The organism is Streptomyces sp. CB02923 (genome assembly GCF_001905005.1).
Classification (GTDB): Bacteria; Actinomycetota; Actinomycetes; order Streptomycetales; family Streptomycetaceae; genus Streptomyces.
Genome location: NZ_LWKZ01000012.1, coordinates 868,250 through 1,096,091, shown reverse-complemented (window position 1 = coordinate 1,096,091; position 227,842 = coordinate 868,250). Strand labels below are relative to the sequence as shown.

Genomic DNA, 227,842 nt, shown 5'->3' with positions numbered 1-227,842 from the left:
GTTCGCGCTCGGCAAGCGCCTCAAGGAGCGCTTCCCGAACGAGAGCCACAAGGGCGTCAAGCCCTACGCCCTGATGCGCACGCTCCAGATGCGCCGCCTGCGTCTGCCGAAGCCGCAGGTCAAGCGCGGAGAGCGGCCCTGAACGCAACCTCCTCGGGCTTCTCGCCCGGCGCCGAACGGTGGCTGGGCGGGCTGGGCGGACTGCGCAACACGGTCCGCCAGGAGCTGGTGGCCCGCCAGCTGGAGGAGCAGATCTCGGCCCGCTTCCCGGTGGGGCAGCGGCTGCGGGTGCTCGACGTCGGCGCCGGACAGGCCACCCAGGCACTGCGGCTGGCCCGCGCCGGCCACAAGGTCACCGGCCTGGAGACCGACCCGGCGATGCTGACGGCGGCCCGTACGGCGCTGGCCCTGGAGCCGGCCGGCATCCAGGAGCGGGTGGAACTGATCGAGGGGGACGGCCGGGACACCGGCGTGCACTTCCTCCCCGGCGCCTTCGACGTGGTGCTGTGCCACGGCGTGCTGATGTACGTGGCGGAGCCGGACCCGATGCTGGCCGGGCTGGCGCGCGTCCTGGCGCCCGGCGGGCTGCTGTCCCTGGTGGTGCGCAACGCCGACGCGCTCGCGATGCGGCCCGGCCAGGCCGGCGACTGGGACGCCGCCCTCGCCGCCTTCGACTCGGCCGAGTACGTCAACCGCATCGGCCTGAAAGCACGCGCCGACCGCCTGGCGGCGCTGACGGCGACGCTCAACGGGATCGGCGCTCCCCTGGAGACCTGGTACGGCGTACGGGTCCTCACCGACCTCGCGGCGGACGACGCGCCGCCACCGGCCGACGGCGAGCTGGAACGGCTGCTGGCCGCCGAGGACCGCGCCGGGCGCACCGACCCGTACCGGGCGGTGGCGGCACTGCTGCACCTGTGCGGCGTACGGGGCGGGCCGGGCGGCGAGGGGCGTTAGGGCGCTCCTGACGGATCTCCGCGGCATCGCGGCGCCCGGCACGCACGCGGGCTCTCAGGCGTGCGGAAACGCGTAGGCAAAGGCGTACGGAAGCGGGAAGCGGCGCGTCCGTTCGCGCCGCACTCCTCCGGACGCCTCTGAGAGACAGGTGAACCCCCTCCCCCGGCGTCCTGCCCCATGTGACGACGACCGAGACCGCCCCCGACGGGCCACCGCCGCCCGCGCTGCCCGCCCGCAGAACCTGGCGGGTGCTGTACGGCCACATCCGGCCGCACCGACCCGCCATCGCCCTGGGCGGCCTCCTCACCCTGATCGGCGCGGCCACCGGCCTCGCCCAGCCGATGGCCGCCAAAATGCTGGTCGAGCGGCTGGGCGGGGGTGACTCCATCACCGGGCTGCTGCTGTTGCTGACCGTCCTGGTGGTGGCGGGCGTGGCCGTCGAGGCGGTCGGCGCGTACGTACTGGAGCGCACCGCGGAGTCCGTGGTGCTCGCCGCCCGGCGTCAGCTCGTCGCGCGACTGCTCCGGTTGCGGATGCCCGAGATCGAGCGCAGCCGGCCCGGCGACCTGATGTCCCGGGTCACCGCGGACACCACGCTGCTGCGCGCGATCACCACCCAGTCACTGGTCTCGGCCGCCACCGGCAGCCTCAGCCTGATCGGGTCGATCGTGCTGATGGCCCTGCTGGACCCGGTCCTGCTCGCCGTCACGCTCGGCGTGATCGTGCTGATCGGCAGCTCACTGCTCCTGGTGATGCCGCGGATATCGAAGGCGACGAAGCGGGCGCAGGAGGCGGTGGGCGCGGTCTCCACCGCGCTGGAGCGCACGTTCGGCGCGTTCCGCACGGTCAAGGCATCCGGGGCGGAGCCGCGGGAGGCCGCGGCCATCGACACGGCGGCCCGCGAGGCGTGGCGCGGCGGTATACGGGCCGCGAAGTGGCAGTCCGTCGCGCAGTCCTCGGTGGGGCTGGCGGTCCAGCTCTCCTTCCTGGCCGTGCTGGGCGTCGGCGGCGCGCGGGTGGCCTCCGGGGCCACCGGCATCGCCACCCTGATCGCGTTCCTGCTCTACCTCTTCTACCTCATCGATCCGATAGCCCGGCTGGTGGAGGCGGCGTCCGCCTACCAGGTGGGGGCGGCGGCCATCGCGCGGATGGCGGAGGCGGAGGAGCTGGAGGCGGAACCGGAGGCGGAGCTGGAGGCGGAGCCGACGGCAGGGGGGACCGCGGGCGAGGCCGCCGTGGGCGAGGCCGCCCCCGCGGCCCCGGCGGCTCCCGCGGCCCCGGCGGCTCCCGCGAGCGTCACCTTCGAAATGGTGACCTTCCGCTACCGTCCGGAGCTGCCGCCGGTCCACCACGGTGTGGACTTCGCGGTGCCGGGCGGCGGCATGACGGCGTTCGTCGGCCCGTCCGGCGCCGGCAAGACCACCGTCTTCGGACTGCTGGAACGTTTCTACGAGCCGGACGGCGGCCGGGTCCTGGTCGACGGCACCGACGTACGGGACTGGCCGCTGGACCGGCTGCGGTCGCAGATCGGCTACGTCGAGCAGGACGCCCCCGTCCTGGCCGGCACGCTGCGCGAGAACCTGCTGTTCGCGGCGCCGGGCGCGGGGGACGCCGCGCTGGCCCGGATGCTCGTACGGACCCGGCTGGACGGCCTGGTGGCGCGCCTGCCGGAGGGTCTGGACACGCCGGTGGGGCACCGCGGGAGCAAGCTGTCGGGCGGCGAGCGGCTGGGCCCCTGTCTGCCCTTAAGGCAGTAGGGAGGGTGGCGATTGCGCGGGCGCTGCTGCGCGAGCCGCGGCTGCTGCTCCTGGACGAGGCGACCTCGCAGCTGGACGCGGTCAACGAACTGGCGCTGCGGGAGACCGTGGCGGAGGCGGCCCGTACGACGACGGTGCTCGTGGTGGCGCACCGGCTCTCCACGGTCACGCTCGCGGACCGCATCGTGGTGATGGAGGCGGGGCGGGTGCGGGCGGTCGGTACGCACGCGGAACTGGTGGCGGACGATGCGCTGTACGGGGAGCTGGCGGCGACGCAGTTTCTCGCCACGGCGCCGGATAGCCGGGCGAACCGGAGGCCCTAACGGGACACTTCAGACATGACGCCTTCACTGACTTTCCGTCACCGGGTGGCGGTCGCCGCGGCCGCCGCCCTGTGCGCGACCGCGCTGGTGGCCGGCTGCTCCGGCTCCGACTCCTCCGCCGGGCCCGGCAAGGACGTCTCCTCGTCGGCTCCCGCGGCCGCCGTCACCTCTCCCGCGAAGGCGGCGGCCCCCAGTGTCAGCACCGACCTCCAGAACGCGTACCAGAAGGTCGTCAAGGACGTCCTGCCGTCGGTCGTCCAGATCACCACCGGGGAAGGGCTGGGGTCCGGGGTGGTGTACGACGCGCGCGGCCATGTCGTCACCAACGCCCACGTCGTGGGCGCGGACAAGAAGTTCAAGGTCACCACGGCACGCGGCAGCCGTTCCCTGAACGCGTCGCTGGTCGCCTCCTATCCGGAGCAGGACCTCGCCGTCATCAAGATCGACGACGCGCCGGCGGACCTGAAACCGGTGACCTTCGGCGACTCCGCCAAGGTCGAGATCGGGCAGATCGTGCTCGCCATGGGCAGCCCGCTGGGGCTGTCCGGCAGCGTCACACAGGGCATCGCCTCGGCGACCGGACGCACCGTCAGCGAGCCCAGCAACGGCGGCGGCACGGGCGCGACCCTCGCGAACATGGTGCAGACCTCCGCCGCCATCAACCCCGGCAACAGCGGCGGCGCGCTGGTCAACCTCTCCGACCAGGTCATCGGCATCCCGACGCTGGCCGCGACGGACCCGCAGATGGGCGAGGGCGCGGCCCCCGGCATCGGGTTCGCCATCCCGGCGTCCACCGTCCGCAACATCGCCGACCAGATCATCAAGGACGGCAAGGTCACCAACTCGGGCCGGGCGGCGCTCGGCATCACGGGGCGCACCCTGGTCGGCGCGGACTTCGAGGGCGCCGGGGTGAGCGTCGCGAGCGTCAAGGAGGACGGCCCGGCGGACCGGGCGGGCATCGAGGCGGGTGACGTCATCGTGGCGTTCGACGGAACGGCCGTCCGCACGATGCAGGCCCTGTCGGAGGCGCTGGCGAGCCACAAGCCCGGCGACAAGGTGGACGTCACGGTCGACCGGGACGGCTCGAAGAAGACGGTGCAGGTGACGCTCGGCACGATCTAGCCGACCCGGCCGCCCCGGCCCGAGGACACCGGCCCGGACGCGCCGCCCCGGCCGCACCGGCCCACGGACGCCCCGACCCGGCCGCACCGCCCCGGCCGCACCGCCCCGGGGGCGCCGGCCAGGCCGTGGCCCGGCCGGCGCCGTTCCGCCGCTCAGCCCGCGTCGGCGTGCAGGCTCATCGGCGCCGCGTACACCTCGGTGCTGTCCTCGAACAGCCTGACCTGGTCGACGCCCCCTTCGAGGAGGTCCTTCCACACCTCGCCGACCCAGGACTCCGCATCCCCCTGGGTCGTGAAGTCCTCCGGCTGCACCGCGGGCTCCGTCTCCGTACCGTCGGCCTTCTCGAACCGCCATGTCCACGCCATGTCCGCCTCCTGGGTCCCACCGAGTGCCTGCTGGTCCGCGTACCGCGGCGCGCCGCGGTGCCGTCCTGTTCCTGTGCTCCGTACGAGCGCCGTACGAGCGCCGTATTCCCCGCGAACGCGCGGCGTACGTCCCGCGTACGTGCTGTTCCGCAGCCTAACGGCCGTGTCGAGACGGGCCCCCGCGCGCCCGGTCGGCGGGGACGGGAGAAAATCGGCGCGTGGAACTGACTCTCCTCGGCACCGGAGCCCCCAGCGGGCTGCCGCGCCCCGGCTGCCCCTGCGCCGCCTGTGCCTCCGCCGTCGGCGACGAGGCACGGGCGGCCACCGCTGTCCTCGTCGACGGGGCGCTGCTCCTGGACCTGACGCCGGGTCCGGCTTTCGCGGCGGCCCGCGCCGGGCACTCGCTCACCGCCGTACGGCAGGTACTGCTCTCGCACCCGCACGACGGGCCCGCCATGGAGGTGCCCGCCGGGCTGCCGCAGCCGGGGCGGGTCGCGGACGGCCGGGAGCTGGCGCTGCTGGACGGGCACCGGGTGCGGGCCGTCGCCGTGGACGTGCCGGGCACCGGCTACGAGGTCGGCGGCGGCGAGGGCGAGCGGCTGCTGTACCTGCCGCCGGGCGCCGCGCCTGCCGGTCCGGCCGAGGGCGAGCACGGCCGGGGCGCCCGCCCGTACGACATGGTCCTGCTGGACGTGCTGGGGCGGCCGGACGCGCTGGCGCGGCTGCGGGCGAGCGGCGCGGTGGACGCGGCGACCGACGTGCTGGGGGTCCACCTGGACCACAGCGCGCCGCCCGGCCCCGAACTGCACCGCCGACTGGCGGCGGCGGGCGCGCGCACCGTGCCGGACGGCACGTCGCTGCTGGTCGGCGAGTACCACGCGGTGCCCGACCTGCCGCGCCGCACGCTGGTGCTGGGCGGCGCGCGCAGCGGCAAGTCGGCGGAGGCCGAGCGGCGGCTGGCCGCCTTCCCCGACGTCCTGTACGTCGCGACCGGCGGCACCCGGGACGGGGACGCGGAGTGGGCCGCGCGGGTCTCGCTGCACCGGGACCGCCGCCCGGCGTCCTGGCGTACGACGGAGACCTGCGACCTGCTGCCGCTCCTCGAAGGCGGCGTACGGCCGGAGGACCGGCCGGGCGGGCCCGTCGCGCGGGCCGCCGCCCCGGACGGCTCGCCCCTGCTCATCGACTGCCTCGCCCTGTGGCTGACGCACGCCATGGACGAGGTCGGCGCGTGGGACGACGGGAAGTGGGCGGCGAGCGGCGAGCGGGAGCTACGCGCACGGGTGGACGAGCTGGTCGCGGCGGTGCGCGGCACCCGGCGGCCGGTGGTCGCGGTGAGCAACGAGGTCGGTTCGGGCGTGGTCCCGGCGACCGCGTCCGGCCGCCGGTTCCGCGACGAACTGGGGCGGCTGAACGCGATGTTCGGCGCCGAGTGCGAACACGTCCTGCTGGTCGTCGCCGGGCAGGCGCTTGCGCTGCGCGGATGACACGGGCCGGGCCGCGCCCGTGTCCGCTTGCCCGCGCCCGCGGGGCCGGGTGCTCTTGTTCCGTGACCGATACGGATGTGGCCCGGTGACCGGCCCGTGCAGTCCCGCGACCGGCTGCTCGCGCCGCCTCGACGCCGCCGTTCGCGCGTACGTACGGCGGCACCCGCTCGCCACCGTCGTCGCGCTCGGCGAGGGGCCGGGCAGCACCGCCTTCTGGCGGCTCGACAACGGACGGCTGGACTGGCTGGCCGTGGAACCTCCGGAGACCGCCGCGGTCCGCCGGATGCTGCTGCCGGACGGGCCCCGGCGGCGGACGCTGGCCTGCCCGGTGACCGGTCCCGGCTGGCTGGACGCGGTCCGGTCGCCGGAGCGCGGGGTCGTGGTGACCGCGCGCGGGCTGCTGATGTTTCTGCGGCCGCCGGAGGTCCGTGCCCTGTTCGCGGCCTGCGCGGAACGCTTCCCCGGCGGCGCCCTGGTCTTCGACGCGGTACCCCGCTGGTGTGCGGGCCGGGACCGGCCGCGCGCGGGCGCCCGTACGGCCCCGGGCGCGCCGCCGCTGCGCTGGGGCATGAACGCCGCCGACCGGGCCGGGGTGGCGGGCGCACATCCGAACATCGTCGCGGTGCGCGAGGTGCCGCCGCCCGGCCGCGGCCCTCTCGCCGGCCGCCTGGCACGGTGGCGGGAGCACGTACCGCTGCTGCACACCCCCGCCCGTACGGTCACCGAGATCCGCTTCGGCGCGCGCCGGAGCGCCGCGGGCCCCGGCCCCGGCGGCGCCCCGGCCGACCCGGAGCGGGCCGCCGGGCACCGTTCCCGGTAATCTGCGCCGAATGAGCGCCCTGAACCTCGATGACTTCGCCCACCTGATCGAGCGCCCCGACGGCGGTGCGCGCCGCGATGCCGAGGAGCGCCGGCAGCGGCTGGCGGTGCCGCCGGGAGCCCTGGGGCGGCTGGACGACCTGGGCGAGTGGCTGGCCGCCGCGCAGCAGCGGGTGCCGGTACGGCCGATCGAGCGGCCGCGTGCGGTGCTCTTCGCGGGCGACCACGGGGTGGCGTCACTGGACGTCTCCGGCCGCCGGGCCGGCACCACCAAGGACCTCGTGCAGGACGTGCTGGACGGGGCCAGTCCGGCGGCGGTCCTCGCGCGCCGGGCCGGGGTCCCGGTGCGGGTGGTGGACATAGCGGTGGACTGCGACCCGGCGGAGCTGCCGGAGGAGGTCACCCGGCACCGGGTACGGCGCGGTTCGGGCCGTATCGACATCGAGGACGCGCTGACGCCCGAGGAGACCGAGCGGGCCTTCCGGGCGGGCATGGCGGTCGCCGACGAGGAGGCGGACGCCGGTACCGACCTGGTCGCGCTCGGCGACCTGAGCGTGGGCGGCACCACCCCGGCGAGCGCGCTGATCGCCGCGCTGTGCGGCACCGACGCGTCGGTGGTCACCGGGCGCGGCGGCGCGGGCCTCGACGACCTGGCCTGGATGCGCAAGTGCGCGGCGATCCGCGACGCGCTGCGCCGGGCCCGGCCGGTCCTCGGCGACCAGCTGGAGCTGCTGGCCGCGACCGGCGGCGCCGACCTGGCCGCGATCACCGGGTTCCTGCTGCAGAGCGCGGTCCGGCGCACCCCGGTCATCCTGGACGGGGTGGTCTCGGCGGCCTGCGCGCTGGTGGCCCAGCGGGTCGCGTTCCGGGCGCCGGACTGGTGGCTGGCCGGGCAGGTCAGCGGCGAGCCAGCACAGTCCAAGGCACTCGACCGGATCGCACTCAACCCTTTGCTCGATCACGGCGTCACTGCTGGTGAGGGGACGGGATCGCTGCTCGCTCTGCCACTGGTGCAGGCGGCGGCGGCCCTGGCGGCAGACCTGCCCGTACGCGACTGAGGGGCGCCGGCCGGCGACGGCCCGCGCACCTGTGAAGTGACCGGATTCCAGCGGATCCGGGTTTCGACGGCGCCCCCCATATGATCGAGCTTCATGGGAGAAGTCCGTTTGAGCCCGGATGAGGACCGCACCCGCGGTCGGTGGTCACAGCGCGGTGCCGCGTACGCCGTCTGGTACCTGCGTGCCGTCACCTTCATCAATTTCCTCAGCGCCGTCTGGGTGTCGTTCGGACAGGACATCCGCCGGCACAACGTCGCCGAGTTCTTCACTCCGTACCTGCTCACCGCGGGTTTCGCGTCCGGCGTCTTCTCGCTGTTCTTCGCGGTCACCATGCGGCGCCGCAAACGCGCCGCGTGGATACTGAACCTGGTCCTGTCCGGGGTGTTCCTGCTGCTGTTCACGGTGGCCATGGTGGTGGCGCCGGAATTCCGCGGACACGGCCAGAACTGGTTCTCCTTCGCCGTGACGCTGCTGTTCGTCGCCGCGCTGATCGTGGGCCGCAAGGAGTTCTACGCCAAGGGCGACCGCTCCAACCCCAAGCTGGCCGCGGCCGTCGCGCTCGGCGGCCTGCTGGTCACCTCGCTGCTCGCCGGGCTCCTGGTGACCGTCGCCAACACCGCGCAGGACAGCCACCACTCGACGTTCCTGGACCGCTGGCGCTACGGCGTCATGCGGCTGGTCTCCATCGCCGCCGAGGAGGACCGTTTCCCCGGCATCGCCGCGCCGAACTGGGTCAACGTCGTCATCAACGTGATGAGCACGCTCCTGCTGCTGCTCGTCCTGTGGGCCGCCTTCCGCTCCGTACGCAGCACCGACCTCATCACCTCCGAGGACGAGGAGCGGCTGCGCGGCCTGCTGGACCGCCAGGGCGACCGGGACTCGCTGGGCTACTTCGCGCTGCGCCGCGACAAGAGCGTCATCTGGTCCCCCACCGGCAAGGCCGCCGTCACCTACCGCGTCGTCGGCGGGGTCTCGCTCGCCTCCGCCGACCCGATCGGCGACCCCGAGGCGTGGCCCGGCGCCATCGACCTGTGGCTCGCCGAGGCCCGCTCGCACGGCTGGGCGCCGGCCGTGATGGGTGCCAGCGAGGAGGGCGGCACGATCTACGCCCGGCACGGCCTGGACGCGCTGGAGCTGGGCGACGAGGCGATCGTGGACACCGGGGAGTTCACGCTGGAGGGGCGGGCCATGCGCACCGTCCGGCAGGCGTACAACCGCGTCAAGCGGGCCGGGTACACCGTCCGCATCCGGCGCCACGAGGACATTCCCGAGGACGAGATGGACCGGCTGCTGAAGCTGGCCGACGACTGGCGCGACGGCGAGACCGAGCGCGGCTTCTCCATGGCGCTGGGGCGCCTCGGCGACCCGGGCGACGGACGCTGCGTGATGCTCGAATGCACCGACGCGGACGGTGAGCTGCGCGCCCTGCTCAGCTTCGTGCCGTGGGGCACCAAGGGGCTGTCGCTGGACCTGATGCGCCGCGACCGGGACTCCGAGAACGGGCTGATGGAGTTCATGGTGCTGGAGATGGTCCAGCGGGCGAAAGAGGTGGACGTCACTCAGGTGTCGCTGAACTTCGCGATGTTCCGCTCCGTCTTCGAGCGCGGCGCGCGGCTCGGAGCGGGCCCGGTGCTGCGCCTGTGGCGTTCGCTGCTCAGCTTCTTCTCCCGGTGGTGGCAGATCGAATCGCTCTATCGCGCCAACGCGAAATACCGGCCCATCTGGGAACCCCGGTACATGCTCTTCGAAAAGAGCACCGACCTGCTGCGCATCGGCATCGCCAGCGCCCGCGCCGAAGGCTTCCTGGAAGCCCCCGGCCTGCCGAAATGGCTCAACCGGAAACATCTGGAGACGAAGAGATGAGTGAGCCGGTCCTGCGCCGCGCCGTGCGTGCCGAGTGGGGCCTGCTGCTGCGGACCGTGTGGTGCGGCCTGCGGACGAAGAAGCTCATGGCGATCCCCATGACCATCGCCGCGGTCCTGCTCACCTCCCTTTTCCAGATCGTCCAGAACCAGTCCTGGGGATATCAGTTCGTCCAGAACATCGGCTCCGTGCAGGCCGACGAGCACCTGTGGCTGGCGCTGCTGCGCACGCCGCTGTCGCTGTTCGTGCCCGCCCTGGACCTGCCGGTGTGGGGCGCGCTGGCGCAGCTCCTGCTGGTCTTCGGCATCTGCGAGATCTGCCTGGGCCGGGGGCGGACGCTGCTGATCGCGTACGCGGCCACGCTCGCCGGGACGATGTACGCGCGGATCGGCATCTGGCTCGGCCCGGACAACCCGATCGGCCTGCCGCCGACGGACGCCTTCGTGCACGACACCGGCCCGTCGGCGGCGGTGGTCGGCCTCGGGATCTTCGTGTGCTGGGTGTACCGGGCGCGGTTCACCTGCGCGCTGGTGGTGCTGTCGATGGTCTACGAGGTGGTGTTCATCAAGAACAACCTGGCGGGCCGGGAGCACATCGCGGCGGTCGTGGCGGTGCTGGCGCTGTGCGGCGTGTGGGAGGTGCTCCACCGGCGCAAGCCGCGGGGCGACCAGCGGGTCAGTGGGTCGGCGCCCCTCCGATGACGTGGTTCACCCGGCGGCGCAGCCCGCTCCAGCGGCGGTCGTGCCGGAAGGCGCGGACCTTCGCCTTGGCGCGGGCCTTGGGGCGCCGCCGGTAGAACCGTTTCGCCCACGGTGAGTTCGGCCGGGCCAGCCGGATCGCCCCGAACAGCGCGACGAACGGCACGAACACCCCGACCACCGCCATCCGGCCCTTGCCCTTGAAGAGCGCCACCAGCGCGAACAGGAAGTTGATCCCCACCGTCCGGACCACCCGGAAACGGCTGTGCAGCTCGTCCGGCTCCAGTTCGTTCACGCCGAACGGCAGGGCGCCGCCCAGGATCAGCGCCACCAGCGCGGCCGTGACGATCACGATCTCCACGCTCTTGGTCCCCTGCTCGCTCCAGTACACGTCGTCCAGGTGCAGGATCAGCGCGAACTCGTCCAGCACCAGGCCGACGCCCATCCCGAAGAGCACCGCCGCTATCCCCGCCCCGTACCCGTGGCGTCCGCCGGCCAGGGCGGTGAACCCGCCGACCACCATGAGCACCACGCCCGGCACGACGTGGTGGATGTGCAGGCCGCCCGGCGAGATGTTGCGGAAGGGGCCCTTCCCGGCCCGGATCAGCCGGGTGATCATCCGGGTCACGACGAAGGTCACCACGAAGGAGACGAGCGCGAGCAGCAGCGGGAACTTCCCCGGCTCGACGATGTTGCGGAACCACCAGTGACCCATGCCACGTACTCCCCATATGTCGGGTATAGGGGCAATTTAGCGCCGTACGGTCCGGGCCGGCCGGGTTAGCCTGCCGCGATGAACGACGCCGCCACCCCCTCCGGCCCCTCGCCTTCCCCCACCCTCGGGGACGCCATGCGCTTCGCTTTCGGCACACTGACCGTGCTGCCGGTACGGCTGCGCCGCTGGGACCGGCCGGCGGCACGCGGCGGCATGCTGTGCGCGCCGGTCGCCGGACTGGTGATCGGCCTGGCCGCGGCCGCCCTGGGCACCCTGTTCCTCCTCCTGGGCAGCGGCCCCCTGCTCGCCGCCGTCGCCACGGCGGCCGTACCCGCCGTCCTCACCCGCGGCCTGCACCTGGACGGCCTCGCCGACACCGCCGACGGCCTGGGCAGCGGCAAGCCCGCCGAGGACGCGCTGCGCATCATGAAGCAGTCCGACATCGGGCCGTTCGGCGTCATCACCCTGCTCTTCACCCTGCTGGCCCAGGTGGCCGCCCTCGCCCATCTGTACGAACAGGGCTGGGCCCACGGCGCGGCGGCCGCCGTCGTCGCGGCCACCGCCGCCCGCTGCGCCCTCACCCTCGCCGCCCGCCCCGGCGTCCCCCCGGCCCGCCCCGACGGCCTCGGCGCCGCCGTGGCCGGCACGGTACCGCTGCGCGCGGCAGCCGCCGCGGCCGTCGTCGTCATCGCCCTCTCCGCCGCGCTCGGCACCCACGCCGGCCCGTACGGAGCCCTCCACACCGGCCTGGCCGCCCTCCTCGCCCTCGCGGCGGGCGAAGCCACCCTCCGCCGCTGCCGCCACCGCTTCGGCGGCATCACCGGCGACATCTTCGGCGCCGTCGCGGAGGTGGCGGGCCTGGTGGCCGTGGCGGTGGCGGCGATGGGGTGAGACGCCCGCCCGGTCGGCCGTCACGCGTCGGGAGCCGGGCGTCACGAGCCGGATATCAGGAGCCAGGCGTCAGGAGCCGGGCGCCACAATCTGGGCGTCAGAAATCGGCGCCGGGCTTCAGCAGGCTCTGGTCAGCACGCCTGGCGCCAGGCGTCCAGGTGGAGGCGCTTCTGCATCGAGCTGAGGTGGAGGCGCTTCGTCGTGGCGCAGAAGCGGGAGGCCGGGAGTTCGTACTCGACGTGGAAGACGGCCTTGCCCGCCTTGATGAACGGGGTCATGGTCGCGCACTCGTCGTACTCGGCGCACTGCTCGTTGACGGCGAAGTCGAAGTCGCCGACGAGCTGGGGGATCTGTTCGAGGTCGTTCTTCAGGCCGACGGACATGCCGCGGTCGTGGGCCAGCTTGGCGATCATGCGGTTGAAGGCGAGCTGGTGTCCGGCGGTCAGCTCGAAGCCGGTGTCGTTCTTGTAGCCGTCGACGTTGTCCGGCTCGACCGCGTCGAAGCCCTTGTCACGGCACATGTCGAAGCGCTCGGCCATCAGCGGGCGCAGCACGTCCAGCTGCCGGATGTCGAGCCAGCGTTCGCCTTCCCAGCCGTTGTCCTCGCCGATGACGTCCTTGGGGAAGCGGCGCGCGTCCGGGCGGAAGTCCTCGTAGGCGCCGACGCTGATGTAGCAGATGGCCTTGCGGCCGCGCTTGTGGAGATCGGCGACCGTGGACGCGTTGTGCTTGAAGCCGTCGATGTCGTAGACGGGGGCGTCCACGGAGAGGTCCAGCTTTCCGGTGAGCTGCCACTGCCAGTCGATGCCGGGCTCGGGGTGCCAGACGGGGCGGGGCTTGCCGCCGCCGGGGCTGCTCGGGTCACTGCCGGGGCTGCTCGGACCGCCGCTGGGGCTGCCCGGGTCGCCGGTACCGCCCGGACTGCCGGAGCCGGGGCTCGCGCTGTGGCCGGGCTTGCCGCCCGGACCGGGCGGGGTCTGGGTACAGGCGGTGCTGACGAGCAGGAGAGCGCCGAGGAGGAGCAGGAGTCTCTTGCGGTGGTGCGGGGGGTTCATCGGGGGGTCTCCAGGTAGGGCGGAAGTGCGTCCCACGGGTGCGTCCCGGTGCCGGGGACGGCGCAGTGCACGGCGGCCCCGCGCTGCCGGACCAGTTCGGCGGCGGCCTCCGCGCAGGACTCGGGCAGGCCGTGGATGAGGTGGCAGAACCGTTCGGGCGGGTGGTGCGCGGTCCACGGCGGGACCTCGGCGTTCTCGTACGCGGCCCAGCTGTTCTCGAAGGTGACCAGGAGGTCGGCGAAGTCGAGGTAGCGGGGGTGCGGGTGCACGCCGTGATTGAGGACGACGGTATGGGCTCCGGCGGCGCGTGCGGCGACCGCCAGGCGGCTGTAGTGCAGGAGGAGTCCGGCTTCGGCCGAGGCCTGGTCGAAGAACACGCCGTCGGCCCCGTACCAGTCGCGGTGGCGCAGCAGGTCCTGGACGACGGCCGCGTGCGGGCGCCGTCCGTAGCCGGTGTCGGCGTAGCCGAGAATGCGTACGCCCGCGGCCCGGAGCTGCCCGGCGACCTCGGCGAAGTCCGGATCGGGGGCGGTGCCGGCGCCGCTGGCCGGGTTGAGCACCACACCGTAGAGATCGGGCGCCGCCGCGACCAGCCGCCGCCAGGCGTCGGGACGTTCGGCCGGGTGCTCGTAGAGCGGGACCAGCAGCTGGCGGGAGGGCGGACGGGGCTGTCCCGGTGAGGGCCGGGTCATGGTTCGTGGGCTCCTGTCGGAAATGGGACGAGATGCTGAGGATACGAGTACGGGTGGGGGCTTGGGGACCCGGTACCGGTTACGCGGCCCACGGTCCGCCCCGGCGCGGGGACTTGGCGCGAGGCGGGGGGCAGGCGACGGGCGTCGGATCGCGGAGCGCGCGCCGGGCGGGCTGCTCGGCGCGCGGTGAAGGCCACGTACCCGCCTCCTCCTCAGCGGTGCGCCGTCGCGCGCCCCAGCAGGGCGGAGACCGCGGCGGCCAGGACGAGCGCGGCCACGCCGCAGACCGTCAGCTGGGCGACGGCCGGGGACAGCGGCCCGGTCGCCAGGAGCGCGGTCTGGGCGGCCGCGGTCAGCCCGCACACCGCCGCCGCGACCGGCACCGCCCCGAACGCCTGGAGGAGCAGCGCGGTCCACAGCACCGTGCCCAGACACAGCAGCCCCAGCGCGTGGGCCGCGTCCATCGGCGGCCCCTGCCGCCACAGCAGGCTGCCGACCCCGCCGAGCAGGGCGAGTACGGCGAGGTAGGAGACCAGGCACCCGGCCAGCGCGCCGGAGGTGGCGCGCCAGAAGCCGACGGGGGTGGTGCTGGCCCGCAGCCCGGCCACGGCCCGGCTGCGGTAGCGGTACAGCAGCCATTCGGCCGGGCCCATGCTGAGCGTCAGGGCCACCGCCGCGGGCGCCGCGACCTCGGCCTCCGCCCCGTACCGCAGGACGTCGCCGAGCGCCGTGAGCAGCACCAGCACCCCGATGGCCAGGCCGAAGAGCCCGTACGGCACGGAGGCCGCGGCGCGCGGCGCCGGCCCGTCCTGGCGCGGCTCGCGGCGGCAGCGCAGGACGGTGACGGCGGCCAGCGCGACGGCCGCGCCGAGCGACAGGACGAGCAGGGCGACACGTACGGCGTCCGGCGGCACGTACACCGCCATCAGCGCGGCACCGAGCCCGACCGGGGCCAGTGCGTACAGCAGCCACCGTTCCCGGCCGAAGACGAGGAGGGTGGTGGCCGCGCCGAGGTAGGCGGCCTGGCCCGCGGCGAAGGCCACCGCGCCGGGCGCGTCCGCGTCGGCGGTGCCGACGGCCCAGGCGACCGCCGCGCCGGCCAGCGCGCCGAGCGGCGCGCCGACGGCGAGGGCGCGGGCGGCGGGCCACCGCGCGCCCAGGCCGAGCCAGGAGTACGCGCGGTGGGCGAGCGCCTGGTTCCAGACCCAGCCGGCCAGGGCGCCCGCCAGCAGCGGCAGTGTTCCGGCGGGCAGTCCGCGGGAGTCCGGCGGGCCGGACAGCAGGTGCGAGCCGACGACGTAGGCGAGTCCGGGCAGGGCGAAGACCACGGCGCGCAGCAGGCAGCCGAGCAGGCTGACCCGCCAGGGGTCGGTGAGCGCGCGGTCCGGTTCGGGGTAGCTGCGCGGGATGCGCGCGTACAGCTCCTCGGCGAGGGCGAAGGAGTTCTCGCGCCCGTAGGTGAGCTTGATCTGGTCGTCGCTCATGCCGTCGGACTCGATGATGGCGGCGATCTCGTCGGGGTGGACGGCGGCGGCGATCAGATCGCCCATGCGCCGGGCGAGTTCGTCCAGCGGGTCGGGCGCGGCCCAGCGCGGGCGCTGGGGCCGCGGGACGTCCGGCAGGTCGTCCGCGCGGCCCTTGCCCTCCCCCGGCACCAGCCACAGGGATCCGCTCATCAGCCGGCCCCGTCGGCGGCGAGGGGGGTGTTCCACGGCCCGCGCAGCTGGAGGGTCCACTCCTCCTGCGGCTGCTCCACGGCCGGCCTGCCGGCGCCGTCGAGTTCGCGGTAGATGGTGCGGAAGCCGTCGACGGAGCGGCGCAGCGTGAACTGGTCGATGACCCGCTGCCGGGCGCGGCTGCCGAGTTCGGCGCGCTTCTCCCAGCCGCCCTTGAGCAGTTCCAGGGTGGCTTCGGCCATCGCCTCCGGTTCCCGGGGCGGGACGACGCGCCCGGTGTCGCCGACCGCCTCGCGCACCCCGCCGACGTCGGTCGAGACGGTGGAGCGGCCGCAGGACATGGCCTCGATCAGGCTGAAGGGGAAGCCCTCGGAGATGCTGGAGAGCATGACGATGCTGCCTGCGGCGTAGGCGCGGGCGACGTCGTCGATGCGCCCTTCCCAGCTGAGCCCGTCGGTCACGCCGAGCGAGGCGGCCAGCTTCTCGCAGCGGGTCTTGTACGCCTCGCCGCCGGCCGGTACCCCGCCGAACAGCCGCAGCCGCAGGTCGGGGACCTCGGCGCGGCACAGTGCGTAGGCCCGGATGAGGGTTTCCAGGTCCTTGATCGGGTCGATCCGCCCGGCCCAGCTCAGCGTCGGCGCGTCCGGTTCCTGTTCGGCGTGCGGGAACAGCTGGACGTCGACGCCGTTGTAGACGGTGCGGATCTTCTCGGGCGGGGTGCCACCGCGCTCCTCCCACCGCTTGTTGTACTTGTTGCACGGTGTGATCAGGTCGGCGGCCCGGTAGCTCTCGATGGTCAGCTGCCGGTAGAAGCCGAGCATCAGGGCCTTGACGGGCCAGCGCTGGGCGTCGGAGCGGTAGCCGAGGTAGCGCTCGCGCAGGTATATGCCGTGCTCGGTGAGCAGGAACGGTACGCCGTCGAACTCCTTGGCGGCGAGCGCGGGCAGGCAGGCCAGCCCGTTGCTGACGGCGTGCGCGACGCTGTCCTCCGGTACGCGTACCGACAGCGGGCGCAGCGCGTGTTCCAGCAGGTCGGTGGCGGTCAGCGCGTCGTGCACGGTGGGTTCGGCCGCGCGCGTGGCGACGTGCGGCAGGGTCCAGATCCACATCAGGGAGCGCAGCGCGGACTCGGTGCGCAGCGCGGCGCTGAGGCGTCCTTCGCGGGCGAGCGCGGCCAGTGCGTACAGCTCGGTGCCGAAGTCGGTGCAGGACTGCGGGTCGAGCATGGACAGCAGGAACCGCTCGTAGGTGTCGACGAAGCGGCGGCGGTCGCGCCCCCGGAGCAGCCCGGCGGTGCGGCGGCCCGGCGGCGGGCCCCACATGGGCACGGAGGAGCGCGCGTAGACGTTGTCGGGCAGGTCCCAGGTCACCGGCTCACGGCCGCTGCCGGTGAGCGCGATGACGTTGAAGCGGACTTCGGGCATGCCCCGTACGAGCTGGTCGCACCAGGTGGAGACGCCGCCGTGGACGTGCGGGTAGGTGCCCTCGGTGAGCATGGTGACGTGCCTGCCGGGCTGCGGCGCGTCGTCGGGCTGCTGACTTCGGCTGCCGACCTCGTACAGAGTTGCGTTCATGGCGAAATCCCCCCCGGGAAATGAGTGCTGGGTGGTGCGGTACGGAGCACGCGGGCGCGGGTGCTGCGGGGGCACCGGGCGGACGCGTTGCGCGGCCGGCGGCCGTGCCGGCCTGGTGCGCGTGCGGACGTGCGGACGTGCGGAAACGTGTGTGCGGGACTGCGGGGGCGTGGTGGTGCGGAACTGCGGGGGCGTGGGCGTGCGGGACTGCGGGGACATGCGTGGGGACGGTCGTGCGGTGTACCGGCAACGGTGTGCGGACACAGCCGCGGGACACCTGCGTGAACGCGTCCGTACCTGCGCGTCCGTACAGGTGTCCGGGTGCGGGTGCGCCGTCGCGCACCGGTGCGTCGGTGCGGGCGCGGTGGTTCCGTGCGGGTACAGCGGGTACAGCGATGCGGGATCTGCGGTGTGGCGTGCCGGGGTACTGCGTGCAGGGGCGGCCGGGCGCCCGCCGTGGTGCGGGGGCGCCGGTTCCGGTGGTGACGGGACACGGCGGACCCCGGCCGCCCGGCCCCTGCCCGCCCGGCCGGTCGCGCGGACCGGGCAGTACAGGGGACGCGTCAGGCGGTCGTCGGTAGCTTGAGCGTGATGGACGCTCCGGGCGACTGCGCTGTGGCCCACTCCGATACCCGTCCGGCATAGCGTTCGCCGAATTCCGCGGTCCCGTTGGAGAGTTGTGTTCTGGTTCCGTCGGGCATCGTAGCCGCAGCGGCCACCCCGGCCGGCGACGTGACGGTGACAACATCGCCAATTCTGTACGCCGTCACCGAACCGGCGTCCAGGGCCTGCTGCCAGGCCGCACGCTGCTGCATCTCGCGTCCGATGTCCCGGTGGCGCTGGTTGACGACAGGGGTGTTCTCCTCGAAGAACCCGCGATAGTCGGCCAGAACTTTGTCCAGAACCGGGTAGGCGATCCGGTCCTCGGCGAGGTTGGACTGGTGGATGTAATGCGGGCGCGGATCGTTGGCCAGAGCATGCCCGAGGGCGGTCCGCGCCTCCTGCGGGACGATGTACGAGGCGTAGCCGGTGGACGTCGGCAGGGGCGCGGGCATGCAGGTCGAGTTGGGGTCGGTCTCGCAGATGCCGCTGCCGCCGTCGGCCTTGCTCGTGTAGATCCAGTTGTACTCGTCGACCTCTTCGGCCGCCTGACCCACGTTGTAGTACACGTTCATCGGGTAGCGCGGCACGGTCAGCGCCGCACCGGCCGGGCGCTGCGCGGACTCCCGCGAGTTGTCGCTGGCGAGCCACTTGACGCCGGTGGCGGCGAGCGCCGACGCGAGGTTGGGGTTGTCCTGCGGCTGCTGCGGCAGGGTCTTCAGGCCGGAGTGCTCGCCGGTGACCAGCTCCGAGGGATCCAGGCTCAGCCCTCTGGACACGCCCCAGGCGTGGTTCTTCTCGATCTCACCGGCGATCTCGGCGCGGCTGACCCAGCGGGTGCTGCCGAACAGGTCCTTGGAGCAGCGCCAGGGCACGACCGAGGTGTCCTGGACGCAGCCGAGGAAGGGGTGGGTCCAGGTGTGGTTGACCCAGCGGTAGTCGGCCTTGTCGGCGAGCAGCCGGTCGGCCATCGCGTCCGTCCCGCCGTGCTCCGACTTCCACTCCTCGCCGGAGCCGGCGTTGTAGACCATGTCGAGCTGGTAGCCACTGGCGCGCTGCCACTCGGCGGCGTACGCGGCGTCCGCCTCGTCCATCCGGATCGGCGTGGTGTCCGGGACGCCGGAGGGGCAGTCGAAGTCGCCGGGGGTGCAGTTGTTCTGCACGTCCCAGCGGGCGTCCGGGGCGAAGATGTCGTCGACCTGGACGGAGAAGTAGTTGCGGCTCTGCCCCAGGTGCACGCCCTGGGTGAGCCAGTCCACGATGCCGCGGGCGAGCAGCCGGAACTGCTGCTGGTAACGGTTCTGCGCGAAGGTGATGACCAGCTCGCGGCGGCCGTCGCGGGCGTATTCGCCGACCAGCGCGCCGCGGGCGGAGGTGCCGGGCACCGCCGCGTCCAGGTACGGCGTGAACGTCGCCCCGGCGGGCGGGTTCGCGAGCGGCTGCGCTATGTAGCCGTAGCTCTCGGAGACCTGCGGGTCGGCGTCCTCGAAGGGCACCGCGCCCTTGAGGTAGCCGAAGGGGCCCGCCTTGCCCACGGCGGTGGTGTGGGTGGCGAAGCCGTCCAGGACCCCGGCGTAGCCGCCGTCGTCGGGCGTGCGCAGGCCGACGTCGGGCCGCGCGTAGGTGTACGCGTCCACCTGGGGGATCTTGTACGCGGTCTCGTACGCCTTCAGCGCGGCCAGTTCCGCGGAGGACGCCGTGCCGAAGGGATTGTCGTTCGGCAGGACGACGCCCTGGAACTTGGCGCGCGCCCGCCCGTCCACGGTGTCGCTGAGGAACGCCGCGTCGATCACCGGACGGCCGGGGCTCGTGAGGTCGACGGTCGTGTACGGGACGCCCTGGCTGCGCAGCTCGGCGACGATGGCGTCGGTGGATTCACCGCCGTCGCTCACGACCAGGACCCGCAGGTCGACGCGTGGCGCCGGGTCCGCCGCCGCGGGCACGGCCGCCTGCGCGGCGGGGGCACTCACCGCCAGCGGCAGTGCCGTGATCATCGCTGCGGCGAGTGCGGTCAAAACTGTGGCCGGTCTGGCGGCCGGCTTTCCGTTGCTGCCCATGGGCGCAGTCCCTTCCCCCCGGAAGTCCCCCCTGCTTCCGGAAGCGGTACCGGGCAGGCTCGTGGACATCATGCGAAGGTTGACGGCCGTCTATCCGGCAGTCGCCACGACTGTGACACACGTCTCATTCGTCGCACGGGAATTGACGGCGGGGCCCGGCGTACGGGCCGCTCCGCTTTCTCCCGGAACCGGCAACTCCCCCACACCCGCAGGCCGTTGGGGCCACTGGGGCAGGTGGTGAAGATGTGACAGCTCGGGCCGATACCGCATCAAGCGGTTACGGGCGGCACCCTCAAGCGTAGGCTCGGCCGCACCAGCGCCCTCGGCGCGAACGGACAACCGGACGGAACAGGACTCTCATCACCGTGACTGCACTGACCCTCAGCACATCCTCCGCCGCGACGCTGCGTGCGGACACCGTTGTCGTCGGCGTGACCAAGGGCGCCAAGGGCGTCGCCTTGGCCCCCGGCGCCGAAGCCGTGGACAAGGCGTTCGACGGCGGGCTCGCCGCCGTCCTGGAGACCCTCGGCGCGAGCGGTGCCGAGGGCGAGGTCACCAAGCTGCCCGCCCCCTCCGGCCTGAAGGCGGCGGTCGTGCTGGCGGTCGGACTGGGCGACGCCCCGGCCGGGGACGACGAGTACGACACCGAGGTGCTGCGCCGCGCCGCCGGTTCCGCCGCCCGCGCCCTGGCCGGCACCAAGAAGGCCGGCTTCGCGCTGCCCGCCGCCGACGCCGGGGACGCCGGAGCGGTCGCCGAGGGCGCGCTGCTCGGCGCGTACGCCTTCACCGCGTACCGCAGCGGCAACGGCGGCGGCGACGCGAAGGCCGCCGGCACCGCGAAGAAGGCCGACGCCAAGGCGCCGCTGGCCGAGATCGCGATCCTCGGCGGCAAGCCGCGCGACAAGGCCTTCAAGGCCGCCACCGAGCGCGCCGGGACGCTGGCCGCCGAGGTCAACCGCGCCCGCGACCTGATCAACACCCCCTCCAACGACCTCACCCCGAAGGACTTCGCCGCGCAGGCCCAGGCCGCCGCGAAGGAGTTCGGCCTCAAGGCCGAGGTGCTGGACGAGAAGGCCCTGAAGAAGGGCGGCTACGGCGGCCTGATGGGCGTCGGCCAGGGCTCGGACAACCCGCCGCGCCTGGTGCGGATCGCCTACACCCACCCGAAGGCCGAAAAGACCCTGGCGCTCGTCGGCAAGGGCATCACCTACGACTCGGGCGGCATCTCCCTGAAGCCGGCCGGCTTCAACGAGACCATGAAGTGCGACATGAGTGGCGCCGCCGCGGTGTTCGCCACGGTCGTGGCCGCCGCCCGCCTGGGCCTGCGGGTCAACGTCACCGGCTGGCTGGCGCTGGCCGAGAACATGCCGTCGGGCAACGCGATGCGCCCCGGCGACGTGCTGACCATGTACAACGGCAAGACCGTCGAGGTGCTGAACACCGACGCCGAGGGCCGGCTCGTGCTGGCCGACGCGCTGACCCGCGCCTCGGAGGAGCGGCCGGACGCGATCGTGGACGTCGCGACGCTGACCGGCGCCATGGTGCTGGCGCTGGGCAACCGGACCTTCGGGATCATGGCCAACGACGACGCCTTCCGGGCCAGCCTGCACGAGATCGCGGAGGAGGCCGGCGAGCCGTCCTGGCCGATGCCGATGCCGGGCGAGCTGCGCCGGACCATGGACTCCCCGGTGGCCGACCTGAAGAACATCGGCGAGCGGGCGGGCGGCGGCCTGCTGGCCGGCGTGTTCCTCCAGGAGTTCGTGGGCGAGGACATCACCTGGGCGCACCTGGACATCGCCGGCCCGGCCTTCCACGAGAGCGCGCCCTTCGGCTACACCCCCAAGGGCGGCACCGGCTCCGCGGTCCGCACCCTGGTGCGGCTGGCCGAGCGCACCGCGGACGGCGACCTCGGCTGACCCTGCCGCGGTTGCTCCTGCTTTGTCCGTACGGCTCCGGGCCCGGCGCCCGGGGCCGTACGCGCGTGTTCGCCCTCGACGAAATCCGTACGTCCGTACGCCTGGGTAACCGCACGCGCAACCCCCCGGAACGGCCATCGTGCCGCCCCACAGCCCGGCCCGCCGTCCCGCCCGCGTTCAACAAGTGCGAAGATGGGTTCTTGGCAGGACAGGGCCCCCCTTACCCAGGGCCGAACCAACCAGCGGCCGATCAACAGCCGCCGCCCGGTCACCGTAGACCGGCTCCGGCGTACCCATGCATGGAGGACGTGACGTGGCGAACGACGCCAGCACCGTTTTCGACCTAGTGATCCTCGGAGGCGGTAGCGGTGGTTACGCCGCTGCCCTGCGCGGGGCCCAGCTGGGCCTGGACGTCGCCCTGATCGAGAAGAACAAGCTCGGCGGGACCTGCCTGCACAACGGCTGCATCCCCACCAAGGCCCTGCTGCACGCCGGCGAGATCGCGGACCAGGCCCGCGAAGCCGCGCAGTTCGGTGTCAAGGCCACCCTCGACGGCATCGACATCGAGGGCGTGCACAAGTACAAGGACGAGGTCATCTCGGGCCTGTACAAGGGGCTGCAGGGTCTGGTCGCCTCCCGCAAGGTGACCTACATCGAGGGTGAGGGCCGACTGTCCTCCCCCACCTCCGTCGACGTCGACGGCCGGCGCGTCCAGGGCCGCCACGTCCTGCTGGCGACCGGCTCCGTGCCGAAGTCCCTGCCGGGCCTGGAGATCGACGGCGACCGCATCATCTCCTCGGACCACGCGCTGACGCTGAACCGCGTCCCGAAGTCCGCGATCGTGCTGGGCGGCGGCGTCATCGGCGTCGAGTTCGCCTCCGCGTGGAAGTCCTTCGGCACCGACGTGACCATCGTCGAGGGCCTCAAGCACCTCGTCCCGGTCGAGGACGAGAACAGCTCCAAGCTGCTGGAGCGGGCCTTCCGCAAGCGCGGCATCAAGTTCAACCTCGGCACCTTCTTCGACAAGGCCGAGTACACCCAGGACGGCGTCAAGGTCACGCTGGCCGACGGCAAGACCTTCGAGGCCGAGGTGCTGCTGGTCGCCATCGGCCGCGGCCCGGTCTCCCAGGGCCTGGGCTACGAGGAGGCCGGGGTCGCCATGGACCGCGGCTACGTCCTGGTCGACGAGTACATGCAGACCAACGTGCCGACCATCTCGGCCGTCGGCGACCTCGTCCCCACCCTCCAGCTCGCGCACGTCGGCTTCGCCGAGGGCATCCTGGTGGCGGAGCGGCTGGCCGGCATCAAGACCGTGCCGATCGACTACGACGGCGTGCCGCGCGTCACGTACTGCCACCCGGAGGTCGCTTCGGTGGGTATCACCGAGGCGAAGGCCAAGGAGCTGTACGGTGCCGACAAGGTCGTCGCTCTGAAGTACAACCTCGCGGGCAACGGCAAGAGCAAGATCCTCAAGACCGCGGGCGAGATCAAGCTCGTCCAGGTCAAGGACGGTGCCGTGGTCGGCGTCCACATGGTCGGTGACCGCATGGGCGAGCAGGTCGGCGAGGCCCAGCTGGTCTACAACTGGGAAGCACTGCCGGCCGAGGTTGCGCAGCTCATCCACGCGCACCCGACGCAGAACGAGGCGCTCGGCGAGGCCCACCTGGCCCTGGCCGGCAAGCCTCTGCACTCCCACGACTGATTTCCGGTCCGGGCGCGACCACATCCCGCATTTTCGTAAGGAGCAAGAGAAACCATGGCGGTTTCCGTAACCCTTCCGGCGCTCGGCGAGAGCGTCACCGAGGGCACCGTCACCCGCTGGCTGAAGGCCGAGGGTGAGCGCGTAGAGGCTGACGAGCCCCTGCTGGAGGTGTCGACCGACAAGGTCGACACCGAGATCCCCGCCCCCGCCTCCGGCGTGCTGGCCTCCATCAAGGTGGCCGAGGACGAGACCGTCGAGGTCGGCGCCGAGCTGGCCGTCATCGACGACGGCAGCGGTGCGCCCGCGGCCGAGTCCGCACCGGCGCAGGCCGAGGAGCCCGAGCCCGCCGCGGCTCCGGCCCAGGAGGCCCCCGCCCAGGAGGCCCCCGCCCAGGAAGCCCCGCAGCAGGAGGCCCCCGCGGCCCCCGCCGGTGGCGCCCAGGGGACCGACGTCGTCCTCCCCGCGCTCGGCGAGAGCGTGACCGAGGGCACCGTCACCCGCTGGCTCAAGGAGGTCGGCGAGGAGGTGGCCGAGGACGAGCCGCTGCTGGAGGTCTCCACCGACAAGGTCGACACCGAGATCCCCGCCCCCACCGCCGGCACCCTGCTGGAGATCGTGGTCGGCGAGGACGAGACCGCCGAGGTCGGCGCCAAGCTGGCCGTCATCGGCGCGAAGGGTGCCGCTCCGGCGCAGGCCGAGGCCCCCGCGGCCCCGGCCCCCGCCCAGGAGGCCCCGAAGCAGGAGGCTCCCAAGCAGGAAGCCCCCAAGCAGGAGGCTCCGGCCCCCCAGGCCCCCTCGGCCCCGGCCCCGCAGGCCGTGACCACCCCCGCCCCGGACCCGGCCCCGGCCGCTCCGGCCCCGGCGCCGGCTCCGGCCGCCGCGCCCGTCACCCCGGCCCCGGCCGCGGGTGAGGCGGACGCCGCGTACGTCACTCCCCTGGTCCGCAAGCTGGCCCAGGAGAACAGCGTGGACCTGGGCTCGGTCAAGGGCACCGGCGTCGGCGGCCGTATCCGCAAGCAGGACGTCATCGCCGCCGCCGAGGCCGCCAAGCAGCAGGCCGCCCCGGCTGCTGCCGCCGCTCCGGCCGCTTCCTCGAAGGCCCCGGCCATCGAGGCGTCCCCGCTGCGTGGCCAGACCGTCAAGATGCCGCGGATGCGCAAGGTCATCGGCGACAACATGATGAAGGCCCTGCACGGCCAGGCGCAGCTGACCTCCGTGGTCGAGGTGGACATCACCAAGATCATGCGGATGCGCAACAAGGCCAAGGACGCCTTCGCGCAGCGGGAGGGCGTCAAGCTCTCCCCGATGCCGTTCTTCGTCAAGGCCGCTGTCCAGGCGCTGAAGGCCCACCCGGTCGTCAACGCCCGGATCAACGAGGACGAGGGCACGATCACCTACTTCGACACCGAGAATGTCGGTATCGCGGTGGACGCGGAGAAGGGCCTGATGACCCCGGTCATCAAGGGTGCGGGCGACCTGAACATCGCCGGCGTCGCCCGTAAGACCGCGGAGCTGGCCGGCAAGGTCCGCTCCAACAAGATCACCCCGGACGACCTCGCCGGGGCGACCTTCACGATCAGCAACACCGGCTCGCGCGGTGCGCTGTTCGACACGGTCATCGTGCCGCCGAACCAGGTCGGCATCCTGGGCATCGGCGCCACCGTCAAGCGCCCGGTGGTCGTCGACCACCCGGAGCTGGGCGAGACCATCGCCGTGCGCAACATGACCTACCTGGCGCTCTCCTACGACCACCGCCTGGTGGACGGTGCCGACGCGGCCCGTTACCTGACGACGGTCAAGCAGATCCTGGAGGCCGGCGAGTTCGAGACCGAGATCGGTCTCTGAGCACGGTAGCCACCCCGTAGGTGTGCAGGGTCGGCCCCGGTTCGTACGAGTTCGTACGAGCCGGGGCCGACCTGTTTTCGTTGCACGGATAATGGCCGTCCTGCGGTGGTCTCCCGTACCGCCTTCCGGTACGGGACCCCTGGCCGCCGTCTGCCGCACGCTCTGAAGGAGCACGTCATGACCCCGCCCGTCGTCCATTCGCTCCGCGAGCAGATCCGCGAGCACATCCTCGAAGGGATCGTCAGCGGCCGGTGGCAGCCCGGCGAGCGGATCGTGGAACGGCGGATCGCGGTCGAGCTGGAGGTCAGCCAGACGCCCGTACGGGAGGCGCTGCGCGAGCTGGAGTCACTCCAGCTGATCGAGTCGGCCCCGAACAAGGGCGTACGGGTACGGAACCTGACCGCCGACGACCTCAAGGAGAGCTACCCCGTGCGGGCCGGTCTGGAGCAGGTGGCCGCCGAGCTGGCCGCCGGGCGGCTGGCCGAGGACACGGTGGCGCTGGATCGCGAGGTGGCGGCGCTGTGCGAGGCGGACCGGCACGGTGACGGCGAGGCGCAGGTGCGGCACACGGTGGCCTTCCACCGCGAGATCGTGCGGGCCGCCCGTAACGCCGTCCTGCTGCACACCTGGGAGTCGCTGGGCGTCGAGGTGTGGACGACGCTGTCGATCCGCTGGTTCAGCCCGGAGCCGCGCTCGCACGCGCGCGACCACCAGGAGATCGTGGACGCGTTCCGGCGGCGCGATCCGCGGATCGGCGAGTTGCTGAAGACCCATGTGCTGAGCTGCGCGCCCCGGGTCTGAATCCGCAGGTCGGCAGTCCTTCTGCCGACGATTCGGAGCCGCAGACAGCCTGGCACCCCGTGCCCAAAAGGCTGGCACCCCGTGCCGACCTGCGGTTTTTCCTTCAACTTGCGTTGATCGATCATCGATCAGAGGCGTATCGTCGTCCGTGGGGCGCGACACCCCTGCCTGCCAAGCACTCATCGCACCTCCCTCCTCCGTCCGGAAAGGGGCCACCCATGCCCGATCCCGTACGTATGCCGTACAGCCAGCTCGACCAGGTCCCGGACCGCGACCCGGAGGAGACGGCCGAGTGGCGCGAGTCCCTGGACGCCGTCACGAAGGCGGCAGGGGAGCACCGCGCCGCGTACCTGATGCGCCGTGCCGTGGAGCACACCAACGCTCCGGGCCTCGCGCCGCTCGAAACCGACTACGTCAACACCATCCCGACCTCCGCCGAGCCCGAATTCCCGGGTGACGAGGCGATGGAGGCCCGGATCACGGCGTGGAACCGCTGGAACGCGGCCGTCATGGTCACCCGCGGCTCCCGCCTCGGCCTCGGCGGCCACATCGCCACCTTCGCCTCGGCGGCCTGGCTCTACGAGACCGGCTTCCAGCACTTCTTCCGCGGCAAGGAAGCCGACGGGTCGGGCGACCAGCTCTACATCCAGGGCCACGCCTCCCCCGGCATCTACGCCCGCGCCTTCCTCGAAGGCCGCCTCACCGAGGACCAGCTCGACCGCTTCCGCCAGGAGGCGGCCGGTGACGGCCTGCCCTCCTACCCGCACCCGCGGCGCCTGCCCTGGCTGTGGGAGTTCCCCACCGTCTCCATGGGCCTGGGCCCGCTCTCCGCGATCTACCAGGCGCGCTTCAACCGCTACCTGGACCACCGCGGCATCAAGGACACCGCCAACTCCCACGTGTGGGCGTTCCTCGGCGACGGCGAGATGGACGAGCCCGAGTCGACGGCCGCACTGGCACTGGCCGGCCGCGAGGGCCTGGACAACCTGACCTTCGTCATCAACTGCAACCTCCAGCGCCTCGACGGCCCGGTCCGCCCCAACTTCAAGATCGTGCAGGAGCTGGAGGCCCAGTTCCGCGCCGCGGGCTGGAACGTCGTCAAGTCCCTGTGGGGCCAGGCCTGGGACGAGGTCTTCGCCCAGGACGTCGACGGCGCCCTGCTGCGCCGCCTCCGCGAGACCCCCGACGCGCAGTTCCAGACGTACGCCACCCGCGACGCCGCCTACCTGCGCGAGCACTTCTTCGGCTCCGACCCGTCGCTGGGCCGTATCGCCCAGGGCCTGTCGGACGCCAAGCTGCTGGAGCTGTTCCAGACCTCCCGCGCCGGCCACGAGCCGCGCAAGGTGTACGCCGCGTACAAGGCCGCCGTCGAGCACAAGGGCGCGCCGACCGTCATCCTGGCGCAGACCGTCAAGGGCTACACCCTCGGCGAGGGCTTCGAGTCCCGTAACGCCAACCACCAGATGAAGAAGCTCACCGGCGAGCAGTTCCGCACCATGCGCGACCTCCTGGAGCTGCCGATCCCGGACAGCGCCCTGGACGCGGACGTGGTGCCGTACGCCCGCCCGGACGAGAACTCCCCCGAGATGGAGTACCTGCGGCAGCGCCGCGCGGCCCTCGGCGGCCCGGCCCCGGCCCGCAAGGTCGTCGCCAAGCCGCTGCCGATGCCCGCCGACAAGGCGTTCGACGCCCTGAAGAAGGGGTCGGGCTCGCAGGAGATCGCCACCACCATGGCGTTCGTCCGCCTGGTCAAGGACCTGATGCGGGACAAGGAGACCGGCAAGCGCTGGGTGCCGGTCGTGCCCGACGAGGCCCGTACCTTCGGCATGGAGTCGCTGTTCCCGTCCGCCGGGCTCTACTCCCCCGTCGGCCAGACCTACGACCCGGTCGACCGTGACCAGCTCCTGTACTACAAGGAAGCCAAGGACGGCCAGATCCTCAACGAGGGCATCACGGAGGCCGGTTCGCTGGCCGACTTCACCGCGGCGGCGACCTCGTACGCCACCCACGGCGAGCCGATGATCCCGTTCTACATCTTCTACTCGATGTTCGGCTGGCAGCGCACCGCCGACCAGTTCTGGGCGCTCGCCGACCAGCTGGGCCGCGGCTTCGTCATCGGCGCCACGGCCGGCCGTACGACGATGACCGGTGAGGGCCTCCAGCACGCGGACGGCCACTCGCACCTGATCGCCTCCACCAACCCGGCGGCGCTCTCCTACGACCCGGCGTTCGCGTACGAGGTCGCGGTGATCGTCAAGGAGGGCCTGCGCCGGATGTACGGCCCGCAGGCGGAGGACGTCTTCTACTACCTGACGGTCTACAACGAGACCAAGGTGCAGCCCGCCATGCCGGAGGGCGTCGAGGAAGGCATCCTCAAGGGCCTCTACCGCTTCAAGGAGGCCGAGCCCGCCGCTGCCGACGCGCCGCGCCTCCAGCTGCTGGCCTCCGGTACCGCCGTCCACTGGATCCTGGAGGCCCAGGAGATCCTGGCCCGCGACTGGGGCGTGGCGGCGGACATCTGGTCGGCGCCGTCCTGGACGGAGCTGCGCCGCGACGCGCTGGAGTGCGACGCCGCCCGCCTGGACGGCGAGGACCGCATCCCGTACGTGACCCGCGCGCTGGCCGGTGCCCCCGGCCCGGTCGTCGCGGTCAGCGACTGGATGCGGGCCGTGCCCGACCAGATCGCGCCGTGGGTCGAGCAGGACTGGACCTCCGTCGGCACCGACGGCTTCGGCCTCTCCGACACCCGCGAGGCGGCCCGCCGCCACTTCGGCGTCGACGCGCAGTCGGTCGTGGTGCAGGCCCTGGCCGCCCTCGCCCGCCGCGGCGACGTGAAGGCGGAGACGGTCAAGGAGGCCAAGGAGCGGTACGGACTGTAGGTCGCGGGTACGGCCTGTGGGCCACCGGTACGGCCTGTAGGCCACCGGTACGGCCTGTAGGCCACCACCGGACGCGGCGGGCCGCTCCCGCCGCGTCCGCCCCCGCGCCGGACCCCGGTCCGGCGCCCCCCGCTCCCGTGCGGAGACCACCTCAACCGCGCCCGGGGTCTCCGCACGGGATCTTCGTCGTCTCCGTTGTCTCCATCGTCCCCGTCGTCTCCGTCGCGTACGGCAGGCGCGTCAGGACGCGCCCGCGCGCGGCATGATGCGGTCATGCGTGCTGCCCGGCTGATCAGAATGGTGCTGCTCCTCCAGTCCCGCCCGTCGATGACGGCCGCCGAGCTGGCGCGGGAGCTGGAGGTGTCGGAGCGGACGGTCGCCCGCGACGTGCTCTCCCTCTCCGAGGCCGGCGTGCCCGTCTACGCGGACCGCGGGCGGGCCGGCGGCTACCGCCTGATCGGCGGCTACCGGACCCGGCTGACCGGCCTCGGCCGCAGCGAGGCGGAGGCCCTGTTCCTGTCCGGCGTGCCCGCCGCGCTGCGCGACATGGGGCTCGCGGACGTCGCGTCCGCCGCCCGCCTGAAGGTCTCCGCCGCGCTGCTGCCCGAGCTGCGGGACGCCGCGGACGGCGCCGCCCGGCGCTTCCACCTCGACGCGCCCGCCTGGTACCGCGAACCGGCCACCCCTGACCTGCTGCCCGCCGTCGCGGACGCGGTCTGGGACGACCGGCGCGTCACCGCCCGCTACCGCCGCCAGGACGCCGAGGTGGAGCGGGAGTTGGAGCCGTACGGCCTGGTGCTCAAGGCGGGTGTCTGGTACCTCGCGGCACGGGCCGGCGCGGACATGCGGGTGTACCGCATCGACCGTTTCACCGCCGTCACCCCCCTCGCCGACCGCTTCACCCGCAGCCCGGACTTCGACCTGCCCGCCTTCTGGGCGGAGCGGGCCGCCCAGTTCGCCCGCTCGATCCTGCGGGACGAGGTGACCGTACGGCTGACCCCCGCGGGCGCCCGGCAGCTGCGGCACGTGACCGACCGCGCCGCTGCCGAGGAAGCGGTGGAACGGGCGGACGGGCCCGACGAGCAGGGGCGGCTCACCGTCGCCCTGCCCGTCGAGTCCCTGGACGTCGCCTACAGCCAGCTGCTCGGCCTCGGCCCGGAGGCGGAGGTGCTGGCGCCGCCGGAGCTGCGGGACCGTTTCGCCACCGCGGCGGCACGTATGCGCGGGCTGTACGGGGAGCCATGACGGCGGCCGGGCCGGGACACCCCGCGGACGCCCCGGCCCCCGCGTCGCCTACCGGTATCCGGTCGTGTCCGCCGGCTTGCCCTCGTGCTCCACCTCGGTGATGTAGCGCCAGGCGTCCGGCGCCGACCCGTCCACGTCCGTGAAGCCGTACTCCTTCGCCAGGCCGCCGCTGGACAGGGCCTGCCCGTTGAAGCGGGCCACGTCCGGGTCGCCCGCCAGCGCCGCCAGCGCCCGCCCGACGAACACCGGTGTCTCGGAGATCGCGAAGTGCGGGTTCTGCTCGCAGCCCGCGAGCCAGTTCTCCTCGGTGACCTTGAAGTACGTGTCCAGCATGGCCTCCGACCGCAGCCAGCCCGGCGTCAGGCACACCGCCGTACACCCGTACTCCGGCAGCTCCTCGGCGAGCCCCTTCGCCATCCTGATCGGCCCGCTCTTGGCCAGGTCGTAGTAGAAGGGCTCGCGGTAGCGGCGGTTGAACTCCGCAGTGCCGTCCGTCACCTCCACCACCAGCCCGCCGGGCCGGCGGATCAGCAGCGGCAGCGCGCAACTGCTGGTGACGATGTGGCTCTCCACGCCGAGCCGCAGGACGCGCAGCCCCTTCTCCAGGTCGTGCTCCCACATCTTCTTGCCCCACTCGACATGCACGTCACCGCCCCACAGGTCGTTGACGAGGATGTCCAGCCGCCCCTGCTCGCGGTCGATACGCTCGACCAGTGCCCGTACGGCCGCCGGGTCCAGATGGTCCGTCGGTACGGCGATGCCGGTGCCGCACCCGGCCGGGACCGCCGCACCGCCTTCGGACCGGGCCCTGCGGGCCGCCTCGCCCGCCGCCGTCACCAGCTCCGCGGTCTCCTCGATCGTCTCCGTGGCCCGGCCGACCTCGCTGATGTGCTCCCGGGTCGTACGGCCGGTGACGTAGACCGTGGCGCCGGCCCGGCCCAGCTCCACCGCCATCGCCCGGCCCGCGCCGCGCGTGGCCCCGGCGACCAGCGCGACCTTCCCGGTGAGCGGTGTCCGTGGGGTGATTGCCTCGGCCATGGTGGTCTCTCCTTCTCGCATGGCACGACCTTCGCGCCGAAACCCGACACCTTGTGTCCGCTTTTCCGCGCGAAGGGACGCGGATAACGACACCGTCGCATCTGGGGTAGTCCGCGTGCGGCGCCGTGCGGCAGCAACGATGCTGGACCCGTGATGGACGAGACGGAGTTCTGGCAGCTGATCGACAGCTCCCGTGAGGCCGCCGAGGGCGACCCCGAGGAGCAGGCGGACGCGCTCGTCGAACGACTGGTGGCACGCGATCCCGACGCGGTGGTGGACTTCGCCCGGCACTTCGAGTCCCGCGACAACCGCGCCTACAGCTGGGACCTGTGGGCCGCGGCCGGCATCCTGCTGGGCGGCGCGAGCGACGACGCCTTCGACTGCTTCCGCAGCTGGCTGATCGGCCAGGGCCGGGAGGTCTTCGAGGGCGCGCTGCACGACCCCGACCACCTCGCCGAACTGCTGGACACCTTCGACGACGAGGTGGACGGCGACGCGGAGGAGCTCGGCTACGCGGCGGACGAGGCGTACGAACAGCTCACCGGCGCCGAGATGCCGGACCTGGGCCTGCCGCCCCAGCCCCGCGAACCGCTCGGCACCTACCTCGACCTCGACGACGACCGCACCCTGGCGGAACGCTTCCCCCGGCTGTGGGAACGCTTCGGCACCTGACGCCCGCCCCGGCACAGGACCACCGGGCGCCGCGTCCCGCCTCCCCGGCGGGGCGCGGCGTTTTCCCTTCGCTCTCCCTATTCCCGTTGCTCTCCCTATTCACTTTGCTCTCCCTAGGGCTCGTAGGCTATACCTAGGGCCCCTAGGAAACAGCTAAGGGGTCTAGGAACACGAGGAGGGCACATGGTGCGGGCCGGACTGACGGCGGAGCGAGTGACCGTCGCGGGCGCCGAACTGGCGGACGAGGTCGGACTCGACCAGGTGACCATGTCGCAGGTGGCGCGGCGGCTCGGCGTGAAGGACGCGAGCCTGTACACGCACGTCCGCGGCCTGGAGGACCTGCGCGGACGGATCGCGCTGCTGGCGGCGGACGAGAAGACCATCCGTATCGCCGAGGCGACCGCCGGGCGCGCGGGCAAGGAAGCGCTGGTCGCGTTCGCCAACGCCTGGCGGGAGTACGCGAGCAGGCACCCCGGCCGCTACATGGCGACGCAGCTGCCGCTCACCATCGACCCGGAACTGGCCGCGAACGCGCCCGGCCCGCGGCGCGCGGTCGAGCTGACGTACGGCATGCTGCGCGGCTACGGCCTGGCCGAACCGGACCTGACCGACGCGGTCCGGTTGCTGCGCAGCACGTTCCACGGCTTCGTCGCGCTGGAAGCCGCCGGCGGCTTCGCCCACAAGCGTTCGCCGCAGCGCTCGTGGAACCGCGCCCTCGACGCCCTGCACACCCTCCTGGAGCACTGGCCCCCGTCCCACGAAGGAGATTCCTCATGACCGGCCCGACCACCGGCAGTCTGCGCGTGAACGGCGCGACCCTGCACTACGAAGTACGCGGCCGGGGCCCGCTCCTGCTGCTGATACCCGGAGGGGCGGGCGGCGCGGCCGCCTTCGACGGCATGGCCGACGAGCTGGCCGCCGCCTACACCGTCGCGACGTACGACCCGCGCGGCATGTCGCGCAGCGTGCTGGACGACCCCGCGGCCGGGCAGCGCGTGGCCGAGCACGCCGACGACGCGTTCCGGATGCTGGAGATGCTGTCGCCCGGAGAGCCCGCCCGGGTGCTCGGCATCAGCTCGGGCGCCATCGCCTCCCTGCACCTGCTCACCACCCGTCCCGAACGCATCACCCGCGTCGTGGCGCACGAGCCGCCGGTGGTCGAGGTCCTGCCGGACGCCGCCGAACACCGCGCCCTCGTCGCACGCGTGGAGGAAACGTTCCACGCCCAGGGGCTCATGCCGGCGATGGCCGTGTTCTCCGCGGGCCTGAAGAAGGACGGCAGCGCCGCCGCGCCGCAGCCCGAACTGAAACTCCCGCCGCAGGCGGCAGCACGGGCCGAACAGACGATGGCCAACCTGCCGTACTTCGTCGGGCGCATCGTCCCCGCCTTCATGTCCTACGCCCCGGACCTCCACCGGCTGAAGGCCCTGTCGGACCGGCTCGTCCTGGCCGGCGGCGAGGACTCGCGCGGCGAGCTGTCCTACCGGCCGGCCGCCTTCCTGGCCGGGCAGTTCGGCACGGAACTCCTGCACTTCCCCGGCGGGCACACCGGTCTGACCACGCACCCCGCCGAGTTCGCGGAAACCCTCGTGAAGGCACTGCACGCCTGACGGCGCCCCGGGCGGGCGCATCCCGCACCGGGCGGGCATCCCGCAACGGCGGGGCCCGCCCGCGCCCGTCAGATCAGCGCCGTCCCCATCAGGTCAACGCCTTGCCCTTCAGGTCAGCGCCTTGCCCATCAGCACGTCGTCGACGTACGCGCCCTCCAGCAGGAACTCCCCGGGCAGGACGCCCTCCACCTCGAAGCCCGCCGACTCGTAGAGCTTGCGGGCCGGGGTGTTGTGCCCGAGGACGCGCAGCGTGATGCGGCGGGCCCCCTCGTCCGCCGCCTGCGCGCAGGCCGCGTCCAGCAGCGTACGGGCGACGCCCCGGCCGCGCGCCCAGGTGTCCACGGCCAGGCCCCGGATCTGCCGGACATGGGCGTTGCAGGGCAGCGCGGTCGGCGGCACCAGCCGCAGATAGCCCGCCAGCTGCCCCGCGATCTCCGCCACCAGCAGGTCCTCCGGCCGGTGCCGGTTGTCGAAGAACCGGTCGTACGGGGGCTGCGGCCGGGGCGTCACGGCGTGCAGCGTCGACCACGTACGGCGGTCCATGACCGCGAGCGGCTCCTCGTCGGCGAGAACGGCGGTACGGACGAACGAATCGGACATGCGTGCCACTGTGCCATGCGTGCGCCTCCGGAGAGGCAGTATGGCTGCCATGCGGATCGCGATCACCGGCTCGACCGGTCTCATCGGAACGGCACTCCTGCACTCCCTGCGCGAAGGGAGCGCCGCCCGCCCGTCGGACACCGGGAAACGCCCGGACATCGTCCGGCTCGTCCGGCGTGCACCACGCGCCGCCGACGAGGTGCGCTGGGACCCCGCGCGCCAGACGGTGGACGCCGCCGGGCTCGCGGGCTGCGACGCCGTCGTGCACCTCGCGGGCGCGGGCGTCGGCGACCACCGCTGGACCGACGCGTACAAACGCGAGATCCGGGACAGCCGAGTCCTCGGCACGGCGGCGCTCGCGGAAGCCGTCGCCTCCCTGGACACCCCGCCGCGGGTCTTCGTGTGCGGCAGCGCCATCGGCTTCTACGGCGACACCGGCGACCGGCGGACCGACGAGTCGGCGCCGCCCGGCGACGACTTCCTGGCCCGCGTCTGCGTCGACTGGGAGGAGGCCGCCGCTCCGGCCGTCGAAGCGGGCATCCGTACGGTCTTCCCCCGCACCGGGCTGGTCGTGGGGCGCCAGGGCGGCGCCTGGGGGCGACTGTTCCCCCTGTTCAAGCTGGGCCTGGGCGGGCGGCTCGGCAGCGGCCGCCAGTACTGGAGCTTCATCTCCCTGCACGACCACATCGCCGCCCTCCGGCACCTCATCGACACCGAGGAACTCAGCGGCCCGGTCAACCTCACCGCACCCGAGCCGGTCACCAACCGCGAGGTCACGGCGGCGATGGGCCGCGTCCTGCACCGCCCCACCCCCTTCCCCGCCCCGGCCCCCGCCCTGCGCCTGGCCCTGGGCGAATTCGCCGACAACGTCCTGTCCAGCCAACGCGTCATCCCCCAACGCCTACTGAACACCGGCTTCACCTTCACCCACCCAACCGTGGACACCGCCATCCAATCGGCCCTCACCTCCTGAGCCCTCCCCTCCCGGGCGGAGCCCACGTCCCCGGGCGGCGCCCACGTCCTGAGCCACCCCCTCCCGGGCGAGGCTTCCCTTGCCGCGCGGCGCTCACGGCCTGAGCTCACCCCCCCCGGGCGGGGCTTCCCCCGCCACACGGAGCCCACGTCCTAAACCATCCCCTCCCGGGCGAGGCTTCCCCTTCCGCACGGAGCTCGCGCCCTAAGCCCTCCCCTTCCGCGCGGCGCTAACGGCCTGAGCCATCCCTCCCGGGCGGCGCTCACGGCCTGAGCCCCCCTCCCGGGCGGGGCTTCCCTTCCCGCGCAACGCTCACGCCCTAAGCCCACCCCTCCCGCACGGCGCTCACGGCCTGAGCCCCCCCCTCCCGGGCGGGCTTCCCCTCCCGCACGGAGCCCACGTCTTGATCTTTCTCTCCACCGGGGCGCGGCCCTGCCCCGGCCCGCACCACACACCATCGGCGAGTCCCGCCCCACCCCTCCTCCCGCCGGAGGCAGCACCGCGACGCACCGGCAGCCGGAAGCGCAGCTGCACCCGTGGCCGGACGCACGGCCACGACGTGGGACCGCAGCCGGAAGACCACCCGCGACCGGGCCGCACCCGACGCCCACCCCGCCGGAGGCGAAGCGCACTCGGTGCCATCCTTGACCCCGCGCGCCCCAGAACCGGCCCTCCGCGGCACTCCGTGCCGCATCGTGCGCCCGTGCGCGGTCTACGCGCGATCCCGCCCCCGCCGCCGCCCTTCTTAACGTTCCAACCTCACGAACTCGGCATCCCGCGCGCCGGTACGGGGCAGGAGCCCTTCAGCGCCGGCACCGGGACCGACCTCGGGAGGGCACGTGCTGCGCACCGCATCGACCGTGGACGTCGTCATCGTCGGGGCCGGCCTCGCCGGTCTCGCCGCCGCCCACCATCTGACCAGCGCGGGAGCCACGGTCACCGTGCTGGAGGCCGCCCCGCGCACCGGCGGCCGGACCACCACCGATCACCTGGACGGCTTCCGGCTGGACCGCACCGGCCAACTACTCGTCACCTCGTACCCCGAACTGCGCACCACCCCCGGCCTCAACGGCTTGGTCCTACGCCACTTCTCCCCCGGGCTCTGCCTCCACAACGGCCGGCGGGCACAGCGCGTCGGTGCTCCCCGGAGCACAAGGGGCGCACTTTCGGCGTCGCGCGCCCTTTCGCGCTCCGAGCGGCGCGCCGACCGTCCCGCCGCTCAAGCACTGGCCGCCCGCCCGGCCTTCCCGCCGTACATCCCCGACGGGTTCCTGCGCCCCCTCCTGTCCGCTCTCCTGTGCGATCCCGAACTCACCGGCTCCAGCCGCAGCGCCGCCCAGGCCCTGCGCTCCTTCGCCCGCGGACGCCTGTGTCTGCCCGCCGGCGGGGCCTCGGCCCTGCCGGAACTCCTCGCCGCCTCCCTTCCCCCCGGCACCGTGCGCACCTCCGTACGCGCCGTCGCCGTCTCGACCACCAGCGTCACCACCGCCGACCACGGTCAACTCCCCTGCCGCTCGGTGCTCGTGGCCACCGGAGCGCGTGATGCGGCAGGGCTGCTCCCGGGGCTGCGGGTCCCCGATTTCCACCCGGTGACCATCGTGCACCACACCACTGACAGTCCCCCGGTCCGCGAACCGGTGATCTTCCTGCCCGCCGACGGCCCCGTCGCCCACACCTACGTCGCCAGCGAGACCGACCCCTCCCGCGCCCCGGCGGGCCGCGCCCTGGTCACCACGACCGTGCTGGGCGCCCCGGCGACGCTGCCCGCCCGTTCGCTGGACAAGACCGTCCGGCCCCAACTCGACCGGATCTACGGCACGTCCACCGACACCTGGGACCTGCTGGCCGCCCACCACGACCCGGAGGCGGTCCCGGCCATGCCCGTACCGCACGATCCGGACCGGTCCGTCCGGCTGCTGTCCGGGCTGTACGTGTGCGGCGACCACCGGGACACCGGCACCGTCCAGGGGGCCCTGCGCTCCGGCCGCCGGGCCGCCCGCGCCGCGCTCGACGACCTCCGCCTGCCCCCCTTCCAGGAGCCCTGCGAACTCTCCGCCGCGGCCTGACCCACCGGCCCCCGGCCGGGCCACACCGACCGGCCAGGACCGAGCAAACGGACCGGACCAGGACCGGCACACGACACCCCGACCGGCCCGGTACCCGACACACAACACACCGACCGGCCCGGACCCGACACACCAACAGGGTCCGGCCGAACACCCCGCGGCCCCGCAGCCCCGCGCCCCCAGCCGTACACACCACCGGAGCCCCGGCCCCCACACACCACCCGGCCGAGCCCGGCACATCGACAGGACGGGGGCCCCACACACCGACGGGACGGGGCCCCACACCGACAGGACGGGGCCGCGATCACACGCCCCGCCCCACCGGCCCCCCTCCGGCCGCCCCACCCGTCACCCCTTCATGGCCGCCACCCGGTCCCGGTAGCCCCGTACCGCCGCCGCGTCCCGGTACGGCTCCAGTCGGCGCTCGAACTCGCGGACGTACTCGTGCGCCCGTACGGACCGCATCTCGGACGCCTGGAGCGCGGCCTCCGCGCCCAGCGCGCACGCCTGCTCCAGCTCGCCCAGGCCGAGCCGCGCGGTCGCCAGCACCACCCGGCAGAACAGGCGGCTGCGCGCGAAGCCGCCGCCCCGCAGCTGGAGCGAGCGCTCCGCGTGCTGCGCCGCCGCCCGGAACTGCTGGAGGTCGCGATGGCAGTGCGCCAGCTCGTCGGCGAGCTGTGCCTCGTCGAAGAACCGCGCCCAGTAGGGCGTGTCGTCCCCGGGACGCGCCGTCTCCAGCGCCCGTTCCGCCCGCGCGAGCGAGGCCGTGCACGCCCGCACCTCGGTCAGTACGCCGTGCCCGCGCGCCTCCGCCGAGTGCAGGAGTGCCTGCACTACGGGCGGCGCGTTGCTGCCGACCCCCTGCTGGGCCACACGGGCCAGCTGGACGGCCTCCCGGCCGTGCCCCAGGTAGACGGCCTGCCGGCTCATGGTCACCAGGACGTACGCGCCGTACGCGCGGTCCCCGGCCGCCTGCGCCAGCCGCAGCGCCTGGACGAAGTAGCGCTGCGCCAGGCCGTGCGCGGCGATGTCGTACGACGTCCAGCCGGCCAGCCGCGTCAGGTCGGCGGCCGCCGAGAACAGCCGGCGCCCGGCCGCCTCCCCGTACGTGCCGCGGAGCATCGGTTCGACCTCGTGCTCCAGGTAGCGCACCAGCGCCTGGCGCGCGTGCCCGCCGCCGTACGCGTGGTCCAGCGCCCGGAACAGCTCGCCGACCGACCGGAGCGCCTTGATGTCGCCGGTGGTCACCCGGTAGGCGTGCGCCCGGTCGGAGCGTTCCGTCCGCTCGGGGCGTTCGGGGCGGTCCGTGCGCCCGGCGCGTTCGGCGGTCCCCGCGCGGTCCGTCCGTTCGGGGTGGCCCGCGCGCTCCTGCCCGTGGCGGTCCATCTGCCGCTGCCGGGGTACCGACACGTGCATCCGGCCCGGCGCGGGCAGCCGGCCGGCGGGCTCGGCCGCGTCACCGTGCGCGACCCGCTCGTCGGCCCGTCCGATCAGCCAGTCCCGGCTGGGCACCACCAGCCCGGCCGGGGTGAAGGCGATCTTCCGCAGCTCCGCGTGGCTGCCGGAGTCCTTGCGCCACAGGCCGCTGACGATGTCCACCGCCTCGCTCGGCGTGGACGCGAACTCCAGCCCGGCGTACACCGGCGCGCAGGCGTCGAGGCCGAGGTCCTGGGCCGACAGGCGGCGTCCCAGTCTGCGCGTGAAGACCTCGGCGATCAGGGCGGGCGTGGTGCCTCTGGGCTGCTGCCCGCGCAGCCAGCGCGTCACCGACGTCTTGTCGTACCGGAGGTCGAGCCCATGCTCCAGGCCGAGCTGGTCGACCCGGCGGGCCAGCCCGGCGTTGGAGAATCCCGCCTCCGCGATGAGCGCGGCGAGCTGTCGGTTGGGCGTGCGCTGTGGGGGTCGTTCCGTCATCAGCTTTACCGGTCTCCTGCCTTCCGGGCCGAGCTGCCCGGGTTCGGCTGACCCTGTCCGGCGCTGCTCCCTGCCCTCGTGGAACGGCGTGAATGTAACGGCCTTGGGCGGCTTTCTCGCCGCCTTCGCCACGCGTTCATCCGATCGTGTGAGCAGGGCTCGCACTGTCCTCCACGGGTCTCCGGGCGTCGCCGCCCCCGTCCCGTAACGGTGGCCCCGGGAGAGCCACCGGGGCGCGCGGGGCACTTCCGCGCGCCCGCGCACCAGGCCCCCGCCCCAGGCGCCTGCGGGAGCCGTCCGCCCCCGCCGTACAGTTGGCGTGGGCGCAAAGGACGCAACAAAGTTCGAAGAGGAGCTGCCGTGACTGCGATCTCTCGGGGGGACACCCCCACACCCGAGGGGCTGCGCTTTGTCCAGCTGGGCTTCGGCGCCGACGCCGTGGATTACGAGACGGCCTGGCAGGAGCAGCGCAGGGTGCACGCCGCCCGGTTCGCCGACGAGGTCCCGGACACCTGCCTGCTGCTGGAGCACCCGCCCGTCTACACCGCGGGCCGGCGCACGGACGACAGCGAACGCCCCCTGGACGGCACCCCGGTGATCGACGTCGACCGCGGCGGCAAGATCACCTGGCACGGTCCCGGCCAGCTGGTCGGCTACCCGATCCAGAAGCTTCCGCGCCCGGTCGACGTCGTCGCCCACGTACGGCGTCTCGAAGAGGCCATCATCCGCACCTGCACCGACTTCGGCGTGGAGACCAGCCGGGTCGAGGGCCGCAGCGGCGTGTGGGTGCTGGGCGACCCGGTCGCCGACCGCCCGGCCCTGGGCGGCCTCTCCCTCGACTTCGACCCCCGTACGGCCGACGAGGAGTTCGACCCCCGGCTGAACGGCCCGGAGTACGCCCCGTCCAACGCCGGCCAGCGCCGCGAGGACCGCAAGCTGGCCGCGATCGGCATCCGCGTCGCCAAGGGCGTCACAATGCACGGCTTCGCGATCAACGTGAACCCGGACAACACCTCGTTCGACAAGATCGTCCCCTGCGGCATCCGGGACGCCGGGGTGACCTCCCTCGCCAATGAACTCGGCCGGGAGACCACCATCGCCGACGTCCTGCCCGTCGTCGAGAAGCACCTGCGCGACGTGCTGGAGAACGCCGTGCTGCTCCCCCGGGCGGTCTGAGCCGGTCACCGGGCGGACCGGTCCGTTCCCGGACCGGTCGCCCATCAGGTCACCAATCCCCCGAAACCGACCGCGCGGAATGCGGCCCTGCCATACGGGGTTGGCCTGCACGTAAAGACGTGCGAATTAACGGGCGTACCCTGGTGTACGCCGAAGAAACGAAGTCGTAGGGAGCCGGACGTGTCCGCTGTCGCACCCGACGGACGCAAGATGCTGCGCCTGGAGGTCCGGAACAGCCAGACCCCCATCGAGCGCAAGCCCGAGTGGATCAAGACCCGGGCGAAGATGGGCCCCGAGTACAACCACCTGCAGGGCCTGGTCAAGAAGGAGGGCCTGCACACGGTCTGCCAGGAGGCAGGCTGTCCCAACATCTACGAATGCTGGGAGGACCGCGAGGCGACCTTCCTCATCGGCGGTGACCAGTGCACCCGCCGCTGCGACTTCTGCCAGATCGACACGGGCAAGCCGCAGGAGCTGGACCGCGACGAGCCGCGCCGGGTGGCCGAATCCGTCCAGACCATGGAGCTGAAGTACGCCACGATCACCGGCGTCGCGCGCGACGACCTGGACGACGGCGGCGCCTGGCTGTACGCGGAAACCGTCCGCCAGATCCACGCCGCGATGCCCGACACCGGCGTCGAACTGCTCATCCCCGACTTCAACGCGGTCCCCGAGCAGCTCGCCGAGGTCTTCTCCTCGCGGCCCGAGGTGCTCGCGCACAACGTCGAGACGGTGCCGCGGATCTTCAAGCGCATCCGTCCCGGCTTCCGCTACGAGCGGTCCCTTGAGGTCATCACCAAGGCCCGCGAGGCCGGACTGGTCACCAAGTCCAACCTCATCCTGGGCATGGGCGAGGAGCGCGAGGAGATCAGCCAGGCGCTCCAGGACCTGCACGACGCGGGCTGCGAACTGATCACGATCACGCAGTACCTGCGCCCGTCGGTGCGCCACCACCCCATCGAGCGCTGGGTCAAGCCCGCCGAGTTCGTGGAGCTGAAGGAGGAGGCCGAGGAGATCGGCTACGCCGGTGTCATGTCCGGCCCGCTGGTCCGCTCCTCCTACCGCGCCGGCCGCCTGTACCAGCAGGCGATCGAGCGCCGTCAGGTCGAAGGGTCGGCGCAGGCCGTCTGACCCGTACTCGCCACGATCCGGTACCGGCCACCATCGTCCGGCCCGTATGGGGCGCCACTGACCCCTGGGCCGGAATGTGAGTCCCGGCACACGCTGCGACGACGCGGCCCGCACTCCCCCAGGCAGGGGGCGGTGCGGGCCGCGTCAATGTTTCATCGGTGTTTGACCGGCGGGTCATCAGTTGGTAACACCGATCTGTAACGATGGCTTCACGCACCGCATCCACCATTCCCTCAGAAATTCCTCCAGAAGGGGAACCCGCCATGCAGGCCGCGCCCGCTCGCGCCACCGCCGCTCTCCCCATCCCGTCGGTCACCGATGCCCTGCGCGCAGTGGAGTCCGTACTGATGCGCGGTGGCCAGCGCACCGCCCGCCGGAACGCGTGGACATCCGTGCTGGAGGACCGCCGCCGCGCCAGGGACCGGCACGAGGCCCAGCACGTACTGGAGGCCGCGGCGACCGAGGGCCCGAACGCCACGTAAACTGCGCCCCATGGCGAGGAAGGCAAAAGCAGACAGCGCTGAGGGCGCTGCGAACCCCGGGCGACTGAAGCAGATCGCCCAGACCTACAAGATGACCCGTCGGGTCGACCCCAAGGTCGGTCTTGTCGTCGCCGGCGTGGGCATCGTCGTATTCGGCGTTCTCCTCGCCCTCGGCTTCCTGATCGGCCACCCCGTCTACGCGGGCATCCTGGGCTTCGTGCTGGCCTTCCTCGCGATGGCGATCATCTTCGGCCGCCGTGCCGAGAAGGCCGCCTTCGGACAGATGGAGGGCCAGCCCGGCGCGGCGGCGGCCGTACTGGACAACGTGGGCCGCGGCTGGACGATCACCCCGGCCGTGGCGATGAACCGCCAGCAGGACGTCGTGCACCGCGCCGTCGGCAAGGCGGGCATCGTCCTCGTGGGCGAGGGCAACCCCAACCGCGTACGCGGCCTGCTGGCCGCCGAGAAGAAGCGGATGGCCCGCATCGTCGCCGACGCGCCCGTCCACGATCTGGTGGTCGGGGAAGGCGAGGGCCAGGTCCCGCTCAAGAAGATCCGTACGACCCTCCTGAAGCTGCCGCGCACCCTGCCCGGCGCCCAGGTCACGGCCGTCAACGACCGCCTGCGCGCGCTCGGCGACCTCATGAGCAACATGCCGGTGCCGAAGGGACCCATGCCCAAGGGCATGCGCATGCCGAAGGGCGGCGGCGGCAAGATGCGCTGAGCCGCACCCGCGGCACAGCGCCCATCACCGGAACGGCCGAGGGGCCCGGGACCATGTGGTCCCGGGCCCCTCGGGGGTTTACGGAGGGTTCGGAGACAGGGTTTCCGGAGGCTCTGGAGGCGGGGCTCCGGAGGCTGAGGCTCCTGAGGCCGGGGTTCCGGAATGCGCCGCCTACGTCCGTTACAACCCGTACGGAGCGTCCGGGGTGTACGGAGCGTCCGGAGCCTGCATCGCCCTACGGATCAGATCCGGACCTGCACGGCGCGGGCGAGGCGGTCGTGGAGGCCGCGGCCGTCGCGGTCCCAGATCACCGCCGGGATGACCACGGCCAGCAGGACCGTCCGCAGGACCACGCGCAGCAGGGGCAGCCGCCCGCCGCCCTCGGCGACGACCCGCAGGCCCAGCAGCCGCTTGCCCGGCGTGAAGCCCACCGTGCCGACCGTCAGCACGCTGAGCACCACGAAGACGGCCAGCGCCCAGTTGCTCGTCGAGTCGGCCCGGCCGTGGCTCAGCAGCCCGTACGCGACGAGCGTGCACAGCGCCCAGTCGACGAAGAGGGCGGCGAAGCGCCGGCCGGGACGCGCGATCGAGCCCGGCCCCTCCGCGGGCAGCCCGAGCTGCTGCCCGCGGTAGCCGAACTCGACACCCATGTCCTCGGCTGCCGCGCGGGGCCCGGAGATCCACGATCCGATTGCTTGCCTGTTGTCCACCCGTCCACGGTACTGCGACCGCATACGTTTCCCCCTTCGCGGGGCAGCACCGAGGGCCCCGGAGGCCGCGCCGGAACCGCCGCGCGACGGGCCCGTCACCCGCCGGGGCCGTACGGGAACAGCCCCGCGGCACTGCGCACGCCGCCCGCCCCCACCTCGGAATGATCAATTCCGTTCGCCCATTCCCCCGTACATCACCCCGCGAAAAGGGCCGCGCGGCGGTTAACCTCGGCGAAACAAATGGGTCATGCTTGGGAAATCCCGCCTGCCTATGGTCGGGCAAGCGCGCCACCGCACATGACGCGCTCCGAGTAGCAATCCCGCGTCCGCCGACCGCCGGTGACCGGGCTAGGAGGAGTTGGATGTTCCAGAACGCCGATGAGGCCACGAAGTTCATCGCGGACGAGGACGTCAAGTTCGTCGACGTCCGATTCTGCGACCTGCCCGGTGTGATGCAGCACTTCACGGTTCCGGCGGAGGCGTTCGACCCGACCGAGGAGCTCGCCTTCGACGGCTCCTCGATCCGCGGCTTCCAGGCCATCCACGAGTCCGACATGGCCCTGCGCGCCGACCTCTCCACCGCCCGCGTGGACCCGTTCCGCCGCGACAAGACGCTGAACGTCAACTTCTTCATCCACGACCCGATCACCGGCGAGCAGTACAGCCGTGACCCGCGCAACGTGGCGAAGAAGGCCGAGGCGTACCTCGCCTCCACCGGCATCGCCGACACCGCGTTCTTCGGCCCGGAGGCCGAGTTCTACGTCTTCGACAACGTCCGCTTCGAGACGTCGGCGAACCAGTCCTTCTACCACATCGACTCCGAGGCCGGCGCCTGGAACACCGGCTCCGAGATCAACAACCGTGGTTACAAGGTCCGCTACAAGGGCGGCTACTTCCCGGCTCCCCCGGTCGACCACTTCGCCGACCTGCGTGCCGAGATCTCCCTGGAGCTCGACGCGGCCGGCCTGAAGGTCGAGCGCCAGCACCACGAGGTCGGCACGGCCGGCCAGGCGGAGATCAACTACAAGTTCAACACGCTCCTCGCCGCCGCCGACGACCTGATGCTCTTCAAGTACATCGTGAAGAACGTCGCCTGGCGCAACGGCAAGACCGCCACCTTCATGCCCAAGCCGATCTTCGGCGACAACGGCTCCGGCATGCACGTCCACCAGTCCCTGTGGACCGGCGGCGAGCCCCTCTTCTACGACGAGCAGGGCTACGCGGGCCTCTCGGACACCGCCCGCTACTACATCGGCGGCATCCTCAAGCACGCCCCCTCCCTCCTCGCCTTCACCAACCCGACGGTGAACTCCTACCACCGCCTGGTCCCCGGCTTCGAGGCCCCGGTCAACCTGGTGTACTCGCAGCGCAACCGCTCCGCCGCGATGCGCATCCCGATCACCGGCTCCAACCCGAAGGCCAAGCGCGTCGAGTTCCGCGCCCCGGACCCGTCCTCGAACCCCTACCTCGCCTTCTCCGCCCTCCTCCTCGCGGGCCTGGACGGCGTCAAGAACAAGATCGAGCCGGCCGAGCCGATCGACAAGGACCTCTACGAGCTCGCCCCCGAGGAGCACGCGGGCGTCCCCCAGGTCCCCACCAGCCTCCCGGCCGTCCTCGACGCCCTGGAAGCCGACAACGAGTATCTCCAGCAGGGCGGCGTCTTCACCTCCGACCTCATCGAAACCTGGATCGACTACAAGCGCACCAACGAAATCGCCCCGATCCAGCTCCGCCCGCACCCGCACGAGTTCGAGCTGTACTTCGACATCTAAAAGGCGAAGGCGGGCGCTTTCCTCCCCGTGTGCACCGTGTGCGCACCGGACGGCTCAGAGCCTGACCTGCCGTCAGTACGCCAGTGGGGCGGCCACTCCGGACGGAGTGGCCGCCCCACTGGCGTGTGAGAACCGTCAGCGGAAAGAACCCGTCCGGCCTTGCCTTCTTGTGGTGGGCAAGGTCCCTCTCGCCCCATGTGTCACTTCAGTGGCTTGATTGAGCAACTTTTTTGCTGGGCGAGTGGTCTTGTGCGGGGCACAGGTGTACGCATGTCTGCAAGCGCACTCGCGTGCACCATGCGTCACGCACAGCCTGACCATGGCGAACGTCAACCTGCGTCGTTCAGGCGGCGCTTGGGATTCGAGAGGTCTGCTGGATGAGAATTCGCCGTGCCCTGACGGCTGCCGCAGCGGCTGCCGTGATAGCGCCCGCCGCCGTACTGGCCGTGCCCGCCGCCGCGTTCGCAACGGAGCCGGTGTCCGAGTCGGGTCCCCGCACGCCCGCCTCCTCTCCCGGCTCCCCCGATGGCCCGGCAGCCCAGGATCGCGACGGGGCCGCCCGCCCCGCCGCCCAGGTGCAGCCGCCGAAAGCCGCCGGGGCCGCCGAAGAGGCCAAGGGGTCCACTCGCGCGGGTGGTGCCATCGGTGGCGGCAAGGACGCCGGTGATGACGATGGTGCGGAGCAGTCCTGCGCGTTCGAGTCCGGCCAGTTGAACGTGGCCGTCCACGGGCTGCCGCCGCGGCTGACCGCGGGCGGCGCCTGGGTCCCCTTCTCCTTGACGCTCACCAACACCACCGGCACGTCCCTGGAGGAGGTCCAGCCCTTCCTGGCCGTGTCCTCCGCCGAAGATGTCGACCGGCCGTACTGGGAGCTGGAGACCGAGTACCGCGACGCCAAGACGGGGCAGTGGAAGTCCTTCCACGACGCGGCGCCCGAAGAACTGTTCGGCTTCTTTGCCGTCGGTCCGCGCGGCACCGTCACGCTCCAACTGCGCACCCGCGCGGTCAAGGACGCCAAGCCCGGCGCCGGGTACGCGCTCGCCGCCGGCGACTACCGCAACCGCGACGGTTCCTGTGGTTCGTCCAAGGAAGCCTGGTACGACTTCACCATCCTCCCCGCGGGCGCGAAGCCGACGCAGCCCCCGACCGCCGAGCCGAGTGAGCCGGGCAAGCCGGGGAAGCCGGGCGGCACGGCCGATCCCACCCCGACCGCCGAGCCCAGCCGGAGCGCCGCGCCCGGCGGCGGTACGGGTGGTTCCGGTTCTGCCGGTGGCCTCAGCGCGCAGGGCGGCGCCCAGCTCGCCGCGACCGGCTCCTCGTCCGCGCTCCCGGCCATCGCGCTCGCCGGCGGGGCCGCGATGGCGGTCGGCGCGGGTGCGGTCATCGGCGCGCGCCGCCGGAAGGGCGCGGCGGGTTCGGGCGCCACGGACGTCACGGACGTCATCGCGTAACCCCCACACCCTCACACCGACGCCCCGACGCCCCGACCGCCTCGCCAAGAACCTGCTGACCAAGGACCCACGGCCTGAGGCCTCCACGACACCGGAAGCACAGGCTCCACAGGTCCGAAGAACCGGGAAAGAGACCTTCATGACACTGCGCCGCGCCCTGTCGCTCTCGGCCGCGACGGCTGCCCTGCTTCCCATGGCGGTGGCCGCCGCGCCTGCCTCGCAGGCGGCCCCGGCCCCTGCCGCGGACCTTCCGAAGTGCTCCGATGTCGGGCAGCCCCACAACAACACCTTCGTGGGCCGCTCGTTCGGCATACCCAAGTCGATCACTCTCGGCACTCACTGGACGACCTACACCGCCACGCTCACCAACGCCTCGGCGAAGGAGCTGAAGTCGTTCGAACTCAGCGGCAAGCTGGGCAGTTACGTCTACAACGAGGGCGAGCGCGACCTGAGCCCGTACGGCGATCTGCAGTACTGGGACACCTCGCAGCGCGCCTGGAAGACGCTGCGCCAGGCCAACGGGAACGCCGGCGGCACCATCCCCGCCCCGAAGACGCTGAAACCCCGCGAGTCCGTCCATGTGCAGCTGCGGTTCAGGGTGAGCACAGATCTGCCCTTGGACCATGACTACGACGCGTTCACCGGCCTCACCGGCACCTTCGCCGACCGCTACCAGGGCACGGACTGTACGGCCCGCGGCGACGCCGACGGCGGTTTCTCCCCCCGCAAGGGCTGAAACCCGCGGGGAGGGCTGCCGCCGCCACGGCCGTACGACGGCAGCCCCGGGCCGTGTCAGGCGCCGGGCCGCATGTACTTCCGCGCCCATTCCTCGAAGGTGGTGAGCGGGATGCCGAGGTCCTTGGCGTACTCCGGGCGGGCCGGCTGGCCGGTCGCATTCAGCCACAGGTGTGAGCGGCCCATCGCCGGCATTCCGGCAGCGACGGCCTCCTCCTCGGTCATGTCAGGGGCGGGCACGTCCCTCCCCAAGACGCGGGAGAGGGTCCCGGCGATCTCGGTCATCGAGAGGTAGTCGCTCGCCAGCTCCAGCTCGACCCCGTCGAACCGTTCCGGGGCGGCGAAGGCTGCGGCGGCGGCCGCGCCGATGTCGTCCACCGCGGCCAGGGACAGCCGGGTCTCCGGCCTTAGAAGGGTCACCAGGCCGCCCTCGATACCGCGGGGGAACATGTAGGCCAGGGACGGCAGGAAGTTCTCCATGAAGAAGCCCGGCTTGAGCAGCGTCCAGTGGGGGAATCCGGCCTCGCGGACCCGGTCCTGGACCGCGGCCTTGGTGCCCATGGCGGGGTTCATGAAGCCGAAGCGCTCCTCGTCCCAGCCCGGGGCTTCGGTGTGCCGGCCCGCACCGGAGACGGAGCTGTACACGAACTGCCGCACTCCGGCGGCCTTCGCGCCCTCGACGAGGTTGACGCCCTGGGCCACCTCCCCGTCGAAATCGGGGCCCTCCGCGGTGAAGGCGGGCATCTGCACCGAGAAGACGGCTCGGACGCCTTCGGCGGCGCGGATCACGGACTCACGGTCGTGCAGGTCGCCGGTGACCAGTTCGGCGCCGAGCGCCGCAACGGCCTTGGCCCGGTCGGTGGCCGCGTCGCGTACCAGGGCGCGGACGGGGGCGCCCGCCGCGAGCAGGGCACGAACGGTCGCTCCGCCCTGGCGGCCGGTGGCACCGGTGACCAGAACGGGCGAGGGGGGTGTGGACGTAGGGGCTGTGGACATGGTGCTCCTCGGATGCTCTGAACTATAAGTGGCGGGCCCCGCCGTTTCCTTGCGGGGTACGATATGGCGGGGCCCGCCACTTGGCAACCGTGAGAGGGGACGCAGTGCCCGAGATCCGTCCTGAGACCCGTCGCGCGGACGCCAGGCGCAACTACGCGCGCATCCTCGCCGTGGCCGAGGAGGAAGTCGCCGCCCATGGCGCCGACGCCTCTCTGGAACAGATCGCCCGCACGGCGCAGGTCGGCTCGGCGACGGTTCGCCGGCACTTCCCCACCCGCCGCGCACTGCTGGAAGCGGTCGCCGGAAAGCGGATCGAGGCGCTGTGCGTACGCGCCCGCGATCTGGCCGACAGGCCCGACAGCCGAGCCGCGCTCCTGGAATGGCTGAGTGACGTCATCGCCTACTGCGTCACCGCCCGCGGACTCGCGCCCGCACTGGCCTACGACAGCACCGGGGCCGACGACCCGGCGTACGAGAACTCCTGCTCGGCACCGCTGGAAGAGGCCGCAGCGCCACTGCTGCGCCGCGCCGTAGAGGACGGCGCGGTGGCCCCGGAGTTCACCGTCGCGGATCTGATCACGCTGGCCGTCGGCCTGACCCTGGCCACGGAGCACCACCTCGATCCCGCCGCCGCGGCGGACCGGCTGTTCCGGCTCACCGTGGCGGGGCTGAGCCCGCGGAGTTGAGCACGCGGGGTTGAGTACGCGGGGTTGAGCACGGCCCAGCGGCCCTTTGCCTCTTTCCGTTCGCGCGCTAATCGGAAATACGTGCGATCAAGCTATGGGACGACAGCCGCCACCCGGACCATACGCACTTACGGTCTGTCAAGACGGTGGATAAAAGGCGGGCCGGGTGGGTAGTGCTGTGGCCGCCGAGCGGCGGGAACGCGGGGAGTTGGCCGGGGCTTGCCTGCTCGGCGTACATCTTGTGGTGATACCGGAGAGATGGACGACGAAAGGGTATGCAGTGAGCGGGCAGCCGTTTGAATTGCCGGGATTCTATCTGCCGTATCCGGCGCGATTGAACGCGCATCTGGAGGGGGCGCGGCGGCATTCCAAGGAGTGGGCGCGCGGGATGGGCATGGTGGAGGGGTCGGGGATCTGGGAGGAGAGGGATCTGGATGCGCATGACTACGCGTTGCTGTGCGCGTATACGCATCCGGATTGCTCGGCGGATGCGCTGGCGCTGGTGACGGACTGGTACGTGTGGGTGTTCTTCTTCGACGACCATTTCCTGGAGGCGTTCAAACGGACGCAGGACCGGGTGGGCGGAAAGGCGTATCTGGACCGGCTGCCGCTGTTCATGCCGATGGACCTGGATACGCCGGTGCCCGCGCCGGTCAATCCGGTCGAGGCGGGGCTGGCGGATCTGTGGGCGCGGACGGTGCCTTCGATGTCGGAGGGGTGGCGGGCTCGGTTCCGGGAGAGTACCGAGCATCTGCTGAACGAGTCGTTGTGGGAACTGTCGAACATCAACGCCGGGCGGGTGCCGAATCCCGTCGAATACATCGAGATGCGGCGCAAGGTCGGCGGGGCCCCTTGGTCGGCGGGGCTGGTGGAGTTCGCGGCGGGGGCCGAGGTGCCGGCGGCGGTTGCCGGGTCGCGGCCGTTGCGGGTGCTGAAGGACACGTTCTCGGACGGGGTGCACCTGCGGAACGACCTGTTCTCGTACCAGCGGGAGACCGAGGAGGAAGGGGAGCTCAGCAATAGTGTGCTGGTGTTGGAGAACTTCCTCGGCTGCACCACCCAGGAGTCGGCGGACGCCGTCAATGACCTGATCACCTCGCGGGTTCAGCAGTTCGAGAACACGGTGCTGACCGAACTTCCGGTGCTGTTCGCGGAGAAGGGGCTGAGTCCGCAGGAGTGCGCGGATGTACTGGCTTATGCCAAGGGGCTCCAGGACTGGCAGTCGGGCGGGCATGAATGGCATATGAGGTCGAGCCGGTACATGAACGGGGGCGGAAAGGCGGCGGAGTCGGCAGGGGGCTGGTCGCCGTTCGCCTTCGGGGGGCTCGGGACTTCGGGGATGGATGTCCGGCGCGCCCTGGCGGTCACGGGGGCGAAGCGGGTACGGAATTTCACGCATGTGCCGTTCCGGAAGGTGGGCCCTTCGCAACTGCCGGACTTCTACATGCCGTTCACGACGACGCTCAGTCCGCACCTGGACGGAGCCCGGGTGAACGCCGTGGAATGGGCGCGGCAGATGGGGATGTTCCGGCCGCAGGCAGGGGTACCGCTGTCGGATGTCTGGGACGCCGGAAAGGTGACCGACTACGACTTCCCGCTGTGTGCTGCCGGGCTGGACCCCGAGGCGACGCCGGAGGAACTGGACCTGGGGTCGCAGTGGCTGACGTGGGGGACGTACGGGGACGATTACTACCCCGCGGTGTTCGGGGCGGTGCGGGATCTGACCGGGGCGAAGGCGTGCAATGTGCGGCTTTCGGCGTTCATGCCGGTGGAGGACGGCGAGGCGATGCCGGAGCCCGCGAACGCGATGGAACGCGGGCTGGCGGATCTGTGGCGCCGTACGACGGAATCCATGGACGCCGCGGCGCGGAAGACGTTCCGGGACTCCGTCGAGGTGATGACGGCCGGGTGGATCTGGGAACTGGAGAACCAGGCGCTGCACCACATTCCCGATCCGGTGGACTACATCGAGATGCGGCGGGCGACGTTCGGCTCCGACATGACGATGAGTTTGAGCCGTATCGGGCACGGGCGGCGCGTTCCGCAGGAGATCTACCGGAGCGGTCCGATGCGTTCCCTGGAGAACGCCGCCGCCGACTACGCGACGCTGCTGAACGACGTGTTCTCGTACCAGAAGGAGATCGAGTACGAGGGAGAGGTGCACAACGGGGTTCTGGTGGTGCAGAACTTCTTCGACTGCGACTATCCGACGGCCCTCGCGATCGTCCATGACCTCATGACGTCGCGTATGCGGGAGTTCCAGCATGTGGCGGCGAATGAACTGCCGGTGCTGTACGACGACTTCGAGCTGCCGGAGGAAGCACGGGCGCTGCTGGACGGATATGTGAAGGAGCTGGAGAACTGGATGTCCGGAATCCTCACCTGGCACCAGGAGTGCCGGCGGTACCGGGAGGAGGATCTGCGGCGCCACAAGGGGGTTGCGGATATGCCGGCGGGGGCGGGGGCCGGAAACGAGGCCCCGCTCGGTACGTGGAGCGGCAGGCCCACCGGGCTGGGGACTTCGGCGGCCCGGGTCGCACAACAGGCGACGGAGACAGCGACGGAGATGGAAACGGCGAAGGAGACGGCGAAGGAGACAGTGACGGCGGCGGCCGGAGTGGCGTGAAGGTCGCACAGTGAGCCGTTTTCAGCCTGCCGCAGGGCCTGCCGCAGGGTTTCCCCGCCGGGCGCAGCGTCGCGTACGGCTTGCACGTCGGCGAGCGCAGCGTCGCGTACGGCTTGTGCATCGGCGGGCACCCCGGCCGTAGCCGCGGGGCAGATCGGCCCCTCCCGGGCAGGCCGGGAGGGGCCGGGTCAGGTCTGGAGTGCGGAGTGCGTCAGCCGGCTGTGGTCAGGGTCGGTTGGAGTCGTCGCTCGTGTTCGCGCGCAGGCGGCGGCGCGGCGCCTGCCGGTTCAGCGGGCGTTCTCAATGATCAGGGAGCGGACCAGGCGGCAGGTCGTGTTGGAGGGCGGGTGCACTCCGATGCGGGCCGCGGTCGTGCGGATGGTGCGGTTGCGGGCCCGCTCCGGGGTGTAGACGCCACCGTCGAGCAGGGCTATCGCCAGGCGCATGGCCTTCAGGCGGCGGTTGTGGGCCTCGTACCACTCACGGGGGAGCCCCGCGGGCAGCGACTTCTTGACCATCGGCGTGCGGCGGACCACCCGACGCGCGGCCGCCTTTCCGTACGTGGTCCTCTTCGCCACGGCGGGGTTCGTGGACAGCGTGGCTACGGCCATCGGCAACCTCCTGGGACAGCGGAGAAGCAGTCCTGGACTGCTTCCTTACTGCCTCCGATTTTAGTGCCGACCACTGACAAAGCCGCCTGGTCAGGGAGTACTTCGAGGGTGGGGAGGCGGGGGCTCAGGAGGTGTCCGGGGCGGGTCGCGGGGAGGCGCGCGGGGCGGGGTTCTGCCAGGTGTCCGGGCCGGCGGTCGGCAGGGCGATCCCGTTGCTGGAACAGCGCACCGTCCAGGGGGTGCCCTGGCTCTTCGGCTCGTACATCCGGACGTCGACCTGAGTGGCGGGGCGGCCGCCGGGGATGTCGGCGTGGGCGGCGGTGCACGCGATCTGGTGGACCGCCACCGCCTCCATCCGGGACACCGGCGTCGGCAGGAAGACGCTGACCGCGCCGGTCGCGGGGACGGCGGTGAGCCGGCCGGACGTCGGCGGCACCTCGCTGACCAGCCCACGGGCCTGTTCGGCGGCGGTGGGCCCCTTCACCAGCATGTCCAGGGCTTCCTGCGGGCCGACCGGGCCGTCGGTGGGGCGGGCGGCGGCGCGGACGCCGAGGGGCGAGAGGAAGAAGATCCGCGCGGTGTAGGTGTCGGTACCCGGCTGCCGGGCGCCCTGCGCGGGGGCGCCCGCCTGTACGTAGCCGGTGGGGGTGATGCCGCAGCCGGTGAGGAGGAGAGCCGTGGTGAGGAGGAGGGCGGTGATGAGGGAGAGGGGGAAGAGGGAGCGGGGGTGGAGGCGGAGGCGGAGGTCTGAGGGTGTGGTCGGGGTTGGTGGGGTGCGGCTCCTCATGGGCGGTCCTCGGGAGAGGTGGGGTGTCGGTCGGGATCGGGACCGGGAGAGGTGCGGTGTGATCCGGACTCGGGGCCGGGAGAGGTGGGGTGTGGGCCGGGGGCCGGTTCCGTCGGCGGGTCCAGCGGTACGTCCACCGTGAACACCGCTCCCCCGCCCGGCGCGTTGGCCGCGCTCAGGGTGCCCCCGTGCAGCCGTACGTTCTCCATGGCGATGGCCAGCCCCAGTCCGCTGCCGCTGGAGCGGGCGCGGGCGGCGTCGGCCTTGTAGAAGCGGTCGAAGACGTGCGGGAGGGCTTCCGGGTTGATCCCGGGGCCCCGGTCGGCCACGTCGATACGCAACCGTCCCGTCGTCTCGTACGCCGTCACCCGTACCGGGGCGCCGCCGTGCCGTAGCGCGTTGCCGACCAGGTTGGCCACGACCACGTCGATACGGCGCGGGTCGAGGCGGGCCCGCAGCTCCTCGGGGAGGCCGGTCTCGACCCGGTCCTGCCAGCCGCGCAGCTGGAGCGTCTTGCGCAGGGCGACGGCGACGTCGATCTCGTCGAGGAGCAGGTCGGCGGCGCCCGCGTCGAAGCGCGAGACCTCTATCAGGTCCTCCACCATGCGGGCGAGTTTGGTGGTCTCGTTGCTGATGAGACGCACCGCGTCGGCGGTGTCGGGGTCGAGCCGGGCCGCGTCCTCGTCGAGGACCTCGGTGACCGCGGCCATGGCGGCCAGCGGGGTGCGCAGTTCGTGGGAGACGTCGGCGGCGAAGCGCCGGGCGTTGGCCTCCATGCGGCGCAGTTCGGCGTCGTCCTTCTCCAGGGCACGGGCCATGTCGTTGAAGGTGACGGTGAGGTCGGCGAGTTCGTCGCGGCCGGTCACCGGGGAGCGGGTGTCCAGTTCGCCGGAGGTGATGCGTTCGGCGGCTTCGCGCAGGCGGCGTACCGGCAGCAGGACGCGGCGGGCGGCGAACAGCGCGGGGACGACGGCCAGTGCGAGCGCGGGCAGCGCGCCGGCCTGGGCGGCGGTGACCAAGGCGGAGATGTCGGCCTGCTCGTCGTCGAGGGCGAACTCGGCGTAGACGACGAGGCCGGAGGGCTTGTTCCCCCGGGGAGAGGAGGAAGGAGAGGCGGAGGGGGAGGAAGAAGGTGGAGAGGCTGAGGGGGCGCCGGCTCCGGCCGCCGGGTCGGTGAAGTCCACCGGCATGCCGATCGCCAGCCAGGGCTGCCCGCCCCGGTCGACGCGTTGGAAGATGGGCGCATGGTGGTCGCGTACGGCGGCGCGCAGACCGTCGGTGACCGCACTCCCGGGCTCACGCCCCAGCGCACGACTGCTCGTGTCCCCCGGCGCGCCACTCCTCGCGCCGCCCTGCGCGCCGCTGTCCGCATCCCCCGGCGCACGACTCATCGCGCCGCCCTGCGCTCCCCCCTGCACGCCGCCGTCCACATCCCCCGGCGCACGGCTGTCCGCGTCCCCCGGCGCGCCACCGTCCACCCGCCCCGCCTCCCCGCCATCCACCCGCCCCGCCTCCCCAGCATCCACCCGCCCCGCCTTCCCGCCGTCCCCGCGCCACGGCTCCGGGACGACCGGCGCGTCCTCGTACTGCGCGTAGGTGTGCCAGTTGCGGGAGCCGCCGGCCCGGTCGAGCTGGACGACGAGGTTCTGCAGGTCCTCGCGGCGGGGCGGAAAGGGCAGGTCGGGGCCCAGGGATTCCATCTGGGCGCGCAGGTCGTGCACGGCGGTGTCCTGCGTGCGGGCCAGTATCGCCGTACGGGCCTGCCGGAAGGTGAGCGTCGCGGTGATCAGCGCGCTGAGCGCGGAGACCACGAGGAAGCCGACGATGAGGCGGGTGCGCAGACCGCGCAGCCTGGTGTACGCGGCGGCCAGCCGCTCCCGGCCCCGCGTCCGCGTGCTTCCTCCTCGCGGGGGGCGGGGGCTCACAGAGGGCCGAACCGGTAGCCGAACCCCCGTACCGTCTGTACGTACGCGGGCGCACGCGAATCGTCCTCGATCTTGGAGCGCAGCCGCATGACGCACGCGTCCACCAGCCGCACGTCCCCGTAGAAGCTGTGTTCCCAGACCTGTTCGAGGAGTTGCTGTCGGCTGAAGACCTGGCCGGGGGAATCGGACAGGAAGAGCAGCAGCTTCAGTTCGGAAGGGGCGAGGACGACCTCGTGGCCGTCCTTGGTGACCAGGAGCGCCGCGCGGTCGACGGTCAGCGCGCCGTACCTCGTGGAGGCGTGGGGCGAGGGCGCAGAGGGCGAGGGCGTGGCGGCTCCGGACGGGCCGGGAGCGGCGCCCGCCTCCCGCGCCGCCCCGTCTCCGCGCCCCTCCCCCACCACCCGCCGCAGCACCGCCCGCATCCGCGCCTGGAGCACCTCGCCGCCGGCGGGCTTGACCACGTAGTCGTCCGCGCCGGCCTCCAGCCCCACCACCATGTCGATGTCGTCGCCGCGCGCGGACAGGATGATGATCGGGATCTGCTGTGTCTCGCGGATGCGGCGGCACACCTCCAGGCCGCTCATGCCGGGCAGCATCAGGTCCAGCAGCACCAGTTCCGGCCGGAAGCGGTCCAGGGCGAGGAGGCCGGTCTCGCCGCTGGCCGCCGTCTCGACCTCGTGCCCACGGCGGCGCAGCGCGAGAAGGACGCCCTTGCGTACGGCGGGGTCGTCCTCGATGAGCAGCACACGGGTCATGGGGCGGTCTTCTCCGAAGCGGTGGCCGGGCGGACGCTCGTCGGAAGCGTACGGCGGGGACGGGAGCTGACCATGGTGCGCGCTGTTCGTGACGCCGTGTCTCGCATTGTGTGAGGAAATGATGACGGCTCCGGCAGGCCGACGATCCGGCACGATCCGGCCTCCCCGCCGCTCCCCCTCCCCCGATTCCGGTCCTTACCCCATACCCTTCCCCTTCCCCTCGCCCTCCCCCTTCCCCTCCACCAGCTCGGCCTTGAGCCGCTTCTTGTCCGGCTTGCCGACGGAGGTGAGCGGGATGACGTCCACCTGGTGCACACCGCTCGGTGCGTACATCGCGCCCTTGTGCGCCACCACGAAGTCGGTGATCCGGCCGGGGTCGACCGTGCGTCCCGGGGCGGGGACGACGGCGCAGTGCACCTCCTCCACCTCGTCGGCGGTGCGCACGCCGAAGACCGCGCAGTGCGCGATGTCCGGGTGGGTGTGCAGCAGGTCCTCCAGCTCACCCGGATAGACGTGTCCGCCCACGACGATGACCATGTCCTTGACCCGGTCCATCAGGTAGAGGTAGCCGGCGTCGTCGAGGTAGCCGATGTCGCCGGTGCGTACCCAGCCGTCGCGGATGACCTGCGCGGTCAGTTCGGGCTTCTTCCAGTAGCCGGTCATCATGCCCTCGGAGCGGACGTACACCTCGCCGCTGGTGTCCGGCGGCAGGGGGTGGCCGTGCTCGTCGCGGACCTCGATGTCCACTCCGGGTACGGGGCGGCCGACGGTGATCTGGCCGCCCTGCCCGGTCCTGCCGTGCTCCGCCGGGCCCATCTCGGTGAGCAGCAGGGCCTCGGACTGCCCGTACCAGCCGTAGAGGACCGGGCCGAGCACGTCGAGGCCCTGCTGAAGCCGGGAGGGGGAGGCCGGGCAGCCCCCGTAGGTGATGCGGGTGAGGCTGCTGAGGTCGGTGGTGGCCAGATCCGGATGGTCGAGGAGGTGGTAGAGGAGGGGCGGCAGCAGCCACATGTGGGTGATGCGTTCGCGTGCGACGGCGGCGAGGACGGCGCCGGTGTCGAAGGTGTCCTGGAGGACGACGCTGCCGCCGGCGGCCAGCGTCATGTCGGACATCTGTCCGGCCAGGTGGGCGAGCGAGGTGCAGGCGAGCAGGCGGGGCGGGTCGCCTGCCGACTCGAAGGGGTAGGCGACCGCCTTCGCGTAGGGGGCGTGCGCCATCTGGATGCCCTTGGGGACGCCGGTCGTGCCGCCCGTGTAGCGGATGCACCAGTCGTCGTCGGGGCGGGCCGCGCTCTCGACCGTACGGCCTGAAGGGCGGGCGGCGGCAGCGGCGGTCAGGTCCTCGGCGTCCAGGCCGCTGCCGCCGGGGCCGAGCAGCAGGACGTCCGGTGCGGCGCCGTCGAGGTGGGAGAGCAGTTCCGCCGCGGGCTTGGCCGATTCCGGACCGACGAGGAGCAGGGCGGTCTCGGCGCTCTCCACGACGCGCGCCTGGGTTTCCGGGGCCTGCCCCTCGTACAGCAGTACGATCCTGGCCCCCAGCAGGTTGGCCGCGTACCGGGCGGACAGGGCTTCCGGGCGGTTCCCGGACAGCATCGAGACGGTGTGGCCGCGTCGGATCCCGCGGTCGGCCAGTTCCGCGGCCGTGCGGTGCACGCTGTCGTGGAAGTCGGCGGCGGTGATGTGCCGCCCCTCGGACGTGGTCAGCACCCGGCGTTCCGGGTGGTCGGCCAGTTCCTGGAGAATGCTTTCGACGTAACTCGTGAACGCTGTCATGAGCTGCGCCTCCTTGTCGTACAGCGCACTGGCGCGCGGTGCGGAGTGCGTGCGGATGGGGAGCGCGAAGGGCGCGGACCCGACGTTAGGCGGGATCTCTCATGCCTTCCAAGACCAATTCCGGCATGTAGCGATACCCGGGGAGGCATAAGGCCGACGGTCCGTTCCGCGGGTACGGGATTTCCGTTGCCGCCACGCGTTGTCATACCTTCGGCCATTTCTTTCTCCCCCGTTACGGTGAGGAAAGGAGCGGCTCCGCCAATTAACGTGGACGGCTCGTTACGCCATTGCCGTATCGCGGAAAGAGAGCTTTTCGTGCGTTCCAACATGCTGTTCGGAGGCGTGTACGGAACGGTGCTCGCCAGTGCGCTGCTGGCCGCTCTGCAGAGCGAGGGCACGCCGTTCACCCCCGTGTACGACGCGCTGTGGGTGCTGGTCACGGCCGCCACCGCCGCGCTCGCGCACGGCTACGCCCACCACATGTCCACCCACCGCGGCCACAGCGCCGGCCACCGCTGGCACGCGCTCGGGCACCGGCTGATCGACGAGTGGCCGCTCGTCGTCGCCTCGCTGCCCACGGTGGTGCTGCTGCTGGCCGCCGGGGGCTGGGGCTGGCCCGAAGGCCCCACCACGGCGGCCGGGCTGACGCTCAACGCCACGCTGCTGTTCGGGTGGGGCGTGGCCGCCGCGCTGCGGATGGGCTACCGCAGGCGGGGTGCCGTGCTCATCGGGGTGGCCGATGCCGCGCTCGGCCTGCTGATCGCGGTGGCGAACGCGCTGATCAAGTGAGGGGCGGCGCGTCCCCCCGGCCCGGCCCGCCGCTCCTTCCGGCCCCTTCGAACGACGCCTCCGCCGCTGCCAGCACCTCCGTCACCCGCAGTCCGAACCGTGCGTCGCAGGGGTGCCGTTCACCGCTGCGTACGGCGGTGAGCAGCGCGTCCACCGCGCGTGCGTACGCCACTTCCGGACCGTCCTGGCGGCGCGGGAGCGAGGTGGTGCCGGAACTGCCGTACAGCGTGACGGACACTCCGGAGGCGGCACTCGGCGCGGTCAGGCTGACGGTCGCCGAGCTCGCCGCGCCGCTCGTGTGCCGCAGCGTGAGCAGCACGGTGTCGCCGGGGCCGCGAGCGGCGGTGACCTGCTCCGCGTCGCCGAGGATGGGCAGCAGGAGGGACAGCGCGTGCGGGCCGACGTCCCACAGGGCGCCCTTCTCGCGGCGCCAGGGGGAGGCCGCGTACGGGCTGTCGCTGTCGGCCGCGAAGACCGAGCCGAGCCAGTCGGCGTGCGCGGTGAACCAGCCGCCGGCCGCGGCTGCCCGGTCGATCCACTCCCCCTCGGCGGCGCCGAAGCGCGCGGTGAAGAACACGACGGAGGCGACGCCCGCCCGGTCGGCCGCGTCGGCCACCGCGCGCGCTTCGGGGACGGAGGTGGCGACCGGCTTGTCCAGGAGGAGGTGCCGGCCGGCTTCGGCGGCCCGTACGGCCAGGTCGGCCTGGACGGCCGGCGGGAGCGCGATGGCGAGGGCGTCGGTGTCGGCGAACAGGTCAGCGGGGGTCGCGTACGGGCGGGTGCCGTGGCTCGCGGCCAGCGCCTCGGCTGCTTCAGGGCGGCGCCCCCAGACGCCCGTGAAGGTGACGCCGGGGTGGGCGGCGAGGGCGGGGGCGTGGACGCGCTGTGCCCAGGGGCCGGTGCCGAGGAGTCCGATGCGCAGGGTCGTCGTCATGACCGTCAGTGTGCCGCGCGGCGCAAGGGTGCCGCCGTAAGAGCCCGCGCGCCTCGCGTCGCCACTACGCCACGTGTCCGCCAACGCGAGCACGGTCCCCCGTCCCTGCACCGCAGATGCCCCGCCCCGCTCCACAGACACCCCCGCGTCCGCACCGCAGGCTTCCCCTGCCGCGCTGCGCGGACGCTCTCGCGAAGCGCGCGCCCGCCGCGCCCCAGCCCCACTCACAACATCCCTCTCATGGACGCTCTCGCGCCCGCGCGCGCCCGCTGCGCGCGTCGTGGCGCGTCCCGCACCGGCCCGCAAGGTCCGGTCGTGCCCGTTCTCGGTGCGGAAGTTCTCCGTGGCCGGGGCGTCCCGTTTTCGCGGGGTGTCTCGTGCTGTTGCCGGGGCACTTCGGGACGGATGACGTAGCAGAGGGCCATCCGCAAGAATTCGCCGCATCTTTCGTTGTCCGGCTCCGGGGACCGCAGTACAAGGAGAGGACTCCTTCGAGGAGGACTCCCACAGTGCACCGCGAGAACCGAGAGGCCCGGTGACCAGCAATGCCGATCGAGTTCCACACCGCTGTCTCGAACGAGCCGGAGGAACAGCAGGTCGTTTTCACCGCTGAGGAGTTGGCCGTACAGCCGCCGTCCGAGGGGCCGCAGGGCGACCCGGCCAAGGCGACCGGCGACGGCCTGGAGAACGTACGGGGCTACAGCCGCCCCGAAGGCACGCCGGAGCAGCTCTGGCAGCCGCCCACCGCGGCGCTGCCGGACATCGGCGAAGCGTCCTTCGGCCCGCCGCCGGTCGCCGCCGAGACCGTGCACGGCCCGGACGACCGGGTGCAGATCACCGACACGTCCGTGTACCCGTGGCGGGTGCACTGCTCGCTGCTGATCACCGCGGCGGACAACTCCCGCTGGATCGGCACGGGCTGGTTCATCGGCCCGCACACCCTGGCCACCGCGGGGCACGTCGTCTACATCAAGAACAGCGGCGTCGCCGGGCGCGACGGCTGGGTCAAGAGCATCAACGTGATGCCGGGCCGCAACGGCAACACCCTGCCCTACGGGGTCGTCACCAGCACCAGCTTCCGTACGGTCAACGGCTGGGCCAACAACGGCGACGAGAACTACGACTACGGCGCGATCATCACGCCCACCAACCTCGGCAACACCACCGGCTGGTTCGGCTTCGGCGTGTGGTCCGACGCCGACCTGCTCAAGACCGTCGGCAACATCTCCGGTTACCCGGGCGACAAGCCGGCCGGTACGCAGTGGTACGACGCGCGCGGCGTCGCCTCCGTCGGTCCGCGCAAGGTGTACTACGACATCGACACGGCGGGCGGCCAGAGCGGCAGCTCCGTCTACCACTTCTACAACGGCGGCCGGTACGGCATCGCGATCCACGCATACGGCGGCGCGGTCACCAACTCGGGCACGCGGATCACCACACCGGTGTACAACAACTACGTGTCGTGGAAGGCGTGACCGTACGGACCCGTACAGGGCTCCGTACACCCTGACGCCGGAAGGGCCTGGCACCACCCGGCCCTGAGGAAACGAAAGGTCCCGGTATGGCGGTGATCTCCGGAGTCGTGATGGACACGGACGGCCGGCCCGTCCCGGACGCCCGGGTGTACCTCGCCGCGGGCCCCGGCTCCTTCCCGGACGTGGCCGCGCTCACCGACGGCGAGGGGCGCTTCGTCCTCTCCGCCGGCGCCGACGGCGGCTACACCGTCGAGTGCCGGTCGGAGCGAGGCGGCGCGTCGCAGACCGCCGGGACCGCGGTCACGGTGCGGGGCGGGTCGGCCGACCCGGTCGAGATCCGCCTCGTCTGACACCGGCTCCCGGCGGACCCCGGGTCCCGCCAGGGATGATGGAGGGCATGAAAGCACCCTCCGCCTGTGCTCCCTGGTTCGCCCCGCTGTACGTCGGCGCCGTCCAGCTCGGCGCGTACGCCACCGCGCGGCTGCCCGCGCGGGAACGCGCCGAGCTGCTGCGCGCGCACTCCACCAACGTCGACAACCTGCGGGCGGGCCGCTGGCGGACGCTGGCGACCAGCGCCGTGTTCGTCGAGAGCCCGCTGCCCGTCCCGTACGGGATCGCGCTGCTCGCGGCGCTCGGCACGGCCGAGGCGGCGTGGGGCACCCGGCGCGCCGCCGGTACGTTCGCCGCCGGGCACATCGGCGCCAGCGTGCTCGTGTACGGCGGGCTGCGGGCGGCCCGCGCGCTGTCCCACAAGGCGGTCACCCCCGACATCGAGCGGGCCGTGGACGTGGGCGCGAGTTACGGCTTCTACGCCACGGTGGGCGCGCTCGCCGTCTCCGTGCCGCACCGCGGTGCGCGGGCCGCGGCCACGGCGGGGCTGCTGGTGCTGGGCGTACGCCCGGTCCTGAGCCGACGGCGGGACTTCACGGACGCGGGGCATCTGACGGCGCTGCTGCTGGGCATGGGCGCGGGCGCCGCGTTCAAGATCCGCCACCGCGCGGCCGACCGCCACACGACCGGGCACCGCACGACCAGCCGTCGCACGACCGGCCACCGGGCGGCCGTCCGCCGCGCGACCACCCCGTTCCGGCGTCCGGTTCGCGCCGATCCGCGGCCCACGTGAAGGACAGATCAACGGCTGTCTGGTTGAATGGGGTCATGGCCAGCCTTACCGACACCGCGACGGGTCGCAGCGACCTAGAGCCCTTCTGGCCGTCCCGGCAGGGACATCACTTCGACCGTCTGTGTTGCCGCGCGCACTGAGCGCGGGCCCGCACACGCCTCACCGACGCCTCCCACCGCGTCCCCAGCCCTGCCCGCGCGCACGACGTCCACCGACGCCCCTCTGCGCGAAAGAGCTGACGATCATGACGAACGTCCGTACCCTGCCTGCCGGTTCCACCTCCGCCGCCACCGCCGCGACGGCCGCCGCCACCCCCGTTCCCACCGTGCCCGGCAGGCAGCGACAGCGCCTGCGCGCCGTGGCACCCGACGAGCTGCCACCGGTCGCCGAACTCCTCACCTCCGGCGCGACCTGGCTCCCCGCGCCACAGCACAGCCTGCCCGCACTGCCGGGGCAGCCGGCGATGGTCGGCTATCTCGTGCTCGTACCGGCGGAGCAGGTGCCTGCCGCCGCCGCACCGCGCCCGGCGCCCGGGGAGCCGGCCGCCGCCGTGGCCACGACCGGCGACGCGCTCGTACGCATCGACCCGGAGCAGCGGACCGTGCACGTCCACGGCCGGCTGCTGGACCTGACGTACCTGGAGTTCGAGCTGCTCGCGCACCTCGTGGCGCACCCGCACCGGGTGCACACCCGCGACCAGCTCGTCACCACGGTGTGGGGGTACGGGCACGTCGGCGACGGCCGTACGGTCGATGTGCATGTCGCCCGGCTGCGCCGCAAGTTGGGCGCGGGCCTGCGGTCGTCGATCGTGACCGTACGGCGCGTCGGCTACAAGTACGTACCGAGCGCCTGACCGGTACGTACGGGGCTGCCGCTCCGCTACGTGGCGAGCAGCTGGTCTTCGGGGCGGCCGGTCCGGCGGCCCAGTGCGTGCCTCCGGACCGGCTCCCGGACCGTGCCGATGACGGCCCTGCGGGCGAGGTCCGCCAGCGCGCGCCGGTCGTGCGTGCCGGGCCGGGGCAGCAGCGGTGGATGTACGGTGACGCGGACCGTCAGGCCGCGCGCGCCGACCACCCGCCGTACGGAGGACAGGAATTCCTCGTCGCCGAGGAAGCCCGCCACCGTGCTGGGCAGCCCCTGCTGCTCGTACGCGATCGTCACCGGCCGCACGGGGGCACCCGCGTCCAGCGCCGCCTGGAAGGTGGCCCGGCGGAAGGCACCGTACGTCGCCGAACACCAGGTGGTGGCCTGCGGGAACGCGGCCACCGACTGCCCGGAGCGCAGCAGGGCCGCCAAGGACGCCACCGTGACGGGCAGTTGGCGGGGGCTGTCGCGGTCGATGAAGCGGGTCCCGGCGCGGCGGGCGAGGGTGCCGACCAGCGGCCAGTCGCCGACCTCCCGCTTGGCGAGCAGGGTCACCGGCTCGACGGCGAGGAGCGCGGGGATGTCCAGCCAGGAGATGTGGTTGGCGACGACGAGGGTGCCGGGGCGGGGTACGGCCGGAGAGCCCGGCGGGCGGGCGTCCGTGGAGCCCGTCGGCTGCGCGTCCGGGCCCACCTCAATTGGGGCCATCGGGCCCACTGCGTCCGGGACCATCGGTCCCACCGCATCCGGAGCCACCGGGCCCGCCGCGCCCGGGACCGCCAGACCCCCGGGGACCGCCAGACCCCCCGCGTCCGCCGCCGCCCCGACGACGAGCCGGACGCCGATCGCGTCCAGCACCGCGCGCGCGTGCGCCCGCAGCCGGGCCGGTTCGGACATCCGCTCGCCGTCGCGCAGGGCGCGGCCCGCGGCGCGCGCGAAGGCGGCGCAGCGCCCGGCGGCCTCCGTGAACGGGATCCGCGGCGCGGCGTGCGCGGCGCAGCCCGTCGTGCACTCGGACCGGACCTCCCAGGTGCTCACGCCCGGCTCCCGGCCGGTAGGTCGCGCCGCTCCGCTATGCCGCGCCGCTCCGGTATGTCCTGCCGCTCCGGAGTGCCCCGCCCGGCCGCCAGGTCTCCCAGGAAGAACCGGCGGTACCGGTCGTTGAGACGCTCCATGTCGAGCACCACGAAGAAGTCGGCCACGTCGAACTCGGGGTCGTGCGCGGGCGGTCCGCACACCCACGCGCCGATCCGCAGGTAGCCGCGGAGCAGCGGCGGCAGCAGCGACAGGTTCGGGCGCGCGTCCGGCCCCGGTCCTTCGGGGCGCCACGGGTGGTGCGGGGTGACCCGCAGTCCGGGCGGCGCGGCGTGCCGGGTGCGGCCCAGCTCCCAGGCGGCGGCCGCGGCCGTACCGCCGTCCGCCAGCGGTACGGAGGCGCAGCCCGCCAGGTAGCGGTGCCCGGACAGCAGGGTGTAGCGGGCCAGTGCGGCCCACATCAGGTTGATGACGGCGCCGCTGCGGTGGCCCGGGTGGACGCAGGAGCGCCCGGCCTCGATGAGCGAGGGGCGCAGCGCGGCGAGCGCCGTCAGGTCGAACTCGCCGTCGGAGTAGAGGCGGTCGCCGCGTCCCGGCGGCACCAGCCGGTAGGTGCCGACCACGTCGCCGGTGGCGGTCTCGGTGACGATCAGGTGGTCCGCGAGGTCGTCGACGGGGTCGATGTCGTGGCCGGCCAGGGGCGAGTGCAGGGTGGCGCCCAGCTCGTCGCCGAAGACCTGGTGGCGCAGGCGCTGGGCGGCGCGTACGAGGTCCGGTGTACCGGCGATCGAGGTCTCGTACGCGGCGGGGGCGCCCTGTGTGGGAGCGCCCGGTGCGGAGCCGGGTGTGCCGCCCGCAGGGGCGGCTGTGGGGGCTGGCGTGGTGGCGGCGGGCACGGTCGCGGGGACGCTCATGAGGCTCTCCGTCCGGGGAGTCGAGACGTGGTGAGGCCGGCAGGGGTCGCGGATACGGGAAGAGGAGAGGAGAGGGGGGACGAGCAGGCCGCCGGACGTGGCGGGCACCGGGCCGCGGCGTCCTGCCGGAACCGGTGGTGGTGCCGGCTACACCCCCCTTCGGGGGGCGACACCGAGTGACCTGGTCTTCTCCACCAGGCAGACTGTTCCCGTGCCCGACGTCCGGGCGCGTGAAGCGCAGGGAGCGTACGGATGAGGGTCCGCCGAACACTGGTTACCGCAGCCCGCGGGCTCGGGCTCGCCGTCGTCTCGCTGGTCGGTTCGGTCCTGCTCTTCTCGCTGACCCTCGTCTCGCTCGCCCTGCTGCCGATCGGCATCGGCTGGCTGACCACCCCGCTCGTCGTGGGGCAGACCCGCCGCTTCGCCGACCAGCGGCGGGTGTGGGCGCACGACTGGGCGGGGATCAGCGTGCCCGCCGCCTACCAGCCGCTACCCGAGCGGCAGCGCGGCCTGCCCGGCATGGTGCAGCAGTGCCTGCACCTGCTCCGCGACCCGGCCACCTGGCGGGAGCTGCTGTGGCTGCCGGTCGACATGACGGCGGGGTTCTTCACGGCGCTGGTACCGGTCCTGCTGGCCGCGTACGGCATCGAGGGCTTCGTCATCCCGGTGCTGATCTGGAACGGTGTGATCGACGACTACGTGTACGGGTTCCTGTTCGCCTCGGACCCGTTGCAGGTGGCCCTCATGCCGGTGCTGGCCACGGTGATCCTCGCCGCCTCCGTCTTCAACCCGAAGCTGCTGCCCCTGCACTTCCGGCTCACCGCGGTGTTCCTCACCCCGCCCAAGGCCACGCTGGCCGCCCGCGTGGAGCGGCTCACCGAGACCCGGCACGACGCGGTGGACGCCTCGGCGGCCGAACTGCGCCGGATCGAACGGGACCTGCACGACGGCGCGCAGGCCCGGCTGGTGGCCATGGGCATGGACCTGGGCACGGTCGAGGCGCTGATCGAACGGGACCCCGCACAGGCCAAGGAACTGCTCGCCCGCGCCCGTACGTCGTCGGCGCAGGCCCTGTCCGAACTGCGCGACCTGGTACGCGGCATCCACCCGCCGGTGCTGGCCGAACGCGGGCTGGACGACGCCGTACGGGCGCTGGCCCTGCGGATGCCGCTGCCGGTGGACGTGACGGGACGGCTGGCGGGCCGCCTGGAGGCGCCGGTGGAGTCCGCCGCGTACTTCTCGGTGAGCGAGCTGCTCACCAACACCGCCAAGCACGCGGATGCCACGCGGGCGTGGGTGGACCTGGAGTACGACGGCGAACGGCTGCGGGTCACCGTCGGCGACGACGGCCGCGGCGGTGTGATCCTGCCGCCCGCGGGCGGCGCCGGGCTGCCCGGTCCGGCCGGTACGCACTCCGGCCTGCGCGGACTTGAGCGACGACTCGGTACATTCGACGGCATCCTGGCCGTCAGCAGCCCGGCGGGCGGCCCCACCCTGGTCACGCTGGAGATCCCGTGCGCGTTGTGCTCGCCGAAGACCTCTTCCTCCTGAGAGACGGTCTGATACGGATGCTGGAGGCGTTCGGCTTCGAGATCGCCGCCGCCGTCGACAACGGGCCGGACCTGGCGCGAGCGCTGGCCGAGGAGCAGCCGGACGTCGCAGTCGTGGACGTACGGCTGCCGCCCTCCTTCACGGACGAGGGCCTCCAGTGCGCGCTGGCCGCCCGCCAGGCCCGGCCCGGTCTGCCGGTGCTCGTCCTGTCCCAGCACGTGGAACAGCTGTACGCGCGCGAGCTGCTGGCCGACGGCACCGGCGGGGTCGGCTACCTGCTCAAGGACCGGGTCTTCGACGCCGAGCAGTTCATCGACGCGGTACGGCGGGTGGCCGGCGGCGGTACGGCCATGGACCCGCAGGTGATCTCCCAACTGCTGTCCCGGCGGGCGCAGGACCGGCCGATGGCCCGGCTGACGCCGCGCGAGACCGAGGTGCTGGAGCTGATGGCCGAGGGGCGCTCCAACACGGCCATCGCGGGCAAGCTGGTCGTCACCGAGCGTGCCGTCGCCAAGCACACCTCCAACATCTTCGGAAAGCTGCACCTGCCGCCGTCCGACGACGACAACCGCCGGGTGCTGGCCGTTCTGGCCTATCTGGACCGTGGTTGAGCCCTTCCGCCCCGCCGGCCCCCGTACCACACCTCGGAGGACCGCTGGAAGCTCATCCGGCCACCGCGTACGCTGACGATCCGTACGCAGACCCGTACGGACCGCGAGCAAGGAGTTCCCCGTATGAGTGCCGCAGCTGACAAGGAGTGGCTCTACGCCCTCGACATCTCCGACGCCACCTGGCAGCGCGCCCCCGGCGAGTCCGAGGAGGCGGTGGAGATCGCCTTCCTGGAGAAGGGCGCGGTGGCCATGCGCAATTCCAAGGAGCCGGACGTGGTGCTGCGGTACACCGAGGCGGAGTGGCGCGCGTTCGTCCTGGGCGCGCGGGACGGCGAGTTCGACCTCGACCGCGCGGAGCGCCCGGAGTAGCGCGCCGGGGCGGGCGGGGCGCGCTGCTGCCCGGAGGGGCGCGCGGCGGGCGATGTGACCATCCCAGGATTCACTCGTTTCACCGAACGTGGAGCAGCAGCAGGCAACAGCACCCCGTCCGGACCGGCCCCGCCGTCGTCCCCGCCCCGATGCCGGTGGCGTTCCGGCCGCCTTCGTCGGCGTCGAACAGGCCGAGGCGGCCCTCGTCGAGCACTACCCGCGGTTGACGCGCCTCGCCTATCTGGTGCTGCCGCCGACACTGGGGCGCAACCGGCGGGTCCTGAGGGCGCATTCGATCGTCCAGCGCTCCCTGCCGCGCCGCGGCGCCCCTGCGCGGCTCCCCCTCCTGCCGCCCCAGCGCCGCCCCGGCCGCCCGGCCACCGATCCCGGTTACGCGTTCGTACGGCTCCAGGTGCTGCGTGCGGCCCTGGCCGCCGAACGCCCCCGGCTGCGTCTGCCGTTGCTGGGACGTGACGTTCCCGTACCGCCGCTGCCGCCGCTGCTGCCGCAGGTCTGGGGCCTGCGGCTGTTCCCCCGCTCCGGCGGTGTGGACGAACTCTCCCTGGCCCGGGCCCTGTCGGCGCTGTCCGCCCCGGCCCGCGCGGCGTATGTGCTGCGCGTGCTGGAGGGTTCGGGCGACGCGGACGTACGGGCGGCCTTGGAGGCGGCGGGGGCCGAGGACGTGCCGGGCGCGCTCACCGCGGCGGCCGGAGCGGCACCGCCGGTGGGCGGCCGGGGCCGGCCGCTGCTGGAATCCGCCGAGTTCGACCCCTGTTCCCTCCAGGCCCGGCCCACCGACCTCCTGCGGCGCCGCCGGTCCACCCGCGCGACGCTGGCGGCGGGAGCGGCGGTGCTGGTGTGCGGTGCGCTGCTGACTCTGCCGGGCGGCGGTCGGGGCCCCGATGGCGCCGCGGCTCCCCCGTACGCCGAGAACGCGGCAGCGCAGGCCGCCCTGGATCCCGCCAAGGTGACGCGGGCCGCCGCCGGAAGCTGGCGGAACGCGACACGGCGGGGTCTCGCGGCCTGGCCCGCCCGCGGAGACCGTACGCACGACCGGGCGCTGCTGCGGCGCGCGCTGGCCGTGTGGGCCAGGCCCGGCCCGGACGTGCAGGTCTCGGCGACCCCGGGCACCGCCGGGGGCCCCGCGGCCGGTCCGCCACAGCTGCTCTACGCGGGTGTGGCGGACCGGGCCGCGGTGGTGCTCCTGTACGACGGGCTGCGCGTGGTGCGCTACGCGGAGCCTGTGGACGCCTCCGGCAGCGGACAGGACGGACCCGGCGCGGCACTGGACTTCGCCCGTACGGACGGCGCGGACGACACCTCCGTCTCGGCACTGGTGCTCAGCCGCACGGACAGCAACGTCCGCTACCTGACCGCCCCGTGGACCGGGCACGCCGGGCTGACCGACCTGCTGAAGCCCGCCGACGCGGCCCAGCCCGTGCCCATCGGCGAGGACGGTGCGACCGGCCCCGTACCGTCCCCCGCGCGGGCCACCACCTGCACCGCCTGGCAGGCCCTGCGGATGGACGGCCACCTCTTCACCGATCTCGGCGAACTGGTCCCGGCCCGGCTGACGTCCGGCGCTCCGGCCCGGCCCGGCGAACCGGACGGGCCGCAGGCGCGCACGGCCTGGGCGCGCACGGCATGCCACCTCGGCGAGCTGCGCGGTCAGGGCGTACGCGCGGTCAACTCCTGGGAGTTCGCCCAGCAGCCGCTGCCCGCCGGTGGCGGCACCGCGGTGTGGGTGTGCACGCGCGCCGAGACCTGGCGGGGCGCGGGCAGCCGTACCTTCGCGCAGGTCCAGACCCCGCCCACGGCCGGATTGCGGTACGCGCCGGGCGCGGTCGTGGCGCGCTCCGAAGGCGGCCCGGGGTGCGGCCCGCGCGAGCCGTGGGCGCTGGCCGGTGTCCTGTGGAAGGCGTCCGGGGGTCAGTGGTGGCTGGTGGCCGCGGGCAGCGGACAGCTCACGGAGATCAGCGTGGGCGGCGGGGTCATGGGGCGCGCGGCGGGCTCGCAGCTGGCCGTACCGGCGACGGCGGGCGCCCGCGCGGAGCTGTCGGGGCGGCTGCGGAGCGGGGAGCGGGTGACGGGGCTCCGGTAGCGCCCGGGGGCGGGCAACGGGGGGGATGCGGAGGGGCGGCAGCGGAGGGGTACGGGTGGCGGAGGAGGCGTGGGTGGCGCAGGAGGTCCTGGGCACCGGAACGGAAAATCCCTGCCCCAAGCCTGTTGCCGATCCCGTACCCGCCAGTACATTGACGCCATGTCTAATACGGCCTCGTTGCGGCCCCGGCCGGTCGCGTCCGAGCACACCCAGCTGAAAGCACGCAACGTCGCCTTCGACTGGGCGGACACTCCCCTGCACTGGATTCCCGGCGATCCGGACAGCACCCACACGATCAATGTGCTGCACCTGCTGCTGCCCGCCGGTGAACGCTGGTTCGTACACGTCTACAAGCAGGTGCTGCCGCAGATCCGCGACGCGCGGCTGCGGGAGGACGTGATCGGGTTCATCGGCCAGGAAGCCATGCACTCCCAGGCGCACGACGACGTGCTGCCGCACCTCAAGCGGCTCGGCCTGGACCCGACCCCGTACACCGCGCAGGTCGACTGGCTCTTCGAGAAGCTGCTCGGTGACCGTACCCTGCCCCCGGGCCGGGCGCGCCAGTGGTGGCTGATGGAGCGCGTCGCGATCATCGCCGCGATCGAGCACTACACGGCCTTCCTCGGGGACTGGGTGCTCAACGCGGAGGCGCTGGACGCCAGGGGCGCCGATCCGACGATGCTGGACCTGCTGCGGTGGCACGGCGCCGAGGAGGTCGAGCACCGCTCGGTCGCGTTCGATCTCTTCCTGCACGTGGACGGCGGCTACCGGCGGCGGGTGCGCACCTGGGCCACCGCCTTCTCCGCGCTCGTCTTCCTCTGGCAGCGCGGCACCCGCTTCTTCATGGCGAACGATCCCTCGCTCCCGGACGGCCGGGCCAGCTTCCGGGAGTTCACGCGGGCCGGGCGCCAGGGCGTGCTGCCCACCGCCGCCGATATGGCCCGTTCCGTCCCGCAGTACCTGAGCCGGGCCTACCACCCCTCGCGGTACGGCAGCACCGAGCAGGCCGCCGCCTATCTCGCCGGTTCGCCCGCCGCGTCCGCCGCCGAGGCCCGCCCGGCGGCGGACGCGCCCGCGAAGAACACGAAGAACACCAAGAACACACGGAACACGCAGAACACTCAGAACACGCAGCACGTTCGCGCCGAGGACCACCCGACAGGAGCCGCCTGAGATGCCGTCCCTCCCCCGGATACGTACGGTCCTGGTCGCCGCCGGCGCCGCGCTGGTCGTCCAGCGGGCCCTGCGGCGGCGCATCGGCCGGTCACCGCTGTGGCCGATGCCCGCGCTGGAGCACCCCGTCTCCGGCCGGGGCCGGGACCGCTCCGGCCCCTTGCGGCTCCTGGTCGTGGAGCGCGCCGAGGAGGCCGAAGGCGTCGTACGGCTGCGCCTGGAGGGCGACGGCCTGCCCGCCTGGGAGCCCGGGGCCCACCTCGACGTGGTCCTGCCCTCGGGGACCGTGCGCCAGTACTCGCTGTGCGGCAGCCCGGCCGACACCGGCTCGTACACGATCGCGACGCGGCTGATCGAGGACGGCCGGGGCGGCTCGCGCGAGGTGCACGAGCAGCTGCACGAGGGCACGGTCGTCGAGGTGCGCGGGCCGCGCAACCGGTTCCGGCTGGAGGAGTGCCACGCCTACCTGTTCATCGCGGGCGGCATCGGCATCACACCGATCCTGCCGATGCTGCGGCAGGCCGAGTCCGAGGGCGTGCCCTGGCGGCTGGTGTACGGCGGGCGCTCGCGCGCGACGATGCCGTTCCTGGAGGAGGTCGAGAAGCTGGCGGGCGCCGCGTCGGACCGCGTGACGGTCGTCGCCGAGGACGAGGACGGCCTGCCCGACCTGGCGGGCGCGCTCACCGGCGCCCCGCCGCACGCCGCCGTCTACTGCTGCGGTCCCGACCCGCTGATGGACGCCGTGGCCGCGTTGCTGCCGCAGGGGGCGCGCGGCCTGACCCTCTGCACGGAGCGGTTCGCGCCCGTCGCGGCCCTGCCTCCGGGCGAGAACGCGGAGTTCGAGGTGGAGCTGCGGCGCACCGGCCGCACGGTCACCGTCCCGGCGGACGGCAGCGCCCTGCGCGCCATCCGTGAGCAGGCGCTGCCGGACCTCCCGTACTCCTGCGAGCAGGGTTTCTGCGGCACCTGCCAGCAGCGGGTGCTCTCCGGCGAGGTGGACCACCGCGACGAACTGCTCACCGACGCCGAACGCGACGACTCGATGCTGATCTGCGTCTCGCGGGCCCGGGGAGAGCGTCTGGTCCTCGATCTCTGAGGGCGGGGCCGGGCCGCGTGCCGAGGCGGCGAGGTCCGGTGGCCGGGCCGCGCGCCGAGGCCGCGAAGTCCGGTGGCCGGGCCCCGCGCGCCGCGGTCGCGAGGTCCGGTGGCCGGGCCCCGGCCGCTCGATTCCGCGGCGCGTTCCCGGTCGTTAGGGTGTGCGCATGACCAACGGGGCGCGCCGCAGGATGGGTGTCGAGGAACGACGCGAGCAGCTGATCGCCGTGGCGCTCGGCCTGTTCAGCCACCGGGCCCCGGAAGAGGTCTCGATCGACGAGATCGCCGAGGCGGCCGGGATCTCCCGGCCGCTGGTCTACCACTACTTCCCGGGCAAGCAGAGCCTGTACGAGGCGGCGCTGCGCCGGGCGGCCGACGAGTTGGCCGCCCGTTTCGTCGAGCCGCGCGAAGGGCCGCTCGGTGCCCGTCTGCTCCGCGTGATGGAACGATTCTTCGACTTCGTCGAGGAGCACGGACCCGGCTTCTCCGCGCTGATGCGCGGCGGCCCCTCCATCGGCGCCATGGAGGGCGTGGGGTCGGGCCGCACGAGCGCGATGATCGACGGGGTGCGCCAGGCCGCGTACGAGCAGATCCTCTCCCACCTCGGCGTGCGGGGCCCCGCTCCGCGCATGGAACTGGTGGTCCGCTCCTGGATCTCGCTCGCCGAGACGACCGCCCTGATCTGGCTCGACAGCCGCGCCATCCCGCGCGGCGAGCTGGAACGCCAGCTGGTGCACGACTTCGCGGCGCTGGCGGCGGTGAGCGCCGCGTACGACGAGGAGATGGCCGCCGTGCTGGGCCGGGTCCTGGCCGGGGAGCCATCCGACGGGCCGTTCGGCGAGCTGCTCACCCGGCTGATGGCGCTGGCGCCGCAGGCGTCGTGAGACGGACGCGCCCGTTCCGGTACCGCTGCGGCACAATCCGCGCATGGACGTGATCACCTTCCGCCGTGCCGTGGACACCGACGCCGACGTGGCCGCCCTCGTCGCGCTCTACGACGGCGCCGCCCGCTGGATGCAGGGCCGCGGCATCGACCAGTGGACGCCGGGCGAGCGGGACGCGGAGCACTTCCGGCTGCGGATCAAGCAGGACGAGGTCTGGTTCGCCGAGGTGCGCGGGGAGACCGCCGGCGCCTGGGAACTGTGGTGGGAGGACCTGCCCGCGTGGGGCCCGCAGCCGCCCGTCGCGGGCTATCTGCACCGTCTGATGGTCGACCGCGACCGGGCACCGGCGGGCACCGGCCGCGCGATGCTGGCCCGTGCCGAGCGGCGGATCGCCGAGGCGGGCCGCCCGCTGAGCCGCCTCGACTGCAAGTCGGCCAATCCGCGGCTCCAGCCGTACTACGAGAGTGCGGGCTACCGGGTCGTCGGCGAACAGCGGGCGAAGGAGGGCTCGGACGGGAGCAGGTACACCGTCACGCTGCTGGAGAAGCCGGTGCCGGAGAGGCCAGTGTCGGAGAGGCCGGTGTCGGAGAGGCCAGTGTCGGAGAGGCCGGTGCCGGAGACGCCGCTGCCGGGGCCGCAGGCGTAGGCACAGGCGTAGGCACCGGCCGGGAGGGGCGGGCACCGGCGCGCGGGGCGGACACTCGGCGCACAGCACCGGCGCGCGCGGGGCCGCCGCGCAACCGCGACCGGTTGTACGGCCCTTTGTCCGGCACCTTCAGGGCTTTCGGACAATTCCCGGGGACCCCACAGTGGTGTCACCGGGGCCTGAGGGCACGGGATCACGGGGGCCCATGGAGTCCGCCACGGCGGACGGATGGGGGAACCATGGGGGCGATCCACGGGGGAAAACGGGCCCCGGAGCCGCCGTAGGCGGATGGGCCGTCCATGGGCAGGGCGGCCCATGGACGGCCCCACACCGCTGCGAAGCGCCACGGCCGCCGATACGGCTACCGCGCCGCGAACACCGCGACCGTACGCCCCGGCACGCCGAACGTCCCCGTCCGCTTCTCGTACGAAGCCGCCTTCACCACCGGGTCCGCGCCGCGCGCCTGGACGCGGTGCAGGCCGTACCGCTTGCCCGCGAGCGCCGGGACGTGCTGGAGCTGCCGTTGCGGCGTCGCGTTGAAGACCACGACCAGCCTGCCCAGCCGCATGGTCACCACGCCCGGCGTCTCCGCCGTCCCCGACAGGGGGAAGGACAGCGCGTCCTGTACGGCGGCGGCGCTGCCGAGTCCGAAGGCCGGTTCCGCGGCGTGGATGCGGAGCAGGTCGCGGTAGGCGGCGGAGGCGGCGGTGATCTGCGCGCAGCCGGGGCGCAGGGCGGGGTCCGCGAGCAGGGGCCGGGCGTAGGGCCACTTGTCCTTGTTGTCGGCCGCGGGCGGCAGGCCGCGGCCGAAGCCGTTGCCGTCCCGGCAGTCCCAGTGCAGGGCGTTGAACCAGTCGCCGCTCTCGAAGGAGTTGCGGTCCAGGGACTTGGAGCGGAGCAGATCCGTTCCGGCCTGGGAGAGGGCCGGGCCCTGGGAGAGCGCGGCGGTGGCCATGGCCACGACCTGCATACGGGCGCGATCGGCGGCGGATGTGCCCTGCGGGAGCTTGTAGGCGAGGGCGTCGTACAGCGTTTCGTTGTCGTGTGCGTCGGCGTACGCGAGGGCGTCGCCGGGGGCGGCTGCGTATCCGGCGGGCGCGCCGTTGTAGTCGACCTGCGATCCCTTGACCGTGCGTCCTGAGGTGTCGGTGAAGGTGTAGTCGGCGAGGTTGCCTGTCAGGCCGACCTTGAGCAGGTCCTGGTGGTGGAGAAGGCGGGCGCGCTGTTCGGCCGGGGTGCCGTTGGCGGGCGAGGGGTTGGGGTCCGTGAAGAGGCCGGAGGCGAAGCCCTGTATGCGCGGGTCTTCGTCGAAGGGCCCGCCGCCGCGTACCGCGTCGCGTGCGCGGTCGTTGAAGGTGGCGATCCCGGTGCCCGCCATGTTCCCCTGGGTGGCCTGCACGAAGCGCGCGTCGTCCGCGACCTCGCCGAAATTCCAGCCCTCCCCGTAGAGGACGACCGCCTTGCCGTCCACGCCGTCCTTGGCGACGGTCAGCGCGTCCAACGCCGCGCGCACGGCAAGGATGTTGGCCTTCGGGTGGTGTCCCATCAGGTCGAACCGGAAGCCGTCGACCTTGTACTGGCGGGCCCAGGTGACGATCGAGTCGACGACGAGCCGGCCCATCATCGTGTGTTCGGGCGCGGTGTTCGCGCAGCAGGTGGAGGTGGCCACCGAGCCGTCGTCGAGCAGCCGGTGGTAGTAGCCGGGCACGATGCGGTCGAGGACGGAGAGCGCGTCCTGACCGCTGGCGGCGGTGTGGTTGTAGACGACGTCCATGACGGTGCGCAGTCCGGCGCCGTTCAGGCCCTGCACCATGCGGCGGAATTCGCTGGTCCGGGCCCGTGGCGAGTCCGGGTCGGAGGCGTACGAGCCTTCCGGCACGGTGTAGTGGAACGGGTCGTAACCCCAGTTGTACGCGTCGCGGGCAGCGGTCTTCCCGACGCACTCCTGCTGCTGCTCGGAGTCGGCGGGCAGCGCCGCCAGGTCGCAGTCCGGCCGGGCCTGGTCGGAGCGCCGCTCCGGGATGGTCGCGATGTCGAAGGCGGGCAGGAGGTGGACGTAGGAGGTGCCGGAGTCGGCGAGGGCCTTGAGGTGCCGCATCCCGTCCGATTGGCGGTCGGTGAAGGCGAGGTACTGGCCGGGGTGGCGCGAGGTGCGGTCCGCGACGGAAAAGTCGCGGATGTGGAGTTCCTGGATGCGGGCCCGGTTCAGGGGCACCGCGGCGGGCTTCCTGAGCCGGTTCCATCCCCTGGGCGCGAGGCGCGGATCGGCGAGGTCGACGAGGAGGCTGCGCGTCGAGTCGGCGGTCAGCGCGGTCGCGTACGGGTCGGTGACCTTGTTCGTGACGAAGCGGCCGGCGGCGGGCGCCCACACGTCGACGACGTACCGGTACGGCTTGCCCGTCCAGCCGCGCGTGCCCCGCGCCTGCCACACGCCGCTCGCGTCGTCCCGCCGCATCGGCACCGTACGGCCGTCGAGTTCGAGGGCGACGGTGCGGGCGGTCGGCGCCCAGACGGCGAGGGCGGGGCGGCCGTGCCGGAAGACCGGGCCGAGCGGTGCCTCGGCCGCGGCCGGTCCGTACAGGTCGTCCAGTACGCCGGGGATCTGGACGCCGGTGCGGACGGGCCGCCCGTCCGCGTCCGGCTGGACCGCGACGAGCCGGTCGCGCAGCGCGGCACGGGCCAGCCCGCTGTCGCGCGGGTCCACGGCGAAGGCCGGGAAGTGCTTCAGGTGCGGGTACGCGGCCTGTTCGGCGGGGGTGAGCGCGGCAGGCGTGAGCCGTATCCGCCCCTCCTGCCCCGCCGCCCCGAACTCCAGCCGGGCGTCGGCCCGCCGGGCTCCCTTCCAGACCACGGTGTCGCGGTCGATCCACTGCGCCGCCGCCTCGGCGGGAGCCGGTGGCGGTTCGGCGTTCGCGGGAAGCGGGGCGGGCAGGACCGCCGCGCACAGGGCCATGGCCACGGCTGCGACGGTACGGCGGAGGGTGCGCCTCACGTAAGGACTCCTTCAGGACGTTCGGGGCAGCGTGCGGAGCGGGCCGGGTCAGCCGCAGTCGCGCGCGCCGACGTGCAGCGCCAGCGCCGTGTTCGGGGCGACCGTGGCGGTGAAGCGCCCGTCACCGCCCACCGTCACCGGCTTCCGGCTCTGTACGTCGCAGTACGTGCCGGCCGGCAGCGAGGTCTGGAAGGTGCGGGTCAGCGCGCTGCCCTCGTGGTTGACGACGGCGTAGCCGCGGTCGCCGCGTCCGAAGGCGATGGCGTCGTTGCCGTTGTCCCACCAGTGGGTGACGGCCGTGCCGCGGGTCGCGTTGCGGAAGCCGACCATGCCGCGGATCTCGGGCCAGTTGTGCTGGCACTTCCAGCCGTCCTGCCAGCAGGCGCGCACCGCACCCCCGTTGGGCGGCCCCGCGTCGTGGTCGGCGAACTCGTAACCGGAATGCACGTCGGGCGCCCCGTACGGCCAGGCCAGCATGAAGACGTTGGCGAGGGTGTAGTCCGCGCCGTCCTTGTAGCTGAGTGTCGTGCCGTTGCGCTCGGTGTCCCAGTTGTCGACGAAGACGCCGGACTGCGCGGAGGGCAGGTACGCCCAGCCCTCGCCGAAGTTCTTCAGGTACGCCAGCTTCTCGTTCCGGAAGACGCGCTTGAGGTCGCGGCCGTACCGGAATTCCTGTACGTCGCCGTTGCCGAGGTATTCGGCGGGCGACACGGCCTCGCCGTCCCCGTGGATGGCTTCCTGCTTCCAGTAGACGGAAGGATTCTTCAACTGCCTTTTGATCGCGGCGAGGTCCTCGGCCGGCAGGTGTTTGGCCGCGTCGATCCGGAAGCCGTCCACACCGAGCGACAGCAGGTCGTTCAGGTACGCGGCGATCCGCGACCGGACGTACGGCTCGCCGGTGTCCAGGTCGGCCAGGCCCACCAGTTCGCAGTGCTGCACGTTCCGGCGGTCGCGGTAGTCGGTGACCGGCCCGGTGCAGTCGTCCATGTCCTGGCGCTGGTAGATCCCCGGGTAGTCGTACTTCGTGTACGAGGAGCCGCCCGTGCCCGTCCCCGATCCGGCCGACATGTGGTTGATCACCGCGTCCGCGACCACCTGGACGCCCGCCGCGTGGCAGGTCTCCACCATGCGCCTGAAGGCCGCCCGGTCACCGAGCCGCCCGGCGATCCGGTAGCTGACGGGCTGGTACGAGGTCCACCACTGGCCGCCCTGGATGTGCTCGGTGGCCGGCGAGACCTCCACGTAGCCGTAACCGGCGGGGCCCAGCGTGCTCGTGCACTCCTTGGCGACCGAGTCGTACCGCCACTGGAACAGCTCGGCGGTGACGTCCTTCGTCCCCGGCGGCGCCGCGTGCGCGGTCGGCGGCGGCGGGGCGAGGACGGCCGCCGCCGCGCCGGAGAGAAGGGCGAGCGCGGCGGCCACGGGTCTGCGGGCGGGCCGCCGTCGGCGGGTGGTGGGCATCGGGTTCCTCCTGAGGGGGTGGGAGGGGTTCAGCCGTTGTTCTATCCGCCGTGGTTGATTGTTGCAAGAGTTTGCGCAAGAGATTGCAACGGTGTTTCGGAGAGCCCGCCGACGCCCGGCGCGAGATCCAACTCCGCGCGTACGGTCTTCCCGACCCCCGCACGGTCGAGAACCGCCCACCGGGTGGCGAGCGCGGCGACGACGACCAGGCCGCGCCCGGCCTCCGCGTCGGCGGGCGCGGGGCCGATGCCGCCGGGGGGCGGTGGCCGCCGCTCGGTCCGCGTGTCGGTCACGTCGATCCGCAGCGTCCCGGTACGGGCGAGCCCGCCGACGACCGCGAGCCGCAGCTCGAAGTCCCGGCCGGGCACGCGGCCGTGGGTCACCGCGTTCGCGGTCAGCTCCCCGACCACCGCACCGACGTCGTCGGAGAACGCGCTGCCGTACGGGAACCCCCACGCGTCAAGCCGGTGCACGGCCAAATGCCGCGCCAGCCGCGCCCCCAGCCGCGTACTGCTGAAGCGCTGGGTGAACACACGTACGGTGACGGGGGGCTGGGGTGGGCGAGTGATCAGTTGGGCTGGCATGGGCCCACGGTCGTCGCTAATCGACGGGGCGACCAGGGGTTCCGCCCGTACGGAGCGGAAGCGTACGGGTACGGAGGGTAGACAGTACGCATTACTGACCGTGACCATGGCCGAGTTGGGCACGTAGGACTGCCGAGGAGGCCGAAAATGTCAGAAGCGGCGGGGAGCAGCGAGCCGGAATCCACGGACAGCCTGAGGGCGTTCGGAGCCGTGGTCAAAGCGTTCAGGGAACGGGCCGGACTCACGCAGGACGAACTGGCTCTGCTGGTGCGGTTCTCACCGCAGACCATCGCTTCCATCGAACAGGGGCGACGGCTTCCCCCGCCGGAGTTCATCGACCGGGCGGAAGTGGTACTGGACGCATTCGGCGCGTTGAAAGGCGCCGCACGTCACCTGTCGCGTCAGCCAGGTCTGGCTGCTTGGTTCCGGCACTGGGCGTCCTTGGAAGAGCGGGCGATCACCCTGTGTACGTACGAGTGCCGATTGATCCCGGGACTGCTGCAGACCGAGAGGTACGCACGAACGCTCTTCGAAAACCGGGTTCCCCTGCTGACCAACGAAAAGGTTGAATCGCAGGTGGCCGCCCGGCTGGAGCGTCAGAAGCTGTTGCAGGAGCGACCGAACACACTGTTCACCTTCGTTCTCGACGAACATGTCTTCCTGCGTCAGACCGGTGGCACGGAGGCTTGCCGTCTGCTCATCGAGCACGTTCTGGAGTGCGCGAGCCGCCGGAACGTCGAGCTGCAAATCATGCCGCTGAAGGTGGGGGTCCATCCCGGGCTGGACGGGCCGATTCGTCTCCTCGAAACCCCGGACCACAAGTGGTTCGGATACTGCGAGTCGCAAGAGAGCGGGCACTTCGTTCCTGATTCCAAGACGATCAGTACGCTGCGCATGCGCTATGCGAGACTGCAATCGCAGGCTCTCTCCCCCGATGACTCCAGGAGCCTGCTGGAACGGATGCGAGGAGCCCTATGAGCACCACCGAGCTGACCTGGACCAAGAGCAGCTACAGCGGTAGCTCAGGGGACGACTGCGTCGAGGTCGCCGCCACACGCGGCACCGTCCACATCCGCGACTCGAAAGACATACACGGGCCCCGCCTGGCCATCGCTGCCGACGCCTGGGCCACCTTCCTCCCCTACGCCGCTCGCCGGGCAACCTGACCCGAACCGTCGTTGACCCCACCCCGCGTCGGCAGTTGCATGGGACGCGGACGCGCCCCTGACGTACCGCGGATGGACGGTGGGTTGTGATGGCGAACGACGCGCTCGACCGCAAGTTCAGCATCCTCTTCGACTGGTTCGACCGTACCGAGGACGGCTGGCTCACCCATGAGGACTTCGAGGTGATGGCCGGGCTGTTCATGGCGGTGGCCCGGCCGGAGGACCACGGCAACCGGGCCGCGCTGCGGGAGGCGTTCGGGCGGTGGTGGGAGGTGCTGCGGGACGCGGGCGGCGCGGACAGTGAAGGGCGGGTGAGCCGCCAGTCGTTCATCGACCTGATGCGCTCGCACGTCACCGACCCGAAGACCTTCGAGCACGTCGTGCTGCAGATCGTCGACGCGCTCATGCTGGCTCTCGACACCGACCGCGACGGCGTGCTCACCACCGACGAGTACGTACGGATGTACGAGGCGCTGCACATCGACGCGGCGACTTCGACGCCCGCCTTCCACCGGCTGGACCGGGACGGCGACGGGGTCATCAGCCATGCGGAGTTCCGTACGGCCATCGAGGAGTTCTACCTCAGCCCGGACCCGGAGGCCCCGGGCAACTGGCTGCTCGGTTCGCCGCTCGGCACGTAGCCGGGTCCGGGGCTGCCCTGCCGCCGGGCCGTCGAGCCGCGTACCACCAGCTCCGGCTGGAAGACGAACTCCGTGTGCCGGTCCGGCGGCCGCTCGCCGTCCGCGCGGGCGCGGATCTCCTCGATCAGCGCGTCCACGGCCGCCGAGGCCATCGCCCGTACCGGCTGGCGCACGGTCGTCAGCGGCGGGTCGGTGAAGGCGATGAGCTGCGAGTCGTCGAAGCCGACGACGGAGATCCGGGCCGGTACGTCCAGGCCGCGCTGACGGGCCGCCCGTACGACGCCGAGCGCCATCAGGTCGCTGCCGCAGACGACCGCCGTGCAGCCCGCGTCCAGGAGGGAGACGGCTGCCGCGTGGCCGCCTTCGACGCCGAACAGGGTGTGACGGACCAGGAGTTCGGCCTGTCCTCGGCGCAGGCCGAACTCCTCCTTCAGCGCCGCGACGAAGCCTTCGGCCTTGCGGCGCGACGGTACGTAGCGGGCCGGGCCGACCGCCAGGCCGATGGTCCGGTGGCCGAGTTCGGCAAGGTGGCGTACGGCCATCCGGGACGCCGCCCGGTCGTCCGGGGAGACGAAGGGGGCGGCGACGCCCTCGTGGTAGCCGTTGATGAGGACGTACGGCACGGCGCGGTCGGTGAGGCGGGTGTAGCGGGCGGGGTCGGTGGTGCTGTCGGAGTGGAGGCCGGAGAGGAAGATGATGCCGGTGACGCCGCGCGCTTCGAGCTGCTCGACGAGTTCGTCCTCGGTGGCGCCGCCGGGGAGCTGGGTGCAGAGGACGGGCGTGTAGCCGTGGCCCGCGAGGGCCTGTTCGATGAGCTGGGCGAAGGCCGGGAAGATCGGGTTGGTGAGTTCCGGGACGATCAGGCCGACCAGCCCGGCGCTGGCGCGCCGCAGCCGTACGGGGCGTTCGCCGCCCAGTAAGTCGAGGGCGGCCAGGACCCGCTGCCGGGTGCCGCGGGCCACGCCGGCCCTGCCGTTGAGCACCCGGCTGACGGTCGCCTCGCTGACCTGGGCCTGCGCGGCGATGTGCGCCAGCCGGGGGCCGTTGGCCCCGGCCGGCGGCACGTCGGGGTGGTCGGTCACGCTTCCCACCACACGGCGGTGTCCGCCGGGAGGGCCGGTTCGTCGTCGACGGTGCGGAGTTCGGCGGAGGAGAGGAGCGGGCGCCAGTCCGGCTGGACGGGCGCGCGTACGGGGTCGGGGGTCGTGTTGACCGTGCAGACGAAGCCGCCGGGGCGGCGGAAGGCCAGGACGCCTTCGGGGGCATCGAGCCACTCGATGTCGTCGCCCGCGCCGAGGCCGGGGTGGGTGCGGCGCAGTGCGAGGGCCGTACGGTACAGCTCCAGCATGGAGTCCGGGTCGCCGGTCTGGGCGGCGACGCTGAGCCCCGCCCACTCCGGCGGTTGCGGGAGCCAGCTGCCGCCCGTACCGAAGCCGTACGGGGCCGTGTCGCCGGACCACGGGATCGGGACGCGGCAGCCGTCGCGCAGGCCGTCCTGGCCGTCGCCCCGGAAGAACGCCGGGTCCTGGCGGACCTCGTCGGGCAGGCCGGTGACTTCGGGAAGGCCCAGTTCCTCGCCCTGGTAGACGTAGGCGGAGCCGGGCAGCGCGAGCATGAGGAGGGCGGCGGCGCGGGCGCGGCGGCCGTCGCCGCCGAGGCGGGTGGCGTGCCGGACCACGTCGTGGTTGGAGAGGACCCAGGTGGTGGGGGCGCCCACCGGCCGCATCGCGTCGAGGGAGGCGTCGATGACGGTGCGGAGTCCGGCGGCGTCCCAGTGGGTGTTGAGGTAGTGGAAGTTGAAGGCCTGGTGCAGCTCGTCGGGGCGGAGGTAGAGGGCGGTGCGGTCGGCGCTGGGGGTCCAGGCTTCCGCGACGCCGATGCGGTCGCCCGCGTACTCGTCGAGGACGCGGCGCCAGGAGCGGTAGATCGCGTGGACGCCGTCCTGGTCGAAGAACGGCAGGACCTGGTTGCCGAGGAGTTTCAGCTGGTCGGTGCGGCCCATGTCGGGCAGGCCGGGGGCCTTGACCAGGCCGTGGGCGACGTCGATGCGGAAGCCGTCCACGCCGAGGTCGAGCCAGAAGCGCAGGATGGAGCGGAACTCGTCCTGGACGGCGGGGTGGTCCCAGTTGAAGTCGGGCTGTTCGGGGGCGAACAGGTGCAGGTACCACTCGCCGTCGGTGACGCGGGTCCAGGCGGGGCCGCCGAAGACGGACTCCCAGTCGTTGGGCGGGAGTTCGCCGTTCTCGCCGCGGCCCTTGCGGAAGTGGAAGCGGTCGCGGAGCGTCGAGCCGGGGCCCTCGTGCAGCGCCTGCCGGAACCAGGCGTGCTGGTCGGAGCAGTGGTTGGGGACGACGTCGACGATGACGCGCAGGCCCAGGGCGTGCGCGTCGCGGATGACGGCCTCGGCGTCGGCGAGGGTGCCGAAGGCGGGGTCGATGACGCGGTAGTCGGCGACGTCGTAGCCCGCGTCGGCCTGCGGGGAGGAGTAGAAGGGGCTGAGCCAGACGGCGTCGATGCCCAGGTCCTTGAGGTAGGGCAGGCGGCTGCGGATGCCCGGCAGGTCGCCCATGCCGTCGCCGTTGCCGTCGGCGAAGCTGCGCGGGTAGACCTGGTAGATCACCGCGTCGCGCCACCACTGGGTGGCACCGGGCGCGGTCGCGTCCGCGGCGTCGGCGGCGGGCGCGGTGGCGTCGGCGGGCGCTCCGGTGGCGTGGTGCCGGGTGGTCTGGGGGGTCATGTCATCCCTTGGTGGTGCCGGAGGTCAGTCCGGCGACGAGGTGGCGCTGGGCGAAGGCGAAGACCAGGGCCGCGGGCACCGCGATGATCACGGCGGCGGCGGTCATCGAGCCCCAGTCGTTGACGTACTGGTTGACGAAGGTCTGGAGGCCGCCGGCGAGGGTCAGGTTCTCCTCGCCGGTCATGAAGGCGGAGGCGTAGGCGACCTCGGCCCAGGCGGTCACGAAGGTGTAGAAGCCGGTGACGGCCAGGCCGGGGCGGGCCAGCGGCAGGACCAGGCGCCAGAAGGTACCGAAGGGGTTGAGGCCGTCGACGCGCCCGGCTTCGTCGATCTCCACGGGAATGGTGTCGAAGAAGCCTTTCATCATCCAGGCGCAGAAGGGGACGGCGATGGTCAGGTAGGTGACGACCAGACCGACGGGCTGGTTGAGCAGGCCCAGGCCCGCCAGCAGGTTGTACAGCGGCACGATCAGTACGGCGACCGGGAACATCTGGGTGACCAGCAGCAGCCACATCAGCGGGCGCATCCCGGGGAACCGGAAGCGGCTGACGGCGTAGCCGGTGGTGGCCGCGACGAAGACGCCGACGACGGTGGTGATGCCGACGACGACCACCGAGTTGCCGAACCAGGTCAGGAACTCGGTGTCGGCGACGACGTGCCGGTAGTTGGCGAAGGTGAAGTGCGTGACCAGCTCGGTGGAGAAGGCGTCGTTCTTCGGTTTGAAGGACGTGACGAGCAGCCACAGCGGCGGGAAGACCGCGACGACGGCGGCGATCAGGAGGGTCGTGTGCAGGCCGGCGGAGGCCAGCGGGCCGCGCTTGTTGCGCGAAGGCTTCGCCATCACCACACCTCTCCCTGCTTGCGGAGCGAGCGCCGGTAGACGACCGCGATCAGGGACAGCAGGAGCAGGATCAGTACGCCCCAGGCCGCCGAGCCGGAGAAGTCGCGCGGGCTGTCGACGAAGGACAGCCGGTAGGCGTACGTCACCAGGATCTCCGTGGCGTCGCCGGGGCCGCCCCGGGTGAGCAGGAAGATCACCGGGAACATGTTGAACGTCCAGATGGTGGAGAGCAGGATCACGGTGCTGCTCACGCCGCGCAGGCCGGGCAGGGTGATGTTGCAAAACCGCTGCCAGGGGCCCGCGCCGTCCATCTCGGCGGCCTCGTACAGCTCGCCGGGGATCGACTGGAGACCGCCGAGCAGCGCGACGAGCATGAACGGTACGCCCAGCCACACGTTGACGGCGATGACCGACAGCTTGGCCCAGGTCGGGTCGTTCAGCCACGGCACCGCGTCGATGCCGCCGCCCGCCAGGAGCTTGTTGAGCAGGCCGTTCTTCTCGTTGTAGAGCAGCCGCCAGGTGAAGACGGAGACGAAGGCGGGGATGGCCCAGGGCAGGATCAGCGCCAGCCGGTAGAAGGTGCGGCCGCGCAGCTTGCGGTTGAGCAGGTTGGCGAGGGACAGGCCGATGGCGAAGGTGAGGGTGACGCAGGCGACCGTCCACAGGACGGTCCAGCCGAGGCGGCTCCAGAAGACGCCGTCGCCGAGGATCGCGGTGTAGTTGTCCAGGCCGGTGAACCGGTAGGTGGCCGGGATGTGGTTCATGCCGATGTTGCGCTCGACGTTGGCCTCGTTGGCGTCGGTCAGCGACAGGTACAGGCCGCGGACCAGGGGGTAGCCGATGATGACGCCGATGACGAGCACCACCGGGGCGACCATGGTCCAGGCGTACCAGTGGGTGCCCAGGGCCCTGCGCACCCGGCCCGGCGGCGCCTTCCGCCGGGCCGCGGGAATCCGTACGGCGTCCGTCACTTGTAGTCCTTGAGGATCTTGCGGTAGCTCTCACCGACGGCCTTGGCGGCCTGCTCGGGTGTGCTGGAGCCGGTGAGGACCTTGTTCATCTGGACCTTGATGGGCTCGAAGAGCGCGTTGCCCTCGGCGATCCAGGGGCGCTGGACGGCCTTGTCGACGGCGGGCTTGAAGAAGCCGACCATCTCGTTGTTCTTGACGGACGGCATCGCGTACACGGACGTGCGGGTGGGCAGCAGGCTCAGCTGCTCGGTGGTCTGCTGCTGGATCTTCGCCGAGCTCATGTACTTCACGAAGGCGTAGGACGCCTGGAGGTTCTTCGAGCCCGCGTAGACGGAGAGGTTCCAGCCGCCCTGCGGGGAGCCCTGGGAGACGCTGCCGCCGGGTACGGGCGCGACGCCGAGGTTCTTCGCGTCCTTGAACTCCTTGCCCGCGCGGACGCCCTCGATGTCCCAGGGGCCGCTGACGGCCATCGCGACGCTGCCGTCCTTGAGGGCCTTGAGCTGGTTCTCCTGGCCGTCGGTGGCGTCGGTGACGGCGGCCTTGGAGTCGACCAGGTCCTTGATGGTCTTGAAGGCCCGGACACCGGCGTCGTCGTCGATCTCGACGGTCTTGTCGCGGGCGTCGACCATGTCGCCGCCCTCGCCGTAGAGGTAGGGCAGGAACCAGTACGGGTCGTCGCCGCGCAGGTACAGCGCGGTGGCGCCGGTCTTCTCCTTGATCTGCTTGGCGGCGGCGGACAGCTCGGCGAAGGTCTGGGGGACCTTGACGCCGGCCTCCTTGAGCAGCCGCTTGTTGTAGAAGAGGCCCAGGGTGTCGGTGACCTGCGGCGCCGCGTAGGTCTTGTCCTTGAACCTGGTGCTGCCGAGTGCCTGCGGGAGGTAGTCGCCGGTGTTGTCCAGGGCGGGGGTGCCGTCCAGCGGGGCGAGGTAGCCGAGGTTGGCGAAGTCGGCGACCCAGGCGACCTCGGTGCGCATCACGTCGGGGGCGCCGGCGCCCGCGCCCGCGGCGTTCTTGAACTTGGCGTTGGCCTCGCCGAACGCGACGCTGACGTACTTGACGTCGACCTTGGGGTGCTCCTTCTCGAAGCTCTCGGCCAGCTTCTTGTACGTCGCCTTCTCGGCGTCGTTGGACGTGTCCCAGAAGGTCACGGTGCCCGACAGCTCGCCCCCGCTCCGCTGGTCGCCTCCGCCGCCGTCACCACCGCACGCTGTCGCCGCCATTGCCAGACCCGCGACCAGCGCGGTGGCCGCTATGCCACGCCGCATGTGAACTCCTTAGGGGGACGCCCGAGATGGCGTCGGAACGCCTCACCCGGCCGTTCGGAACGCCTGTGATGGCGGACAGGAACGTAACAGCGGGGAAATGAAACCGAAAGACCTTGCGGCAAATTTCTGCAAGGTCGCTGGAAGGTGTTGCAGGGGGCGCCGCCCGCGCACAGCGCGCCCACCGCACCCCAGCAGGCCCCCCATCAGGGACTCCGGCGGCTCACCGGCCCGTCACCCAGGTGTGCTCCGCGCGTTGAGCCCGTAGACGACCGTCCGCCGATCGATGCCTGGACCCTGCAAGACGATGCATGGACGCTCTGCCCGAAACGCCCCACTCTCGAACAGGGATGCCAGATGACCCAGGAGCTGACTTCGACCGACTCCGCCCGCGCGGCAGGACCCGCCGGCCGCCCCGGCTGGTGGCGCGACGCCGTCATCTACCAGGTGTACGTGCGCTCCTTCGCCGACTGCGACGGGGACGGCATCGGCGATCTGCGCGGCGCCCGCGAACGCCTGCCGTACCTGCGGGACCTGGGCGTGGACGCCGTCTGGCTCACCCCGTTCTACGCCTCCCCGCAGGCCGACGGCGGGTACGACGTCGCCGACTACCGCTCCGTCGACCCGCTCTTCGGCAGCCTCCAGGACGCCGACGACCTCGTACGGGCCGCGCACGCGCTCGGCCTGCGGGTGATCGTCGACATCGTGCCCAACCACACCTCCGACCAGCACCCCTGGTTCCGCGACCCGGAACTGGCCCGGCGGCGCTACGTCTTCCGCCCCGGCAAGGGCGCGTCCGGCGAGCTGCCGCCCAACGACTGGGAGTCGGTCTTCGGCGGCCCCGCCTGGACCCGCACCGAGCGCGGCGACTGGTATCTGCACCTGTTCGCCCCGCAACAGCCCGACCTGGACTGGAACGACCCGGACGTGCACGCCGAGTTCGAGTCCGTCATGCGGTTCTGGCTCGACCTCGGCGTGGACGGCTTCCGTATCGACGTCGCGCACGGCATGGTCAAGGCACCGGGCCTGCCGGACATCGGCCGCAAGGAGCAGGCCAAGCTCATCGGCAGCCAGGTGCTGCCCTTCTTCGACCAGGACGGCGTCCACGCGATCCACCGCTCCTGGCGCCGCCTGCTCGACTCCTACCCCGGCGAGCGCATCGGCGTCGCCGAGGCCTGGGCCCCCAGTCCCGAACGGCTTGCCCTGTACGTCCGCCCCGACGAGTGCCACCAGGCGTTCAACTTCCAGTTCCTGACCGCCGACTGGTCCGCCGCCTCGCTGCGCGCGATCATCGACGCCTCGCTCGCCGCGACCACCTCGGTCGGCGCCACCACCTCCTGGGTGCTGTCCAACCACGACGTGGTCCGGCACGCCACCCGGCTCGGCGGACTGCGGCGCGCCCGCGCCGCCACCCTCATGATGCTCGCGCTGCCCGGCTCGGCCTACCTCTACCAGGGCGAGGAGCTGGGCCTGCCGGAGGTCACCGACCTGCCGGACGAGGTCCGCCAGGACCCGGCGTTCTTCCGCGGCGACGGGCAGGACGGGCACCGCGACGGCTGCCGGGTGCCGCTGCCCTGGTGCGGCGAGACGGCCGCGTACGGCTTCGGGCCCGGCGGCAGCTGGCTCCCCCAGCCGCGCTCGTGGAAGGACCTGTCCGTACGGGCGCAGACCGGCGACCCGTCCTCCACCCTGGAGCTGTACCGCGCGGCGCTCGCCCTGCGCCGCGACCGCACCGGCCTCGGCGACGGCGACCTGGCCTGGACCGACGCCCCCGAAGGGCTGCTGGCCTTCACCCGCGCCGGCCGCTCCGGCCGTACGGACCTGCTGTGCACCCTCAACACCCTGGACCGCGCCGTCGAACTCCCCCGCCCCGGCCGGGTCCTGCTCTCCTCCGCGACGGTCTCCGCCGAAGGCGGCACCGCCGTACTGCCGGGCGACTCCTGCACCTGGTGGGCGCTCTGACGGACCGGCTCCGCGGGCCGGGCGGGCGGCGCAAGCAGGCCGGACGGGCAGCGCGGGCGGACCGGGCGGGCGGCGGGCGGCGCTGCCCGCCCGCCGGCGGGTGCGGGCAGCGTGGGCAATCCGACAGGCGACCGGTACAGTCCCCTCCATGACCGCCCGGCTGGCCGATATCGCAGCGCAGGCGGGTGTCAGCGAGGCCACCGTCAGCCGGGTGCTCAACGGAAAACCCGGTGTCTCCGCCACCACCCGCCAGTCCGTGCTGGCCGCGCTCGACGTGCTCGGCTACGAGCGCCCCGTACGGCTGCGGCAGCGCAGCGCCGGGCTGGTCGGCCTGATAACGCCGGAGCTGGAGAATCCGATCTTCCCGGCGTTCGCGCAGGTCATCGGCCAGGCACTGACGCGCCAGGGCTACACCCCGGTGCTGGCCACCCAGACGCCGGGCGGCTCCACCGAGGACGAGCTGACCGAGATGCTGGTGGACCGCGGCGTCGCCGGGATCATCTTCGTCTCCGGACTGCACGCGGACACCTCCGCCGACATGCAGCGCTACGAGCAGCTGCGCGGCCAGGGCGTGCCCTTCGTCCTGATCAACGGCTTCTCCGACAAGGTGCAGGCGCCCTTCGTCTCGCCGGACGACCGGGCCGCGATCCGCCTCGCCGTCACCCACCTGGCGGCGCTGGGCCACGAACGGATCGGGCTGGCCCTCGGTCCGAAGCGCTTCGTGCCCGTACAGCGCAAGATCGAGGGCTTCGTGCGCAGCATGGGCGAGCAGCTCGGCCTGGGCCGGGCCGCCGCGCTGGAGCTGGTCCAGCACTCCCTGTACACGCTGGAGGGCGGACAGGCCGCGGCGGCCGCGCTGATCTCCCGCGGCTGTACGGCGGTGGTGTGCGCCAGCGACATGATGGCGCTCGGCGCGATCCGGGCCGCCCGGCAGCAGGGCCTGGACGTGCCCCGGGAGGTCTCCGTCGTCGGCTTCGACGACTCCCCGCTGATCGCGTTCACCGACCCGCCGCTGACCACGATCCGGCAGCCGGTCACCGCGATGGGGCAGGCGGCGGTGCGCGCCCTGCTGGAGGAGGTCGGGGGCACCCCGGCGCCGCACAGCGAGTTCGTCTTCCACCCGGAACTGGTCGTGCGCGGCTCGACGGCTTCGGTGCCGAGGGCCGCGCGGATCCCCGGACCGGCGGTCTCCTCCGATACGGCGGGCGGGCCCTCCGGTACGGAGGGTGGCTCCTATGGCACGGAGAGCAGCCCCTCCGGTACGGACGGCAGCCTCCCCGGTGCGGACTCCGGCCGCGCCTGATTGAGGTCCGCGGGCGCGCCTGGTGGGGTCCGCGGGCGCGCCTGAGAGGTCCGCGGGCGTCCGTTCCGGGCGGATCCGTCCCTGCCTGAAGTCGGACCCGTCCCCGACCTGGGCAGGGGTCGCGCGTCCCCCTAAGGTGCTAGGTGGCCCTCCCCAGGACCCGACCCGAGGGTGATCGGCGGCCGACCCCTTTCTGGCAGACTGTCTGCCTATGGGTGAAGCGCATGTGAAGACTCTTGACGGCCGTACGGCCGTGCCGCCGCCCACCGAGGACCGCGCACCGAGCCCGTCCTCCGGTGGCCGGCTGGCCCGCCTGCGCTCTCCCCGCTCTCCGCGGCTCTGGTTCGAGATCCTCCTGATCGCGGTCAGCTACTGGGTGTATTCCCTGATCCGCAACGCCGTGCCCGAGCAGAAGTCCCAGGCGCTGAAGAACGCGGACTGGATCTGGCAGGCCGAGCAGACCCTCGGCATAGCGGTGGAGAAAACCGTCAACCACGCGGTGGACTCGGTGACCTGGCTCATCGTCTCGATGAACTACTACTACGCCACGCTGCACTTCATACTGACCATCGGCGTGCTGGTCTGGCTCTACCGCTGGCACCCCGGCCGGTACGCCGCCGCCCGCCTCGCGCTCTTCGCCACCACCGGCGTCGCCCTCGTCGGCTACTACTTCTACCCGCTGGCACCGCCCCGCCTGATGAACGGCGGCGGCTTCATCGACACCGTCATCGTCCACCACACATGGGGCTCGATGGCCTCCGGCAACCTGGCGTCGATGTCCAACCAGTACGCGGCGATGCCGTCGATGCACATCGGCTGGTCCCTGTGGTGCGGCGTGATGATCGCGCTGATCGCCAAGCCGGTGTGGGCGAAGGTCCTGGGCCTGCTCTACCCGACGACGACCCTGGTGGTCATCGTCTCCACCGCCAACCACTTCTGGCTCGACGCGGTGGGCGGCATCCTGTGCCTCGCGTTCGGGATCGGCCTGGCCTTCGCCTGGTACGCGGCGCTGCCGCACCGGCTGCCGCGGCTGCCGCGGCCCGCCGTCCTGTAACCGCGGCCCGCCGCCCCCGGCCCTGCGGGCTTCCGTCCCCGGCCCTGCGGGCCCCGGCCCCCCGGCCCTGCCGGCCTCAGCCCGCCGCCCCGTAGAAGAGCTCTTCCACCACCGCGCGGGCCCGGCGCGTCGTCCGCCGGTAGTCGTCCAGCATCTCCCCGACGTGCCCTTCCTCGTACCCGAGGTAGCGGCCGACCGCCGCCAGCTCCCGCGCGTCGGACGGGAAGGTGTCGCCGGGGCGGCCCCGTACCAGCATCGTGGCGTTGCGCACCCGCGACGCCAGCACCCACGCCTCGTCGAGGATCTGCGCGTCCTCCGTGGCGAGCAGCCCGGCGTCCTGGGCCGCGGCCAGCGCCGTACGGGTACGGGTCGTGCGCAGCCCCGGCTCGGCCCAGGCGTGCTGCATCTGGAGCAGCTGCACGGTCCACTCCACGTCGCTGAGGCCGCCGCGCCCCAGCTTGGTGTGCGTGGTCGGGTCGGCGCCGCGCGGCACCCGCTCGGTCTCCATACGGGCCTTGAGCCGCCGGATCTCCCGTACGGCGTCCTCGCCCAGGCCCTCCATCGGGTACCGCAGCGGGTCGACCAGCCCGATGAACCGCTCCCCCAGCTCGGCGTCGCCCGCGACCGGCTCGGCGCGCAGCAGGGCCTGCGACTCCCACACGAGCGACCAGCGCCGGTAGTAGGACGCGTAGGAGGCCAGGGAGCGCACCAGCGGGCCGGTGCGGCCCTCCGGGCGCAGGTCGGCGTCGATCGGCAGCGGCGGGTCGGACGACGGGAGCTGGAGGAGGCGGCGCATCTCGTTGGCGACGGCGTGCGCGGCCTTGGCGGCCTCGTGCTCGTCGGCGCCCTCGCGCGGCTCGTGCACGAACAGCACGTCGGCGTCGGAGCCGTACCCCAGCTCCCGGCCGCCGAAGCGGCCCATGCCGATGACGGTGAAGCGGGTGGGCAGGGTGTCGCCCCACTGGTCGCGGACGGCGGCGCGCAGCGCGCCCGCGATGGTGGCGGCGGTCAGGTCGGAGACGGCGGTGCCGATCACGTCGGCGGCGTGGCCGCGGTCCGCCTCGGCCGGGTGGCCTTCCGTGCCGTACGCGCCGATCAGGTCGGCGGCGGCCGTACGGAACAGCTCGCGCCGCCGGACCCCGCGGGCCGCCGCGACGGCCTGCTCGGCGCCCTCCGCGCGGCCGACGGCGGCCAGCACCTCCTGCTCCAGCGCGGCCCGGCCGCGTGGCCGCAAGCCGTCCTTCGCGCCGAGCAGCGCGACCGCCTCGGGGGCGCGCAGCAGCAGGTCGGGGGCGAAGCGGCCGGCCGACAGGACGCGGGCCAGGTTCTCGGCGGCGGCGCCCTCGTCGCGCAGCAGGCGCAGGTACCAGGGGGTCTTGCCGAGCGCGTCGGAGACCTTGCGGAAGTTCAGCAGCCCGGCGTCCGGGTCGGCGGAGTCGGCGAACCAGGCCAGCAGGACGGGCAGCAGGGTGCGCTGGATGGCGGCCTTGCGGGTGACGCCGGAGGCCAGGGCCTCCAGGTGGCGCAGCGCGGCGACCGGGTCGGCGTAGCCGAGCGCTTCGAGGCGCTGGCCCGCGGCCTTGGCGGAGAGCCGGGTACCGCCGGGCTCCAGGTGCGCGACGGCGTCCAGCAGCGGCCGGTAGAACAGCTTCTCGTGCAGCCGCCGCACCTCACGGGCGTGCCACTTCCACTCCTTGCGGAGGGTCTCCACCGGCTCGGTGCGCATGCCCATGGAGCGGGCGAGGCGCCTCAGGTCGGGATCGTCCTCGGGCATCAGGTGCGTACGGCGGAGCCTGTAGAGCTGGATGCGGTGTTCCAGCGTGCGCAGGAAGCAGTACGCGGCGTCCAGCGCCTTGGCGTCCTCGCGGCCGACGTAACCGCCGGACGCCAGCGCCGCGAGGGCTTCCAGGGTGCTCGCGCTGTGCAGCGTCGCATCGGCGCGGCCGTGCACCAGTTGCAGGAGCTGTACGGCGAACTCCACGTCGCGCAGCCCGCCGGGGCCCAGCTTCAGTTCGCGGTCGACCTGGGCGGCGGGGATGTTCTCCACGACGCGGCGGCGCATCTGCCGTACGTCGGTCACGAAGTTCTCGCGCTCGGAGACCTGCCACACCATCGGGGTGACCGCGGCCAGGTACTCCTTGCCCAGCTCCGTGTCGCCCGCCATCGGCCGGGCCTTCAGCAGCGCCTGGAACTCCCAGGTCTTGGCCCAGCGTTCGTAGTAGGCGAGGTGGCTGTTGAGGGTGCGGACGAGCGGGCCGTTGCGGCCCTCGGGGCGCAGGTTGGCGTCCACCGGCCAGATCGTGCCCTCGGCGGTGACGTCGGAGCACACCCGCATCATCCGGCCCGCCAGCCGCGTCGCGGCCTGGATCGCCTTGGCCTCCTCGGTGCCGTCGCGTGCCTCCGCGACGAAGATGACGTCCACGTCCGAGACGTAGTTCAGCTCCCGGCCGCCGCACTTGCCCATGGCGACGACGGCGAGCCGGCAGGCGGCGGCGTCGGTGGGCTGCTCCTCGCAGGCGATCTCCAGCGCGGCGCGTACCGTCGCGGTCGCCAGGTCGGCCAGCTCCGCGGCGGTCTCGGCGAGGTCGGTGGTCCCGCACACGTCGCGCGCCGCGATGCCCAGCAGGCACCGGCGGTAGGCGGCGCGCAGCGCGTCGGGGCGCGGCCGGTCCCGGCCCGGCTCGCCCCAGATGCCCTCGGCGAGCGCCGCCTCGAACTCCGGTGTGGTCGGGTGCAGGTCGGCCGCCTCGTAGGTGACCAGCGAATGCCACTGGCGCGGGTGCCGCACGAGGTGGTCGCCGAGCGCCTCGGACGCGCCGAGCACGCCCAGCAGCCGGTCGCGCAGCGGCTTCGCGGTGATCAGCGTGCTCAGCAGCTTGTGCCGCTCGTCCTCGTCCTGCGCCTCCGCCAGCCGGAGCAGCGCGGTCAGCGCGAGGTCCGGGTCGGCGGTGGCGCCCAGCGCCTCCAGGAGCACCGAGTCGTCCCGTACGGCGGACAGTTCGGGCGCCTCCAGGAGCCGCCCGGCCGCCGACGGGTCGGTGAAGCCGTACCGCAGCAGCCGGGAGAAGGCGCTGCTGCGCCGCCCCTGTCCCTGCGGAGCGGGATGTGCCATGGCCGTGCCGCCTCTCGAAAGGCTCGCCAGAAGTCCGCCGAAAGTCTGTCAGGCCCCGCGAGGAGGGCCGCCGGTCACAGCACCGGCAGCATCTTGCGCAGTTCGAAGGCGGTGACCTCGGAGCGGTACTCCTCCCATTCCTGCTTCTTGTTGCGCAGGAAGAAGTCGAAGACGTGCTCGCCGAGGGTCTCCGCGACCAGTTCGCTGCGCTCCATCAGGTCGATGGCCTCGCCGAGGTTCTGCGGCAGCGGTTCGATGCCCATGGCGCGGCGCTCGGAGTCGGACAGCGCCCACACGTCGTCGTCGGCGCCGGGCGGGAGTTCGTAGCCCTCCTCGATGCCCTTGAGGCCCGCGGCCAGCAGCACCGCGTACGTGAGGTAGGGGTTGGCGCCGGAGTCGATGGAGCGGACCTCGACCCGGGTGGAGCCCATCTTGCCGGGCTTGTACATGGGGACGCGGATGAGCGCGGAGCGGTTGTTGTGGCCCCAGCAGATGTACGAGGGCGCCTCGCCGCCGGCGCCCGCGGTGCGGTTGGCGCCGCCCCAGATGCGCTTGTAGGAGTTGACCCACTGGTTGGTGACGGCGGAGATCTCGCCCGCGTGCCGCAGCAGGCCGGCGATGAAGGAGCGGCCGACCTTGGAGAGCTGGTACTCGGCGCCCGACTCGTGGAAGGCGTTGCGGTCGCCCTCGAAGAGCGAGAGGTGGGTGTGCATGCCCGAACCCGGGTATTCGGAGAACGGCTTGGGCATGAACGTCGCCTGCACGCCCTGCTCCAGCGCGACCTGCTTCATCACCAGGCGGAACGTCATGATGTTGTCGGCCGTGGACAGCGCGTCCGCGTAGCGCAGGTCGATCTCCTGCTGGCCGGGGGCGCCCTCGTGGTGGCTGAACTCCACCGAGATGCCCATCGATTCGAGCATGGTGATCGCCTGGCGGCGGAAGTCCATGCCGACGTTCTGCGGGGTGTGGTCGAAGTAGCCGGAGGAGTCCGCGGGGCTCGGCCGGGTGCCGTCCACCGGCTTGTCCTTGAGGAGGAAGAACTCGATCTCGGGGTGGGTGTAGAAGGTGAAGCCGAGGTCGGAGGTCTTGGCCAGGATGCGCTTGAGGACGTAGCGCGGGTCGGCGTAGGACGGGGAGCCGTCCGGCATGAGGATGTCGCAGAACATCCGGGCGGTGCCGGGGGCCTCGGCGCGCCACGGCAGGATCTGGAAGGTGCCCGGGTCCGGCTTGGCGATCATGTCGGACTCGTACACCCGCGCGAAGCCCTCGATCGCGGAGCCGTCGAAGCCGATGCCCTCGTCGAACGCCTGCTCAAGTTCGGCGGGCGCCACGGCCACGGACTTCAAGAACCCCAGCACGTCGGTGAACCACAGTCGTACGAAGCGGATGTCGCGCTCCTCCAGCGTACGGAGCACAAACTCCTGCTGCTTGTCCATGGCTCACCAATCCTTGCAGGTCAATCGGCCTGTCCACACCCGTCGGGCAACGAGGTGTGGCACACCAGTATCACGTGAGGGGGTTACCGTCACATTACGCACCCTCGGCCGAGATCAGAACCGCCGGGCCACAAGGGGCACCAGGACGTTTGCACGGCGGCGGCGGGCGGTACTCCGGGAAGGGGCAGCCCGGATCGTCCCGCTTTGTTCCGACGGCCGAGGAGAGCCCGTGCGCGACCGCTTCGACGTCACGGCCGTGACGTTCCACTTCGACCCCGGGTGCCCCTGGACCTGGCGCACCGCGCAGTGGCTGGTGGACGCCACCGGGCAGCGGGGCATCCCCCTCGCGTACCGCGCCTTCGACCTGACCGACGGGGTCCCGCTGGACGAGCTGCCCGCCCGGCGGCGCCCGGCCGCCGCCGGGAGCCGCTGCCTGCTGCGGCTGGCCGAGGCCGCGCACGCCGACGGCCGGGACGCCCTGACCGGGGCCGTCTACGCCGCGTACGCCACCGCGGTGCACGACGGCGACGCCGACCCGTCGCCGGAGGTGGCCGAGCGCTCCCTGGCGGACGCGGGCGGCACGGCGTACGCCGACGCGCTGCACGACACCGCGCTGGACCGGCCGGTGGCCCGCGCCCGCGAACGGGCGCAGGAGTTCTCCGGCGAGGACGCGGGCTCACCCGTCACGATCCTCACCGCGGGCAGCGGCGAACGCGGTTTCTTCGGCCCGGTGGTGGCGCCCCCGCCCACCGGCGCGGACGCCGACCGCCTGTGGGACGCGCTCGTCGGCGCGGCGTCCGTGCCGCAGTTCTTCGAGCTGCGGGCGCGGCGGACGGCGAAGCCGTGAGCGGGGGGGGACGGGTGAGTGGTGCGGGAGGTGTGGGCGGCGAAGCTGTTAATGAGGGGCGCGGGCGGTGCGGGCGGCTCGCTCACCGTCTTCGCTGCGGGCCTTTCGGTGCGCTCACCGTCCTCGCTGTGGGCCTTCGAGGTCCGGGTCGGCGGTGAGTGACAGGACGGCCGTGGCCACCGCGTCCGGCGCGTCGGCCATCACCAGGTGCCCGGCCGGGGCGGCGACGGCGAAGGTGCCGCCGAGCTGCGTGGCCAGCGCCCGCTGCCGCTCCAGCCAGCGCAGCTCGCGCGGTGTCTCGCTGCCGTCGTACGCCGCCAGGACCGTGACCGGCAGGCCCCACAGCGGATGGTCCGGGCGCAGCGCGGCGACCTCCGCGGCCTGGTAGGCGTACGTCGCGTTCTCCAGGGCGCAGGCGCGCAGCACCCGGCTGGTGCGGTAGGCGCCGGTCTCGTACGGGTCGCCCGGGTGGTCGCGCACGGTCAGGGCGCGGGTGGTCAGGCGGCGCGCGGCGGGGCCGAGGGCGCGCGGCACCCCGGCGGCCGAGAGCACCGAGGCCAGGCCGCCCGCCCAGGCCGTACGGACGGTACGCGGCAGCAGCGGGCGCGGGTCCTCCTCCACGCTGCCGTCGACGAGGACGAGACCCGCGGCACGGTCCGGGTACAGCCGGGCGAACGCCTCGGCGTGGAAGGCGGCCAGGCTGTGGCCGACGACGGTGCACGGTCCGGGCAGGCCGAGCGCGTCCAGGACGTGCGCGATCCGGGCGGCCTCGCCGGCCGCGGTGGGCGGCTCCGGGGCGGGCGCGCTGAGCCCCAGGCCGGGCCGGTCGAAGCGGACCACCGTACGGTGCGGGGCGAGGCACGCCGCGACCGCGTCCCAGTCGAACCAGCTCATGCCCAGTCCGCCGCTGAGCACGCACACCGGTCCGCTGCCCTCGCGCAGCACGTGCAGCACCACCCCGTCGACGCGCAGCATGCGGCCGGGGACGGGGCCGGGCCCGTCCGCGGGGCCGCCCCTCGTGCTCTTCCGTCTGTTCCGCCCGCCGTCCCCGCTCATGCCGTATCCCCTTCCCTCCCCGTAGTGGTGCCCGCTCGCCCGACACACCACGCGAGCAGCCCCACGTACAGGGCGACGAGCAGGACCTGGAGGCGCTGGCCGACGCCGAGCGCCCAGGTGCCGTGGCCCTCGGTGAAGGCCGCGATGGAGGAGAGCGTCCAGGCCGTGGCGGCCAGTTCGGCCAGGGTCAGCCACGGTGCGAGGCGGCCCAGCGGCGGCCACCAGCCGTACCGGCGGGCGGCGACGGTCAGCAGGACCAGCGCGGCCAGCGCGCCCACCATGGCGAGCGTGCTGCTGATCGCGTGCGCCGTGTGGGTGGCGGGCACCAGGCCCGCGGTCTCCCGGGCGGCGCACTCCGGGTCGCTGGTCGGCGTGCAGCTCAGCGGCAGCCGCGAGTCGACGGCGGTGGCGGCGCCGAAGAGGGCGAGCGCGGCCCAGCCGGCCGTCGCCCAGGGGCGGCGCGGGAGGGTGCGGAGCGCGGCGGCCGCCCCGGCCAGGACCAGCAGCCCGGCGAGCAGGTCCGTGGCGCGGAACAGGCCGCCGAGCGGCTGGTCGGCGGCGGCCAGTTCGCTGACGTACGTCCGGATGGGGTCGAGGCCGGTGGACAGGACCACCTCCAGGACCCAGGCGGTGTACGCGACCGCGCCGAGCAGGAGGAGTACGGGGGCGGCACGGCGGCTCTTGCTCGGCTGCACGGACATCCTGGTGGTCGGGCCGGACGCCAGGGGCGCTTGGAAAGGTCAAGGATAGGCAAAGTGGGCGCGGAGCGGGGCACGCAGGAGGGGCATACCCCGTAGGGGTAGGGTGCTGGACAGCGGTACCGGGAGGGCCGTCGACATGCCGTACGCAGTGCGAGGACAGGGGAAGGCCGCCGCGTGGTGCGGCCGTCTGCTGCTGTTCGCCGCGCTGATCGTCGGCATCGTGGGCATGCACACGCTCGGGCACCCGGGGGGCGGGCACGGTTCCCCCGGTCCGGTGCCGGGCGCGCAGCACCAGGGACACGAGGTCCGGCAGCACGCTTCCGCCCCGGCGCCGATCACCTCTCCGGCACTCGCCCCTCCGGCACACACCTCTCCGGCACTCGCCTCTCCGGCACTCGCCCCTGACGGCGCGGTCTCCGTAGTCGACGACCACCACGCCATGGATCCCGGTGCGGTCTGCCTGGCCGTGCTCTCCCTCTGCGTACTCGCCCTCGTCCGTACGGGGCGGCTGCTGGACCGGCAGGCCGCCGACCTCCTGGCCGCCGTACGGGCCCGGCTGCTGCGCGGTCTGCGCCCCCTGCCGCCACCGGTCCCCCGGCACAAACACCTCGCCCGGCTCTCGGTCCTGCGCGTGTAGAAGCGCGGCCCGGCCGCCGACGCCTGCCTGGCGTCCGCGGCCCGGCACCCACGCGCTCACCGCAACCGTTTCCCACCACCGCGAGGTGTTTCTTCATCATGCGTACGCACACCCGCCGCGCCGTGCTCGGCGCGGGCATCGCAGCCGCCGGCGGCGGCCTGCTCGCCGCCTGCTCGCCGGGCTCCGGCACGGACGGCCACCCGGGCCACACCGGCAACCCGGCGCAGGCGCCGGGCGGTTACGTCTCCCCCGACGGCCCGGAAGTGGCCGCCGCCGAGGCGAAGCGCGGCTCCGGCCCCGTACGGAAGGTCGCGCTCACCGCCACCGCCACCCGGCTCGACCTGGGCGGCCGTACGGTCGCCAGCTGGGCTTACGGGGACGGCCTGCCCGGCAAGGAGGTACGGGTCACCGCGGGCGACACCCTGGAGCTGGCACTCGCCAACCACCTGCCCGAAGCCACGTCCCTGCACTGGCACGGCCTGGCCCTGCGCAACGACATGGACGGCGTGCCGGACCTGACCCAGCGCCCCGTCAAGGCGGGCGCCTCGTTCACGTACCGCTTCGCCGTCAGCCACCCCGGCACGTACTGGTTCCACCCGCACTCGGGCGTGCAGCAGGACCGCGGCCTGTACGCGCCCCTGATCGTCGAGGACCCGAAGGAGCCCCTGGCCTACGACAAGGAGTGGGTCGTCGTCCTGGACGACTGGGTCGACGGGGTGGACGGCAGCACACCGGACGCGGTGCTGGCCGAACTCTCCAAGGGCATGGGCGGGATGGACCACGGGGCTGGATCTGGGTCTGGGTCCGGCTCCGGATCCGGCTCCGGATCCGGATCCGGCGGGATGGACCACGGGGGCATGGACCACGGCGGGATGGATCACGGAGCCCACTCCATGGGAGGCCGCAAGGCGCCGTCCCCCTCCGGCCCCTCCCGCATGCTGATGGGCGCCACCAGCAAGCTGCTGGGCGGTGACGCGGGCGACGTGGACTACCCGTACCACCTCGTCAACGGCCGTACCCCGCAGGACCCGCAGACCTTCCGCGCGCGGCCCGGCGACCGGGTCCGCATCCGCTTCGTGAACGCGGGCGGCGACACCGCCTACCGCGTCGCGCTCGGCGGCCACACCATGACGGTGACGCACACCGACGGCTACCCCGTCACCCACGCGCCGACGGACGCCCTGCTGCTCGGCATGGGCGAGCGCTACGACGTGGTGGTCACGGTCAAGGACGGCGTCTTCCCGCTGACCGCGCTCGCCGAGGGCAAGAAGCGGTCCGCGCTGGCCGTGCTGCGCACCGGCGGCGGGGCGGCACCCGCGGCGTCCGTACGGCCGGCGGAGCTGGACCGGCGGCTGCTGACGGCCGACCGGCTGAAGGCCGACGGGCCGGTGCGCCTGGCGGCGCGCAAGCCGGACCGGACCCTGCGGTTCGACCTCACCGGCTCGATGGCGAAGTACGACTGGGCCGTCAACGGCAAGAAGTACGAGCCGTCGCAGCGCTATCCGGTGCGCGCCGGGGAGCGCGTACGGCTGTCGTTCCGCAACAACACCACCATGTGGCACCCGATGCACCTGCACGGGCACACCTTCGCGCTGCCGGACGGTGGCCCGCGCAAGGACACCGCGATCGTGCTGCCGGGCCGCCGGCTGGACGTCGACCTGGACGCCGACAACCCCGGCCTGTGGATGCTGCACTGCCACAACGTCTACCACGCGGAGTCCGGGATGATGACGGTCCTCGGGTATCAGAAGTAGCGATACGGGACGCGGGGCCGGCGCCTGGCGGCCGGCCCCGCGAGCGGTCAGCTCAGCCCTTGCCGAAGCGGGGCAGCTCAGCCCTTGCCGAAGCCGGGCAGCTCAGCCCTTGCCGAACGCGTGGGCCGGGAAGGCGCCCGCCTCCCTGAGGGCCCTGGTGAAGCCGTCGGCCAGCTCGGTCAGCCGCGCGGTGGCGGCCGGGCCGAGGTGGTCGTACGGGGCGGCGTCGAGGCGGTCGGTGAGCGCCTCGGCCTCGCCGCGCAGGGCCGCGCCCGCCACCGTGAGGTCCCCCGCCCCGTCCAGCAGGCCGCGCTCGCGCAACCGGTCCCGGGCGGCGGCCCATTGCTCCGCCGACCACCCGCGGGTCTGCATCAGCAGTGCCGATGTCGGCCCCGTGCCGGTGGCGTTGTGCAGGACCAGCGCCTCGATCCCGGACAGACCGGCGACGGCCAGGGCGGCGAGGTGGCCGTCGCCCCGGTGCTCGCGCAGCAGCGTCGCGGCGTGCCACATGGCCAGGTGCGGTTCTCCGGGGACGGGAAGGTCGGCGTTGGCGGCGTACAGCGGCCGTGCCTCCCGGCGGCAGGCTTCGGTGGCGCGCAGCGCCAGCCCGGCCGCCTCGGCCATCTCCGCGGACGTGCAGGCTTCCTCGCCGAGCAGCCGCCGCAGCGCCCGGTCCGCGGCGCGCAGCCGGGCCGCGAGCACCGCTTCCGGCGTGGTGACCGTCCACGCGGCGGGTATGTACTGCCGTACGTGCTCGTGGTCGAAGTTGTAGAACGCCGCCGCGACCGTGCCCGCGCCGACCGCCCCGAGCGGCGCCGCGCGGCCCGCGTAGTAGGCCATGGGCCCGCGCTCCAGGCCGAGCGCGGCGAGTTCGTCCTGCTGCTCCGGCGCGAAGTACATGCACATGTGCAGGGATTTGACGGCGTCGTGGCAGTGGCGGCCGACGCTCGCTTCGTACCCGGTCATCAGGCATCCTTCGCGGGTCCGTCGTGGGCGCAGCCGGTCAGTCCGGCCGCGGTCAGGGTGAGGTGCCGGGTCAGCACCTCGGCCGCGGTGTCGGCGTCGCGGGCCAGCGCCGCCTCCTCCAGCCGACGGTGTTCGTCGGCGCCGTCCCGCCCGGGGTTGCGGTGCGCCGACCAGCGGCGGGCCAGTTCGCTCGCGGTCCACATCCGGTCGAAGGTCTCCATCAGGGCGGGGTTGCCGCACCCCTCCAGCAGGGTGCGGTGGAAGACCCGGTGGGCTTCGGCCCACGCGCCGCTGTAGTGCTCGCCCTCCTCCGGCAGGTACGCCGGGGTGCGGGTGAGGCGGTGGTGGGCGGCGCGTACGCGCGCCTCCCAGTCGACGTCGCCGCGCTCGACGGCCAGGCGCAGCACCACCGGTTCGATGGTCCGGCGGGCCTCCGCGATCTCCTGCCAGCGGCGGTCGGAGAAGGCCGGGACGGCGAAGCCGCGGTTGGGCAGCCGGTCGGCGAGGCCCTCGCCGACCACCCGTACGAGCGCCTCGCGCACGACGGCCAGGCTCACGCCCTGCTCCTTGGCGAGGTCCTGCGGTTTGAGGGCGTCACCGGGGGCGTGGTCCCCGCGCATGATCGCGTCCCGCAGATGTGCGTAGACCTGCTCGGAGAGCATCCGCTTTCCCGGGGAGGCCGGGTCGGGGGTCGTCTGATTCATGGGCACATCATAGATGAACAATCCGATAATCGATTATCGATGCTATGGTCGATCCGTCGGTGAGTCCGCGCCCGCCATCCGTCCGACAAGGACGGGGGCCCGCCTCCCGTCCGGCAAGGACGGCGGCACGCCTCCCGTCCGGCAAGGACGGCGGCACGCCACCACGCGACTCCGGGCGGCACGCCACCACGCGACTCCGCGAGATCGCCGCCGACCCCTTCTCCACCACCCCCTGCACGGCCCTGCACGGCCCTGCACGCCCCGGAAGGCACCAAGAGCTACGCCGTCACCGTCTACGACCCCGACGCCCCCACCGGGTCCGGGTTCTGGCACTGGGCGGTCGCCGACATCCCCGCCACCGTCACCGAGCTGCCCGAAGGGGCCGGGGGCGACACCGGCGCGGGCCTGCCCGCAGGCGCCTACCAGCTGCCCAACGACGCCCGCGCGGCCCGCTTCACAGGGGCCGCCCCGCCCGCCGGGCACGGGCCGCACCGCTACTTCGTCGTGGTGCACGCCCTCGACGTCGAGTCCATCGGCGTCCCGGCCGACGCCACTCCGGCCGTCCTCGGCTTCACCATGGCCGGCCACACCCTGGGCCGCGCGGTCCTGACCGCCACCGCCGAGGCCCCCGCCTGACGGCCGGTACCGGCAACAAGAGCGGCCCCCGGCCACGATCGTCGTGGCCGGGGGCCGCCCTCGGTGTGCTCCGGTGGGGCCGGGTCAGCTCACCCGGTCCGGCAGTTCCGCCGGCGCCCCGTCCGCGTACTCACTGCTCGCGACGATGCGCGAGGACGCGGAGCCGCCGCGGTCCAGCAGCCCGGCGGCCACCGCGATGCCCAGGCCGACGACGGCCAGCACCGCGCCGACCAGCGCCGGGGAGGTCCAGCCCCAGCCCGCCGCGATGGCCACACCGCCGATCCACGCGCCGCCCGCGTTGGCCAGGTTGAACGCCGAGTGGTTGGAGGCGGAGGCCAGGGTGGGCGCGTGCTGGGCCTTCTTCATGACCAGCATCTGCAGTGGTGTGGTGGTCATGAAGCCGACCGCGCCCAGGATGACGACGCAGACCAGGGCCGCCCACTTGACGTGCACCGCGTAATTGAAGACCACGAGGGTCACGGCGAGGGCGCCGAGCGCCCCGTACAGCGTGGGCCGCAGCGCGCGGTCGGTCAGCGGGCCCGCGGCCAGCGCGCCCAGCGTCATGCCGGCGCCGAAGAGCGCCAGGACCAGCGGTACGGACGCCTCGGCGAAGCCGGACACCTCCGTCATCATCGAGGCGAGGTAGCTGTAGACGGCGAACACGCCGGCGAAGCCGAAGACCGCGGTGACCAGGCCGAGGACGACCTGCCGGTTGCCCATGGCGCGGATCTCGCGGGCCACGCCGCCGCGCTCCTCGTGCGGCATGTGCGGTACGAGGCGGGCCAGCGCGGCCATCGCGACCAGTCCGATGGCGGCCACGACCAGGAAGGTCGCGCGCCAGCCGAGGTGCTGGCCGAGCAGCGTGGCGGCGGGCACGCCGACGATGTTGGCGACGGTCAGGCCGAGGAACATGGTGGCCACCGCGCGGGCCTGCCGCCCCTCCTTGACCAGCCGGGCGGCGACCACCGCGCCGACGCCGAAGAACGCGCCGTGCGGGAGCCCGGCGAGCAGCCGGCCCGCGATCAGCAGGCCGAAGTTGGGCGCCAGGGCCGAGGCCAGGTTGCCGACCGTGAAGACGGCCATCAGCAGCAGGAGCATCCGCTTGCGCGGGATGCGCGAGCCGAGCGCGGTCAGCAGGGGGGCGCCGATGACGACGCCGAGGGCGTAGGCGGAGACCAGATAGCCGGCCGTGGGCACGGACGTACCCAGATCACCCGCGACATTGGGCAGCAGGCCCATCATCACGAACTCGGTCGTGCCGATGCCGAAGGCGGAGACGGCCAGCGCGAGCAGCGCCAGGGGCATGAGAGACCTTTCGAAAACGGTGCGTACGGAGGTCCCGGGCACGGCGGTGCGGTGCGGTGCGTGCGGTGCGTCTGGGGCACCGGGGGTTCCGTACGGCGTACGCGGCAGGATGTCCGTAAGTTCTTCTACGGAACAAAGTCTCTCAGCCCATTCATTCCGCCGGGAGAACGGAATGTTACGCAGGGGCGGCGGACAGACCGGAGCAGCCCGGCACCGAGCGGGAAGAACCTGCTCGGGCGGGGTGCGGCGGACGTCCGGGCTTTGTCAGATCTTGACCGAGGCGGCGAGCGGAAGATGATCACTGCCGGTCCGGGGCAGCGACCAGGAGGACACCGGGTCGATCCCCTTCATCATGATCTGGTCGATCCGCGCCATCGGGAAGCCGGCCGGCCAGCTGAAGCCGAAGCCGTCGCCCGCCGCGCCCTGGGCCGAGCGCATCTGCGCGGTGACCGGGGCCAGCGAACGGTCGTTCATCGTGCCGTTGAGGTCACCGAGCAGGATGACCTGCTTGACGGTCTCCCGGGAGATCGCCTCTCCGAGGGCGGCCGCGCTGTCGTCGCGCTGGTTGGCGGTGAAGCCCGCGTTGAGCTTGACCCGTACCGACGGCAGGTGCGCGACGTAGAAGGCGACCTGGCGGCCGTCGGGCGCCTGGACGGTGGCGCGCAGGGCCCGGGTCCAGCCCATCTTGATGTTCACGGGCGCGGCGCCGGAGAGCGGGTACTTGCTCCACAGTCCGACCGTGCCCTGCACCGTGCGGTACGGGTACGCCTTGGCCAGCCCTTCCTTGTACTTGGGCAGCGCGTCACCGGTCAGCTCCTCCAAGGCGACCACATCCGCGCCCGACTTCACGATGTCCCTGGCCGTGCCCGCCGGGTCGGGGTTGTCGGCGTCGACGTTGTGGGTGGCGACGGTCAGGTTGCCGCCGGTGCCCTTCTTGTCCGTGAGCTGCCCGCCGAAGAGGCTGACCCAGACGACGGCGGGCAGCAGCAGCGCGACGATCGCGGTCAGGGAACGCCGCAGCAGGGCGGCGATCAGCAGCACCGGGACGCCGAGCATGCCGAGCCACGGCAGGAACGTCTCCAGCAGGCTGCCGAGGTTGCCCACCGTGTTGGGCACGTACGCGTGCAGGATCATCAACAGGCCCAGCAGGACCGCCAGCACCGCGAGCACGATGCCCCGGCGCCACATGCCCTCCGGGCGCCACCAGCCGCGCAGACGCCGCGCTCGGGAGGCGGCCCGCTCAGGGTCTTGCCCCTGCCCCGACTCCGTCATGTATGCCTGCGCCATGCCGCCGTCCTCACTGCCTTGCTCCGTACGCCCCGCCTGTGGTCTCCGACCCTAGGCGATGGTCCGTAATGTGCTTTCTTACAAGTGAGGACGGCACGCTGACGGCCGGGGGTTCCGGCTCCGGGGGACACGGCGGCGGCTGTGACAGAACGGGCATAGTCCCGTCATGGAGCGGTCAGGTGATGTCGCGTTTTGCGGCCGGTTGTCGCTCGATGGGGCGCTGTAGTCCGCCGGTTGACGTTTTCGGGGCGCTTTGCGGACCCGACTTCGACTCCGGGACTTCGACTCCGGGACTGCGACTCTAGGACTGCGACTCCGGGACTGCGACTCTAGGATTTCGACTCCGGCCCCGGCCCCGGCCGGTCAGTCCGGCGGCCGTACGCCGTCCAGCACCGTGTCCACGATCTCCTCGGCCAGCCCCTCCGGCAGGTCCGCCCACTCGTGCAGCATGGCCCGGGACAGCACCGGGCCGACGAAGAGGTCGGCGAGCAGGTCGATGTCCCGGTCCGCGCGGACCTCGCCGCGCTCCATACCGCGGCGCAGTACGGACAGCAGCACGTCACGGCGGGCCTGCACGACCGTCTCGTGGTACTCCCGCCAGAGCGCGGGCTGCGCCTTGACGTGCGTGACGACGGTACGCAGCAGCGCCGAGTTGCGCTTGGCCAGGCCGCGGATGCGCAGGAACTCGATGATGCCCACGAGATCGTCGCGTACGGACACACCGGCCGGCGGCGGGATGTCCGTGTCCAGCGAGCGCATCACGTCCAGCATCAGGGCGCTCTTGCCCGGCCAGCGCCGGTAGACGGTGGCCTTGCCGACGCCCGCCTCACGGGCGATGCGCTCCATCGACATCTCGCCTATGGAGACACCGTCCTCGATCATGCGCAGCACCGCCTCGATGATCGCGGTGTCGGCGGCGGCGCTGCGGGGGCGCCCGCGGCGGGGGTCCGGGGCGTCTTCCGGGGTGTCTTCCGGGGCACCGTCCGGGGTGTCCTCCGGAGCCTCCTCCGGGGCGCCGTCCGGGGTGTCCTCCGAGGCACCCCCCGGAGCGGCCCCCGGGGCGCCGTCCGTCGTGTCCGCCCCCGCCGCGTGCGTCCCTGCTGTGTCCGCCCCCGTCGTGTGCGCCCCCGCCGTCCCGCTCATGCCCGTGCTCCCGCCTGTTCCTGCTCCGCCCGGTCCGTACCGCGCGTGCCGGTTCCCATCTTGCCCGGCAGGAAGGCCGCGACCACCACCGCGCCGAGCAGCGCGACGGCGGCCGAGGCGAGCGCGGTGACGTGCATGGCGTGGACGAACGCGGCGTTCGCCTCGTCGATCAGCGGCCTGCCCGCCGGGCCCAGCCGGCGGGCGAGGCCGAGCGTCGCCTCGATGGACTCGCCCGCCGCGTGCCGGGCGCCGTCCGGCAGGCCGGGGACGGAGTTCAGCGTCCCCTCGATGCCGTCGCGGTAGACGGTGGACAGCAGCGAGCCCAGTACGGCGACCCCGAGCGTGCCGCCGACCTGCCGGAACGTGTTGTTGATCGCCGATCCGGAGCCCGCCTTCTCGCGCGGCAGCGACTGCATGACCGAGACGGTGACCGGCGGCATGATGTGCGCCATGCCGGTGCCCTGGACGAAGAAAAGCACCTCCATCACCCAGATGGGGGTGCCGGTGTCGAGCAGCAGGAAGCCCGCCAGGGTGGCGGCGACCAGCAGCATCCCGACCGTGCAGACGGCGCGCGAGCCGAAGCGGTCGACGACGTGCCGGGCCCGCGGCGCGAAGATCATCTGGGCGCCGGCCAGCGGCAGGATCAGCAGGCCCGCCTGAAGCGGCGTGTAGCCGCGCACGCTCTGGATGTAGAAGACGCCGAAGAACGTGACGCCCATGAGCGCGAAGAAGACCAGCGCGATGGCGCCGACGGCGGCGGAGAAGGCCGGCTTGCGGAAGAGATTGATGTCGAGCGACGGATGATCGATGCGCTTCTCGTACAGCACGAAGCCGACCAGGACGAGCACACCGCCCAGTACCGTGCCGAAGACCTGCGGGTCGGTGAAGTCGGCGAGCTGGCCGCCCTTGATGATCCCGTACACGAGCAGCACCAGGCCGACGACCGAGAGCAGCACGCCGACCGGGTCCAGTTTGCCCGGCAAGGGGTTCTTGGAGTCGGGCACCAGGAGGACCATCGCGACCAACGCGACGAGAACGATCGGAACGTTCACGAGAAAGACCGATCCCCACCAGAAATGGTCCAGCAGCAGACCGCCCGCGATCGGTCCGATCGCGATGGCCAGGCCCACGCCGCCCGCCCAGATACCGATCGCCTTGGGCTGCTCGTCCCGCTCGAAGACGTTCATCAGGACGGCGAGCGTGGAGGGCATCACGAAGGCGCCGCCCAGGCCCATCACCGCCCGGAAGGCGACGAGCTGCCCGGGTGACCCGGCGAAGGCGGCCAGCACCGAGCCGGCGCCGAACACCAGCAGGCCGAAAATCAGCACCTTCTTGCGGCCCAGGCGGTCGCCGAGCAACCCGGAGGTGAACAGCAGCCCCGCGAAGACCAGCGTGTAGGAGTTGATCGCCCACTCCAGCTGGCTCTGGGTGGCGCCCAGGCCGACGGGGGCCGGGGTGGCGATCGTCTTCATCGCCACGTTGAGGATCGAGTTGTCCAGCACCACGATCAGCAGGCTGAGCATGAGGACGGACAGGATCGCCCAGCGGCGGCGGTGGATGTGCTCGGGTACGTGCCGGGGCGCGGCGGCTATGCCGGGGGGTGTCGTTGAGCTGGCCATGACGACAGCGTACGCGCGTTCCGATACGGCCCCGTTCCGTATTACTTCCGTACCAGCCACATCGCCCGCCCCCCGTCTCCTACTCCCCCCGTCTCCCCCACTCCCCTTGCCTCCCTCGCTCCCCTTGCCTCCCCCCGCCCTGCGCCCCTTCCACTCCCCCGGCCGCGCGTGCCAGCATGGAAGCGAGTCCGGAGACGCCGTCAGGGCGCTTCGAGATGATGAACAGGAGCCGTCACCATGACGCAGCTTTCGCCTGCCCGGAATCCGGCCGCGGAGGGGACGCCCGCGCCCGGCGGGACCACCACGCCCGCATCCGCACCCGCCTCCACCTCCGAGCCCACACCCACGCCCACACCCGCGCCCGCATCCGACAGCAGCAAGGCGCTGTACGGGGGAAAGAGCTCGCGGCGGGTGACCGTGCGCGACATCGCGGCCGCCAAGGAGCGCGGCGAGAAGTGGCCGATGCTCACCGCCTACGACGCGATGACTGCCTCCGTCTTCGACGAGGCCGGCATCCCCGTGCTGCTCGTCGGCGATTCGATGGGCAACTGCCACCTCGGGTACGAATCCACCGTGCCGGTCACGATGGACGAGATCACGATCCTGTCCGCGGCCGTCGTCCGCGGCACCAAGCGCGCCCTGGTCGTCGCCGACCTGCCCTTCGGCGCCTACCAGGAGAGCCCGGTACAGGCCCTGCGCAACGCCACCCGCCTGGTCAAGGAGGCCGGTGTCGGCGCGGTGAAGCTGGAGGGCGGCGAGCGCTCCGCCCACCAGATCGAGCTGCTGGTCTCCTCCGGCATCCCGGTCATGGCCCACGTCGGCCTGACGCCGCAGTCCGTCAACGCGTACGGCGGCTACCCGGTGCAGGGCCGCGGCGAGGAGGCGGCCCAGCAGCTGCTGCGCGACGCCAAGGCCGTACAGGACGCGGGGGCCTTCGCCGTGGTGCTGGAGGCCGTACCGGCCGAGCTGGCCGCCGAGGCCACCCGCTCACTGCACATCCCGACGGTGGGGATCGGCGCGGGCGTCGGCTGCGACGCGCAGGTCCTGGTCTGGACGGACATGGCGGGCCTGACCAGCGGCCACGTGCCCCGCTTCGTCAAGCAGTACGCGAACCTGCGCGACGTCCTGGGGACCGCGGCCCGGGACTTCGCCGAGGAGGTCGTCGGCGGCGCGTTCCCGGCCAGGGAGCACAGCTTCCGCTGACGCGTCACCGGTGATCGCGTCTCCTGCGGGGGCACCGGTTCGACCGCCCTCCCCCGCCGTGGTCCGCCGCGGCGGGGGTCACGGCGGGGGAGGTGTTTCCGCTCCCGGCCCCTCCGTCCCCGCCGTGGTCCGCCCCCGCCGTGGTCCGCCCCCGCCGTGGTCCGCCCCGCCCCACCCCATCCCACCTGCCCTGTCGGTCGGATGTCGGTCGTTTGTCAGTGGGGGCTGTCATCGTGGGGGCATGACGCGAAAGACGACATCCAACGGCGCGGGGAACGCCGTCGAAGTGCGGGGGCTGGTCAAGCACTTCGGCGACGTGAAGGCCGTGGACGGGGTGGATCTCGATGTAAGGGAAGGCACCGTACTCGGCGTGCTCGGGCCGAACGGTGCAGGCAAGACGACGCTGGTGCGCTGCTTGTCCACACTGCTGGTGCCGGACGCCGGCACCGCGACCGTGGCGGGCTTCGACGTGGTGCGCCAGCCGCGCGCGCTGCGCCGCACCATCGGCCTCACCGGGCAGTACGCCTCGGTCGACGAGAAGCTCTCCGGCCGGGAGAACCTGTACATGATCGGGCGGCTGCTCGACCTCTCCCGCAAGGACGCCCGCACCCGGGCGGACGAACTGCTGGAGCGGTTCTCGCTCACCGAGGCCGCGGGGCGGGCCGCCTCGAAGTACTCCGGCGGTATGCGCCGCCGCCTGGACCTGGCCGCCTCGATGATCGGCCGGCCCGCGGTGCTGTATCTGGACGAGCCGACGACCGGCCTCGACCCCCGCACCCGCAACGAGGTCTGGGACGAGGTCCGCAGCATGGTGCGGGACGGCGCGACCGTCCTGCTCACCACCCAGTACATGGAAGAGGCCGAGCAGCTGGCCAACGAGCTGACGGTCATCGACCGCGGCCGGGTCATCGCCGAGGGCAAGGTCGACGAGCTGAAGACCAAGGTCGGCGGCCGTACGCTCCAGATACGCCCGGCGCAGGCCGCCGAGCTGGACCGGATGGCCGGCGCCATCGCGCAGGCCGGCCTGGACGGCATCGCGGGCGCCACCGCCGACCACGCGGACGGCGTGGTCAACGTGCCGATCGTCAGCGACGAGCAGCTGTCCGCCGTCGTCGGGATGCTCGGCGAGCGGGGCTTCGTCCTCTCCGGCATCAACACCCACCTGCCCAGCCTGGACGAGGTGTTCCTGGCCATCACCGGCCAGAAGACCTCGGAGGCCGACGGTGGCGGCCCGCAGGACGGATCGCAGGACCCGCAGGACGTACAGGACAAGCAGTTCGAGGAGGTTCCGGCATGAGTGCCGCGACGGTGGCGGCGCCGGGCAAGCCGCAGCGGCCGGGTGCCGACGAGGGCCGGATCGGCCTGCGTGCCCATCTGCGTCACACGAGCGCCCTCGTGCGCCGCAACGCGATGCAGATCAAGAACGACCCGGAGTCGATGTTCGACGCCCTGTTGATGCCGATCGTCTTCACGCTGCTGTTCGTGTACGTCTTCGGCGGCGCGATGGGCGGCAGCCTGGGCGGCGACCGCTCCGCGTACGTCAACTACATCATCCCCGGCCTGCTGGCCATGGGCGGTCTGAACATCGCCATGTCGGTCGGCTCCGGCGTCAACGACGACTTCAACAAGGGGGTGATGGACCGCTTCCGCACGATGCCGATCGCCCGTTCCTCGGTGCTGACGGCGAAGATGCTCGTGGAATCCGGGCGGATGCTGGTCTCCACGGTCATCCTGCTGTCGCTGGCGTTCCTGATCGGCTTCGACCTGCGGACCGGCCCGCTGGAGCTGCTGGCGGCCGTCGCCCTGGCGCTGCTCTTCGGCTCCTCGCTGACCTGGATCTTCATGCTGCTCGGGCTGACCATGAAGACCCCGCAGGCGGTGCAGGGCGTCGGCTTCATGGTGCTGATGCCGCTGCAGTTCGGCTCCTCCATATTCGCCCCGCCCACGACGATGCCGGGCTGGATGGAGGCGTTCACCAAGATCAACCCGCTGTCGAACCTGGCGGACGCGGCCCGCGCCCTGATGAACGGCCATGGCGCGGTCGCCCAGCCGGTCCTGATCACCCTGGCCTGGACCGCCGGCATCACCCTGGTCTTCGCGCCCCTCGCGGTGAACAAGTTCCGCAAGAAGACCTGACGCGTCAACCTTCGCCCGGCTCGCGTCAGATGAGGGCGGTGGCTTCTCCGACAGGGAGGCCGCCGCCTTCGGCGTACGCCCGGTCGTACGCGGCGTCGCCGAGCACCGCGCGGATCTCCTCCTCGGCGGCCGCCCGGTTCAGCCGGACGATCCGCGGCGGCCGGTGCGAGTCGCTGCGCAACGCGTCGTACGCGCCGATCAGCCGCGCCGCGTCCGGCCCGGCCGCCGCGCCCCGTACGCCCAGCAGGGCCCGCGCCCCGGTGACGAGCTGGATGACCGGCAGGTCCGGCGCGACCATCTGCACGATCTGGTCCTGCATCATCGACAGCGCCGTACGGAGCCGGGGCAGCGTGTCGGCGTACTCCCCCTCCTCGACGTCCAGGGCGACCATGGCCGCCAGCACCACTCCCCGGAACATCTCCGGCGCGCGCTGCCCGAACAGCTCGCGCACCTCCCCCAGATGCTCACGCGCCTCCCGCAGGCGCCCGGCGCAACTGAGGTGCATGGCGAGCGTGAGATGGGCGAACGGCGCCGCGTCGCGGCCGCCGTTCCCCTCCTTCGCCAGCCGGAGCACCGTGCGCAGCAGGTGCTCGCCGTCCGCTTCCGCGCCGTCCTCGACGAGTACGCTGCCCAGCCGGGTCTGCAGCATCAGGGACTGGCCGGACGCGCCGAGGTCCTCGGCGTAGCGGATGGCCGCCCGGTAGTCCTCCGCGGCGAGCGCGTACTCGCCACGGCCCTCGCGGGCCTCACCGCGGCCCGACAGGGCCTCCGCCGCGCCCCACGCGTCACCGAGCCGGACGAAGATCTCCAGGGATTCGTCGGCGTCCCGGCGGGCCTGGACCAGGCCCGCCGGCCGGTCGTTGAAGATCTTGGAGCGCAGCTGGAGGACGAAGGCCAGCTCCCATTCGTAGCCGAACTTCCGGCACGCGCTCACCGCCTCGTCGGACAGATGCGCCAGGTCGGCGAACCGGCCCGTCAGCATCACCGCGTAGTACCACAGCACGCCCGGCACCTTGCAGGTCTGCGGCAGACCGCTGCGGTACGCGGTCAGGATGCCGGTCAGCTCGCCGCGCCGCTCCGGCTTGCGCATCACCTCGAGATCGCTCTCCACACTGGCCAGCTCCACCAGCCGGACCTCGCGGCGCGCCTCCTGCAACTGCTCGGGGTCCATCGGCGGCGGTGCGTCGATGGGCCGCGCGTGCAGGGCGGGCGCCGGTTCGACGGGCAGCGCGAAGGGGTCGGGGCCGAGGGCCGACACGGCGGCCGACCAGGCACGGGCGTCGGCGCGGTGGTCGCGCAGCGACCAGAACCACTGGAGCGACAGCACCAGGCACAGCGCCTCGTGCTCGTCGTGGGCCGCGACGGCCCGGCGCAGCGCGGTCCGCAGGTTGTCGTGCTCCATCTCCAGACGTTCCAGCCAGGCCAGCTGCTCCGGGCCGCGCAACAACGGGTCGGCGGTACGGGCGAGTTCGCGGAAGGCGACCAGGTGACGGCGTTCGGCGGCGGGCCGCTCGCCCGCCTCGTCCAGACGCTCACCGGCGTACTCCGAGACGGTCTCCAGCAGCCGGTAGCGCATCCGCCCGTCCCGTCCCGGCGCGGCGACCACCAGCGACTTGTCGATCAGCGAACCGAGCAGGGCGGCCACATCGAGGGCCTCGACACGGGTCCGAGGGACCGGCGGGCCGCCCGCACCCGCCCCCACCGGGCCACCGGCCTGGACCGGCCCGCCCACCTGGGCCGCCGGCCCACCCACAGCTCTCGCCCCACCCGCCACTCTCGCCCCACCCGATGCTTCCAACCCACCCGCATCATCCGGCCCATCCCCGCAGACCTCCTCCGCCAGGGCCAGGTCGCAGCCGCCGGAGAACACGGACAGGCGGCGCAGTACGGCCCGTTCGGGGTCGTCGAGCAGGTCCCAGGACCAGTCCACGACCGCGCGCAACGTCTGCTGCCTGGGCAGTACGGTGCGGCTCCCGCTCGTCAGCAGCCGGAACCGGTCGTCCAGCCGGTCCGCCAACTGCCGCGGACTGAGCAGCCGCAGCCGCGCCGCGGCCAGTTCGATGGCGAGCGGCAGCCCGTCGAGCCGTCGGCAGATCTCGGCACACGCCACCGGGTCGTCCTCGACGCGGAACCCCGGCCGGGCGGCGGCGCCCCGGTCGGCCAGCAGCCGCAGCGCGACCGGATCGGGCAACGGCTCCACCGGCCGCAGCGCCTCCCCCGGCACCGCCAAGGGCTCCCTGCTGGTGGCCAGCACCGTCACGCCGGGGCACTCGGCCAGCAGCCGGTCCGCCAGCTCGGCGGCGGCGGCGATCACATGCTCGCAGTTGTCCAGGACGAGCAGCATCCGCCGGCCCGCGCAGTGCTCGGCGAGGCGCGCCATCGGGTCGTACGCGGTCGGATCGGAAACGGCGCGCAGCTCCTCGGCCGCGGTACTGCGCAGGACGATCTCGCGCGCCCCGAGGGCGGTGAGCACCGCCTCCGGAACGGTCTGCGGGTCGTCCACGGGCGCCAGCTCCGCGAACCACACGCCGTCCGTCCACAGACCGGGCTCCGCGGCGGCCGCCGCCTCGGCGCTCTCCTGCGAAAGACGCGTCTTGCCCGCCCCGCCCGGCCCCAGCAGCGTCACCAGGCGGTGCGCGGCCAGGTCGGCTCTGATCACCGCCAGGTCGTCCTCCCGCCCGACGAAGGAGGTCGGCCGGGTCCGCAGGTTGCCGGGGCGGGCGGGGCGGCCTGCGCCGCCGGTCGCGGCGGTGGTTCCTGAGGACGGGTCATCGGCCGCTGGCGGGTACGGCTCGGCCGCGTCGCCCGCGCGAGGGGCGGCGGGTTCAGCGGCTCCCGCCCCGCTCCGCTCGGCAGACGAAACGTTCCGCTGTGCATGCCCGGCCGCGCCGGGAGAAGAACCGGGAGAAGAACCGGGGGAAGAACCGGCGGCAAGGGGCCGGGCCCCGGCAGAAGCCGGACGCACCTCAAGGGCCGAACGCGCAGCGCCCCCCGTCTCCACCTCCGCCCCGGCCTCCGCATCAGCCCCTGCTCCCCCTCCGGACTTTGCCTCCCCCCGCGCCCCGAACTCCCCGTCCCCCTCCCCCCGCAGCAACTCCGCGTGCAGTTCACGCAGTTCGGGTCCCGGCGTAGCGCCGAGGCGGTCGGCGATAGCGGCTCGTACCGAGGCATACGCGTCCAGCGCCTCAGCCGCACGGCCCGCGGCCCGCAGCGCGCGCAGGCGCAGGGCCTGGAGCGGCTCGTCGAGGGGGTGGTCCTCACACAGGGCCGTCAGCGCGGGCAGGGCCTGCCCGGGACGGCCGAGGGCGACCTCGGCGGCGAGCCGCGTACGCCGGGCGTCCAGGTGACCGCGCGCCGCGCGGGCGGCCTCGCCCGCCGACTCCGGCAGGTCGGCCAGCGCCGGGCCGCGCCAGAGCGCGAGGGCGTCGTCGAGCAGGCCCGCGGCCTTGACGGGATCGCCGTCGGCCAGCGCCTGCGCCCCCTCGTCGGCCAGCCGCTCGAAGCGGTGCAGATCCACGTCGGACGGTTCGGCGCACAGCCGGTACCCGCCGTGCACGGAGACGATCGCGTCCCGGCCGACGGAGCGGCGCAGCCGCGCGATCAGGGCCTGCAGCGCGCCGGTCGCGTCGGCGGGCGGTTCCGGGCCCCAGACATCGGCGATCAGCAGCTCCGCGGTGAGCGCGCGGCCGGGGCGCAGCGCGAGCGCCGTGAGGAGTGCGCGCAGGCGAAGGCCGCCGAGGGCGACGGACGTACCGTCGCTCCGGTGGGCCTGGGCCGTACCGAGGATTCCGTAGCGCACCGACCCATTGTCCAGTACGGGCGACCGCTTCATGGCCCGCACTCCCCGCGCGCCACGCCCACACCGAAGATCACGCCACACGCACCACGCCGACCAGCACGTTCACCCCCGCCACCCGCACCGCTCCCGGCCCACCCCACGGACCGCTCGGGACCGCGTTCCACCGGCGTGCCGCAGCACTCCCTCTCCCCGTCGCGGCAGACCCCCCGTACCGCCCCTACCACCCCTGCCACCCGCGCCGTCCGCCCCGCGCCCGTATCCGTCATGGGCCCAGACTGCCCGGAACCTCCCGCCCACCGCCCGTCGTTTTCCGTGCATGGCTGCCCCGCCCGCCGATACGGTCAAGGCTGCCAGTCACCACACTGCACAGCGTCACCCAGCGCCACACCGCAACAGACCACGACACACAGCGCCCCCCAGCGCCACACAGCTACACCGGGAGCACCACACGATGACCACAGCAGCACAGCGCGCCGACCGCCGCGTCAGCCCGGTCTTCCTCGCGCTCGTCGCCGTCATGGCGGTATCGGGGTGGGCCGTCTGGACCGGGCAGCTCGCCGCAAGCCCCGGCTTCGCCGTCTTCCTCTTCGTGGTCTCCGGCTGGATCGTGTCACTGTGCCTGCACGAGTACGCACACGCCCGCACGGCGCTGCACAGCGGCGACATCTCCATCGGCGCCAAGGGCTACCTCACCCTCAACCCGCTCAAGTACACCCACGCGCTGCTCAGCATCGTGCTGCCGGTGATCTTCGTGATCATGGGCGGCATCGGCCTGCCGGGCGGCGCGGTCTTCATCGAACGCGGCCGCATCCGGGGCCGCTGGCGGCACAGCCTGATCTCGGCCGCCGGCCCGCTGACGAACATCCTCTTCGCGGCGGTCGTCTCGGCCCCCTTCTGGCTCGGCGGAATGGACGGCGTACCGCAGCAGTTCCGCTACGCCCTGGCCTTCCTGGCACTCCTCCAGGTCACCGCCGCCATCCTGAACTTCGTCCCGGTCCCCGGCCTGGACGGCTACGGCGTCATCGAACCCTGGCTCTCCCCCAAGATCCGCCACCAGGTCGAACCCTTCGCCCCCTTCGGCCTGATCGCCGTCTTCGGCCTGCTCTGGATCCCCGGAGTCAACGCCGTCTTCTTCGACGCGGTCGACACCATCCTGCGCACCCTCGGCATCACCAACTGGGACACCTACTTCGGCCAGCAACTCTTCAGGTTCTGGCAGGGCGAGCCGGCACTCCGCTGAACCGGCTCCCCGCTGCTGCGGACCTGTGGCGCCTCTGACGCTACGGAAGAGCGCGCACGACATTTCGTGGGCCGCCCAGCCAGACGCGCTCCCCGTCACCGTCCACGGTCAGCCCAAATCCGTCCCGCTCGGGCTTCCCCAGTTCGTGCCACCGCAGAAACTGCTCCCGCACCTCGTCCCAAAGGAAACGCGGCCCGTACTGCTCCACCGCATAAGTATCCACACCCGGTACGTATTCGACGGTGGCCCACGATTTCTTGTCGTCGGAGAGGAACCACAAAGTGGCCTCTCCGCTCCCGTCGTCCGCGGCGCACCACCGGTACCGGGCATCGGTGACACTCAGCCCGATGAAGAACGCCGGATCGTCCTGAATGACATTCTGCGGCGGAATGCCAGTGACACCGGCCACCCCTTCCGCCGCCCGGCACACCTCCCCGATACGACCGGAGCCGCCGCGCTGCGTGCGATCCCACATGAAATCCGGATCTCCGGAGAACGAGCCGTACGCCACCCCGTCCGCAACGGTCAGCATCACAAAGGAGCCGTTGAAGAAACTGCTCCCCCACGGTGCCACGATCCGTCCGTCGGGACACTGCTCGATCCACGCCCGCGGAATTCCACGCACCGAGCAGGTACAGATGATCCGGTCGTACGGCGCACCCTCCCGCCACCCGTCACGGCCCTTGCCGAGTACCACCGTCGGCTGGAATCCGGCCCGTTTCAGATTCGCCACCGCCGCAGACCGGACAGCCGTATCCACTTCCACCGTGGTCACCTTGCTCTCCCCCACCCGGTGGCACAACCAGGCGGCGTTGTACCCCGTTCCGGTGCCGATCTCCAGTACGCGGTGACCGGGCGCGACAGCCAGCAGCGCCAGCATCTCAAGCATGATCGACGGCATGGAGGACGACGAGGTGAACAGCCGGAACGCTCCATCGGGCGTCGGCTTCCCGTCGTTGACCTGCGTGATGACGGGCGCGTCCGCGTAGACGCTCCGCAGCCGGTCCTCCGGGGCGGCGTCGAGGCCGTGCCCCTCGAACACCGCGGGGATGAACAGGGCACGGTCCACGGCCGCCACGGTGTCCAGCCACTGCGCAGGTACCGCGCCCATGCATGTCAACGTCTCGACGAGCTGCCGTTGCGTGGTCATCGCCCGCACTTCTTCGGCGGTTCGAACGGCTTCGTCGGTCCCGGCGGCTTATCGCGGTGACCGTCACCCCCAGCAGTATCCGGCTTGCCGGAGTGGCCTCCGCCCTTCTTGTTCACCGTCTCAGCAATGCCGTGGCGTGGATGCCGGTCCGGCCTCGGCGCCGGGTTGAGGTTCTCCGCGAAGGGGTCCATGAGATGCACGGGCGGATCGAGCGTTCCTCGGTGTTCGTTCATGAGGCAACTCTGTCGCCGCTGCGTCACGCGCAACAGCCGCCCCATGTCGGCCTCTTGTCGGCCGCGTGTCGGCCAGTATGGAGTCATGCCGGAAAACATCGGGGCCCGCATCCGCCACCTCCGGGGCGAGCGCTCGCAAGCGTGGCTGGCGCGTGAGGTCTGCAAGGCCGCCGGTGTCCGCGGCGATCCCGTCACGCGGAAGGAAGTCAGCAGATGGGAGACGGGAAAGCGGATTCCCCGGGAATGGCTTCCCTTCATCGCCGCGGCCTTGGACGTCTCGGTGGGACGGTTGCGCGAGGACGGTCACGACCGCGTGCCGTTGCTGCGCCTGAACGAAGCGCACGGCTCCGAGTACGCGCAGGCCATCCGGGAGGCGTCACAGCGACTGATCTTTCTGGACAACGAGTTGACGGGACTACCCATCGCCGACGTGGCAGCACGCACCTTCAAGAGCGTGCACAGACGGCTGGGGTGCGGCGACTACGACGCCGAGTACGAGCGCGACATCAGGTCGGCGGCGAGTGAGCTGGCCGAGGTCGCCGGATGGGTCCTCTTCGACGCCGAGCAGCACGACGCTGCTCGCCGCTTCAACCAGGAGGCGCTGTTCCTGGCGAGGCTGTCGGGTGACCGGTCGATCGAGTTGCTCATTCTGCAGAACATGGCGATGCAGGCCGGCTGGCTCGGTAGACACCGCGAGGAGCTGGCCGTGGCACGCGCGGTCATCGGACAGGACCGCTTGTCCCCACGAGTCGAAGCGATCTTCCGCATGCGCGAGGCCAGGGGGCTCGCAGGGTGCGGCGCCCTGACCGAGGCGGGCCGGACGTTCAAAAGGGCGCAGTCACTGCTGGAGTACGACGGCAAGGGGGACGCCCCCGCCTGGTCATGGTGGATCATGCCGAACGAGATCGACGGGCATCACGGGCACGCGCTCCAGACCGCGGGCGACCACGCAGGCGCTGTGCACTTCCTCCAGCTCTCCACGGAGCGGCGAGGCGGGCCCGCTGTCGGTCACCGGGGCATGGCGCCTGCCCGATTGCTGGACTGCCTGCTGCACCTCCATGCGTGGCGGGAGGCCGAGGAACTGGTGGCAGCGATAGTGCCCACCGTCGGCGAGACCGCGTCCGCACGTACCCTGCGTCTGCTGGACGAAGCCGTGCAGAACGGGCTCGCCTCAGCGAAAGCGCCACCGCGACTCCGCGACGCCCTAAAACATCTCGACGACACCATGCACGCGGATCCGTATGCGCTCTGAGCATGATCAGCCGTCGGCACCCAGGTGAGAGGCCAGGGTTCGCATGTTCTCGGTCGGGGTGCGGGTTCGGGTCTTGAGAACCTTCTCGACCACTCGACGCGCCATCGGCTGGTGGCGCATCCACTCCGGGTGTGACCGGTAGATCTCCATGAGTTCGCCGATGGCGTCATGGTGGGCGCCGGTCAGACCATGGGCGCGTGCGACGTCCAGCCGGTATCGGCCCCACACATTGCTGGTGGGGCTGCCATGCGACCTGAGGCTGTCCGGGTGGAGCGGCCCCGTGTCGGCGCGCCGCAGGACGCCCCGCGCGTCCCCCTTCAGTGACAGGTCCTCGATGACCTTGATCTCGGCCGTGGCCGGTCCGAACGGTCCCCAGTGGGTCCGGAAGTCGGTGTGTTCGCGGCCGATGGCGTGTGCGGCGGTGGCGGCCATTCTGCGGGCGTCCTTCGCCTCCGCCTTCCGGTTGTCACGTACGGCAGCGGCGGCGACGCGGAGCAGCAGTTCGCCCCAGACTGCGAGTTCCTCCGGTGTCGCCTTCGAGATCCTGGGCTCCATCGCGTCGGCGGTGTCCGACGCCAGGTCCGCGCATTCGGCGAAGCGGTCCTGTCGCAGCAGGAGCCAGCACATGCCGATGACGCCGACGGCTGCGGTGGGCGTCGCTTCGGTCTCCCGGGCGTCCCGGATGCCCGAGGCCAGCGCTTGGTAGGCCAAGTCGTACTGCCGGACCTGGGTCAGGTACTTGCCTGTCAGGAACAGGGCACGGGCACGGGTCGCCAGGGCCTGGCGCCGTTGATCATCTCCGTCGGCCGCGCGCACGCTCCCGCCGGCGGCGGAGAGGATGCCGGGCAGCCGCCGCGCGACCGAGTCGTAGCGGTCGGCTTGGTAGAGCGCGTGCGCTTCGTCAATGCCGTGGAGCAGCGCGCTGCGGGGTGGGTCTTCCTCGGGCGGCCCGATCGCGTCGACGAGGCCGACGGGCGGCATCAGGTGGGGGCGTAGGTCCGGCAGCTCCGGAGACATGGCATCACCCACCTCTGGCACCAGGGTAGGGGCTTTTGCACCTGCCCGGCCGGACCCCGGCAGGCTCTCAGCCCGCCACCGGCGCCCCCGTGTGGCGCTCGCGGTCCATTTTCGCCTTGCGTACGTAGAACCAGGCCATGTTGCTGGAGATGCCTGCCATCAGGATCCATACGATGCCGAGCCAGCTGCCCTGGACGAACGAGACGACGGCCGCGGCGACGGCGAGGGCGCAGACGACGAGGGCGAAGACGGCGAGGCGGGGCATGGGGTCGGCTCCTGTACAGGGGGGTATGGGGTTTTCCTCCAGTGTCCACCATGGGGGTGGGAGCGGATGCCGAGGGGGACGGGGGCGGCCCGGAGGCCGCCCCCGGGGCGGGTCAGTCGTTGTGCGCTGCGCATGCCTCGCGTCGGGCGGCGTAGCGCTGCTTGCGGTTGCCGGTCCTGGTGTACCGCTGCCATTCCTTGACGCAGCCGCGCTTGTGGCAGCCCGCGCAGCAGGTGGAGCCGAGCAGGATCATGCCGGGGTGTTCCCACCGGCAGCGGGTGTCCGCGGGGGTCCGTGTCGGGTGGGGCGGCAGGTCGCAGGGGCCGTAGCGGTGATCATGGACCGACCGGGGGCCGTGTTCCGCGTGGCGTATCCACAGTGGCTTCGTTTTGTCCGTACGGGACATCGCGTTCCTTCCGGAACCCGCCGCCCGGACTCCCGGACCTTCCGGGCGGGCGGCCAGGGCAACCACCGCGTCGATCGCCGCATGAGGTCACGCTCCTTCCCTCGCCCGCCGTACCGGGCACACAGCCCTCCACGGAAGTGGACAGCCTTGCAGGATAAAGGGGCTAGGGAGGCGTGTACAAGGGGTTGTCGGCGGGCCGGTACGTCCGGGGCCCGCCCGGCCCGTCTGCCGTCCCCGTCGCCCGGCCCGCCCGTCCGCGCCTCACACGTCCGTGATCCGCAGCCCCGCGTGTGCCTTGTAGCGCCGGTTGGTGGAGATCAGGTTGGCCACCAGGGACTCCACCTGGTGGGCGTTGCGCAGGCGGCCGGCGAAGACGCCGCGCATGCCGGGGATGCGGGCGGCCAGGGCCTGGACCCGGTCGGTGTCGGCGCGGGACTCGCCCAGGACCATCACATCGGTGTCGATCTCGGCGATCTCCGGGTCCTGGAGGAGGACGGCGGAGAGGTGGTGGAAGGCGGCGGTGACCCGGGAGTCGGGCAGCAGGGCCGCGGCCTGTTCGGCGGCGCTGCCCTCCTCCGGCTTGAGCGCGTAGGCGCCCCTCTTGTCGAAGCCGAGCGGGTTGACGCAGTCGACGACCAGCTTGCCCGCCAGTTCCTCGCGGAGCGATTCGAGGGTCTTGGCGTGGCCTTCCCACGGGACGGCCACGATGACGATGTCGCTGCGCCGTGCGCACTCGGCGTTGTCCGCGCCTTCGACGCCGTGGCCCAGTTCATCGGCGGCGGCCTGCGCACGCTCCGCGGCGCGCGAGCCGATGATCACCTTCTGCCCGGACCGGGCGAGCCGGTAGGCCAGGCCGCGGCCCTGGTCACCGGTGCCGCCGAGGACGCCGACGACGAGGCCGGACACGTCGGGGAGGTCCCACGGGTCCCTCTTGAGCGCCTTCTTGGCTTCGGTCGCGACATTCACGGGCTGCGCGTCGTCGCCGGTCCGCGCGTCGTCAGGAGTAGTCATGACGGCGATACTGTCACGCCTTCACACTGCCCTCCGTGAGCCCCGTACGCCAGTACCGCTGGAGGACGGTCATCAGCACCATCAGCGGCACCACGGACAGGAACGCGCCGCCCACCGTGTACTGGTACAGCTCCGGCTGCCGGTCCGCGTACCCGGTCCAGGAGGTCAGGCCGAGCTGGATGGGATACAGGTCGGAGTCGGCGAGCATGACCAGCGGCAGGAAGTAGTTGTTCCAGATGTGGACGAACTGGAAGAGGAAAACGGTGACCAGTGCCGGGGTCATGAGTCTCAGGCCCAGCCCGGCGAAGATCCGGGCCTCTCCCGCGCCGTCGAGGCGGGCCGCCTCCAGGAGCGAGTCGGGCACGGCGGCGGCCGCGTAGATCCGGCAGAGGTAGACCCCGAAGGGGCTCACGACGCTGGGGAGGAGGACCGCCCAGTAGGTGTTGGCGAGGCCCATGGAGCTGAAGAGGAAGTAGAGGGGGAGGGCGAGGGCCGTGCCGGGGATGAGGACGCCGGCGAGGACGAGGTTGAAGACGGCCTCCCGGCCCGGGAACGGGAACTTGGCGAGTGCGTAGCCGGCCGCGGCGGAGAGCAGGGTGGCGGCGAGCGCGCCGACGCCCGCGTACAGGAGGGAGTTGGTGAACCAGCGGACGTAGATGCCGTGGTCGTACGTGAGGACGTCGGCGAGGTGGGCGAGCGGGCGCGGGTGGGCGAACCAGAAGCCGAACGTGCCGAAGAGGTCGGCGCTGTTCTTGGTGGCGGAGACGATGAGCCAGTAGACGGGGATGAGGAAGTAGGTGGCGGCGAGGGTGAGGAGGGAGGCGGTGATGATGCGGTAGCGCAGGGGTGGGCGGGTGGTGGTGGCGGTGCCGGAGGGGCGTACGGGGATCCGGCGTACGGCGGCTCGGCGTACGGCGCCCCGGCTCGGACGTACGGCGTCCCGGCTCACCGGTCGCTCCCGTCGCCGCGCTGCCCGACCAGCCGCAGGAAGCCGAACGACAGCACGCAGGCGACCAGCGCCAGCAGCACCGCCTCGGCCGCCGCGATGTGCTGGTTGTTGCTCACGAACGCCTCGCTGTAGGCGTGCAGGTTGGGGGTGAAGCCGGAGTCGATGGTGGCGGCGAGGGGCCGCAGCACCATCGGCTCGGCGAACAGCTGGAGCGTGCCGATGATGCTGAAGACGGTGGTCAGGACGAGCGCGGGCCGGATCAGCGGGATCTTGATGTGCCGGGCGATGTGCCAGGCGTTCGCGCCGTCGATGCGCGCCGCCTCGTACAGCTCCTCCGGTACGGCCTTGAGCTGGGAGATCAGTACGAGCATGTTGTAGCCGGTGAACTGCCAGGTGACGATGTTGGCGATGGACCACAGGACGGTGTCGCGGGCGAGGAAGTCCACGTGCAGGCCGAGCGACCCGGCGATCTCCACGAGCGGGCTGATGCCCGGCACGTACAGAAAGCCCCACAGGATGGAGGCGATGACGCCGGGGACGCCGTACGGCAGGAAGAACGCGCTGCGGAAGAACGTGACGCCGCGCGCGCTCGCGCTCTCCAGAAGGAGGGCGAGTACGGTCGCCAGGGCGATCATCAGCGGTATCTGGACGACGCCGAAGAGCAGCACCCGGCCGAATCCGGTCAGGAAACGGTCGTCGGCGAGCGCGTGCGCGTAGTTGGCGAGGCCGGTGAAGACCTCGCGCTCCCGGCCGCCGAGGCCGAGCGGGCCGGTGCGCTCGGTGCGGTGCAGGCTCTGGTGGACGGCGTAGACGATGGGGGCGATGAAGCAGAGGAGGAAGAGGACGAGGAAGGGCAGGACGAACCCGGCGGCGGCGCGGGCGTTGCGGGCTTCGGTACGGGTGAGGCGGGGCCGCCGCCGTACGTGACCGGCGGCGGCCCGGCTCCGGTCCGGTCGGCTCACCCGCCGCTCTCCACCTTCAGGCCCTTGCCCCGCAGGTCGGAGACGGTCTGCGCCTGTACGGTCCGGAGCACCGAGCGGAACGATCCGCCGCTGCCGAGCGCTTCGGTGAAGGCGTCGCCGAGCCGCTGGTAGAGGGTGTCCACGCCGGGCCCCCACTGCCAGCTGGTGTCGACGTGCGCGCCCGCGTCCGCGAAGACCTTGCTGTACGCCTGGCCGCCGAAGAAGTCCTTGTACACGTCGAGATCGGTGGTCGCGTAGCCCTTCTTCGCGCTCGGGAAGCCGTAGCCGCCGTCGATCAGCAGCGCGATGGACTTCGGGTCGGAGTTGAGCCACAGCGCGAAGTCCAGCGCGTCCTTGGGGTAGGCGGCCTTCGCGAAGACGGCGGTGGTCGAGCCGCCCCAGTTCGCGTGCGCGTTGGCGCCCTTCTGCCACTGCGGGAGGGGTGCGGCCCGCCATTTCCCCTTGGTGCCGGGCGCGTTGCCCGCGAGGAGCGCGTCGCCCCAGCTGGCGCCGATCCAGGCCGGGATGGCGCCGGTCTGGATGTCCTTGTACCAGGCGTTCTGCCGGTCGGGGATGGTCTTGACCAGCTTGCGCCGGACCAGCGACTCCCAGTAGTCGGCGACCTTGCGGGTGGGTTCGTCGTCGATGTGCACGGTCCAGGTGTCGCCCTGGACGGCGTACCACTTGGCGCCCGCCTGCCAGGCCAGCCCGGCGAAGCGGTTGCCGTTGGTCGGGGCGAACGTCTCGATCCAGGCGCCCTGGCGGCGGACCGCCTCGGCGGCCTCCTCGTACTCGTCCCAGGTCTGCGGGAGCTGGATGCTCCACTTGTCGAAGAGGTCCTGGCGCAGGAAGAGGCCCATCGGGCCGGACGCCTGCGGTACGGCGTAGACGCCCTTGCCGAACACCGACTGCTGCCACTGCCAGCCCACGAACCGGTTCTTGTAGCGGGCGGCGCCGAGCGCGGACAGGTCCATCAGGGCGTTGTCGAGCAGGAAGCTCGGGATGACGGGGAACTCTATCTGGGCGAGGTCCGGCGGATTCCCGGCTTTGACGGCGGCGTGCATCTTGGCGTACTGGCGGCCGTCGACGGCGGACACCTTCTCCACTTCCACCTGGACGTCCGGGTGCTCGCTGTTCCACAGGTCCACCGGCTTGTCGATGCCCGGCACCCAGGACCAGAAGGACAGCTGGATCTTCTGGCCCTTTCTGCGCTCCGTCGGGGTCGCGCCGCCGTCCGCGTCGTCGCCGTCGCCGCAGCCGGCCAGCGTGAATCCGGCGGTGGCCGCGGCGGCCCCGCCGAGGAGGGCGCGGCGGCGGACCCGGCCACGGTCCGGGCTCCCGCCCGCGTCCCGGTCCCGGCCGCTGTCGTACGTACCGGTGCTCATGCCAGCTCCTCCACGGGGATGCGACGGAAGGTGATCGTCGAATAGGCGCCGAAGTCGCCCGTCTCGTAGAGCAGCCCGACGGTCGCGGCGTCGATCCGTACGAGGTCGGAGTAGGCGGCCGGGAGCCCGTCGACGGTGTGCGCGGTGTGCCAGGTCACGCCGCGGTCCCGGCTGGCGCGTACGGTCATCAGCGCGCGGGCGTCCGGGTCGGCGGGGCCGGAGAAGAGCAGCACGCCGGGCTCGTCCAGGTGCAGCACGCTGCCCTCGACGACGGGCCCGGTCAGCCCCGCCTGTGGCCGGAAGGGCCGGATCAGCCGTTCGCCGCCGGCCGCGGGGGCGGAGTGGGCGTCGGCGCGGTTGCCGGGGGCCGGGGAGTCGTTGCGGGTGTTGAAGTAGAGGGTGCCGTCGGGGAGTTCGGCGGCGGTCGTCTCATTGTCGTTGATGTAGCCGTTGGGGTTGCTGTCCGTGTAGCCGATGCGCCAGTTCACGCCGTCGTCGTCGCTGAGCAGGACGTGGCCGCCGTTGTAGCGGCCCTCGGTGCCGTTGTCGCCGGAGACTGTGGGGGCGATGGAGTGGTTGGCGGGGACGACGAGGCGTCCGGCGTGCGGGCCGTGCCGGAGTTGGAGGGCGTGTCCGGGCGTGGTGGCGTACCAGCGCCAGTTGGAGCGCTTGGCCTGCGCCGTGATCTCGCTCGGCGCGCTCCACGAGGCGCCGTCGTCGTCGCTGTGCTGCACCCAGACACGCCGCCCGTCGGCGGCGGAGACGAGGCCGCGGCGGATGCGGTCCTCGGTGGCGGTGGCGGCGCTGCGTACCTGCGCCAGGACGATCCGGCCGCCGTCCAGCACGACCGGCGCCGGGTTGCCCGCCGTACCGGAGCCGTTGCGGGCGACGACCTGGAGCGGGCCCCAGGTACGGCCGCCGTCGGCGGAGCGCTTCAGCACGATGTCGATGTCGCCGTGGTCGGCGGCGCTGTGCACCCGGCCCTCGGCGAAGGCGAGCAGGGTGGCGGGGGCGGTGGCGCTCGAAGGGCCGGTGGCGGCCACGGCCGGGATGCGGAAGCTCGCGTAGCCCTCGGACCCGGCGCGGAACGGAAGGGAAGTCTCAAGAGCCATGGGTCCTCCCCGACGGCCGGACGTAGGACGTCCTCTGTCAGCGTGACCATAGGGAGCGCCCAACTGGCCGTCAAGGCACGGCACACGTCCGGCGCGGGCCGCCACCCGACTGCGCCATCGCGGCGCGTACGGCACCGGAAAGTCACCTTGCGGGTACCGGGAATCCACCTGCCGTTCGACCACACGCCCCTTACGGCGGGCGGGCGTTGCGACGGTCGCGGACGCCCCGCGGGCCGCTGGAACGGGTGCACCACGCCCGCCCGCCCATAATCCCGTTGCCCGCCGCCCGGCGCCCCCGCACGATGGTCCCTTGTGACCGAAGAAGACCCTCCCTCTCCGAAGCGTTTCCGCCGGGCCGCCGCCGTGCTCCCCGACCTGGCGCCCTGGCGCTCCTCCGCCGACTTCCGCCGGATGTGGTGCGCGGGCGCGGTGACCGTGTTCGGCTCGTTCCTGACCCTCGTCGCCGTACCGTTCCAGCTGAAGGAACTGACCGGTTCGACGCTCGCGGTCGGCGCGGTGGGCGCGGTGGAGATCGTGCCGCTGATCGTCTTCGGCCTGTACGGCGGTGCGCTCGCGGACGCCATGGACCGCCGCAAGCTCATCCTGTGGACCGAGGCGGCGCTCGGGCTGCTGTCGGTGCTCCTGCTCGTCAACAGCCTGCTGCCGGACCCGCTGATCTGGCCGCTGTACGTGATCGTCGCGGCGACCAGCGCGCTCACCGGGCTCCAGCGCCCGGCCCTCGACTCGATCGTGCCGCGCATCGTCCCGCACGAGCAGCTGCCCGCCGCGTCCGCGCTGAACGCCTTGCGCTGGCAGGTGGGTGCCATCGCCGGGCCCGCCCTGGCCGGTGTGCTGCTGGCGTACGCGGGGCTGCGGTGGGCGTACGCGATCGACGCCGTCACCTACGCCGTCTCCGTGGCGCTCGCGGTCGGCCTGGCGGCCTCCCCCGCCTCGCACGACGCCGAGAAACCATCACTGCGCGGCATATGGGAGGGCGCGCGCTACGCCTGGAGCCGCAAGGAACTGCTCGGTACGTACGCCGTCGACCTGACCGCCATGCTCTTCGCCTTCCCGATGGCGATCTTCCCGTTCCTGGCGGACGACCTGGGTGCTCCTTGGGCACTCGGCCTCATGTACGCGGCGCTCCCGATCGGGTCCTGCCTGGTCAGCCTGACCAGCGGCTGGACCTCACGGGTGCACCGGCACGGGCGGGCGGTGCTGTACGCGGCGGCGGCCTGGGGGCTGGCGATGACCGCGGCGGGCTGGGCGTCCAACGTCTGGCTGGTCCTGCTGAGCCTGGCCGCGGCCGGGGCGTGCGACATGGTCAGCGGCATCTTCCGGTCGGCCATGTGGAACCAGACCATTCCGGACGAGCTGCGCGGCCGGCTGGCCGGTATCGAGCTGCTGTCGTACTCGGTCGGGCCGCAGCTGGGCCAGGTCCGCTCGGGCGGCATGGCGGCCGTCACGTCCGTACGGACGTCGGTGTGGGCGGGCGGGGTGCTGTGCGTGGCGGGCGTGGTGGCGCTGGCCGCGGCGCTCCCGAAGCTGCTGGCGTACGACGCGCGGACGAACGAGCACGCGGTGCGGGCCCGGGTGGCCCGCGGGGTGCGGGAGGAGCAGGTCCCGGCGGCGTAGCGGCACCGGCGGGTGGGGCCTGCTCGCAGCCGCAGGGCGCGGATCCTGCTCGCAGCCGCAGGGGCGCGCGGGCCATCCGGGCTACGCGGGCCCTTCGGGCCCCCCGGCCCCCTTCCCCTCCGCCCCCTTCTCGTGCCAGCGGGGGTCGGTCTCCCATTCGAGGTTGCGTTCGCGGGCGGTCTGCATGGCGTGGGCCGCCTCCTCGCGTGTCGCGTACGGGCCGAAGCGGTCGGCGGCGCGGCACTCGGGGCCCTCTTCGACCGTTCCGTGCTTGAGGCAGTAGTACCATTCGCCGGGTTTGCCGGCCGTCCGCCTCTTGAACAGCGCCATCACGGCCTCCTGTCTGCGACTCCTGTGCCGCCATCCTGCCCGATGGGCCGCGGATACACTCGCTGGCATGTCTGGCCAGTCGCTTCTTGCCCCGGGGACGATCTCCCCCACCCGCCCCGTCCCCGCTTCCGTCCCGCGCCCCGAATACGTGGGCAAATCCGCGCCCACCCCTTATACGGGCCCCGAGGTGCAGGACGCGGAAACGATCGAGCGGATGCGCATCGCGGGGCGGATCGCCGCCCAGGCGATGGAGGAGGCCGCCAAACTGATCGCACCGGGCGTCACCACCGACGAACTGGACCGGGTCGCCCACGCGTTCATGTGCGACCACGGCGCCTACCCCTCCACCCTCGGCTACCGCGGCTTCCCGAAGTCCCTGTGCTCCTCGGTCAACGAGGTCATCTGCCACGGCATCCCGGACTCGACCGTCCTGAAGGACGGCGACATCGTGAACCTGGACGTGACCGCCTACATCAACGGTGTGCACGGCGACAACAACGCCACCTACCTGTGCGGCGACGTGGACGAGGAGTCCAAGCTCCTGGTGGAGCGGACCCGCGAGTCCCTGAACCGGGCGATCAAGGCGGTCAAGCCGGGCCGCCAGATCAACATCATCGGCCGGGTCATCGAGTCGTACGCCAAGCGCTTCGGCTACGGGGTCGTGCGCGACTTCACCGGGCACGGGATCAACTCGTCGTTCCACTCCGGCCTGATCGTCCCGCACTACGACAGCCCGCACCACACCACCGACATCAAGCCCGGCATGACCTTCACCATCGAGCCGATGCTGACGCTGGGCACGCACGAGTACGACATGTGGGAGGACGGCTGGACGGTGGTGACGAAGGACCGCCGCCGCACCGCGCAGTTCGAGCACACCCTCGTCGTGACGGAGACCGGCGCGGAGATCCTCACCCTCCCGTAACAGCCGTTCCGGCCCCCGCGGCTCCTGTGCCGGGGGGGCTTTCTCCACGGCATTTTTACCGACATACTGTCGGGAAGGTTGACGACATGGCGTCGGTAAGGTTGGCGACACCATGTCGGAAACGTTACCGACACGACGTCGGGAACGGGTTGACTTAGGTAAGCCTAACCAACCACAATCTGTTCTCGTACGCACCCCATCGGTCCCCGGAGGTCCGCCTTGGCCGCGCCCAGCTCGACCCCGTCCGCGCACTCCGCCGCATCGGTGCCGTTCTCCACACTGATCCGCACCGCCTCGCACGAGCAGCACACGCAGGCCGAGAACTCGTCCTTCATGGGCGATCTCCTCGGCGGCAAACTCGGCGTCCCGGCCTACCGGCGCTACACCGAGCAGCTGTGGTTCGTCTACCGCGCGCTGGAGGACGCCTCCGAGGCGCTCACAGGGGACCCGGTCGCCGGGCCGTTCATCCGCCCGGAGCTGGCCCGCACGGCCGAACTGGAGCGGGACCTCGCCCACCTCGGCGGCCCCTCCTGGCGTACGGGACTGGAGCCGCTGCCGGCCACCGCCGCGTACGCCGACCGCGTCACCGAATGCGCCCGCCACTGGCCCGCCGGGTACGTCGCGCACCACTACACCCGCTATCTCGGCGACCTCTCCGGCGGCCAGATCATCCGCGGCACGGCCGAGAAGACCTGGGGCTTCGCCCGCAAGGGCGACGGCGTACGGTTCTACGTCTTCGAAGGTATAGCCAACCCCGCCGCCTTCAAGCGCGAATACCGCGAACTGCTGGACGCGCTGCCGGTGGACGACCTGGAGAAGCAGCGGGTGGTCGACGAGTGCAAGCGGGCCTTCGCGCTCAACACGGCGGTCTTCCGCGAGCTGGGGGAAGAGTTCCCGCTGAGCGCGTAACGCGTACGCGTGGCGCGCGTACGCGCATCGCCTGAGCCGACAGGCGCGGGCGGCCCCCGTCAGGGCCGCCTCCGTCAGGGCCGCCGCGATACGGGCAGGACGCGGCCGCCCAGCGCGATCGTGCCGTCCTCGTGCGGGCGCGTCAGGATGCGGGAGCCGGTGCCCTGCCGGATGTCCAGAGCGCGGCCCAGTTCGTGGGTGAGGGTGAGCGCCGCGGCCCCCGTGGCCTCGTCCTCCACGACACCGTCACCGCGACGCGGGAAGAAGCGGGCGCGTACCGTGCCCGCGCCGCGGTCCTGCCACGCCCAGACGTAGAGCGGACCGTCCCCGGGCGGCGGACCGGGCAGCGCGTCGACGTCCGCCGCCGTCGCGAACTCCTGGGTACGGCGCCCGGTGGCCCATTCAGGCCGCCCGCGCACCCCGACGCACTCCCCCTCGTACATAACCGGCACGTCACCGGCCGGCGGGCGCAGCACGGACACCGGCTGCCCGAGGTGCCGCAGCAGCCACGCCGTACCGACCAGGGGGTGCCCGGCGAAGGGCAGTCGCACGCTGGGCGTGTAGATGTCGAGCCTGCCGGGCCGTCCGCTGCCCGCGCCTTCCAGGAACACGGTCTCGCTGAAGCCGAGTCCGGCGGCCAGCGCCTGGCGCGCGCCGTGGCCCGGTACGGCTGCTCCGTTCCGTACGACACCCAAGGGGTTGCCACCCCGGCCGTCCGGGCCGCAGAAGACGCGTACGACGTGCAGTTCGGGGGCCTCCGGCGCGGTCATGACCGTATTCCATCGCGCGTACGGCGGGGACGGTCCACCGGGGTGCGGGCGCGCCGGAATCGGGTGCGCCGAACCGGGCCGCCCCGGAGCCGGATGCGCCGGAACGCCGAAGTACCCGCCGCGCGGAGGCGTGCGCGGCGGGTACGGCCGGCCCCCTGGGCCCGGGGCGCGCCTGTGTGGGGTGTGGGGAGGCGGCCTCTGGGGTGCGGGGCCCGGGGGAAGTGGGGGGTGGGTCCGAAGGTTTTCCGAAGGGTCGCGGGTTACAGGGCGGTGCGGCGGCGTACGGCGTAGGTGGCGGCGCCGCCCGCCACGATCAGTGCGGCGGCCACGCCCGCCAGCGCGCCGTTCGGCACGGAGACGCCGGTGGCCGCGAGCGATGCGCTGCCGGAGCCGCTGCCGCTGCTGAAACTCGCGGTGCCGCCGGCGTCGCCGGAGCCGCTCGTGGTGGCCGAGGTGTCCGACGCGGCGCCGCCCGCGGGCAGTTGGGCGTTGGCGTCGACCGAGACGGCGGCCGACACCGGGTCGAGGGCCTGGCCCGGCTTGTACATGCCCTCGAACGCCTGGGAACCGGCGGCGGTCAGGGTGGCGGGCACATCCTTGAGGGTGACGACGCCGTTCTTGGCGGTGAGGGCACCGGCCGGAATCCTGAGGTCCGCCACCGCCATGCCGGGCGTGTTGGTGACCTTGCCGTTGGAGCGCGCCTTGGCCGAGACGTCCGCGACCAGGGTGCCCTTGGTGCCACCGGCCTTGACCTTGAGGTTGCTGAACTTCAGGTCGAGGACGCCCTCGTGCCCGGTGAAGCGGACCGAGCCGTTGAACTCGGCGGCGAGGGAAGCCTTGGCTGCGTCGTACGTACCGTGGCCCTTGGGGAAGCGGTAGCCCGCGGCGGAGGTGGCGGCGCCGCCCGCGAGTTCGGCCTTGCCGTGCGCGATGGGGCCCGTGACGTACTCGCGGAAGGACTTCTTGACGCCCCAGTCGAGGGTGCCGTCGACGATCTTCCCGGCGGCCGCCGTGGAGGCAGCGGTCCCCTCGGAGTCGGGGGCACCGGCGGCGGGGGCATCGGCCGACTTCCGGCCCGAGGTTGCGGTGCCGGTGCCAGCGCCGGTTCCGGAACCCGCACGGACGCCCTGCCCGCCGCCGGACTCACCGCCCGCCTGCTCCCCCTCCTTGCCGTCCTTGCCGTCCTGGCTCGCCTTACCGTCCTGGCCGCCCTGCTCGCCCTTCCCGTTCTGCCCGTTCTGCCCGTCCTTCCCGCTCTGCCCGTCCTTGCCGGGCGTCGGCCGGCCGGACGTGCTCGCCGGGGTCACCGACAGCGTGGCCGGGTCGAGTTCCTGCCCCTCCTTGTACATGCCGTTGAACGCCTCCGCGCCCTTGGCGGTCAGTTTCACCGGAATCTTGGCGAACGTCATCGCGCCGCCCGCGCCGCTGCCCGGCCGTACCGCCGACAGGTCGAGCGAGGCCAGGGCCACGTCGTCCTGGGTCTTGCCCGCCGCCGTGACGTCCGCGGTGATGGCGCCCGTCTTGCCCTGGGTGGCGACCTTCAGGTCCGCCAGCTTGATGTCGAAGCCGTGCGCCTTCGACGTGAAGCGAACGCTGCCCTTGAAGGTGGTGGCGACGGCGTGGGTGCTCATGTCGTACGTACCGGTGCCGTCGGTGAAGGTGAACGGGCCGTTGTCCGGGGCCTGCCGCGCGCCGTCGGCGGTGGTGATGTCGCCGAGCGCCATGCCCTTGACGTACTTGCGGAAGGACTCCTTGACGCCCCAGTCGAGCGTGCCGTTCTTCAGCTGGATTTTCGGCGCCGCGGTGCCGGCCGCGGGGGCGGCCGTGGCGGTGGACGGCAGGCACAGGGCCGCGGTGGTGGCGGCGGTGGCGATGGCTGCCGCGAGGGCGAGCGGGCGGCGTATGGCGGACATGGTCGGTGGGTCTCCCTTGGGTGAGAGTGCGGTGGGGGTGGGGTGGGGGTGTGTGCGGTGGGGGCCGGGCGGGGTCAGTCCTGCGGGGACGCCGTGGGGGTCGTACGACGGCGGGCGCGCAGGACGAGGAAGGCGGCGACGGCGACGAGCAGCACGCCGGCCGCGACGAGGAGGATGACGGTGCGGGCGGAGCCGGACGAGGCGGGCGCGGCCTGTTCGGGGGCGGCCTTCTTCGCCTGCTTCCCGTCCGTGGCGGCGGCCTTGGGGTCGGTGCCGAGGTCGGGGAGGGCGGGCAGCCGGGCCTTTCCGTCGACGGCGACCGCGAGCGAGACGGGGTCCATGTCCGTGCCCGCCCGGTACAGGCCGCCGAACGCCTTCGCGCCGTCGGCGGTGAGCTGCGCCGGTGCCTCGGTGAGCTTGATCAGGCCCTTCGCGGGCGTGAGCCGCTTCGCCTCGAAGGTGGCCAGCGGGGTGCCCCCGGTGGTCGTACCGCCGGTCGTGACGTCGGCGGCGAGGGTGCCGCGGCCGTCCTGCACCGTGACGGATACGGCGGTGAGGGTGAGGTCCAGGTCCTTGCCGGTGAAGTGGAGCTTTCCGGCGAAGTCGGCTTTCAGGGTGCCCTGTCCGGCGTCGTACGTGCCCTTGCCGCGCGGGAAGCGGAAGAGCGCGCCGCCGTCCTGGGCGCCGTCGGACAGTTGCCACCTGCCCTGGGCGATGCTGCCGGTGACGTACTCGCGGAAGGTGCGGCGGACACCCCAGTCGACGGCGGCTTCGGTGAAGGTCCCGTGCTGCTCATCCCCGGCGCCGTCGTCGGAGGGGGTGGCTTCCGGGCTCGCCGTCGGAGTGGACTCCGCTCCCGCCCGCACGTCCGCCGACAGGCTGACCGGGTCGAGCTGCGTGCCTTCCGTGTAGTAACCGGCGAAGGCCCGCGCACCCTGCGCGGTCAGCTTCGCCGGGACGTTCGTCAGCGCGATGGGCGTGCTACCGCCGCGGGTGTCGACGCCCCCGAGTCCGAGCGTGGCCAGCGGCACCCGGGTGGCCGTGGTGACGCGGCCGGTGCCCTTCTCCTTGCTGGTCATGTCGGCGAAGAGGGTGCCGCGGCCGTCGGCGACGGCGACCTGGGGGCGGCTGATGGTCAGGTCCATCTCGTACGAGCCGTCCGGCTTGCGGTGGCCGGTGAAGTGGACGCCGCCGGAGAAGCCCGCCGTCAGGGCGCCTGTGTCCGGGTCGTAGCTGCCGGTGGCGGAGTGGAAGCGGAACCGGCTGTCGCCGACCGTGGCGGCGCCGCCGGTCAGGCTCCAACTGCCCTGGGCGATGGGCCCGGTGACGTACGACTGGAAGGAGGATTTGATGCCCCAGTCCAGCCGCCCGCCCGCGACCGTGCGGGCCGCCGCCTGGGCCGGTGCCGCAGGCAGTGCGGGGAGCAGCGTGCCCAGCAGCGCCACCAGGAAGGCGGCGGCGAGCACGCGGGCGCGGCCGCGATGACGGCCGCGGGCCGGTCTGAACGGCAGCATCGGAGGACCCCTTCAGGGCTAGCGATTAAGGTAAGGCTAACCTAAGCTAAGCCCGACCGAAGCGGAACCCCGGGACACGACCGGGGCCCCGCCCGCACCACCGGCCCCGGTCAACCGACGTACGCAGAAAGGCGGGACAGTGACAGCAACCTTCCGGGAGCCGGTCCGCCGACGCCTGTCACGCCCCGCCGCGGCGCTCGCCGCCACCCTCGCCCTCGCCCTCGCGCTCACCGGCTGCGGCGGCGGTACGGACGCCGCCGCTCCCCCGGCGAAACCCGCCGCCCGGCCCGCCGCCGACCGCGTCGAACCGCTGCCGGGGCCCGCGCCCGGTACCGAACTGCCCGCGACCGTAAGGTCGGCGGACGGCCACGACGTGACGGTGCGCAAGGCGGACCGGATCGTGCCGCTCACCGGCTCCCTCTCCGAGATCGTCTTCACCCTCGGGCTCGGCGGCCGGGTCGTCGCGCGCGACATCACCGCCACCTTCGAGCAGGCGGCGAAGCTGCCCGTGGTGACCCGCGCGCACGACGTGTCGGCGGAGAGCGTGCTGTCACTCAAGCCCGATGTGGTGCTCGCGGACACCACCACCGGACCGGCGGAGGCCATCGGGCAGATACGGGACGCCGGTGTCCCGGTCGTCACGTTCCGGCCCGCGACGCGGCTCGCCGACGTCGGCACCCGCATCGACGCGGTGGCGGCGACGCTCGGCGTACGGACGGCGGGCGACGCGCTCAAGGCCCGGACCGGACAGCGGATCAAGGCCGTCGAGAAGGACATCCCGCACGGCGGTACGGAGCCGCACGGCGGTACGGAGGCGGCCGACCGCCCCCGGGTGGCCTTCCTCTACCTGCGCGGCTCGGCCTCCGTCTACCTCATCGGCGGCGCCGGGTCCGGTGCCGCCTCGCTGATCGAGGCGGCGGGCGGCATCGACGCGGGCAAGGAGTCGGGCCTGACGAAGGACTTCACGCCGATCACGAGCGAGGCGCTGGCCAAGGCCGCGCCGGACGTGATCCTGGTGATGACCAAGGGCCTGGAGTCCGTCGGCGGGATCGACGGGATGGTGAAGATCCCCGGCGTGGCGCAGACACCGGCCGGGATGGACCGTCGGGTGGCCGCCGTCGACGACGGCGTACTGCTCAACTACGGGCCGCGCACGGACGCCGTACTGCGCTCCCTGGTCCAGCAGATCCACGCCAAGGGGAAGTGAGATGACCACACTCCCCCACACGGACCCGAGCACGGGCACGGACGCCGGTACAGGGATGGGCACGGACGCCGGTACGGGTACAGGCACGGACGCCAGCACGGGTACGGGCACGGCCGCCCCGCCCGCCGCCACCCCTCCCCCGCCAACCCCCCGCCGCTCCCCCCGCACCGCCCTGCTGACCACCGCCCTCGCCCTCGCGCTGCTCGTGGGCTGTCTGCTCTCCGCCGGTCTCGGCGCGTACCGCATCCCGCTCGGCGACGTCCTCGGCTCGCTGCTGCACCATCTGCACCTCGGCGGCGCGGAGCTGGACCGGGTCGGCGAGAGCGTGCTGTGGAACGTGCGCCTGCCGCGCGTCGTGCTGGCGCTGCTCGTCGGCTCCTCGCTCGGCTGCGCGGGCGCCCTGATGCAGGGCGTGTTCGGCAATCCGCTCGCCGAGCCGGGCGTCATCGGCATCTCGTCGGGCGCGGCGGTCGGCGCTGTCGGCGCCATCGCGCTGGGCCTCGGCTTCCTCGGCATGTGGACGGTTCCGGTCTGTGCGTTCGCCACCGGTCTGCTGACCGTCCTGGTCGTCTACGCGCTGTCCCGCTCCGGCGGCCGTACCGAGGTCGTCACGCTGATCCTCACCGGTATCGCGGTGAACGCCTTCGCGGGTGCGCTGATCGGCCTGTTCCTCTTCTTCGCCGACAACGCCCAGGTTTCCCAGATCACCTTCTGGCAGCTCGGTTCGCTGTCCGGGGCCGTCTGGCCCAAGGTGCTCGCGGTCCTGCCGTGCGCCGTCGCCGGGCTGGCCATCGCCCCCTTCTGCGCCCGCAAGCTGGACCTCCTCGCGCTCGGCGAACGCCCCGCCCGGCACCTCGGTGTCGACGTGGAACGGCTGCGCGTCGTCCTCGTCCTGGTCGTCGCGCTGCTCACCGCGGCGGCCGTGGCGGTGGCCGGTGTCATCACCTTCGTCGGTCTGCTCGTCCCGCACCTGCTGCGGATGGCGGCCGGTCCCGGGCACCGCTTCCTGATCCCGGGCAGCGCCCTGGGCGGCGCGCTGGTGCTGGTCGTCGCCGACCTCGTCGCCCGCACGGCCGCCCAGCCGGCGGAACTGCCGCTGGGTGTCCTGACCGCCCTGTGCGGCAGCCCGTTCTTCTTCTGGCTGCTGCGCAGGACCCGTCGCAAGCAAGGGGGCTGGGCATGAGCCGCGGCCGGTTTCCGCTGATCGGCACGTGGCTGGCGGGGCGTGCCCGTACGCTTCCGGCGCCCATCCCCACCGGTACGGCGTACGCGCGGGCGTGCGGTCTCGGCGTACGCCTGGGCGGCCGTACGGTCCTGGACGGGGTGGACGTGGAGGTGACGGCGGGCCAGGTGCTGGCGCTCGTCGGGCCGAACGGCGCGGGCAAGTCCACGCTGCTCGCCGCGCTCGCCGCCGACCTGCCCGCCGCCACCGGCGAGGTACGTATCGACGGCCGCCCGGCCACCGCCTGGACCGCTCCCGAACTGGCGCTGCGCCGGGCCGTCCTGCCGCAGTCCGCCGCTCTCTCCTTCCCGTTCACGGTGGAGGACGTCGTACGGATGGGCCGCGCGCCCTGGGCGGGGACGCCGGGCGAGGACGAGGACGAGGCCGCCGTCGCGGAGGCGATGGCGGCGACCGAGGTGGCCGGTTTCGCGGAGCGGCCGTTCTCCGCGCTGTCCGGCGGCGAGCGGGCCCGGGTCGCGCTCGCCCGCGTGCTGGCCCAGCGCGCTCCGCTGCTGCTGCTCGACGAGCCGACCGCCGCGCTGGACCTGCGCCATCAGGAACTGGTGCTGCGGATCTGCCGGGAGCGGGCGGCGGCGGGGGCCGCGGTGGCCGTCGTGCTCCACGACCTGGGGCTGGCCGCCGCGTACGCGGACCGTACGGCGCTGCTGCACGGCGGGGTGGTGGCCGCGCAGGGCCCGCCCGCCGGGGTCTTCGGCGCGGAGCTGCTGAGCCGGGTCTACCGGCAGCCGGTCGAGGTGATCGGGCATCCGCGCACCGGCGTTCCGCTGGTCATGCCGCTGCGCGAACCCTGATGCACGGCCGTGCCCGGCACGGCCGTTGCGTCCCGTATTGGGCTACTGGGACGGGCTCCCCTCCGGGGCTCGGTGCGGATGCCGTATCCGGTCCCCGCGCCCGCCCGCCGCTCCGCCCCCGGTAGGGTTGCGCCGAATCGTGCCACCCCGGCGGCCGCCCAGGCCGCCCCGGCCCCGGTCGCCCCGAAGGAGCCCGAGCCCCATGACACGCAGGTCGCCGTTCCGGGTGCCCGTAGCGATGGCCGTCGCGAGCGCGGCGCTGCTGACGCTGAGCGGGTGCATGACCGTGCACGGCGAACGGGAGATGCTGCCCGCGGTGTCGAAGGACGAAGCCGCCAAGGCCGTCCAGCAGTTCGTCGACGGCTTCAACGCGTCCAACAGCAAGCTGGACCCGAAGGTGAACCCGTCCTACGAGACGGAGTCGCTGCTCACCGTCGACCAGGCGCTCACCAAGGCGGCGCACGCGGTCAGCCCGCAGGGCAATCCCGCCTTCCCGCCGCTGAAGCTATCCGACCCGCACTTCACCGTGCCCAAGCAGGCGGGCTGGCCGAAGGTGTTCCTCGCGGACGCGGTCAGCAACCGCAACAACGCGCGGTGGTTCCTGGTGTTCACCCGGGACTCCGTCGGCGCGAAGTGGAAGGCCAGCTATCTTTCCTCGCTGACCGGCGACGAGGTTCCGCAGTTCAAGACGGACCAGGACGGCTTCGCCGAGGCGGTGCCGGCCGATGCCGAGGACTCCGGCCTGAAGGTCGCGCCGGGCAAGCTGGGCGAGGCGTACGCGTCGTACCTGAACACCGGCGCGGGCGACGCCTTCGCGCAGGGGCCGCACACCGACCGGTGGCGGGCGCTGCGGGCGAAGCAGGGCCGGCAGCCGGGCGTCCGCATCCAGTACGAGGACCAGGCGTCCCCCTTCGCGCCGGTCGCGCTGCGGACCAAGGACGGCGGGGCGCTGGTCTTCTTCTCGACCTACTACCACCAGCAGAAGACCGTCGCCGAGGGGTCGCGGATCAGCATCGGCCCGGAGCTCAAGGGGATCATGGACGGTCCGGCGAAGCCGTCCGACCGGATGACCTTCACGACCCTGTCGCAGCAGGTGGTGAAGGTCCCGGCCGCGAACGCCGCCGGCCGGATCAGCATTCTGCACCGGCTGGAGGCGAAGACGTCCGCGAAGTCGCTGTAGGCGGGACGACGCGCGGCGCGGGCAGCGCGCCCCGGCGGGGTCCGGCGGCCGTGCCGCGGACCCGGCCGCGGGACGTGCGTCAGCGGCCGATCGGCCAGGCCGCCGCTTCGTGGTCGTGGTCGGGCCGCTCGTCCGCGTACGCCGCGCAGGCGTCGGTGAGCGTCTCCAGCAGTGTCAGCGGATCCGGCACCGGCCGCTCGGGACCGCGCAGCCAGGCCACCGCGGGCTGGTCACCGGGCAGGCGCGAGGGCGGCAGGAGGACATAGCTGCCGCGGCAGTGCCAGCGCAGGCCCGGATGCTCGTCCATCGTCTCCGGATGGCAGTCCAGCTCGCAGGGCCACCACTCGTCCTCGTCGTCCGGGGTGCCGCGGGTGGCGGTGAAGAACAGCATCCGGCCCTGTCCGAGCGCCGCGCCGCTCAGCGCGACCGGGCCGACCTCGATGCCCGCCGCCTCCAGCCGCTCCAGCGCGCTGCGGCCCGCTTCGACGGGGACGTCCAGCACGTCGTGGGCGATGCCGGTGGCGGTGATGAAGTTGGCCTGCGGATAGGCGCGCGCCCAGCCGGCGACCTTCTCCCGGTCGGTGCTGGCGACGGTCTGCCAGCCGAAGGAGACGGGGTGCCGGCCGGGCGTGGGACAGCCGATGCGCTCACAGGAACAGCCGTAGCCGGAGGGGTGGGCCGCCGGGGCGAGCGGGAAACCCGCGTCGGCCACCGCCAGCAGCAGGTCCTCGCGGCCTGGTCCGGCCGCCGATCCCGTGTCCGTATCGCCGCCGTCCGAACCGCTCCTCGGCCGGCGAAGCCACTGGGAGAACCTGCTCTTGCGTTCCATCTATCCCCTCACTTCGAGCGGTGGTCTGGGATCAATGCTGCCACCATCCTCCTCCTCGGGTGACCGGAGTACGGATCCGGGGGGACCGGAGAACGGGCGAATAGTGGCAATAGGGTCGATATCGACCCCACTTCGTTCATCTTCCTTTACTTTCCGCGCCCCCTGGGCGACCCCGGTCCCTCACGCGGGGGTGCGGGGCCGCAGACCGGCGAGCACCATGTCGACCAGCGTGTCCACGAACGCGTACGTCAGCTCGCCGGTCCGCATCAGCCAGCGCTGCGAGAAGGGGCTCAGCACCATCTCGGCCGCCACCCGCACATCCACGCCGGGGCCGATCTCGCCCGCCTCCTGGGCGGCCCGCATCCGGTCCACGTAGACCCGGATGCCGGGCTCCAGCAGCCGCTCGACGAAGCGCGCGGACAGCTCCGCGTCGTTCGCGCCGGCCACCGCGAGCGCGCGGTAGGGGGCCTGCCACTTCGGGTCGTTGAACTCGTCCGCGGTGGCCCGCAGGACGAACTTGAGGTCGGCGGCGAGGTCGCCGGTGTCGGGCAGGCCCGCCTCGTACCCCTCCACGTCCTGGGTGAAGGCGTCGAGCAGGACGGCGGCCTTGGAGGGCCACCAGCGGTAGATCGTCTGCTTGCCGACACCGGCACGGGAGGCGATGCCCTCGATCGTGAGCTTCTCGTAGCCGACCTCGCCGACGAGGGAGAGGGCCGCGTCGAAGATGGCGCGGCGCGAGCGTTCGCTGCGGCGGGTGGAGTCGGGCGGTGTCTTGTTGGCCATGGCCGGAGTCTACCGACGGGGAGGCGAGACGTATCGTCTTGACAAGACGGACCGTCTCGCCAAGACTGGATATCGAGCGAGACGCACCGTCTCGTTAGTCGGCGGACGAAGGAGACGACCTCATGAGCAAGGGAAGCGCGGGCAACATGCTCGGCGTCGGCGGCACCCGCAGCAAGCTCTCCCGCGGCACACTGCGCGGCGGCCGGGGCGGCAACGGGGTGGGCGGCGGCACCGACCCGATGGCGCAGCGGCGGGCCCTGCTGCGCAGGCTTCAGGAGCAGCGCGACGCCGGAGAAACCCGCCAGGGGTGAAAACCACCCGAACGGATCACTGCGCAACGGCTCCTCACGGTGGACGATTTGAGCGCGTACGCCAACTCGTACGCATCCCGCGTCCCACCCACCGTGAGGAGCCTTCCTTGCGTACACCCCGCAGCGCCCGGCCCCGGCGCTACCTGATGTGCCCGCCGACCCACTTCGAGGTCAGCTACTCCATCAACCCCTGGATGGACCCGGACAAGCCCGTCGAGCTGCCGCTGGCGCTCGCCCAGTGGGAAGTGCTGCGCGACCGCTACCGCGCGCTCGGCCACACCGTCGAGGAGCTGCGGCCCCGCCCCGACCTGCCGGACATGGTCTTCGCCGCGAATGGCGCCACCGTCGTGGACGGCCGGGTGCTCGGCGCCCGGTTCGCCTTCGAGGAGCGCCGCGGCGAGGCCGCCGTACACGCCGCGTGGTTCCGCGAGCACGGCTTCGCCGAGGTCCGCGAGCCGGAGAACGTCAACGAGGCGGAGGGCGACTTCGCGGTCACCGCCTCGTGGCTGCTGGCCGGGCGCGGCTTCCGCAGCAGCCCGCTCTCGCACGCCGAGGCACAGGAGTACTTCGGCCGCCCGGTGATCGGCCTGGATCTGGTCGACCCGCGCTACTACCACCTCGACACGGCGCTGTGCGTCCTGGACGACACGACGGACTCCGAGGTCATGTACTACCCGGGCGCCTTCTCCGCGGGCAGCCGCGCCGTGCTGGCCCGGCTCTTCCCCGACGCCCTGACCGCCTCGCGCGCGGACGCGGAGGCGTTCGGGCTGAACGCGGTCAGCGACGGGCGGCACGTGCTGCTGCCGCAGGCCGCGGTGGGGCTCTTCGCGCCCCTGCGCGAACGCGGCTACGAGCCCGTCGGCATGGACCTGACCGAGCTGCTCAAGGGCGGCGGCAGCGTCAAGTGCTGCACACAGGAACTGCGGCCGGCCTGAGCGTCCGCCCGGGGCCCGACGCGGGCCCTCAGCCCGTCGGCCGCTCCCAGGCATCGCCCCACTCGGCGTCGCGGGCGGCCTTGTAGCGGTCGCCGTGCCGCTTGGTGACGGTATCGCGCCGGAGCCCCTCCTCCGTACACAGGTCCAGCAGGACCTGCCCCTTGCGGAGCTGGGGCTTGCGGACGATCCGGGCCGGTGCGGCCGCGGCGCCGCCCACCGCCTCCGGCCGTACCGCCGCGACATAGCTGAACTTCTCGTCCTCGTACGGCAGCGAGCCGCCCTTGACCTGGCGGTGCAGCGAGGAACGGGACACCCGGGCGGCCATGTGGCACCAGTCCTCGCCCGGCACGATCGGGCACGTGCCGCTGTGCGGGCACGGGGCGACGACGCGCAGCCCGGCCTCGGTGAGCTGCTCGCGGGCCTCGCGGATGCGCAGGTAGCCGTCCGGGGTGCCGGGTTCGGTCAGCACGACGGCGTGCGCGCGGGCCGCGGCGGCGACGACCGCCGTGCGGTCCTCCGGGCGCAGCTCGCCGAGCACGTACGAGACGGTGACCAGGTCCGTGCCCTCCGGGACCGCCATGCCCGCGCCGATGACCCGGCGCTGCCAGTCGGTGTCCGGCAGGACGCCGTCGGCCAGCTCGCGGCCCAGCTCCAGGGCCGGTTCGGCCCAGTCGTAGACGGTGGTGCGGTGACCGGACCAGGTGGCCGCCACCGCCCAGGTCGCGGCGCCGGTGCCGCCGCCGATGTCCACGTGGGAGGCGGGTGCCCAGTCCGGCAGCCGCGCCGCGAAGGCGTCCAGCGCGTGCCGTACGGCCTCGAAGGTCGCGGGCATCCGGTAGGCGGCGTACGCGGCGACATCCGCGCGGTCCCTGAGGACCGGCGCGTCGGTCGGTGTCCGGCCCCGGTAGTTGGCGATCAGCCGGTCGACGGCCCGCGCGGCCTGCGTGGGCGGCAGGCCGTCGAGCAGGCCGGCCAGTGCGGCGCGCAGTTCGTCGTGCATTCCGGCCATTTTACGGGGCCGGGGCGGGCGCCCGGACCCGCCTCAGGGCCTCCCGGGGCGCCCCGGGCCGCACGGCGGCTCCCCGCGGGCTCCCGTCCCGGCTCCCGGCGGCCTGCCTCCGGCCCGTACCGCCCGCGCCAGCCGGGTCGCGGCCGCCGCGCGCGGCGCGCTGCCCGCCTCGCGCCGCCGTGGATGGACCGTGTTGGCCAGCAGCACCAGGAACGTGTCGGTCGCCCGGTCCAGCACCAGGCTCGTGCCGGTGAACCCGGTGTGCCCGGCCGCGCCGCGCCCCGCGAGTTCGCCCATGAACCACGGCTGGTCCACGCCGAAGCCGAGGCCCGGCGGGTCCAGCAGCAGCGCCACCGACTTCTCGCTCAGGATGCGGGCCGGGCCGTAGGCGCCGCCGCTGAGCAGGGTCCGGCACAGCACCGCCAGGTCCTGCGCCGTCGAGAAGAGGCCCGCGTGCCCGGCGACGCCGCCCAGCGCCCACGCGTTCTCGTCGTGCACCGCGCCGCGCACCATGCCGCGGTCGGCCTTGGCCCACGGCCGCCGCTGGTCCTCGGTCGCGGCCACGCCCGCCGGGGCCAGCGGCCCGAACGACGTGCTGGACATGCCGAGCGGGCCGGTGATGCCGCGCGCGACGAGGGTGTCCAGCCGCTGCCCGGTGAGCCGTTCCAGCAGGAGCTGGAGGGCGATGAGGTTGAGGTCGGAGTAGCGGTACGTACTGCCGGGCGGCGCGGCGGGCGCCGCCGCCTCCTCCCACAGCAGCTCCAGCTGCGCCGCGCGCCCCTGGCGCTCGTAGAACGGCAGCTCGGGGCGCAGGCCCGAGGTGTGCGTGAGCAGGCCGCGGACCGTGATGCCGGGGGCGAAGCCCGGCAGCCAGCGGCTCGCGGCGGCATCCGGGTCCAGCAGGCCCCGCTCGGTCTGCTGCACCGCGACGATCGCGGTGCACAGCTTGGTCAGCGAGGCCAGGTCGAAGACCGTGCCGACGCGCATCGGCTCCCGTTGTTCGCGGGGCAGTTCCACCCCGCGGCCGCCCTCGGGGTCGTAGCCCGCGTAGCGCAGCGCCCAGCCCGCCGCCGCCTCGGCGGCGACCACCGGGCCGCGCCCGGCGAGCACCACGGCGCCCGCGCACCAGGGCGCCGGTCCCTCGGTCGCCTCCCGCACCCCGCCCACCAGGCGCCGGATCCAGGCAGGGTCGAGCCCCGCCCCGGCGGGGGTGCCGCGTCGCAGTCCCGTTGCGTTCAGAGCCTGGTCCTCTCGCCGGTTCCGGTGGCGGTCTCCCCCCTACGCTGCCACGGGCGGCACAGTCCCAGGAAGCTCAGCAGCGCCAGTACGCCACAGGAGAGCTGGACGACCGCCATCGGTACGGCGGTGTGCTCACCCGCGATGCCGACCAGCGGCGAGGCGACGGAGCCCAGGAGGAAGGTGGAGGTGCCCAGCAGCGCCGAGGCGGAGCCCGCCGCGTGCCCGGAGCGCAGCAGCGCCTTGGTGTTCGCCGACGGCATGACCAGGCCCATCGCGGACATCAGGACGAACAGCCCGGCGGCCATCGGCCACAGTCCGACGTCGCCGAAGACGCCGCCGGCCATCAGCAGCAGCGCCGTGGCGGCGGCGGTGATCACGCTCAGGCCGATGCCCAGCACCACGTCCAGGCTGACCCGGCCGACCAGCACCTTGCCGTTGATCTGGCCGACCAGGACCAGGCCGACGGAGTTGACGCCGAACAGCAGGCTGAAGGTCTGCGGGGAGGCGCCGTAGATCTCCTGGATCACGAACGGTGACGCGGAGATGTACGCGAACAGCGCGGCGAAGGCGAACGCGCCGACGATCAGATAGCCGGAGAAGGACCGGTCGGCGAGGAGCGAGCGCATGGTGTGCAGGGCCTCGCCGAGGCCGCCGGAGTGCCGGCGCTCGGGCGGCAGCGTCTCGTGCAGGCGGCGCCAGACCAGCAGGGTGAGCAGGATGCCGACCACGGTCAGCACGACGAAGACACCGCGCCAGTCGGTGATCCGCAGGATCTGCCCGCCGATCAGCGGTGCGACGACGGGGGCGACGCCGGAGATCAGCATCAGGGTCGAGAAGAAGCGGGCCATCGCCACGCCGTCGTACAGGTCGCGGACCACCGCCCGCGCGATGACGATGCCGGCCGCGCCCGCCAGGCCCTGGAGCAGGCGGAAGGCGATGAGCAGTTCGGCGTTGGTGGCCAGGGCGCACAGCGCGGTGGCGATGACGTAGATCACCATGCCGGCGAGCAGCGGGCGCCGGCGGCCCCACTTGTCGCTCATCGGACCGACGACCATCTGTCCCAGGGCCATGCCGGCGAGGCAGGTGGTCAGGGTGAGCTGGACGGTGGCGGCCGGGCTGTGCAGCGCGTTGGTGACCTCCGGCAGGGCCGGGAGGTACATGTCCATGGAGAGCGGCGGCACCGCGGTCAGGCCGCCGAGGATGAGAGTGACGAGCAGGCTGGTGCGGCGGGACGCGGCGGGCACCGCCGCCACGTCCCGCTCGGCTATCGGAACGCTGTCCTGGGGCTCCGTCGTTCCGGTGCCGGGGTCCGTCATGAGTGTCTCCATGGATGATTGATGGCCTGACCATGGTGTCATGCACGGAACGGGCTCCGGCGCGCTTCGGGGCGGGACCTTGGAAGGGGGTCCCACGACCTCGGAACGGGGTCTCGGGACCTAGGACCGGCGGCCGGGACCGGCAGCCCGGGACCGACGGCCGGGGGATCATGCCCGGCCACCGGCGTGCGGACCTCAGGCCGGCTTGAGCCCCGGGCTGCCCGCCTCGGACACGAACGACCCCGCCGTGATCACCGGCGCGCCCGGCTTCGTCACCGCCGACACCGTGCGGAAGTCGGCGCGCGCCTTCTCCCGGTCCAGCGTGACGGTCACATACCCGCGCCGGCCGTTGTAGAACTTCATGTGCGGGTTGGCGGCCATATAGGTGCCCCAGTTGGCCGGTCTGTCCGCGCCGTCCTCGCCGCTCGCGATCGACGTGGTCACGAACTCCACGCCCGCGGTACGCGACTTCTCGTCCCGGAAGTCCCGCTTGACGTCGAACGCGTAGTGCACGTGCACATCCCCGGTCAGGACGACGAGGTTGTCCACGCCCGCCGCCTCCGCCCCCTTCAGCACCCGCTCGCGGGAGGCCGGATAGCCGTCCCAGGAGTCCATGCTGACCTTGTAGCCGGGGCCGGTGGCGTTGCGCCGCTCGGAGAAGGTGACCTGCTGCGGCAGTACGTTCCACAGCGCCGAGGAGGACTTCCAGCCGTCGGCGAGCCAGCGCTCCTGCGCCGTGCCGGTCAGCGTGCGGGCGGGGTTCGTGGACTCGGGGCCCGGGGCGTGCCAGCCGTCGCCGTACGCCTGGTCGGAGCGGTACTGGCGGGTGTCGAGAACGTCGAACTGGGCCAGCTGCCCGTAGTGGACACGGCGGTAGAGGCGGGCGTCCGGGCCGTTCGGGCGCTGGGGGCGGCGCAGCGGCTGGTTCTCCCAGTACGCGCGGTAGGCGGCGGCCCGGCGCAGCAGGAACTCGCCCTTGGGGGCGTCGTCCTCGCTGACGTCGTCGGCGTAGTTGTTCTCCACCTCGTGGTCGTCCCAGGTGACGATGAACGGATGCGCGGCGTGCGCGGCCTGGAGGTCGGGGTCGGACTTGTAGAGCGCGTACCGCAGCCGGTAGTCCTCCAGCGTCACCGTCTCGCGGTTGAAGCGGGCGGGCAGCTTGCGGTCGGTGTACTTGCGGGCGCCGCCGACCGCGTCCACCGGGTACTCGTACAGGTAGTCGCCGAGGTGGAAGACGACATCGAGGTCCTCGGCGGCCAGGTGCCGGTACGCGGTGAAGTACCCGTCGTGGTACGCCTGGCAGGAGACCGCGCCCAGGCGCAGCCCGGTGTTCGCGGCGCCGCGCGCGGGCGCGGTGCGGGTCCGTCCGACCGGGCTGATCCAGGTGCCGGCGCGGAAGCGGTAGTAGTAGACGCGGTCCGGCGCGAGGCCGGTGGCCTCGATGTGCACGGCGTGGTTGAACTCCGGGTGCGCCTCGGCCCGCCCGCGCCCCGCCAGGCGCCGGAACTTCTCGTCGTACGCGACCTCCCAGCGCACCGTGACACGGGCCTGGGGCATGCCGCTGCCCGGCTCGTACGGCTTCGGGGCGAGCCGGGTCCACAGCACGACGGAGCCGGGCAGCGGGTCGCCGGAGGCCACACCGAGCGTGAAGGGGTTCTCGGTGATCTTCCGGGCGTCGGCCTCGGCGGCGGCGTACGCGACGCCGGTGCCCGGCAGGTTGGCCGCGAAGGCCAGCGCCGCGGCGGCCCCGGTACCGGTGAGGAAGCGGCGCCGGGCGAGCTGTGCCGCCGCGGCCCGCATCTCCTGCGTGTACGGGGCGCCCTGCGGCCCCTGATCGGGCCGTGCGTCCTGCTCGTACTGACCTTGACGGGCCATCTGCCCCTCCCTGGACTGGTGTTGTCACCAGCGATTGGAGGGGCGGGGGACGGCGTTCCGCTGTCCCGCTTCCGACGCACACATGACAAGCGGATGATGTCTGCGCCCGCATCGGACGCCGCCGGACAATCACGGCGGCCCGGCGGCCCCGGAGCCCGGCCCTTCCGCCACCGGAGCGGCGTTTCCGTAGGATTCGGGCATGGCTGAACTGATGGTGCGCGACGGCACGTGGTCCTTCGACGGCGACCGGGTGTGGATCGTGCCGGGGCAGGAACGGAGCGTGCACCGGCTGCGGCAGGACCTCGGCGAGACGTCCGTACCTCTGGAGGCGCTGGCGGGCATCGCGTACGAACCGGCCCGCAAGGGCGGCCGGTTGCGCCTGCGGCTGCGGGACGGCGCCGACCCGCTGCTGTACGTCACCGGCGGCGGCCTGCCGGACGACGCCAGCCCGTACCAGGTGGCCGTGGACCCGGACCGGACCGGCGTCGCCGAGTACTTCGCCGACGCGGTGCGCCAGTCCCTGCTCCTCGACCAGGTGATGACCGGGCCCACCGACCGCTACCTGCTGCCGGGGCCCGCCGTACCGCTGTCCGCCGCGGGCGTGGACGGCGTCGCGACCTTCGACGGCGAGCAGGTGCACATCGACTGGCGCTGGACCACCAGCGAGAGCAAGAAGCACGGCGGCGCCCGGGACTTCGCCCTCGCCGACCTGGCCGGGGTGGACTGGCGCCCCGCCTCCGGCCTGGAATCCGGCTATCTGCGCTTCCGGCCGAAGGGCGTCGTGACGAAGCTCAAGCCGGAACACGACCCGAACGCCATCGAACTGTGGGGCTTCAAGAAGGAGAGCGGCCGCACGGCGCTGCTCGCCGCGGCGGTCGCGGCGCGGCTGCCGCACCCGTCGGCCGGGCCCGCGCCGTCGGCGGGCGCGGTGGCCGGGACGACGGACGCCCCGGCCCTGAAGGCAGCGGCGCGCACGGGCGGCGGAAGCGGCGAGGAGGGCGCCGACGTACTGCTGCGCCGGCTGCGCGAGCTCGGGGAACTCCACCGGGAGGGCATCCTCACCGCCGAGGAATTCGCCACGGCCAAGGCGGCGGTGCTCAAGGACTTCCACGGGGCGGGGTGACGGGGCGCCGTTCCGCCGGGCGGCCGCCCCGCGCCCTACCCTTCCGCCATGACGACACCCGACACCGCCGCCGCTCCCCGCACCGACGCCACGCCCGCGGCCGTTCCCGCGCCGACCGCCCTGATCACCGGCGCCGGCTCCGGCATCGGCCGCGCCGTCGCGCTGGCCCTCGCCGGGGCCGGCTGGTCGGTGGTGCTCGCCGGGCGGCGCGCCGACGCCCTGGAGGAGACCGCCCGCCAGGCGGAGCGGCACGCGAGCGGTCTGCCGGGCGGGGGCGGTCTGGCGGGCGGGAGCGGCCTGCCGGGCAGGGGTGGCACCGCGCCGTCCGACGGCCCCGCCGCCCTGTGCGTCCCGGCCGACGTGACCCGCCCCGGCCAGGTGGACGCCCTCTTCGCCGCCGCGCGCGACCGCTTCGGACGGCTGGACCTGCTCTTCAACAACGCCGGTACGTTCGGCCCGCCCGTACCGCTGGACGAGCTGACGTACGACGCCTGGCGCACGGTCGTCGACGTCAACCTCACCGGCGCGTTCCTCTGCGCCCAGGCCGCCTTCCGCGCGATGAAGGAACAGGACCCGCGCGGCGGCCGCATCATCAACAACGGCTCGGTCTCCGCGCACGCCCCGCGCCCGCACTCCATCGCGTACACCGCCACCAAGCACGCGATGACCGGCCTGACCAAGTCGCTCTCCCTGGACGGGCGCCCGTACGACATCGCCTGCGGCCAGATCGACATCGGCAACGCGGCCACCGAGATGACGGGGCGGATGCAGACCGGCATCCTCCAGGCCAACGGCACCACGGCGGCCGAACCGGTGATGGACGCGGCGGACGTGGCCCGCACGGTCCTGCACATGGCGCAGCTGCCACTGGCGGCGAACGTGCAGTTCGCGACGGTGATGGCGACGGCCATGCCGTACGTCGGCCGGGGCTGACCGTCGGCCGGACGCACCCCCGGACGCACTCCGGACGCCCCCCCGGGCCACCGCCCGGCCATCAGCCCGTCACCGACCGGCTTCCGGACTTCCCCGCGTCACGCTCCTGACAGACGGCGCGTCCGGTGGGACTCTTCCTGACGCACGTCCATCCGCACCGCTCATCTGCCGGGCCGCGGAACCCGCGGTCACGTAGTCGACGGCCGCGCGGTTCGCCACCACGCGGCCCCGCAGAAGGAGTCACGCGTGAGACGAATCGTCAGCACCTCCCCCGGCGCCCGCCGGCGCGGCGTGTCCCGTGCCGTCGCCGGTACCCTGACCGCCGTTGGCGCCCTGCTCGTCTCGGCGCTCCAGGTCGGCCCGGCGGTCGCGACCGATGCGGCCGGTACGTCCGGCGCATCCGGCACATCCGGTACGGACACGGCCTCCTCCGCGGCCGGATTCTGGACGGCGGAGCGGATGCGCGAGGCCACCCCGCTGGACCTGCTGTCGGCCGGGACCGAAGCTCCGGCGAAACGATCCGGCGCCGCAGCGGACACGGCCGCCCCCACGGCCCGGCACAGCCCGGAACGCACCGTACGTCCCAGCCTCCCCAGCACCACCACACCCGCCCCCGCGCCCGCCCTCAAGTCCTTCCCGCAGGCAGGCGGCCCGTGGACCGGCGGCGGCGCCGTGACCAACACCGCGGGACGGGTGTTCTTCACGTACCAGGGCCGCAGCGCCTCCTGTTCGGGCAACGCCGTGACCAGCGCCAACAAGAGCACGGTGATCACCGCCGGGCACTGCGTGAAGCTGAACGGCGCCTGGCACACCGACTGGGTCTTCGTGCCCGGCTACCACGACGGCCAGGCCCCGTACGGCAAGTGGGCCGCCTCCAAGACGCTCGCCACGCCACAGTGGACCGCGAGCGAGAACATCAACTACGACATCGGCGCCGCGGTCGTCGCCCCGGTCGGCGGGCAGCAGCTGACCGACGTCGTCGGCGGCCAGGGCCTCGCCTTCAACACCGGCTACAACAAGCCGATGTACGCCTTCGGCTACCCCGCCGCCGCACCGTACGACGGCAGCAAGCTGATCTACTGCAGCGGCAACACCATCAAGGACCCGCTGTTCTCCACGGACCACGGCCTGTCCTGCAACATGACGGGCGGCTCCAGCGGCGGCCCCTGGTTCACCACGTTCAACGAGGCCGACGGCACCGGACTGCAGTCCTCGGTGAACAGCTTCGGCTACACCTTCCTGCCCAACACCATGTTCGGGCCGTACTTCGGTGACGACGCCGAGAACCTCTACGACGAGGCGCAGTCGAGCTGACCCCGCCCGGCCCCGGGCCGGCACCGGCCCGGCGCCACACACCGTCCGGAGGAGTGCGCCCGCAGGCCACCCCTCCGGACGGCAGGCACCGCACGGGGTCGGTCCCCGGAGCTCTCATTTCCGGGTCGGCGCATCAATTCACGCACACATGATGAAGAACCCGGTATGCCCGGAGCGGCATTCTCACGCTCTTCATGCCCTTCTCATGGAAAACTCATCGACGCCGGGCCACCAGGCACAATTACACCGGAGCAGCACTCCAGGGCGGATCTTGAATTCCCTGTCCGATTCTTTTCCTCACGGAATATATGACACCCGCTCCGGGCTTTCCGGTGCTAGCGTCCAATGAGCAGAAGTGCACTCCGTGCTCACTGATTCCTTGCCCGACCACCCGTCGCCGAGGGGACCCCCATGACCGTGACTGACAGCAGTGCGAGCAATGGCCCGGCGCCCGCTCCCGAAGAAGTCGGCGCGATGTACGACCGGTTCGGCGACCTGCTCGCCATGGTGCTCGGCAGCAGCGCCCTGCACGTCGGCATGTTCGTCCCGCACGGCGAACGGACCGGGGTCACCTCCCTCCTCGGCCTGTCCGACCTCGCCCAGGACCGGCAGACCGACTACCTCGCCGACATCCTGGCCGACGGCCTCCCGCCGGACGCCCGCCTGCTCGACATCGGCTGCGGCACCGGCGGCCCGGCGATCCGGCTGGCGCAGCGCACCGGCGGCCGGGTCACCGGCATCACCGTCAGCAACGAGCAGCTCGCCCGGTGCGAGGAACGGCTGAGCGCCACCACCGGACTCGGCGACCGGGTCGACTACACCTACGGCAACGTGATGCAGCTCGGTTACGCGGACAACTCCTTCGACGCGGCCTGGTCCATCGACTGCTTCGCCCACCTGTCGGACCGGCCCGCCGGACTGCGCGAGGCCCTGCGCGTCCTGCGGCCCGGCGGCCATCTGCTGATGACCGAGTTCACCCGGCGCGGCGCCACCGTCCCGCCGGAGACTCAGGCTTTCACCCAGTTGTGGACGAGCCCGCCGCCCACCACCTTCGCCACGCTTTCCGGCGAGGTCGAAGAAGCCGGTTTCCGCATCGCCCGCATACAGAACATGACATCGAACATCGCACTGTGCGGCGAGCTGATGTACGTGCTCTACAAAGAACAGCGCGACGCCATCGAGCAGCGTTTCGGAAAAGAAGCCACCGCCCACACCGACCCGCTGATGGAGCCGTTCCGCACGTACTGCCGGCACCACGTCGACTATTACCTGCTGCTGCTCGGCAAGCCGGAGAGCTGAACCGGGCCCGGCAGCCCCGCCCGCACCGAACCGAGAGCTGACTTCCCCCTATGTTCGCCAAACTGCCCTTCAGCCTGCCCGTTTCCCGGCCCGCACCAGCCACCGCCGCCCCCATCGTCCCCACCACTCCCCCGGCCCAACGCGGCACCACGTCCGCCCCCTTACGGCCCGCACCGGACCGGCGCCCGCGCCGCCGCCGGGAGTTCTGGCGCTCCCCCGAAGGCCAGCCCCCCTGGTCCCGCCCCGCCCTGCTCGGCATCGCCGCCCTCGCCGCACTCCTCTACGCCTGGAACATCACCACCAGCGGCCTCGCCCCCTACTACTCCGTAGCCGCCCGCAGCATGACCGAAAGCTGGAAAGCCTTCCTCTTCACCGCCTACGACCCCTCCGCCACCATCACCCTCGACAAAATCGGCGGCTTCCTGTGGCCCCAGGCCCTCTCCGCCCGCCTCTTCGGCTTCCACGACTGGGCCCTGACCCTCCCGCAGTGCATCGAAGGCGTCATCTCCGTCCTCGTCCTCCACCGCGTCGTACGACGCTGGCAAGGCCCCGCCACCGCACTCCTCGCCGCCGCACTCCTCACCCTCACCCCCGTCACCGCCTCCCTCTTCGGCCACGCCATCCCCGACGCAGCCCTCCTCATGTGCCTGCTGCTGGCCGTCGACCGCTACCAACTCGCCGTACGCGGCGCCCGCTTGCGCTCCCTGGTGTGGGCCGGTGTGTGGGTGGGACTGGCCTTCCAGGCCAAGATGATGCAGGCGTGGCTCATCGTCCCCGCCCTCGCCGTCGGCTACCTCGTCACCGCTCCCGTCACGGTGCGCGCCCGGCTCGGTCACGTACTGACCGCGGGGGCCGTGCTGTTCGCGGTGTCGTTCTCGTGGGTGCTGATGATGACGTTCACGCCGAAGGACGTACGCCCGTACGCGGACGGCTCGACGAACAACAGCGCACTGTCGATGGTCTTCGAGTACAACGGCTTCAGCCGCCCGGCGGACAGCGGACCGGGAGGGCCGGGAGGGCCGAGCCGGGCCGGAGCGCCTCCGGGCCCGGCCGCCGCCAAGAAGCCCCCCGGGAGTCCAGGCGGAGCCGACAGCCCAAGCGGAGCCAACGGAGCCAGCAGCCACAAAAGCACCAGTGGAACCAGCAGCACCAAAAACACCAATGACACCAACACAACCCGTGGTACCGCCACCGGCCGCAAAATGGTCAGCCTCGGCAGCGAGAAGAACACCTGGTACAAGCTGCTCACCTCCCGCTTCGCGCCCCAGATCGGCTGGCTCTACCCGCTCGCCCTGATCGGCCTCGTCCTCGGTCTGGTGCTGCGCGGCAGGCGCCCCCGCACGGACCGGCTGCGCGGCGGCCACCTGATGTGGGGCACCTGGCTGCTGACCACGGCCGTCGTACTGAGCGTGGTCGACATCCCGCACACCGCGTACGTGGCGGGCCTGGCCCCCGCGCTGGCCGCACTGGCCGCCGCCGGAGCCGTGACCCTGTGGCGGGTCCACCGCGCCGCCGCCGGCAGGCCGACGCGCTTCCTGCTCCCCCTGACCCTCGCCGCACAGGCCGCCTGGGCCTCATCCGTCGCCGCCCGCCACCCGGATTTCGCTCCCTGGCTCCTCCCCGTGATCATCACGGCGGCGCTCGTCGGCGTCCTGAGCCGCCTGTCGTACGGCCGCGCCACCGGGCGCCGCCTGCGCCCCGTCGGCCTCACGGCCCTGACCGCCACCTGCGTCGCCCTGTTCGCCGCCCCGGCCGCCTGGTCGGTGTCCGTACTGGACCAGCGGTACGCGGGCTCGTCGTTCGAGGCACACGCCGGGCCGGGCGGCCAGAACGCCACGGCGGGCGCACCGGGCAGCGCGGTCTACGGCGGCGCGGGCGGCGCTTCGTACGACATGTCGCAGGCCCCGCTGACCGCCGCCCAGAAACGCCTGCTGGACTACGTGCGGCGGCACAACGGCAACGCCACGTACACCCTCTCGGCGGACGGCGGCTGGGCACGCTCCCGGGCCATCACCCACACCGGCCTCCCCATCCTGCCGCTCGGCGGCTTCGCCGGGATGGCCACGTCGTTCACCCTCGCCCAGTACCAGCACCTCGTCGCGTCCGGTCAGCTGCGCTTCGCCCTGCTCAACCCCACCGCCTCCGCAGGCGGCGGCCCCTCCGGGCCACCCTCCGAGACGGCGAGGATCAACGCCTGGGTCCGCTCGACCTGCACCAAGGTCGACCCGAAGGCGTACGCCGCCCCCTCCGACCCCACCCTCCCCGAACCCCTCTACAACTGCACCCCCGCCCCCTGACAAACCCCCTAACCAACCCCTCTCCCTTCCTCCCCTCCGTACCCTCCCTCCCCCTCCCCTCGTTCACCGTGATGTGTCTCACGAGACGTGTGGTGTCCCACGGGACGGGTATCCGGCCCCGGGACCACAGGGCAGACCACCGCCATGAAATGGTAGAAATGCGGAGGAAACCCCTGTGAACCCCCTGAGGAGAGGAGACGACATGTCGTCGAAGCGACGCCGTAAGAAGAAGGCACGCCGGAAGAACGGTGCCAACCACGGCAGCCGTCCTCAGTCCTGAGCGGCCACGCCCGCACACACGTGAAGACCCCCGGGACACCGTCCCGGGGGTCTTCACTGTCCTCTCGGCGCTACGAACCCGTTACGCGGCGTCCACGACGCCCGAGGACGCCACCTCGATCTTCGCGGAGGTGGCACCCGAGCGGGAGCCCAGCCCCTCGATCTTCTTCACCAGGTCCGAGCCCTCGACGACCTCGCCGAAGACCACGTGCGCACCGTCCAGCCACGGCGTGGCCACGGTCGTGACGAAGAACTGCGAGCCGTTGGTGTTCTTGCCCGCGTTCGCCATGGACAGCAGGAACGGACGGTCGTGCTTCAGGTCGAAGTTCTCGTCCGCGAAGCGGTCACCGTAGATGCTCTTGCCGCCGGTGCCGTTGCGGCGGGTGAAGTCGCCACCCTGGAGCATGAACTCCGGGATGACCCGGTGGAACGGCGAACCCGCGTAGCCGAAGCCGTGCTCGCCGGTGGCCAGCTCACGGAAGTTGCGCGCGGTCTTGGGCACGACGTCGTCGTACAGCTTGAAGACGATACGGCCCGCGGAGGCGCCGTCGATGGTGATGTCGAAAAATACGTTGGAACTCATAGAACCCATCCTTCCACTTCCCCCACCCACCCCGCCGCCCCAGGTCAACGCCACCCGTCAGCTCAAACCGGAATCGGACCCGGCGGGCCATTCGAACGCATGACCTATGATCATCCCGCGCCTGCTGTCGCGCAGGCGCTTCGGTTCCGCTTCAGGAGTCCCTTTGACCATGCACAAGTCTCGCGCCGCCGTCGTTCTCGGGGGCGTGGCCGCCTCCACCCTGCTGACGATCAGCACCGCCTCCGCCGTGACCTTCGAACATGATCGTGGCACCAAGTCGCAGCCCTCGGGCGGCTATGTGCGGTGCATAGCGACCTCGCGTGGCCAGGGATGCTTCCAGCCGGGTGGCGACTGGATCTACGTCCTCGACACCAAGAAGGACGGACTTTCCGCCGTCGTCGTCTGGCGGATAGTCGAGGGCCCCAGCCAGCACACGAAGCGAGAGGGCGCCGTCTGGAACACCGCCGGCTCCAAGAACGGGGGCACGTGGCGTTACAAGAACAAGAACTTCCCCGAAGGGCGCAACATCGACTTCCAGGTGTGTGCGGGGAATTGGCGCTCCAAGAACATCCAGAGCAGCACCTGTTCCGCGTACAAGCGCATGCGGACGGATGAAGTGTCTCCGGGTGCGTGACCAAGGAGCCCCGTACAGCCGCTGAACAGCGCAAAAGAGCCTACGAGCTACGCCTTCTCAGGGCTCATTTCCGGGGAGTTCCGGTTCCGGTTCCGGCTCCGGTGCAGGTCACCCCACCTTCCTGCCGAAGCGGGAAGGTGGGGCGGACGAGTCGGCCTGTACGCCGGGTTTTGTCGCCGAGGGGCCTTGCGGCCCGTCGGGAGACGGCCATCCATCTAGGGCTGTCGTTGCCGGCAGCCTCGTGCGGTCTACCCGCGGACTCGGGCGGGCAGCCCTCGGTCGTCCGCGCAGAAACACCGGGGTGTTTCCTCTTGACCTTGCTCCGGGTGGGGTTTACCTAGCCCTCCGAGTCGCCTCGGAGGCTGGTGGTCTCTTACACCACCGTTTCACCCTTACCGGCGCCTTGCGGCACCGGCGGTCTGCTTTCTGTGGCACTGTCCCGCGGGTCACCCCGGGTGGGCGTTACCCACCACCCTGCCCTGTGGAGCCCGGACGTTCCTCGGGAGGATGCGGTGCATCCCCACGCGGCCGTCCGGCCGGCTCGTCCGCCGTGCGGACCATGGTACCTCCCGGCCGGCTGAGGCTTGACCTTGTCGCGGGGGCAACGTTTCTCATGGCTGTATGAGGAAGCTGGGAGTCCTCCGGAGCGCTGCGGGAGACTTGCGCGAGAGGGAGGAGCGGGAGTGGGAGCGGGAGGGAGCGGGGGCTTGGGCTTGGGCTTGGGCTTGGGTTACGGGGCTGTCGGGAGGGGGGCCGAAATGGGCGGTAAGGGTGCCGAGGTCGGGAGCAAAGGGCGGCGGCTGCTGGCGTATGAAGGGCGGTGGATGGCCAGCCTGGGGCTTTGGGTGTCGCGGCGGCGGCACGGTGTGGGGGCCGGGGAGCGTGCTCTCGGGTACGCGCGGGCGCAGGCGCCGTTGTTGTACGGGTTCATGTTCGTGTGCGTCGTGGAGGCGGTCGGCGCGGAGTTCCTGCTCGCGAAGTTGCCGGTCGCGCGCTGGATCATGCTGGTGCTGGACGTCTACACCGTGCTGATGGTGGTGGGTTTCCAGGCCGCTGCCGTGACCCGGCCGCACGTCGTGGGGCCGGACGGGCTGCGCGTACGCAACGGGGCCCGGATGGACGTGTGGATACCGCTGGAGCGGATCGCGTCCGTCCGCTACGACCTGCGTTTCCCGAAGGCGGAGACGGCCGGGCGGGAGGCCCAGGAGCGGGACGGTGTGCTGGAGCTGGCGGTGGCGGCGCAGACCTGTGTCACGGTCGAGCTGACCGAGCCGGTCACCGCCGTCAAGCTGCTGGGGCAGCGACTGGAGGTGCGTACCGTCCGGTTCCACGCGGATGAGGGGCGGGCCGCGGTCGCCGCCGTACGGGATCTCCTCGCCCGGCAGAAGGAGGCGGAGGGCGAAGGCGGAGAGCTGGTCACGCCGGTGTGAAGCGGACCGGGGTGTGGCCGGGGTCCGCTTCCGTGAGGCGGACCCGCAGGCTACGGCCCAGCGGCAGCTCCGGGACCTGCTCGCCGCCGTCGACACGGCCGATCACCGCCGGGTCGTCCAGGTGCACCGTGCCGCGGTCCGGCCGCTTGTCCTGGACGTCGATCACGTATCCGTCGAAGACCTCGCCGAGCCGGTCCTGCATCAGGGCTGCCTCGACGAGGTCGACGCATTCCCGTTCGACCAGGTTGGCCCGGCGGCCGCCCTCCGCCATCTCGCCGGGCAGGGCGGGCAGGGCCGTACGGACCCAGTCCGGCGGTTCCTTGCCGGCCGCCGCGGCCAGGCACAGTTCGGCGCCGTAGCGGTCGGCGAGGCGGCGCAGCGGTGCGGTGACGTGGGCGTACGGGGCGGCCACGGCGGCGTGCCGGGCGTGTTCGGGGGTCGGCGGGTCGCCGTCGAAGACGGTGTGGCCGGCGCCGCGCAGCAGGGCCGTGCAGTCCTGGAGGAAGGCGGCGTGCGTGGTGCGGGTGGGGTCGAGGGTGCGGATGAGGGCGGCGTACGAGGTGTGGGGCGGCCAGTCGACGCCGAGGGCGCGGGCGGTGCGGCGCAGGCGGGCGACCGCGCCGTCCGGGGCGGTGGGGAGCGTACGCAGGACGCCGGTGCCGGAGGCGAGCATCAGCTCGGCCGCGGCCATGCCGGTGAGCAGGGAGATCTGGGCGTTCCAGGCGTCGGCGGGGCGGGGTGCGCGGTAGGCGAGGGTGTAGCCGTCCGGGTGCTCGACGATCTCCTGCTCGGGGACGTTGAGGGAGATGCCGCCGCGTGCGGCCTCCAGGTCCTCGCGGAGGCGGCCGATGTCGCGCAGCAGGGTGAGCGGTTCCTCGGCGGCGCCGGAGTCGATGGCGCGCTGTACGCCTTCGTAGTCGAGCCGGGCCCGCGAGCGGACGAGGGCGCGGCGGACGTCCGTCGAGCGCAGGGCGCCGTCCGCGTCGAGGTCGAGGCGCCACAGGACGGCGGGGCGGTCCTCGTCGGGGAGCAGGCTGGCGGCGCCCTCGCCGAGGACGGGCGGGTGCAGGGGGACGTGTGCGTCGGGGAAGTAGAGGGTCGTCACGCGGCGGTGCGCCTCGGCGTCCAGGGCACCGCCGGGGGTGACGAAGGAGGCCACGTCGGCGATGGCGTAGTCGACGCGGAAGCCGCCGCCGGGGCGCCGGGACAGGTACATCGCCTGGTCGAGGTCCATCGAGCCGGGTGGGTCGACGGTGAACAGCGGGATGTCGGTCGCGTCGGTGGCGGCCGTGTCGGCGGGCGGGTGCGGCCAGCGCGCGGCGCTGTCCGCCTCCGCCTGCGCGGACAGCGGGAAGGACCGCGGGATGTCCAGCCGCGCCCGCAGCTCCCGCAGCGCGGCACGCACGGGGGCCTCGGCTGCGGCGGTCACGCGGAGGTGGCGGCGGGGCATGTTTTTGAGCGTAGGGCGGTTGGGGGGCGGGGGCACGTCAGGGTGGCTCGGGGGCGGGCCCCGTATCGCCGTGCGGGCCGCCCTCTCCGTGAACCGTAAAGTGGCGGGGCCAGTGCACAGAGGGTGAGGAGAAGCGCGTGCTCGTGTTGTTGCCGCCGTCCGAGGGGAAGGCCGCGTCCGGGGGCGGCGAACCGTTGGATCTGGGGGCGCTGTCGCTGTCCGGGCTGGGTCCGGCGCGGGAGACGGTGCTCGACGAGCTGGTCGGGCTGTGCTCGGCGGACGGGCCGAAGGCGCAGGAGGTCCTCGGGCTGAGCGACGGTCTCAAGGGCGAGGTCGCGAAGAACGCCGGTCTGCGCGAGTCCGGGACGCGGCCGGCCGGGGAGATCTACACGGGCGTGCTGTACGACGCGCTGGGGCTCGCCACGCTGGACGCGAAGGCGCGGCGCCGGGCCGCGTCGTCGCTGCTGGTGTTCTCGGGGCTGTGGGGCGCGGTACGGGTCGGCGACCGGATCCCGTCGTACCGCTGCTCGATGGGGGTCAAGCTGCCGGGGCTGGGCGCGCTGGGCGCGTACTGGCGTACGCCGATGGCCGAGGTGATGCCCGCGGCCGCCGGGGACGGGCTGGTGCTGGACCTGCGGTCGGCGGCGTACGCGACGGCCTGGAAGCCCAAGGGCGAGGTCGCGGGCCGTACGGCGACGGTGCGGGTGCTCCAGTCGAAGATCGTGGACGGGGTGGAGAAGCGGTCGGTGGTCAGCCACTTCAACAAGGCGACGAAGGGCCGGCTGGTGCGTGACCTGCTGACGGAGGGGCGGGCGCCGGAGGGCCCTGCGGAGCTGGTCGAGGCGCTGGGCGATCTCGGGTACGTGGTGGAGGCCGAGGCGCCCGCGAAGGCGGGCAAGGCGTGGGCGATCGATGTGGTGGTGAAGGAGCTGTAGGGCGCAGGGGCTGTGGGGCGCAGGGACTGTAGGACGCAGGAGCTGTACGGCGCAGGAGCTGTACGGCGCGGTCCGGGGCGGTCCCTTCTCCGGGCCTTCGGCACTCCCTCCCCACGCGTTGCAGCATTCGCAACGACCGTTGCGGATGATGTCAGGCGGGCGCACTATGGGCTCCGTGACTAGCGCCGCTCCCTCCCCCGCCGCCCCGTCCTCCGTGCTGGACCTCGCCCCGGTGATCCCGGTCGTGGTCCTCGACGACGCGGCCGACGCCGTCCCGCTCGCCCGTGCGCTCGTGGCGGGCGGGCTGCCCGCCATCGAGGTGACGCTGCGTACGGCCGCCGCCCCGGAGGCGATACGGGCCATCGCCGACGCGGTCCCGGAGGCGGTCGTCGGCGCGGGCACGGTGCTGAGCCCCGCGCACGTGGACACGGCGGTCGCGGCGGGCTCCCGCTTCCTGGTGAGCCCGGGGTGGTCGCCGCGGCTGCTGGCCGCGATGACGTCCAGCGGCCTGCCGTTCCTGCCGGGCGTCTCGACGGCGTCGGAGGTGGTGACGCTGCTCGACGAGGGCGTGACCGAGATGAAGTTCTTCCCGGCGGAGGCCGCGGGCGGCACGGCGTACCTGAAGTCCCTCGCCTCGCCCCTCCCCCGGGCCCGGTTCTGCCCGACCGGCGGCATCGGCCTGTCCTCGGCCCCCGACTACCTCGCGCTGCCGAACGTGGGCTGCGTGGGCGGTACGTGGATGCTGCCGGCGGACGCGCTGCGCGACCGGGACTGGGGACGGGTGGAGCGACTGGCCCGCGAGGCCGCGTCGCTGCGCTGAGGCAACGGCGCGGCCCGGCGGGCGGGTACTTCGGGCGCTACGGCCCTACGGCTCTACGGCTCTACGGCTCTACGGCTCTACGGCGTGACGATCGGGAACGACGGGTCCGGCACCGTCAGGTAGCCGAAGACGGTGTCCGCCGCCGCCAGGTCGTCGACCTGGACGGCGCCGCTCGTGACGGCCGCGTCGAAGTTCTGCTGGAACAGCGGGCCCGCCAGGAGGACCGAGTCGAAGGCCGCCCTGGTCAGGGTGATGGTGGCCTGCGGCTTGCCCGCGTACAGGTCCTTGCCCGCCACGTACACCAGGACGCCGTTGCGCAGCGTGCTGGTGCACTCCTGCCCGGTGTCCGTGAAGTGCCACTGGAGCACGATCGCGGCCCGCTGCTCCCGCGCCGCCGTCGGCCCGTCCACGCTGCGGGCCAGCGCCGCGAAGACCTGCTCCAGGGTCATGCTGTGGACCAGGTCGGGGGCGCCCGCGCTGGCGGGCCGCTGCGGGCCGCTGCGCAGTTCGTCCGCGCCGGTCAGGAAGAAGTTGCGCCACGGTCCGTTCTCGGCGCCGTAGCCGAGCTGGGTGAAGGTCTTGATCTGGAGGGCCTTGGCGTCCTTGGCGGCCTGTTCGGAGACGGTGGCGGGGTCGGCGAAGATGACGTGGTCGAGCAGTTCGACGACCCAGCGGTACGCCTGCGGGTCGCCGTCGTGGCTGTCGTACGTCTCCTGTGCCTTCTGTACGACGGCCTCGGCGCCGCCCATCGCCGCCACGTACCGGGTGCCGGCCTCGGTGGGCGGCAGGTTCCACAGGCGGGCGGGATTTCCGTCGAACCAGCCCATGTACCGCTGGTACACGGCCTTGAAGTTGTGGCTGAGCGAGCCGTAGTAGCCCTGGGTGTACCAGTGTTCGGCGAGACCGGCCGGCAGGTGCTGGAGTTCCTCGGCGATCTCGCTTCCCGTGTATCCGCGGTTGATGAGCCGCAGGGTCTGGTCGTTGAGGTAGGCGTACATGTCCCGCTGATTGCTGAGGAATTCGAGGATGCTTTCCTTGCCCCAGCGCGGCCAGTGGTGCGAGGCGAATTCCACTTCGGTCTGCTCGCCGAAGGTCTGGATCGCGTCGGTGAGGTATGTCGCCCAGGCGTGCGCGTCCCGTACCTCGGCGCCGCGCAGGCTGAGGATGTTGTGCAGGGTGTGGGTGGCGTTCTCGGCCATGCACAGGGCCCGCAGCTCGGGGAGGTAGATGTTCATCTCCGCGGGCGCCTCGGTGCCGGGCGTGAGCTGGAAGAGCAGCCGTACGCCGTCGATGACGCGGCGGTGCAGCCCCTTCCGCCACGGGATGACGTCGGCGGGCGACCAGTCGTCGCTGGTGACGGCCTGGGCGGCGCCGATGGAGTCGGTCGGCGGCAGGAGGGTGACCTCGCCGGTGGAGACGGTCAGTCCCAGCCCCGAGCCCACCTGGGCGTGCGGGGACTTGTCGAGGTTCGCCGCGTACATGTACTCGGCGCGGCGCGACATCGCGGGGCCCGCGTAGACGTTCTCGCTGACGGCGTGCTCCAGGAACCCGTCGGGCGCGATGACCGGCAGCCCGTCGGGCACCTCGTCGTTGCGCTCCGCAAACAGGCCGCGGGCGCCGCCGAAGTGGTCGACGTGACTGTGGGTGTAGATCAGCCCGACGACCGGGGTCCGGTTACCGGTGGTGTCGCGGTACAGCCTGAGGGCGGCCTGCGCGGTCTCGTAGCAGGCCAGCGGGTCGATGACGATGATCCCGCTGTCGCCCTCGATGATCGTCATGTTGGACAGGTCGTAGCCGCGTACCTGGTAGACGGCCCGGGAGGAAGAGGAGACGACCAGGAAGAGCCCGGCCGTCGCGGTGAGCGTGCCCTGGCGCCACAGGCTCGCGTTGACCTCGGCGGGCGGCTGTTCACCGCCGTCGGTGAGGAAGTCGTAGGCCGCGAAGTTCCAGACCGGCTTGCTGCTGTCCGTACGGGAGTAGACCGCCGGGACGTCGGGCGGCGCGAGCAGCTGCCGGTTCGCGTCCTCGAAGTCCTGCGCACCGTCCGCCGGGGAACCCTCCGCGGCCTTCCGGTTGGCCTCCGCCACGGACGGGGAAATCTCGACGGGCTCGGTGTACTCGCTGGGCATACCAACCTCCGTACGGGCATGCGGAATTCACGCATGTGGTGAGGGAAAAGGCGCTGATCGCGCCGTGGTGTGCGAGTGACGCTATGAAACCGGTGTACGGGTTACAAGGAACCAATCAAGCCAGCAGCGTGAACCGGCCCCGCTCCGGAGAAAAGCGCAGGGATCACGCCAGATAAAAGGGGCCGGAAAGGAGGGGACGGGCGGCCGGAAGTGCTACGGAAAGGGTCCGGAAAACCGGGCCGGCGACGCGGGAACCGGGCCGCGGCCCTTTGCGGGCGTACGGGCGGGAGGCCGGACGCGGCGATGCCCGCCCGGAGGGCGACGGGGCGACGCCCGCCCCGGAGGGCGACGGGCGGGCGCCCGCCCCGATACGGGCAGGGCGTCCCCCGCCCCGCCCGCGATCACCTGCGAACGTTCCGTACGCCCCCGTACGCCCCCGTACGCCCCCGTACCCCCTACACCCGCGACATCAGCGCAGATGCGCCGTCTCGTTCAGCAGCCGTACCGACGCGTTCCCATCCGTGTAGTACGCGACGGCCGACAGCGACGCGGCGGAGAGTTCCATCCGGAACAGCGACTCCGGCGGGGCGCCGAGCGCCAGCCGTACCAGTGTCTTGACCGGGGTGACGTGCGTGACCAGCAGCACCGTGCGGCCCGCGTACCGGGCCAGCAGCTTGTCGCGGGAGAGGGCGACGCGGCGGGCGACCGAGGCGAAGGACTCGCCGCCGGTGGGTGCCGCCCTGGCGGAGCCGAGCCAGGCGGCGAGGTCCTCGGGGTGGCGCTCCTGCACCTCGGCGAAGGACAGGCCCTCCCAGGCGCCGAAGTCGGTCTCGCGCAGGCCCTCGTCGACGCGTACGTCCAGGCCGAGGCGGGCCGCGACGGTCTCGGCGGTCTGGCGGCAGCGCTTGAGGGGCGAGCTGACGACGGCCTGGACGGTGCCGCGCGCGGCGAGCGCGGCGGCGACCGCTTCGGCCTGCCGGTGGCCGGCCCCGGACAGCTCCGGGTCGGAGCCGCCGCTGCCGGAGAACCGCTTCTGCGGGGTCAGCGCGGTCTCGCCGTGCCGCAGCAGGACGAGGGTGGTCGGTGCGCCGAGGTCGGCCGGCGCCCAGCCGGCCGGCGGCGCCTTCGGCCCGCCGTCCGGCACGGCCTCGGCGGCTTCCGCCGCCTCGTCGGCCGCGCGGGCCGCGGCACTGCGCGCGCCGCCGCCCGCGTCGAGTTCGGCCCGGGAGTCCCGCGGCTCCCACTGCCGGCCCGCCTTGCCCGCGTCCATCGCCTCGTTGGCGAGCCGGTCGGCGTGCTTGTTGCGCTCGCGCGGGATCCACTCGTACGTCACCTGCTCGGGCGGGAAGACGGCCCGCGCCTCCGCCGCCAGCGGCCGCATGTCCGGGTGCTTGATCTTCCAGCGCCCGGACATCTGCTCGACGACCAGCTTGGAGTCCATCCGCACCCGGACCTCGGCCTCCGGGTCCAGCGCGTGCGCGGCGCGCAGGCCGGCCAGCAGGCCCCGGTACTCGGCGACGTTGTTGGTCGCCGTACCGATGTACTCGGCGGCCTCGGCGAGCGCCTGGCCGGTCTCCGGGTCGATGACGACCGCGCCGTAGCCCGCGGGCCCCGGGTTGCCCCGGGACCCGCCGTCGGCCTCGACGATGAACGTACGGGCCATGTCCTACAGGCCCGAGTCGGGCGTGCGCACCAGGATGCGGCTGCAGTTCTCGCAGCGCACGACCTTGTCGGCGGGCGCGCTGCGCACGTCGTTCAGCTCGGTGATGTCCAGCTCCAGGCGGCAGCCCTCGCAGCGGCGCTGGTAGAGGCGGGCGGCGCCGAGGCCGCCCTGCTTCTCGCGCAGCCGGTCGTAGAGCTTGAGCAGGTCGGCCGGGATGTCGGCGACGGTCAGGGCGCGCTCCTTGCGGACCGTGTCGGCCTCGCCGTCGATCTCGGCGTACGCGGCGTCCCGGCGGGCGGTGGCGTCGCCGACCTTGGCCTGCACGGACTCCACGCGGCCGGTCAGCTCGGTGACGCGCTCCTGGGCGGACTCGCGGCGCTCCATGACCTCCAGGACGACGTCCTCCAGGTCGCCCTGGCGCTTGGCGAGGGAGGCGATCTCCTTCTGGAGGTTCTCCAGGTCCTTGGGCGAGGTGATGGCGCCGGAGTCCAGGCGCTGCTGGTCGCGGGCGGCGCGCTGGCGCACCTGGTCCACGTCCTGCTCGGCCTTGGTCTGCTCGCGGGTGGTGTCGCTCTCCTCGGTCTGCGCGGCGACGAGCAGGTCGCGCTGCTGGGTGAGGTCGCCCTCCAGGGTCTGGATCTCGGCCAGCTCGGGGAGGTTCTTGCGCTTGTGCGCGAGCTGGCTGAGCCTCACGTCCAGGGCCTGGACGTCGAGGAGGCGGATCTGGTCGGCGGGCGCGGCGTTCAGCGGGGGGCTCCTGTGGTGATTGTCGGGGTCGTGCGGGCGTCGGACGCCGCGTGGGCGGTCCAGGGGTCGGTGACCGTGCGCGAGAGGTGGGTGCGCAGGTTCCAGCCGTGCCGGTCGGAAATCTCGTCGAGCTGGGCCGCGGCCTGTTCGCACCAGGGCCACTCGGTGGCCCAGTGGGCGGCGTCCAGCAGCGCCAGCGGGCTCTTCTGGGTCGCCTCGGAGGCGGGGTGGTGGCGCAGGTCGGCGGTGAGGAACGCGTCCACGCCCGCCGCCCGTACGTCGTCGAAGAGGCTGTCGCCGGAGCCGCCGGAGACGGCGACCGTGCGGATCGTGCGGTCCGGGTCGCCGGCGATCCGGACGCCCTGCGCGGTGGCGGGGAGCCGGGCGGCGGCGTACGGGCCGAACTCGGCGAGCGTCATCGGGTGCGACAGCTCGCAGATCCGGCCCAGGCCGCGGCGGCCGTGCGGGTCGGTGTCGTCCGGCACCAGCGGGCGCAGGACGCGCAGGTCCAGGGCGCCGGCCAGGGCGTCGGAGACGCCGGGGTCGGCGGTGTCGGCGTTGGTGTGCGCGACGTGCAGTGCGATGTCGTTCTTGATCAGCGTGTGCACGACGCGGCCCTTGAAGGTGCCGGCCGCGACCGTGGTCGTACCGCGCAGGTAGAGCGGGTGGTGCGTGACGAGCAGGTCGGCGCCGAGCCGGACCGCCTCGTCGGCGATCTCCTGCACGGGGTCGACGGCGAACAGGACCCGGCGCACCTCGGCGTCCGGATCGCCGCAGACCGTGCCGACGGCGTCCCACGACGCGGCCTGCGCGGGGGGCCAGAGGGCGTCGAGCGCGGCGAGGACTTCAGACAGTACGGGCACGGGTGGAAGGTTACCTCCCAGCGGTGCCCGTGTGCCGGGCCGCTGCGGGCGGCGGCGGGTGCCGCGCTGCCGGCCGTCCGGCTCCGCGGAGCACAGCCACCCCGCACGCCTCAGGCGAACCGGACATCCGCCACCCTTTTGCGTGAAGTACCGCAACCTTCACTGATCGTTTGGAGAGGGATAACTAGCTTCGAGCGCACTGACTGGAGGTGAGCACTCGATGACGGTCTGTGTCACCGAGGACGCCGCGACGCCGGACACCCGGCAGCACCGCGCGGCGCTGACGATCGCCGCCGACGGCTCCTACGCCGCCCGGCTCGCGCGGCACGAGAGCACCGGGAGCTGGTTCCCCGAGCGCTGGACGCTCGCGGGGCCCGAGCCGTACGCGGTCCCCCTGCCCGGCCACCAGCCCGAGGAGGCGGGCACCCAGCTGGTGCCGCTCACGGACGGCCGGGTCCTGATCCGGCGCCGGGCCGCGGACCGCTTCACGCTCGGCCTGCTGTACCCGACCGGCCCCGGCACCGGCGAACTGCCGCTCGGCGCCGTCGAAGCGGCGGAGCTGACGCTGCTGCCCGCCGCGCCCTGCGGCTCGCGCGCGTACGCGCTCGCGCCGGACGGGCACTCCACCGTGCTGTGGCTGGTCCACGACGGCCGGCAGTCGCCCGACCCCGGGCGGGCGCGCTCCGTGCCCGTCTGCGTCGCCGAGATCGAGGGCCACTGCACGGGCGGTGTCTGGCTGGACCGCACGGGCCGGCTGCTCGCCCTCGACCAGGAGCTGGACGGGCGCACCAAGACGGTGGTCGTCGATCTGGAGCGCGGCGGCGAGGTCAGCCCGCTGCTCCAGATCACCGAGGAGAGCAACGACCGGCTGCTGCTGGCCGACCCGGACAGCGGTCTGCTGGTGCTGCGGTCGGACGCGGCGGGGCAGGACCTGCTGGGGTGGGGCGTGCTCGGCAGTGCGCTGCCGGTGCGCTTCCCGGAGTGCCTGCGGCTGCCGGATGCCGCGCTCCGGCCGTTCGCCGTGCAGTCGGGCCAGGCGCTGGCGCCGGAGAGCAGCGCGGTGGCGTTCCGTATCGACGCGGCCGCCGGTACCTGGCTGGGCATCTGGCGTCCCGCGGAACGGCGGCTGCGGCAGCTGCCCCCGCCGCGCGGCTGGCTGGCGGGCACCGGGCTGTGGACGCCGAGCGGTGAACTGCGGCTGCCGTACGAGACGCCGACGGTGCCGTGCGGGGTGGCCCGGCTGCCGGCCCAGGCGATGGGGTCGGCGCGGGGCGAGGCCGACATGCCCGGCGGCAACTCCCGTGCGGACGCTCCCGGCACGGCTCTCTCCGTACCGGCCGGGTCCGCCCGCGCCCTGGACATTCCCTCCCGATCCGCCACAGCCGTCGACTTCCGTCCCGTAGGCCCCCGATGGGTACGAGTCCCCTCAACTCCCCTTTCCGGTGCCCCGTCCCCTTCCCCGTTCCTGGACGCGCGGACGCAGCCACCGCCACCGCCCGCCTCCACATCATTTACACAAGCGGAACCCGTGACCCAGGAACCGTACGGCGCGCTCGCGCATCCCTCTCCGTGCAGGCCGGTGCCGCTGCAACAGGCGCCGCTGGCGGCCCGGGAGGCCCGGTAGAGCAAGATCTTCTGCTTCGTTAGAATCGGGCGGGGGCTGCGCGGCCGGTCGACCGGCCACCGACGGCAGGTGCCGCGGCACGTCCCAGCTGCCGCTGGGAGAGGTCCCGACGCGTACAGCTGCAAGCGATCTGACGGAGTGACTCCTCGCATGTCCGAAGCCCGAACCGATACGACCCAGGCGCGCCCGCAGGACGCCGACCGGGCCGCCGAGGCGGCAGGCGCCGGCAGACACCGTGGCCCGGCCGCCTCGGAGAACGCCGACGCGTCCCCGAACGGACGGCACCGCCGGAACAAGCAGACACAGGACGCCTGAGACTCCGGAGGCCCGCCCCCGGTCCGCGCGCCGCACGACGGCCGTGGCTCCCGCACCGCCCCTCAGGGGTACGGGGGCCACGGCCGTCGCCGTGCGCGCCGGGCGCCCGGCGTTCAGCGCCGCTTGAGGCCGAGCACCTCCGCCGCCGCGAACGTCTCCTCCGGCGGGCGCTCCGCGTAGTACGGCGTCAGCGCGCCGTCCAGCTCCGCGTACGTGAAGGCGTCCTTCGCGGTGTCGAACTGCGCCGCCACCCTGGGCCGTTCGACCACCGCGACCATGCCGCCGTGCACCACGAGCAGCTGGCCGTTGATCCGCGCCGCGGCGGGCGAGGACAGGTAGCCGACCAGGGGCGCGACGTGTTCGGGGGCCAGCGCGTCGAGTGCCCCGTCGCCCGGCACCTCGAACCCGGCGAAGACGTCCTCGGTCATCCGGGTACGGGCGCGCGGGCAGATGGCGTTGGCGGTGACCCCGTACTTGGCCAGCGCGAGCGCCGAGGAGGTAGTCAGGCCGACGATGCCGCCCTTGGCCGCCGCGTAGTTGGGCTGGCCCGCCGAGCCGGCGAGGAACGCCTCGGAGGAGGTGTTGACGATCCGCCCGTACACGGCGGCGCCCGCGGCCTTGGACCGCTCGCGCCAGTGGGCCGCGGCGAAGTGCGTGGTGTTGAAGTGGCCCTTGAGGTGGACGCGGATCACCGAGTCCCACTCGTCCTCCGTCATGGAGAACACCATCCGGTCGCGCAGGATGCCCGCGTTGTTGACCAGGATGTCCAGCTTCCCCCAGCGCTCGACGGCCTGCCCGACCAGGCCGCGGGCCGTCGCGTGGTCGGCGACGTCACCGACGTGCGCGACGGCGTCGCCGCCCGCCGCGCGGATCTCGGCGGCGGTCTCCTCGGCCGGGGCCGCCGAGGCCGCGCCGGAGCCGTCCCGGCCGGGCTGCCCGTAGTCGTTGACGACGACGGCCGCGCCGAGCCGGGCGAGTTCCAGCGCCTCCGCCCGGCCCAGGCCGCGGCCCGCCCCGGTGACGATCGCGGCCAGTCCGTCGAGCGGCCGTTCGGTGGGAGCACTCACGTTCTCGGCTTCCTCTCGTTCGTCGGGGCCGGGCCGTCCGCCGGAGCGGGCCCGTCTCACATCTCGATGCAGGTACGGAGCGCCGTACCGGTACGCATCTGCTCCAGCGCCTCGTTGATCTCGGCGAGCCGGACCCGGTGGGTGATCAGCCCTTCCAGGTCGATACGGCCCGCCCGCCACAGGGCGATGGCCCGCTCGTAGGAGCGCAGCGCGTCCTGGCCCCCGTACAGCGACGGCAGGATGCGCTTCTCGTCGAAGAACAGCTCGAACATGCTGACCTGGAAGTGGTCGTCCATCGCCCCGGCGCCGACCACGCAGAGCGTGCCGCCGCGCCGCGTCGTCTCGTAGGCGGTGCGGGCGGTGGCGGACCGGCCGACGACCTCGAAGACGTAGTCGAAGCCCTCGCCGCCGGTGATCCGCTGCCGGGCGTCGCCCAGCTCCTCCGGGGACACCGCCTCGGTGGCGCCGAAGCGCAGCGCCGCCTCGCGGCGCGAGGCCACCGGGTCCACCGCGACGATCTGCGCGGCCCCGCAGACCCGCGCGCCCTGCACGGCCGCGATGCCGACCCCGCCGCAGCCGATGACCGCGACCGACGCGCCGGGCGCCACCTGCGCGGTGTTCATCGCGGCGCCCAGCCCCGTCGTCACCCCGCACCCGATCAGCGCCGCGATCTCGTACGGCACGTCGTCCGGTATCGGTACGGCGCAGTTGGCGGCGACCACCACCTCTTCGGCGAAGGTGCCGGTGCCCGCGAAGCCGAAGACGTCGGACGGCTCGGCGCCGGGGCGGCGGAAGTTGGGGGTGCCCGCGCTCATGAACCCGGCCAGGCACAGGTGGCTCTGGCCGCGCTTGCAGGACGGACACGTGCCGCAGGCGGGCAGCCAGCACATCAGCACCCGGTCCCCCGCCGCGAGGCCCTGGACGCCGTCGCCCACCTCCATGATCTCGCCCGCGCCCTCGTGCCCGGGGACGAAGGGCGCGGGCTGCGGCAGCACCCCGCTCATCGCGGACAGGTCGGAGTGGCACAGGCCGGTCGCCCGGACGCGGATGCGCACCTTCCCCGGACCGAATCCCACGGCCTCGACGCCGTCGAGGACTTCCAGCTTCTCCTGCCCTGTCTGGTGCTGTATCGCTGCGCGCACGGTGCGCTCCCTTCGCGGGCGGCCGGGGGCCGGGTCGGGTTGTCGCCAGGCGGGGACTGCGGTCTCACCCGCCTGACGGGCTGATGTCGACGACGGTGTCCGCCAGGACCGGCGCGTCCTCCCGGTCGGCCGCCGTGACCGACACCCGGACCCGCTCCGGCTCCTGCCACATGCGCAGGCGCAGCGTCTCGCCGGGGTAGACCACCCCCGCGAACCGGGTCGTGTACGCGGCGACGCGCGCCACGTCGCCGCCCAGCACCTCGTCCACCACCGCCTTCAGCGTGATGCCGTAGGTGCACAGCCCGTGCAGGATCGGCCGGTCGAAGCCCGCCAGCTTGGCGAACTCGGGGTCGGCGTGCAGGGGGTTCCAGTCGCCGGACAGGCGGTAGAGCAGCGCCTGGTCCTCCCGCAGGTGCCGCTCGACGGTGCGGTCCGGCGCGCGCTCGGGCAGGTCGAGCCTGCTGGACGGCCCGCGTTCCCCGCCGAAGCCGCCCTCCCCCTTGACGAAGATCTGCGTGTCGCACGTCCACAGCGGCCCGTCGTCGTCGGCCGTCTCGGAGCGCAGGACGATGACCGCGGCCTTCCCCTTGTCGTACACGGCGGGGACGGTGGACGTCTGGACGGCCCGTCCCCGTACGGGAAGGGGCCGGTGCACGGTCACGGTCTGGCCGCCGTGCAGGACGGCGGCGAGGTCCACGTCGATGCCGGGGGCGGACAGGCCGCCGGCCAGTGCCATGCCGCCGCCCGCCACTGTGGCGAAGCTGGGCAGCACGTGCAGGGTGCTCTCCAGGGTGTAGCGCAGCTCTCCGGGGTCGGTGGCGGGCACGCCCGCGCCGATGCCGAGGTGGTAGAGCAGGACGTCCTTGGGCTCCCAGGCGAGGTCGGTGGTCCGCGGCTCGGCGGAGGTGGCCTTGGCGGCGTCGATGGGCATGGGGCTGCTGCTCCTTCACCACGGTGGGAAGACCCCGGCCCGGCCGTCCGCACCGTCGGCCGTGCCGGGGTCGTCTGCGGTCGGCCGTCCGCGCCGGCGTCCGGGCGGTGCGGGGCCGGCAACCGGCCCGGCCTCCCGTTCTAGAACGCGTTCTATCCGACGGTTTTCATGTATAGCCGATCCGGCGGAAGCCCGGAACCCCCTGACGGCCCGTCAGGTGAACGCGGCACACCCACCCGCCCGCCTCCGTGACATTTGTCCGCCCGGACCCCGTACATTCGCCTCTGCCGGTGCCGTCCACGGCGTCGGTAGCGTCGCGGGCAGAGCGTGTACAGCGGCGCGGAACAGGAAAGAGGCAGGACGAACGTGCGCAAGGACCGGCCGGCCGGACAGAGCGGCAAGGAAGCGCGGGGCGGGCCCGGCCGACGGCGCACCCGCAGACCGGCCGCACCGGGCTGGTCCGGCCTGCTCGAACGGAATGACGGGCCGTATCAGGGCGACGAGCCCGAGGCCCCCGGCGGACACGGCCCCGCCAAGGGCAGGGGACCGCGCGGCTACACCTTCCTGCCCTGGCTGCTGATGGGCATCGGCGCCCTGTCCAACATCGTCAGCGGCAAGTCCCAGAACACCTGGCTGGCGGGCTTCGGCCTGCTCGCCTTCAACTCCCTCTACATCTTCGTCGTCTTCGCGGCCTTCAACCCCCGCTACCGCGACTCCCGCATCCCGGTGTACGGGCTCGCCGCCCTGACGGCGGTCACGTACACCATCTCGATCACCTTCGGCCACTCCTGGCTGCTGTTCTTCCCCCTGCTCTCGCTGGCCTCCGGAGCGGTCCGCAAGGTCCACGGCAAACCCCACTTCGCCCTGCTGATGATCCTCAGCAGCTCGGCGGGCACCATCGCCGGCTGGCGCTCAGGCGACCACTGGCTGTCCGCCGCCATCGGCTACGGCACCTTCATCTCCGGCATGGTCGCCGCCACCGTCCTGAACCTCTTCGACACCATCAAACAGCTCGACGCGACCCGCCAGGAGCTGGCCCGCACCGCCGTGGAGAAGGAGCGCCTGCGCTTCTCCCGCGACCTGCACGACCTGCTCGGCCACACCCTCTCGCTGATCGTGGTCAAGGCCGAGGCGGTACGGCGGCTGGCGCCGCGCGACCTCGACGCGGCACTGGCCCAGACCGCCGACATCGAGGCCGTCGGCCGCCAGGCGCTCACCGAGATCCGCGAAGCGGTCACCGGCTACCGCGAGGGCAGCCTGGGCACCGAACTGGACCGCGCCCGCTCCGCCCTCCAGGCCGCCGGCATCGAGCCCGTCGTACACCACGCGGGACCGCCGCTGCCCCCGCAGGTCAGCGTGCTGCTCGGCTGGGTGGTGCGCGAAGGCGTCACCAACACCGTCCGGCACAGCGGCGCGACCCGCTGCGAGATCGAGATCCGGACGGACACCGCCAACGACCGCGCCCGTCTCACCATCACCGACGACGGCCGGGGCCCCACCCCGCCCGCCGCTCCTCCCACGACCGGTGGCACCGGCCTCAAGGGCCTCACCGAGCGCCTGGCCACCGCCGGCGGGACGCTCGACACGGGGCCGGCCGGGCGGCACGGGTTCCGGCTGGTGGCGGAGCTGCCGGTGGACGGGGAGGAGGCAGCCCTGGAGCACTGAGCCGTTCCGTCCCCGCACGGCACCGTCCCTCCGCACAACTTCACCCTCAGGGGATAACTCGCGCCCCGCGCGGGACAACCTCTAGCTGTGTTCCGAGGGCCTACGAACGGAGAAACCTGTGCGTATGACCGACATCCAGCGCTGCGAGATCCGGCCCGGACATCTCGTGGAATGGACGTTGCATCCGACGGTCGTCGAGACCGCGATGACCCTGCCCGACGATGCGCGCCCGCCCGCGTACATCCAGGAGTCCCACGTGCGCACGGCACGGTCGGTACGCCAGGACGGCCTGTTCGTGCCGACATGGCTCGGCACGGCCTTCGACATACAGGGAAAGGCCGATCTCGACGTCCTCCAAGAGGCACTGCGGACCTGGACACTCCGGCACGAGACGCTGCGCAGCGGATTCCGCTGGGCCGGTGACGAGATGCAGCGCTTCACGCTCGACGCCGACGACGTCGTGCTGCACCGTACGGAGGTCGGCGCGTTCCCCGACGCGGCGGCGCTGACCCAGCACCTGCAGGATCGATTCGACGCCGGAGCGGACGCGCTCAGCTGGCCCAACTTCGTCTTCACCGCGGTCGTCCGGGACGACAGCACCAGCGTCTACATGGCCTTCGACCACAGCAACGTCGACGCCTACTCCATCCAGCGCATCACCGCCGAGATCCACGAGCTCTACGCGGCCGGCCTCGAAAGACGCACCGTGGACACCGCGCCCGTCGCCAGCTACGTCGACTTCTGCGCGGCCGAACGCACCGACGCCGACCAGGTCGACGACACACACGAGATCGTCTCCCGCTGGCGCAAGTTCATCGCCCAGTGCGACGGAAAGCTGCCGAACTTCCCCGTGGACCTCGGGCTCGACCCCGAAGGGCCGCTGCCCACCCAGAAGTTCATGCACGAGATGCTGGTGGACGACGCCACGGCGGCCGCCTTCGAGGCGTACTGCCGCCCGTACGGCGGGAGCTTCATCGGCGTCCTCGCGGCCACCGGCCTCATCGTCCGCGACATCGGCGGCCAACAGGTGTACCGCACCGTCGTGCCCTTCCACACCCGGGCGAGATCCCAGTGGTCGGACAGCGTGGGCTGGTACGTGGGCGGCGCGCCGATCGAGGTTCCCGTAGGACAGGCCACGGACTTCGACAGCGCCCTGCGGATGGTCCGTACCGCACTCCGGGAGAACCGCTCCCTGTCCCGCATCCCCCTCGCCCGCGTCCTCCGCCTCCTCGGCTCGGACTTCCGCCCCACCTCCCCGGACCTGTACTCGATCGTCTCGTTCGTCGACGCACGCGGCATCCCGGGCTCCGAACAGTGGCAGCACCTCAAGGCGTACGGCCTGATCCGGGTGTCGTACGGCGACCAGGTCTGCGCATGGCTCACCAGACTCCACGAGGGCCTGCAGTTCGCCGGCCGCTACCCGGACACCGGCATCGCCTACGACAACATGCGGCTGTACGTCGAACGGCTGCGGGAACGCATCGTCTCGGTGGCACAGGAGGGGGCCGCGGTGCCTTCCTGAACCGTCCGTACGGCCGCGACGGGGCTCTCGCGTGCGCTCTCCGGTGCGCGCAAGAGCGGGATTTATCCTGGTCCCATGAGCCACGATGCAGCGTCCGGCCCCGCGGAGCCGGAATCCTCGGCAGGGTGTGTGCGAGTTCTCCTCGCCGAGGATCAGGGAATGATGCGGGGCGCGCTCGCGCTGCTGCTCAATCTGGAGGACGACCTGGAGGTCGTCGCGCAGGTATCGGCCGGGGACGAGATCGTGCGGGCGGCGCTGGAGGCGCGGCCGGACATCGCGTTGCTGGACATCGAGCTGCCGGGCCGCAGCGGGCTGGACGCCGCGGCGGAGCTGCGGGAGGCGCTGCCGTCCTGCAAGGTGCTGATCGTGACGACGTTCGGGCGGCCCGGGTACCTGCGGCGGGCGATGGAGGCGGGGGCCTCCGGGTTCCTGGTCAAGGACGGGCCGGTGGAGAATCTGGCGGCGGCGATCCGGCGGGTGCTGGCCGGGGAGCAGGTCATCGATCCGGGGCTGGCCGCCGCCGCGCTCAGCGCGGGGCCCAATCCGCTGACCCAGCGTGAGCGCGACGTGCTGACCGCCGCCGTGGACGGGGCGACCGTCGCCGACATCGCCGGGAAGCTGCACCTTTCGCAGGCGACGGTACGCAACTACCTCTCCGGGGCCATCGGCAAGACCGGCACCCGCAACCGCATGGAGGCGGTCCGCACCGCCCGCCAGAACGGCTGGCTGTAGGGCGAGCGGGGGGGGGCGAGGTCTAGGCCCGCTCCTCCTGGAGGTAGCTCTCGTAGCCCTTCGCGTTCAGCAGGGCGTCGAGTTCGGCGGGCCGGGACAGGCGGAGGACGATCAGCCAGCCCGCGCCGTACGGCTCGTCGTTGATCTGCTCGGGGGCGTCGTTGACGGTCTCGTTGACCACGAGGACCGTGCCGGTCAGCGGTACGTAGACCTCGGTGACGGCCTTGACCGACTCCAGCGAGCCGAACGCGTCGCCCGCCTCGAACCGCTCGCCCTGCTTGGGCAGTTCGGCATAGACGATGTCGCCCAGCTGCCGCTGCGCGTGGTCGGTGATGCCGACGGTGACCTGATCGCCTCTGACCCGGACCCATTCGTGGTCCTTGGTGTACGAAAGATCCGCGGGGATGTTCGCCATGCCGCGGACGCTGCCACCGCGCCCCGGCGGAGGGAAGGCTTCCGGCGGGGTCGCGCGAACCCCCGGCCGCCCCGGTCACGTCCGCAGATGGGACGCCCCGTTGAGGTCCAGTACCGCGCCCGAGCTCCACTGGGCCTCCGGGGAGGACAGCCACCGTACGGCCGCCGCGATCTCCTCCGGTGCCGCGACCCGGCCGAACGGGCTCTGGGCGCGGATCGCCGTGCCTTCGGCGCCGGTCAGGCGGTGGGACACCCGGTCCGTGTCGATGAAGCCGGGGGCGACGGAGGCCACCGCGATGCCGTGCGGGGCGAGGGCGACGGCGAGGGACTGGCCGAGTGCGTGCACGGCGGCCTTGGTGGCGCCGTAGGCGGGGTGGTCGGGCTCGCCGCGGAAGGCGCCGCGGGAGCCGATGTTGACGATCCGGCCGCCGGTGCCCTGCGCGATCATCGCCTGGGCCGCGCCGTGGCTGAGGTGCGCGGTGCCCAGCAGGTTGACCGCGACGTGCTGCTGCCAGGCGGCGGTCCACGCGTCGTACGGGGTGGTGGCGGGCGGGTGCGGGGTGTTGACGGCGGCGTTGTTCACCAGGACGTCGATGCCGCCGAGGGCCTCGACGGCCGCGCCGACGAGGGCGGCGGCACCGGCCGGGTCGGCCAGGTCGGCGCCGAGCAGGACGTGGCCGCTGCCGGGCAGGGCCGCGAGGGTCTCCTCGGCGTCCGCGCGCCGCGATCCGTAGTGCACCGCGACCCGGTCGCCGTTCTCGGCGAAGGCGTGGGCGACGGCCCGGCCGAGGCCGCGCGAGGCGCCGCTGACCAGGACGCGGCGGCCGGTGGCGGGAAAGGGGACGGCTGCGGGGTCGGTGGGTGCGGTGTCAGTCATGGTGGGCGTCCTCGGGGCGGCGCGGCAGGGCCAGGACCATCAGTAGCACGCTCGCCAGCAGGATGACCGTGCCGACCTGGAAGGCGAGGGCGTACCCGTCGGCCATCGCGGCCGGGCTGCCGTGGCCCGCCACGATGCGGGTGGTGGCCACCGTGGACAGGATCGACAGGCCGAGCGCGCCGCCCATCTGCCGCGAGGTGTTGATCAGGCCGGAGACCAGCCCTTGGTCGGAGGGGGCGGCGCCGGAGGTGGCGATGGAGGCGACCGGTGTGGCGGTCAGGCCCGCGCCGAAGGCCATCAGGACGCCGGGGCCGAGGAGCGTGCCGAGGTACGTGCCGTCGGCGGTCATCTGCCCCTGCCAGACCATGCCCGCCGCGGAGATCAGCGCACCGGCGACGGCGAGGGTCTTGGCGCCCATCCGGTTCATCAGCCGGGGCGCGATCTTGGAGCCCAGCACGATGCTCAGCGAGTGCGGGATGAAGGAGAGGCCGGCTTCGAGGGGCGTGTAGTCGAGGACGTTCTGCACGTAGAGGGAGAGGAAGTACCACATGGAGAACATCGCGGCGCCGGCCAGCACCATGGCGCTGTTCGCCGCGTACACCGAGCGCAGCCGGAAGAGCGTGAGCGGCATCAGCGGCGCCTTCGTACGGGCCTCGACGGCCACGAAGGCGACCAGCACCAGCAGGCCCGCCGCCAGCGGCAGCAGCGCGCTCGCCGAGGCCCAGCCGTCCGACTCGGTCTGCACGATGCCGTACGCCACCAGTGCGAGGCCGCCCGTCACCAGGAGGGCGCCCGGAATGTCGAGCCGCCGCCCCTCGCCGCGCCGGCTCTCGGTGAGCCCGAGCAGCGCGCCGGCCAGTACCAGCGCGCCGATGGGCACGTTGATCAGCAGCACCCAGCGCCAGGACAGGTATTCGGTGAGGACGCCGCCGACCAGGCCGCCGGCGGCGCCGCCGCCCGCGCCGACCGCGGTCCAGGTGGCGATGGCGCGGGTCCGGGCCGGGCCCGCGGGGAACGCGGTGGTGAGGATGGTGAGGGTGGCCGGGGAGAGCACGGCCGCGCCGACGCCCTGGACCGTGCGGGCCGCGATCAGCTGCCAGGACTCCTGCGCCAGGCCGCCCGCCAGGCTGGCGACGGTGAAGAGGGTGAGCCCCACGACGAATATGCGTTTGCGCCCGAAGAGGTCCGCCACCCGGCCGCCGAGCAGCATGAAACCGGCGAAGGTGATCACGTACGCGTTGACCACCCACTGCAGGCCCAGCTCGCTGAGTCCGAGGCCGGTGCGCATGCTCGGCAGCGCGACGTTGACGACCGAGACGTCGAGGACGACGAGAAACTGTCCGGCGCAGACCAGCAGCGTCACGATCCAGGCGGGCGGCGGTGTGCGGCGGGCGTTTTCGGGCAGCGTGGCGGGAGCGGCTGTCGGGGGCATGGTCTCCATAGTTGCACCCGGCACACGTTCTTGGTATCGGATTATCGGCCCGGACGCCGCCCGGCACAGGTCCTAGGCCGCAAGGCTTACGACGCCCCGCACGGCCTCCGGAGCAGCGTCACGACCGCGGCGCCGCCCAGCCCGATGTTGTGCGCCAGCCCGACGCGCGCGCCCGGTACCTGCCGTGCGCCCGCTGCCCCACGCAGCTGCCACACCAGCTCGGCGGCCTGTGCCAGGCCGGTCGCGCCGAGCGGGTGGCCCTTGGAGATCAGACCGCCGGACGGATTGACCACCCACCGCCCGCCGTGGGTGGTGGCCCCGTCCTCGGCCAGCTTCCCGGACTCGCCCTCCGCGCACATGCCCAGCGCCTCGTACGTCAGGAGTTCGTTGACCGAGAAGCAGTCGTGCAGCTCGATCACGTCCACGTCCTCGATGCCGAGGCCGCTCGCCTCGTACGCCTGCCGGGCCGCCGCCCGGGACATCGGCCGGCCGACGACGTCGATGCAGGACCCGGACGCGAAGCTGTCCTCCGTGTCCGTGGTCATGGCCTGCGCGGCGATCTCCACCGCCCGGTCCGCCAGCCCGTGTTCGCGGACGAACCGTTCGGAGGCGACGACGGCGGCGGCCGAGCCGTCGGAGGTCGGCGAGCACTGGAGCTTGGTCAGCGGCCGGTGGACGGTGCGGGCCGCGAGGATCTCCTCGACCGTGTAGACGTCCTGGAACTGGGCGTTCGGGTTGTCCGCCGAGTGCCGGTGGTTCTTGGCGCCGACCGCGGCGAGCTGCCGCTCGGTGGTGCCGTACCGGTCCATGTGTTCCCGTGCGGCGTTCCCGAAGATCTGGGCGGTGGGCGGTGTCGTATCGAAGCCGTGCGCGGCGGCCATCACGCCGTAGTGGCGGGCCACGGGTGACGCCGCGAAGTCGCCGCTGTCCGCGCCGCCGCCGAGCGCTCCGCGTTGCATCTTCTCGAAGCCGAGGGCCAGTACGCAGTCGTTGAGGCCGGAGGCCACGAACTGCCGGGCCATCATCAGCGCGGTGGCGCCGGTCGCGCAGTTGTTGTTGACGTTGTAGACGGGGATGCCGGTCAGGCCCAGCTCGTAGACGGCGCGCTGCCCGGCCGTGGAGGCCTGGTAGCAGTAGCCGGCCGGTACCTGCTCGATGTCGCCGTACGGGATTCCGGCGTCGGCGAGCGCCTTGCCGCCGGCCTCCTTCGCCATGTCCCAGTACTGCCGGTCCCGCGTCCCGGGCTTCTCGAACTTCGTCATACCCACACCGACGATGTAGGCCTTGCCGACCGTGTCTGCCATCTGCCCTCCTGGGGCCGCTCGGAGTCGGATCGTGCGGGGCTCAGATGACCGGGCGCGGCTCGGGGTCTCTCGGCAGGCCGAGCAGCCGTTCCGCGACGACGTTCAGCTGGACCTGTGTGGTGCCGCCCGCGATCGTCAGGCAGCGGGACATCAGGAAGCCGTGCAGGGCGCGTTCCGCGTCGCCCTCCCCCGTCGCGCCCTCCGGGCCGAGGAGTTCGAGGGCCAGCTCGGCGACCTTCTGCTGGTGCTGCGTCTGCACCAGCTTGCGGATGCTGGCCCCGGCGCCCGGTTCCCGGCCCGCCACCTGCTTCAGGGTGGTGCGCAACCCGATGCACGCCAGCGCGTGCGCCTCGGCGGCGAGCGCGCCCACCCGCTCGCGTACCGCGCCGTCCAGCCCGGCGGACCGCTCGATCAGCGCTTCCAGGCCGGTGCCGAAGGTCACCTGGTCGGCCATGTGGACGCGTTCGTTGCCGAGGGTGTGCCGGGCCACCCTCCAGCCGTCGTCCACCTCGCCCACCACCGCGTCCGCCGGGAGCAGGACGTCGTCGAAGTACACCTCGCTGAAGAGCGCGTCGCCGGTGATCTCCCGCAGGGGCCGCACCTCGATACCGGCTGCCGACATGTCGACAAGGAAGAAGGTCAGGCCCTGGTGCTTGGGCGCCTCCGGGTCCGTACGGGCGAGCAGGATACCGTGCCCCGCCCACTGGGCCCCCGAGGTCCACACCTTCTGGCCGTTGACCCGCCAGCCGCCGTCCACCCGCTCGGCCCGGGTCCGCAGCGCGGCCAGGTCGGACCCGGCCTCCGGCTCGGAGAACAGCTGGCACCACAGCTGGTCGCCGCGGAGCGTCGGCAGCAGGTGGCGCTCCTTCTGCTCCGGGGTCCCGTAGGTGATCAGGGAGGGCACCACCCAGGTGGCGATGCCCAGGCCGCTGATCCGGACGCCCGCGTCGCGCAGTTCCTGCTGGACGGCCAGCTGCTGCACGGGGCCGGCGCCCAGGCCGTACGGGGCGGGCAGGTGCGGCGCCGCGTACCCGGTGGGCGCGAGCTCGCGGCGTACGGCTCCGGGGTCCAGGCCGCGCACCTTCGCGATCACCTCGCGGGCCTCCTCGCGGTACCGGGACGCCTCCCGCGACCGTTCCACGGGGAGGTCCATGCGCAGCTCGCGGCGGGTGCCCCCGGCGCCGTACCCGGCCGCCCGCAGCCGGTGCCCGGTGCCGCTGCCCAGCAGTTGGCGGGCAACCGTCGCCCGCCGCAGGTACAGATGTGCGTCGTGCTCCCAGGTGAAGCCGATGCCGCCGAGGATCTGAATGCAGTCCTTGGCGCAGGTGAAGGCGGCGTCCAGAGCGGTGGCTGCGGCCAGCGCGGCGACCATGCCGCGGATCGCCGGGGCCTCGTCCGCCGCGCGCGCCGCGTCCCATGCCAGGGCGCGGGCCTGCTCGACGCGTACGAGCATGTCCGCGCAGAGGTGTTTGACGGCCTGGAACTGACCGATCGGCCGCCCGAACTGCTCACGTACGGCGGCGTGCGCGGCGGCGGTGTGCAGCGCCCAGTCCGCCGTGCCGCATGCCTCTGCGGCGAACAGCGCCGCGGCCAGGTCCCGTACGAGGGCGGAGTCGATGTCCAGCACCCGTGCGGACGGGACGGTGACGTTCTCGGCCGTCACGCGCGCGGCCGGCCGCGTCGGGTCGGCGGCGGACGGCACCCGTACGGAGAGCGTTCCGGCATCGACGGCGAGCCAGACGGTACGGGCCGGCTCCGGCGCTGCTCCCGCCTCCGCCGAATCCGGCACCTGCGACACCTCTGCCGCCTCCGCCGCCTCCGCCGCCTCCGCCGCCAGGACGATCAGGTCGGCGTCGCCGCCGCCGAGGACGGGCGGCGCGGTGCCGTCCAGCACGTATCCGTCCGCCGTCCCGGCCGCGCGGAGCGTGCCCGCGCCGAGCGCGACGGCTCCGATGCGCTCCCCTGCGGCCAGGGCGCGCACCAGGTCCGGGGCGCCGCCGCGCAGCAGCAGTTCGGAGGCGAGCACGCTGGGCAGGTACGGGCCGGGCAGTGCGGCGCGGCCGGTCTCCTCCAACACCACGGCGAGATCGAGCAGTTCGCCGCCGCCACCGCCGCACTCCTCCGGCAGGTGCGGTCCGAGCAGGCCCATCGCGGCGAGTCCGTCCCAGTACGCGGGGCGGCCGCGGCGGCCGGGCCCGGCGTCGAGCAGCTTGCGCAGCTCCTCCGGAGGCACGGCACGGGCCGCCCATCCTCGTACCGCTTCGGCCAGCTCCCCTTGCTCCGGTGTGATTCCGATGCCCATGCCGGGCAGACTAGAACACGTTTCAAACTGACGGTAGGTCAGATGAGGCACGCGCTCCAGGCCGGACGGGCGGGGCGACGGGACGGGCGGGCGGGAAGGGCGGGACGCGTCCGGACGGACGGGACGACGGGACGGACGGGCGGGACGGTCGGGACACGTCCGGCGAGGAGGCGCCACGTACCCGGCCCCGGAGACCGTACGGAATCCGGCGGGCCCGGAGGCCGTGTCGTACGGAATGCAGCGGGGCGGTCCGGATTCCGCGCGGGGCGTGCGGCCGCATAGCCCTCATGGCCCTCATGGTCCGCATAGCCCTCATACCCCGCACAGCCCTCATCCGGAATACGCGGCTCATTCCCCGCCGCCCCGCCGCCGGACGCCCGCCCGCCCTTCCCGCGAATTACGGGCACGTACGATCCGTCGTTATGAGTCACCGCCGTACACCCGGTGACCGCACGACAGAGGAGGAATCCCCATGGCCGCCGCGAACACCCCCAAGCCGGAGATACTCGCCGCATTCGAGGCCGCAAAGGGTTTCATGCCGCTCGACGAAGGGCTGGCCCTTTACGGGGCCGCCGGGGAAGCGGCGGAGCTGGGGCTGCCGCTCGTCGAGGTCGGCACCTATTGCGGCCGGTCCACGATTCTCCTCGCCGACGCCGCGCGCGCCGCGGGCGTGACGGCCGTCACCGTCGACCACCACCGCGGCAGCGAGGAGCAGCAGCCCGGCTGGGAGTACCACGACCCGTCCGTGGTCGACCCCGCCGTCGGCCTGATGGACACCCTGCCGGCCTTCCGCCGCACGCTGCACGCGGCCGGGCTGGAGGACCACGTCGTCGCCCTGGTGGGCCGTTCCCCGCAGGTCGCCGCGCTCTGGAACACACCCGTCGGCCTGGTCTTCATCGACGGCGGCCACACCGACGAGCACGCCACCGCCGACTACGAGGGCTGGGCGCCGCACGTCGCACCCGGCGGGCTGCTCGTCATCCACGACGTCTTCGCCGACCCCGCGGACGGCGGCCAGGCCCCGTACCGCGTCTACCGCCGCGCCCTGGAATCCGGCGCCTTCACCGAAATGTCGGTACACGGATCGCTGCACGTGCTGCGTCGTACCGGTGAAGGGCACTGACCTCACCACTACGATCGCGATGTGACGAACGGCAGTACATTCCCCCCGCACCGCCGCTTCGGCGGCACCCTCGTCGTCGTCCTGGCCGCGCTGCTGGCCGCCTGCGCGGCGGGCTGGCTGATCTGGCGGTCCGCGAGCGGGCCCGGCGGCGACAAGCCGTCCAAGGCCCTGCCCGCGGCGAGCCCGGCGTCCCCCGGCGGCCAGCCCGGCACTGACGGCGCCCCCGGCGGGAGCGGCGCCCACGACAAGGACGGCGCGGGCAGAACGGACGGCGGGAACGCCGGGAAGAACGGGGACCACGACGGCAAGGGCGACGAGGCCGGGCCCGGCGGCCGCGCCGGCACCCGCCTCAAGGGCCGGACCGTCCTCCTCGACCCCGGCCACAACCCCGGCAACCGCGACCACACCCGCGAGATCGCACGCCAGGTGGACGTCGGCAACGCGCACAAGGAGTGCGACACCACCGGCACCTCCACCAACGACGGCTACGCCGAGGCGTCCTTCACCCTGGACGTGGCGCGGCGCGCCCGTACCCTCCTCCAGGCCGAGGGCGCCGAGGTCGTCTTCACCCAGGACGGCGACCGCCCGTACGGCCCGTGCGTGGACGAGCGGGCCCGCGCCGGGAACGAGGCGAAGGCCGACGCCGCGGTGTCCGTACACGCCGACGGAGCGGGCGACGGCAACCGCGGTTTCCACGTGATCCTGCCCGGACGCGTCACCGCGGGCGCGGCGGACACGTCCGCCATCGTCGGCCCGTCGCGGCAGCTCGGCGAACACCTGGCGGGCCGGTTCGTGGCGGCCACCGGGAGCGCCCCGTCCAATTACCTCGGCGGCGGCACCGGGTTGGTCGTACGGTCCGACCTCGGCGGCCTCAACCTCTCCGCCATTCCCAAGGTGTTCCTGGAGTGCGGCAATATGCGGGACCCGAAGGACGCCGCGCAATTGACCGATCCGCAATGGCGGGAAAAGGCCGCCCGCGGCATCGCCGAGGGCATTACGGGCTTCCTGACCCGGTAGCGGCCCGTGCCGATACCGGCTCGACACCTGACCGATACCGACAAGACGGCCCACAGGATCCGGCGGTAGGTTCCCCCTTACGATGGGGGGCCACCCCATGCCTCGCCACGCGCCCACCAGCGCAGACGGCAGCGACAGCGAAGACCAGAACACCGGAACCGACAAAGGACCCTTACGTGAACATCCGCTCCCTCACTAGAGGCGACGGCGTGGTGATCGGAGCAGCGGTGTTGCTGTTCATCGCCTCGTTTCTCGACATCAGTTCGTACGACGGATCGGACTGCACCGGCAGCTTCTGCCCGAAGGTCACGTCCGCGAACGCCTGGGACTCGCTGTCCCTGCTGATGGGCATGTTCCTGGCCGGCGTGATCGCGGCCGCCCTGATCGTCGTGGCGCGCGCCCTGCCGCAGCCGCTGAAGGTCGCCGGCCTCGACCTCGGGCAGTTCGGCGTCGCGTGGACCGTGTTCGTCGCCTGGTTCGCCTTCTGGACGACCGTCAACAGCGGCGGCGCGGGCGCCGGCCTGATCCTCGGCCTGATCGCCGCGCTCGTGCTGGCGGGCGCGGCCGTGGCCACACCGCTGGTACCGGCCCTGAAGGCCGGTCTCGTCCCGGCCCCGCGGCCGCAGGCCCCGTCCCCGTACGGCGCGGCACCGGGCCAGGGGTACGGCTACCCCGGCGCCCACCAGCAGCAGCCGGGCCACGGCGGGTACGGCTACCCGGGCGCCCAGCAGCCCGGCCAGGGCCAGCCCCAGCCGGGGCAGGGGCAGCCGGGGCAGGGCCAGCCGGGGCAGGGCGGCCAGCCCGGTCAGCCCGGCCCGCAGTCGTACGGCGGCCAGCAGCCCTCGCCCGCCGCCGCGCAGCAGCCGGCGCCCGCCACGGACTTCGCACCGTTCTGGTTCGCGGTGCCGGTGGCGCGTCCGCTGTACGGCGAGGACGGCGCGCCGACGCCGATCGCCGAACTGGCGCCGGGTACCTGGTACCTGGCCGTGGACCAGCGCGGCCAGGCGCTCATCGCGCAGACGCAGGACGGGCGCCGCGGCGTCCTCCAGGACACGACCGGCATCCAGCGCGGCTGACACCGGCCGCCACCCACGCCGTACGGCCCCTCGCCCGCTCCGGGCGAGGGGCCGTCGCCGTACCCGCCCTTCCCTTCCCCCACCACCCCCCATACAGTGCACCGACCGCACCTGACTGACCGTCAGTACGCCGTCCGGCACCGGCAGGGCGGCAACGGAGGGCGGCACGGGAGGGGCACCACCATGCGACTCGGCCTGGCACTCGGCTACTGGGGCCGCGGCCCCGACCCCCGGCACGTCGAACTCGCCCAGGAGGCCGAACGGCTGGGCTACGACTCGGTGTGGACCGCGGAAGCCTGGGGCTCCGACGCCTTCACCACCCTCACCTGGATCGCCGCCCACACCACCCGGATAAAACTGGGCACCGCCATCGCCCAGATGGCCGCCCGCACCCCCACCGCCACCGCGATGCAGGCGCTGACCCTGGACCACCTCTCCGGCGGCCGGATGCTGCTCGGGCTCGGCCTGTCCGGGCCGCAGGTGGTGGAGGGCTGGTACGGCCGCCCGTTCCCCGCGAGCCCGCTCACCGCCACCCGCGAGTACGTGGACATCGTGCGCCAGGTGCTGCGCCGGGAAGCCCCCGTGACCCTCGACGGCCGCTTCCACCCGCTCCCCTACCGCGGCCCCGACGGCACCGGCCTCGGCAAGCCCCTCAAGCCCATCACCCACCCCCGCCGCTCCGGCCTCCCCGTCCTCCTCGGCGCCGAGGGCCCCAGGAACATCGCGCAGACCGCCCGCATCGCCGACGGCTGGCTCCCGCTGTACTGGTCCCCGTACCGCACCGACGTGTACGAGGCATCCCTCGCCGACGCCCCCGAAGGCTTCCTCGTCGCGCCGATGGCCCACGCCCGGGTCTGCGACGACGTGGCCGAGGGCCTGCTCCCCGTCAAGGCCATGCTCGCCTTCTACATCGGCGGCATGGGCCACGCGGCCCGCAACTTCCACGCGGACCTGATGGCCCGCATGGGCCACGAGGAGGAGGCCCGCCGCATCCAGGACCTCTTCCTCCAGGGCCGCAGAGACGAAGCCGTCCACGCCGTCCCCGACACCTTCGCCGACGCCATCTCCCTCATCGGCCCCCGCCCCCGCCTGGCCGACCGCCTCACCACCTGGCGCCAGGGCCCGGTGACCGACCTCCTCGTCACGGCCCCGGACGTGCAAACCCTCCGGGTTCTGGCGGAACTGAACAGCTGACCCACCAGCAGCCCCACCCCACACGGGTGAACCACACACCCTCCACCACCCACGCGCCTCCTTGCCCACCTAGCCTCGCGCCATGGAAGCTCCGTACGCGCTGGAGATCGAACCTGAGGTCAGCGGAGCTCACGGATGAAACGCGGATACCACACGCAGTGGCAAGTACCGGACGAGCACCGGGCGGACCCCGCCTACGTGGAGGCGGGGGCGGCGATTGCGCTTGGGCAGGCGGTGTTCGACTTTCGCGGCGTGCTCGGGATGACGGTGGGTGAGCTGGCCCGCCGGGCCGGGCTCGGTGAGGAGGAGGTCGAGCGGATCGAGGGGGGCGGGACGGTGCCGACGCTGCCGTTGCTGCGCCGGCTGGCGGGTGCCCTCGATGCTCAGCTCGACCTTTCCATCGACTCGGACGAGGTGTCGCTGTCCTTCGTCCCGCACGCCGCCTGACGCGGAGCGGCCCGGCCCCGCTGTCCCGGCGTGCCGTCCCGGCCGGTGGCCCGTTCCCTCAGAACGTGGCCGCCGCCAGCCACTCCTCCAGGAACGGGCGGTCGCCGGTGATTTCCACGCCCGGGGTGTCGGCCGGGAGGCGGCGGTAGTAGACGCGGAGGAGGTCGGCGGCGGGGGCCTGGACGGTGACGGTGGCCGGGGCGTCGGAGGTGTGGTGGTAGGTGGGGGTGGGGCCGGTGTAGTCGAGGAGCCAGTCGGCGGGGGTGCCGGGCGGGGTGTCGGTGGCGTGCAGGCGCAGGGTGCGGCCGGTGCCGAGGAAGCGGTTGAGGCCGTGGTCGGGCTTCAGGGTGGTGATCAGGCAGATCAGCTGCGTCCACTCCTCGATGGTGTCGGCGGCCACCGCGGGGTCGAGGGGGAAGGCGGCGCCCGTCGCGGCGACCGCGTCGGCCCGGTGGACGATCGCCTCGTGGGTCATCCGCCGGGGCCAGAAACCGGAGCGCTGTCCCGGTGCCCAGGCCCAGACCGGCGCGTCGGGGCCCGCCTCGCGCATCGCGTCGACGGCCAGCCGGGCGCCCTCGGCCAGCCAGGCGTCCAGCGCCGCCGGGTCGTCGGCCGGCGGGCCCTCGCGCTCCGGGACCGCGTCGAACGGCACCATCTCGGTGGCCCGGGTCCGTACGGTCTCGCCCGCCCAGCGGTACGCGCCGCCGACGTGCCGTACGAGGTCTTCGAGGGTCCATTCCGGGCAGGTCGGTACGGGTGCCGTCAGGTCGGCGCCGCGCACGGTCTGCCGGAACCGGTCGGCCTCGGCGAGGACTTCGGCGCAGTAGCGGTCGTGGTCGAGTATTCCGGTCATGGTCGTCATGGGTCGCACAGTAATGGGGCGGTGCGGGCGGCCGGCTTCCGGGGTTCGTGGTGAACAGGGCGGCGTCGAGGGGAAGTTGTTTATGGCGGGCTTACGCGGCTACCCGGGCGTCATGTCCAGGAGACACCGGTACGGAAACGGAAGCACCCACGCGGCCACGGCCGTCACCGTCATCGCGGACGTCACGGCCGTGATCCTCGGCCTGTGGATCGTGATGTATCTGCTCGACGCGAACCGCGCCAACGACCTGGTGCACTTCGTCCAGGGCGCGGCGCGGTGGCTGGCGGGCTGGTCCTACAACCTGTTCACCTTCGACACGGTCTGGCTGCGGACGCTGCTGAACTACGGGCTGCCGGCGCTCGTGTACCTGCTCGCCGGGCACGCGCTGGCCGCCCGTATCCGGCGGATCGAGCACTGAGCGGCCCCCGGCAGCCCCCGTACCGTCAGCGGCAGCAGTCCGGGTCCAGCCCCGTCGGCAGGCGCTCGCCCCCGAAGACGGCGGTGGTCGCCTCGTCCCCGCCCAGCGCGGCCACGGCAAGCAGCATCGAACCGGCCGTCCAGGAGGTCTGTTCCTCGGGCCAGACCGCGTCGTCGTCGAAGACGTACCCGGTCCAGTACATGCCGCTGTCGGCGCGCAGGTGCTGGACCCATTTGAGGATCTGCACGGCGCGGTCGGACTCGCCCATCGCCCAGAGCGCCAGGGCCAGCTCGGCGCTCTCGCCGCCGGTGACCCACGGGTTGGGCAGCACGCAGCGCACGCCGAGGCCGGGGACCACGAAGTCCTCCCAGGCGGACTCGACGCGGTCCTTGGCGGCGGTGCCGCGCACGGCGCCGCCGAGGACCGGGTAGTACCAGTCCATGGAGTAGCGGGCCTTGTCCAGGAAGCGTTCCGGGTGGTGCTGGATGGCGTGGCCGAGCCGGCCGAGGGCCAGTTCCCAGTCGGGCTGGGGTTCCTCGCGCTGGTCGGCGAGGGCGAGGGCGCAGCGCAGCGCCTGGTAGACGGACGAGGAGCCGGTCAGCAGCGCGTCGGTGACGGGGGTGCCGTCGTCCTCGCGCTTCCAGCCGATCTCGCCGCCGGGCTGCTGGAGTTCCAGGACGAATTCCATGGCCGCGTAGACGGCGGGCCACATGCGGTCCACGAAGGTGTCGTCGCCGGTGGACAGGTAGTGGTGCCAGACTCCGACGGCGATGTAGGCGCAGAAGTTGGTCTCGCGGCCGCGGTCGGTGGGGGCGGCGGCGTCCCCGTCGGCGTAGGCCGCGTACCAGGAGCCGTCCGGGTTCTGGTGCCGTACGAGCCAGGCGTACGCGGCTTCGGCGCGCTCGTGCTCGCCGGCCGCGTCCAGGGCCATGGCGGCCTCGGTGTGGTCCCACGGGTCGAGGTGGTGGCCGCGGAACCAGGGGATCGCGCCGTCCTCGCGCTGGGTCGCCACGATGCCGGCGACCGTACGGGCCGCTTGTTCGGCGGTCAGTACTCCGGGCAGGACCAGGTGTTCCGTACGTCCCGGTGTCGTCACTTGGCAGCCCCGGCGGCGGCCGTGCCGGTGGTGGCTGCGGTGCCGGTGGCGGAGCCGGTGGCGGCGGAGCCGGCCGTGGCCTGCCCCGGCAGGTGCGGCTTGGTGGCGTAGGCGACGAAGCTCTTGCCGATGACCGGGTTGAGCAGCTGCTCGGCCATCCGCGTGGCCAGCGGCTTCTTCATGATGTCCCAGACCAGCAGCTTGTGGTACGCCTTGACCGGCAGCGCCTGGTCGTTGTCGACGCCAAAGGCGCACTTGAGCCACCAGTAGGGGCTGTGCAGCCCGTGCGCGTGGTGGGTGCCGTACGGCTTCAGGCCCGCCTCACGCATCCTGCCGAGCAGTTCGTCGGCCTTGTAGATGCGGATGTGGCCGCCCTCGACCTCGTGGTACGCGTCGCTGAGCGCCCAGCAGACCTTCTCCGGGCCGTAGCGCGGCACGGTCACCGCGATCCGCCCGCCGGGCCGCAGCACCCGCACCATCTCGGCGAGCACCCCCTTGTCGTCGGGGATGTGCTCCATGACCTCGGAGATGATGACGACGTCGAAGCTCTCGTCGGGGAACGGCAGGGCCAGCGCGTCGCCCTCCATGGCGGTGGCGGTGGCGCCCGCGGGGGCCTCCCCGGCCTCCTTCATCGCGGCGAACCACTTGGCGACCTCGCGGATCTCCTCGGCGTTCTGGTCGAGGGCCACGACCTGCGCGCCGCGCCGGTAGCACTCGAAGGCGTGCCGGCCCGCGCCGCAGCCCAGGTCCAGGACGCGGTCGCCCTGCGCCAGCGGGAATCGGGAAAAGTCGACGGTCAGCAAGGGCTCTCTGCTTTCGTCCTGGGGGTTCGCGGGCGGCTACGGCCGGTGCGGGGGCGGGTCATGGCGGTGGTGACGGTGCTGTTCGGTGCCCGGCCGGGCCGCATCAGGCCTGGCCGGCGGGGGACGGGGCGGTGGCGGGGGCCCGGCGGGTGCGTGCGGCGCGCCCGCGCGGGTTCTGGAGGGCGATGGCCTCCCGGTAGCGTTCGGCGGTGCCGATGGCGGCCTGGCGCCAGGTGAAGCGGGCGAGGACGCGTTCGCGTCCGGCGGCGCCGAGGCGGCGGCGCAGGGCGTCGTCGTCCAGCAGCCGGGTCAGCCCGGCGGCCAGCGCGTCCGCGTCGCCGGGCGGTACGGACAGGCAGGTCTCGCCGTCCGGCCCGGACACCTCGGGGATGGCGCCGCCGGTGGTGGCCAGCAGCGGCGTACCGGTGGCCATGGCTTCGGCGGCGGGCAGCGAGAAGCCTTCGTAGAGGGAGGGGACGCAGGCGATCTGGGCGCCGCGGACCAGGTCGACGAGTTCGGCGTCGCTGATGCCCTTGACGAATTCGATCGCGTCGCCGAGGCCGTGCCGTGCGATGGCGGCGGCCACCGGGCCGTCGTCGGCGCGCTTGCCGACGACCACCAGGTGGGCCCGCGGGTTGCCGGTACGGACCTTGGCCAGGGCTTCGACGAGGTGGACGAGGCCCTTGAGGGGGACGTCGGCGCTGGAGGTGGTGACGATGCGGCCGGGGATCTCGGGGACCGCCGGATCCGGCGCGAAGAGGTCGGTGTCGGCGCCGATGGGCACGACGTGGATGCGTCCGTCCCGTACGCCGAGGTGGTCGGTGATCTCCTGGCGGGAGGAGCCGGAGACGGTGAGCACCGACGGCAGGCGGCGGGCGACGCGCTTCTGCATCCGGGTGAAGCCGTACCAGCGGCGCACCGAGGCGCGGCGCTTCCAGCCCGCCGCGGCGTCCAGGTCGAGCTGCCGGTCGACGGTGATGGGGTGGTGGATGGTGGTGACCAGGGGGGCGCCGAGGTCGCCGAGCAGGCCGTAGCCGAGGGTCTGGTTGTCGTGCACGACGTCGAAGTCGCCGCGGCGGGCGGCGAGGTGGCGGCGGGCGCGCAGGGAGAAGGTGAGGGGCTCGGGGAAGCCGCCGGTCCACATCGTGCCGACCTCGACGGCGTCGATCCAGTCCCGGTACTCGCCGCGCTTCGGCGTGCGGAAGGGGTCGGGCTGCCGGTAGAGGTCAAGGCTGGGGAGTTCGGTGAGGGTGACTCCGCCGGACTCCGTCCGGGAGGTGCCCACCTCGTCGAGGACCGGGTACGGCTGGGCGCCGATCACTTCGACGGTGTGGCCGAGGCGGGCCAGTTCGCGGGAGAGGTGGCGGACGTAGACGCCCTGGCCGCCGCAGAACGGGTTGCCCTTGTACGTCAGGAGGGCGATGCGCAGGGGGCGGTCGCCGTCCGGCCCGGCGGAGGCGGCGGGGGCCTCGGCGGGGTGCGGCGCGGCTGCCTGGACGGCCTCGGCGGACACTCTCGGCCCCCTTCTCGCTGGACTTTCGCCGGAGCGTAACCGCTGGCGCTAATCTAGAACAAGTTTCAGTACGGATCGGCCGCGCCCGGCCGGCGGCCGGTCCGCAGGCGCCCGCGGGCCACGGCGGCCGACAGGCTACTGATCAGTTCAAGGAGCTTCGAATCTACCGGCCGGGACCCCGGCGAAAAGAGCCGCACCAGGTGATTCGCGCCACCACCGGCGCCCCTGCCATGCTGTGCCGATCGGATGACCGGTACGCGCCGCACCGCGGACGGACTGTCACGGAATGGGACATATGACTACGGACTCCACAGCGGCCGGAGCGGCGCTTCCCGCCAGTCCGCCCCTGACCGCGCGTCAGGAGGCCCGACGCCGCCGCATCCTGCACGCCAGCGCCCGGCTGGCCGTCCGGGGCGGGTTCGACGCCGTACAGATGCGCGAGGTCGCCGAGTCGTCCGACGTCGCGCTCGGCACCCTCTACCGGTACTTCCCCTCCAAGGTGCACCTGCTCGTGGCGACGATGCAGGACCAGTTGCAGCACATGCACGAGACGCTGCGCAAGCGCCCGCCGACCGAGCGGGAGCCGGGCGCGCGGGTCGCGCAGACCCTGATGCGGGCCTTCCGGGCGCTCCAGCGCGAACCGCAGCTGGCGGACGCCATGGTCCGCGCCCTGACGTTCGCCGACCGGTCGGTGAGCCCGGAGGTGGACACCGTCTCCCGGCTCACCACGGCGATCATCCTGGACGCGATGGGGCTGGACGGCGCACCGACGCCGGAGCAGCTGTCCGCCGTCCGGGTCATCGAGCACACCTGGCACTCGGCGCTGATCACCTGGCTGTCCGGGCGCGCCTCGATCGCCCAGGTGAAGATCGACATCGAGACGGTCTGCCGGCTCATCGACCTGACCGCGCCCCGGCGCCGTACCTGACCGGAAAGCTACGAACGGGTAACCCCCTAACGCGGCGCATTCGGGGCGCGTGCGACCCCAACGCGCGCCCCCACGCCTCCGCTTGGCCAATTCTTCGGGTCCATGACAGCGGCATTGCAGGTATGAATTCCGGGTACTCGCAACGGTGCCGGTACACGGGGGTCTGGAGGGGGACTGCAGTGATCCGGGTGCTACTCGTGCATGACATCTGTCTGTTCCGGTGGGCATTGACAGAAGTACTCGACCGGGAGAACGACATCGACGTCTCCGCCGCCACCACACGTGACGCGACGGAGCGGGTGCGCACATTGCGCCCCGACGTCTGCGTGGTGGACGCGGAGAGCCCGGAGCACACCGGGCAAGGCATATTGCGCAAGTTATCCAAACTCGCGAGAGGGAAAGGCCCGGGGAAATCCCCGGCCCTGCTGGTGCTGGGCTCGGCGCACCGGCCGGGGCCGCTGCGCCGCGCCTTCGAGGCGGACGCCCTCGGCTACGTCGACAAGGAGGCCTCGCCGGTACAGCTGACCACCGGAATACGGCAGGTGGCGGCGGGGAAACGGTTCATCGACGGGTCGCTGGGCTTCGGCTTCCTCCAGGCGGCCGACATCCCGCTGACCCGCCGCGAGCTGAGCGTGCTGTCACTGGCCGCCGAGGGTTCCTCGGTCTCCGAGATCGCCGGCGTCCTGCATCTGTCGACCGGGACCGTGCGCAACTACATGTCCGCCATCACCCGCAAGACGGGAGCCCGCAACCGCGTCGACGCCATCCGCATCTCGCGCGGGGAGGGCTGGCTGTAGGGCCGGGACGGCCGGGGGCTTCCCGTGTTTCCACCACCCGCCCGTCAGTTCGCGGTAGAGCGCGGACCGCCGCAGCAGCTCGGCGTGCCGCCCCGTACGGACGTGCGTACCGTCCATCACCAGCACCCGCTCGGCCCGCAGCGCCGAACTGATGCGGTGCGCGACGACGATCAGCGAGCCGCCGGGCCGGGCCGCGAAGGCACGTTCGGCGCGGGCCTCGGCCGCCGGGTCGAGGTGGCAGGTCGCCTCGTCGAGGACGACCAGCGGCGCGGGCGCGAGGTAGGCGCGCACCAGGGCGATCAACTGGCGCTCCCCCGCGGACAGTTCGGAGGGCACGAGCGTGGCGTCCGGACCGCCCAGCCGGGCCAGCAGCGCACTCGCGCCGACCTCCCCGGCGGCGGCCAGGACGTCCTCGTCCGCGACTTCGCCGTCGGGGCACAGGTACAGCAGGTTCTCCCGTACGGTGCCGGAGAACACGTACGCCTCCTGCGGTACGAGCACCCGGTCCGCGGTGGCGGGGCGGCACACCTCGCCGCTGCCCGGCTCCAGCATGCCCGCGACCAGCCCGGCCAGGGTGGACTTGCCGATTCCGCTCGGCCCGACGACGGCCAGATGTCCGCCGGCCGGCACGGTCAGGTCGAGGCCGCGGACGACCGGGTCGGCGTGCGGGCCGTACGCGAAGGTCACGCCGGTGAGTTCGACGGCGTGCCCGTCGCGGGGCGTGCGGCGCGGCCGGGCGTCCGCCGCGCCCGTGACCGGTTCGGCGGTGAGGCGGCGCAGCACCACGCCCAGGCGGGTGCCGGCCGTGCCCAGTCCGTGCATCAGGCTCTGCAGCGCGGGCAGCAGCGACTGCGTGAGGTACGCGAGGGCGCCGACCAGCGCGCCGGGGGTCACCCCGCGGCCGAGCAGCCAGGGCGCCGCGACCAGCAGCAGGACGATGGGCAGCCGGCCGCTGATCCCGAGGGCGAGCACCCGGCACACGCTCCAGCGGGCCAGGGCCCGGGACGCCCGCAGTTCGGCGTCGAACCGCTCGCCCGCCGCGGCCGCCACGGTCCGCTCAGCCCCGGCCGCGGTGATGTCGCGCAGCCCGCCGACCGCGGTCCCGGTCTCCTCGGCGATGGCCTCGTCCGCCGCGAGGAACGTCTCCTGGCGTCGGGCCATCGGCCGCAGCGCCCCGGCGAACAGCGCCAGGCCGAGCACCAGGGGCGGCAGGACCAGCAGCAGGAGTACGGGGGCCAGTGAGCAGAGGCCGATCAGCGCCCCGGCGGTGACGAAGACGAACGAGCGGGACACCAGCACCAGTCCGGCGAACGTGTCGCGGGCGATCTCCACCTGGTGGGTGAGCCGGGAGACGGCCGCGCCGTCGGGTGCGTACAGCCCACGGGAGACGACCTTGCGCACCAGGGTGTCGCGCAGCGGTTCCACCAGGTCGGCCACGGCCCCGTAGACCCGTGCGGTGCCGTACGCGCCGGCGCCCACGCAGAGCGCGGCGGCGGCCAGCCAGACGATCCCGACGACCGGCCCGCCGCGCAGGAACCCGTCGTCGAGGGCGTGCGCGAGCGCGAACCCGAACAGGAAGGTCTGCGCGGACTCGACCAGCGACCAGCCCGCGAGCCGGGCCAGGACCGCACGCCGCCGTTTGATGAAGCGCAGTCCGGACCGCCGCAGGGGGACTCCCGGGACGACCCCCCGCCGCTGGGCTTCAGACATGCGCGGTCTCCTTCGGGGCCGTGGCGAACAGTGCCCGGTACGGGGGCAGGTGCCACAGTTCGGCGTGCGGCGCAAGGGCGCGAATGCGTCCGTCGTCGAGCCAGGCCACCAGGTCCGCGCGGGCGGCGGTGGCGGCGCGGTGCGCGATGACGATCCGGGTGGCGGCCTTCACGTCGTGCAGCAGGGCGCGGGTGACGTTCAGTTCGGTGACGGTGTCCAGGCTGGACGTGGCGTCGTCGAGGATCAGCAGCCGCTCGGCGTGCGCGAACGCCCGCGCCAGGCCGAGGCGCTGGACCTCGCCGCCGGACAGCGGGGCGTCCGCGCACGGAGTCGCGTAGCCGTCGGGCAGCCGGTGGACGAAGGGCGCGGCGCAGGCGGCTTCGGCGGCGGCCTCCACCTCCTCGCGCCCGGGTGCGTACGAGCCGAGGGCCAGGGTGTCGCGGAGGGTGTCGCCGATGAGCGCCGGGCGCTCGAAGGCGTAGCCGACCGCGCGGCGCAGGGCGTCGTGCGACAGGTCGGCCAGCGGTACGTCGTCGAGGGTGATCATGCCGGAGTCGGGGTCGGCCAGCCGTCCGGCCACCGCGGCCAGCACGGACTTGCCGGTGCCGGAGCGGCCAACGACGGCGAGCGAGGTGCCGCCGGGCACGGTCAGGTCCAGGCCGCGCAGCACGGTGCGGTCGCCGCGCCGCACGGTGACGCCGTGCAGCTTCAGCGTGCCGCTGCCCGAGCCGAGCTGCCGCCTCCCGTAGGGCATCGCCGGGATCTCCAGGGCCTCCGCGATGCGCCGGGCGGCGGCGCGGGCGTGCACCAGGCTGTTCAGCCGGCCGACGACCTGGCCGACTCCGGTGGCCAGCGCCGCGTACCGGGAAGCGGCGAGCAGTGCCCCGACGGTCAGTGCGCCCTGCGACAGCCGGACTCCCGCCACGCACAGCACGGCGATCTGGAGCAGCGGTACGAGCATCGCGGCCTGGGCCGTGGACCGCCCCAGGACGTGCCACATGCGGTGGCCGTGCGCGGCGAGTCCGGGCAGCGGGGCGAGGATGCGGGCGGCCTCGCGGCGCTGGGTCCCGGCGGCGGCGATGGTACGGGCCCCGCCGACCGCTTCGACGAGCCGTCCCGCCATGTCGCCCTGGCTCTCCTGGTAGCGCCCGACGCAGTCGCCCGTGTCGCGCGCGAAGGCGCGCAGCAGGAGGGCCAGCAGCGGCATCCCCAGGAGGAAGGCGGCGGCGGTCCACACGTCCACCAGGACGAGGGCGATCAGCGCGCCGACGGGGGTGACGACGGCGGAGAGCGAGCCGGCGAGGGCGGTGGGGGCGGTACCGGCGTGCGTGGCGTTGCCGACGACGCGGGTGACCAGGTCGCCGGTCCCGTACCGTTCGGTGGCGCGCGGTCCGGCGGCGAGGAGATGGTGGGTCAGGCGCCGCCGTACCCAGGCGGTGCCACGGGCGTCGGTGGTGCCGGTGAGCAGCCCGTCGAGAGCGTCCAGCAGGACGATCAGGCAGGTCAGGGCCGCGCAGATGGTGAGCCAGCCCCCTGCGGGCCGGTGTTCGAGCAGCAGGTCGAGGGTGTGGCCGAGGGCGGCGGGCAGGGCCAGGCCGAGGCCGGCCGAGGCCGCGGTGAGCAGCAGGAGCGCGGTGGCACGCAGGGCACTGTGGCGCAGGGCGCCGCCCAGCAGCCGGTCGGCGGGGGTCACGGTCACTGCCTCTCCCACGGGGTGTGCGTGCGGCCCGCGCAGGGGCCGCACGCACGTCCGGATCACACATCCCGGAACTTGTCTACCGGTTCAGGCTCCGGCAGGGTTTTTGACCGGTCCGGTCAGAGACACAGGACGATGCTGGCGTCACTCCAGCAGAGCAGCAGGCTGGCCTCGCTGCCGCCACCGCCGCCGCCGTGCTCCGGAGCGTCCATTGCCTGCAGGTCGAGAAGCGCCATGACACTTTCCTCTCACTATGGGGACGTTGTCGTGCTGGTGTTGCTGTGTTGCTGATGGTGCTGGTGTTGCTGGTGTTGCTGCGGTGCCGGGTGGCGGGTCTCCCCGGGGCACCCGGTGGTACGGCTCCGGCACGACGGCCGGGGCCGGCTTCAGGGCCGCCCGGCCTCCGGGGAGGGCAGCGGCGGGAGGAAGGGCAACTGGACGGGCCGGTCGTGCAGCGCGGCACCGAGGGCGAGCAGGCAGCCCGCCGTCCCGGTCGCGAGGTCCGTCGACAGGCGCATCATCTGGTCGCCGGGGAAGGCGAGGTGCTTCTGGTAGGGCATGGCGTACCAGCTCAGATAGGAGATCTGGGCCGCCAGCGCACCGTCGAGGTCGGCGCCCGGTGTGGTGGTACGCGCCAGGTGCAGGACGCTGCCCGCGCGGCCGCGGAAGAGACCGGGCTGCGCGTAGAAGCGGGATTCGGCGGCGGGCAGGATGGCGGTCCGCGCCTCCTGGAACTCCTCGTCCGCCCGGTGCGCCAGGTAGTCGTCCAGCACCGTCGCGATGCCGATGCTGCCCGCGCCGAGGTACGGCAGGGTCCGCCAGCCCTCGTCGACGACCAGGGTGCCGTTCTTGTTCCGTACGCAGCGCGCCAGGTCGCGCCGCAACGCCTCGGCCGCGAGGTCGAGCAGGCCCGGGTCGCCGGTGCTCTCGTACAGCCGCAGGAAGAGCAGTGCGGGTCCGCTGGCGCCGCGCAGCAGCCCGGCCCGCTTTCCGCAGGCGTCGAGCCGGTCGGCGGTGTGCCCGGCGGCCTCCAGGGCCCGGTCGCGCAGTTCCCGTTCGCCGCGGGTGCGGGCGAGGTGGTCGAGTGCCAGGCCGACGCCGGCCAGGCCGCCGTGCAGGTCGGGGGCGAGCCGGTGCCACTTCTCGGCGAGGACCCGCTCCATCAGCTCCATGGCCCGCTCGGGGTGGCCCAGCCGGTCCAGTACGCAGGCGACGCCGGACAGCCCGTCGTAGAAGCCCAGCGGGGTGCCGGGAGGAGGCGGGGCGGTCTGCCGCAACAACCACTCCTCGCCTTCCCCGTACCTCCCGGCACCGGTCTCGGCGAGCGCGTACAGGACGCCGGCGGCGCCGTACGCGATCCCCAGGCCGCCGCCGTCCGTGAACTGGGCGATGTCGCCGGGGAAGAGCCGGTCGGTGCGTTCGGGGGTGGCGGAGGCGAGGATGCCGTCGACCATCGAGTCGCGGCTGTGCGGCCAGTCGGCGGGCTCGGCGGGGAGGTAGGGCGTGGGGCCGGTGCGCCGTTTCGCGGGCGCGGACGTCACCGGTGCGCCCGCGGGCGCGGCCGGGGTCCCCGGCGTCCCCTGGATCACGTCCACCGCTTCGGCCAGGAACTCCGCCGGTACGCCGGGGAATTCGTGCGCCACCACCTCGGCGAGGTGCGCGGCCTTGTCCCGGTCGATCACCAGCAGCGTGGTCATCGGCAGGAACAGCGCGAGGCGCAGGCAGGCGAGCGCGTAGCGGTCCACCTCGAAGCCGGTGCGGTCGGCCGGGGCGATGAAGCCGGGGTGGGCCAGCGTCTGCCGCTGCGCCTCGCCGGCCTCCGCCGCCGCCTCGAAGTCCAGGAGTTTCACGCCGCTCTCGTCGGGCGCGACCATGATGTTGAACATGTGCAGGTCGTTGAAGACGACGCCGCGGCGGTGCACGGTGGCCACCACGTCCTCGACGGCGGCGTGGATGCCCAGCGCCCAGCGCGTGTAGTCGGCCAGCGCGGACGGGTCGGGCGCGGGCCCCATCAGCGGGTGCCGCTCGGCGAAGAACGAGTTGAGGGTGCGCCCCTCCAGGAAGTCCATGACCAGGAAGCGGTGGTCGTCCAGGGTGAACCAGTCGCGGACCTCCGGCGCGACGCCGAGCCCGGACAGCTTCTCCAGGGCGGCCCGTTCGCGCTCCAGGCGGGTGACGGCGTCGGCGCGGTCCGCGGCCAGCCCGGCGTGCGGACGGGCCTCCTTGAGGACGACCTTGTCGCCGGTGCGCTTGTCCCGGCCGAGGTAGACGCCGCCGCCGTTGGAGAAGTGCAGCGCCGACTCGATCTGGTACGGAAGGTCCGCGACGGTGGTGGAGTTGCGGGCGGCGAGCTGCGGGGCGAGGAAGTCCGGCAGCTCGATCCATTCCGGTACGTGGAACTTCGGCTCGCGCCGGTCCGGGACCAGCTTGCCGTCGGGGTTCTCGATCGCTCCGACCAGGTTCCCGTGCTCGTCGACGCAGTAGCGCCGGGTGAATCCGCCGTACCGTACGTAGAGCGGGCCGTCCTGCCAGCGCAGGTCGCTGAGGATGTACGGGCCCTGCTCGCCCGCCAGCAGCGCGCCCAGCTCCCGCAGGACGGTGTGCAGCTGCTGCTCGTCCGCGGGGTAGATGGTGGCGAACTTGCCGCTCGAACCGCGGTCCGCGTACTTGGAGTTGCGCAGGTGCAGCGGGCGCGGACCCGGCACGAACTTGAACGGGATCAGCCGGGAGACGCAGTAGTCCCACACCTGGGACGCCAGCTTCTCGGCGTTGTCGGTACAGGCCGACACGTGGATCTTCCAGCCCTGCGGGGGCAGTCCGGGACGCGGCTGTCCTTCGGCGTCGACCGGATTCACGTGAAGCCAGTCCCCGGAGAGGAAACACCGCCACCCTTCGGGGACGGCGCGCTGCGCCGCTTCGTACAGGGGACCGCTGCCCGAGGCGGCTCCGGTCCCGGCAGACAGGCGGTCCGGGGTCTCGTAGAAGAATCTGTCGGCGAGACAGTAAACCTCGTACCGCTTGTCCATCGTTTCCCCCCTCGGCGGCGTGGCACAGAGATTTCCACGCCGCCGAGGGGCGTTAACAGTCGCAGATGTCACGAGGTCACCGTGAGAAGTTCACGGGTTACTGACGGTACGTACCGGTGGGCGCGGGCCGCACACGCGTACCGCCCGGCGGGAACGCCGCACCACTCCGACGCCGTAAAGCTGACGAACCGCCGGTGCCGGTCCCCGTCGGCCGTCTACTGTCGGACACGCCGCGCTGCTCATCGCGGCCACCTGAGGAGGAACCCTGTGTCATCGCCCTACGGCCCCCAGAACGCTCCCGCCGGCGATGTGGGCGCGGCGCTCATGATGATCGACTCCCGGCTCAAGGGCATCCACGCCGGCAAGACCACGGTCGACCCCGAACAGCAGGAGCTGATCGACCAGTTCACGGCGTCACTGGGTCCCAAGGGGGCCAGCGACGTGCTGGACGGCGCGTGCACGCTCATCTTCATGTTCATGAGGTGGCTGCAGAAGGCTCACGAGGACCACGACAAGGACGTCATCGAGTACGTGGTCCCCAACCTGGTGGCCTCGATGCGCATGATGCCCAAGAGCGTCCGCCCCGAGGCCATCCCCACCATGGCCGGTCTGGTCATCGCCGCGGGCACCGGCCTGAGCCCGAACCTGTGGCGCAAGCAGTACGGGGAGTGGACCTCGAAGGAGATGACTCCCCTGGAGGTCACCGCCTTCCTGCTCGCCGAGCACATCAACCGCATCACCGACGACCCCGACTTCGCCACCCGCATGATCACCGAAGCGCTGTCCCGTTCGGACGAGGGCTGACCTACCGCGCCCTCAGGACGCGGGTTCGGACCCGGCCCCGGCCCCTCACTCCGCGGGCGGGAAGACCGCCTCCCCCGTGTCGGCGAGCGTCACGGTGATCGCTTCGACGGGACAGCCCTCGGCCGCCGCCAGCACGTCGTCGGACGCGTCGCGTTCGTCCCGCACGGGGTGCGACTGCCGGGCCGCGTCCAGCTCGAAGCCGCCGGGGGCGGTGGCCACGCACAGGCCGGAGCCGATGCACACGCTCCGGTCCACGGCCACGCGCCAGCGGGGGCCGGTGCCGGTCTCTCCGGCCACGCCGGCCTCTCCGGTCTTCCCGCCCGTACCGGCCTCTTCGTCCTTCTTGCCGGCCGTATCGCTCATACCGTCCCTCACCCCTCCGCCGGCAGGTGGATCGTCTTGTGTTCCAGGTAGGCGCCGAAGCCTTCCGGCCCGAACTCCCGGCCGATGCCGGAGTTCTTGTAGCCGCCGAAGGGCCCGAGCATGTCGATGCTGAAGGTGTTCACGGAGTAGGTGCCGGTGCGCACCCGCCGCGCGACGTCGACGCCGTGCGCGGTGTCCGCGGTCCACACCGAGCCGGACAGCCCGTAGTCGGAGTCGTTGGCGATACGGATCGCCTCGTCCTCGTCCTCGTACGGCAGCAGGCAGATCACCGGGCCGAAGATCTCCTCGCGGGCGATACGCATGGAGTTGGACACCTCGCCGAACAGCGTCGGCTCCACGTACCAGCCGGTCTCCAGGCCCTTCGGCCGCCCGCCGCCCGTGAGGACCTTGGCGCCCTCCCGCTGCCCGAGGGCGATGTAGTCCAGCGAGCGCTGCTGCTGGCGCCGGGCCACCAGCGGGCCGATCTCGGTCGCCGGGTCCAGCGGGTCGCCCACGCGCAGGGCGGACGCGGCGGCGGTGAAGCGTTCGGCGATCTCGTCGTAGCGCTCGCGCGGCGCCAGGATGCGCGACTGGGCGATGCACGCCTGCCCGTTGACCAGCCACGCGAACGGCGCGATGCCCGCCACCGCGGCGTCCAGATCGGCGTCCGGCAGGATGACGGCCGCCGACTTGCCGCCCAGTTCCAGCGTCACCCGCGTCAGATTGCGCGCCGCGACCTCCATGACGCGCCTGCCCGCCGCGACCGACCCGGTGAAGGCCACCTTGTCCACGTCCGGGTGCCCGACCAGGTACTCGCTGACCTCGCGGTCCGCCGGGAGGACGGACAGCACACCCGGGGGCAGCCCGGCCCCGCTCACGATGTCCGCCAGGAGGTAGGCGTCCAGCGGCGTCTCCGGCGAGACCTTGAGGACCACCGAGCAGCCGGCCAGCAGCGCCGGTGCCAGCTTGGCCGCCGCGGTGAACTGCGGCACGTTCCACGGCACCACGGCCGCCACCACGCCCACCGGCTCGCGCCGCACCAGCAGCGGACCGAGCGCCCCCGCCCGGCGCTCCTCGAACGGGAAGTCGCGGGCGACGGTGAGTGCCGCGTCCCACACCATCATCGCGGCGAGCGCCTGCACCATCACGCCGGAGGTGTACGGGGTGCCGTTCTCGGCGCTGATGACCCCGGCGATCTCCTCGCTCCGTACGGCGAAGGCGTCCTTGATGCGGGTGACCACGGCGATCCGCTCGGCCAGCGGCGCGTTCGCCCACACCCCGGAGTCGAAGGAGGCGCGGGCGGCGGAGACCGCGCGGTCCACGTCGGTGCGCGAGGCGTGCGGCACCCGGCCGATGACCTGCTCGGTGTGTGGCGAGACCACCTCGATGACGTCGCCGCCGGCCGGGTCGGCGAACTCGCCGCCTATGTAGAGCTGTTCGTACTCGACGAGTGCGCTCATGGCTGCCGCCTCCTGCGGGTCGACCGGTGAGTGTGCGCGTACGGACGCCGTACGCCGTATTTCTGACGCCGCATCAGGACTGATACCAGTTCTAGTTATGCTGGGCAATGCCCGGCACGGCGGCGCGGCCGGTCCGCGCGGAAGCGGAGGTGCGGCGGATGACGGCAGCAACCCTGACCGGAACGGCGGAGGACGGGCCCCGAGTGACCGACCACCGGGGCGGCGTGTGGTCGATCGCCGTCCCCATCCCGGACAACCCGCTCGGCCACACCCTCGTCCACCTCGTGGAGACCGGCCGGGGCCCGGTCCTCGTGGACACCGGCTGGGACGACCCGGACGCCTGGGACACCCTGACCGCCGGAATCACCGCCTGCGGCTTCCACGTCACCGACCTCCACGGCGTCGTGATCACCCACCACCACCCCGACCACCACGGCCTCTCCGCCCGCGTACGGGAGGCGTCCGGCGCGTGGATCGCCATGCACGCCGCGGACGCCGCCGTCGTACGCCGCACCCGGGAGGCCGAACCCGGCCGCTGGCTGGACTACCTGCTCACCAAACTGGCCGCGGCCGGAGCACCCGACAGCCACCTGGCCCCCCTGCGCGCGGCACGCGCACAGGGGCGGACCCGCGACCACCCCGGACGGCGGGCCGCGCTGCCCGACCGCGAGATCGCCCCCGGCGCGCTCCTCGACCTGCCCGGTCGTCGGCTGCGCGCCGTCTGGACACCCGGCCACACCCCCGGCCACGTCTGCCTGCACCTGGAGGAGGAGCACCCGGCGCGGCGGCCGGGCCACGGCCGGCTCTTCTCCGGCGATCACCTGCTGCCGGGCATCAGTCCGCACATCGGGCTGTACGAGGACCCGGACGACCCGACGGCCACCGACCCCCTCGGCGACTATCTGGCCTCCCTGGAACGCGTCGCCCGGCTCGCGCCCGCCGAGGTGCTCCCCGCCCATCAGCACGCCTTCACGGACGCGCCCGGCCGGGTGCGCGAGCTGCTCGCCCACCACGAGGAGCGGCTCGCCGGACTGCGCGCGCTGCTCGCCGTACCCCGCACTCCCTGGCAGCTCGCCGAGGCCATGGAGTGGAACCGGCCGTGGGAGCGGATTCCGTACGCATCGCGGAGCATCGCGGTCTCGGAGGCGGAGGCGCATCTGCGGCACCTGGTCCGGCTGGGGCTGGCGGAGGCCGTTCCGGGGTCGGCGAGGACGGCGGGGGCGGCTGGGTCGGCGGGGGCAGCGGGGCCGTCGGGGCTGTCGGGGCCGGAGCCGGTGACGTACCGGGCGGTGTGAGGGGAGTGCCCCGGGCCTCGGCGAGCACCCCGGCGAGCACCTCGCAGGCCCGTACCCGGGGCTCCCCCGGCCCGCCGGTTAAGGTATGCGAGACAATTTCATCCTGTGCCCGATCGGGGGAAGCCGGTGGAAATCCGGCGCTGACCCGCAACCGTGATCCGGGACGCACGGCACCGCCGCACCGGCCGGCCGCCGGGACCTCTGTCGGGTCCCACGCCCCGGCCGCCCGCGCCGGACCCGTACGCCCGGCGAGCCGGAGCACCCGGTGGGGCACGACGAAGGCTCCCGCCACCGTAGGGCCGCGCCTCCTCGCGCGGACGCCCGGTGCGCGGCACCGTCGAGGTATGCGGAGCTGAGCCCGGTGCCACCGCGGCCGATCACGATCGGCGGGCGGCAGGGCTTCCGAGTGCGGCTGCGCACCCACCGCAGCACCCACGCACCGAACTGACCCGAGAGGCACCGACCCGATGGCCACCACGGCTTCCCAGGCTCCCCTGGCTCCCAGGGCTTCCACGGCCCCCACCTTCGCCGCCCTGGCACGCCGCGCCGCCGCGGCGCTGGCCGGCGCCGCCGTGCTGTGCGCGGCCGGTGCCCCCGTGGCGGCCGCCGACTCCCCCGCTCCCGCCGCGCGGGCCTCGAAGCTGCCGGACGGGCTGTACGGCACCAAGGACCCGCAGTACGACGGCGTCTGGCGGCAGTCGCTCGCCCTCCTCGCGCAGCGCACCGTGGGCGTGCGCCCGTCGGTGACGGGCGTCGACTGGCTCGCCGGGCAGCAGTGCACCGACGGCGCCTTCTCCGCCTTCCGCGCCAATCCGACCAAGGCGTGCGACGACAAGACGATGCGGGACACCAACCAGACGGCTGCCGCGGTGCAGGCGCTGGCCGCGCTCGGCGGGCACGACGACGCCGTACAGAAGGCCGTGAAGTGGCTGAAGTCGGTGCAGAACGACGACGGTGGCTGGCCCTCGATGGGCGGCTCGCCCAGTGACGCCAACTCCACCTCCGTGGTGATCGGCGCACTGAAGGCGGCGGGCGGGAAGCCGGAGTCCGTGCAGAAGGGCGGCAAGTCCCCGTACGACGCGCTCGTCACCTTCCAGCTGGGCTGCGACGCGAAGGAAGGGGAGCGCGGCGCGTTCGCCTTCCAGCCCAAGGACGGCAAGCTGGACCCGAACGCGGACGCCACGGCCGCCGCCGTGCTCGGCGGCCTGGGCGACGGCTTCGTGGTGGATCCGGCGGGCAAGGACGTCAACGAGCCGGTCAAGCCCCTGAAGTGCGACGGGGGCGCGGCGGGCAAGGACCCGAAGCAGGCCGCCGAGGGCGGCGCCGCGTACCTGGTCTCGGTGCTCGGCGCGAACGACGGGCACCTGAAGTCCGCGATGCCCGGCGCCGAGGACCAGCCCGACGTCGGCAACACCGCCGACACCGTCGTGGCCCTCGCCGCCGGTTCGCACGGTGCCGCCGCGCAGCAGCCCCTGAAGTGGCTGGAGAAGAACTCGGCGGACTGGGCCAAGCAGGCCGGTCCGGCCGCGTACGCGCAGCTGGTGCTCGCCGCGCACGCCGCCGGCGGCGACCCGCGCGCGTTCGGCGGCGCCGACCTCGTCGCGCAGCTGAACGCCACCGGCCCCAAGCCGGCCGGCAGCTCCGCGCCGTCCGCCACGCCCGAGAAGGACGCGCAGGACAAGGACGAGCAGGGCTCCGGCGTGTGGTGGATCGTCGGCATCGTCTTCGTGGCGAGCGTCGGCGCCGGGTTCCTGCTGAGCGGCCGCCGGAACAAGAGCGACGCCTGATGCGCCCGCCGCGGTCCCGCTCCGCCCGCCTCCTCGGCGCCCTGGCCCTGGCCGGTACGGTCACGGGCCTGGGCGCGGCGCCCGCCCAGGCCCAGGAGTACCGCTACTGGTCCTTCTGGGACGGCCCGGCCGCCGGTGCCACGGCGTCCGGCGACGGCGGCTGGTCGTACGCGACGGAGGGACCGGCCACCAGCCGCCCCCGGGACGGCGCCGTGGCGGGTTTCCGCTACACCGTCAGCGCCGGCTCCGCCGAGGCAGGCAAGCCGCGCCACGCCGCGGACTTCGCCGCGATCTGCGCGAAGACGCCCGCCGAGGACGGCACCAAGCGCGTCGGCCTGGTCCTCGACTTCGGCTCGAAGGCGGAGGCGGCGGCCGGGGAGAACCCGCCGCCGGTCCGTACGGAGTGCGCGCGGCTGCCCGCGGACGGGACGGTCGGCGACGCGCTGGCGGCGGTCGCGGGGCCGCTGCGGTACGACGCGAGCGCGCTGCTGTGCGCGATCTCCGGATATCCGAAGGCGGGGTGTGCGGAGAAGGCGGGGCCGGGGCCCGGTTCGGGTTCACCGGGCACCGGCACCGCCAAGGACGCGGTCGCCGGCAGGCAGGCGGACGACGGCTCGGGCGGCCCCTCCGCCGGGCTGATCGGGGGCATCGCCGTCGTGGTCGTCCTGGGCGCGGCGGCCGGGTGGCAGGCCCGCCGCCGCCGCGGATGAGCGCCCGCGTCCCCCGCGCCACCCGCTCCACCGCGCTGCACGCGGGCGCCTGGTGGCTGTGGGCGCTGGGCCTGGCCACCGCGGCGTCCCGGACGACCAACCCGCTGCTGCTGGGCCTGCTGATCGGCGTCGCGGGGTACGTCGTCGCGGCGCGCCGCACGGACGCGCCGTGGGCCCGCTCGTACGGCGCGTTCCTGAAACTCGGCCTGCTGGTGATCGGCATCCGGCTGCTCTTCGCGTTCTTCCTCGGCTCGCCCATCCCCGGTACGCACACCCTGGTCACGCTGCCGGAGGTGCCGCTGCCCGAGTGGGCGCGCGGCGTGCGGATCGGCGGCCGGGTCACCGCCGAGGGCATGCTGTTCGCCTTCTACGACGGGCTGAAGCTGGGCACCCTGCTGATCTGCGTCGGCGCCGCGAACGCGCTCGCCAGCCCGGCGCGCCTGCTGAAGTCCCTGCCGGGGGCGCTGTACGAGGCGGGGGTCGCGGTCGTCGTCGCGATGACCTTCGCGCCCAGCCTCGTCGCCGACGTGCAGCGGCTGCGGGCCGCCCGCCGGCTGCGCGGCCGCCCGGACCGGGGCTTCAAGGCGCTGCTCCAGGTCGGGCTGCCCGTCCTGGAAGGCGCGCTGGAGCGTTCGGTGTCGCTGGCGGCGGCGATGGACGCGCGCGGTTACGGCCGTACGGCGCAGGTCCCGCCCGCCGTACGGCACACCACCACCGCGCTCACCCTCGGCGGCCTGCTCGGCGTCTGCGCCGGTACGTACGGGCTGCTGGCCGACACCGGAGCGGCGTACGGCCTGCCGGTGCTGCTCGCCGGGCTCGTCGCGGCCCTCGGCGGACTGTGGCTGGGCGGCCGCCGCTCCGTGCGCAGCCGCTACCGGCCCGACCGGTGGGGCGTACGCGCCTGGCTCGTGTCGGGCTCCGGCATCGCGGTGGCCGCCCTGATGATCTGGGCGAACGCCTACGACCCGGCCGCCCTGCACCCGCCCGCCGTCCCGCTCACCGCGCCCGCCCTCCCGCTGTGGCCCGCCGCCGGTGTCCTGGTGGGACTGCTCCCGGCGTTCGTCGCACCGCTGCCGCCGCGGGCGACGGGGGCGGCGGAGGCGACAGGGGCGACGGGGACGACGGGGGCGACGGGGGCGGCGGGGACCGGGCCGGGGCCGGGAGAACCTGGTGCCGGGCGGGCACGAGTAAGGAAGTCACCGGCGCCGGGCGCGCCGCACACGGACGCGCCGCACACGAAGGAGTCCCCCCAGTGATCCGCTTCGACCAGGTGTCGGTCACCTACGGGGACGCGGCGCGACCCGCCGTCCAGGACATCGACCTGACCGTGCCGGAAGGCGAACTGTGCCTGCTCGTCGGCCCGTCCGGCGTCGGCAAGTCCACCGTCCTGAACGCCGTGTGCGGCCTCGTACCGCACTTCACCGGCGGCACCCTGCGCGGCCGCGTCACCGTGGCCGGGCGGGACACCCGCACCCACAAGCCGCGCGAGCTGGCCGACGTCGTCGGCACCGTCGGCCAGGACCCGCTCTCCCACTTCGTCACCGACACCGTCGAGGACGAACTCGCCTACGGCATGGAGTCGCTGGGCCTGGCCCCGGACGTCATGCGGCGCCGCGTCGAGGAGACCCTGGACCTCCTCGGCCTCGCCGACCTGCGCGACCGCGCCATCACCACGCTCTCCGGCGGGCAGCAGCAGCGCGTCGCCATCGGCTCGGTGCTCACCACCCACCCCAAGGTCCTGGTCCTGGACGAGCCGACCTCCGCCCTGGACCCGGCCGCCGCCGAGGAGGTGCTCGCGGTGCTGCAACGCCTGGTGCACGACCTCGGCACGACGGTCCTGCTGGCCGAACACCGGCTGGAGCGCGTCGTCCAGTACGCGGACCAGGTCATCCTGCTGCCCGCACCCGGCGCGCCCCCGGTCGTCGGCGCGCCCGCCGACATCATGGCCGTCTCCCCCGTCCACCCGCCGGTGGTGGCCCTGGGGCGGCTCGCCCACTGGTCGCCGCTCCCCCTGTCCGTACGCGACGCCCGCCGCAAGGCGTCGTCACTGCGCGAACGGCTGGACGGGGTGGAACCGGGGGGAACGGGGGCGGCGGAGACGGGGGCGGCAGAGACGGGGGCGGGGGCGGATGCGGAGATGGAGGCCGGTTCCGGGACGCCCGGCCTCGGTACCGGCCCCGGCCCGGAACCGGAAGATGGTCGCTCCGCCCGGAAGCGTTTCGGGCGGTGGCGCCGCCGCGAGGAGCATCGTGAGGACCGCCGTCGGGCCGGGCTGACGCCCGGGTCCGGGTCCGGGCACGCGTCCGCGCCTGCGCCTGCACCTGCGCCCGTGCCTGCGGGCTCCTCCGGCGGCCTGCTCGCCGCCGAGGCCGTGGGGCTCTCCGTACGGCGCGGCCGGATCGACGCCCTGCACCGCGTCGGCCTGACGGTACGCGCCGGCGAGACGATCGCCCTCATGGGCCGCAACGGAGCGGGAAAGTCCACCCTCCTCACCACCCTCGTCGGTATGCACGAACCCGCCGCCGGCTCGGTACGCGTCGGCGGCGCGGCCCCGCACCGCACCGGCCCGCGAACGCTGCTGCGGCACGTCGGCCTCGTACCGCAGGAACCGCGCGACCTCCTGTACGCGGACACCGTCGCCGCCGAGTGCGCCGCCGCCGACCACGACGCGGACGCCGCCCCCGGCACCTGCCGGAACCTGGTCACCCGGCTGCTCCCGGACGTACAGGACGACACCCACCCCCGCGACCTCTCCGAGGGCCAGCGGCTCGCCCTCGCGCTGGCCGTCGTGCTGACCGCCCGCCCGCCGCTGCTCCTGCTCGACGAGCCGACCCGCGGTCTGGACTACGCGGCCAAGGGCCGTCTCGTCGAGCTGCTGCGCGGGCTGGCCGCCGAGGGGCACGCGATCGTCCTGGCCACCCACGACGTCGAACTGGCCGCCGAGCTGGCGCACCGCGTGGTGATCCTCGCGGACGGCGAGATCGTCGCGGACGGGCCGACGGCCGAGGTCGTCGTCTCCTCGCCCGCCTTCGCGCCGCAGGTCGCCAAGGTGCTCGCGCCGCTGCCGTGGCTCACCGTGCCCCAGGTCGCCCACGCCCTGGAGGCCACAGCATGACCCCCCGGAACGAACCCCCCGGCCCCACCGGGCCCCCCGAGCCACCCCACACCCCCGGCACCCGTACCCGTACGGCGCGGGAGGACCGGCAGGCACCGGAGGACCGGCAGGCGCCGGAAGACCGGCAGGCGCCGGAAGACCGGCAGGCACAGGCGGACCGGCAAGCACCGGAGGATCGGCAAGCACCGACGGACCGGCAAGCACCGACGGACCGGCAAGCACCGGCGACCCCGCAGACACCGACGGACCGGCAAGCACCGGCGACCCCGCAAGCACCGGAGGACCGGCAGGCGCGGGCGGTGCGGCTGGGGCCGCGGGCCGTCGCCGCACTCGTCCTCGTCTCCGCGCTCGGCGTGATGGCCTTCGGGTGGCCGCTGCTGGCCGACTCCGCCTCCGGTCTCGCGCACTCCAGGGACGCGCCGTGGCTCTTCGCGGCGCTGCTGCCGCTGCTGCTCGGCGTCGTCGTGGCCACGATCGCCGACACGTCGGCGTCGTCCGCGGCGGGCGGCGCGCCCGGTCTGGACGCGAAGGCCATCGCCATGCTCGGCGTGCTGGCCGCCGCGGGCGCTGCGATGCGTCCGCTGGGCGCGGGCACCGCCGGTATCGAGCCGATGTTCTTCCTGATGGTGCTGGCCGGGCGGGTCCTGGGGCCGGGCTTCGGGTTCGTGCTCGGTTCGGTGTCGATGTTCGCCTCCGCGCTGTTGACCGGCGGTGTGGGGCCGTGGCTGCCGTTCCAGATGCTGTCGATGGGGTGGGTGGCGATGGGCGCGGGCCTGCTGCCGGGCCCGGACCGGCTGCGCGGCCGCCGCGAACTCGCCATGATCGCGGTGTACGGAGCGGCCTCCGCCGTCCTGTACGGCCTGGTCATGAATCTCCAGGGCTGGCCCTACATCGGCGGCATGGCCACCGGCGTCTCCTTCGTCCCGGGCGACCCGCTGCCCGACAACCTGGCCCGCTTCGTGGCCTACTGCCTGGCCACCTCGCTGGGCTGGGACCTGCCCCGGGCCCTGGTCACGGTCGTCCTCACCCTCACCCTCGGCAGCACCCTCCTCAAGGCCCTCCGCCGCGCCACCCGCCGAGCAGCGTTCGACACACCAGCAACCTTCAAGCAATAACCACCTCCCGCATTAAGCACCTCCCGCATTAACCACCTCCCGCAGCAACCACCTCCCGCGATGACCACCTCCGGTAATAACCAACCACTACCCTCACCCCTTACCCAACGCCCCTCTCCCTGTGACCCCACCCACAGGACTTCCGTCATTTACGACCGGCCTTCGTAGGCTCCGCCCTCCCTCCGATCCCCTCCCCCACGGGCCATGGCGGGCGGGACCTTCCACCCACCGTGCGAAATCCACTAGTACGAGGGGGGTGTTGCCATCCCACCCGGCTGTTTCCCAGGGTGGATGTGTCGCCGAGAGCAGCGTGCTTCTTCCCCCCTGGCCGCAGCCTCGGCGGCGCCCCTTGCACCCCACCGGAAGGCTTCTCCTCCCGTGCGCGTCACCTCGTCCACGATCACCAGCCGCCTCGCCGCCCACAAGAAGGCCGTCGTCGCTGTCGGCGCCGTCGCCCTGGGCGCCTCGGCCTTCGCCGCCACCCCGGCCCAGGCCGCCACTGCGGCACAGGCCCCGTCCTCCGCGAGCGCGAGCGACGCGAAGGCCGCGGCGCACAAGCTGATCCCGGACCAGGCGCAGTACCAGTGCTTCAGCAACATCGTCGAGCGTGAGAGCGGCTGGGACCCGACGGCCACCAACCCGTCCAGCGGCGCCTACGGCCTCGTGCAGGCACAGCCCGGCTCGAAGATGGCCTCGGCGGGCCCGGACTGGAAGACCAACCCGGAGACCCAGATCAAGTGGGGCCTGGACTACATGAACTCCACCTACGGCAGCCCCTGCGACGCCTGGAACTTCTGGCAGTCCCACAACTGGTACTGAGCACCCGGCCCCAAGCCGCCGCCCCCCTGACGACGGCACCGGCCACCCCATAGCAGCCCCCGAAGCGGCCGACGCCCCGGCGCCGGCCGCTTCCGCGTACCCACCCGCCGGCTGCCGCCCGCCGCTCACCGCCCACCGGTATGGCTCCCTCAGCGCCCGGCGGCTCCGTCGATCCGCTCGCGCAGCAGGTCGGCGTGGCCGTTGTGCTGGGCGTACTCGGCTATCAGGCCGACCAGCACGCGGCGCAGCGAGACCGGGCCGCCGGAGGCCGCGTGGGTGCCAGTCACGTCGAGGGACGGCGCGGCGGCCACGATGCGGCGGGAGTGCTCGCACTGCTCCCGCCAGACCTCCAGGGCCTGCGCCGGGTCCCCGGACAGTTCGCCGAAGTCCTGGTCGGGGTCCTCGTCGGAGTAGTAGAGCATCGGGGTGCGTTCGCCCGCGAACTGGAGGTGGAACCACCACCGTTCCACCCCGGCGAGATGCCGTATCAGCCCGTGCAGGCTCATCCCGGACGGCGGCACCGTCCGCTCCGAGAGCCGCTCCGCGGGCACCCCCGAACACTTCAACTCGAAGGTGGCACGGTGCCACTCCAGGTAGCCGGTGAGGATCTCCCGCTCGCCCCCCACCAGCGGCGGCTGCTGCCGCGCGCCGCCACCGTCCGCCCACACGGGCGCGTAGTTCTCCGGCGGCACCGCCGACGGATCCGTCGCCTGAACCCCTGATTCGGTCATGAGGCGAGTGTGACAGGGACCACTGACAACGCCCCTCGACCACGCCCCGAGCACGCCTCGGTCACACCCCAGCCGCGCCTCAGCCGCGCCCCAGCCGCGCCCCGGGCGCGCTCCGGCCGAAGACGCACCACCGCCCGCCGGCCCCGGCCCCCTCACAGCCGCTGACTCACAGCCGCTGACTCACAGCCGCTGAATGATCGTCCCCGTCGCCAGCCCCCCGCCCGCGCACATCGTGATCAGCGCGAACTCCTTGTCCGTGCGTTCCAGTTCGTGCAGCGCCGTGGTGATCAGGCGGGCGCCCGTGGCGCCGACCGGGTGGCCCAGGGCGATGGCGCCGCCGTTCACGTTGACCTTGTCGAGGTCCTGTTCGAAGACCCGCGTCCACGACAGCACCACCGAGGCGAACGCCTCGTTGATCTCGACGAGGTCGATGTCCTTGAGGGACATCCCGGCCTTGCCCAGCACGGCCCGCGTCGCGTCGACGGGCCCGTCGAGGTGGTAGTGGGGGTCGGCGCCGACCAGTGCCTGCGCGACGATCCGGGCCCGCGGCTTGAGCTTGAGGGCGCGGGCCATCCGCTTGGACGCCCACATCACCGCGCACGCGCCGTCCGAGATCTGCGAGCAGTTGCCCGCGGTGTGCACGGCGGTCGGCATGACGGGCTTCAGGCGGGCGAGCGCCTCCATGCTCGTGTCGCGCAGTCCCTCATCGCGGTCCACGAGCCGCCACATGCCCTGTCCGGCGGCCTGTTCGTCCTCCGTCGTCGGCACCTGCACCGCGAACGTCTCACGCTTGAAGCGCTCCTCGGCCCAGGCCTCCGCGGCCCGTTCCTGTGAGAGCAGGCCGAGCGCGTCGACGTCCTCGCGGGTGATCCCCCGGTTGCGGGCGATGCGTTCGGCGGCCTCGAACTGGTTGGGCAGGTCCACGTTCCACTCGTCCGGCCAGGGCTTGCCGGGGCCGTGCTTGGAGCCGCTGCCCAGCGGCACCCGCGACATGGCCTCCACGCCGCATCCGATGCCGATGTCGATGACGCCGCCCGCGACCATGTTGGCGACCATGTGGTTGGCCTGCTGGGACGAGCCGCACTGGCAGTCCACGGTGGTGGCGGCGGTCTCGTACGGCAGGCCCATCGCCAGCCAGGCGGTGCGGGCCGGATTCATGGACTGCTCGCCCGCGTGGGTGACCGTGCCGCCGACGATCTGTTCCACGCAGTCGGGCTGGATGCCGGTGCGGGCGAGGAGTTCGCGGTAGGTCTCGCCGAGGAGGTAGGCGGGGTGGAGGTTGGCGAGCGCGCCGCCGCGCTTGCCGATCGGGGTGCGTACGGCTTCGACGATGACGGGTTCCGCGGCCATGACTGACTCGTCCTCTCCTCACGCCCCGCAGGACGTCCCGGCACCCCCGACGAAGGAACTGGTACGCGTTCTAGTTCCTCGGCCAGTCTCTTTGAGCCGCGCCCGGCGGCGCAAGGGTGCTGCACCGGCCTTCCACCCCCGGTGACCGCCCGACAGCCGCCCGACAGTTGCCCGATCGCCGTACAGTGGCGGCAGTTGACGCCCCGCGCCCCCTTGCCACTTGTAGAACTCGTTACTACGTTCACCGCCAAGAGCTGACGGCCCGTCAGGACCGCCGATCGGCATCCGCACGACGACAGGCCGCCAGGACCCCCGCCCCAGGACCTCCGACCGGTGCCGGGCCGGACCAGAGCTGGAGTCGCCGAGATGCCATGTCCCGCGCTGCCCGACGGGTTCGACTTCACCGACCCCGATGTCTACCACCACCGCGTACCGCTTCCCGAGTTCGCCCAGCTGCGGCGCACCGCCCCCGTCTGGTGGAACGCCCAGCCGCACGGCATCGCCGGCTTCGGCGACGACGGCTACTGGGTGGTGACCCGCCACGAGGACGTCAAGGAGGTCTCCACCCGGCCGGAGCTCTTCTCGGCGAGCCTCAACACGTCGATCATCCGCTTCCACGCGGCCATGACCCGCGACCGGATCGACGTACAGAAACTGATCATGCTGAACATGGACCCACCGGAACACACCCGGGTCCGCCAGATCGTCCAGCGCGGCTTCACCCCCCGCGCCGTCCGCGCCCTCGAAAACGCCCTGCGCGACCGGGCGCGGGCCATCGTCGCCGAGGCCCGGCGCAAGGAGTCCGGGGACTTCGTCACCGACATCGCCTGCGAGCTGCCGCTCCAGGCCATCGCCGAACTGATCGGCATCCCGCAGGACGACCGGGCCCGGATCTTCGACTGGTCGAACAAGATGGTCGCGTACGACGATCCCGAGCTGGCCATCACCGAGGAGGTCGGCAACACCGCGGCGGAGGAGCTGATCTCGTACGCGATGAACCTGGCCGCGGCCCGCAAGGAGTGCCCGGCCCAGGACATCGTCAGCCGGCTCGTCGCGGCGGAGGACGAGGGCAACCTCGCGTCCGACGAGTTCGGGTTCTTCGTCCTGCTGCTGGCCGTCGCGGGCAACGAGACGACACGAAACGCGATCACCCATGGGATGCACGCGTTCCTGACCCACCCCGACCAGTGGGACCTGTACAAACGGGAGCGGCCCGGCACCACGGCCGAGGAGATCGTGCGCTGGGCGACGCCCGTCGTCTCCTTCCAGCGCACCGCCACCCAGGACACCACCCTGGGCGGCGCGCGGATCGAAAAGGGCCAGCGCGTCGGCCTCTTCTACGCCTCCGCCAACCACGACCCCGAGGTCTTCGAGAACCCCGGGACGTTCGACATCACCCGCGACCCCAACCCCCACCTGGGGTTCGGCGGCGGCGGCCCGCACTTCTGCCTCGGCAAGTCGCTCGCCGTCCTGGAGATCGACCTGATCTTCCACGCCATCGCCGACGCCATGCCGGACATCTCCCTCGCGGGCACGCCGCGCCGGCTGCGGTCGTCCTGGCTGAACGGGGTCAAGGAGCTGCGGGTCCGGTACACGTAGGCCGTACAGGCGCACGGGTACACCGGCGTACGGGTGTACGGGGTACGAGCGCGCGGAGTGTGCGGGCGCACCCGTAGACCCGACGCGCGTACGTGGAGCGAAGCCGCGTCTCTTTTGCGTCTCCTGTGGTTCCTTCGGTCCTCAACCTTGCCAACGGGTACTGGCAGACTTACATTCAACTCGCCAGTAACACCGGCCAGTTCGCCACACCCTCCACGTAATCATCACGCTGTACGACCGCCTCCTGGCCAGGCTTCCCGCACGTCCCCCCACAACTCTCGGCTGCGCGATCCACGCACTTCGAAGGGGACCACTCTCATGAAGGACGCACACGGCAGACACGTCACGGGGCGGGTCAGCTGGCGCAAGTTCGCCGTGCTGTCCGTCCCGGCCTTCGCCGGGACCGCCGCGCTGGCCATCGCCCTGGCCAACGGCGCGCTGGCGGCTTCGTTCGCCGTATCGGGACAGCAGTTCAAGGTGTCCGCCGCCTCCCTCAAGGGCGAAGGCTTCGCCCAGTACGGCGGCGTCGACCAGAACGCCCGCGGCGACCTGCTGCCGGTGGCCGTGACCGCCATCAAGAACGCCGAACTGAAGCGCCTGTGCCAGTCGGTCGTCACCACGCTGCCGGTCATCGGCGACATCTCGCTCAACCTCACCGCGGGCGGCGGCAAGACGCCGGTCAAGGCGACCGACCTCTTCGTGGACGCCACCCAGCTCTCCGGCAACGCGGACTTCAACAACATCGAGATCGGCCGCGACGCCTCCACCCTCGACAAGGGCCCGGCGACCGCCCAGGGCATGCAGGACGCGTTCGCCCAGCAGGCCGACGACGTCAGCATCACCGACCTCAAGCAGACGGCCTGGGCCACCAACGCCGGGACGTTCCGGCTGGCCGGCCTGAGCATGAGCATCTCCAAGGGCAAGAAGGAATGCTTCTGAACGGGCGCGGCCACGGCTCCTGGCGGCGCGGGCGTGCGGCCTGGCGGCGCTGGCGCAAGGGCCGCCCCTTCTGGGGCGGGCTGGCGGCCGTCGTCGCGGGCGCGGAGATCTGCGCCATCCCGCTGGCGCCGCTGAAGGTCATGCTCCAGCAGGGCATCGCCGGTATCCCGTCCGTCCTGATGGGCCTGGTGATGATCCTGATGGGCCTGTCCGCGTGGTTCGCGCCGCACTACCGGGGACTGGCCGGAATCCTCACCGTGCTGGTCGCCACCGCGGCGCTGGTGATGTCCAACCTCGGCGGATTCCTGTTCGGCACGATCGTCGGCATCCTCGGCGGCGGCATGATCTTCGCCTGGCAGCCCCGCCCGCTGCCGGAACCGGAACCGGACCGGCGGCCGGGCGCGGGCCCGGGTGCCGATCCGATCGCCGACCCGGGTGCCGATCCGGCGCAGGGGCCGTCGGACAGCACACCGCCGTCGCCGCCCCGCACCCAGCCGCAGAACTGACCGAGCCGCGCGGCAGGACCGTCGTACGGGGTCGTACGGGTACGGAAGCGCCGTCGTATGCGTACGGGAGCGGCGTCGTACGGGTACGGGAGCACCGTCGTACGGGTACGGCAGCGCCCGCCACGGATTCCGTACGCGTACGCCCCGCCCGCCCCCTCGCACAGGCACCACCGCCCCCACCACCCCCACCCCCGCGGCCGGGCCGCCGCTCCCCCATGACCCGCAGGTGCTCGCAGGCGCCTGCGTCGCCCCACCCACACCGCTCGCAGAAGGAGATTTCGCGATGACGCACAGACCCGCACGCTCTCGCGCACATCACTCCGTCACCCGGCGGCCGCGCGCCCTGCTCGCCGCCGGTACGGGAATCCTCGCGACCGCGTCCCTCACCCTGGCCCTGACCGGCTCGGCCACCGCCCTGCCCACCGGGGCCCCGGTCGCCGACGCCCCGACCACCGTCACACCGGCCGGGCACGCCTACGCCGCCACCCTCGGCGGCAAGGCCACCTTCAAGGCCGGTTCGGTGACGGTGACCTGCACCGTCTCGAACGCCAACGGCCGGGTCCCGGACGCCCCGGACAACACCAACGACTCCGGCCCGGTCAGCAACGGCATCTCGGCGCCCACCTACACCTCCTGCTCCACCAGCTTGCCGGGCGTCAGCGCCACCATCCAGACCTCCGGCGCATGGGGTGTCACCATGCAGAACGGCGCGCCGAGCACCGCCGGGCTGACCATCCCGACCGGCGGTTTCGTCCTCAGGACCAGCGGTCTGGCCAGTTGCACGGTGACGGCCGCTCCCACAGGCGCGGCGACGGTGAGCGGCACCTGGGCGAACGGCGCGCCGTCCACCCTGACCTTCACCAACGCCTCGGTGCCGGTCAAGGTCGTCGGCGGCTTCGGCTGCCCGACCAGCTCGACGACGTCGACCTTCAACGCCACCTACAAGGTCGCCGACACCACCGACCCGGCGTCGCAGATCACGGTCACCGGCTGACGCGCGGTCCGGTCCCCTGCTGACGGCCGGGAGGCGTCCGCCGGCCGCCCCCTCAGCCGCGGACGCCCCCGGCCGTCTCGGTCCGTCGCCCTCGGCCGCGGACGCCCCGGGCCGTCGTCGATCCGTTGCCCTCACCCGCCGGTGAGGGCAACGGCAACCACCACCGCGCCGGTCACCAGCACCGCGGTCGCGGCCAGGAATCCCGTCACCATCCGGCGCCGCAGCACCTGGTACACGCCCTCGTACTCGGCCCGCAATTCCCCGCTGCGCGCCGCGATCCGCCGGAGAGAGGCGCGGGAGTACTCCAGCTGATCGGCCTGGTACTGCCGTTCGACCTCCTCCTGTTGGGCGCGGGTCAGCCACGGCAGGCGGGCGCTGAATTCCTGTGCACGGGTGCGTGCACGGTCCTTTTCGGCCTCCCAGAGCAGATATCCCTCGATTTCGTTGATCGCCTCGGCCGCGGTCACCGGCGTACCGCCGCTCATACCAGCGCACCTCGTTCCTTTTCACGGTCCAGCGCGGGCGCGCCGACCTCGGGATGGTGCAGGTCGAATGCCGGGGATTCGGAGCGGATACGCGGCAGGGCGGTGAAGTTGTGGCGGGGCGGCGGGCAGGAGGTCGCCCACTCCAGCGAACGGCCCCAGCCCCACGGGTCGTCGTCGGTGACCTTTTCCCCGTACTTCGCGGTCTTCCAGACGTTGTAGAGGAACGGCAGCATCGACAAGCCGAGCAGGAACGAGGCGATCGTCGAGATCGTGTTGAGCGTGGTGAATCCGTCGGCGGCCAGGTAGTCGGGAATACGGCGCAGCATTCCTTCGGCGCCCAGCCAGTGCTGGACGAGGAAGGTGCCGTGGAACCCGATGAACAGCGTCCAGAACGTGATTTTGCCGAGCCGTTCGTCCAGCATCTTGCCGGTGAACTTCGGCCACCAGAAGTGGAACCCGGCGAACATCGCGAAGACGACCGTGCCGAAGATGACGTAGTGGAAGTGGGCGACGACGAAATACGAGTCCGTCACGTGGAAGTCCATCGGCGGCGACGCCAGGATGACGCCGGTCAGACCGCCGAAGGTGAAGGTGATCAGGAAGCCGACCGCCCACAGCATCGGCGTTTCGAAGGACAGGCTGCCCTGCCACATCGTGCCGATCCAGTTGAAGAACTTCACGCCGGTCGGTACGGCGATCAGGAAGGTCATGAACGAGAAGAACGGCAGCAGGACGCCACCCGTCGCGTACATGTGATGCGCCCAGACCGTGACGGACAGCCCCGCGATGGAAACCGTCGCCGCGATGAGCCCGACGTAGCCGAACATCGGCTTGCGGGAGAAGACCGGAATGACCTCGGAAATGATGCCGAAGAACGGCAGCGCGATGATGTAGACCTCGGGATGGCCGAAGAACCAGAAGAGATGCTGCCACAGCAGGGCACCGCCGTTGGCCGCGTCGAAGACGTGCGCACCGAATTTACGGTCCGCCTCCAGGGCGAAAAGAGCGGCCGCCAGCACCGGGAAGGCGAGCAGGACCAGTACACCGGTCAGCAGCACGTTCCAGGTGAAGATCGGCATACGGAACATCGTCATGCCGGGCGCCCGCATACAGATGATGGTGGTGATGAAATTGACCGCGCCCAAGATCGTACCGAATCCGGACAGCGCCAGGCCCATGATCCACATATCGCCGCCGATCCCCGGGGAATGCACGGAATCGGAGAGCGGCGCATAGGCGAACCAGCCGAAGTCGGCGGCGCCCTGCGGCGTGAGGAAACCGCCGACCGCGATCAGCGAGCCGAAGAGATAGAGCCAGTACGCGAACATGTTCAGCCGGGGGAACGCCACGTCGGGCGCGCCGATCTGCAACGGCATGATCCAGTTCGCGAAGCCGGAGAACAGCGGCGTCGCGAACATCAGCAGCATGATCGTGCCGTGCATCGTGAACGCCTGGTTGAACTGCTCGTTCGACAGCAGTTGGTGGCCGGGCCGGGCCAGCTCGGCGCGCATCAGCAGGGCCATCAGGCCGCCGATGCAGAAGAACGCGAACGAGGTGATCAGGTACAGCGTGCCGATGGTCTTGTGGTCGGTGGTCGTCAGCCACTTCACGGGGGACTTCATGCACCGTAGGTGTCCGGGGCCGCCGGAATCTTCACCGCGGGAGGGTGTGAAGATCTCAGGCGTGCCGGACACCAACAGATCATGAGCAAGGACGCAGCCGCCGAGGACGGCCCCGGCGGAAACTTCGACGGCGTGCCCGATGGGGACTTCGGGGGCGGGCCCGGTGGGGGCCTCGACGGCGGGCCCGGTGGGGACTTCGACGGCAGATCCGATGAGGGCCTCGACGGCAGACCCGATGAGGGCCCCGGCAAGGGCGTCGACGAGGCCTTCGCCGACGCCTACCGCACGCACTACTGGGCGGTCAGCCGCTTCGTCGCCCGCCGGCTGGACAGCGGCCAGACGGACGACGTCGAGGAGGTGGTGGCGGAGGTCTTCTCCATAGCGTGGCGGCGGCGCGCCGAGCTGCCGCCGTCCCCACTGCCCTGGCTGTACGGCGTGGCCCGCAACTGCCTGTCGAACACGGTGCGCGGCTTCGGCCGGTACCGGCGCCTGCTGCACCGCCTCGGCAACCACGAGGCCGCGCACCGCCGCCAGACCGTGGACAGCCCCGACACGGACCGGCCGGGCTCCTGGGTGCACGAGGCCCTGGAGCGCCTCTCCCCCGCCGACCAGGAAGTGCTGCGCCTGACGGCCTGGGAGGAACTGACCCTCCAGGAACTGGCCGTCACCCTCGACTGCAGTCAGAGCGCCGCGGCCATGCGGCTGCACCGGGCGCGCAACCGGCTCCGTATGCAGATAGACCGCCTCCGCCCGAAGGGGACTCCGGAGCCCGGCCCCGACCCGGACAGCCGGACCCCACGCCCATTCCCCCCTCCCCCGACGCGCCCGCGCGCGCACCGTACGACCGCATGTTCACCCCTGCCCGCACCCGCGGTGCCGACCCGAGCCGGAGGCCGCAGCCTTGACTGACGAACTGGAGCTGCTGCGGCAGGCCGACCCCGTACCGTCGCCCGGCGAAGGCCCTTGGCGGGACCGTCCGCTCGACGCCCGCGCGGAGCACCGGCTGTCCGCCCTGATGAGCGCCGACGCGCCGTCTTCCACGCCGGCGCCCGCACCCGGGCGAGCCGCCCGCGCCCCCCGGCCGCGCCGCACCCGACGCCTCCTCATCGGCGCCACCGCCGCCTCGGCCGTCGCGCTGACCGTCCTCACCCTCACCTTCTCCGGCGTCGGTACGGCACCGGCGTCGGCCGCCCCGACCGCGCTCGTCGTGCAACGCGACGCCCGCGTCCTCCCGCTCGACGAGGTCGCCCGCAACGCGGAGGCGTACGCCCGCGCCCTGCACGACGCCCCCAAGCCGCACCGCGGCAGCCACCTCCAGAGCTGGTACCTGAGCATGGAGACGGGCCCCGACGCCAAACCGCCGGTCACCTTCCCCGAGGAGCGCATCACCAGCTGGAACCCGGACGGCAGCGGCTCCGAACTCGTCGTCGCCACCGACCCGCGGCACCCCGGCCGCCCGGTGATCCACGACGCCGACGGCGAGTGGCGCACCGTCAACGACGGCAAGGTCCTGCACCGCAAGACGTACCCGGCGGGCACCCGCCTGGACGACCCGGTCACCGGCGACGGCACGCTGCCCGCCCGGCCGCCCGCCGACCCCGACGAACTGCGCTCCTACCTGTCCACCTTCTACAGCGGCGCCGGCACCGAGACGCAGCCGATGCTCATGGCCCTCTCCTCCTTCCTCCAGGAGTGGACCCCGGGCCCGCGCGAGTCGGCGGCGCTGGTCCGGATGCTCTCCCGCACGAAGGACCTCCGCCCGGCCGGGCAGGTCACCGACCGCCTCGGCCGGCGCGGCCAGGCGTACGCGTACCGCGGCACGGACGCGTCGGACGGGAACATGGACGGCACCCTGCAACTGGTCATCCTCAACCCGGAGACCGGTCAGGTCCTCGGTATGGAGACGACGTTCACGAAGGACGTCCCCGAGTTCAGGATCAAGTCGGGTGACGTGCTGTCGTACGAGGCGTGGATGCCGTGACGTGAGCACCGGCTGAGCGGCTCCGGGGAAGCCGGGTGCGCCACCGCGCCGTTCCGGTCGGCGGGACACCGGCCGGTGGGACACCGGTCGATGGGACACCGGTCGGTGTGACACCGGGCTCCCCCGTGCGGCTCGTGGGGCACCTTACGTAGGGCCAGCCCCAGTCGCGCTCCTGCGGCTGCCCGGATGGTGCGCCGGGCCGCACGTCAGCAGGCTGGACCCGCTGCAACGGCCACGTACACGAGGAAGGGCCCACCATGCCGAAACGCTCGCACCGCCGTCGGATCACGGCGGCAGCCGTGTCAGCCGCCACCGCCCTGTCCCTGGCCCTGGCTCTGGCCCTGGCTCTGGCCCTGACAGGCACGCTGCCCGCGTCCGCCACGCAGACCCGGGCCGCCGACCCGGTCCAGCGCGGGCTGGACCGGCTGGTGCACGAGGACGGCTACCCCGCCGCGCTGGCCGCCGCCACCGGCCGCGACGGGCGCACCCGTGATGCCGCCGCAGGCGTCGCGGACCTGCGCACCGGGGCAAAGGCGCCGGTCGACGGGCAGGTGCGGGCCGCGAGCGTCACCAAGACCTTCACCGCCGCCGTCGTCCTGCAACTCGTCGGCGAGGGCAAGGTCGCGCTGGACGCCCCCGTCGAGACCTACCTGCCGGGGCTGCTGCGCGGCGACGGCATCGACGGCCGCCGCATCACGGTGCGCCAACTGCTCCAGCACACCAGCGGGCTGCCCGACTACACCCCGTACATGGCCGACCTGACCAGCAACCGCCACCGCTACCACCAGCCCCGCACGCTGCTCGACCTCGCCCTGCGGCACAAGGCGGGGTTCCCGCCCGGCAAGGGCTGGCGGTACTGCAACACCGACTACGTGGTGGCCGGGCTGCTCATCGAGCAGGTCACCGGCCGCCCGGCGGGCGAGGAGATCACCCGCCGGGTGATCGACCGCGCCGGGCTGCGGCACACCTCCTTCCCCGCCGCGGGCGACCAGCGCATCCGGGGCGCCCACCCGCACGGCTACGTCTCGCCGAAGCCCGGCGCACCGCTGCTGGACGTCACCGAGATGGACCCGTCCGCAGCCTGGACCGGCGGTGCCCTGATCAGCACTCCGCGCGACCTGAACCGTTTCTTCGGCGCCCTGCTCGGCGGCAGGCTGCTCAAGCCCGCGCAGCTCGCCCAGATGCGCACGACCGTGGCGATACCGGCCGACGCCGGGTACCCGAAGGGCACCCGGTTCGGGCTGGGCCTGTCCAGCCAGCCGCTGAGCTGCGGCGGCCTGCTGTGGGGGCACGACGGCGACTTCCTCGGTTACGCGACCGACTCGGCCGCGACCGACGACGGCCGCGCCGCCACCATCGCCGTCACCGCCGCCCCGGCCCCCGCCGAACAGGGCCGCCGCCACGCCGCACAGCTGCTGGACACCGCCCTCTGCGGGTGACCCGCCGGGCCGCGTTGACGTCTGAGGGCTTTGAGTTGACGAGTGCGAGCTACAAGTCGACGCCCACGGACTTCAAGTTGACCTCCGCAGGTTTCACGTTGACGCCCGTGGCCTTCAAATGACCGTTCAGTGACCAAGTCGGTCAAGGGCCTGCTGCGGGTAGCGGGCGCCTGCCACGGCGTCGGCGGGCACCGCCGCGCGCAGCCGGTCCGCCTGCTCGGCGGTGAGGGTGAGCCCGGCCGCGGCGGCGTTCTCCGCCACGTAGCGCGCCCGCTTCGTACCGGGGATCGGCACGATGTCCTCGCCCTGCGCCAGCAGCCAGGCCAGCGCCGCGCGCGCCGGCGGCACCCCGATCTCGTCGGCCACATGGCGCACCGCGCGGACGAGCGCGAGGTTGCGCTCGATGTTCGCGTCGGTGAACCGCGGCCAGCGACGCCGGTTGTCGTCCGCGCTCAGCTCCTCGCGCGAGGCGAGGGCGCCCGCGAGCATCCCGCGCCCGAGGGGTGAGTACGCCACCACCGTGATGCCGAGTTCGCGGCACGTGGCGAGCAGCTCGCCCTCGACCACGTCCCGAGTGAACAGCGAGTACTCCACCTGTACGGCACTGACGGGATGCACGGCGTGCGCCTTGCGCAGCGTCTCCGGGCTGACCTCCGAGAGGCCCAGGTGCCGCACCTTCCCCGCCGCGACCAGCTCCGCCATCGCGCCGACGGTCTCCTCGACCGGTACGGCGGGGTCACGGCGGTGGGCGTAGTAGAGGTCGATGTATTCGACGCCGAGCCTGCGCAGCGAGGCGTCACAGGCGACCGGTACGTACGCGGGTGAGGTGTCCACGGTGTCGACCCGCCCGGTCACCGGGTCGTGCCGCAGCCCGAACTTCGTCGCCAGGACGGTGGCGGCGCGCTTGCCCCGGCCGCGCAGCCAGTCGCCGACGAACTCCTCGTTCGCGCCGCGTCCGTACGCGTCGGCCGTGTCGAGGAACGTCACGCCCAGCTCGGCGGCCCGGTCGAGCGCCCGCCGCGCTTCCGCCGGGTCGGCGGGCCCGTACGCGACGGACATCCCCATACATCCCAGCCCCACCGCCGAAACACCGGCCCCTCCGGGCCCGCCCAGACGCCGGTACCTCACAGGCTTCCTTCGGCAACCGCCGCCACGCACGCGCCGCCTTGGTCACCGCCGTAACCGGATGTACGCCACCGGGCTCCGGTCGGCTCAAGCGCGGTCCCCATAGCGTTCCTCCACGACTCGATGGATCAGCTCGGCCGAGCCCTGGAGCGACAGGGCTGCGGCTTGGAGGTGAGCGTAACGAAGTCCAAAGTCTCTGGTCTCGACGGGGTTTGGCGTCACGTGCTGCGCGCCGCAGCCCTCGGCCGTAGCCCTCGAAGGAGACGGTGGACGGGCCGTGAAGGAGCCGACCGCCCAGGCGGCCGAGTGGCAGGGTGCGGCCGGATGGCTGATGCTTGATGGGCGCGACGATCCCGCGGCGCGGCAGCGGATCTCAGCAGATCACTGCCGCGCCGCTCGCGCACGGACGACGGACGACGGACATCGGACACCGGGCCACCGGCCACGGACTACGAACCACGGACAGATCTCAGGCCAGCGGCACGTTGACGCAGGCCAGGCGGGCGCCCGCGGTTCCCGCGTGGCCCGGTTCGGTGTGGGTCTTGTGTTCGTGGACGACCACGGAGCGGGCCTGTCCGTAGCGGACGTGCCAGTCGACCTTGGCGACGGAGGCGCCGTCGCCCTCCGCGTCCGTCTTCAGGTCGAGCCACACCTCGTTGCGCGGGTTGGCGTAGGCGGGGTCGGTGGAGGGCTGAACGGGGTCGGCCACGTTCTGGTAGTGCGGGCCGGAGTCGGCCGGTTTGGGCCCGCACGGCTTGGTGTGGACATGGGCGCCGTACGTACGGTCCGGGACGAGGCCCGCCAGGCGCAGGGCGACGACCGTCCGGCCGTGGTCCACGGACCCGTACCGTTTCTCCACGACCGTGACCCGGCTGCCCACGGGCACCAGGGCCGTGTCGTGGGTGACGGCCTCACCCGTGGGCGACGCGGCGAAGTGAGCACGGACGGTCACGCTGGTGCACTGCACTCCCATAGATGGCGCGGCGGCCGGCGCCATCGCCAGTGATGCGGTCAGCACTGCCGTAGCGATAGACATGCGACGCACCTTTGCGTCCCGGTGCGCGAACCGGAACCAGGTATCCGGTCAGACGGGGCGTACGGGAAAGTTATGGGTGGGGGGGGGTAGGAAGGGGCGGGGACGGGGGGCCGGAGCGGGCCCGAAGTGGGTCCGGAACGGGCCCGGGAACGGGCCCGAAGTGGGGCCGAAGTAAGTCCGGAGCGGGTCCGAAGTGACCCGGGGGAATCCTGAGGAAATAGTTCGGCACGGCCTGCATACATCCGACCGGAGTGGGCAGGGTCAGGTCTGTGCCGTGCATATCTGGCGCAAGACAGGGCAATTCGGTTGCGGTGATCACCGCGAGATGGATCACATTCATAAAGGCCGGATAAGGACCCCCGGGGCGCCGCTTCCCCTGCCAGGAGCAGGGTTGAACGCTGTTGCGCGGTCAACCGTGCACTGTCCGTGATGAGCTGCTCTGCCCCTATGGTCGACCTTTGCCCGTCACGCCATGACGGGCGTGGCCCGCCACGGCGGGTGTTCCATGCAGTCGACCCAGAGAGCGCAGGCGAGCGAACACGTGCCGACGCAGTCACCCGTCGCACCGCGGACCCGTACCGGTGGTCCCGAACCCGATCCGGCCGGGCCGGACAAACTGGAGAAGCGGGGGCAGGGCAGCGACGACGTCACCGTCGTCGATCCGTCCATGGTCAAGCGCGCCGTCTCGGCAGCCGCCGTCGGCAACGCGATGGAGTGGTTCGACTTCGGCGTCTACAGCTACATCGCGGTCACGCTGGGACAGGTCTTCTTCCCGTCCGGCAACCCGACCGCGCAGTTGCTGTCGACGTTCGGCACCTTCGCCGCGGCCTTCCTCGTGCGCCCCATCGGCGGCATGGTCTTCGGGCCGCTCGGTGACCGTATCGGACGGCAGAAGATCCTCGCCATCACCATGATCATGATGTCGGCGGGCACCTTCGCGATCGGCCTGATCCCCTCGTACGCCTCCATCGGCGTCGGGGCACCGATCCTCCTGCTGGTCGCCCGGCTGATCCAGGGCTTCTCCACCGGCGGTGAGTACGGCGGCGCCTCCACCTTCATCGCCGAGTACGCGCCCGACAAGAAGCGCGGCTTCCTGGGCAGCTGGCTGGAGTTCGGCACGCTCGCCGGTTACGTCGGCGGCGCCGGCCTGGTCACGCTGCTGACCTACCTCTTCCGCCACAACCACGACGCCCTGCTCTCCTGGGGCTGGCGCATCCCGTTCCTGGTCGCGGGCCCGATGGGCATCATCGGTCTCTACCTGCGGATGCGGCTGGAGGAGACCCCGGCCTTCGCGCAGCTGGAGAAGGAGGCGCGGAGCAAGGAGAAGGAGCGCCGGGAGGCCGAGAAGAAGATCGGCCTGCGCGAGATGATCTTCGGCCAGTGGCGGGCGATGCTGCTCTGCGTCGGCCTGGTCCTGGTCTTCAACGTCACCGACTACATGCTGCTGTCGTACATGCCGAGCTACCTGACCTCGGAGCTGAAGTACGACGAGACGCACGGGCTGCTGGTCGTGCTGGCGGTCATGGTCGCGATGATGTGCGTGCAGCCCTTCGCGGGCCGGCTCACCGACCGCTTCGGACGCCGCCCGGTCATCGCGACCGGCTGTGTCGGCTTCCTGGTGCTGTCCGTACCGTCGCTGCTGCTGATCCGGCAGGGTTCGCTGGTCGGCATCGCGCTGGGCATGGCCGTACTCGGCCTGCTGCTGGTGTGCTTCACGTCCACCATGCCGTCCACGCTGCCCGCGCTGTTCCCGACGAAGGTGCGCTACGGCTCGCTGTCCATCGGCTTCAACGTCTCGGTCTCCGTCTTCGGCGGTACGACTCCGCTGGTGGTGACCGCGCTGATCGGCGCCACGGGCAACAACATGATGCCCGCGTTCTACATGATGGCCGCCGCCGTGGTCGGCGGGATCGCGGTGCTGCTGATGTCGGAGAGCGCGTGCAAGCCGCTGCCGGGATCGCCTCCGGCGGTCGAGACGGAGTCGGAGGCGCGCGCGCTGCGCCGGGCCACGGCTGCGGCTTCCACTCCGGCTGCGGGCAAGGGCAAGCGTCGGGTGGCGGAGTCGCCTGCCTGATACGGACGGTGGCGGTAGCTCCTGCCACCTGACCCTTTCCACCGCAACGCCTGTGCGCGAGGACCTCCACGTCCTCGCGCACAGGCGTTTTCCGGCTGTACGGGCGCGGCGGACGCGCCCGTACGTCCCCGACCCTCAGGTGTCGCTCGGGCGGTTCGGGCCGACCCACCCTCCGTCGTCGCAGGTGCGCCCGGCCGGGTCCTTCTGGCCGTGCGCGTAAAGGCCGTCGCCCGTGGTCGCACCGGACGGCGAGGGGAAGAAGCTGGTGTAGGCGAAGCGGCAGCTGTCACCGCCCGCCGAACGCTCGTGCGCGGGACACGCCAACACGCCGGGAGCGGCGGCCAGAACGGCGCCGACCGCGGAGACCGCCACCACCACGGCACGGGTGAACTTCCGCATGGGGTACAAGAGGTTCCCTTTCTTCACCGGGCCGCGCCCTCGCGCGCCCCGGTGGCCATGCTGGCGGGAAACCTACGCCCGGCCCCGGCCACACTCCGGCACCCCGACGGCTGCAACCCCAACAGCCGACACGACCGTCACCACAACACCACCGACCCCGTTGTGCACCCCCGCCGAACCACCACACTCCCCTCGCACTCCCCCACCACACTCAACTCCCCCGCGCTCCCCCTCTCACTCCCCCATCCCCATCACTGCTCCACAAGCCGTACGAACGGTATGTTCTCCCCCGCCTGCCGATAGCCCTCGACCGTGCCGTCCACCTCGAACCCCATGTACGCGGTCAACTGCCTGGCCGCCTTCGGATGCTTCGGCGCGTACCGCGCCATGATCCGGCCGCCCTCCTCCGCAGGGAGGAAGTGCGCGATGACGGCACACCGTCTGCGGCCGACCTGGATGGTGGCCCGGGGCTGCGACTGAAGGTTCCGGTACCACTGCGCGCCCGGCCCGAACCCGGAGGCCAGCGTCCACGTACGGGCCTGCCGGTCGTACGACACCACCTCCAGCACGACCCGCCGGGTCTTGCCCGACGTCCGGCCGAGGTGCTCCAGAAGCAGCAGCCGCTTGCCGAAGAGACCACCGAGACCGAGCCGGTAGAGATGGATCGGAGCCCGTAAGGCAAGCCGCTTCCAGCCGGTCGGCCGCGCCGGCCTACCGACCCGCCGCACCGCCCGCGGCGTCTGTGACGGCCCCTGTCCCGCTCCTGAGTTCGACATACTCCGACGCTAACCCCACCCACTGACAACCGGACTGACGCAACCGGCCGAGCTGTGACCGCCGGGACCGCCGGTCCAGTGCTCCGCAGACCCCGCGCGCGTCAACGGGAGCACACGCGGGCGGGGCCGATCCGGGCGGTCAGTTCTCGTCGGGCGGGATGACGAAGCCGCGAGCAGGTCCTCCGTCAGCGCGTCGGGCGGGTCCCGTTCCGGCTTCCCGGAACGTGGCGACGACGGCCGCCAGGGCGTCAGCGGTGGTGTCCTTCCGCGCCCCCGGGTCGGGACTGTCGTACACCCGCCAGGCCCCTTTCGGGTTGTCCGGGTCCTCCGGCGCGACCACCCCAGGGATTCCCAGTCGCCTCAGCGTGGCGTCCACTTGCCGGGCCTCTTCCGCGTCCATGCCCTCACCTTCTCTGCCGGGATGCGGCAGCCTAGCCGCCCTGACCACCGCCGTGTGTCGCGCAGTCTCCGGGATTGACGGGACCGCAGCCTCCCGGCTTCGGGGTGTGCGAGCAGTTCGCCGCCACCGGCACGGCAGCCTTGGCCGGCCCCGCCCATAGTTCGGTGTCCACGCGGTATCCGGCCTGTTCGATCAGAGCTACGGTCCGGGTCAGCGCGTGCGGGTCGTACCGCTCAGGGTCCGGGCGCTCCGGGTAGTGGTGCACGAACCGCCCGAGCTGTTCGCACATGTTCGAGTAGGGGCCGGTGTGCAGGATCAGGGCGTGCCACCCCTCGTCCACCACCTGTGACGGAGTGACCCTCACGGTGGGGAACTTCGCGGCAGCGTCAACGAACTTGATCGCTTCCGTGACGATCCGAGTGGCCATACGCTCGTCCATGGCGGGGTTGTTGTCGATGACCGTTGCGACAACACCCCCGAAAGTCCGCGCACTACCACGATCGGGTCGCATGGGCCCATACCAAGGCGGGCGAAGTTCAGTCAGCCATGCGGGCGCTCGGAGAGGCCGGTGAGGCGCTGGCCGCAGACAGCGCCGGAGCCGAATCACCCGCCTACCTGTATTGGGTGGACGCCGGGGAACTACAGGTCATGGAAAGCCGGGTCTACACGGAACTGCGAAGGCCCTTGCGCGCCGTGCCCCTGCTGCGAGACGTGCTCGGCAAGTACGACACTACGCACACTCGGGAACTGGCCCTGTACCTGTCATGGCTGGCCGTCGCTCTGGCCGATGCGAACGAACCCGAAGAGGCGGCCTCGACGGCGGAACGGGTCATCAGGCTGAGCGCGTCCGTGTCCAGCGACCGCACGGCCGCACGGGTCCGGGTCGTACTGGAGCGGCTGGAGAGCTTCCGGGACGTCCCGGAAGTCCGGGCGGTGCTGGACGGCGCCGCGTGACCGCCGAGCAAGCGGTCCGGTTCCGGCGCGTCAGGCGGCCCTGGTCTACGTCTGCCGGACGGTATGGGGGACGATGTTCGGTATGAGCATCGTGAAGATCAATGTGCTGACTGTGCCCGACGAACAGCGGGAGGTGCTGGAGAAGCGCTTCGGAGCGCGGGCCGGGGCCGTCGAATCGTCGGACGGCTTCGAGTGGTTCGAGCTGCTGCGGCCGGTGGAGGGTACCGACCAGTATCTCGTCTACACGCGTTGGCGTGACGAGCAGGCTTTCCAGGCTTGGATGGAGGGGCCGATGAAGGCCGCGCACCAGGGTGGCGGTGGCGCGGAGGGCGGCGAGCGGCCCAAGCCCGCCGCTTCGGGGTCCACTCTGTGGTCGTTCGAGGTCGTGCAGCAGGCGAGCCCGAAGGCGTGACGGAGTAGCGAACAAGCGCGGCGGACCGGTCGGCCGTTGTCGGTCGCCGGTCCGCCGTTACGCAGGTTCGCAGGTTCATTGGTCCGCCGGGTACGACAGTTCGCCGCTGGGTACGTCAGTTCGCCGCCGGTCCGC

At 72.7% G+C, this 227,842-nt stretch carries 197 protein-coding genes, 1 other RNA gene and 3 pseudogenes (1 of these 201 only partly in view); 108 read left to right on the top strand and 93 right to left on the bottom strand.

Annotation, left to right across the window (positions count from 1 at the left end):
- The 4 genes and pseudogenes from A6A06_RS16460 to A6A06_RS16445 all read left to right on the top strand — a co-directional run.
- Positions 1-142, top strand: the final stretch of a protein-coding gene (locus A6A06_RS16460; RefSeq protein ID WP_073761906.1) for a DUF3043 domain-containing protein. It extends 455 nt beyond the left edge of the window; the window shows 142 of its 597 coding nt (coding positions 456-597); its start codon lies beyond the left edge, outside the window; the stop codon is at positions 140-142.
- A gap of 86 nt (positions 143-228) precedes the next feature.
- A complete protein-coding gene (locus A6A06_RS16455) occupies positions 229-957 on the top strand; it encodes a class I SAM-dependent methyltransferase (protein WP_443333744.1) in 729 nt (242 codons plus the stop codon).
- A gap of 179 nt (positions 958-1,136) precedes the next feature.
- Positions 1,137-3,037, top strand: a pseudogene (locus A6A06_RS16450) (ABC transporter ATP-binding protein).
- A 15-nt stretch (positions 3,038-3,052) separates the two neighbouring features.
- Positions 3,053-4,159 carry a S1C family serine protease gene (locus A6A06_RS16445; RefSeq protein ID WP_073761905.1) on the top strand — a complete coding sequence of 369 codons (1,107 nt, stop codon included), beginning with the start codon at positions 3,053-3,055 and terminating at the stop codon, positions 4,157-4,159.
- Between the two features lie 152 nt (positions 4,160-4,311).
- Here the strand turns inward: A6A06_RS16445 and A6A06_RS16440 are convergent, their stop codons facing one another.
- A complete protein-coding gene (locus tag A6A06_RS16440) occupies positions 4,312-4,524 on the bottom strand; it encodes a hypothetical protein (RefSeq protein ID WP_073761904.1) in 213 nt (70 codons plus the stop codon).
- A 218-nt stretch (positions 4,525-4,742) separates the two neighbouring features.
- Between A6A06_RS16440 and A6A06_RS16435 the strand changes: the two genes are divergently transcribed.
- The 5 genes from A6A06_RS16435 (at position 4,743) to A6A06_RS41715 (ending at position 10,452) form a co-directional block, all read left to right on the top strand.
- Positions 4,743-6,011 carry a bifunctional adenosylcobinamide kinase/adenosylcobinamide-phosphate guanylyltransferase gene (locus A6A06_RS16435; RefSeq protein WP_073761903.1) on the top strand — a complete coding sequence of 423 codons (1,269 nt, stop codon included), beginning with the start codon at positions 4,743-4,745 and terminating at the stop codon, positions 6,009-6,011.
- 85 nt (positions 6,012-6,096) lie between these two features.
- On the top strand, positions 6,097-6,831 hold the full coding sequence (locus tag A6A06_RS16430) for a class I SAM-dependent methyltransferase (RefSeq protein WP_199930892.1): 735 nt from the start codon (positions 6,097-6,099) through the stop codon (positions 6,829-6,831).
- A gap of 10 nt (positions 6,832-6,841) precedes the next feature.
- On the top strand, positions 6,842-7,888 hold the full coding sequence (gene cobT, locus A6A06_RS16425) for a nicotinate-nucleotide--dimethylbenzimidazole phosphoribosyltransferase (protein ID WP_073761901.1): 1,047 nt from the start codon (positions 6,842-6,844) through the stop codon (positions 7,886-7,888).
- A 93-nt stretch (positions 7,889-7,981) separates the two neighbouring features.
- Positions 7,982-9,751, top strand: a complete 1,770-nt coding sequence (locus A6A06_RS16420; RefSeq protein WP_073761900.1) for a phosphatidylglycerol lysyltransferase domain-containing protein — start codon at positions 7,982-7,984, stop codon at positions 9,749-9,751.
- Positions 9,748-10,452, top strand: coding sequence for a hypothetical protein (locus A6A06_RS41715; RefSeq protein ID WP_199930891.1), 705 nt, complete (start codon positions 9,748-9,750; stop codon positions 10,450-10,452). The genes A6A06_RS16420 and A6A06_RS41715 overlap by 4 nt, the downstream gene beginning before the upstream one ends.
- Here the strand turns inward: A6A06_RS41715 and A6A06_RS16410 are convergent.
- Positions 10,427-11,164 (bottom strand): hypothetical protein, encoded by a 738-nt coding sequence (locus A6A06_RS16410; protein WP_073761899.1) that lies wholly within the window; start codon positions 11,162-11,164, stop codon positions 10,427-10,429. The genes A6A06_RS41715 and A6A06_RS16410 overlap by 26 nt on opposite strands.
- Positions 11,165-11,242: 78 nt before the next feature.
- On the opposite strand from A6A06_RS16410, the gene A6A06_RS16405 reads away from it, so the two are divergent.
- On the top strand, positions 11,243-12,055 hold the full coding sequence (locus A6A06_RS16405; protein WP_073761898.1) for an adenosylcobinamide-GDP ribazoletransferase: 813 nt from the start codon (positions 11,243-11,245) through the stop codon (positions 12,053-12,055).
- A gap of 131 nt (positions 12,056-12,186) precedes the next feature.
- On the opposite strand, the gene A6A06_RS16400 is transcribed toward A6A06_RS16405, so the two are convergent.
- The 5 genes from A6A06_RS16400 to A6A06_RS16380 form a co-directional block, all read right to left on the bottom strand.
- Positions 12,187-13,110, bottom strand: coding sequence for an endo alpha-1,4 polygalactosaminidase (locus A6A06_RS16400; protein ID WP_073761897.1), 924 nt, complete (start codon positions 13,108-13,110; stop codon positions 12,187-12,189).
- Positions 13,107-13,802 carry a spherulation-specific family 4 protein gene (locus A6A06_RS16395; protein WP_073761896.1) on the bottom strand — a complete coding sequence of 232 codons (696 nt, stop codon included), beginning with the start codon at positions 13,800-13,802 and terminating at the stop codon, positions 13,107-13,109. Before A6A06_RS16395 ends, A6A06_RS16400 begins: the two co-directional genes overlap by 4 nt.
- 212 nt (positions 13,803-14,014) lie before the next feature.
- Positions 14,015-15,478 (bottom strand): hypothetical protein, encoded by a 1,464-nt coding sequence (locus tag A6A06_RS16390; protein WP_073762210.1) that lies wholly within the window; start codon positions 15,476-15,478, stop codon positions 14,015-14,017.
- Positions 15,478-17,052, bottom strand: a complete 1,575-nt coding sequence (gene pelF / locus A6A06_RS16385; protein ID WP_079194041.1) for a GT4 family glycosyltransferase PelF — start codon at positions 17,050-17,052, stop codon at positions 15,478-15,480. Before pelF ends, A6A06_RS16390 begins: the two co-directional genes overlap by 1 nt.
- A gap of 563 nt (positions 17,053-17,615) precedes the next feature.
- Positions 17,616-19,709 (bottom strand): hypothetical protein, encoded by a 2,094-nt coding sequence (locus A6A06_RS16380; protein WP_073761895.1) that lies wholly within the window; start codon positions 19,707-19,709, stop codon positions 17,616-17,618.
- 365 nt (positions 19,710-20,074) lie between these two features.
- Between A6A06_RS16380 and A6A06_RS16375 the strand changes: the two genes are divergently transcribed.
- The 6 genes from A6A06_RS16375 to A6A06_RS16350 all read left to right on the top strand — a co-directional run bounded on the left by A6A06_RS16375 (position 20,075) and on the right by A6A06_RS16350 (position 30,097).
- On the top strand, positions 20,075-21,625 hold the full coding sequence (locus A6A06_RS16375; RefSeq protein WP_073761894.1) for a leucyl aminopeptidase: 1,551 nt from the start codon (positions 20,075-20,077) through the stop codon (positions 21,623-21,625).
- 313 nt (positions 21,626-21,938) lie between these two features.
- The gene (lpdA, locus tag A6A06_RS16370) at positions 21,939-23,327 is read left to right on the top strand and encodes a dihydrolipoyl dehydrogenase (RefSeq protein ID WP_073761893.1); all 1,389 of its coding nucleotides are present in this window, start codon (positions 21,939-21,941) and stop codon (positions 23,325-23,327) included.
- 54 nt (positions 23,328-23,381) lie between these two features.
- The gene (gene sucB, locus A6A06_RS16365) at positions 23,382-25,172 is read left to right on the top strand and encodes a 2-oxoglutarate dehydrogenase, E2 component, dihydrolipoamide succinyltransferase (RefSeq protein WP_073761892.1); all 1,791 of its coding nucleotides are present in this window, start codon (positions 23,382-23,384) and stop codon (positions 25,170-25,172) included.
- Positions 25,173-25,349: 177 nt separating this feature from the next.
- Positions 25,350-25,973 carry a GntR family transcriptional regulator gene (locus tag A6A06_RS16360; protein WP_073761891.1) on the top strand — a complete coding sequence of 208 codons (624 nt, stop codon included), beginning with the start codon at positions 25,350-25,352 and terminating at the stop codon, positions 25,971-25,973.
- Between the two features lie 218 nt (positions 25,974-26,191).
- Positions 26,192-28,852, top strand: a complete 2,661-nt coding sequence (gene aceE / locus A6A06_RS16355) for a pyruvate dehydrogenase (acetyl-transferring), homodimeric type (protein WP_073761890.1) — start codon at positions 26,192-26,194, stop codon at positions 28,850-28,852.
- Positions 28,853-29,125: 273 nt separating this feature from the next.
- Positions 29,126-30,097, top strand: a complete 972-nt coding sequence (locus A6A06_RS16350) for a helix-turn-helix transcriptional regulator (RefSeq protein WP_073761889.1) — start codon at positions 29,126-29,128, stop codon at positions 30,095-30,097.
- Positions 30,098-30,145: 48 nt separating this feature from the next.
- Here the strand turns inward: A6A06_RS16350 and A6A06_RS16345 are convergent, their stop codons facing one another.
- Complete coding sequence (locus A6A06_RS16345) at positions 30,146-31,135, bottom strand: SDR family oxidoreductase (RefSeq protein WP_073761888.1); 990 nt, start codon at positions 31,133-31,135, stop codon at positions 30,146-30,148.
- A 153-nt stretch (positions 31,136-31,288) separates the two neighbouring features.
- On the opposite strand from A6A06_RS16345, the gene A6A06_RS16340 reads away from it, so the two are divergent.
- The 3 genes from A6A06_RS16340 (at position 31,289) to A6A06_RS16330 (ending at position 33,417) form a co-directional block, all read left to right on the top strand.
- Positions 31,289-31,807: a DUF4240 domain-containing protein gene (locus tag A6A06_RS16340; protein ID WP_073761887.1), complete on the top strand. Its 519-nt coding sequence runs from the start codon at positions 31,289-31,291 to the stop codon at positions 31,805-31,807.
- Between the two features lie 183 nt (positions 31,808-31,990).
- Complete coding sequence (locus A6A06_RS16335) at positions 31,991-32,584, top strand: TetR/AcrR family transcriptional regulator (protein WP_073761886.1); 594 nt, start codon at positions 31,991-31,993, stop codon at positions 32,582-32,584.
- Complete coding sequence (locus tag A6A06_RS16330; protein ID WP_073761885.1) at positions 32,581-33,417, top strand: alpha/beta fold hydrolase; 837 nt, start codon at positions 32,581-32,583, stop codon at positions 33,415-33,417. The genes A6A06_RS16335 and A6A06_RS16330 overlap by 4 nt, the downstream gene beginning before the upstream one ends.
- Before the next feature lie 108 nt (positions 33,418-33,525).
- Here the strand turns inward: A6A06_RS16330 and A6A06_RS16325 are convergent, their stop codons facing one another.
- On the bottom strand, positions 33,526-34,017 hold the full coding sequence (locus tag A6A06_RS16325; RefSeq protein ID WP_073761884.1) for a GNAT family N-acetyltransferase: 492 nt from the start codon (positions 34,015-34,017) through the stop codon (positions 33,526-33,528).
- A 40-nt stretch (positions 34,018-34,057) separates the two neighbouring features.
- Here A6A06_RS16325 and A6A06_RS16320 point away from each other — a divergent pair, with 40 nt between their 5' ends.
- Together A6A06_RS16320 and A6A06_RS16315 are read left to right on the top strand one after the other, a co-directional pair.
- A complete protein-coding gene (locus A6A06_RS16320; RefSeq protein ID WP_073761883.1) occupies positions 34,058-34,990 on the top strand; it encodes a TIGR01777 family oxidoreductase in 933 nt (310 codons plus the stop codon).
- 839 nt (positions 34,991-35,829) lie between these two features.
- Positions 35,830-37,056 carry an FAD-dependent oxidoreductase gene (locus A6A06_RS16315; RefSeq protein WP_073761882.1) on the top strand — a complete coding sequence of 409 codons (1,227 nt, stop codon included), beginning with the start codon at positions 35,830-35,832 and terminating at the stop codon, positions 37,054-37,056.
- Between the two features lie 348 nt (positions 37,057-37,404).
- On the opposite strand, the gene A6A06_RS16310 is transcribed toward A6A06_RS16315, so the two are convergent.
- Complete coding sequence (locus A6A06_RS16310) at positions 37,405-38,970, bottom strand: regulator (RefSeq protein WP_073761881.1); 1,566 nt, start codon at positions 38,968-38,970, stop codon at positions 37,405-37,407.
- Positions 38,971-39,330: 360 nt separating this feature from the next.
- On the opposite strand from A6A06_RS16310, the gene lipB reads away from it, so the two are divergent.
- From lipB to A6A06_RS16290, 4 genes are all read left to right on the top strand, one after another.
- The gene (gene lipB / locus A6A06_RS16305; RefSeq protein WP_073761880.1) at positions 39,331-40,146 is read left to right on the top strand and encodes a lipoyl(octanoyl) transferase LipB; all 816 of its coding nucleotides are present in this window, start codon (positions 39,331-39,333) and stop codon (positions 40,144-40,146) included.
- A 180-nt stretch (positions 40,147-40,326) separates the two neighbouring features.
- Positions 40,327-41,277 (top strand): lipoyl synthase, encoded by a 951-nt coding sequence (gene lipA / locus A6A06_RS16300; RefSeq protein WP_073761879.1) that lies wholly within the window; start codon positions 40,327-40,329, stop codon positions 41,275-41,277.
- 263 nt (positions 41,278-41,540) lie between these two features.
- Positions 41,541-41,759, top strand: coding sequence for an SCO2195 family GlnR-regulated protein (locus tag A6A06_RS16295; RefSeq protein WP_073761878.1), 219 nt, complete (start codon positions 41,541-41,543; stop codon positions 41,757-41,759).
- A gap of 10 nt (positions 41,760-41,769) precedes the next feature.
- The gene (locus A6A06_RS16290) at positions 41,770-42,483 is read left to right on the top strand and encodes a DUF4191 domain-containing protein (protein WP_073761877.1); all 714 of its coding nucleotides are present in this window, start codon (positions 41,770-41,772) and stop codon (positions 42,481-42,483) included.
- A 242-nt stretch (positions 42,484-42,725) separates the two neighbouring features.
- On the opposite strand, the gene A6A06_RS16285 is transcribed toward A6A06_RS16290, so the two are convergent.
- The gene (locus A6A06_RS16285; RefSeq protein WP_073762208.1) at positions 42,726-43,193 is read right to left on the bottom strand and encodes an RDD family protein; all 468 of its coding nucleotides are present in this window, start codon (positions 43,191-43,193) and stop codon (positions 42,726-42,728) included.
- 362 nt (positions 43,194-43,555) lie between these two features.
- Between A6A06_RS16285 and glnA the strand changes: the two genes are divergently transcribed.
- The 3 genes from glnA (at position 43,556) to A6A06_RS16270 (ending at position 47,152) form a co-directional block, all read left to right on the top strand.
- Entirely contained in the window at positions 43,556-44,965 is a 1,410-nt protein-coding gene (gene glnA, locus A6A06_RS16280; protein ID WP_073761876.1) for a type I glutamate--ammonia ligase, read from the top strand.
- A 377-nt stretch (positions 44,966-45,342) separates the two neighbouring features.
- Positions 45,343-46,416 (top strand): LPXTG cell wall anchor domain-containing protein, encoded by a 1,074-nt coding sequence (locus A6A06_RS16275; protein ID WP_073761875.1) that lies wholly within the window; start codon positions 45,343-45,345, stop codon positions 46,414-46,416.
- A 139-nt stretch (positions 46,417-46,555) separates the two neighbouring features.
- Positions 46,556-47,152: a hypothetical protein gene (locus tag A6A06_RS16270; RefSeq protein WP_073761874.1), complete on the top strand. Its 597-nt coding sequence runs from the start codon at positions 46,556-46,558 to the stop codon at positions 47,150-47,152.
- 56 nt (positions 47,153-47,208) lie between these two features.
- On the opposite strand, the gene A6A06_RS16265 is transcribed toward A6A06_RS16270, so the two are convergent.
- Positions 47,209-48,147 carry an NmrA/HSCARG family protein gene (locus A6A06_RS16265; RefSeq protein WP_073761873.1) on the bottom strand — a complete coding sequence of 313 codons (939 nt, stop codon included), beginning with the start codon at positions 48,145-48,147 and terminating at the stop codon, positions 47,209-47,211.
- A 104-nt stretch (positions 48,148-48,251) separates the two neighbouring features.
- Here A6A06_RS16265 and A6A06_RS16260 point away from each other — a divergent pair, with 104 nt between their 5' ends.
- On the top strand, positions 48,252-48,833 hold the full coding sequence (locus tag A6A06_RS16260; protein ID WP_242440763.1) for a TetR/AcrR family transcriptional regulator: 582 nt from the start codon (positions 48,252-48,254) through the stop codon (positions 48,831-48,833).
- 334 nt (positions 48,834-49,167) lie between these two features.
- The gene (locus A6A06_RS16255; protein ID WP_338015907.1) at positions 49,168-51,459 is read left to right on the top strand and encodes a terpene synthase family protein; all 2,292 of its coding nucleotides are present in this window, start codon (positions 49,168-49,170) and stop codon (positions 51,457-51,459) included.
- Positions 51,460-51,746: 287 nt separating this feature from the next.
- Here the strand turns inward: A6A06_RS16255 and A6A06_RS16250 are convergent, their stop codons facing one another.
- From A6A06_RS16250 to A6A06_RS16230, 5 genes are all read right to left on the bottom strand, one after another.
- Positions 51,747-52,070: a hypothetical protein gene (locus A6A06_RS16250; RefSeq protein ID WP_073761872.1), complete on the bottom strand. Its 324-nt coding sequence runs from the start codon at positions 52,068-52,070 to the stop codon at positions 51,747-51,749.
- A gap of 124 nt (positions 52,071-52,194) precedes the next feature.
- Complete coding sequence (locus A6A06_RS16245) at positions 52,195-52,857, bottom strand: GerMN domain-containing protein (RefSeq protein ID WP_073761871.1); 663 nt, start codon at positions 52,855-52,857, stop codon at positions 52,195-52,197.
- Positions 52,854-54,782 (bottom strand): sensor histidine kinase, encoded by a 1,929-nt coding sequence (locus tag A6A06_RS16240; RefSeq protein WP_242440762.1) that lies wholly within the window; start codon positions 54,780-54,782, stop codon positions 52,854-52,856. Before A6A06_RS16240 ends, A6A06_RS16245 begins: the two co-directional genes overlap by 4 nt.
- A complete protein-coding gene (locus A6A06_RS16235) occupies positions 54,779-55,537 on the bottom strand; it encodes a response regulator transcription factor (protein ID WP_073761870.1) in 759 nt (252 codons plus the stop codon). The genes A6A06_RS16240 and A6A06_RS16235 overlap by 4 nt, the downstream gene beginning before the upstream one ends.
- A 195-nt stretch (positions 55,538-55,732) precedes the next feature.
- Complete coding sequence (locus A6A06_RS16230) at positions 55,733-57,310, bottom strand: AMP-binding protein (RefSeq protein WP_073761869.1); 1,578 nt, start codon at positions 57,308-57,310, stop codon at positions 55,733-55,735.
- A 315-nt stretch (positions 57,311-57,625) separates the two neighbouring features.
- Here A6A06_RS16230 and A6A06_RS16225 point away from each other — a divergent pair, with 315 nt between their 5' ends.
- Positions 57,626-58,099, top strand: coding sequence for a hypothetical protein (locus A6A06_RS16225; protein WP_079194040.1), 474 nt, complete (start codon positions 57,626-57,628; stop codon positions 58,097-58,099).
- Here the strand turns inward: A6A06_RS16225 and A6A06_RS16220 are convergent.
- Complete coding sequence (locus A6A06_RS16220) at positions 58,092-59,033, bottom strand: Gfo/Idh/MocA family protein (protein WP_073761868.1); 942 nt, start codon at positions 59,031-59,033, stop codon at positions 58,092-58,094. The genes A6A06_RS16225 and A6A06_RS16220 overlap by 8 nt on opposite strands.
- Positions 59,034-59,578: 545 nt before the next feature.
- Between A6A06_RS16220 and A6A06_RS16215 the strand changes: the two genes are divergently transcribed.
- The 4 genes from A6A06_RS16215 (at position 59,579) to A6A06_RS16200 (ending at position 62,484) form a co-directional block, all read left to right on the top strand.
- Entirely contained in the window at positions 59,579-60,508 is a 930-nt protein-coding gene (locus tag A6A06_RS16215) for a trypsin-like serine peptidase (protein WP_073761867.1), read from the top strand.
- Positions 60,509-60,594: 86 nt separating this feature from the next.
- Entirely contained in the window at positions 60,595-60,858 is a 264-nt protein-coding gene (locus A6A06_RS16210) for a carboxypeptidase-like regulatory domain-containing protein (protein WP_073761866.1), read from the top strand.
- Between the two features lie 47 nt (positions 60,859-60,905).
- Positions 60,906-61,631: a rhomboid-like protein gene (locus A6A06_RS16205; RefSeq protein ID WP_242440761.1), complete on the top strand. Its 726-nt coding sequence runs from the start codon at positions 60,906-60,908 to the stop codon at positions 61,629-61,631.
- A gap of 244 nt (positions 61,632-61,875) precedes the next feature.
- On the top strand, positions 61,876-62,484 hold the full coding sequence (locus tag A6A06_RS16200) for a winged helix-turn-helix domain-containing protein (RefSeq protein WP_073761865.1): 609 nt from the start codon (positions 61,876-61,878) through the stop codon (positions 62,482-62,484).
- 26 nt (positions 62,485-62,510) lie between these two features.
- On the opposite strand, the gene A6A06_RS16195 is transcribed toward A6A06_RS16200, so the two are convergent.
- The gene (locus A6A06_RS16195; protein WP_242440760.1) at positions 62,511-63,533 is read right to left on the bottom strand and encodes a lysophospholipid acyltransferase family protein; all 1,023 of its coding nucleotides are present in this window, start codon (positions 63,531-63,533) and stop codon (positions 62,511-62,513) included.
- Complete coding sequence (locus A6A06_RS16190; protein ID WP_073761864.1) at positions 63,530-64,444, bottom strand: GNAT family N-acetyltransferase; 915 nt, start codon at positions 64,442-64,444, stop codon at positions 63,530-63,532. The genes A6A06_RS16195 and A6A06_RS16190 overlap by 4 nt, the downstream gene beginning before the upstream one ends.
- A gap of 252 nt (positions 64,445-64,696) precedes the next feature.
- Here A6A06_RS16190 and A6A06_RS16185 point away from each other — a divergent pair, with 252 nt between their 5' ends.
- From A6A06_RS16185 to A6A06_RS16150, 8 genes are all read left to right on the top strand, one after another.
- The gene (locus A6A06_RS16185) at positions 64,697-65,995 is read left to right on the top strand and encodes a sensor histidine kinase (protein WP_073761863.1); all 1,299 of its coding nucleotides are present in this window, start codon (positions 64,697-64,699) and stop codon (positions 65,993-65,995) included.
- The gene (locus A6A06_RS16180) at positions 65,959-66,606 is read left to right on the top strand and encodes a LuxR C-terminal-related transcriptional regulator (protein ID WP_073761862.1); all 648 of its coding nucleotides are present in this window, start codon (positions 65,959-65,961) and stop codon (positions 66,604-66,606) included. Before A6A06_RS16185 ends, A6A06_RS16180 begins: the two co-directional genes overlap by 37 nt.
- Before the next feature lie 123 nt (positions 66,607-66,729).
- Positions 66,730-66,975 (top strand): DUF397 domain-containing protein, encoded by a 246-nt coding sequence (locus A6A06_RS16175; RefSeq protein ID WP_073761861.1) that lies wholly within the window; start codon positions 66,730-66,732, stop codon positions 66,973-66,975.
- Positions 66,976-67,063: 88 nt separating this feature from the next.
- Complete coding sequence (locus A6A06_RS16170; protein ID WP_073761860.1) at positions 67,064-69,076, top strand: hypothetical protein; 2,013 nt, start codon at positions 67,064-67,066, stop codon at positions 69,074-69,076.
- Between the two features lie 159 nt (positions 69,077-69,235).
- Entirely contained in the window at positions 69,236-70,249 is a 1,014-nt protein-coding gene (locus A6A06_RS16165; RefSeq protein ID WP_242440759.1) for a metal-dependent hydrolase, read from the top strand.
- 1 nt (position 70,250) lies between these two features.
- Entirely contained in the window at positions 70,251-71,345 is a 1,095-nt protein-coding gene (locus tag A6A06_RS16160; RefSeq protein WP_073761859.1) for a PDR/VanB family oxidoreductase, read from the top strand.
- Between the two features lie 166 nt (positions 71,346-71,511).
- Entirely contained in the window at positions 71,512-72,228 is a 717-nt protein-coding gene (locus A6A06_RS16155) for a TetR/AcrR family transcriptional regulator (protein ID WP_073761858.1), read from the top strand.
- 43 nt (positions 72,229-72,271) lie between these two features.
- Positions 72,272-72,874, top strand: coding sequence for a GNAT family N-acetyltransferase (locus A6A06_RS16150; RefSeq protein WP_073761857.1), 603 nt, complete (start codon positions 72,272-72,274; stop codon positions 72,872-72,874).
- Between the two features lie 361 nt (positions 72,875-73,235).
- Here the strand turns inward: A6A06_RS16150 and pulA are convergent, their stop codons facing one another.
- Genes pulA through A6A06_RS16135 form a run of 3 tightly spaced genes read right to left on the bottom strand, consistent with a single transcriptional unit; the run spans position 73,236 to position 77,911 of the window.
- The gene (pulA, locus tag A6A06_RS16145; RefSeq protein WP_199930890.1) at positions 73,236-75,866 is read right to left on the bottom strand and encodes a pullulanase-type alpha-1,6-glucosidase; all 2,631 of its coding nucleotides are present in this window, start codon (positions 75,864-75,866) and stop codon (positions 73,236-73,238) included.
- A 48-nt stretch (positions 75,867-75,914) separates the two neighbouring features.
- Complete coding sequence (locus tag A6A06_RS16140) at positions 75,915-77,327, bottom strand: alpha-amylase (protein WP_073761856.1); 1,413 nt, start codon at positions 77,325-77,327, stop codon at positions 75,915-75,917.
- A gap of 41 nt (positions 77,328-77,368) precedes the next feature.
- Positions 77,369-77,911, bottom strand: coding sequence for an ATP-binding protein (locus A6A06_RS16135; protein ID WP_073761855.1), 543 nt, complete (start codon positions 77,909-77,911; stop codon positions 77,369-77,371).
- A gap of 147 nt (positions 77,912-78,058) precedes the next feature.
- On the opposite strand from A6A06_RS16135, the gene A6A06_RS16130 reads away from it, so the two are divergent.
- The 3 genes from A6A06_RS16130 to A6A06_RS16120 all read left to right on the top strand — a co-directional run bounded on the left by A6A06_RS16130 (position 78,059) and on the right by A6A06_RS16120 (position 79,718).
- Positions 78,059-78,889 (top strand): helix-turn-helix domain-containing protein, encoded by an 831-nt coding sequence (locus A6A06_RS16130; RefSeq protein ID WP_073761854.1) that lies wholly within the window; start codon positions 78,059-78,061, stop codon positions 78,887-78,889.
- A complete protein-coding gene (locus tag A6A06_RS16125; RefSeq protein WP_073761853.1) occupies positions 78,886-79,077 on the top strand; it encodes a DUF397 domain-containing protein in 192 nt (63 codons plus the stop codon). The genes A6A06_RS16130 and A6A06_RS16125 overlap by 4 nt, the downstream gene beginning before the upstream one ends.
- An 89-nt stretch (positions 79,078-79,166) precedes the next feature.
- Positions 79,167-79,718, top strand: a complete 552-nt coding sequence (locus A6A06_RS16120; RefSeq protein ID WP_073761852.1) for an EF-hand domain-containing protein — start codon at positions 79,167-79,169, stop codon at positions 79,716-79,718.
- On the opposite strand, the gene A6A06_RS16115 is transcribed toward A6A06_RS16120, so the two are convergent.
- The 5 genes from A6A06_RS16115 to A6A06_RS16095 all read right to left on the bottom strand — a co-directional run bounded on the left by A6A06_RS16115 (position 79,655) and on the right by A6A06_RS16095 (position 85,532).
- On the bottom strand, positions 79,655-80,809 hold the full coding sequence (locus A6A06_RS16115; protein ID WP_443333743.1) for a LacI family DNA-binding transcriptional regulator: 1,155 nt from the start codon (positions 80,807-80,809) through the stop codon (positions 79,655-79,657). The two genes, A6A06_RS16120 and A6A06_RS16115, sit on opposite strands and share 64 nt — an antisense overlap.
- Positions 80,797-82,455: a glycoside hydrolase family 13 protein gene (locus A6A06_RS16110; protein ID WP_073761851.1), complete on the bottom strand. Its 1,659-nt coding sequence runs from the start codon at positions 82,453-82,455 to the stop codon at positions 80,797-80,799. Before A6A06_RS16110 ends, A6A06_RS16115 begins: the two co-directional genes overlap by 13 nt.
- Position 82,456: 1 nt before the next feature.
- Positions 82,457-83,296: a sugar ABC transporter permease gene (locus tag A6A06_RS16105; RefSeq protein WP_073761850.1), complete on the bottom strand. Its 840-nt coding sequence runs from the start codon at positions 83,294-83,296 to the stop codon at positions 82,457-82,459.
- The gene (locus A6A06_RS16100) at positions 83,296-84,174 is read right to left on the bottom strand and encodes a carbohydrate ABC transporter permease (RefSeq protein ID WP_073762203.1); all 879 of its coding nucleotides are present in this window, start codon (positions 84,172-84,174) and stop codon (positions 83,296-83,298) included. The genes A6A06_RS16105 and A6A06_RS16100 overlap by 1 nt, the downstream gene beginning before the upstream one ends.
- Before the next feature lie 89 nt (positions 84,175-84,263).
- The gene (locus A6A06_RS16095) at positions 84,264-85,532 is read right to left on the bottom strand and encodes an extracellular solute-binding protein (protein ID WP_073761849.1); all 1,269 of its coding nucleotides are present in this window, start codon (positions 85,530-85,532) and stop codon (positions 84,264-84,266) included.
- A 354-nt stretch (positions 85,533-85,886) separates the two neighbouring features.
- Between A6A06_RS16095 and A6A06_RS16090 the strand changes: the two genes are divergently transcribed.
- From A6A06_RS16090 to A6A06_RS16080, 3 genes are all read left to right on the top strand, one after another.
- Positions 85,887-87,491, top strand: a complete 1,605-nt coding sequence (locus A6A06_RS16090; RefSeq protein WP_073761848.1) for a glycoside hydrolase family 13 protein — start codon at positions 85,887-85,889, stop codon at positions 87,489-87,491.
- A gap of 148 nt (positions 87,492-87,639) precedes the next feature.
- Positions 87,640-88,794 carry a LacI family DNA-binding transcriptional regulator gene (locus A6A06_RS16085; RefSeq protein WP_242440758.1) on the top strand — a complete coding sequence of 385 codons (1,155 nt, stop codon included), beginning with the start codon at positions 87,640-87,642 and terminating at the stop codon, positions 88,792-88,794.
- A 211-nt stretch (positions 88,795-89,005) separates the two neighbouring features.
- The gene (locus A6A06_RS16080; protein ID WP_073761847.1) at positions 89,006-89,848 is read left to right on the top strand and encodes a phosphatase PAP2 family protein; all 843 of its coding nucleotides are present in this window, start codon (positions 89,006-89,008) and stop codon (positions 89,846-89,848) included.
- 76 nt (positions 89,849-89,924) lie between these two features.
- On the opposite strand, the gene A6A06_RS16075 is transcribed toward A6A06_RS16080, so the two are convergent.
- Entirely contained in the window at positions 89,925-92,960 is a 3,036-nt protein-coding gene (locus tag A6A06_RS16075; RefSeq protein ID WP_073761846.1) for a bifunctional [glutamine synthetase] adenylyltransferase/[glutamine synthetase]-adenylyl-L-tyrosine phosphorylase, read from the bottom strand.
- A 74-nt stretch (positions 92,961-93,034) separates the two neighbouring features.
- A complete protein-coding gene (locus A6A06_RS16070; RefSeq protein ID WP_073761845.1) occupies positions 93,035-94,396 on the bottom strand; it encodes a glutamine synthetase family protein in 1,362 nt (453 codons plus the stop codon).
- 229 nt (positions 94,397-94,625) lie between these two features.
- Here A6A06_RS16070 and A6A06_RS16065 point away from each other — a divergent pair, with 229 nt between their 5' ends.
- Positions 94,626-95,243, top strand: coding sequence for a mycothiol-dependent nitroreductase Rv2466c family protein (locus tag A6A06_RS16065; protein ID WP_073761844.1), 618 nt, complete (start codon positions 94,626-94,628; stop codon positions 95,241-95,243).
- Positions 95,244-95,357: 114 nt separating this feature from the next.
- Here the strand turns inward: A6A06_RS16065 and A6A06_RS16060 are convergent, their stop codons facing one another.
- Together A6A06_RS16060 and A6A06_RS16055 are read right to left on the bottom strand one after the other, a co-directional pair.
- The gene (locus tag A6A06_RS16060) at positions 95,358-96,299 is read right to left on the bottom strand and encodes an alpha/beta fold hydrolase (RefSeq protein WP_079194037.1); all 942 of its coding nucleotides are present in this window, start codon (positions 96,297-96,299) and stop codon (positions 95,358-95,360) included.
- Entirely contained in the window at positions 96,296-97,000 is a 705-nt protein-coding gene (locus A6A06_RS16055; protein ID WP_073761843.1) for a DUF998 domain-containing protein, read from the bottom strand. Before A6A06_RS16055 ends, A6A06_RS16060 begins: the two co-directional genes overlap by 4 nt.
- A 136-nt stretch (positions 97,001-97,136) precedes the next feature.
- On the opposite strand from A6A06_RS16055, the gene A6A06_RS16050 reads away from it, so the two are divergent.
- Together A6A06_RS16050 and A6A06_RS16045 are read left to right on the top strand one after the other, a co-directional pair.
- Complete coding sequence (locus A6A06_RS16050) at positions 97,137-97,637, top strand: hypothetical protein (RefSeq protein WP_199930945.1); 501 nt, start codon at positions 97,137-97,139, stop codon at positions 97,635-97,637.
- Positions 97,638-97,735: 98 nt separating this feature from the next.
- Positions 97,736-99,391: a multicopper oxidase family protein gene (locus A6A06_RS16045; protein ID WP_073761842.1), complete on the top strand. Its 1,656-nt coding sequence runs from the start codon at positions 97,736-97,738 to the stop codon at positions 99,389-99,391.
- A gap of 102 nt (positions 99,392-99,493) precedes the next feature.
- Here A6A06_RS16045 and A6A06_RS16040 read toward each other — a convergent pair whose 3' ends face one another.
- Both A6A06_RS16040 and A6A06_RS16035 read right to left on the bottom strand, forming a co-directional pair.
- Positions 99,494-100,357: an SCO6745 family protein gene (locus A6A06_RS16040; protein ID WP_073761841.1), complete on the bottom strand. Its 864-nt coding sequence runs from the start codon at positions 100,355-100,357 to the stop codon at positions 99,494-99,496.
- Positions 100,357-101,061 carry a GntR family transcriptional regulator gene (locus A6A06_RS16035; RefSeq protein ID WP_073761840.1) on the bottom strand — a complete coding sequence of 235 codons (705 nt, stop codon included), beginning with the start codon at positions 101,059-101,061 and terminating at the stop codon, positions 100,357-100,359. The genes A6A06_RS16040 and A6A06_RS16035 overlap by 1 nt, the downstream gene beginning before the upstream one ends.
- Positions 101,062-101,319: 258 nt before the next feature.
- Between A6A06_RS16035 and A6A06_RS16030 the strand changes: the two are divergent.
- Positions 101,320-101,697 (top strand): annotated as a pseudogene (locus A6A06_RS16030) (YbhB/YbcL family Raf kinase inhibitor-like protein); the annotation flags it as partial.
- Between the two features lie 84 nt (positions 101,698-101,781).
- On the opposite strand, the gene A6A06_RS16025 reads toward A6A06_RS16030, so the two are convergent.
- The 4 genes from A6A06_RS16025 to A6A06_RS16010 all read right to left on the bottom strand — a co-directional run bounded on the left by A6A06_RS16025 (position 101,782) and on the right by A6A06_RS16010 (position 107,051).
- Positions 101,782-103,002: an MFS transporter gene (locus A6A06_RS16025; RefSeq protein ID WP_073761839.1), complete on the bottom strand. Its 1,221-nt coding sequence runs from the start codon at positions 103,000-103,002 to the stop codon at positions 101,782-101,784.
- Between the two features lie 264 nt (positions 103,003-103,266).
- The gene (locus A6A06_RS16020; RefSeq protein WP_073762200.1) at positions 103,267-104,274 is read right to left on the bottom strand and encodes an endonuclease/exonuclease/phosphatase family protein; all 1,008 of its coding nucleotides are present in this window, start codon (positions 104,272-104,274) and stop codon (positions 103,267-103,269) included.
- 378 nt (positions 104,275-104,652) lie between these two features.
- Complete coding sequence (locus A6A06_RS16015; RefSeq protein ID WP_242440757.1) at positions 104,653-105,432, bottom strand: TetR/AcrR family transcriptional regulator; 780 nt, start codon at positions 105,430-105,432, stop codon at positions 104,653-104,655.
- Positions 105,429-107,051 carry an MFS transporter gene (locus tag A6A06_RS16010; protein ID WP_073761838.1) on the bottom strand — a complete coding sequence of 541 codons (1,623 nt, stop codon included), beginning with the start codon at positions 107,049-107,051 and terminating at the stop codon, positions 105,429-105,431. Before A6A06_RS16010 ends, A6A06_RS16015 begins: the two co-directional genes overlap by 4 nt.
- 237 nt (positions 107,052-107,288) lie before the next feature.
- Between A6A06_RS16010 and panB the strand changes: the two genes are divergently transcribed.
- The 3 genes from panB (at position 107,289) to A6A06_RS15995 (ending at position 110,390) form a co-directional block, all read left to right on the top strand.
- A complete protein-coding gene (gene panB, locus A6A06_RS16005) occupies positions 107,289-108,254 on the top strand; it encodes a 3-methyl-2-oxobutanoate hydroxymethyltransferase (RefSeq protein ID WP_199930889.1) in 966 nt (321 codons plus the stop codon).
- A gap of 241 nt (positions 108,255-108,495) precedes the next feature.
- Positions 108,496-109,551, top strand: a complete 1,056-nt coding sequence (locus A6A06_RS16000) for an ATP-binding cassette domain-containing protein (protein WP_073761837.1) — start codon at positions 108,496-108,498, stop codon at positions 109,549-109,551.
- On the top strand, positions 109,548-110,390 hold the full coding sequence (locus A6A06_RS15995) for an ABC transporter permease (protein ID WP_073761836.1): 843 nt from the start codon (positions 109,548-109,550) through the stop codon (positions 110,388-110,390). Before A6A06_RS16000 ends, A6A06_RS15995 begins: the two co-directional genes overlap by 4 nt.
- 25 nt (positions 110,391-110,415) lie before the next feature.
- On the opposite strand, the gene A6A06_RS15990 is transcribed toward A6A06_RS15995, so the two are convergent.
- Positions 110,416-114,222, bottom strand: coding sequence for an AfsR/SARP family transcriptional regulator (locus A6A06_RS15990; protein ID WP_073761835.1), 3,807 nt, complete (start codon positions 114,220-114,222; stop codon positions 110,416-110,418).
- 418 nt (positions 114,223-114,640) lie between these two features.
- Between A6A06_RS15990 and A6A06_RS15985 the strand changes: the two genes are divergently transcribed.
- Positions 114,641-115,429: a site-2 protease family protein gene (locus A6A06_RS15985; protein WP_073761834.1), complete on the top strand. Its 789-nt coding sequence runs from the start codon at positions 114,641-114,643 to the stop codon at positions 115,427-115,429.
- A 40-nt stretch (positions 115,430-115,469) separates the two neighbouring features.
- Here A6A06_RS15985 and A6A06_RS15980 read toward each other — a convergent pair whose 3' ends face one another.
- Positions 115,470-116,579 (bottom strand): methyltransferase domain-containing protein, encoded by a 1,110-nt coding sequence (locus A6A06_RS15980; protein WP_073761833.1) that lies wholly within the window; start codon positions 116,577-116,579, stop codon positions 115,470-115,472.
- Positions 116,580-116,897: 318 nt separating this feature from the next.
- Between A6A06_RS15980 and A6A06_RS15975 the strand changes: the two genes are divergently transcribed.
- The gene (locus A6A06_RS15975; protein ID WP_073761832.1) at positions 116,898-118,064 is read left to right on the top strand and encodes a helix-turn-helix transcriptional regulator; all 1,167 of its coding nucleotides are present in this window, start codon (positions 116,898-116,900) and stop codon (positions 118,062-118,064) included.
- A 6-nt stretch (positions 118,065-118,070) separates the two neighbouring features.
- Here A6A06_RS15975 and A6A06_RS15970 read toward each other — a convergent pair whose 3' ends face one another.
- From A6A06_RS15970 to A6A06_RS15935, 8 genes are all read right to left on the bottom strand, one after another.
- Positions 118,071-119,081, bottom strand: coding sequence for a hypothetical protein (locus A6A06_RS15970; RefSeq protein ID WP_073761831.1), 1,011 nt, complete (start codon positions 119,079-119,081; stop codon positions 118,071-118,073).
- A 67-nt stretch (positions 119,082-119,148) separates the two neighbouring features.
- A complete protein-coding gene (locus tag A6A06_RS15965; protein ID WP_073761830.1) occupies positions 119,149-119,346 on the bottom strand; it encodes a hypothetical protein in 198 nt (65 codons plus the stop codon).
- 112 nt (positions 119,347-119,458) lie between these two features.
- On the bottom strand, positions 119,459-119,752 hold the full coding sequence (locus A6A06_RS15960) for a hypothetical protein (protein WP_073761829.1): 294 nt from the start codon (positions 119,750-119,752) through the stop codon (positions 119,459-119,461).
- Between the two features lie 261 nt (positions 119,753-120,013).
- A complete protein-coding gene (gene npdG, locus A6A06_RS15955) occupies positions 120,014-120,763 on the bottom strand; it encodes an NADPH-dependent F420 reductase (protein WP_073761828.1) in 750 nt (249 codons plus the stop codon).
- Between the two features lie 13 nt (positions 120,764-120,776).
- Positions 120,777-121,607: a carbohydrate ABC transporter permease gene (locus A6A06_RS15950; protein ID WP_443333753.1), complete on the bottom strand. Its 831-nt coding sequence runs from the start codon at positions 121,605-121,607 to the stop codon at positions 120,777-120,779.
- 101 nt (positions 121,608-121,708) lie between these two features.
- Complete coding sequence (locus tag A6A06_RS15945) at positions 121,709-122,674, bottom strand: carbohydrate ABC transporter permease (protein ID WP_073761827.1); 966 nt, start codon at positions 122,672-122,674, stop codon at positions 121,709-121,711.
- Entirely contained in the window at positions 122,671-124,059 is a 1,389-nt protein-coding gene (locus tag A6A06_RS15940; protein WP_073761826.1) for an ABC transporter substrate-binding protein, read from the bottom strand. Before A6A06_RS15940 ends, A6A06_RS15945 begins: the two co-directional genes overlap by 4 nt.
- Positions 124,056-125,171 (bottom strand): sialidase family protein, encoded by a 1,116-nt coding sequence (locus A6A06_RS15935; RefSeq protein ID WP_073761825.1) that lies wholly within the window; start codon positions 125,169-125,171, stop codon positions 124,056-124,058. The genes A6A06_RS15940 and A6A06_RS15935 overlap by 4 nt, the downstream gene beginning before the upstream one ends.
- A gap of 411 nt (positions 125,172-125,582) precedes the next feature.
- Here A6A06_RS15935 and A6A06_RS15930 point away from each other — a divergent pair, with 411 nt between their 5' ends.
- The gene (locus A6A06_RS15930; protein ID WP_242440784.1) at positions 125,583-126,806 is read left to right on the top strand and encodes an MFS transporter; all 1,224 of its coding nucleotides are present in this window, start codon (positions 125,583-125,585) and stop codon (positions 126,804-126,806) included.
- An 81-nt stretch (positions 126,807-126,887) separates the two neighbouring features.
- Here A6A06_RS15930 and A6A06_RS15925 read toward each other — a convergent pair whose 3' ends face one another.
- Positions 126,888-127,136: a hypothetical protein gene (locus A6A06_RS15925; RefSeq protein WP_073761823.1), complete on the bottom strand. Its 249-nt coding sequence runs from the start codon at positions 127,134-127,136 to the stop codon at positions 126,888-126,890.
- A 67-nt stretch (positions 127,137-127,203) separates the two neighbouring features.
- Here A6A06_RS15925 and map point away from each other — a divergent pair, with 67 nt between their 5' ends.
- Together map and A6A06_RS15915 are read left to right on the top strand one after the other, a co-directional pair.
- Positions 127,204-128,061, top strand: a complete 858-nt coding sequence (gene map, locus A6A06_RS15920) for a type I methionyl aminopeptidase (protein WP_073761822.1) — start codon at positions 127,204-127,206, stop codon at positions 128,059-128,061.
- 219 nt (positions 128,062-128,280) lie between these two features.
- Positions 128,281-128,970: a biliverdin-producing heme oxygenase gene (locus A6A06_RS15915; RefSeq protein WP_073761821.1), complete on the top strand. Its 690-nt coding sequence runs from the start codon at positions 128,281-128,283 to the stop codon at positions 128,968-128,970.
- A gap of 74 nt (positions 128,971-129,044) precedes the next feature.
- Here A6A06_RS15915 and A6A06_RS15910 read toward each other — a convergent pair whose 3' ends face one another.
- The 3 genes from A6A06_RS15910 to A6A06_RS15900 all read right to left on the bottom strand — a co-directional run bounded on the left by A6A06_RS15910 (position 129,045) and on the right by A6A06_RS15900 (position 133,167).
- Positions 129,045-129,740: a PhzF family phenazine biosynthesis protein gene (locus tag A6A06_RS15910; protein WP_073761820.1), complete on the bottom strand. Its 696-nt coding sequence runs from the start codon at positions 129,738-129,740 to the stop codon at positions 129,045-129,047.
- Between the two features lie 260 nt (positions 129,741-130,000).
- Entirely contained in the window at positions 130,001-131,653 is a 1,653-nt protein-coding gene (locus A6A06_RS15905) for an HtaA domain-containing protein (protein WP_073761819.1), read from the bottom strand.
- 74 nt (positions 131,654-131,727) lie between these two features.
- Positions 131,728-133,167, bottom strand: a complete 1,440-nt coding sequence (locus A6A06_RS15900; RefSeq protein ID WP_073761818.1) for an HtaA domain-containing protein — start codon at positions 133,165-133,167, stop codon at positions 131,728-131,730.
- A gap of 139 nt (positions 133,168-133,306) precedes the next feature.
- On the opposite strand from A6A06_RS15900, the gene A6A06_RS15895 reads away from it, so the two are divergent.
- The 4 genes from A6A06_RS15895 (at position 133,307) to A6A06_RS15875 (ending at position 137,588) form a co-directional block, all read left to right on the top strand.
- The gene (locus A6A06_RS15895) at positions 133,307-134,374 is read left to right on the top strand and encodes a heme/hemin ABC transporter substrate-binding protein (RefSeq protein ID WP_073761817.1); all 1,068 of its coding nucleotides are present in this window, start codon (positions 133,307-133,309) and stop codon (positions 134,372-134,374) included.
- Between the two features lie 55 nt (positions 134,375-134,429).
- Positions 134,430-135,557: a FecCD family ABC transporter permease gene (locus A6A06_RS15890; RefSeq protein WP_073762197.1), complete on the top strand. Its 1,128-nt coding sequence runs from the start codon at positions 134,430-134,432 to the stop codon at positions 135,555-135,557.
- Positions 135,554-136,408, top strand: coding sequence for a heme ABC transporter ATP-binding protein (locus tag A6A06_RS15885; protein ID WP_073761816.1), 855 nt, complete (start codon positions 135,554-135,556; stop codon positions 136,406-136,408). Before A6A06_RS15890 ends, A6A06_RS15885 begins: the two co-directional genes overlap by 4 nt.
- A gap of 202 nt (positions 136,409-136,610) precedes the next feature.
- Positions 136,611-137,588 carry a hypothetical protein gene (locus A6A06_RS15875; protein ID WP_242440755.1) on the top strand — a complete coding sequence of 326 codons (978 nt, stop codon included), beginning with the start codon at positions 136,611-136,613 and terminating at the stop codon, positions 137,586-137,588.
- A gap of 79 nt (positions 137,589-137,667) precedes the next feature.
- Here A6A06_RS15875 and A6A06_RS15870 read toward each other — a convergent pair whose 3' ends face one another.
- On the bottom strand, positions 137,668-138,417 hold the full coding sequence (locus A6A06_RS15870; RefSeq protein ID WP_073761815.1) for a bifunctional DNA primase/polymerase: 750 nt from the start codon (positions 138,415-138,417) through the stop codon (positions 137,668-137,670).
- A gap of 180 nt (positions 138,418-138,597) precedes the next feature.
- A complete protein-coding gene (locus A6A06_RS15865; RefSeq protein ID WP_073761814.1) occupies positions 138,598-139,200 on the bottom strand; it encodes a TetR/AcrR family transcriptional regulator in 603 nt (200 codons plus the stop codon).
- Positions 139,201-139,322: 122 nt separating this feature from the next.
- Here A6A06_RS15865 and A6A06_RS15860 point away from each other — a divergent pair, with 122 nt between their 5' ends.
- Together A6A06_RS15860 and ddaH are read left to right on the top strand one after the other, a co-directional pair.
- Positions 139,323-139,511: a DUF6243 family protein gene (locus A6A06_RS15860; RefSeq protein ID WP_073761813.1), complete on the top strand. Its 189-nt coding sequence runs from the start codon at positions 139,323-139,325 to the stop codon at positions 139,509-139,511.
- A 107-nt stretch (positions 139,512-139,618) separates the two neighbouring features.
- The gene (gene ddaH / locus A6A06_RS15855) at positions 139,619-140,446 is read left to right on the top strand and encodes a dimethylargininase (RefSeq protein WP_338015905.1); all 828 of its coding nucleotides are present in this window, start codon (positions 139,619-139,621) and stop codon (positions 140,444-140,446) included.
- Between the two features lie 28 nt (positions 140,447-140,474).
- On the opposite strand, the gene A6A06_RS15850 is transcribed toward ddaH, so the two are convergent.
- The 4 genes from A6A06_RS15850 to A6A06_RS15835 all read right to left on the bottom strand — a co-directional run bounded on the left by A6A06_RS15850 (position 140,475) and on the right by A6A06_RS15835 (position 145,810).
- The gene (locus tag A6A06_RS15850; protein ID WP_073762194.1) at positions 140,475-141,446 is read right to left on the bottom strand and encodes a small ribosomal subunit Rsm22 family protein; all 972 of its coding nucleotides are present in this window, start codon (positions 141,444-141,446) and stop codon (positions 140,475-140,477) included.
- A 42-nt stretch (positions 141,447-141,488) separates the two neighbouring features.
- Positions 141,489-142,634 (bottom strand): serine hydrolase domain-containing protein, encoded by a 1,146-nt coding sequence (locus A6A06_RS15845; RefSeq protein ID WP_443333752.1) that lies wholly within the window; start codon positions 142,632-142,634, stop codon positions 141,489-141,491.
- Positions 142,635-142,690: 56 nt separating this feature from the next.
- A complete protein-coding gene (locus A6A06_RS15840; protein ID WP_242440754.1) occupies positions 142,691-144,022 on the bottom strand; it encodes a multidrug effflux MFS transporter in 1,332 nt (443 codons plus the stop codon).
- Between the two features lie 183 nt (positions 144,023-144,205).
- Positions 144,206-145,810, bottom strand: a complete 1,605-nt coding sequence (locus tag A6A06_RS15835; protein WP_073762192.1) for an alkaline phosphatase D family protein — start codon at positions 145,808-145,810, stop codon at positions 144,206-144,208.
- A gap of 274 nt (positions 145,811-146,084) precedes the next feature.
- Between A6A06_RS15835 and A6A06_RS15830 the strand changes: the two genes are divergently transcribed.
- The 6 genes from A6A06_RS15830 (at position 146,085) to A6A06_RS43920 (ending at position 153,131) form a co-directional block, all read left to right on the top strand.
- Positions 146,085-147,008 carry a DUF4429 domain-containing protein gene (locus A6A06_RS15830; protein WP_073761811.1) on the top strand — a complete coding sequence of 308 codons (924 nt, stop codon included), beginning with the start codon at positions 146,085-146,087 and terminating at the stop codon, positions 147,006-147,008.
- A 48-nt stretch (positions 147,009-147,056) separates the two neighbouring features.
- Complete coding sequence (locus tag A6A06_RS15825) at positions 147,057-147,941, top strand: SDR family oxidoreductase (protein WP_242440753.1); 885 nt, start codon at positions 147,057-147,059, stop codon at positions 147,939-147,941.
- Positions 147,942-148,187: 246 nt separating this feature from the next.
- A complete protein-coding gene (locus A6A06_RS15820; RefSeq protein WP_079194034.1) occupies positions 148,188-149,255 on the top strand; it encodes a trypsin-like serine peptidase in 1,068 nt (355 codons plus the stop codon).
- 411 nt (positions 149,256-149,666) lie between these two features.
- Entirely contained in the window at positions 149,667-150,554 is an 888-nt protein-coding gene (locus A6A06_RS15815; RefSeq protein WP_073761810.1) for an SAM-dependent methyltransferase, read from the top strand.
- A gap of 50 nt (positions 150,555-150,604) precedes the next feature.
- Positions 150,605-152,851 (top strand): ArnT family glycosyltransferase, encoded by a 2,247-nt coding sequence (locus tag A6A06_RS15810; RefSeq protein ID WP_079194032.1) that lies wholly within the window; start codon positions 150,605-150,607, stop codon positions 152,849-152,851.
- Positions 152,852-153,053: 202 nt separating this feature from the next.
- Positions 153,054-153,131 (top strand): 50S ribosomal protein bL37, encoded by a 78-nt coding sequence (locus A6A06_RS43920; protein ID WP_370443954.1) that lies wholly within the window; start codon positions 153,054-153,056, stop codon positions 153,129-153,131.
- Between the two features lie 81 nt (positions 153,132-153,212).
- On the opposite strand, the gene A6A06_RS15805 is transcribed toward A6A06_RS43920, so the two are convergent.
- Positions 153,213-153,713, bottom strand: coding sequence for a peptidylprolyl isomerase (locus A6A06_RS15805; protein ID WP_073761809.1), 501 nt, complete (start codon positions 153,711-153,713; stop codon positions 153,213-153,215).
- Positions 153,714-153,882: 169 nt separating this feature from the next.
- On the opposite strand from A6A06_RS15805, the gene A6A06_RS15800 reads away from it, so the two are divergent.
- On the top strand, positions 153,883-154,347 hold the full coding sequence (locus A6A06_RS15800) for a hypothetical protein (RefSeq protein ID WP_073761808.1): 465 nt from the start codon (positions 153,883-153,885) through the stop codon (positions 154,345-154,347).
- A 143-nt stretch (positions 154,348-154,490) separates the two neighbouring features.
- Here the strand turns inward: A6A06_RS15800 and rnpB are convergent.
- Positions 154,491-154,891: RNase P RNA component class A (gene rnpB / locus A6A06_RS15795), an RNA gene on the bottom strand.
- 214 nt (positions 154,892-155,105) lie between these two features.
- Here rnpB and A6A06_RS15790 point away from each other — a divergent pair.
- Positions 155,106-155,777 (top strand): hypothetical protein, encoded by a 672-nt coding sequence (locus tag A6A06_RS15790; RefSeq protein WP_242440752.1) that lies wholly within the window; start codon positions 155,106-155,108, stop codon positions 155,775-155,777.
- Here A6A06_RS15790 and A6A06_RS15785 read toward each other — a convergent pair.
- The gene (locus tag A6A06_RS15785; protein WP_073761807.1) at positions 155,764-157,227 is read right to left on the bottom strand and encodes an RNB domain-containing ribonuclease; all 1,464 of its coding nucleotides are present in this window, start codon (positions 157,225-157,227) and stop codon (positions 155,764-155,766) included. The two genes, A6A06_RS15790 and A6A06_RS15785, sit on opposite strands and share 14 nt — an antisense overlap.
- Positions 157,228-157,364: 137 nt before the next feature.
- On the opposite strand from A6A06_RS15785, the gene yaaA reads away from it, so the two are divergent.
- Together yaaA and A6A06_RS15775 are read left to right on the top strand one after the other, a co-directional pair.
- Entirely contained in the window at positions 157,365-158,162 is a 798-nt protein-coding gene (yaaA, locus tag A6A06_RS15780; RefSeq protein ID WP_073761806.1) for a peroxide stress protein YaaA, read from the top strand.
- 166 nt (positions 158,163-158,328) lie between these two features.
- Positions 158,329-158,982 carry a bifunctional 4-hydroxy-2-oxoglutarate aldolase/2-dehydro-3-deoxy-phosphogluconate aldolase gene (locus tag A6A06_RS15775; protein ID WP_073761805.1) on the top strand — a complete coding sequence of 218 codons (654 nt, stop codon included), beginning with the start codon at positions 158,329-158,331 and terminating at the stop codon, positions 158,980-158,982.
- A gap of 77 nt (positions 158,983-159,059) precedes the next feature.
- On the opposite strand, the gene A6A06_RS15770 is transcribed toward A6A06_RS15775, so the two are convergent.
- The 4 genes from A6A06_RS15770 to A6A06_RS15755 all read right to left on the bottom strand — a co-directional run bounded on the left by A6A06_RS15770 (position 159,060) and on the right by A6A06_RS15755 (position 164,384).
- Complete coding sequence (locus A6A06_RS15770; RefSeq protein WP_073761804.1) at positions 159,060-161,111, bottom strand: alkyl/aryl-sulfatase; 2,052 nt, start codon at positions 161,109-161,111, stop codon at positions 159,060-159,062.
- 469 nt (positions 161,112-161,580) lie between these two features.
- On the bottom strand, positions 161,581-162,774 hold the full coding sequence (locus A6A06_RS15765) for a bifunctional RNase H/acid phosphatase (RefSeq protein WP_073761803.1): 1,194 nt from the start codon (positions 162,772-162,774) through the stop codon (positions 161,581-161,583).
- Between the two features lie 3 nt (positions 162,775-162,777).
- The gene (locus tag A6A06_RS15760) at positions 162,778-163,521 is read right to left on the bottom strand and encodes a zinc ribbon domain-containing protein (RefSeq protein WP_199930931.1); all 744 of its coding nucleotides are present in this window, start codon (positions 163,519-163,521) and stop codon (positions 162,778-162,780) included.
- The gene (locus A6A06_RS15755) at positions 163,518-164,384 is read right to left on the bottom strand and encodes a Nif3-like dinuclear metal center hexameric protein (protein ID WP_073761802.1); all 867 of its coding nucleotides are present in this window, start codon (positions 164,382-164,384) and stop codon (positions 163,518-163,520) included. Before A6A06_RS15755 ends, A6A06_RS15760 begins: the two co-directional genes overlap by 4 nt.
- Positions 164,385-164,604: 220 nt before the next feature.
- Between A6A06_RS15755 and A6A06_RS15750 the strand changes: the two genes are divergently transcribed.
- Together A6A06_RS15750 and A6A06_RS41710 are read left to right on the top strand one after the other, a co-directional pair.
- Positions 164,605-166,008: a hypothetical protein gene (locus tag A6A06_RS15750; protein ID WP_073761801.1), complete on the top strand. Its 1,404-nt coding sequence runs from the start codon at positions 164,605-164,607 to the stop codon at positions 166,006-166,008.
- A gap of 150 nt (positions 166,009-166,158) precedes the next feature.
- On the top strand, positions 166,159-166,323 hold the full coding sequence (locus A6A06_RS41710) for a hypothetical protein (RefSeq protein ID WP_199930888.1): 165 nt from the start codon (positions 166,159-166,161) through the stop codon (positions 166,321-166,323).
- Positions 166,324-166,436: 113 nt separating this feature from the next.
- Here the strand turns inward: A6A06_RS41710 and A6A06_RS15745 are convergent, their stop codons facing one another.
- The 3 genes from A6A06_RS15745 to A6A06_RS15735 form a co-directional block, all read right to left on the bottom strand.
- Entirely contained in the window at positions 166,437-167,390 is a 954-nt protein-coding gene (locus A6A06_RS15745; protein WP_073761800.1) for a 3-oxoacyl-ACP reductase, read from the bottom strand.
- 56 nt (positions 167,391-167,446) lie between these two features.
- Entirely contained in the window at positions 167,447-168,532 is a 1,086-nt protein-coding gene (locus A6A06_RS15740) for a Zn-dependent alcohol dehydrogenase (RefSeq protein ID WP_073761799.1), read from the bottom strand.
- A 64-nt stretch (positions 168,533-168,596) separates the two neighbouring features.
- Positions 168,597-169,463: a MaoC/PaaZ C-terminal domain-containing protein gene (locus A6A06_RS15735; RefSeq protein ID WP_073761798.1), complete on the bottom strand. Its 867-nt coding sequence runs from the start codon at positions 169,461-169,463 to the stop codon at positions 168,597-168,599.
- A gap of 366 nt (positions 169,464-169,829) precedes the next feature.
- On the opposite strand from A6A06_RS15735, the gene A6A06_RS15730 reads away from it, so the two are divergent.
- The 3 genes from A6A06_RS15730 (at position 169,830) to A6A06_RS15720 (ending at position 173,382) form a co-directional block, all read left to right on the top strand.
- Positions 169,830-171,128, top strand: a complete 1,299-nt coding sequence (locus tag A6A06_RS15730) for a sensor histidine kinase (RefSeq protein ID WP_073761797.1) — start codon at positions 169,830-169,832, stop codon at positions 171,126-171,128.
- Positions 171,129-171,252: 124 nt separating this feature from the next.
- Entirely contained in the window at positions 171,253-172,650 is a 1,398-nt protein-coding gene (locus A6A06_RS15725; protein ID WP_073761796.1) for a condensation domain-containing protein, read from the top strand.
- Between the two features lie 75 nt (positions 172,651-172,725).
- Positions 172,726-173,382 (top strand): response regulator transcription factor, encoded by a 657-nt coding sequence (locus tag A6A06_RS15720; RefSeq protein ID WP_073761795.1) that lies wholly within the window; start codon positions 172,726-172,728, stop codon positions 173,380-173,382.
- A gap of 22 nt (positions 173,383-173,404) precedes the next feature.
- Here A6A06_RS15720 and gcvH read toward each other — a convergent pair whose 3' ends face one another.
- The 5 genes from gcvH to A6A06_RS15695 all read right to left on the bottom strand — a co-directional run bounded on the left by gcvH (position 173,405) and on the right by A6A06_RS15695 (position 179,711).
- On the bottom strand, positions 173,405-173,797 hold the full coding sequence (gene gcvH, locus A6A06_RS15715) for a glycine cleavage system protein GcvH (RefSeq protein WP_073761794.1): 393 nt from the start codon (positions 173,795-173,797) through the stop codon (positions 173,405-173,407).
- Positions 173,798-173,872: 75 nt separating this feature from the next.
- Entirely contained in the window at positions 173,873-174,673 is an 801-nt protein-coding gene (locus A6A06_RS15710; protein WP_073761793.1) for an SDR family NAD(P)-dependent oxidoreductase, read from the bottom strand.
- Positions 174,666-176,114 (bottom strand): MFS transporter, encoded by a 1,449-nt coding sequence (locus A6A06_RS15705; protein ID WP_073761792.1) that lies wholly within the window; start codon positions 176,112-176,114, stop codon positions 174,666-174,668. The genes A6A06_RS15710 and A6A06_RS15705 overlap by 8 nt, the downstream gene beginning before the upstream one ends.
- Before the next feature lie 77 nt (positions 176,115-176,191).
- The gene (locus tag A6A06_RS15700) at positions 176,192-177,409 is read right to left on the bottom strand and encodes a lipid-transfer protein (RefSeq protein ID WP_073761791.1); all 1,218 of its coding nucleotides are present in this window, start codon (positions 177,407-177,409) and stop codon (positions 176,192-176,194) included.
- 40 nt (positions 177,410-177,449) lie between these two features.
- Positions 177,450-179,711 carry an acyl-CoA dehydrogenase gene (locus tag A6A06_RS15695; RefSeq protein WP_073761790.1) on the bottom strand — a complete coding sequence of 754 codons (2,262 nt, stop codon included), beginning with the start codon at positions 179,709-179,711 and terminating at the stop codon, positions 177,450-177,452.
- A gap of 472 nt (positions 179,712-180,183) precedes the next feature.
- On the opposite strand from A6A06_RS15695, the gene A6A06_RS15690 reads away from it, so the two are divergent.
- The 5 genes from A6A06_RS15690 (at position 180,184) to A6A06_RS15670 (ending at position 184,568) form a co-directional block, all read left to right on the top strand.
- Complete coding sequence (locus A6A06_RS15690; protein ID WP_073761789.1) at positions 180,184-180,834, top strand: class I SAM-dependent methyltransferase; 651 nt, start codon at positions 180,184-180,186, stop codon at positions 180,832-180,834.
- 21 nt (positions 180,835-180,855) lie between these two features.
- The gene (locus A6A06_RS15685) at positions 180,856-181,851 is read left to right on the top strand and encodes an N-acetylmuramoyl-L-alanine amidase (protein WP_073761788.1); all 996 of its coding nucleotides are present in this window, start codon (positions 180,856-180,858) and stop codon (positions 181,849-181,851) included.
- Positions 181,852-182,027: 176 nt separating this feature from the next.
- Positions 182,028-182,927 (top strand): DUF5336 domain-containing protein, encoded by a 900-nt coding sequence (locus A6A06_RS15680; protein ID WP_073761787.1) that lies wholly within the window; start codon positions 182,028-182,030, stop codon positions 182,925-182,927.
- A 183-nt stretch (positions 182,928-183,110) separates the two neighbouring features.
- Complete coding sequence (locus tag A6A06_RS15675) at positions 183,111-184,121, top strand: LLM class F420-dependent oxidoreductase (RefSeq protein ID WP_073761786.1); 1,011 nt, start codon at positions 183,111-183,113, stop codon at positions 184,119-184,121.
- Between the two features lie 135 nt (positions 184,122-184,256).
- Entirely contained in the window at positions 184,257-184,568 is a 312-nt protein-coding gene (locus tag A6A06_RS15670) for a helix-turn-helix domain-containing protein (protein ID WP_073761785.1), read from the top strand.
- 58 nt (positions 184,569-184,626) lie between these two features.
- Here the strand turns inward: A6A06_RS15670 and A6A06_RS15665 are convergent, their stop codons facing one another.
- Entirely contained in the window at positions 184,627-185,430 is an 804-nt protein-coding gene (locus A6A06_RS15665; RefSeq protein ID WP_073761784.1) for a maleylpyruvate isomerase N-terminal domain-containing protein, read from the bottom strand.
- 112 nt (positions 185,431-185,542) lie between these two features.
- Here A6A06_RS15665 and A6A06_RS15660 point away from each other — a divergent pair, with 112 nt between their 5' ends.
- Entirely contained in the window at positions 185,543-185,848 is a 306-nt protein-coding gene (locus tag A6A06_RS15660; protein WP_073762186.1) for a hypothetical protein, read from the top strand.
- Between the two features lie 25 nt (positions 185,849-185,873).
- Here the strand turns inward: A6A06_RS15660 and A6A06_RS15655 are convergent, their stop codons facing one another.
- From A6A06_RS15655 to A6A06_RS15645, 3 genes are all read right to left on the bottom strand, one after another.
- Complete coding sequence (locus A6A06_RS15655; protein ID WP_073761783.1) at positions 185,874-186,944, bottom strand: prenyltransferase; 1,071 nt, start codon at positions 186,942-186,944, stop codon at positions 185,874-185,876.
- The gene (locus A6A06_RS15650; RefSeq protein WP_073761782.1) at positions 186,941-187,747 is read right to left on the bottom strand and encodes a class I SAM-dependent methyltransferase; all 807 of its coding nucleotides are present in this window, start codon (positions 187,745-187,747) and stop codon (positions 186,941-186,943) included. Before A6A06_RS15650 ends, A6A06_RS15655 begins: the two co-directional genes overlap by 4 nt.
- 103 nt (positions 187,748-187,850) lie before the next feature.
- Positions 187,851-189,260: a glycosyltransferase family 4 protein gene (locus A6A06_RS15645; RefSeq protein WP_073761781.1), complete on the bottom strand. Its 1,410-nt coding sequence runs from the start codon at positions 189,258-189,260 to the stop codon at positions 187,851-187,853.
- 295 nt (positions 189,261-189,555) lie between these two features.
- Between A6A06_RS15645 and A6A06_RS15640 the strand changes: the two genes are divergently transcribed.
- Entirely contained in the window at positions 189,556-190,188 is a 633-nt protein-coding gene (locus A6A06_RS15640) for a TetR family transcriptional regulator (RefSeq protein ID WP_073761780.1), read from the top strand.
- Positions 190,189-190,310: 122 nt separating this feature from the next.
- A pseudogene (locus A6A06_RS15635) lies at positions 190,311-190,901 on the top strand (response regulator transcription factor); the annotation flags it as partial.
- Here A6A06_RS15635 and A6A06_RS15630 read toward each other — a convergent pair.
- The 4 genes from A6A06_RS15630 to lanKC all read right to left on the bottom strand — a co-directional run bounded on the left by A6A06_RS15630 (position 190,827) and on the right by lanKC (position 197,417).
- Positions 190,827-192,695 (bottom strand): ATP-binding cassette domain-containing protein, encoded by a 1,869-nt coding sequence (locus tag A6A06_RS15630; protein WP_073761778.1) that lies wholly within the window; start codon positions 192,693-192,695, stop codon positions 190,827-190,829. The pseudogene A6A06_RS15635 and the gene A6A06_RS15630 overlap by 75 nt on opposite strands.
- The gene (locus A6A06_RS15625) at positions 192,688-194,394 is read right to left on the bottom strand and encodes an ATP-binding cassette domain-containing protein (protein ID WP_073761777.1); all 1,707 of its coding nucleotides are present in this window, start codon (positions 194,392-194,394) and stop codon (positions 192,688-192,690) included. The genes A6A06_RS15630 and A6A06_RS15625 overlap by 8 nt, the downstream gene beginning before the upstream one ends.
- A 116-nt stretch (positions 194,395-194,510) precedes the next feature.
- On the bottom strand, positions 194,511-194,627 hold the full coding sequence (locus A6A06_RS15620) for a SapB/AmfS family lanthipeptide (protein WP_073761776.1): 117 nt from the start codon (positions 194,625-194,627) through the stop codon (positions 194,511-194,513).
- Between the two features lie 150 nt (positions 194,628-194,777).
- A complete protein-coding gene (gene lanKC / locus A6A06_RS15615; RefSeq protein WP_073761775.1) occupies positions 194,778-197,417 on the bottom strand; it encodes a class III lanthionine synthetase LanKC in 2,640 nt (879 codons plus the stop codon).
- Positions 197,418-197,684: 267 nt separating this feature from the next.
- Between lanKC and A6A06_RS15610 the strand changes: the two genes are divergently transcribed.
- Positions 197,685-198,221 carry a hypothetical protein gene (locus A6A06_RS15610; RefSeq protein WP_073761774.1) on the top strand — a complete coding sequence of 179 codons (537 nt, stop codon included), beginning with the start codon at positions 197,685-197,687 and terminating at the stop codon, positions 198,219-198,221.
- Between the two features lie 45 nt (positions 198,222-198,266).
- Here A6A06_RS15610 and A6A06_RS15605 read toward each other — a convergent pair whose 3' ends face one another.
- Together A6A06_RS15605 and A6A06_RS15600 are read right to left on the bottom strand one after the other, a co-directional pair.
- Positions 198,267-198,584, bottom strand: a complete 318-nt coding sequence (locus tag A6A06_RS15605) for a ferredoxin (RefSeq protein WP_079194030.1) — start codon at positions 198,582-198,584, stop codon at positions 198,267-198,269.
- An 8-nt stretch (positions 198,585-198,592) separates the two neighbouring features.
- The gene (locus tag A6A06_RS15600; protein WP_073761773.1) at positions 198,593-200,044 is read right to left on the bottom strand and encodes an aldehyde dehydrogenase; all 1,452 of its coding nucleotides are present in this window, start codon (positions 200,042-200,044) and stop codon (positions 198,593-198,595) included.
- A 158-nt stretch (positions 200,045-200,202) separates the two neighbouring features.
- Between A6A06_RS15600 and A6A06_RS15595 the strand changes: the two genes are divergently transcribed.
- The 7 genes from A6A06_RS15595 (at position 200,203) to A6A06_RS15565 (ending at position 208,885) form a co-directional block, all read left to right on the top strand.
- On the top strand, positions 200,203-201,339 hold the full coding sequence (locus A6A06_RS15595; protein WP_079194078.1) for an MBL fold metallo-hydrolase: 1,137 nt from the start codon (positions 200,203-200,205) through the stop codon (positions 201,337-201,339).
- A gap of 467 nt (positions 201,340-201,806) precedes the next feature.
- Entirely contained in the window at positions 201,807-203,126 is a 1,320-nt protein-coding gene (locus A6A06_RS15590) for a prenyltransferase/squalene oxidase repeat-containing protein (protein ID WP_079194029.1), read from the top strand.
- Positions 203,126-203,836, top strand: coding sequence for an SCO2322 family protein (locus A6A06_RS15585; RefSeq protein WP_073761772.1), 711 nt, complete (start codon positions 203,126-203,128; stop codon positions 203,834-203,836). The genes A6A06_RS15590 and A6A06_RS15585 overlap by 1 nt, the downstream gene beginning before the upstream one ends.
- Complete coding sequence (locus A6A06_RS15580) at positions 203,833-205,092, top strand: energy-coupling factor transporter transmembrane component T (RefSeq protein ID WP_242440782.1); 1,260 nt, start codon at positions 203,833-203,835, stop codon at positions 205,090-205,092. The genes A6A06_RS15585 and A6A06_RS15580 overlap by 4 nt, the downstream gene beginning before the upstream one ends.
- On the top strand, positions 205,089-206,951 hold the full coding sequence (locus tag A6A06_RS15575; protein ID WP_073761770.1) for an ABC transporter ATP-binding protein: 1,863 nt from the start codon (positions 205,089-205,091) through the stop codon (positions 206,949-206,951). Before A6A06_RS15580 ends, A6A06_RS15575 begins: the two co-directional genes overlap by 4 nt.
- Positions 206,952-207,250: 299 nt before the next feature.
- Positions 207,251-208,066, top strand: coding sequence for an ECF transporter S component (locus A6A06_RS15570; RefSeq protein WP_073762183.1), 816 nt, complete (start codon positions 207,251-207,253; stop codon positions 208,064-208,066).
- Between the two features lie 378 nt (positions 208,067-208,444).
- On the top strand, positions 208,445-208,885 hold the full coding sequence (locus A6A06_RS15565) for a transglycosylase SLT domain-containing protein (RefSeq protein WP_073761769.1): 441 nt from the start codon (positions 208,445-208,447) through the stop codon (positions 208,883-208,885).
- Between the two features lie 149 nt (positions 208,886-209,034).
- On the opposite strand, the gene A6A06_RS15560 is transcribed toward A6A06_RS15565, so the two are convergent.
- Both A6A06_RS15560 and A6A06_RS15555 read right to left on the bottom strand, forming a co-directional pair.
- On the bottom strand, positions 209,035-209,616 hold the full coding sequence (locus A6A06_RS15560) for a DinB family protein (RefSeq protein ID WP_073761768.1): 582 nt from the start codon (positions 209,614-209,616) through the stop codon (positions 209,035-209,037).
- A 180-nt stretch (positions 209,617-209,796) separates the two neighbouring features.
- The gene (locus A6A06_RS15555; protein WP_073761767.1) at positions 209,797-210,966 is read right to left on the bottom strand and encodes a steroid 3-ketoacyl-CoA thiolase; all 1,170 of its coding nucleotides are present in this window, start codon (positions 210,964-210,966) and stop codon (positions 209,797-209,799) included.
- Between the two features lie 366 nt (positions 210,967-211,332).
- Here A6A06_RS15555 and A6A06_RS15550 point away from each other — a divergent pair, with 366 nt between their 5' ends.
- The 4 genes from A6A06_RS15550 (at position 211,333) to A6A06_RS15535 (ending at position 215,004) form a co-directional block, all read left to right on the top strand.
- On the top strand, positions 211,333-212,565 hold the full coding sequence (locus A6A06_RS15550; RefSeq protein ID WP_073761766.1) for a cytochrome P450: 1,233 nt from the start codon (positions 211,333-211,335) through the stop codon (positions 212,563-212,565).
- 318 nt (positions 212,566-212,883) lie between these two features.
- Positions 212,884-213,504 carry a DUF6230 family protein gene (locus tag A6A06_RS15545; protein WP_073761765.1) on the top strand — a complete coding sequence of 207 codons (621 nt, stop codon included), beginning with the start codon at positions 212,884-212,886 and terminating at the stop codon, positions 213,502-213,504.
- Complete coding sequence (locus A6A06_RS15540; protein ID WP_073761764.1) at positions 213,495-214,010, top strand: DUF6114 domain-containing protein; 516 nt, start codon at positions 213,495-213,497, stop codon at positions 214,008-214,010. The genes A6A06_RS15545 and A6A06_RS15540 overlap by 10 nt, the downstream gene beginning before the upstream one ends.
- 283 nt (positions 214,011-214,293) lie before the next feature.
- The gene (locus A6A06_RS15535; RefSeq protein WP_073761763.1) at positions 214,294-215,004 is read left to right on the top strand and encodes a hypothetical protein; all 711 of its coding nucleotides are present in this window, start codon (positions 214,294-214,296) and stop codon (positions 215,002-215,004) included.
- 131 nt (positions 215,005-215,135) lie between these two features.
- Here A6A06_RS15535 and A6A06_RS15530 read toward each other — a convergent pair whose 3' ends face one another.
- Together A6A06_RS15530 and ctaD are read right to left on the bottom strand one after the other, a co-directional pair.
- On the bottom strand, positions 215,136-215,489 hold the full coding sequence (locus tag A6A06_RS15530) for a hypothetical protein (RefSeq protein WP_073761762.1): 354 nt from the start codon (positions 215,487-215,489) through the stop codon (positions 215,136-215,138).
- Positions 215,486-217,111, bottom strand: a complete 1,626-nt coding sequence (gene ctaD / locus A6A06_RS15525) for an aa3-type cytochrome oxidase subunit I (RefSeq protein WP_199930887.1) — start codon at positions 217,109-217,111, stop codon at positions 215,486-215,488. The genes A6A06_RS15530 and ctaD overlap by 4 nt, the downstream gene beginning before the upstream one ends.
- An 81-nt stretch (positions 217,112-217,192) precedes the next feature.
- Between ctaD and A6A06_RS15520 the strand changes: the two genes are divergently transcribed.
- The 3 genes from A6A06_RS15520 to A6A06_RS15510 all read left to right on the top strand — a co-directional run bounded on the left by A6A06_RS15520 (position 217,193) and on the right by A6A06_RS15510 (position 220,531).
- On the top strand, positions 217,193-218,020 hold the full coding sequence (locus A6A06_RS15520) for an RNA polymerase sigma factor (RefSeq protein ID WP_079194077.1): 828 nt from the start codon (positions 217,193-217,195) through the stop codon (positions 218,018-218,020).
- Positions 218,013-219,092: a CU044_5270 family protein gene (locus A6A06_RS15515; RefSeq protein ID WP_073761761.1), complete on the top strand. Its 1,080-nt coding sequence runs from the start codon at positions 218,013-218,015 to the stop codon at positions 219,090-219,092. The genes A6A06_RS15520 and A6A06_RS15515 overlap by 8 nt, the downstream gene beginning before the upstream one ends.
- Before the next feature lie 257 nt (positions 219,093-219,349).
- Complete coding sequence (locus A6A06_RS15510) at positions 219,350-220,531, top strand: serine hydrolase domain-containing protein (protein WP_073761760.1); 1,182 nt, start codon at positions 219,350-219,352, stop codon at positions 220,529-220,531.
- A gap of 126 nt (positions 220,532-220,657) precedes the next feature.
- Here the strand turns inward: A6A06_RS15510 and A6A06_RS15505 are convergent, their stop codons facing one another.
- Together A6A06_RS15505 and A6A06_RS15500 are read right to left on the bottom strand one after the other, a co-directional pair.
- A complete protein-coding gene (locus A6A06_RS15505; protein ID WP_073761759.1) occupies positions 220,658-221,659 on the bottom strand; it encodes an aldo/keto reductase in 1,002 nt (333 codons plus the stop codon).
- A gap of 466 nt (positions 221,660-222,125) precedes the next feature.
- The gene (locus A6A06_RS15500; RefSeq protein WP_073761758.1) at positions 222,126-222,692 is read right to left on the bottom strand and encodes a superoxide dismutase family protein; all 567 of its coding nucleotides are present in this window, start codon (positions 222,690-222,692) and stop codon (positions 222,126-222,128) included.
- A gap of 541 nt (positions 222,693-223,233) precedes the next feature.
- Here A6A06_RS15500 and proP point away from each other — a divergent pair.
- Positions 223,234-224,766 (top strand): glycine betaine/L-proline transporter ProP, encoded by a 1,533-nt coding sequence (proP, locus tag A6A06_RS15495; RefSeq protein WP_199930928.1) that lies wholly within the window; start codon positions 223,234-223,236, stop codon positions 224,764-224,766.
- A 135-nt stretch (positions 224,767-224,901) separates the two neighbouring features.
- Here proP and A6A06_RS15490 read toward each other — a convergent pair whose 3' ends face one another.
- The 4 genes from A6A06_RS15490 to A6A06_RS15475 form a co-directional block, all read right to left on the bottom strand.
- Complete coding sequence (locus A6A06_RS15490) at positions 224,902-225,165, bottom strand: hypothetical protein (RefSeq protein WP_073761757.1); 264 nt, start codon at positions 225,163-225,165, stop codon at positions 224,902-224,904.
- A gap of 251 nt (positions 225,166-225,416) precedes the next feature.
- Positions 225,417-225,941 carry a nitroreductase family deazaflavin-dependent oxidoreductase gene (locus A6A06_RS15485; RefSeq protein WP_073761756.1) on the bottom strand — a complete coding sequence of 175 codons (525 nt, stop codon included), beginning with the start codon at positions 225,939-225,941 and terminating at the stop codon, positions 225,417-225,419.
- Between the two features lie 139 nt (positions 225,942-226,080).
- Entirely contained in the window at positions 226,081-226,341 is a 261-nt protein-coding gene (locus A6A06_RS15480) for a hypothetical protein (RefSeq protein WP_073761755.1), read from the bottom strand.
- A 31-nt stretch (positions 226,342-226,372) separates the two neighbouring features.
- Positions 226,373-226,780 carry a glycine-rich domain-containing protein gene (locus A6A06_RS15475; RefSeq protein WP_242440750.1) on the bottom strand — a complete coding sequence of 136 codons (408 nt, stop codon included), beginning with the start codon at positions 226,778-226,780 and terminating at the stop codon, positions 226,373-226,375.
- Positions 226,781-226,887: 107 nt separating this feature from the next.
- On the opposite strand from A6A06_RS15475, the gene A6A06_RS15470 reads away from it, so the two are divergent.
- Positions 226,888-227,295: a hypothetical protein gene (locus A6A06_RS15470; protein ID WP_242440749.1), complete on the top strand. Its 408-nt coding sequence runs from the start codon at positions 226,888-226,890 to the stop codon at positions 227,293-227,295.
- Positions 227,296-227,377: 82 nt separating this feature from the next.
- A complete protein-coding gene (locus A6A06_RS15465; RefSeq protein ID WP_073762180.1) occupies positions 227,378-227,707 on the top strand; it encodes an antibiotic biosynthesis monooxygenase family protein in 330 nt (109 codons plus the stop codon).
- Positions 227,708-227,842: the final 135 nt, after the last annotated feature.

Coding starts and splice junctions, on each gene's coding strand:
- A6A06_RS16335 (WP_073761886.1), top strand. CDS start 31,991: ATGGTGCGGGCCGGACTGACGGCGGAGCGAGTGACCGTCGCGGGCGCC.
- A6A06_RS16440 (WP_073761904.1), bottom strand. CDS start 4,524: ATGGCGTGGACATGGCGGTTCGAGAAGGCCGACGGTACGGAGACGGAG.
- A6A06_RS15865 (WP_073761814.1), bottom strand. CDS start 139,200: ATGGCCAACAAGACACCGCCCGACTCCACCCGCCGCAGCGAACGCTCG.
- A6A06_RS16135 (WP_073761855.1), bottom strand. CDS start 77,911: ATGCCAGCCCAACTGATCACTCGCCCACCCCAGCCCCCCGTCACCGTA.
- ctaD (WP_199930887.1), bottom strand. CDS start 217,111: ATGAAGTCCCCCGTGAAGTGGCTGACGACCACCGACCACAAGACCATC.
- A6A06_RS15905 (WP_073761819.1), bottom strand. CDS start 131,653: ATGTCCGCCATACGCCGCCCGCTCGCCCTCGCGGCAGCCATCGCCACC.
- A6A06_RS15890 (WP_073762197.1), top strand. CDS start 134,430: ATGGGCACGGACGCCGGTACGGGTACAGGCACGGACGCCAGCACGGGT.
- A6A06_RS15580 (WP_242440782.1), top strand. CDS start 203,833: ATGAGCGCCCGCGTCCCCCGCGCCACCCGCTCCACCGCGCTGCACGCG.
- A6A06_RS16125 (WP_073761853.1), top strand. CDS start 78,886: ATGAGCACCACCGAGCTGACCTGGACCAAGAGCAGCTACAGCGGTAGC.
- A6A06_RS16270 (WP_073761874.1), top strand. CDS start 46,556: ATGACACTGCGCCGCGCCCTGTCGCTCTCGGCCGCGACGGCTGCCCTG.
- A6A06_RS16015 (WP_242440757.1), bottom strand. CDS start 105,432: ATGAGCGGGACGGCGGGGGCGCACACGACGGGGGCGGACACAGCAGGG.
- A6A06_RS15530 (WP_073761762.1), bottom strand. CDS start 215,489: ATGAGCGGCGGTACGCCGGTGACCGCGGCCGAGGCGATCAACGAAATC.
- A6A06_RS15965 (WP_073761830.1), bottom strand. CDS start 119,346: ATGCCCCGCCTCGCCGTCTTCGCCCTCGTCGTCTGCGCCCTCGCCGTC.
- npdG (WP_073761828.1), bottom strand. CDS start 120,763: ATGACTACTCCTGACGACGCGCGGACCGGCGACGACGCGCAGCCCGTG.
- A6A06_RS16215 (WP_073761867.1), top strand. CDS start 59,579: ATGCCGATCGAGTTCCACACCGCTGTCTCGAACGAGCCGGAGGAACAG.
- A6A06_RS16070 (WP_073761845.1), bottom strand. CDS start 94,396: ATGGACAAGCAGCAGGAGTTTGTGCTCCGTACGCTGGAGGAGCGCGAC.
- A6A06_RS15990 (WP_073761835.1), bottom strand. CDS start 114,222: ATGAAGCGGTCGCCCGTACTGGACAATGGGTCGGTGCGCTACGGAATC.
- A6A06_RS15735 (WP_073761798.1), bottom strand. CDS start 169,463: ATGCCCATCGACGCCGCCAAGGCCACCTCCGCCGAGCCGCGGACCACC.
- A6A06_RS16140 (WP_073761856.1), bottom strand. CDS start 77,327: ATGCCCACCACCCGCCGACGGCGGCCCGCCCGCAGACCCGTGGCCGCC.
- A6A06_RS15595 (WP_079194078.1), top strand. CDS start 200,203: ATGACGGCAGCAACCCTGACCGGAACGGCGGAGGACGGGCCCCGAGTG.
- panB (WP_199930889.1), top strand. CDS start 107,289: ATGACGCAGCTTTCGCCTGCCCGGAATCCGGCCGCGGAGGGGACGCCC.
- A6A06_RS15750 (WP_073761801.1), top strand. CDS start 164,605: ATGACGGTCTGTGTCACCGAGGACGCCGCGACGCCGGACACCCGGCAG.
- A6A06_RS15555 (WP_073761767.1), bottom strand. CDS start 210,966: ATGGCCGCGGAACCCGTCATCGTCGAAGCCGTACGCACCCCGATCGGC.
- A6A06_RS15710 (WP_073761793.1), bottom strand. CDS start 174,673: ATGACTGACACCGCACCCACCGACCCCGCAGCCGTCCCCTTTCCCGCC.
- map (WP_073761822.1), top strand. CDS start 127,204: ATGTCTGGCCAGTCGCTTCTTGCCCCGGGGACGATCTCCCCCACCCGC.
- A6A06_RS16120 (WP_073761852.1), top strand. CDS start 79,167: ATGGCGAACGACGCGCTCGACCGCAAGTTCAGCATCCTCTTCGACTGG.
- A6A06_RS15690 (WP_073761789.1), top strand. CDS start 180,184: ATGGCCGCCGCGAACACCCCCAAGCCGGAGATACTCGCCGCATTCGAG.
- A6A06_RS43920 (WP_370443954.1), top strand. CDS start 153,054: ATGTCGTCGAAGCGACGCCGTAAGAAGAAGGCACGCCGGAAGAACGGT.
- A6A06_RS15660 (WP_073762186.1), top strand. CDS start 185,543: ATGTCCAGGAGACACCGGTACGGAAACGGAAGCACCCACGCGGCCACG.
- A6A06_RS15470 (WP_242440749.1), top strand. CDS start 226,888: ATGCGGGCGCTCGGAGAGGCCGGTGAGGCGCTGGCCGCAGACAGCGCC.
- A6A06_RS16245 (WP_073761871.1), bottom strand. CDS start 52,857: ATGAGGAGCCGCACCCCACCAACCCCGACCACACCCTCAGACCTCCGC.
- A6A06_RS15805 (WP_073761809.1), bottom strand. CDS start 153,713: ATGAGTTCCAACGTATTTTTCGACATCACCATCGACGGCGCCTCCGCG.
- A6A06_RS15860 (WP_073761813.1), top strand. CDS start 139,323: ATGAGCAAGGGAAGCGCGGGCAACATGCTCGGCGTCGGCGGCACCCGC.
- A6A06_RS15665 (WP_073761784.1), bottom strand. CDS start 185,430: ATGACGACCATGACCGGAATACTCGACCACGACCGCTACTGCGCCGAA.
- A6A06_RS16055 (WP_073761843.1), bottom strand. CDS start 97,000: ATGTCCGTGCAGCCGAGCAAGAGCCGCCGTGCCGCCCCCGTACTCCTC.
- lanKC (WP_073761775.1), bottom strand. CDS start 197,417: ATGGACAAGCGGTACGAGGTTTACTGTCTCGCCGACAGATTCTTCTAC.
- A6A06_RS16190 (WP_073761864.1), bottom strand. CDS start 64,444: ATGAGCGTCCCCGCGACCGTGCCCGCCGCCACCACGCCAGCCCCCACA.
- A6A06_RS16185 (WP_073761863.1), top strand. CDS start 64,697: ATGAGGGTCCGCCGAACACTGGTTACCGCAGCCCGCGGGCTCGGGCTC.
- A6A06_RS15765 (WP_073761803.1), bottom strand. CDS start 162,774: ATGGCCCGTACGTTCATCGTCGAGGCCGACGGCGGGTCCCGGGGCAAC.
- A6A06_RS15825 (WP_242440753.1), top strand. CDS start 147,057: ATGACGACACCCGACACCGCCGCCGCTCCCCGCACCGACGCCACGCCC.
- A6A06_RS15985 (WP_073761834.1), top strand. CDS start 114,641: ATGACCACAGCAGCACAGCGCGCCGACCGCCGCGTCAGCCCGGTCTTC.
- A6A06_RS16175 (WP_073761861.1), top strand. CDS start 66,730: ATGAGTGCCGCAGCTGACAAGGAGTGGCTCTACGCCCTCGACATCTCC.
- A6A06_RS16025 (WP_073761839.1), bottom strand. CDS start 103,002: ATGCCCCTGGCGCTGCTCGCGCTGGCCGTCTCCGCCTTCGGCATCGGC.
- A6A06_RS15695 (WP_073761790.1), bottom strand. CDS start 179,711: ATGGGCATCGGAATCACACCGGAGCAAGGGGAGCTGGCCGAAGCGGTA.
- A6A06_RS16235 (WP_073761870.1), bottom strand. CDS start 55,537: ATGACCCGTGTGCTGCTCATCGAGGACGACCCCGCCGTACGCAAGGGC.
- A6A06_RS16130 (WP_073761854.1), top strand. CDS start 78,059: ATGTCAGAAGCGGCGGGGAGCAGCGAGCCGGAATCCACGGACAGCCTG.
- A6A06_RS15510 (WP_073761760.1), top strand. CDS start 219,350: ATGCCGAAACGCTCGCACCGCCGTCGGATCACGGCGGCAGCCGTGTCA.
- A6A06_RS15675 (WP_073761786.1), top strand. CDS start 183,111: ATGCGACTCGGCCTGGCACTCGGCTACTGGGGCCGCGGCCCCGACCCC.
- A6A06_RS41710 (WP_199930888.1), top strand. CDS start 166,159: ATGTCCGAAGCCCGAACCGATACGACCCAGGCGCGCCCGCAGGACGCC.
- A6A06_RS15700 (WP_073761791.1), bottom strand. CDS start 177,409: ATGGCAGACACGGTCGGCAAGGCCTACATCGTCGGTGTGGGTATGACG.
- gcvH (WP_073761794.1), bottom strand. CDS start 173,797: ATGGCGAACATCCCCGCGGATCTTTCGTACACCAAGGACCACGAATGG.
- A6A06_RS15790 (WP_242440752.1), top strand. CDS start 155,106: ATGGGCGGTAAGGGTGCCGAGGTCGGGAGCAAAGGGCGGCGGCTGCTG.
- A6A06_RS16230 (WP_073761869.1), bottom strand. CDS start 57,310: ATGACAGCGTTCACGAGTTACGTCGAAAGCATTCTCCAGGAACTGGCC.
- cobT (WP_073761901.1), top strand. CDS start 6,842: ATGAGCGCCCTGAACCTCGATGACTTCGCCCACCTGATCGAGCGCCCC.
- A6A06_RS16110 (WP_073761851.1), bottom strand. CDS start 82,455: ATGACCCCCCAGACCACCCGGCACCACGCCACCGGAGCGCCCGCCGAC.
- A6A06_RS16345 (WP_073761888.1), bottom strand. CDS start 31,135: ATGGCCGAGGCAATCACCCCACGGACACCGCTCACCGGGAAGGTCGCG.
- A6A06_RS15930 (WP_242440784.1), top strand. CDS start 125,583: ATGTGGTGCGCGGGCGCGGTGACCGTGTTCGGCTCGTTCCTGACCCTC.
- A6A06_RS15540 (WP_073761764.1), top strand. CDS start 213,495: ATGCTTCTGAACGGGCGCGGCCACGGCTCCTGGCGGCGCGGGCGTGCG.
- A6A06_RS15550 (WP_073761766.1), top strand. CDS start 211,333: ATGCCATGTCCCGCGCTGCCCGACGGGTTCGACTTCACCGACCCCGAT.
- A6A06_RS15995 (WP_073761836.1), top strand. CDS start 109,548: ATGAGTGCCGCGACGGTGGCGGCGCCGGGCAAGCCGCAGCGGCCGGGT.
- A6A06_RS16035 (WP_073761840.1), bottom strand. CDS start 101,061: ATGAATCAGACGACCCCCGACCCGGCCTCCCCGGGAAAGCGGATGCTC.
- A6A06_RS15810 (WP_079194032.1), top strand. CDS start 150,605: ATGTTCGCCAAACTGCCCTTCAGCCTGCCCGTTTCCCGGCCCGCACCA.
- A6A06_RS16275 (WP_073761875.1), top strand. CDS start 45,343: ATGAGAATTCGCCGTGCCCTGACGGCTGCCGCAGCGGCTGCCGTGATA.
- A6A06_RS15785 (WP_073761807.1), bottom strand. CDS start 157,227: ATGCCCCGCCGCCACCTCCGCGTGACCGCCGCAGCCGAGGCCCCCGTG.
- A6A06_RS16205 (WP_242440761.1), top strand. CDS start 60,906: ATGAAAGCACCCTCCGCCTGTGCTCCCTGGTTCGCCCCGCTGTACGTC.
- A6A06_RS15925 (WP_073761823.1), bottom strand. CDS start 127,136: ATGGCGCTGTTCAAGAGGCGGACGGCCGGCAAACCCGGCGAATGGTAC.
- A6A06_RS15870 (WP_073761815.1), bottom strand. CDS start 138,417: ATGGAACGCAAGAGCAGGTTCTCCCAGTGGCTTCGCCGGCCGAGGAGC.
- A6A06_RS16445 (WP_073761905.1), top strand. CDS start 3,053: ATGACGCCTTCACTGACTTTCCGTCACCGGGTGGCGGTCGCCGCGGCC.
- A6A06_RS15590 (WP_079194029.1), top strand. CDS start 201,807: ATGGCCACCACGGCTTCCCAGGCTCCCCTGGCTCCCAGGGCTTCCACG.
- A6A06_RS16075 (WP_073761846.1), bottom strand. CDS start 92,960: ATGGCACATCCCGCTCCGCAGGGACAGGGGCGGCGCAGCAGCGCCTTC.
- A6A06_RS15535 (WP_073761763.1), top strand. CDS start 214,294: ATGACGCACAGACCCGCACGCTCTCGCGCACATCACTCCGTCACCCGG.
- A6A06_RS16080 (WP_073761847.1), top strand. CDS start 89,006: ATGGGTGAAGCGCATGTGAAGACTCTTGACGGCCGTACGGCCGTGCCG.
- A6A06_RS15975 (WP_073761832.1), top strand. CDS start 116,898: ATGCCGGAAAACATCGGGGCCCGCATCCGCCACCTCCGGGGCGAGCGC.
- A6A06_RS16060 (WP_079194037.1), bottom strand. CDS start 96,299: ATGAGCGGGGACGGCGGGCGGAACAGACGGAAGAGCACGAGGGGCGGC.
- A6A06_RS16150 (WP_073761857.1), top strand. CDS start 72,272: ATGGACGTGATCACCTTCCGCCGTGCCGTGGACACCGACGCCGACGTG.
- A6A06_RS16405 (WP_073761898.1), top strand. CDS start 11,243: ATGAACGACGCCGCCACCCCCTCCGGCCCCTCGCCTTCCCCCACCCTC.
- A6A06_RS16290 (WP_073761877.1), top strand. CDS start 41,770: ATGGCGAGGAAGGCAAAAGCAGACAGCGCTGAGGGCGCTGCGAACCCC.
- A6A06_RS16095 (WP_073761849.1), bottom strand. CDS start 85,532: ATGCGGCGTGGCATAGCGGCCACCGCGCTGGTCGCGGGTCTGGCAATG.
- A6A06_RS16340 (WP_073761887.1), top strand. CDS start 31,289: ATGGACGAGACGGAGTTCTGGCAGCTGATCGACAGCTCCCGTGAGGCC.
- A6A06_RS16390 (WP_073762210.1), bottom strand. CDS start 15,478: ATGAGCGGATCCCTGTGGCTGGTGCCGGGGGAGGGCAAGGGCCGCGCG.
- A6A06_RS15980 (WP_073761833.1), bottom strand. CDS start 116,579: ATGACCACGCAACGGCAGCTCGTCGAGACGTTGACATGCATGGGCGCG.
- A6A06_RS15775 (WP_073761805.1), top strand. CDS start 158,329: ATGGGCTCCGTGACTAGCGCCGCTCCCTCCCCCGCCGCCCCGTCCTCC.
- A6A06_RS15875 (WP_242440755.1), top strand. CDS start 136,611: ATGACACGCAGGTCGCCGTTCCGGGTGCCCGTAGCGATGGCCGTCGCG.
- A6A06_RS15620 (WP_073761776.1), bottom strand. CDS start 194,627: ATGGCGCTTCTCGACCTGCAGGCAATGGACGCTCCGGAGCACGGCGGC.
- A6A06_RS16090 (WP_073761848.1), top strand. CDS start 85,887: ATGACCCAGGAGCTGACTTCGACCGACTCCGCCCGCGCGGCAGGACCC.
- A6A06_RS16165 (WP_242440759.1), top strand. CDS start 69,236: ATGTCTAATACGGCCTCGTTGCGGCCCCGGCCGGTCGCGTCCGAGCAC.
- A6A06_RS16250 (WP_073761872.1), bottom strand. CDS start 52,070: ATGGCCGTAGCCACGCTGTCCACGAACCCCGCCGTGGCGAAGAGGACC.
- A6A06_RS16400 (WP_073761897.1), bottom strand. CDS start 13,110: ATGAACCCCCCGCACCACCGCAAGAGACTCCTGCTCCTCCTCGGCGCT.
- A6A06_RS15835 (WP_073762192.1), bottom strand. CDS start 145,810: ATGCGGGCCGCGGCGGCACAGCTCGCCCGGCGCCGCTTCCTCACCGGT.
- A6A06_RS41715 (WP_199930891.1), top strand. CDS start 9,748: ATGAGTGAGCCGGTCCTGCGCCGCGCCGTGCGTGCCGAGTGGGGCCTG.
- A6A06_RS16295 (WP_073761878.1), top strand. CDS start 41,541: ATGCAGGCCGCGCCCGCTCGCGCCACCGCCGCTCTCCCCATCCCGTCG.
- A6A06_RS15600 (WP_073761773.1), bottom strand. CDS start 200,044: ATGAGCGCACTCGTCGAGTACGAACAGCTCTACATAGGCGGCGAGTTC.
- A6A06_RS16395 (WP_073761896.1), bottom strand. CDS start 13,802: ATGACCCGGCCCTCACCGGGACAGCCCCGTCCGCCCTCCCGCCAGCTG.
- A6A06_RS16100 (WP_073762203.1), bottom strand. CDS start 84,174: ATGGTCGCCCCGGTGGTGCTCGTCATCGGCGTCATCATCGGCTACCCC.
- A6A06_RS15900 (WP_073761818.1), bottom strand. CDS start 133,167: ATGCTGCCGTTCAGACCGGCCCGCGGCCGTCATCGCGGCCGCGCCCGC.
- A6A06_RS15560 (WP_073761768.1), bottom strand. CDS start 209,616: ATGACCGAATCAGGGGTTCAGGCGACGGATCCGTCGGCGGTGCCGCCG.
- A6A06_RS16325 (WP_073761884.1), bottom strand. CDS start 34,017: ATGTCCGATTCGTTCGTCCGTACCGCCGTTCTCGCCGACGAGGAGCCG.
- sucB (WP_073761892.1), top strand. CDS start 23,382: ATGGCGGTTTCCGTAACCCTTCCGGCGCTCGGCGAGAGCGTCACCGAG.
- A6A06_RS16155 (WP_073761858.1), top strand. CDS start 71,512: ATGACCAACGGGGCGCGCCGCAGGATGGGTGTCGAGGAACGACGCGAG.
- A6A06_RS16350 (WP_073761889.1), top strand. CDS start 29,126: ATGCGTGCTGCCCGGCTGATCAGAATGGTGCTGCTCCTCCAGTCCCGC.
- A6A06_RS16200 (WP_073761865.1), top strand. CDS start 61,876: ATGACGAACGTCCGTACCCTGCCTGCCGGTTCCACCTCCGCCGCCACC.
- A6A06_RS16330 (WP_073761885.1), top strand. CDS start 32,581: ATGACCGGCCCGACCACCGGCAGTCTGCGCGTGAACGGCGCGACCCTG.
- A6A06_RS15850 (WP_073762194.1), bottom strand. CDS start 141,446: ATGCACGACGAACTGCGCGCCGCACTGGCCGGCCTGCTCGACGGCCTG.
- A6A06_RS15815 (WP_073761810.1), top strand. CDS start 149,667: ATGACCGTGACTGACAGCAGTGCGAGCAATGGCCCGGCGCCCGCTCCC.
- A6A06_RS15640 (WP_073761780.1), top strand. CDS start 189,556: ATGACTACGGACTCCACAGCGGCCGGAGCGGCGCTTCCCGCCAGTCCG.
- A6A06_RS16310 (WP_073761881.1), bottom strand. CDS start 38,970: ATGACGGAACGACCCCCACAGCGCACGCCCAACCGACAGCTCGCCGCG.
- A6A06_RS16420 (WP_073761900.1), top strand. CDS start 7,982: ATGGGAGAAGTCCGTTTGAGCCCGGATGAGGACCGCACCCGCGGTCGG.
- A6A06_RS15585 (WP_073761772.1), top strand. CDS start 203,126: ATGCGCCCGCCGCGGTCCCGCTCCGCCCGCCTCCTCGGCGCCCTGGCC.
- A6A06_RS15485 (WP_073761756.1), bottom strand. CDS start 225,941: ATGTCGAACTCAGGAGCGGGACAGGGGCCGTCACAGACGCCGCGGGCG.
- A6A06_RS16000 (WP_073761837.1), top strand. CDS start 108,496: ATGACGCGAAAGACGACATCCAACGGCGCGGGGAACGCCGTCGAAGTG.
- A6A06_RS15490 (WP_073761757.1), bottom strand. CDS start 225,165: ATGCGGAAGTTCACCCGTGCCGTGGTGGTGGCGGTCTCCGCGGTCGGC.
- A6A06_RS15705 (WP_073761792.1), bottom strand. CDS start 176,114: ATGGAGACCATGCCCCCGACAGCCGCTCCCGCCACGCTGCCCGAAAAC.
- A6A06_RS16265 (WP_073761873.1), bottom strand. CDS start 48,147: ATGTCCACAGCCCCTACGTCCACACCCCCCTCGCCCGTTCTGGTCACC.
- A6A06_RS16320 (WP_073761883.1), top strand. CDS start 34,058: ATGGCTGCCATGCGGATCGCGATCACCGGCTCGACCGGTCTCATCGGA.
- A6A06_RS15545 (WP_073761765.1), top strand. CDS start 212,884: ATGAAGGACGCACACGGCAGACACGTCACGGGGCGGGTCAGCTGGCGC.
- A6A06_RS15500 (WP_073761758.1), bottom strand. CDS start 222,692: ATGTCTATCGCTACGGCAGTGCTGACCGCATCACTGGCGATGGCGCCG.
- A6A06_RS15970 (WP_073761831.1), bottom strand. CDS start 119,081: ATGTCTCCGGAGCTGCCGGACCTACGCCCCCACCTGATGCCGCCCGTC.
- A6A06_RS16160 (WP_073761859.1), top strand. CDS start 70,251: ATGCCGTCCCTCCCCCGGATACGTACGGTCCTGGTCGCCGCCGGCGCC.
- A6A06_RS15480 (WP_073761755.1), bottom strand. CDS start 226,341: ATGGACGCGGAAGAGGCCCGGCAAGTGGACGCCACGCTGAGGCGACTG.
- A6A06_RS15725 (WP_073761796.1), top strand. CDS start 171,253: ATGACCGACATCCAGCGCTGCGAGATCCGGCCCGGACATCTCGTGGAA.
- A6A06_RS15520 (WP_079194077.1), top strand. CDS start 217,193: ATGAGCAAGGACGCAGCCGCCGAGGACGGCCCCGGCGGAAACTTCGAC.
- A6A06_RS16010 (WP_073761838.1), bottom strand. CDS start 107,051: ATGGCCAGCTCAACGACACCCCCCGGCATAGCCGCCGCGCCCCGGCAC.
- A6A06_RS16410 (WP_073761899.1), bottom strand. CDS start 11,164: ATGGGTCACTGGTGGTTCCGCAACATCGTCGAGCCGGGGAAGTTCCCG.
- A6A06_RS16105 (WP_073761850.1), bottom strand. CDS start 83,296: ATGGCGAAGCCTTCGCGCAACAAGCGCGGCCCGCTGGCCTCCGCCGGC.
- A6A06_RS15960 (WP_073761829.1), bottom strand. CDS start 119,752: ATGTCCCGTACGGACAAAACGAAGCCACTGTGGATACGCCACGCGGAA.
- A6A06_RS15630 (WP_073761778.1), bottom strand. CDS start 192,695: ATGTCTGAAGCCCAGCGGCGGGGGGTCGTCCCGGGAGTCCCCCTGCGG.
- pelF (WP_079194041.1), bottom strand. CDS start 17,052: ATGAACGCAACTCTGTACGAGGTCGGCAGCCGAAGTCAGCAGCCCGAC.
- A6A06_RS15830 (WP_073761811.1), top strand. CDS start 146,085: ATGGCTGAACTGATGGTGCGCGACGGCACGTGGTCCTTCGACGGCGAC.
- A6A06_RS16020 (WP_073762200.1), bottom strand. CDS start 104,274: ATGACGGAGTCGGGGCAGGGGCAAGACCCTGAGCGGGCCGCCTCCCGA.
- A6A06_RS16380 (WP_073761895.1), bottom strand. CDS start 19,709: ATGGGCAGCAACGGAAAGCCGGCCGCCAGACCGGCCACAGTTTTGACC.
- A6A06_RS15935 (WP_073761825.1), bottom strand. CDS start 125,171: ATGGCTCTTGAGACTTCCCTTCCGTTCCGCGCCGGGTCCGAGGGCTAC.
- A6A06_RS16045 (WP_073761842.1), top strand. CDS start 97,736: ATGCGTACGCACACCCGCCGCGCCGTGCTCGGCGCGGGCATCGCAGCC.
- A6A06_RS15475 (WP_242440750.1), bottom strand. CDS start 226,780: ATGGACGAGCGTATGGCCACTCGGATCGTCACGGAAGCGATCAAGTTC.
- A6A06_RS16085 (WP_242440758.1), top strand. CDS start 87,640: ATGACCGCCCGGCTGGCCGATATCGCAGCGCAGGCGGGTGTCAGCGAG.
- aceE (WP_073761890.1), top strand. CDS start 26,192: ATGCCCGATCCCGTACGTATGCCGTACAGCCAGCTCGACCAGGTCCCG.
- A6A06_RS15670 (WP_073761785.1), top strand. CDS start 184,257: ATGAAACGCGGATACCACACGCAGTGGCAAGTACCGGACGAGCACCGG.
- A6A06_RS16050 (WP_199930945.1), top strand. CDS start 97,137: ATGCCGTACGCAGTGCGAGGACAGGGGAAGGCCGCCGCGTGGTGCGGC.
- A6A06_RS16220 (WP_073761868.1), bottom strand. CDS start 59,033: ATGACGACGACCCTGCGCATCGGACTCCTCGGCACCGGCCCCTGGGCA.
- A6A06_RS15840 (WP_242440754.1), bottom strand. CDS start 144,022: ATGGAGACACTCATGACGGACCCCGGCACCGGAACGACGGAGCCCCAG.
- A6A06_RS16360 (WP_073761891.1), top strand. CDS start 25,350: ATGACCCCGCCCGTCGTCCATTCGCTCCGCGAGCAGATCCGCGAGCAC.
- A6A06_RS15800 (WP_073761808.1), top strand. CDS start 153,883: ATGCACAAGTCTCGCGCCGCCGTCGTTCTCGGGGGCGTGGCCGCCTCC.
- A6A06_RS15910 (WP_073761820.1), bottom strand. CDS start 129,740: ATGACCGCGCCGGAGGCCCCCGAACTGCACGTCGTACGCGTCTTCTGC.
- A6A06_RS16040 (WP_073761841.1), bottom strand. CDS start 100,357: ATGACCGGGTACGAAGCGAGCGTCGGCCGCCACTGCCACGACGCCGTC.
- A6A06_RS15770 (WP_073761804.1), bottom strand. CDS start 161,111: ATGCCCAGCGAGTACACCGAGCCCGTCGAGATTTCCCCGTCCGTGGCG.
- glnA (WP_073761876.1), top strand. CDS start 43,556: ATGTTCCAGAACGCCGATGAGGCCACGAAGTTCATCGCGGACGAGGAC.
- A6A06_RS16210 (WP_073761866.1), top strand. CDS start 60,595: ATGGCGGTGATCTCCGGAGTCGTGATGGACACGGACGGCCGGCCCGTC.
- A6A06_RS15605 (WP_079194030.1), bottom strand. CDS start 198,584: ATGAGCGATACGGCCGGCAAGAAGGACGAAGAGGCCGGTACGGGCGGG.
- A6A06_RS15940 (WP_073761826.1), bottom strand. CDS start 124,059: ATGAGCACCGGTACGTACGACAGCGGCCGGGACCGGGACGCGGGCGGG.
- A6A06_RS15885 (WP_073761816.1), top strand. CDS start 135,554: ATGAGCCGCGGCCGGTTTCCGCTGATCGGCACGTGGCTGGCGGGGCGT.
- A6A06_RS15720 (WP_073761795.1), top strand. CDS start 172,726: ATGAGCCACGATGCAGCGTCCGGCCCCGCGGAGCCGGAATCCTCGGCA.
- A6A06_RS15465 (WP_073762180.1), top strand. CDS start 227,378: ATGAGCATCGTGAAGATCAATGTGCTGACTGTGCCCGACGAACAGCGG.